General features: G+C 46.8%; 193 protein-coding genes and 2 pseudogenes (2 of these 195 running past the window's edge). 128 read left to right on the top strand and 67 right to left on the bottom strand.

The genetic code is table 11. From position 1 onward, the window contains the following. The 6 genes from nikA to HW560_RS06040 all read left to right on the top strand — a co-directional run. A protein-coding gene (nikA, locus tag HW560_RS06015; RefSeq protein WP_179262363.1) for a nickel ABC transporter substrate-binding protein crosses the window boundary here: on the top strand, nucleotides 1–1,269 show its 3' portion. Its footprint begins 282 nt before the window's first position; only the last 1,269 of its 1,551 coding nucleotides appear in the window; the start codon falls outside the window, past its left edge; the stop codon is at nucleotides 1,267–1,269. Then, complete coding sequence (gene nikB, locus HW560_RS06020; protein WP_090902805.1) at nucleotides 1,269–2,216, top strand: nickel ABC transporter permease; 948 nt, start codon at nucleotides 1,269–1,271, stop codon at nucleotides 2,214–2,216. Before nikA ends, nikB begins: the two co-directional genes overlap by 1 nt. Beyond that, a complete protein-coding gene (gene nikC / locus HW560_RS06025; protein ID WP_110000419.1) occupies nucleotides 2,213–3,067 on the top strand; it encodes a nickel transporter permease in 855 nt (284 codons plus the stop codon). The genes nikB and nikC overlap by 4 nt, the downstream gene beginning before the upstream one ends. After that, on the top strand, nucleotides 3,064–3,864 hold the full coding sequence (locus HW560_RS06030; protein WP_179262365.1) for an ABC transporter ATP-binding protein: 801 nt from the start codon (nucleotides 3,064–3,066) through the stop codon (nucleotides 3,862–3,864). The genes nikC and HW560_RS06030 overlap by 4 nt, the downstream gene beginning before the upstream one ends. Next, on the top strand, nucleotides 3,861–4,682 hold the full coding sequence (locus tag HW560_RS06035; RefSeq protein WP_257031758.1) for an ABC transporter ATP-binding protein: 822 nt from the start codon (nucleotides 3,861–3,863) through the stop codon (nucleotides 4,680–4,682). Before HW560_RS06030 ends, HW560_RS06035 begins: the two co-directional genes overlap by 4 nt. Before the next feature lie 381 nt (nucleotides 4,683–5,063). Next, nucleotides 5,064–6,569: a malate:quinone oxidoreductase gene (locus HW560_RS06040; protein ID WP_179262367.1), complete on the top strand. Its 1,506-nt coding sequence runs from the start codon at nucleotides 5,064–5,066 to the stop codon at nucleotides 6,567–6,569. Between the two features lie 86 nt (nucleotides 6,570–6,655). Here the strand turns inward: HW560_RS06040 and HW560_RS33680 are convergent, their stop codons facing one another. Together HW560_RS33680 and HW560_RS33685 are read right to left on the bottom strand one after the other, a co-directional pair. Further along, on the bottom strand, nucleotides 6,656–7,039 hold the full coding sequence (locus tag HW560_RS33680) for a hypothetical protein (RefSeq protein WP_257031759.1): 384 nt from the start codon (nucleotides 7,037–7,039) through the stop codon (nucleotides 6,656–6,658). A 41-nt stretch (nucleotides 7,040–7,080) separates the two neighbouring features. Then, on the bottom strand, nucleotides 7,081–7,734 hold the full coding sequence (locus HW560_RS33685) for a hypothetical protein (protein ID WP_257031760.1): 654 nt from the start codon (nucleotides 7,732–7,734) through the stop codon (nucleotides 7,081–7,083). Between the two features lie 418 nt (nucleotides 7,735–8,152). Here HW560_RS33685 and HW560_RS06050 point away from each other — a divergent pair, with 418 nt between their 5' ends. Further along, on the top strand, nucleotides 8,153–10,252 hold the full coding sequence (locus tag HW560_RS06050) for a TerD family protein (protein WP_179262369.1): 2,100 nt from the start codon (nucleotides 8,153–8,155) through the stop codon (nucleotides 10,250–10,252). A gap of 70 nt (nucleotides 10,253–10,322) precedes the next feature. Here the strand turns inward: HW560_RS06050 and HW560_RS06055 are convergent, their stop codons facing one another. Together HW560_RS06055 and HW560_RS06060 are read right to left on the bottom strand one after the other, a co-directional pair. Then, on the bottom strand, nucleotides 10,323–11,963 hold the full coding sequence (locus tag HW560_RS06055; protein WP_257031761.1) for an extracellular solute-binding protein: 1,641 nt from the start codon (nucleotides 11,961–11,963) through the stop codon (nucleotides 10,323–10,325). Nucleotides 11,964–11,983: 20 nt separating this feature from the next. After that, nucleotides 11,984–14,332: an AraC family transcriptional regulator gene (locus tag HW560_RS06060; protein WP_179262371.1), complete on the bottom strand. Its 2,349-nt coding sequence runs from the start codon at nucleotides 14,330–14,332 to the stop codon at nucleotides 11,984–11,986. Between the two features lie 240 nt (nucleotides 14,333–14,572). Between HW560_RS06060 and HW560_RS06065 the strand changes: the two genes are divergently transcribed. Together HW560_RS06065 and HW560_RS06070 are read left to right on the top strand one after the other, a co-directional pair. Next, nucleotides 14,573–17,155, top strand: coding sequence for an S-layer homology domain-containing protein (locus tag HW560_RS06065; RefSeq protein ID WP_179265747.1), 2,583 nt, complete (start codon nucleotides 14,573–14,575; stop codon nucleotides 17,153–17,155). A 286-nt stretch (nucleotides 17,156–17,441) separates the two neighbouring features. Then, nucleotides 17,442–18,206: an SDR family oxidoreductase gene (locus HW560_RS06070; protein ID WP_090902820.1), complete on the top strand. Its 765-nt coding sequence runs from the start codon at nucleotides 17,442–17,444 to the stop codon at nucleotides 18,204–18,206. Between the two features lie 190 nt (nucleotides 18,207–18,396). Here the strand turns inward: HW560_RS06070 and HW560_RS06075 are convergent, their stop codons facing one another. After that, the gene (locus tag HW560_RS06075; RefSeq protein ID WP_179262373.1) at nucleotides 18,397–19,344 is read right to left on the bottom strand and encodes an SDR family NAD(P)-dependent oxidoreductase; all 948 of its coding nucleotides are present in this window, start codon (nucleotides 19,342–19,344) and stop codon (nucleotides 18,397–18,399) included. Nucleotides 19,345–19,545: 201 nt separating this feature from the next. Between HW560_RS06075 and HW560_RS06080 the strand changes: the two genes are divergently transcribed. Together HW560_RS06080 and HW560_RS06085 are read left to right on the top strand one after the other, a co-directional pair. Continuing rightward, nucleotides 19,546–20,205 carry a TetR/AcrR family transcriptional regulator gene (locus HW560_RS06080; RefSeq protein WP_177185813.1) on the top strand — a complete coding sequence of 220 codons (660 nt, stop codon included), beginning with the start codon at nucleotides 19,546–19,548 and terminating at the stop codon, nucleotides 20,203–20,205. 441 nt (nucleotides 20,206–20,646) lie between these two features. After that, complete coding sequence (locus tag HW560_RS06085) at nucleotides 20,647–21,234, top strand: Crp/Fnr family transcriptional regulator (protein ID WP_090902828.1); 588 nt, start codon at nucleotides 20,647–20,649, stop codon at nucleotides 21,232–21,234. Between the two features lie 27 nt (nucleotides 21,235–21,261). Here HW560_RS06085 and HW560_RS06090 read toward each other — a convergent pair whose 3' ends face one another. Beyond that, a complete protein-coding gene (locus HW560_RS06090) occupies nucleotides 21,262–21,978 on the bottom strand; it encodes a DUF4386 domain-containing protein (RefSeq protein ID WP_090902830.1) in 717 nt (238 codons plus the stop codon). Nucleotides 21,979–22,109: 131 nt separating this feature from the next. On the opposite strand from HW560_RS06090, the gene HW560_RS06095 reads away from it, so the two are divergent. Next, entirely contained in the window at nucleotides 22,110–23,075 is a 966-nt protein-coding gene (locus tag HW560_RS06095; RefSeq protein ID WP_090902832.1) for an SMI1/KNR4 family protein, read from the top strand. A 128-nt stretch (nucleotides 23,076–23,203) separates the two neighbouring features. Here HW560_RS06095 and HW560_RS33690 read toward each other — a convergent pair whose 3' ends face one another. Beyond that, nucleotides 23,204–23,326: a hypothetical protein gene (locus tag HW560_RS33690; protein WP_256222227.1), complete on the bottom strand. Its 123-nt coding sequence runs from the start codon at nucleotides 23,324–23,326 to the stop codon at nucleotides 23,204–23,206. A gap of 360 nt (nucleotides 23,327–23,686) precedes the next feature. Here HW560_RS33690 and HW560_RS06100 point away from each other — a divergent pair, with 360 nt between their 5' ends. The 6 genes from HW560_RS06100 (at nucleotide 23,687) to HW560_RS06125 (ending at nucleotide 28,643) form a co-directional block, all read left to right on the top strand. Continuing rightward, nucleotides 23,687–25,312, top strand: a complete 1,626-nt coding sequence (locus HW560_RS06100; protein ID WP_179262375.1) for a rhamnogalacturonan lyase B N-terminal domain-containing protein — start codon at nucleotides 23,687–23,689, stop codon at nucleotides 25,310–25,312. Between the two features lie 108 nt (nucleotides 25,313–25,420). Further along, nucleotides 25,421–25,900 carry a hypothetical protein gene (locus tag HW560_RS06105; RefSeq protein ID WP_090902836.1) on the top strand — a complete coding sequence of 160 codons (480 nt, stop codon included), beginning with the start codon at nucleotides 25,421–25,423 and terminating at the stop codon, nucleotides 25,898–25,900. A gap of 257 nt (nucleotides 25,901–26,157) precedes the next feature. Further along, nucleotides 26,158–26,973 carry an SDR family NAD(P)-dependent oxidoreductase gene (locus HW560_RS06110; RefSeq protein WP_179262377.1) on the top strand — a complete coding sequence of 272 codons (816 nt, stop codon included), beginning with the start codon at nucleotides 26,158–26,160 and terminating at the stop codon, nucleotides 26,971–26,973. Between the two features lie 42 nt (nucleotides 26,974–27,015). Next, on the top strand, nucleotides 27,016–27,750 hold the full coding sequence (locus HW560_RS06115) for an SDR family NAD(P)-dependent oxidoreductase (RefSeq protein WP_179262379.1): 735 nt from the start codon (nucleotides 27,016–27,018) through the stop codon (nucleotides 27,748–27,750). Between the two features lie 67 nt (nucleotides 27,751–27,817). Then, a complete protein-coding gene (locus HW560_RS06120) occupies nucleotides 27,818–28,237 on the top strand; it encodes a MarR family winged helix-turn-helix transcriptional regulator (RefSeq protein WP_090902841.1) in 420 nt (139 codons plus the stop codon). A gap of 31 nt (nucleotides 28,238–28,268) precedes the next feature. Beyond that, on the top strand, nucleotides 28,269–28,643 hold the full coding sequence (locus HW560_RS06125; RefSeq protein ID WP_063565814.1) for a winged helix-turn-helix transcriptional regulator: 375 nt from the start codon (nucleotides 28,269–28,271) through the stop codon (nucleotides 28,641–28,643). A 60-nt stretch (nucleotides 28,644–28,703) separates the two neighbouring features. On the opposite strand, the gene HW560_RS06130 is transcribed toward HW560_RS06125, so the two are convergent. Both HW560_RS06130 and HW560_RS06135 read right to left on the bottom strand, forming a co-directional pair. Further along, the gene (locus tag HW560_RS06130; RefSeq protein ID WP_179262381.1) at nucleotides 28,704–29,774 is read right to left on the bottom strand and encodes an SDR family oxidoreductase; all 1,071 of its coding nucleotides are present in this window, start codon (nucleotides 29,772–29,774) and stop codon (nucleotides 28,704–28,706) included. A gap of 248 nt (nucleotides 29,775–30,022) precedes the next feature. Continuing rightward, entirely contained in the window at nucleotides 30,023–30,520 is a 498-nt protein-coding gene (locus HW560_RS06135) for a DinB family protein (protein WP_090902845.1), read from the bottom strand. A 172-nt stretch (nucleotides 30,521–30,692) separates the two neighbouring features. Between HW560_RS06135 and HW560_RS06140 the strand changes: the two genes are divergently transcribed. From HW560_RS06140 to HW560_RS06165, 6 genes are all read left to right on the top strand, one after another. Then, entirely contained in the window at nucleotides 30,693–31,850 is a 1,158-nt protein-coding gene (locus HW560_RS06140) for a response regulator (protein ID WP_090902847.1), read from the top strand. Nucleotides 31,851–31,853: 3 nt separating this feature from the next. After that, on the top strand, nucleotides 31,854–34,988 hold the full coding sequence (locus HW560_RS06145) for a hybrid sensor histidine kinase/response regulator (RefSeq protein ID WP_179262383.1): 3,135 nt from the start codon (nucleotides 31,854–31,856) through the stop codon (nucleotides 34,986–34,988). 168 nt (nucleotides 34,989–35,156) lie between these two features. Next, nucleotides 35,157–36,473, top strand: coding sequence for an ATP-binding protein (locus HW560_RS06150; RefSeq protein ID WP_179262385.1), 1,317 nt, complete (start codon nucleotides 35,157–35,159; stop codon nucleotides 36,471–36,473). A gap of 84 nt (nucleotides 36,474–36,557) precedes the next feature. Continuing rightward, nucleotides 36,558–36,926 carry a DUF4180 domain-containing protein gene (locus HW560_RS06155; RefSeq protein WP_090902853.1) on the top strand — a complete coding sequence of 123 codons (369 nt, stop codon included), beginning with the start codon at nucleotides 36,558–36,560 and terminating at the stop codon, nucleotides 36,924–36,926. 54 nt (nucleotides 36,927–36,980) lie between these two features. Beyond that, the gene (locus HW560_RS06160; protein WP_090902855.1) at nucleotides 36,981–37,463 is read left to right on the top strand and encodes an SRPBCC family protein; all 483 of its coding nucleotides are present in this window, start codon (nucleotides 36,981–36,983) and stop codon (nucleotides 37,461–37,463) included. A gap of 32 nt (nucleotides 37,464–37,495) precedes the next feature. Next, nucleotides 37,496–38,641, top strand: coding sequence for an SGNH/GDSL hydrolase family protein (locus HW560_RS06165; protein ID WP_371129174.1), 1,146 nt, complete (start codon nucleotides 37,496–37,498; stop codon nucleotides 38,639–38,641). A gap of 101 nt (nucleotides 38,642–38,742) precedes the next feature. On the opposite strand, the gene HW560_RS06170 is transcribed toward HW560_RS06165, so the two are convergent. Then, nucleotides 38,743–39,276 carry a dihydrofolate reductase family protein gene (locus tag HW560_RS06170; RefSeq protein WP_371129175.1) on the bottom strand — a complete coding sequence of 178 codons (534 nt, stop codon included), beginning with the start codon at nucleotides 39,274–39,276 and terminating at the stop codon, nucleotides 38,743–38,745. Between the two features lie 74 nt (nucleotides 39,277–39,350). Between HW560_RS06170 and HW560_RS06175 the strand changes: the two genes are divergently transcribed. The 4 genes from HW560_RS06175 (at nucleotide 39,351) to HW560_RS06190 (ending at nucleotide 42,306) form a co-directional block, all read left to right on the top strand. Beyond that, nucleotides 39,351–40,259: a helix-turn-helix transcriptional regulator gene (locus HW560_RS06175; RefSeq protein WP_179262387.1), complete on the top strand. Its 909-nt coding sequence runs from the start codon at nucleotides 39,351–39,353 to the stop codon at nucleotides 40,257–40,259. A gap of 268 nt (nucleotides 40,260–40,527) precedes the next feature. After that, the gene (locus tag HW560_RS06180; RefSeq protein WP_090902861.1) at nucleotides 40,528–40,794 is read left to right on the top strand and encodes a CD3324 family protein; all 267 of its coding nucleotides are present in this window, start codon (nucleotides 40,528–40,530) and stop codon (nucleotides 40,792–40,794) included. A gap of 160 nt (nucleotides 40,795–40,954) precedes the next feature. After that, the gene (locus HW560_RS06185; RefSeq protein WP_090902863.1) at nucleotides 40,955–41,500 is read left to right on the top strand and encodes a GNAT family N-acetyltransferase; all 546 of its coding nucleotides are present in this window, start codon (nucleotides 40,955–40,957) and stop codon (nucleotides 41,498–41,500) included. A 248-nt stretch (nucleotides 41,501–41,748) separates the two neighbouring features. Further along, on the top strand, nucleotides 41,749–42,306 hold the full coding sequence (locus HW560_RS06190) for a class I SAM-dependent methyltransferase (protein WP_090902865.1): 558 nt from the start codon (nucleotides 41,749–41,751) through the stop codon (nucleotides 42,304–42,306). Nucleotides 42,307–42,412: 106 nt separating this feature from the next. Here the strand turns inward: HW560_RS06190 and HW560_RS06195 are convergent, their stop codons facing one another. The 3 genes from HW560_RS06195 to HW560_RS06205 form a co-directional block, all read right to left on the bottom strand. Beyond that, nucleotides 42,413–44,230, bottom strand: coding sequence for an AbfB domain-containing protein (locus HW560_RS06195; protein ID WP_257031983.1), 1,818 nt, complete (start codon nucleotides 44,228–44,230; stop codon nucleotides 42,413–42,415). 290 nt (nucleotides 44,231–44,520) lie between these two features. After that, nucleotides 44,521–45,966 (bottom strand): DEAD/DEAH box helicase, encoded by a 1,446-nt coding sequence (locus HW560_RS06200; protein ID WP_179262391.1) that lies wholly within the window; start codon nucleotides 45,964–45,966, stop codon nucleotides 44,521–44,523. A gap of 291 nt (nucleotides 45,967–46,257) precedes the next feature. Further along, on the bottom strand, nucleotides 46,258–46,614 hold the full coding sequence (locus HW560_RS06205; protein ID WP_090902870.1) for a hypothetical protein: 357 nt from the start codon (nucleotides 46,612–46,614) through the stop codon (nucleotides 46,258–46,260). A 469-nt stretch (nucleotides 46,615–47,083) separates the two neighbouring features. Here HW560_RS06205 and HW560_RS06210 point away from each other — a divergent pair, with 469 nt between their 5' ends. Next, nucleotides 47,084–47,779 carry a hypothetical protein gene (locus HW560_RS06210; protein WP_090902873.1) on the top strand — a complete coding sequence of 232 codons (696 nt, stop codon included), beginning with the start codon at nucleotides 47,084–47,086 and terminating at the stop codon, nucleotides 47,777–47,779. A 116-nt stretch (nucleotides 47,780–47,895) separates the two neighbouring features. Here HW560_RS06210 and HW560_RS06215 read toward each other — a convergent pair whose 3' ends face one another. Together HW560_RS06215 and HW560_RS06220 are read right to left on the bottom strand one after the other, a co-directional pair. Beyond that, nucleotides 47,896–50,178, bottom strand: a complete 2,283-nt coding sequence (locus tag HW560_RS06215) for a 5'-nucleotidase C-terminal domain-containing protein (protein ID WP_179262394.1) — start codon at nucleotides 50,176–50,178, stop codon at nucleotides 47,896–47,898. A 324-nt stretch (nucleotides 50,179–50,502) separates the two neighbouring features. Beyond that, nucleotides 50,503–51,693 carry an MFS transporter gene (locus HW560_RS06220; RefSeq protein WP_090902877.1) on the bottom strand — a complete coding sequence of 397 codons (1,191 nt, stop codon included), beginning with the start codon at nucleotides 51,691–51,693 and terminating at the stop codon, nucleotides 50,503–50,505. A gap of 313 nt (nucleotides 51,694–52,006) precedes the next feature. Here HW560_RS06220 and HW560_RS06225 point away from each other — a divergent pair, with 313 nt between their 5' ends. Continuing rightward, nucleotides 52,007–52,975 carry an endo-1,4-beta-xylanase gene (locus tag HW560_RS06225; protein WP_110000456.1) on the top strand — a complete coding sequence of 323 codons (969 nt, stop codon included), beginning with the start codon at nucleotides 52,007–52,009 and terminating at the stop codon, nucleotides 52,973–52,975. Nucleotides 52,976–53,083: 108 nt separating this feature from the next. Here the strand turns inward: HW560_RS06225 and HW560_RS06230 are convergent, their stop codons facing one another. Then, the gene (locus HW560_RS06230) at nucleotides 53,084–54,421 is read right to left on the bottom strand and encodes a glycoside hydrolase family 30 protein (protein ID WP_179262396.1); all 1,338 of its coding nucleotides are present in this window, start codon (nucleotides 54,419–54,421) and stop codon (nucleotides 53,084–53,086) included. Between the two features lie 120 nt (nucleotides 54,422–54,541). Between HW560_RS06230 and HW560_RS06235 the strand changes: the two genes are divergently transcribed. Next, on the top strand, nucleotides 54,542–55,456 hold the full coding sequence (locus HW560_RS06235; protein WP_090902883.1) for an AraC family transcriptional regulator: 915 nt from the start codon (nucleotides 54,542–54,544) through the stop codon (nucleotides 55,454–55,456). A 193-nt stretch (nucleotides 55,457–55,649) separates the two neighbouring features. Here HW560_RS06235 and HW560_RS06240 read toward each other — a convergent pair whose 3' ends face one another. Further along, on the bottom strand, nucleotides 55,650–57,170 hold the full coding sequence (locus HW560_RS06240; RefSeq protein ID WP_179262398.1) for a leucine-rich repeat domain-containing protein: 1,521 nt from the start codon (nucleotides 57,168–57,170) through the stop codon (nucleotides 55,650–55,652). 343 nt (nucleotides 57,171–57,513) lie between these two features. Here HW560_RS06240 and HW560_RS06245 point away from each other — a divergent pair, with 343 nt between their 5' ends. The 7 genes from HW560_RS06245 (at nucleotide 57,514) to HW560_RS06275 (ending at nucleotide 63,615) form a co-directional block, all read left to right on the top strand. Next, nucleotides 57,514–58,404 (top strand): diacylglycerol/lipid kinase family protein, encoded by an 891-nt coding sequence (locus tag HW560_RS06245; RefSeq protein WP_179262400.1) that lies wholly within the window; start codon nucleotides 57,514–57,516, stop codon nucleotides 58,402–58,404. A gap of 176 nt (nucleotides 58,405–58,580) precedes the next feature. Beyond that, nucleotides 58,581–59,498: an aldo/keto reductase gene (locus HW560_RS06250; RefSeq protein WP_179262402.1), complete on the top strand. Its 918-nt coding sequence runs from the start codon at nucleotides 58,581–58,583 to the stop codon at nucleotides 59,496–59,498. A 275-nt stretch (nucleotides 59,499–59,773) separates the two neighbouring features. Beyond that, nucleotides 59,774–61,156, top strand: a complete 1,383-nt coding sequence (locus HW560_RS06255; RefSeq protein WP_090902891.1) for a transcriptional regulator — start codon at nucleotides 59,774–59,776, stop codon at nucleotides 61,154–61,156. A gap of 242 nt (nucleotides 61,157–61,398) precedes the next feature. After that, nucleotides 61,399–61,569 (top strand): aspartyl-phosphate phosphatase Spo0E family protein, encoded by a 171-nt coding sequence (locus tag HW560_RS06260; protein ID WP_090902893.1) that lies wholly within the window; start codon nucleotides 61,399–61,401, stop codon nucleotides 61,567–61,569. 98 nt (nucleotides 61,570–61,667) lie between these two features. Continuing rightward, nucleotides 61,668–62,048 carry a GntR family transcriptional regulator gene (locus HW560_RS06265; RefSeq protein WP_064642001.1) on the top strand — a complete coding sequence of 127 codons (381 nt, stop codon included), beginning with the start codon at nucleotides 61,668–61,670 and terminating at the stop codon, nucleotides 62,046–62,048. Beyond that, a complete protein-coding gene (locus tag HW560_RS06270) occupies nucleotides 62,045–62,920 on the top strand; it encodes an ATP-binding cassette domain-containing protein (RefSeq protein WP_179262404.1) in 876 nt (291 codons plus the stop codon). Before HW560_RS06265 ends, HW560_RS06270 begins: the two co-directional genes overlap by 4 nt. Next, nucleotides 62,917–63,615 carry a hypothetical protein gene (locus HW560_RS06275; protein WP_090902897.1) on the top strand — a complete coding sequence of 233 codons (699 nt, stop codon included), beginning with the start codon at nucleotides 62,917–62,919 and terminating at the stop codon, nucleotides 63,613–63,615. Before HW560_RS06270 ends, HW560_RS06275 begins: the two co-directional genes overlap by 4 nt. Nucleotides 63,616–63,670: 55 nt before the next feature. Here the strand turns inward: HW560_RS06275 and HW560_RS06280 are convergent, their stop codons facing one another. From HW560_RS06280 to HW560_RS06290, 3 genes are all read right to left on the bottom strand, one after another. Continuing rightward, nucleotides 63,671–64,186: a hypothetical protein gene (locus HW560_RS06280; protein WP_090902899.1), complete on the bottom strand. Its 516-nt coding sequence runs from the start codon at nucleotides 64,184–64,186 to the stop codon at nucleotides 63,671–63,673. Between the two features lie 205 nt (nucleotides 64,187–64,391). Then, nucleotides 64,392–65,165, bottom strand: coding sequence for an isocitrate lyase/PEP mutase family protein (locus tag HW560_RS06285; protein WP_090902901.1), 774 nt, complete (start codon nucleotides 65,163–65,165; stop codon nucleotides 64,392–64,394). A 76-nt stretch (nucleotides 65,166–65,241) separates the two neighbouring features. After that, nucleotides 65,242–66,288 (bottom strand): bifunctional transcriptional activator/DNA repair enzyme AdaA, encoded by a 1,047-nt coding sequence (locus HW560_RS06290; RefSeq protein WP_090902902.1) that lies wholly within the window; start codon nucleotides 66,286–66,288, stop codon nucleotides 65,242–65,244. A 331-nt stretch (nucleotides 66,289–66,619) separates the two neighbouring features. Between HW560_RS06290 and HW560_RS34375 the strand changes: the two genes are divergently transcribed. Beyond that, nucleotides 66,620–66,814, top strand: a complete 195-nt coding sequence (locus HW560_RS34375) for a helix-turn-helix domain-containing protein (protein WP_179262406.1) — start codon at nucleotides 66,620–66,622, stop codon at nucleotides 66,812–66,814. Nucleotides 66,815–66,970: 156 nt separating this feature from the next. Continuing rightward, nucleotides 66,971–67,546: a lysozyme gene (locus HW560_RS06300; protein WP_090902904.1), complete on the top strand. Its 576-nt coding sequence runs from the start codon at nucleotides 66,971–66,973 to the stop codon at nucleotides 67,544–67,546. 83 nt (nucleotides 67,547–67,629) lie between these two features. On the opposite strand, the gene HW560_RS06305 is transcribed toward HW560_RS06300, so the two are convergent. Then, on the bottom strand, nucleotides 67,630–68,229 hold the full coding sequence (locus HW560_RS06305) for a hypothetical protein (RefSeq protein WP_090902907.1): 600 nt from the start codon (nucleotides 68,227–68,229) through the stop codon (nucleotides 67,630–67,632). A gap of 330 nt (nucleotides 68,230–68,559) precedes the next feature. Further along, nucleotides 68,560–68,703 (bottom strand): annotated as a pseudogene (locus HW560_RS06310) (IS5/IS1182 family transposase); the annotation flags it as partial. A gap of 146 nt (nucleotides 68,704–68,849) precedes the next feature. Between HW560_RS06310 and HW560_RS06315 the strand changes: the two are divergent. Beyond that, the gene (locus HW560_RS06315; RefSeq protein ID WP_090902909.1) at nucleotides 68,850–69,431 is read left to right on the top strand and encodes a hypothetical protein; all 582 of its coding nucleotides are present in this window, start codon (nucleotides 68,850–68,852) and stop codon (nucleotides 69,429–69,431) included. A gap of 200 nt (nucleotides 69,432–69,631) precedes the next feature. Here HW560_RS06315 and HW560_RS06320 read toward each other — a convergent pair whose 3' ends face one another. Then, nucleotides 69,632–70,549, bottom strand: coding sequence for a phosphatidate cytidylyltransferase (locus HW560_RS06320; protein WP_090902911.1), 918 nt, complete (start codon nucleotides 70,547–70,549; stop codon nucleotides 69,632–69,634). Between the two features lie 96 nt (nucleotides 70,550–70,645). Here HW560_RS06320 and HW560_RS06325 point away from each other — a divergent pair, with 96 nt between their 5' ends. Continuing rightward, the gene (locus tag HW560_RS06325) at nucleotides 70,646–71,200 is read left to right on the top strand and encodes a hypothetical protein (RefSeq protein ID WP_179262408.1); all 555 of its coding nucleotides are present in this window, start codon (nucleotides 70,646–70,648) and stop codon (nucleotides 71,198–71,200) included. Between the two features lie 116 nt (nucleotides 71,201–71,316). Here HW560_RS06325 and HW560_RS06330 read toward each other — a convergent pair whose 3' ends face one another. Then, nucleotides 71,317–71,778, bottom strand: coding sequence for a VOC family protein (locus HW560_RS06330; protein ID WP_179262410.1), 462 nt, complete (start codon nucleotides 71,776–71,778; stop codon nucleotides 71,317–71,319). 161 nt (nucleotides 71,779–71,939) lie between these two features. Between HW560_RS06330 and HW560_RS06335 the strand changes: the two genes are divergently transcribed. Together HW560_RS06335 and HW560_RS06340 are read left to right on the top strand one after the other, a co-directional pair. Beyond that, a complete protein-coding gene (locus tag HW560_RS06335) occupies nucleotides 71,940–72,374 on the top strand; it encodes an Lrp/AsnC family transcriptional regulator (protein WP_179262412.1) in 435 nt (144 codons plus the stop codon). Nucleotides 72,375–72,556: 182 nt separating this feature from the next. Next, nucleotides 72,557–73,705, top strand: coding sequence for a glycerate kinase (locus HW560_RS06340; protein WP_179262414.1), 1,149 nt, complete (start codon nucleotides 72,557–72,559; stop codon nucleotides 73,703–73,705). A 91-nt stretch (nucleotides 73,706–73,796) separates the two neighbouring features. On the opposite strand, the gene HW560_RS06345 is transcribed toward HW560_RS06340, so the two are convergent. Continuing rightward, nucleotides 73,797–74,189: a winged helix-turn-helix transcriptional regulator gene (locus tag HW560_RS06345; protein WP_090902921.1), complete on the bottom strand. Its 393-nt coding sequence runs from the start codon at nucleotides 74,187–74,189 to the stop codon at nucleotides 73,797–73,799. A gap of 235 nt (nucleotides 74,190–74,424) precedes the next feature. Here HW560_RS06345 and HW560_RS06350 point away from each other — a divergent pair, with 235 nt between their 5' ends. After that, on the top strand, nucleotides 74,425–75,168 hold the full coding sequence (locus tag HW560_RS06350; RefSeq protein ID WP_090902923.1) for an SDR family oxidoreductase: 744 nt from the start codon (nucleotides 74,425–74,427) through the stop codon (nucleotides 75,166–75,168). 268 nt (nucleotides 75,169–75,436) lie between these two features. Next, nucleotides 75,437–79,054: a DUF4073 domain-containing protein gene (locus HW560_RS06355; RefSeq protein WP_179262416.1), complete on the top strand. Its 3,618-nt coding sequence runs from the start codon at nucleotides 75,437–75,439 to the stop codon at nucleotides 79,052–79,054. A gap of 328 nt (nucleotides 79,055–79,382) precedes the next feature. On the opposite strand, the gene HW560_RS06365 is transcribed toward HW560_RS06355, so the two are convergent. The 4 genes from HW560_RS06365 to HW560_RS06380 all read right to left on the bottom strand — a co-directional run bounded on the left by HW560_RS06365 (nucleotide 79,383) and on the right by HW560_RS06380 (nucleotide 89,131). Then, nucleotides 79,383–80,492, bottom strand: coding sequence for a response regulator (locus tag HW560_RS06365; RefSeq protein WP_090902927.1), 1,110 nt, complete (start codon nucleotides 80,490–80,492; stop codon nucleotides 79,383–79,385). Next, entirely contained in the window at nucleotides 80,489–83,530 is a 3,042-nt protein-coding gene (locus HW560_RS06370) for a sensor histidine kinase (protein ID WP_090902929.1), read from the bottom strand. The genes HW560_RS06365 and HW560_RS06370 overlap by 4 nt, the downstream gene beginning before the upstream one ends. Before the next feature lie 241 nt (nucleotides 83,531–83,771). Beyond that, on the bottom strand, nucleotides 83,772–88,166 hold the full coding sequence (locus tag HW560_RS06375) for an S-layer homology domain-containing protein (protein ID WP_179262420.1): 4,395 nt from the start codon (nucleotides 88,164–88,166) through the stop codon (nucleotides 83,772–83,774). 398 nt (nucleotides 88,167–88,564) lie between these two features. Beyond that, nucleotides 88,565–89,131 carry a GbsR/MarR family transcriptional regulator gene (locus HW560_RS06380; protein ID WP_090902932.1) on the bottom strand — a complete coding sequence of 189 codons (567 nt, stop codon included), beginning with the start codon at nucleotides 89,129–89,131 and terminating at the stop codon, nucleotides 88,565–88,567. 200 nt (nucleotides 89,132–89,331) lie between these two features. Here HW560_RS06380 and HW560_RS06385 point away from each other — a divergent pair, with 200 nt between their 5' ends. The 7 genes from HW560_RS06385 to HW560_RS06415 all read left to right on the top strand — a co-directional run bounded on the left by HW560_RS06385 (nucleotide 89,332) and on the right by HW560_RS06415 (nucleotide 96,543). Then, nucleotides 89,332–90,207, top strand: a complete 876-nt coding sequence (locus HW560_RS06385; protein ID WP_063565861.1) for a carbohydrate ABC transporter permease — start codon at nucleotides 89,332–89,334, stop codon at nucleotides 90,205–90,207. Beyond that, a complete protein-coding gene (locus HW560_RS06390; protein WP_256222228.1) occupies nucleotides 90,207–91,121 on the top strand; it encodes a carbohydrate ABC transporter permease in 915 nt (304 codons plus the stop codon). Before HW560_RS06385 ends, HW560_RS06390 begins: the two co-directional genes overlap by 1 nt. A 34-nt stretch (nucleotides 91,122–91,155) precedes the next feature. Next, nucleotides 91,156–92,535 carry an ABC transporter substrate-binding protein gene (locus tag HW560_RS06395; protein ID WP_090902934.1) on the top strand — a complete coding sequence of 460 codons (1,380 nt, stop codon included), beginning with the start codon at nucleotides 91,156–91,158 and terminating at the stop codon, nucleotides 92,533–92,535. A gap of 87 nt (nucleotides 92,536–92,622) precedes the next feature. Next, on the top strand, nucleotides 92,623–93,390 hold the full coding sequence (locus HW560_RS06400) for an HAD family hydrolase (protein WP_179262422.1): 768 nt from the start codon (nucleotides 92,623–92,625) through the stop codon (nucleotides 93,388–93,390). Then, nucleotides 93,387–93,722: a DMT family transporter gene (locus HW560_RS06405; RefSeq protein ID WP_090902938.1), complete on the top strand. Its 336-nt coding sequence runs from the start codon at nucleotides 93,387–93,389 to the stop codon at nucleotides 93,720–93,722. Before HW560_RS06400 ends, HW560_RS06405 begins: the two co-directional genes overlap by 4 nt. After that, nucleotides 93,722–94,732, top strand: a complete 1,011-nt coding sequence (locus HW560_RS06410; RefSeq protein WP_090902940.1) for a metallophosphoesterase family protein — start codon at nucleotides 93,722–93,724, stop codon at nucleotides 94,730–94,732. Before HW560_RS06405 ends, HW560_RS06410 begins: the two co-directional genes overlap by 1 nt. A 350-nt stretch (nucleotides 94,733–95,082) precedes the next feature. Beyond that, complete coding sequence (locus tag HW560_RS06415; RefSeq protein WP_090902942.1) at nucleotides 95,083–96,543, top strand: carboxylesterase/lipase family protein; 1,461 nt, start codon at nucleotides 95,083–95,085, stop codon at nucleotides 96,541–96,543. Nucleotides 96,544–96,714: 171 nt separating this feature from the next. Here the strand turns inward: HW560_RS06415 and HW560_RS06420 are convergent, their stop codons facing one another. Continuing rightward, complete coding sequence (locus HW560_RS06420; protein WP_179262424.1) at nucleotides 96,715–97,869, bottom strand: VanZ family protein; 1,155 nt, start codon at nucleotides 97,867–97,869, stop codon at nucleotides 96,715–96,717. 244 nt (nucleotides 97,870–98,113) lie between these two features. Here HW560_RS06420 and HW560_RS06425 point away from each other — a divergent pair, with 244 nt between their 5' ends. From HW560_RS06425 to HW560_RS06445, 5 genes are all read left to right on the top strand, one after another. Then, nucleotides 98,114–98,455, top strand: a complete 342-nt coding sequence (locus tag HW560_RS06425) for a zinc ribbon domain-containing protein YjdM (protein ID WP_090903613.1) — start codon at nucleotides 98,114–98,116, stop codon at nucleotides 98,453–98,455. A gap of 193 nt (nucleotides 98,456–98,648) precedes the next feature. Beyond that, nucleotides 98,649–99,206: an RNA polymerase sigma factor gene (locus tag HW560_RS06430; RefSeq protein WP_090902946.1), complete on the top strand. Its 558-nt coding sequence runs from the start codon at nucleotides 98,649–98,651 to the stop codon at nucleotides 99,204–99,206. Beyond that, entirely contained in the window at nucleotides 99,163–100,821 is a 1,659-nt protein-coding gene (locus tag HW560_RS06435; RefSeq protein WP_179262426.1) for a DUF4179 domain-containing protein, read from the top strand. Before HW560_RS06430 ends, HW560_RS06435 begins: the two co-directional genes overlap by 44 nt. Before the next feature lie 433 nt (nucleotides 100,822–101,254). Continuing rightward, the gene (locus HW560_RS06440) at nucleotides 101,255–102,067 is read left to right on the top strand and encodes a class I SAM-dependent methyltransferase (RefSeq protein WP_090902950.1); all 813 of its coding nucleotides are present in this window, start codon (nucleotides 101,255–101,257) and stop codon (nucleotides 102,065–102,067) included. Nucleotides 102,068–102,240: 173 nt separating this feature from the next. After that, entirely contained in the window at nucleotides 102,241–103,302 is a 1,062-nt protein-coding gene (locus HW560_RS06445) for an LLM class flavin-dependent oxidoreductase (RefSeq protein ID WP_090902952.1), read from the top strand. A gap of 104 nt (nucleotides 103,303–103,406) precedes the next feature. Here the strand turns inward: HW560_RS06445 and HW560_RS06450 are convergent, their stop codons facing one another. Beyond that, nucleotides 103,407–104,066 carry a TetR/AcrR family transcriptional regulator gene (locus HW560_RS06450; protein ID WP_090902954.1) on the bottom strand — a complete coding sequence of 220 codons (660 nt, stop codon included), beginning with the start codon at nucleotides 104,064–104,066 and terminating at the stop codon, nucleotides 103,407–103,409. A 192-nt stretch (nucleotides 104,067–104,258) separates the two neighbouring features. On the opposite strand from HW560_RS06450, the gene HW560_RS06455 reads away from it, so the two are divergent. Continuing rightward, the gene (locus HW560_RS06455; protein WP_090902956.1) at nucleotides 104,259–105,074 is read left to right on the top strand and encodes an SDR family NAD(P)-dependent oxidoreductase; all 816 of its coding nucleotides are present in this window, start codon (nucleotides 104,259–104,261) and stop codon (nucleotides 105,072–105,074) included. A 180-nt stretch (nucleotides 105,075–105,254) separates the two neighbouring features. Here the strand turns inward: HW560_RS06455 and HW560_RS06460 are convergent, their stop codons facing one another. After that, nucleotides 105,255–107,018 carry a cellulase family glycosylhydrolase gene (locus HW560_RS06460; RefSeq protein WP_179262428.1) on the bottom strand — a complete coding sequence of 588 codons (1,764 nt, stop codon included), beginning with the start codon at nucleotides 107,016–107,018 and terminating at the stop codon, nucleotides 105,255–105,257. Between the two features lie 96 nt (nucleotides 107,019–107,114). Continuing rightward, nucleotides 107,115–107,591 (bottom strand): DUF4385 domain-containing protein, encoded by a 477-nt coding sequence (locus tag HW560_RS06465; protein WP_179262430.1) that lies wholly within the window; start codon nucleotides 107,589–107,591, stop codon nucleotides 107,115–107,117. A gap of 118 nt (nucleotides 107,592–107,709) precedes the next feature. On the opposite strand from HW560_RS06465, the gene HW560_RS06470 reads away from it, so the two are divergent. From HW560_RS06470 to HW560_RS06480, 4 genes are all read left to right on the top strand, one after another. Further along, nucleotides 107,710–108,177, top strand: coding sequence for a YfbM family protein (locus tag HW560_RS06470; protein WP_090902961.1), 468 nt, complete (start codon nucleotides 107,710–107,712; stop codon nucleotides 108,175–108,177). A 99-nt stretch (nucleotides 108,178–108,276) separates the two neighbouring features. Continuing rightward, nucleotides 108,277–108,408: a hypothetical protein gene (locus HW560_RS33700; RefSeq protein ID WP_257031775.1), complete on the top strand. Its 132-nt coding sequence runs from the start codon at nucleotides 108,277–108,279 to the stop codon at nucleotides 108,406–108,408. A 210-nt stretch (nucleotides 108,409–108,618) separates the two neighbouring features. After that, nucleotides 108,619–110,124, top strand: a complete 1,506-nt coding sequence (locus HW560_RS06475; protein WP_257031776.1) for a copper amine oxidase N-terminal domain-containing protein — start codon at nucleotides 108,619–108,621, stop codon at nucleotides 110,122–110,124. Nucleotides 110,125–110,369: 245 nt separating this feature from the next. Beyond that, nucleotides 110,370–111,839: a GNAT family N-acetyltransferase gene (locus HW560_RS06480; protein ID WP_090902963.1), complete on the top strand. Its 1,470-nt coding sequence runs from the start codon at nucleotides 110,370–110,372 to the stop codon at nucleotides 111,837–111,839. 85 nt (nucleotides 111,840–111,924) lie between these two features. Here HW560_RS06480 and HW560_RS06485 read toward each other — a convergent pair whose 3' ends face one another. Genes HW560_RS06485 through HW560_RS06495 form a run of 3 tightly spaced genes read right to left on the bottom strand, consistent with a single transcriptional unit; the run spans nucleotide 111,925 to nucleotide 114,763 of the window. Then, the gene (locus tag HW560_RS06485) at nucleotides 111,925–112,383 is read right to left on the bottom strand and encodes a GNAT family N-acetyltransferase (protein WP_254790096.1); all 459 of its coding nucleotides are present in this window, start codon (nucleotides 112,381–112,383) and stop codon (nucleotides 111,925–111,927) included. Continuing rightward, a complete protein-coding gene (locus HW560_RS06490; RefSeq protein WP_179262432.1) occupies nucleotides 112,380–113,300 on the bottom strand; it encodes a D-alanine--D-alanine ligase in 921 nt (306 codons plus the stop codon). The genes HW560_RS06485 and HW560_RS06490 overlap by 4 nt, the downstream gene beginning before the upstream one ends. Nucleotides 113,301–113,311: 11 nt before the next feature. Next, on the bottom strand, nucleotides 113,312–114,763 hold the full coding sequence (locus HW560_RS06495; protein ID WP_090902966.1) for a MocR-like pyridoxine biosynthesis transcription factor PdxR: 1,452 nt from the start codon (nucleotides 114,761–114,763) through the stop codon (nucleotides 113,312–113,314). A 673-nt stretch (nucleotides 114,764–115,436) separates the two neighbouring features. Here HW560_RS06495 and HW560_RS06500 point away from each other — a divergent pair. Together HW560_RS06500 and HW560_RS06505 are read left to right on the top strand one after the other, a co-directional pair. Further along, nucleotides 115,437–115,793: a nucleotide excision repair endonuclease gene (locus tag HW560_RS06500; RefSeq protein WP_179262433.1), complete on the top strand. Its 357-nt coding sequence runs from the start codon at nucleotides 115,437–115,439 to the stop codon at nucleotides 115,791–115,793. A gap of 281 nt (nucleotides 115,794–116,074) precedes the next feature. Then, nucleotides 116,075–116,824, top strand: a complete 750-nt coding sequence (locus tag HW560_RS06505) for a Bax inhibitor-1/YccA family protein (RefSeq protein WP_064641623.1) — start codon at nucleotides 116,075–116,077, stop codon at nucleotides 116,822–116,824. Between the two features lie 301 nt (nucleotides 116,825–117,125). Here the strand turns inward: HW560_RS06505 and HW560_RS06510 are convergent, their stop codons facing one another. After that, entirely contained in the window at nucleotides 117,126–117,809 is a 684-nt protein-coding gene (locus HW560_RS06510; RefSeq protein ID WP_179262435.1) for a 4'-phosphopantetheinyl transferase family protein, read from the bottom strand. An 83-nt stretch (nucleotides 117,810–117,892) separates the two neighbouring features. Further along, nucleotides 117,893–118,765, bottom strand: a complete 873-nt coding sequence (locus tag HW560_RS06515) for an arylamine N-acetyltransferase family protein (protein ID WP_179262438.1) — start codon at nucleotides 118,763–118,765, stop codon at nucleotides 117,893–117,895. 241 nt (nucleotides 118,766–119,006) lie between these two features. Between HW560_RS06515 and greA the strand changes: the two genes are divergently transcribed. Next, nucleotides 119,007–119,483, top strand: a complete 477-nt coding sequence (greA, locus tag HW560_RS06520; RefSeq protein ID WP_090902976.1) for a transcription elongation factor GreA — start codon at nucleotides 119,007–119,009, stop codon at nucleotides 119,481–119,483. A gap of 74 nt (nucleotides 119,484–119,557) precedes the next feature. Here the strand turns inward: greA and HW560_RS06525 are convergent, their stop codons facing one another. Then, nucleotides 119,558–120,904: a hypothetical protein gene (locus HW560_RS06525; RefSeq protein ID WP_179262440.1), complete on the bottom strand. Its 1,347-nt coding sequence runs from the start codon at nucleotides 120,902–120,904 to the stop codon at nucleotides 119,558–119,560. Between the two features lie 469 nt (nucleotides 120,905–121,373). Between HW560_RS06525 and HW560_RS06530 the strand changes: the two genes are divergently transcribed. Beyond that, nucleotides 121,374–122,738 (top strand): sodium-dependent transporter, encoded by a 1,365-nt coding sequence (locus HW560_RS06530; RefSeq protein ID WP_179262442.1) that lies wholly within the window; start codon nucleotides 121,374–121,376, stop codon nucleotides 122,736–122,738. 176 nt (nucleotides 122,739–122,914) lie between these two features. Further along, nucleotides 122,915–124,009, top strand: coding sequence for a dual-specificity RNA methyltransferase RlmN (gene rlmN, locus HW560_RS06535; protein WP_090902983.1), 1,095 nt, complete (start codon nucleotides 122,915–122,917; stop codon nucleotides 124,007–124,009). A gap of 451 nt (nucleotides 124,010–124,460) precedes the next feature. Here rlmN and HW560_RS06540 read toward each other — a convergent pair whose 3' ends face one another. Beyond that, nucleotides 124,461–124,901, bottom strand: a complete 441-nt coding sequence (locus tag HW560_RS06540; protein WP_090902985.1) for a GNAT family N-acetyltransferase — start codon at nucleotides 124,899–124,901, stop codon at nucleotides 124,461–124,463. Nucleotides 124,902–125,074: 173 nt separating this feature from the next. Here HW560_RS06540 and HW560_RS06545 point away from each other — a divergent pair, with 173 nt between their 5' ends. From HW560_RS06545 to HW560_RS06570, 6 genes are all read left to right on the top strand, one after another. Beyond that, nucleotides 125,075–125,551, top strand: a complete 477-nt coding sequence (locus tag HW560_RS06545; RefSeq protein ID WP_090902987.1) for a MarR family winged helix-turn-helix transcriptional regulator — start codon at nucleotides 125,075–125,077, stop codon at nucleotides 125,549–125,551. Between the two features lie 55 nt (nucleotides 125,552–125,606). Next, on the top strand, nucleotides 125,607–126,707 hold the full coding sequence (locus HW560_RS06550) for a glycosyl hydrolase family 8 (RefSeq protein ID WP_306459229.1): 1,101 nt from the start codon (nucleotides 125,607–125,609) through the stop codon (nucleotides 126,705–126,707). 114 nt (nucleotides 126,708–126,821) lie between these two features. Next, nucleotides 126,822–127,697 (top strand): diguanylate cyclase domain-containing protein, encoded by an 876-nt coding sequence (locus tag HW560_RS06555; protein ID WP_179262446.1) that lies wholly within the window; start codon nucleotides 126,822–126,824, stop codon nucleotides 127,695–127,697. Nucleotides 127,698–127,859: 162 nt separating this feature from the next. Continuing rightward, nucleotides 127,860–129,155, top strand: coding sequence for a glycosyltransferase family 2 protein (locus HW560_RS06560; protein WP_090902993.1), 1,296 nt, complete (start codon nucleotides 127,860–127,862; stop codon nucleotides 129,153–129,155). Between the two features lie 240 nt (nucleotides 129,156–129,395). Continuing rightward, a complete protein-coding gene (locus tag HW560_RS06565) occupies nucleotides 129,396–129,944 on the top strand; it encodes a hypothetical protein (protein WP_179262448.1) in 549 nt (182 codons plus the stop codon). 167 nt (nucleotides 129,945–130,111) lie between these two features. Then, complete coding sequence (locus HW560_RS06570) at nucleotides 130,112–130,840, top strand: class I SAM-dependent DNA methyltransferase (protein WP_179262450.1); 729 nt, start codon at nucleotides 130,112–130,114, stop codon at nucleotides 130,838–130,840. A 120-nt stretch (nucleotides 130,841–130,960) separates the two neighbouring features. On the opposite strand, the gene HW560_RS06575 is transcribed toward HW560_RS06570, so the two are convergent. Next, nucleotides 130,961–131,740: an ABC transporter ATP-binding protein gene (locus tag HW560_RS06575; RefSeq protein WP_090902999.1), complete on the bottom strand. Its 780-nt coding sequence runs from the start codon at nucleotides 131,738–131,740 to the stop codon at nucleotides 130,961–130,963. An 85-nt stretch (nucleotides 131,741–131,825) separates the two neighbouring features. After that, complete coding sequence (locus tag HW560_RS06580; RefSeq protein WP_090903001.1) at nucleotides 131,826–133,052, bottom strand: MFS transporter; 1,227 nt, start codon at nucleotides 133,050–133,052, stop codon at nucleotides 131,826–131,828. A 118-nt stretch (nucleotides 133,053–133,170) separates the two neighbouring features. On the opposite strand from HW560_RS06580, the gene HW560_RS06585 reads away from it, so the two are divergent. The 9 genes from HW560_RS06585 (at nucleotide 133,171) to HW560_RS06625 (ending at nucleotide 145,315) form a co-directional block, all read left to right on the top strand. Then, nucleotides 133,171–134,070, top strand: coding sequence for a helix-turn-helix domain-containing protein (locus HW560_RS06585; protein WP_177185816.1), 900 nt, complete (start codon nucleotides 133,171–133,173; stop codon nucleotides 134,068–134,070). Between the two features lie 474 nt (nucleotides 134,071–134,544). Further along, nucleotides 134,545–135,462, top strand: coding sequence for an ABC transporter permease (locus HW560_RS06590; RefSeq protein WP_256222231.1), 918 nt, complete (start codon nucleotides 134,545–134,547; stop codon nucleotides 135,460–135,462). 29 nt (nucleotides 135,463–135,491) lie between these two features. Next, on the top strand, nucleotides 135,492–136,373 hold the full coding sequence (locus tag HW560_RS06595) for a carbohydrate ABC transporter permease (RefSeq protein ID WP_090903005.1): 882 nt from the start codon (nucleotides 135,492–135,494) through the stop codon (nucleotides 136,371–136,373). 55 nt (nucleotides 136,374–136,428) lie between these two features. Beyond that, nucleotides 136,429–138,024: an extracellular solute-binding protein gene (locus HW560_RS06600; protein WP_090903007.1), complete on the top strand. Its 1,596-nt coding sequence runs from the start codon at nucleotides 136,429–136,431 to the stop codon at nucleotides 138,022–138,024. Between the two features lie 32 nt (nucleotides 138,025–138,056). Then, entirely contained in the window at nucleotides 138,057–139,040 is a 984-nt protein-coding gene (locus HW560_RS06605; RefSeq protein WP_179262452.1) for a LacI family DNA-binding transcriptional regulator, read from the top strand. 44 nt (nucleotides 139,041–139,084) lie between these two features. Continuing rightward, nucleotides 139,085–140,197, top strand: a complete 1,113-nt coding sequence (locus HW560_RS06610) for a glycoside hydrolase family 88/105 protein (protein WP_179262455.1) — start codon at nucleotides 139,085–139,087, stop codon at nucleotides 140,195–140,197. Next, nucleotides 140,194–141,276, top strand: coding sequence for a pectinesterase family protein (locus HW560_RS06615; protein ID WP_179262457.1), 1,083 nt, complete (start codon nucleotides 140,194–140,196; stop codon nucleotides 141,274–141,276). Before HW560_RS06610 ends, HW560_RS06615 begins: the two co-directional genes overlap by 4 nt. A gap of 367 nt (nucleotides 141,277–141,643) precedes the next feature. Further along, the gene (locus HW560_RS34200) at nucleotides 141,644–143,215 is read left to right on the top strand and encodes a chitinase (protein ID WP_306459230.1); all 1,572 of its coding nucleotides are present in this window, start codon (nucleotides 141,644–141,646) and stop codon (nucleotides 143,213–143,215) included. Beyond that, nucleotides 143,216–145,315 carry a glycosyl hydrolase family 18 protein gene (locus tag HW560_RS06625; protein WP_090903017.1) on the top strand — a complete coding sequence of 700 codons (2,100 nt, stop codon included), beginning with the start codon at nucleotides 143,216–143,218 and terminating at the stop codon, nucleotides 145,313–145,315. It abuts the gene before it with no gap. A 109-nt stretch (nucleotides 145,316–145,424) separates the two neighbouring features. On the opposite strand, the pseudogene HW560_RS34380 reads toward HW560_RS06625, so the two are convergent. Both HW560_RS34380 and HW560_RS06635 read right to left on the bottom strand, forming a co-directional pair. Further along, a pseudogene (locus HW560_RS34380) lies at nucleotides 145,425–145,695 on the bottom strand (integrase core domain-containing protein); the annotation flags it as partial. 45 nt (nucleotides 145,696–145,740) lie between these two features. Then, nucleotides 145,741–145,938 (bottom strand): hypothetical protein, encoded by a 198-nt coding sequence (locus tag HW560_RS06635; RefSeq protein WP_090903021.1) that lies wholly within the window; start codon nucleotides 145,936–145,938, stop codon nucleotides 145,741–145,743. A 322-nt stretch (nucleotides 145,939–146,260) separates the two neighbouring features. On the opposite strand from HW560_RS06635, the gene HW560_RS06640 reads away from it, so the two are divergent. From HW560_RS06640 to HW560_RS06660, 5 genes are all read left to right on the top strand, one after another. After that, a complete protein-coding gene (locus tag HW560_RS06640) occupies nucleotides 146,261–146,452 on the top strand; it encodes a plantaricin C family lantibiotic (RefSeq protein ID WP_090903022.1) in 192 nt (63 codons plus the stop codon). Between the two features lie 228 nt (nucleotides 146,453–146,680). Next, nucleotides 146,681–149,761 carry a type 2 lanthipeptide synthetase LanM family protein gene (locus HW560_RS06645; protein WP_179262459.1) on the top strand — a complete coding sequence of 1,027 codons (3,081 nt, stop codon included), beginning with the start codon at nucleotides 146,681–146,683 and terminating at the stop codon, nucleotides 149,759–149,761. A gap of 38 nt (nucleotides 149,762–149,799) precedes the next feature. After that, nucleotides 149,800–151,941: a peptidase domain-containing ABC transporter gene (locus HW560_RS06650; RefSeq protein WP_090903026.1), complete on the top strand. Its 2,142-nt coding sequence runs from the start codon at nucleotides 149,800–149,802 to the stop codon at nucleotides 151,939–151,941. A 229-nt stretch (nucleotides 151,942–152,170) separates the two neighbouring features. Beyond that, nucleotides 152,171–153,127, top strand: coding sequence for an ABC transporter ATP-binding protein (locus HW560_RS06655; RefSeq protein WP_090903031.1), 957 nt, complete (start codon nucleotides 152,171–152,173; stop codon nucleotides 153,125–153,127). Next, nucleotides 153,124–153,864, top strand: coding sequence for an ABC transporter permease (locus HW560_RS06660; protein ID WP_090903033.1), 741 nt, complete (start codon nucleotides 153,124–153,126; stop codon nucleotides 153,862–153,864). The genes HW560_RS06655 and HW560_RS06660 overlap by 4 nt, the downstream gene beginning before the upstream one ends. A 458-nt stretch (nucleotides 153,865–154,322) precedes the next feature. On the opposite strand, the gene HW560_RS06665 is transcribed toward HW560_RS06660, so the two are convergent. The 7 genes from HW560_RS06665 to HW560_RS06695 form a co-directional block, all read right to left on the bottom strand. Beyond that, nucleotides 154,323–154,895 carry an undecaprenyl-diphosphatase gene (locus HW560_RS06665; RefSeq protein WP_371129182.1) on the bottom strand — a complete coding sequence of 191 codons (573 nt, stop codon included), beginning with the start codon at nucleotides 154,893–154,895 and terminating at the stop codon, nucleotides 154,323–154,325. Between the two features lie 542 nt (nucleotides 154,896–155,437). Beyond that, entirely contained in the window at nucleotides 155,438–157,333 is a 1,896-nt protein-coding gene (locus HW560_RS06670; RefSeq protein ID WP_090903037.1) for an FtsX-like permease family protein, read from the bottom strand. Continuing rightward, nucleotides 157,308–158,078: an ABC transporter ATP-binding protein gene (locus HW560_RS06675; RefSeq protein ID WP_090903039.1), complete on the bottom strand. Its 771-nt coding sequence runs from the start codon at nucleotides 158,076–158,078 to the stop codon at nucleotides 157,308–157,310. Before HW560_RS06675 ends, HW560_RS06670 begins: the two co-directional genes overlap by 26 nt. A 96-nt stretch (nucleotides 158,079–158,174) precedes the next feature. Continuing rightward, the gene (locus tag HW560_RS06680) at nucleotides 158,175–159,176 is read right to left on the bottom strand and encodes a sensor histidine kinase (RefSeq protein WP_090903041.1); all 1,002 of its coding nucleotides are present in this window, start codon (nucleotides 159,174–159,176) and stop codon (nucleotides 158,175–158,177) included. Then, nucleotides 159,173–159,886 (bottom strand): response regulator transcription factor, encoded by a 714-nt coding sequence (locus HW560_RS06685; RefSeq protein ID WP_090903045.1) that lies wholly within the window; start codon nucleotides 159,884–159,886, stop codon nucleotides 159,173–159,175. Before HW560_RS06685 ends, HW560_RS06680 begins: the two co-directional genes overlap by 4 nt. Before the next feature lie 572 nt (nucleotides 159,887–160,458). Further along, nucleotides 160,459–161,304, bottom strand: a complete 846-nt coding sequence (locus tag HW560_RS06690) for an aldo/keto reductase (RefSeq protein ID WP_179262461.1) — start codon at nucleotides 161,302–161,304, stop codon at nucleotides 160,459–160,461. 201 nt (nucleotides 161,305–161,505) lie between these two features. Then, nucleotides 161,506–162,705 (bottom strand): MFS transporter, encoded by a 1,200-nt coding sequence (locus HW560_RS06695; protein ID WP_179262463.1) that lies wholly within the window; start codon nucleotides 162,703–162,705, stop codon nucleotides 161,506–161,508. A 163-nt stretch (nucleotides 162,706–162,868) separates the two neighbouring features. On the opposite strand from HW560_RS06695, the gene HW560_RS06700 reads away from it, so the two are divergent. From HW560_RS06700 to HW560_RS06710, 3 genes are all read left to right on the top strand, one after another. Beyond that, nucleotides 162,869–163,264: a winged helix-turn-helix transcriptional regulator gene (locus HW560_RS06700; protein ID WP_024629739.1), complete on the top strand. Its 396-nt coding sequence runs from the start codon at nucleotides 162,869–162,871 to the stop codon at nucleotides 163,262–163,264. Beyond that, nucleotides 163,261–163,938, top strand: a complete 678-nt coding sequence (locus tag HW560_RS06705; RefSeq protein WP_179262465.1) for a TIGR00266 family protein — start codon at nucleotides 163,261–163,263, stop codon at nucleotides 163,936–163,938. Before HW560_RS06700 ends, HW560_RS06705 begins: the two co-directional genes overlap by 4 nt. 97 nt (nucleotides 163,939–164,035) lie before the next feature. Beyond that, on the top strand, nucleotides 164,036–164,497 hold the full coding sequence (locus HW560_RS06710; RefSeq protein ID WP_177185818.1) for a MarR family winged helix-turn-helix transcriptional regulator: 462 nt from the start codon (nucleotides 164,036–164,038) through the stop codon (nucleotides 164,495–164,497). Nucleotides 164,498–164,593: 96 nt separating this feature from the next. On the opposite strand, the gene HW560_RS06715 is transcribed toward HW560_RS06710, so the two are convergent. Next, nucleotides 164,594–165,568, bottom strand: a complete 975-nt coding sequence (locus tag HW560_RS06715) for an aldo/keto reductase (protein ID WP_179262467.1) — start codon at nucleotides 165,566–165,568, stop codon at nucleotides 164,594–164,596. 110 nt (nucleotides 165,569–165,678) lie between these two features. On the opposite strand from HW560_RS06715, the gene HW560_RS06720 reads away from it, so the two are divergent. Both HW560_RS06720 and HW560_RS06725 read left to right on the top strand, forming a co-directional pair. Beyond that, a complete protein-coding gene (locus tag HW560_RS06720; RefSeq protein ID WP_306459231.1) occupies nucleotides 165,679–166,713 on the top strand; it encodes an LCP family protein in 1,035 nt (344 codons plus the stop codon). A gap of 245 nt (nucleotides 166,714–166,958) precedes the next feature. Next, entirely contained in the window at nucleotides 166,959–169,547 is a 2,589-nt protein-coding gene (locus tag HW560_RS06725; protein WP_179262469.1) for a DUF2339 domain-containing protein, read from the top strand. 392 nt (nucleotides 169,548–169,939) lie between these two features. Here HW560_RS06725 and HW560_RS06730 read toward each other — a convergent pair whose 3' ends face one another. Next, nucleotides 169,940–170,095, bottom strand: coding sequence for a hypothetical protein (locus tag HW560_RS06730; protein ID WP_177185819.1), 156 nt, complete (start codon nucleotides 170,093–170,095; stop codon nucleotides 169,940–169,942). Between the two features lie 224 nt (nucleotides 170,096–170,319). On the opposite strand from HW560_RS06730, the gene HW560_RS06735 reads away from it, so the two are divergent. After that, the gene (locus HW560_RS06735; protein WP_090903061.1) at nucleotides 170,320–170,991 is read left to right on the top strand and encodes an FHA domain-containing protein; all 672 of its coding nucleotides are present in this window, start codon (nucleotides 170,320–170,322) and stop codon (nucleotides 170,989–170,991) included. A 155-nt stretch (nucleotides 170,992–171,146) separates the two neighbouring features. After that, on the top strand, nucleotides 171,147–171,725 hold the full coding sequence (locus HW560_RS06740) for a class I SAM-dependent methyltransferase (RefSeq protein ID WP_090903063.1): 579 nt from the start codon (nucleotides 171,147–171,149) through the stop codon (nucleotides 171,723–171,725). A 222-nt stretch (nucleotides 171,726–171,947) separates the two neighbouring features. Here the strand turns inward: HW560_RS06740 and HW560_RS06745 are convergent, their stop codons facing one another. The 3 genes from HW560_RS06745 to HW560_RS06755 are packed head-to-tail and all read right to left on the bottom strand — an operon-like array spanning nucleotide 171,948 to nucleotide 175,790. After that, complete coding sequence (locus HW560_RS06745; RefSeq protein ID WP_179262471.1) at nucleotides 171,948–174,272, bottom strand: carbohydrate-binding domain-containing protein; 2,325 nt, start codon at nucleotides 174,270–174,272, stop codon at nucleotides 171,948–171,950. Nucleotides 174,273–174,298: 26 nt separating this feature from the next. Next, nucleotides 174,299–174,979 carry a DUF4956 domain-containing protein gene (locus tag HW560_RS06750; RefSeq protein WP_076287340.1) on the bottom strand — a complete coding sequence of 227 codons (681 nt, stop codon included), beginning with the start codon at nucleotides 174,977–174,979 and terminating at the stop codon, nucleotides 174,299–174,301. Then, nucleotides 174,972–175,790 (bottom strand): polyphosphate polymerase domain-containing protein, encoded by an 819-nt coding sequence (locus HW560_RS06755; RefSeq protein WP_090903617.1) that lies wholly within the window; start codon nucleotides 175,788–175,790, stop codon nucleotides 174,972–174,974. Before HW560_RS06755 ends, HW560_RS06750 begins: the two co-directional genes overlap by 8 nt. 250 nt (nucleotides 175,791–176,040) lie before the next feature. Between HW560_RS06755 and HW560_RS06760 the strand changes: the two genes are divergently transcribed. The 3 genes from HW560_RS06760 to HW560_RS06770 are packed head-to-tail and all read left to right on the top strand — an operon-like array spanning nucleotide 176,041 to nucleotide 178,388. Continuing rightward, on the top strand, nucleotides 176,041–176,718 hold the full coding sequence (locus HW560_RS06760; protein WP_179262473.1) for a response regulator transcription factor: 678 nt from the start codon (nucleotides 176,041–176,043) through the stop codon (nucleotides 176,716–176,718). Continuing rightward, the gene (locus HW560_RS06765; protein ID WP_179262475.1) at nucleotides 176,718–178,019 is read left to right on the top strand and encodes a sensor histidine kinase; all 1,302 of its coding nucleotides are present in this window, start codon (nucleotides 176,718–176,720) and stop codon (nucleotides 178,017–178,019) included. Before HW560_RS06760 ends, HW560_RS06765 begins: the two co-directional genes overlap by 1 nt. A 45-nt stretch (nucleotides 178,020–178,064) precedes the next feature. Continuing rightward, nucleotides 178,065–178,388 (top strand): hypothetical protein, encoded by a 324-nt coding sequence (locus HW560_RS06770; RefSeq protein WP_090903618.1) that lies wholly within the window; start codon nucleotides 178,065–178,067, stop codon nucleotides 178,386–178,388. A 127-nt stretch (nucleotides 178,389–178,515) separates the two neighbouring features. Here the strand turns inward: HW560_RS06770 and HW560_RS06775 are convergent, their stop codons facing one another. After that, complete coding sequence (locus HW560_RS06775) at nucleotides 178,516–179,283, bottom strand: SDR family NAD(P)-dependent oxidoreductase (protein ID WP_090903070.1); 768 nt, start codon at nucleotides 179,281–179,283, stop codon at nucleotides 178,516–178,518. A gap of 195 nt (nucleotides 179,284–179,478) precedes the next feature. On the opposite strand from HW560_RS06775, the gene HW560_RS06780 reads away from it, so the two are divergent. Continuing rightward, nucleotides 179,479–180,117 (top strand): TetR/AcrR family transcriptional regulator, encoded by a 639-nt coding sequence (locus tag HW560_RS06780; protein ID WP_090903072.1) that lies wholly within the window; start codon nucleotides 179,479–179,481, stop codon nucleotides 180,115–180,117. A gap of 18 nt (nucleotides 180,118–180,135) precedes the next feature. Here HW560_RS06780 and HW560_RS06785 read toward each other — a convergent pair whose 3' ends face one another. After that, a complete protein-coding gene (locus HW560_RS06785; protein WP_090903619.1) occupies nucleotides 180,136–180,648 on the bottom strand; it encodes an acyl-CoA thioesterase in 513 nt (170 codons plus the stop codon). A gap of 205 nt (nucleotides 180,649–180,853) precedes the next feature. After that, nucleotides 180,854–181,477 (bottom strand): acetate uptake transporter, encoded by a 624-nt coding sequence (locus tag HW560_RS06790; protein WP_062322933.1) that lies wholly within the window; start codon nucleotides 181,475–181,477, stop codon nucleotides 180,854–180,856. A 361-nt stretch (nucleotides 181,478–181,838) separates the two neighbouring features. Between HW560_RS06790 and HW560_RS34205 the strand changes: the two genes are divergently transcribed. Both HW560_RS34205 and HW560_RS06800 read left to right on the top strand, forming a co-directional pair. Next, complete coding sequence (locus tag HW560_RS34205; RefSeq protein WP_179262477.1) at nucleotides 181,839–187,037, top strand: rhamnogalacturonan lyase family protein; 5,199 nt, start codon at nucleotides 181,839–181,841, stop codon at nucleotides 187,035–187,037. Nucleotides 187,038–187,379: 342 nt separating this feature from the next. Next, entirely contained in the window at nucleotides 187,380–187,556 is a 177-nt protein-coding gene (locus HW560_RS06800) for an aspartyl-phosphate phosphatase Spo0E family protein (protein WP_090903076.1), read from the top strand. 122 nt (nucleotides 187,557–187,678) lie between these two features. Here the strand turns inward: HW560_RS06800 and HW560_RS06805 are convergent, their stop codons facing one another. Next, entirely contained in the window at nucleotides 187,679–188,608 is a 930-nt protein-coding gene (locus tag HW560_RS06805) for a response regulator (protein WP_090903078.1), read from the bottom strand. A gap of 447 nt (nucleotides 188,609–189,055) precedes the next feature. Between HW560_RS06805 and HW560_RS06810 the strand changes: the two genes are divergently transcribed. Further along, a complete protein-coding gene (locus HW560_RS06810; protein ID WP_090903080.1) occupies nucleotides 189,056–190,492 on the top strand; it encodes an alanine/glycine:cation symporter family protein in 1,437 nt (478 codons plus the stop codon). 185 nt (nucleotides 190,493–190,677) lie between these two features. Here the strand turns inward: HW560_RS06810 and HW560_RS06815 are convergent, their stop codons facing one another. Next, nucleotides 190,678–191,517 carry a methyl-accepting chemotaxis protein gene (locus HW560_RS06815; RefSeq protein WP_090903082.1) on the bottom strand — a complete coding sequence of 280 codons (840 nt, stop codon included), beginning with the start codon at nucleotides 191,515–191,517 and terminating at the stop codon, nucleotides 190,678–190,680. A 286-nt stretch (nucleotides 191,518–191,803) separates the two neighbouring features. On the opposite strand from HW560_RS06815, the gene HW560_RS06820 reads away from it, so the two are divergent. After that, on the top strand, nucleotides 191,804–192,496 hold the full coding sequence (locus HW560_RS06820; RefSeq protein ID WP_090903084.1) for a Crp/Fnr family transcriptional regulator: 693 nt from the start codon (nucleotides 191,804–191,806) through the stop codon (nucleotides 192,494–192,496). A gap of 147 nt (nucleotides 192,497–192,643) precedes the next feature. On the opposite strand, the gene pepT is transcribed toward HW560_RS06820, so the two are convergent. Then, complete coding sequence (gene pepT / locus HW560_RS06825) at nucleotides 192,644–193,882, bottom strand: peptidase T (protein ID WP_090903086.1); 1,239 nt, start codon at nucleotides 193,880–193,882, stop codon at nucleotides 192,644–192,646. A 224-nt stretch (nucleotides 193,883–194,106) separates the two neighbouring features. On the opposite strand from pepT, the gene HW560_RS06830 reads away from it, so the two are divergent. Then, nucleotides 194,107–194,301 (top strand): tautomerase family protein, encoded by a 195-nt coding sequence (locus HW560_RS06830; protein WP_090903088.1) that lies wholly within the window; start codon nucleotides 194,107–194,109, stop codon nucleotides 194,299–194,301. A gap of 42 nt (nucleotides 194,302–194,343) precedes the next feature. Beyond that, nucleotides 194,344–195,378, top strand: a complete 1,035-nt coding sequence (locus tag HW560_RS06835; RefSeq protein ID WP_179262479.1) for an NADH:flavin oxidoreductase/NADH oxidase — start codon at nucleotides 194,344–194,346, stop codon at nucleotides 195,376–195,378. A gap of 247 nt (nucleotides 195,379–195,625) precedes the next feature. Here HW560_RS06835 and HW560_RS06840 read toward each other — a convergent pair whose 3' ends face one another. Beyond that, on the bottom strand, nucleotides 195,626–196,393 hold the full coding sequence (locus HW560_RS06840) for a class I SAM-dependent methyltransferase (RefSeq protein ID WP_090903092.1): 768 nt from the start codon (nucleotides 196,391–196,393) through the stop codon (nucleotides 195,626–195,628). A 325-nt stretch (nucleotides 196,394–196,718) separates the two neighbouring features. Between HW560_RS06840 and HW560_RS06845 the strand changes: the two genes are divergently transcribed. The 8 genes from HW560_RS06845 (at nucleotide 196,719) to HW560_RS06880 (ending at nucleotide 208,624) form a co-directional block, all read left to right on the top strand. After that, complete coding sequence (locus HW560_RS06845; protein WP_371129177.1) at nucleotides 196,719–197,144, top strand: SRPBCC family protein; 426 nt, start codon at nucleotides 196,719–196,721, stop codon at nucleotides 197,142–197,144. A 214-nt stretch (nucleotides 197,145–197,358) separates the two neighbouring features. Further along, complete coding sequence (locus HW560_RS06850) at nucleotides 197,359–200,457, top strand: ATP-binding protein (RefSeq protein ID WP_090903096.1); 3,099 nt, start codon at nucleotides 197,359–197,361, stop codon at nucleotides 200,455–200,457. Nucleotides 200,458–200,556: 99 nt separating this feature from the next. Then, complete coding sequence (locus HW560_RS06855; RefSeq protein WP_090903098.1) at nucleotides 200,557–201,717, top strand: response regulator; 1,161 nt, start codon at nucleotides 200,557–200,559, stop codon at nucleotides 201,715–201,717. 27 nt (nucleotides 201,718–201,744) lie between these two features. After that, nucleotides 201,745–203,091 carry a cryptochrome/photolyase family protein gene (locus HW560_RS06860; RefSeq protein ID WP_179262481.1) on the top strand — a complete coding sequence of 449 codons (1,347 nt, stop codon included), beginning with the start codon at nucleotides 201,745–201,747 and terminating at the stop codon, nucleotides 203,089–203,091. A gap of 250 nt (nucleotides 203,092–203,341) precedes the next feature. Beyond that, nucleotides 203,342–204,517 (top strand): acyltransferase, encoded by a 1,176-nt coding sequence (locus HW560_RS06865; RefSeq protein WP_179262483.1) that lies wholly within the window; start codon nucleotides 203,342–203,344, stop codon nucleotides 204,515–204,517. A gap of 396 nt (nucleotides 204,518–204,913) precedes the next feature. Further along, nucleotides 204,914–206,521: an HNH endonuclease gene (locus tag HW560_RS34385; protein WP_373564978.1), complete on the top strand. Its 1,608-nt coding sequence runs from the start codon at nucleotides 204,914–204,916 to the stop codon at nucleotides 206,519–206,521. Between the two features lie 276 nt (nucleotides 206,522–206,797). Continuing rightward, complete coding sequence (locus HW560_RS06875) at nucleotides 206,798–207,457, top strand: TVP38/TMEM64 family protein (RefSeq protein ID WP_090903103.1); 660 nt, start codon at nucleotides 206,798–206,800, stop codon at nucleotides 207,455–207,457. A gap of 93 nt (nucleotides 207,458–207,550) precedes the next feature. Then, complete coding sequence (locus tag HW560_RS06880) at nucleotides 207,551–208,624, top strand: DUF1835 domain-containing protein (RefSeq protein ID WP_090903105.1); 1,074 nt, start codon at nucleotides 207,551–207,553, stop codon at nucleotides 208,622–208,624. A 57-nt stretch (nucleotides 208,625–208,681) separates the two neighbouring features. On the opposite strand, the gene HW560_RS06885 is transcribed toward HW560_RS06880, so the two are convergent. Continuing rightward, nucleotides 208,682–209,200, bottom strand: a complete 519-nt coding sequence (locus HW560_RS06885; protein ID WP_256222234.1) for a cupin domain-containing protein — start codon at nucleotides 209,198–209,200, stop codon at nucleotides 208,682–208,684. 148 nt (nucleotides 209,201–209,348) lie between these two features. On the opposite strand from HW560_RS06885, the gene HW560_RS06890 reads away from it, so the two are divergent. Then, on the top strand, nucleotides 209,349–210,356 hold the full coding sequence (locus HW560_RS06890; protein WP_090903107.1) for an NAD-dependent epimerase/dehydratase family protein: 1,008 nt from the start codon (nucleotides 209,349–209,351) through the stop codon (nucleotides 210,354–210,356). 161 nt (nucleotides 210,357–210,517) lie between these two features. Here the strand turns inward: HW560_RS06890 and HW560_RS06895 are convergent, their stop codons facing one another. Continuing rightward, nucleotides 210,518–210,691 (bottom strand): CsbD family protein, encoded by a 174-nt coding sequence (locus tag HW560_RS06895; RefSeq protein WP_090903111.1) that lies wholly within the window; start codon nucleotides 210,689–210,691, stop codon nucleotides 210,518–210,520. Between the two features lie 191 nt (nucleotides 210,692–210,882). On the opposite strand from HW560_RS06895, the gene HW560_RS06900 reads away from it, so the two are divergent. The 12 genes from HW560_RS06900 to HW560_RS06955 all read left to right on the top strand — a co-directional run bounded on the left by HW560_RS06900 (nucleotide 210,883) and on the right by HW560_RS06955 (nucleotide 225,396). After that, nucleotides 210,883–211,815, top strand: coding sequence for a hypothetical protein (locus HW560_RS06900; protein WP_179262485.1), 933 nt, complete (start codon nucleotides 210,883–210,885; stop codon nucleotides 211,813–211,815). 48 nt (nucleotides 211,816–211,863) lie between these two features. Further along, complete coding sequence (locus HW560_RS06905) at nucleotides 211,864–213,657, top strand: RNA polymerase sigma factor (protein WP_090903114.1); 1,794 nt, start codon at nucleotides 211,864–211,866, stop codon at nucleotides 213,655–213,657. A 683-nt stretch (nucleotides 213,658–214,340) separates the two neighbouring features. Beyond that, entirely contained in the window at nucleotides 214,341–214,787 is a 447-nt protein-coding gene (locus HW560_RS06910) for a DUF1641 domain-containing protein (RefSeq protein WP_090903116.1), read from the top strand. A 23-nt stretch (nucleotides 214,788–214,810) separates the two neighbouring features. Beyond that, entirely contained in the window at nucleotides 214,811–215,992 is a 1,182-nt protein-coding gene (locus HW560_RS06915) for an NAD(P)/FAD-dependent oxidoreductase (RefSeq protein ID WP_076287362.1), read from the top strand. Between the two features lie 338 nt (nucleotides 215,993–216,330). Next, complete coding sequence (locus tag HW560_RS06920) at nucleotides 216,331–216,975, top strand: SDR family oxidoreductase (protein ID WP_179262487.1); 645 nt, start codon at nucleotides 216,331–216,333, stop codon at nucleotides 216,973–216,975. A 54-nt stretch (nucleotides 216,976–217,029) separates the two neighbouring features. Beyond that, complete coding sequence (locus HW560_RS06925) at nucleotides 217,030–217,779, top strand: response regulator transcription factor (protein WP_179262489.1); 750 nt, start codon at nucleotides 217,030–217,032, stop codon at nucleotides 217,777–217,779. Then, nucleotides 217,776–219,152: a sensor histidine kinase gene (locus tag HW560_RS06930; protein WP_179262491.1), complete on the top strand. Its 1,377-nt coding sequence runs from the start codon at nucleotides 217,776–217,778 to the stop codon at nucleotides 219,150–219,152. The genes HW560_RS06925 and HW560_RS06930 overlap by 4 nt, the downstream gene beginning before the upstream one ends. A 78-nt stretch (nucleotides 219,153–219,230) precedes the next feature. Further along, entirely contained in the window at nucleotides 219,231–220,028 is a 798-nt protein-coding gene (locus HW560_RS06935; protein ID WP_179262493.1) for a PepSY domain-containing protein, read from the top strand. A gap of 182 nt (nucleotides 220,029–220,210) precedes the next feature. Next, a complete protein-coding gene (locus HW560_RS06940; protein ID WP_179262495.1) occupies nucleotides 220,211–220,834 on the top strand; it encodes a PepSY domain-containing protein in 624 nt (207 codons plus the stop codon). A gap of 374 nt (nucleotides 220,835–221,208) precedes the next feature. Next, nucleotides 221,209–222,711 carry an RICIN domain-containing protein gene (locus tag HW560_RS06945; protein WP_179262497.1) on the top strand — a complete coding sequence of 501 codons (1,503 nt, stop codon included), beginning with the start codon at nucleotides 221,209–221,211 and terminating at the stop codon, nucleotides 222,709–222,711. A 236-nt stretch (nucleotides 222,712–222,947) separates the two neighbouring features. Further along, the gene (locus HW560_RS06950; protein WP_090903130.1) at nucleotides 222,948–223,733 is read left to right on the top strand and encodes an ABC transporter ATP-binding protein; all 786 of its coding nucleotides are present in this window, start codon (nucleotides 222,948–222,950) and stop codon (nucleotides 223,731–223,733) included. A 1-nt stretch (nucleotide 223,734) separates the two neighbouring features. After that, nucleotides 223,735–225,396: a hypothetical protein gene (locus HW560_RS06955; protein WP_179262499.1), complete on the top strand. Its 1,662-nt coding sequence runs from the start codon at nucleotides 223,735–223,737 to the stop codon at nucleotides 225,394–225,396. A 259-nt stretch (nucleotides 225,397–225,655) separates the two neighbouring features. On the opposite strand, the gene HW560_RS06960 is transcribed toward HW560_RS06955, so the two are convergent. Beyond that, the gene (locus tag HW560_RS06960) at nucleotides 225,656–226,831 is read right to left on the bottom strand and encodes a Leu/Phe/Val dehydrogenase (protein ID WP_179262501.1); all 1,176 of its coding nucleotides are present in this window, start codon (nucleotides 226,829–226,831) and stop codon (nucleotides 225,656–225,658) included. A 493-nt stretch (nucleotides 226,832–227,324) separates the two neighbouring features. Here HW560_RS06960 and HW560_RS06965 point away from each other — a divergent pair, with 493 nt between their 5' ends. Further along, nucleotides 227,325–227,840, top strand: coding sequence for a DUF2179 domain-containing protein (locus HW560_RS06965; RefSeq protein ID WP_090903135.1), 516 nt, complete (start codon nucleotides 227,325–227,327; stop codon nucleotides 227,838–227,840). A 270-nt stretch (nucleotides 227,841–228,110) separates the two neighbouring features. Here the strand turns inward: HW560_RS06965 and HW560_RS06970 are convergent, their stop codons facing one another. Continuing rightward, nucleotides 228,111–230,102 carry a stalk domain-containing protein gene (locus tag HW560_RS06970; protein WP_179262503.1) on the bottom strand — a complete coding sequence of 664 codons (1,992 nt, stop codon included), beginning with the start codon at nucleotides 230,100–230,102 and terminating at the stop codon, nucleotides 228,111–228,113. Between the two features lie 350 nt (nucleotides 230,103–230,452). Here HW560_RS06970 and HW560_RS06975 point away from each other — a divergent pair, with 350 nt between their 5' ends. Further along, nucleotides 230,453–230,686, top strand: partial view of a pectate lyase family protein gene (locus HW560_RS06975; RefSeq protein ID WP_179262505.1) — the start only. It continues 1,194 nt past the right edge of the window; the window shows 234 of its 1,428 coding nt (coding positions 1–234); its start codon is at nucleotides 230,453–230,455; its stop codon lies off the right edge, out of view.

Here is a 230,686-nt window from a genome sequence, read left to right on the forward strand (position 1 = left end):
CAGCACTGGACGATCGACCTGCGAGATGATGTGACCTTCCAGAACGGCAAGCCAATGACGGGTGAATCCGTTAAAGCATCCCTTGAGCGGGCACTGGAAGAGAATGTAGCGATCCAGAACGCGCTGAAGATCGATACAATTGATGCCGAGGGCGACAAGCTGGAGATTACCACAACTCAGCCGTTCCCGGAGTTCGCTTCCGAACTGGTGAACCCCAACACGGCGATTATTGACGTGAGTGAGCCGGACATTGTGAACAAGCCTATTGGTACGGGCCCGTTCAAGCTGATTTCTTTTACCCCAGGCAGCAAGCTGGAATTGGATCGATATGATGAATACTGGGACGGGGCATCGCCACTGGATTCCATCACGTTCTCATTCAATGAAGATGCCAATGCACGCACACTTGCACTCAAATCTGGACAGGTAGATATCGTATACCGTCCAGAAGTCGAGAGCCTCGAATCGCTCAAAGCGATGGACGGCATGACGGTTGAGTCTACATCGACGTTCCGTGTGCATCAGCTAACCATGAACATGCAGCGGGAGAGTATGAAGGACCTCAATGTCCGCCGTGCGCTGGACGCGCTGATTGATCGTCAGGGCATCGTCGACACGATCCTGCTCGGCTACGGTGAAGCAGCCATCGGCCCGTTCCTGCCATCGTTGCCATTCGCGCCAACCTATACGGATACAGCAACGGAATCCGGAGCTGATGTCGCTGTAAAATATCTTGGCGAAGCGGGATATACACTGCAAAACGGCGTGATGACCAAGGAAGGTAAACCGTTGCAGCTAACCCTACTGACGTATTCGTCTCGTGCCGATCTGCCACTGATCGCTCAAGTGTTCCAATCGGATGCGAAGAAAATTGGTATCGACGTCCAGATTCGCCAGATTGACACACCGGAAGATTATATGGCGTCTAATCGCGACTGGGATATTGCAACGTACAGTAACTTGACGGCCCCGCGTGGCGATGCTGGATATTACCTGAATGCGACGTACCATCCGAAGGGTGCCCTTAACTTCAGTGGATCGGAAGATCCGGAACTGACCAAGATCATCGAGGAACTGAATCTCACAGTTGCACCGGAGAAGCGCGCAGAGCTTGCCGAGAAGGCAGCCAACTACGTGCATGACAACGTACTGAATTCATTCGTGCTGCATCCAGGTACGATCGTGGCCTACAACGGCAAGAAGATCAAGAACTGGGTTACCACCCGCAGTGAGTATTACATGATTACCAATAAGCTGGATGTGATGTAATGTTTCGCATTTTGCTTCGGAAGTTCCTTGAGGTATTTATTTTTCTGCTGTTCATTATGTTTGTAAGTTTCCTATTCATTCGTCTGGCTCCCGGTGACCCGGTGTTGACGATTCTGAACGTAGACGAACTGTCCGTTAGTCAGGAGCAGGTCGAAGCTGTACGCGAGGAGATGGGCTTCAACGATTCGCTTCCTGTCCAGTTCGGCAGCTGGTTGCTCGATTTTGTTCGGCTCGACTTTGGCGTATCGTATTCGACAGGTCAGCCCGTCATGCAGACCCTGATGCGTGCGCTGCCAGCTACGGCTGAACTGACGATTGGCGCGCTGCTGGTCATGCTCGTGATAGCGATCCCGCTCGGCTCGCTATCAGCGCTCCATCGCGGAAGTTGGATTGACCGGGGCAGCCGGATGCTCTCCATTGTGGGTGCGGCGGTGCCGAGCTTCTGGCTGGGGTTGATCCTGATCGACATGTTCGGCGTACGCTTCGGTAATCTGCCGACCATGGGCCGCGATGGATTCATCTCGCTTATTCTGCCATCTCTGACGCTGGGACTTGCCATCTCCAGCGTCTATGTGCGTCTTTTGCGCTCCAGCCTGCTAGATTCTCTAAGTCAGGAGTTTGTTCGGTCCGCCCGCGCAAGAGGGTTATCCGAAGGTCGGATCTTCATGCTACACGCGTTTCGCCACAGTCTGCCGCCTGTCATTACGGTATTCGGTGTCAGTCTTGGCAGCCTGATTGGCGGAGTTGTCGTGATTGAAGTGTTGTTCGCTTATCCGGGCATCGGCAAGCTCGTCGTGGACGCCATCCGCCAGCGTGATTATCCACTGATTCAGGGTTACATTCTCATCATGGCTATCGTGGTATTCCTCGTGAATACGGCGGTAGATCTGTCGTACCGTTATTTGAATCCCGAAATGAAACTGAAGGAAAAGGAGGCCCACCGATGAAATCCATGCCCCTGCCCATTCCAACTACAAAATCTAAAAAACATAGCTGGCAGGCGATTATTGGTTTGCTATTTGCCCTGCTGGTCATCGGGGCCTCCGTATATGCCTTTGTAGTTCTGAAACATGATCACACCTTAACCGATCTGCGCGGACGATTACAGGGCGCTAGTGCTCTCCATCCGTTCGGTACGGACCACCTGGGTCGCGATGTACTGACACGTCTGCTGCTCGGCGGCGGCCAAACGCTGGGTTATAGCCTGCTGGCACTTGGCGCTGCACTGTTAATCGGCATTCCGTTTGGCTTGATCGCGGGTTACAAACGTGGCTGGGTCGATAAGCTGTTCATGCGGATTGCGGACGCCTTTCTTGCCTTTCCTGATACCATCGTCGCCATCGTGCTAAGTGGCCTGCTAGGGGCTGGAATCGGTAATCTGGTGTTGGCGATCGTGATCGTGAAGTGGGTTAGTTATGCGCGTCTCGTTCGAAGTACGGTTTTATCGGAGTCACAAAAGGATTACATTCGCATTGCCCGCACCAACGGACTATCCGACGGTCGTATCATGAGAAAACATCTGCTTCCACATATCGCAGGCCATGTGCTCGTGTTGGCCAGTCTTGATCTGGGCAAAATCATTCTGCTCATCTCGTCACTGTCTTACATCGGCCTTGGCGCACAACCGCCAACACCTGAATGGGGAGCGATGCTGAACGACTCACGGCCTTACTTCCAGTCTCGGCCGGAGCTGATGATCTACCCGGGTCTCGCTATTGTCTCGGTAGTCCTACTTGCCAACATGCTGGGCGACTATCTGCGAGACCGGTTCGATGTGAAGAAGGAGGTGCAGCCGTGATTCTCTCCATTGAGGAACTGAGCATCTCCAGCCGGGATCGCACTATTGTAGATCGAGTCTCTCTGGCTGTTCGCGAAGGTGAATTCATGGCACTCGTTGGACAGAGCGGTAGCGGCAAAAGCTTGCTCTCGCAAGCCATTGGTCGTCTGCTACCGCCCAACCTGCATGCGTCGGGGCGAGTCATGTTCGAGGGCAGCAATCTGCTCGAACGGAAGCCAAAGGAGATGCGAGCCCTGCGGGGAAGCCGCATCTCCTATATTTTTCAAGACTATCAGGGAGCATTTACGCCATTTCGCAGTATTGGTGGGCACTTTGATGAATATCAGAAGGTTCATGGGGAGAAGTCTTCTGCCATCCGTAAGAAACGGGCGGAGGAAGCATTGGAATCGGTTGGCCTTGGCGCTGAATTGCTGCGCCGCTATCCGTTCCAGTTGAGCGGTGGACAGCTTCAGCGGGCTTCTATTGCCACATCGCTGATGCTCTCCCCTCGTCTGCTAATCGCAGACGAGGCAACGACGGCGCTGGACAGTGTATCCGGGCATCGCGTGTTGGAGTTGCTGGCGAGTAAGCAAGCGGAGACGGGCTGTGCCATTCTGTTTATCACGCATGACTGGCGGCATGTACGTCGCTATGCCAACCGTTTGGCTGTCATGAAAGAAGGACAGATCGTCGAATCTGGCGGGAAGCATCGCATTCTCGACCATCCCCAGCATGAATATACGCGTCAGCTGATCGAGGCGGCTCCCGTCCTGAGCCGCTCGCTGAATTCGGGATTGAAGGAGGCAGGAACGGAATGAAGACAACCGCAAATGATGAACGCCGTGGACTCGTGCAGTCCGAAGAATCCGGCGTGCCCGTGCTTCACGTGGAACACCTCAGCCGAACGTATGCAGGTGCAGACCGACCGGCTGTGAATGATATTTCCTTCACCCTGAACCGCGGCGAATGTCTTGGCCTGGTTGGAGAGAGCGGCTGTGGCAAGAGTACGCTCGCCCGCTGCCTGCTGAGAATCGAAGATGCAGATACAGGCTCGATTACACTGGGCGGACAGGATATCGCGCGGCTGAGCGGCGGAAGGTTGCGACCTCATCGGCGGAAGGTTCAGATTGTATTCCAGAACCCGATGGCTGCCCTGAATCCGAAGCTCAAGATTGCCGATTCGCTAATCGATCCGTACGAACAACTTGGACGGAACGCCGAGCTGTCCCACTTTACCTACACGTCGAAGGATGCTTACGTCCAAAAGCTGCTTGAAGCTGTCGAGCTGCCAAGCGATTTGGCTGGAAGATATCCGCACGAGTTAAGTGGTGGACAGCGTCAGCGCGTCACGATCGCACGTGCCATTGGGATTGAACCAGACGTTGTCGTGCTGGATGAACCGACGGCCAGCCTGGACGTAATCTCGCAAGGTGCAGTTTTGCAGTTGCTCACCGATCTGCGGACATCGCTTGGTCTGTCATACGTGTTCATCTCGCATGATCTGGCTGCGGTACATCGTATGAGCCAGCGCATCATCGTCATGCGGGAAGGTCGGATCGTTGACCGCTTTGGCGCAGATGCGTTGTTCGCTGAAGAACGCCATCCGTATACGAAGGAACTGATTTCGATCTTCTGAGTACTCCCGGAAACGCCGCCGTGGGTGGTAAGGGTCACTCTTAAATATAAAGCCGCCTTGCGAAGCGATTCCAAAGCGGCTTTTGGTGCATCCATTTGATCACTCAAGTTCAACTAGAACCGGGCTCCTTTCTTTTTAATGAACAAATTAATCTTTCAGCCCTATAACCGGGTTATCTATCTGACATAAACTAGCGTATACTGATGGAATAGCAAATATCTTCAAATTGCATATTTAAATTAACCCATATTATTGATACACTAGATCAAGGTTATATCATTCAGAGAAGGGGCGGGCCTATTCAAGAATGGGGCTTGCTGCAATGCCAAATCGATAACGCTTACATCCTTTTGGCAAATATAGGATATAAGGACGGTAGACATGAGCCAGGGACAAACGAGTACAGATGTTATCTTGATTGGTGCCGGAATTATGAGTGCAACTTTGGGAACTTTGCTTAAACAATTGGCACCAGACTGGAATATTAAGGTTTTTGAGAAGCTCGCCAGTGCGGGGGAGGAAAGCTCCAACGAATGGAATAATGCCGGAACCGGGCATTCAGCATTGTGCGAACTTAACTATACCGTTGAACGACCAGACGGATCCGTAGATATTAGCAAAGCGATTAAGGTGAATGAGCATTTTCAAATCTCAAGGCAATTTTGGTCCTATCTCGTCAAAAGCAATCTGATTCGTAATCCGCGGGACTTCATTATGCCGCTCCCTCATTTAAGTTATGTGCATGGAGAGCAGAATGTCCAGTTTCTAAAAAGACGCTTTGAAGCGTTATCGAAACATCCGTTATTTGTTGGCATGGAATTCTCGGATGATAAGAAAAAACTGGCGGAATGGATTCCGCTGATGATGAAAAACCGCACGGGCAATGAACCGATTGCAGCCACCAAAATTGACTCCGGTACGGACGTTAACTTTGGTGCTTTAACGCGTATGCTAATGGAACACTTAAAGAGCCAAAACGTGGATATCCACTACCAACATAGCGTGAAAAATATGAAACGCACCAGCAATGGATCTTGGGAATTAACAGTGAAAGATCTAGGCAGTGGTGCAGTCAAACGCCATACGGCGAAATTTGTATTTATCGGTGCGGGTGGCGGCAGCTTGCATTTGCTGCAAAAATCCGGCATTCCTGAAGGCAAACATATCGGCGGCTTCCCGGTTAGCGGCATCTTTATGGTGTGCAAAAATCCGAAAGTCGTGGAACAGCATCATGCCAAAGTATATGGAAAAGCTTCGGTCGGTGCTCCGCCAATGTCTGTTCCGCATTTGGACACCCGATTTATTGAAAATCAGAAGTCGCTGCTATTCGGACCGTTTGCCGGATTCTCACCAAAATTCTTAAAAACGGGCTCCAATGCCGATCTAATTACGTCCGTGAAGCTGCACAACTTGCTCACGATGCTCGCGGCAGGTGTCAAAGAAATCTCACTAACCAAATACCTGATCCAACAACTCATGTTATCCAAAGAACAACGCATGGCCGAATTGCGTGACTTTGTTCCGGATGCGAAGAGCGAGGATTGGGATATGGTACTGGCGGGCCAGCGTGTGCAGGTGATTAAGGATACGGCTCAAGGCGGCAAAGGAACGCTTCAATTCGGCACAGAGGTAGTCACGGCGGCGGATGGCTCGATTGCGGCACTGCTCGGAGCTTCACCGGGGGCTTCAACTGCGGTTCACGTGATGCTGGAGATCCTCCAAAAGTGCTTCCCGCAGCACATGGATGCCTGGGAACCGAAGATCAAGGAAATGGTTCCTTCGTATGGCGAATCACTGGTTGACAATCTTAGTCTACTGAACCAGGTACATGCTTCAACCGCTCGGGTGCTTGGGCTGACGGCTGAGAAATCAGTCGTTCGGATGTAACGAGATATATGCAGCCTGCTCTATAGCAGGTGTGATAAAGAGCTAAGCCGGCTAAAACCCGCGCTTAGCTCTTTTTTTATTCCGAATTACAGATAAAACTTTCTCGATTCCTCGTTAAAGAACTCCATGACATCCGGATAATCTGTAATCTCAATAGCGCTCGTCCTCATAATCTTATGAGTAAAGATAGCATCCGTAAAGATTTTATTGATGACGATCCCGCACCATTCTGGCGTGTCTCTGAAATCATCCACCAATGCATGAATCTCATCAAAGTTAAAATACAGGATATATGAAACATAATTCTGAAGCAGCGTCGTGAAGCAATGATCCCGATAGGGGCTAGTGTGGGGTGTAGCGAGAAAGTTCCTCATGACATCAAACAGCAAAGTCTTATTTTTCGCGTACATATGCAGCATCTGATCCACGTTATTAATTAATTCGACTACAGCCTCTAATCCTTCTTCCATGGGCATGATTAGCTTGGGAGATTTACCCTCGATGGTTCGTATCAGCTCCAATGTAAGATGTTTGCAAGCCTGTATTTCATGTGGGGAGATGAGGATTTGCTCTCCATATTTATCTTGATTTTCAATGTAGTATTCGTGGAACGCCGAGAAGTAGTGCTCCAGCTTGATATTGGTTTTGGTATGTATAAGGTCCTGCCCGCTAAACGAACAGGCGTAAAGGGTTTCCTCGTTAACCGGATGCGTATAAAGATAAAAAAGAAGAAAAAGTCTCTCAGTTCACGCTTCTGTTCATCCTTTAAGCTGGACAGTCCATTCAGTTGGGCAAGCTGAAAGAAGCTATAGTTTTTCATAAAATCATTCATCGCGCTGTAGGAGTTATGCGTATGAATGGACATGGTGGTATTCAAGGTAAAGAGCAGATAATACAAAACGAGTTCGTCGTATACATCCAATTGGTTGAAAACTTCAGCGAGAACGGGCTTCCCCATTGGTTTGCTGCCATAGTATGGATCTTCTGGACGGAGCTCACTCATCCAGTTCGTAAAGGTTTCTTCAGAATGACCGGAAAGGAATAAGCCTGCGCTATCGTCTTCATATAAGCCATATTCAAAAGGCTCCGAATGGACAGGCGTTAGCCCTCTTTTCCACTTTATATTGAGATAATCGTTATATAGGGTTTGAAGTTTTGCCTTCATCTTCTTATCCATCCTTTAATCGTGTTTTAGATTCCTGAACGTCCGTTAGTTACAGATCTCTCTCTTCCATCTATTCGACGCATAGCTGAGCAATCCCCCTTAACGGTGGTGTTCAGCAACGAGCTAACAGGAACTTGTAAACACATAATTTATTTCGTGATTTAACCAGTCGTAATACTTTCGCCCTGTTGGGAGATCGTGGAATCTGAGATGATGGGTTCATCAAAGGTTCGGGTCACAAGCTTCGGACCTTTGGCCTTCAGGCTATGGCGATCCTTCCTTCTAACTCATTGGCGAAATTAGGGTCGCCGCTCTCCTGAAGATCTCAATTCAGAGAGGAGGCGTCCAGGCTATCATATTCCTTCCTTCTACATCAGACCAGGCTATTAGGGATATGGCTTTCCTGGACTCTTTTATCATGAACAATACCATCTATTTGCGAAGAGCGAACAAACTCATGATCGAGCAAGAACAAGGGGAGAATCAGCTGCCGAAGGTTTATTTGGCGACTGCCCTTAAAAATATAGAAACACTTGGATACACCTTCTCGGATGAGTTGATGCAAGCCGTGCGAATGTTATCCAAGGAATCATTTGAAGCATTGGTGGCCCAGGTTGTGGCTGATCTGAGAACCATGGTCGGCGCGCATGTGGACTACAAACCGATGTACCCTGGATTCCCGGCGCAGGTGATGGAGGAAGATGAGGTGGAGCTTTACCTGAATGCCATCCTTCATTATCTGACCTGGGTATATCCGAATCATGAATCCGTGGAAAGAGTACCTTTGCTGGATAAAATAAATCTAAAAGTCATTGGCCTTGGCAACAAAGCAGACTTTCAGACGCTCATGCGCCAACTGATCGAAGCCAAGGGCTCCATCTCGGAGACAGACAAAGCAGATATCGATACGGTGCTTGAACATGCGGAACCGGATGAAGTAGATGCGCTGCTGCCAGCCGAGATTCCTTTCAAGGAAAATGTGGGGTTCGTGGTAGCTTCGTTATTAACGTATGAAAAAGCCAATATCGACCGAATCGGCCCGTATTTCAGAACGGCAACGGATGTCCTTCGTCTTGCTGTGGCCTGGTCGGATGGCGATGTCAGCCTGGCTCTGGCTTCGCCTTTCCGTAAATTCAAGCGGCGGGAGAGACGCCTGCTGCTTGGTCTTCTGGAGCAGTGCGGTTCGATTACAGAAGATATGCTCCGTTACAAGGAGCGCTGGATTCGTCTGGGCGAAATTCTGCATCCATCTGAATATAAGCTGCGGTACCCGCGATGCGAGGAAGCTTTTGATATTTTGCGTAATAACAAGCCGTTTACGACCTTTAACGGGAGTGTGGAGCTTGCCTTCCAATACCAGAATGTATGGAGTTTGATTGAGCTGTTGAAGCAGCGCCCTGGTGAATTTGCGAGAAGATTGGATCATTTGTTGCGCTCTACCACGGATAAGGAGTATGTATTGCTGGCGTTCGGAGAAATTCTGGAGCACGTATCGACCCCGGTTTTGTTGCAGGTGAAGCAGCATTTTGCCCGGCGTAATGAGCCGCAGGATCTGCGTGTATTTTTCCCGAAAGGCAACGTAGCGAAGGCTTTCGCCATTCCGAATCAGCTTCCCGAGATGGACGATGACACTTGTCGTGCCGTCGTGCAGATGTGTGAACAGGCGCTGGTGCAGCGTTTCGCTGCCCTTCCTTCGCTTGGGAAGACGTATGTCGATCCACAGCTCCAGGATTATCTGGTTCCCTTTTCCCAAAGATCGGCGAGCAAGGCCCTTCATACGATTGTTCGGGGAAGCCGTGTGCCGATGGCGGAGGGAGATACGATTCGTTTCTTCAACTGGTGGAAGGAAGGGACTGTGAACGGTCAAGCAACGGGGCGTGTAGATATTGATCTGTCTGCGGTGATGTACGATGAGAACTGGAACTATGTGGAGCATATCTCCTATACGAATCTGCGTTCGTCCAAATACCGGGCCGCTCACAGCGGAGATATTGTGACAGCCCCTCATGGTGCGAGCGAGTTCATTGACCTGCATATTCCGTCGATTGTTGATTATGGCGGACGTTATGTGGTGGCGAGTCTGCTTTCCTTCACGAGTCATCCATATTGCGATTTGCCGGAATGCTTTGTAGGCTGGATGATGCGGAAGAAGCCGGGTTCTGGCGAGATCTTCGAGCCGTCCACGGTGGCGAACAAGATTGATATCACGGCAGATACACAGATCGCGATTCCCGTCATTATGGATCTAGTAGATCGTACAGTCATCTGGACCGATTTGGCGCTGACTAGGCACCCGGATTATTACAATAATGTCGAAGGAAATCAAAAAGGGATGGTCCTGATGGGCAAAGCCCTGACCACGCTACGCAAACCGGATCTATACGACTTGTTCATGCTGCACGCCAAGGCCCGGGGTGAACTGGTGGATACGAAGGAGCAGGCCGATACCATCTATGCGGTCGATGAAGGCGTGACCCCGTATGATATCGAGCAGATTATGGCGGAGTATTTGGCTTGAGTCCATCACATGTGAATATGGAGGCCGAGACAGGAAAGAGCAGCGGTGAGCTGCTCTTTTTTTGGTTCATTCACTCATTCGCTTCCTTCACCACTTCCGCACCTCCTGCGGACATGAACTCCTGTACAAACTCATCGAACTCACTGATCGGCCGCTCCCCTGAGATAAAAGCGATATAGGCTTTATTTTTCAATCGGATCAACAAATCACTGTATTTGGCCAAAGCGGGGGTAGCGACCTCCAGCGCATTATAAATACCGTCCTGATCGAGGTGCAGTGTGGCCGCCCATTGTTCCCGTTCTCCCGTCTGTTTCAGCGGCACAGTCATGCCGATATTGGCGCCAATCGTATTCTGATACCCGAACATGGTGTCATATGGCGGCATGATGACGATGTTTCGGGGTTCCGCTGGTGTCCAGACCCAGTGTTTATTTTCTACCCCGTAGGTCATACGTGCTGCTTTATCTGGATCTGGGCTTGCACTGACTTCGTCCAGAATGCGCAGTATCATCTCCAGCTTGCCGGGTTCTTTGACCGCATCGGCTCCAATCGCGGTGAAGCTCATTAACATGTCATTTCCTTTGGAGCCGCGTTGTCCGTGGGGTCCGGTGAACGGTTTACCGAAAACAACCCGTGCTTCAGGGAACTTGGCCGTTAATTCTTTCACATTAAACACAGCTTGTGCGGGACTTTGTACCACTTGACCGTCACGCTCAACACGCCAATCCTCATAATCGCCATCCTGAATCCAGTGGTAGTAGTTGCCCATCGAGGTCATCCCGATTTTACCGTTAATGAATGCATGAGACAGGTGTTTGTAGCCGCCTTTATTCTCGCCTGTGACAAACTCAGGATCGATCACGCCATCCTTGTACCATTTACGCAGGTAAGTCAGCGCCTCTTTCATCTCGGGCTCGAGAGCACCGATGACCTTCTTCCCATCCTTTGAGCCAAAGTACAGCTGATCTGCAAAAACAATCTGACCGAAGGCACCAAATACAACGTTCATGCCTTCACTGGACAAGCCGTACGTATCCTGGATGCCGTTGCCGTCGGGATCATCAAAGGTAAATGCATAGATGACTTTCTCGAATTCCGCCAGTGTCTGCGGAACAGACAACCCCAGCTTGTGCAGCCAATCCTGCCGATACACCACAGGTGTACGGTAGATGTTGGTCGGATTAATGACAGGAATTCCGTAATATCTGCCGTCAATTACACCCGTTTGCTCATAAGCAGGCGCCTGTTCATGGATGATGCGCATCAGATTCGGGGCATATGTGTTCAGCGTCTCTACAGGAATATCGGCAAGCACCCCTTGCTGCTGGTACTTTAGCAGGTCCTGTGGCTGACGAATGCGAAACAGGTCGGGAATGTTACCTTGAGCTAGCTTCATGTCGAGAAGTGACTCGTATTTATTGTTTTCCATATTCCAAATGTCCAGATCCACACCGAATTGATCCTCCACCACCTTCAACATCTCGGCATCTTGCGGTACAGGCAAATTCTGATGCATCGTCCACGAGATATGGTATTTGGCTTTCGGCGTGAGGGGGGATAACGCGCTGCCTTGCTTCGATTCTACAATGGCACTGGGCGCGGTCAGCAGATTGCAGCCGCCAAGAACAACGCCCATCATTGTCAGCAGTGCAGTAGTCAGGAACAGCTGATAGCCATAAGGCGTCTTCGCCTTCGGTTCCTTCATATTCATCCCGCCCATCCTCCTCATACTCATGATCCGGCCTCTGGCATCACTGCCGAAGAGAGGTTGCGTACATAATGACCCGGTGTGCAGCCGTACATTTCCTTGAAGCGTTTTATAAAGTAGGCTGTGGTGCCATACCCGACGGAGCTTGCGATCCGATCAATGGTCATATTGTTGTTCTCCATCAATACCTTTGCCTGTTCCATTCGGCGGGATGTCACATAGTCGGTATAGGTAACACCCATCTCTTCCTTAAAGAGCTTGCTCAGATATTTTGGACTAAGAAATACCTTCGTTCCAACAGCTTCCAACGAGAGGTCTTCGGACAGATTGGCTTCAATATACTGCTTCGCCAGTTCAATGGTCGATACGGCCCGCTCACTGTTGCGCTTCTCGGTTTCTTTAACAAATGTTGTGACCGACTCCACCAGCCAGCTGCGGTACGCGAGAACATCATGGAGATTCGTGTATTCATGATACAGATCAGGGTGGCCGAACTGAAGGGGGTGCTTGTATCGTACGTTTTTCACCACATCCGAATAGATAAATACCATGTTCGACAGGATAAAATGGCAATAGTCAGCGGGATATTGCCCTTCCTGCATATGTTCAACCACCTGTTCAATAGTCACTATCACTTCATCCATCTGCCTGCTCTGGAGTTTGTCCCTGAACTTGGCTAGCATCGCCTGAGGAATTTCATCCATATTGTGCTCCCGCTGGAGAATGCTGCGGTCCTTCAGAATATGGAGCTCGGGCATGAAATACGCATATTTCATCAACGCCTGGGCCTCGCTGAAGCTTCTGTGCACATCGGCCAGCTCCTGCACCCAGGAGCCTGACGACAGCTGGAGATCAAGCTGGAACTGCTGTCGTGCCTCTGACAATAGAAGCTGGGACAGCTTGTCCAGCAGCGGTTCAGACGCTATATCCGTACACAGAATAACCGCCAGCTTCTTGTCCGGCAGTTCCTCGGCAATCAGGCGGCTGTCCGGTAAGGACAGGGACTCCAGCCCATGGATAAATCTCGATATGACGGATGGCAGGTTCTCCGAGCTAAGTCCGATGTGGGATACTCCGGTATTTAGAAGCAAACAGCTGTATGCATGATATGGGTGTAAGATGCCCAGTGCAGTCAGTTCTTCTGCCCACTGTTCTCGGCTATAGCCGCCATGCAGCAGATTCAGTACAGCGTTGTGCTTGATTGCCGGACTGTTCGCCAGCAGCGTTTCCTCAAGGCTGCTCACCTTATCGTTTAATTGCATGAAGGCATTGTCGATCAGCCGGTATTCATTCGTAATCTGCGTTGCTGCCGGACCGGATAGGTCCTTAATCCGGCTGACGAGGCGTTTGATCGGGCTGTAGTTGGCTCTGAGCAAAACGGCTGACAGCGCCAGACCGATCACGATGGCGATCATGCAGATGCCGAGGATGAGCTTCTGTACCATGATCGACTGCTCATAATAGAAGCTGGACGGCATTGCGCTATAGATAGTCCATCCTGTCAAAGGCAGGGTCTGGTAGGACACAACAACCGATGTATTGCCAATCTTATCGTCAAAGCTGCCCTTGGCGTTTCCGGACTGCAGTGTTTTCCTGATACTGGCATCGTATTCCCGCGGCTGCCCAAGAGTATCTGCATTGGCATTGCTAATGGTGTTACCCATCGGGTTAACGATAAATGTGCTTTTGTATTGTGAGGGCATCATATTCTCGATGATGCTGCTAATCGCGCTTTCTTTAACATCTATTGCAATATAGACATCTCCGGTCTCGCCAGTGGACTGAAAAGGATAGCTGTGCGTGTACGTCAACAGGGCGTTGCTGCCGCCACTTGTGCCACCTGGCACACTGGAGAAAATGTCCTGCGGAACCTGGCGTGAAGCCGTCCACAGGCTATTTTGCTTGCTGGTGCGCATGTCCTGAAGCCAATCTGAATAATAAGCCGAGCCTTCCCCTTGATCGGCGTTGTAGCGCAGGCCGTAAAGCGAAGAAAGCATAATATTTTGTCCAGGATAATAAAGATGTATGGCCTGAATCATGTCCGCGTTGCCGGCAACCTTGGACTTAAGTAACTCCTGTAGGTCAATGACACTGTCCAGCCCACTCCGGGTAGATGGTTCCGCGAACAGTCGAATATCCACAGACTTGTCGAGTGACAAGTCCAGGTAGATCTGCTGCACCCTTTGCAGGATCGTTCCTTCAATGGTTCGTGTTGTATTTTCCAGAATCAGCTGATTCTTGTTCTGCAATTCCTCATTGTAACTGCGCGAGAAATAGATATAGAAGAAAGAGCAGATGAGCAGCACAATGACGACCACGATGGAACCGTACGAAATCGCCAAACCCGCCCATGCGGAGCTCCATTTTTTCATGAGGCATTCCTCCCGGCGACGATTATACACTACCTGATTCCATCAAAATTCACGATTTATATTAAGTGAATGTTAAATGTCGAAAATAGGCGATATTTCTCCGAAATTGATACAATGGCGAAATTGTTTTATTGCTGGTTAAGCGTGCCGGATGCTACATTGAGACCGATTCGAGACCAACTACAAAACGATGGGAGTCGAAAAGATTTGAAAACGAAAGCCAACAAAAACAAAAAGAAAATGTTGACCGCTGCTATGGGTGTCGTGCTCATATCCAATTCAATTGCATCAAGTGCTGCGCTTGCGGCGCCAAGTGATTCGCAAGTTCCATTACCGCAGGAGCCGGCTTGGGGTTATTTTGTAGATACGTATAAGAGCAACAGTAATTCAAATACAACCGTTGAAACGAATGCGGCTGTTGGTACATTGTCCAAGTTTTTGGATCTATGGACACCGGGTAATTCCTGGGATAACGGGACCAAGATTAGAGCGGATATCCTGGATTATAACATTCAGTATGTAGCCGATCGTGCTGCAACCCGAACCAAGGCAGACGAAGAGGCCGCTTATTATACAGATCGTACTAACCAATCGTATGGTGCTGTAGATGGTCTGGGTTCACTTGCCAACGTCTATCGTGAGATATCAGGTACATTTACTTCCATTAAAAGTATTCCGGAAGATGCCACAACAACCAAGTATACGGATGAAAACGGAACGAACAAGGCCGGAGATTCAGATTCCAGGCTTGGCAAAATGGTTGACTTGATCGGAGCTGTGCGTGGCAACTCAGCTTCCTCCAACCCTTCAAAAAATTTCTTCCAGTACATGCGTCCATTTCGCTGGTTGAAGACTGACGAGGTTGTTGTGCCTACGCTGAGACCATTAATTAAACCAGACACAGAGGCTGCATCAGATGGAGGCTTCCCTAGTGGACATACCAATGCCTCCTATCTTGCTGCACTTGCACTGGCGTATTCCGTTCCTGAGCGATTCCAAGAACTTGTGACCCGTGCTTCAGAAATGGGCGATGACCGGATCGTAGCTGGAATGCACTCCCCGCTTGATGTAATCGGCGGCCGCGTTCTGGCAACTGCACTTGCTGCGGCAGCCCTGAATGATCCGGAAAATCAGCAATTGAAACAAGAGGCTTACCAACAGGCGCATGACGTGTTATTGAAGGAGACCGGAACAGCAGAAGACCGATTTACCGACTATGAGAAAAATAAGGCTGAGTATACCGAGCGTCTGACCTATGGCTTCCCGCAGATCGGTTCCACAACGGAGCCTATGCCAGTCCCTAAAGGCGCAGAAGTGCTGCTTGAGACCAGACAGCCTTACCTGAGTGCGGATCAGCGTCGTGCGGTACTGGCGACAACCGGAATTGCCTCAGGCTATCCTGTACTGGATGATCCCGAGGGCTGGGGACGCCTCAATCTGTTCGCTGCGGCAGATGGATATGGTGCATTTAACAGCGATGTAACGGTAGTGATGGATGCGAGCAAGGGTGGTTTTAACGCGGTGGACGTTTGGCGGAATAACATCTCCGGTACCGGCAAGCTGACCAAGGAAGGCAGCGGTACATTGAAACTGCGGGGGGCGAATACGTACTCTGGTGGTACTCAGGTTAGCGCGGGTACATTGGAAGGCGATACAGCTACTGCGTTTGGTAGTGGCGATGTGGTCAACAACGGGGGTACGGTTACCGAGAGCGTAACTGGCAAATGGAACATCGAGGGCAACTTCGCGCAGGCTGCTGACGGTACGCTGGAGCTGAACGTAGCTTCCGCAAATGACGTGCTCGACATTAAAGGTACAGTGAACACCGCCGGAACACTGCATGTGAATTTTGCCAGCAGCTATGTACCTGGTGCGGGTGAGATTACGCTTGTAAGCCATGGCGCTAATCAGCAAAGCGGAAAATTCACCTCTGTTCAGGTGGATGGCCTGCCAAGCAAATATAATGCCCAGGTGAAGTATGAGAGCAACCGCATCGCCCTGGCGATTACGGATACAACAAGTCCGGGCACAACGCCGACAACCCCAACTACACCGGGTACAGGTGGTGGCTCGGTCACTACACCAACACCGTCCACACCATCAACGGGTCCTGGAACGGATTCGGGTACGGTGACCACGCCTCCTACAACAGAACCAACGGTACCGCCAGCAACACAGGTGAATCCGTTCAAATCAAGTGTTGTGAGCCAGGAAACAGTACTGAAGACGGTTAATGAAGCCATTGCCGCAACGAAAAATGAACAAAAGACATTCAGCGATATTTCTGGTCACTGGGCCAACCGAAGCATTGGGGCTGCCGTGAAATTACGTATGTTGGAGGGTTACGAGAATGGTTCGTTCCGGCCCAATGCGTCCGTTACCCGAGCTGAATTTACCGCAATGATTGCCCGGGCATTTGGTCTTGGCGAGAATTCGGCTTCGGCTAGCTTCAAAGATACGAAGTCAAGCTGGGCTGCCGGATATATCAGCGCACTGGCTGACAAGGGAGTCATTACTGGCTATGCGGACGGCAGCTTCAAACCAAATGCGACGATTTCCCGCGCCGAGATGGTGACGATTATTGCTCGTGTGCTTGATCTGAACGTACTTGCTACTAATGCTCCGACAAGCTTCAGTGATGTGGACAGCAGTAACTGGGCAGCGGAGGCAATTACGCAGGCTTCATCGGCCAATCTGGTGCAAGGGTTATCCTCTTCCGTGTTCTCACCGAGCGGCAAAGCTACACGGGCTGAAGCCGTGACGATTATTATCCGCGCACTGGAGAGCGACAGCTCAATCAAGGCACTTATCGAAGGATTGTAAACTTCGTGGTTGAAAGATTGTGTATGCTCTGAGCGAGAGTGGAAGACTTAACTGAAGAGAAAAGTGTTTCCTCAAAAATGGAAAGGGCAGGATGGTTCGTGTAATGCGAACCATCCTGCCCTTTTTGATATGTTTTGGAGATATATTCATCATGTCTGAGCGGTACAAACGATGAAAATATATGGTTTTAGATGCTGCTCTCTTCGGGGGGAAATTAAAGAGCAACATTTCAAAAATGGCTCCGTGATATAACTATTCTTGAAATTAGGATAGAGGAGATGAGCACATGAACAGCTTGAAAGGTAAAATGGCTTTAGTTACTGGGGCGAGCCGAGGGATCGGCAGAAGCATCGCGCTCCGATTGGCACAGGAGGGCGCATATGTGGCAGTCCATTATGGAAACAGACAGGATGATGCGGCAGCCGTTGTTCGCCAGATTGAGCAAGAGGGAGGCAACGCCTGCATGATTGGTGCTGACCTAAGAACGATGGACGGTATTGATCACTTATTTGCTGAGCTGGATGAGACCATCCGGAATCAGACAGGGGCCAGCGGATTCGATATTCTGGTTAACAATGCGGGGATTGGGCAGATCGTTGGGATCGAGGAGACGACAGAAGCATCCTACGAGGAGGTCATGAATCTGAATGTAAAAGCACCACTTTTTGTGACGCAGCAGGCTCTGTCCCGAATCAATGATGGGGGTCGTATCATTAACATTTCGTCTTTTGTGACCAGGGTTGCTTCCCCGGGAGTATTTACTTACAGCATGTCAAAAGGAGCAATTGATACGTTTACGCTGCTTCTTGCCAAGCAGTTAGGGAGCCGCAATATTACGGTGAACGCCATCCAGCCGGGAATTATTAATACCGAGATGAATGCTGGGACGTTACAGAATACCGAGGGACAAAAATATGCGGCTGGCCTTTCCGCCTTTGGCCGATGGGGTGAGCCAGAGGATATTGCAGATATTGCTGCATTTCTGGCCTCGCCGGACAGTCGCTGGGTCACGGGACAACTGCTTGATGCAAGCGGCGGGTCGCATCTATAACTGGTGGATAAGCCGCTTACGTAGTAATTGAGGATACCGTGCGCCGCTATGCGTTTCAGCATCTTCGACGTCGCGAGCCATATGCCGCTCGTGCCGCGAATGATCACCGCCCGCTTCGCTTTGTACCGTTCCATGCGTACTCTCCTTGCGACGCCAGCGGCGCCTAGCTGATTGTGAACTTTTTGGTGCGCTAAGACAAGTCGACGCCGGAGACACTGACGACGGCCTGCCACGCGGCTTCCTGGTTGGCGCGATCGTGGAGGTGGGGCTCGAGCTGCACCACGATTGGGCCTGAGAACTTCCCTTTGGCCGAGGCGAAGAATTGCCCTGAGACGTCGGTTCCGAACTCCGACGCCTGGATATAGCGATTGGCCGCGGTCTCCGGCGTCTGGTTCATTCCGGGAATGAGGTTCACGATTGGTATAAACACATACTTCAACAGCGGGTTAGCGCTTCGCTTCACGTTGGTGGCGGTCGCCCCACCGGGCGATACAGCGTACACAGCCATGCCGGACGGCAGCCGGCGCGCCAGCGCCGCGACCCACCAAGCGATGATCAGCTTCGCGTCGGCATACGCATTGTTGGGCACGTACTTCACGTTCGGCCCGTTGCGAATCAGGGCTTCAACAGCGGCGGTTCTGTCACCTTGATGGTATTTGGCCGCGAAGGCGGGCAGATCGGTGTATTTGAACATGGGCACGCCCCCTCGGGCAGGCTCCGCGCCGGCGATAACAATCCGCGCGTCGGGACTCAGTAGGTTGGCATTGAGCAACCCGGCAGTCAGTTCATGATGACCAATGAGCGGGGCCTGAGATGCCTCGACGCCCGTCGCAGTAATATCGCGCTGCTTGAAGGGAACCAGCCCCGCATTGAGCAGCAAGAAATCAACCGGCTGACCTCGTTTGACCAGCTCGGCGAGGGCGGATTGAACGCTGGTCGGAGCGTCCAGATCCAGCTCCAGCGGAATGAAAACCTGTGTCTTGGTCTCAGCCGCGAGTTGAGCGGCCGTTTCTTGAACCCGGGCCAGGCTGCGCCCGGTGATGATGACCTGGCGGTAGCCCTCGATGGCGAGCTTGCGGGCTGCCGCATAACCTAGCCCAGAGGTGGTGCCGGTGACGAGTGCGATCGAATGTTTCATGCGTATTCTCCTCCTGAGGTTAGGGTTGATTTGCAGATTATAAACTGTGTGTGATACAAACTGGACTAGTTAGTCCATAGTAACATTTGTGGAACGAATAGTCCAGTACATGGTATAATATTGGTGAAAATTCGCGGTCCTATACTTTCAGGATAGGAGATTACTGCAAAAAGAATGAAAAAGAAAGAGAGGAGAAAGCTTATGCCAAACAACGGGTCTTTAACTTCACGCGGGCAGAACAGTAGAGAGCGTATTCTGACTCAGGCAGCCCAACTTGTTTACGAAAAGGGCGTCCGGGGTACCAGTCTGGACGATATGCGGGTCGCAGCTTCCGCCAGTAAAAGCCAGATATATCACTATTTTGCTAATAAGGAAGATTTGATCCTTGCGGTTATTGAGCGGCAAACCGTCAATGTGCTGGGTGTGCAACGGCCTCTCCTGGAACATCTGGACAGATGGGAAAACTTGGAAAAATGGATTAATATGATTATAGAATCACAGGAAAGCCGCGAGTGCGGGGGAGGATGCCCGCTCGGTTCACTGGCTAGCGAACTAGCCGACCAGGACGAGGCAGCCAGGGTGGCCCTGGTGCATTCTTTTGACGAATGGGAGCAGTACTTTATTGATGGATTTAGCAAGATGAAAGAGCGGGGTGATCTTCGGGCCGAGACTGACCCAGCTGAACTGGCTTGTGCAATTATGACCAGTCTACAGGGAGGGCAGCTCTTAACCAAGACCCGCAAATCGACCCGTCCTATCAAAATTGCCCTTCAAATGGCCTACGCTTATGTATTGTCATTTGCGACCAACCCGCAGGACGTGGAAATGGCAAAAAAGGGACGGAGTCAAGCTAACCCATAAAAACGGTACGCTCTCAAGCGAGCTGCCAAAACCCTATAGTAATCGACAAAGGTTAGTTCTGTCCCGTTGTTTTAGGCCAATTTTAGGTGTCAGAACCTCTTAAAACTCCGATTGCGGCACCATAGTCAAACGCGAGCGTAAAGATAGCCCCCGCCTTGAAACAAAGAGAGGACTCTAATATGCTTATTTCTTGGGGGGTTACATATCTCAGGCAGGATTAAATAAGCATACTTACAAGATGAACATTGATGGAAGAATATTGGGGCGCTTACCTTTCCGGTGGCGCTCTTATTTCTTTTTTAGCTGAGTGGACCAATCTTGCCAAGGTGTGCAAAAAGAGATATTTTGAGAGTAAATGAAGTTCGTCGTTGCAAGGGTTAGCCTGGATAGAAAGAGACTGTGTCAAAACACGTTGAACCGTGCCAGATGAAAGGAGTATAAATGAAAAGCATATTGTTCAAATATATGAGTCAATTCACATCTCTTAACGAGCAGGAACAGCAGGCTATTGTTGAAGATATCCTCGTGAAGGATTATAAAAAGGGAACCGTGCTCCTTAGACAAGGGGAGGTTCCCGCCAAATGTTATTTTGTGCTTAAGGGATGTGTGCGGCAGTACGCGATAGATCAAGCGGGCAAAGAAGTGACCTCCAATTTCTATACTGAGGAACAAGCAGTCTCCATTTTCAATCGTCATCAGCACAATCAACCATCGGCCTATACCTTAACCTGCCTGGAGGACTGTGTATTGGTTGTTGGTGATTTTCAAGCTGAGAACGACATTATTCTGCAATATCCCCCACTGGAAACGATGATACGCAAGATGGTAGAGGAAAACCTGGGCCAGGTTCAGGATGAATGGACATCATTTATTGCGTCTTCACCAGAAGAGCGATATCAAGCGTTATTGCGAAAACGACCCCATCTTGTCGATCGTGTACCCCAACATCAATTAGCCAGTTATCTGGGAATCACCCCAGAGTCATTAAGCAGAATTAAGAAGCGAGTTCATAGCCGTGATGATAGATGAAAATGTGTTTCGTGGATAAACAGGTCATCATGCTCTTTGGGATTGCGTTCCGCCTTTAATCAGCATCCAGATGCCCAACCCCAGTTCTCCTGCAACCATGGGTATAGCAAATACCAATTGAAGCACTGTAATCAGGGCATCATATGGGGAAAGAAACGTTTTGCATAGGTGAATGACAATATAGCCTACAGCAGCGAGCAGTACCAAAATACTGATTGTTTTGGGAATACGGTTTGATTTTAAAGCAACATAGCCCACGATCAACAGATGTGCACCAAAAACGATAAGGCCCACCGACCAGATCCGTTCAAATGCTTCCAGACAGAGCAACATCAGTGCTTGTGTCTGCTCTATTGGAAGCAAGGCTTGATCAGAATTTCCCGTGAGCAGCATGACGTTGAGCAGGTTCAGAATGGCGATGCCCAATAGCGATGAATAGGTGAGACGAAGGCAAGCTCCGAGCAGGGACAGGTATTTATGAATAGGCTTCAGGAAAATATACAGCCCCCACGAAACGACAACATCGCTAATCAGGATAATGACCCATCCCAAAATCTCGGCCTTGAACAGGCCATATGATGCAGTAATTTGGTTGAATGTAGTGCTGGCATCGCCGGGTACAACCAGTTTTCCGTGGATATAACTATAGGAAAAAAATGCAGCCAGGGCCATAATAATGAGCGTAATTCCTGTAGATACAGCAGCTTTTCGCTCGTAACAATGTTCTTGTATGGATGTAGACATAAGTAGATTGCCTCCTGTGCAATAGGGTTGATGTTTATTTTAATCAGGAGCGGCCTGAGGGGCATTGACTTAAATCAAGACACACAAAATGATATAATTTCTACAACGAATAAGAGAGGGAGGCAAGATCAATGAATGATGAACTCTTGGAACGGCTAGAGGATTGGCATGAACAGGATGAATATGAAGAGATTGTGGATGCGATTACAGAGGTTCCGGAAGAGGAGCGGGATTATATTCTGGTCAACCATCTGGGTAGAGCGTTGAATAATTTGGAGCGTTACCAGGAGGCTGTGGAGCAATTCCTGTCGGTTGAAGCAGAGGGACAGAATGACCCGCTTTGGCATTACCGCATTGGTCTGGCATATTATTATTTGGAGCAATATGAGAACGCGCGTGAAGCTTTCGAAGCAGCGGACCGATTAGAGCCGGGAGATGAGGATACACAGGAGTTCCTGGAATGGATTCGGAATAAAACAGCAGGCGAGCTCACAGAGGAAGTGGTAGAGGAGCCCGTGGATACAGTCCACTCTGTTACTGGAATCACCATCGAAGCTGCACCTGGTATCCATCCAGAATCGACGAGCTTTTGGAATGACAGTCGAGCAAACGTCGATCAATATGTATTATCCCCGCCTACCGATGAGCAAATTGAAGCAGTGGAAGAGCAGCTGGTGTTCAAGCTGCCGGCATTCTATATAAACATGATGAAACTACATAATGGTGGTGTGCCCCACTATCGCTATTTTCCGGTTAGTCAGGCGGAGAGTGATGAGAAGATTCTTGTTGAAATTAGGAATATTCTGGGTGTTGGACGGGACAAGGCCCGTTCATTGTGTGGAGCAGCGGGCAGTCGAGTGATTATTGAGCAGGGGGGTTACCCCGAAATTGGTGTCATTCTGTGTGAGTGCCCTTCCGATTCAGAGGTCGTGATGCTGGATTATCGTGAATCCGGCAATGCCGGTGAGCCCGAGGTGGTTCATGTGAATAAAGCAGAAGGCCATAAAATCACTTGGCTCGCACCCAATGTGGAGACCTTTATTCAAGGCCTGGTGAATGAGGAAAATCAACCTGCAAACCTTGAGGGTTCAGTGTAAAAGAAGGTTATAGCTTCCTGTTATATAAAATATTGAAGAGCTGCATCCGTAACAAAGGGTGCAGCTTTTTCAGTTGGAAAACCTCTCATTCAGTGTGGTAAAAGAAGCAAGTCATGTTGAGGGCCAGATCATCGTCTGTTTTGTTTGGCTGCGTTCAGGAGCTCTGTCGTCGAATCTTCCCCATAAAGCTCGTCCAAATGATCGATGTGACCCTCGCCCCAGTCATTCATGGCCTTTAATAAAGGGGTCATTTATTGACCGTACTCCGTGATGGAGTACTCGAATTTGGGAGGAATCTGCTGATAGGTAGATAGCTATTTTTCATTGCAACATTATGTAATATAATGGTATTATTCTAATGATATTACCAGTAAGTTAGATGCAGATTATTCCTATATAGGAGGCGGTAGTATAAGCGAATGATATGGAAGAAAGTGACCCCGTGGATATGCGCATGCAGCAGAATTACCGAGATGAGACACAGGCTCGTTTGTCATACATTATAATGTAAGCGCTTTACTTATAGTTCAGCTATCACATATACGATATTTAAATCTGATTTTGGCTCATTACGAAAACGTTAAAAAACGATTCCAGGGAGGAATTCGCTCGTGAGCAAACGTCTAATGAAAAAGGGAATCAGTTCGTTTCTATTCCTGGTGATGATGACAGCAGCGGTATTATATCCAACATCCACCGGACACGCAGCCACCATCTATGTTACGGATAACGGGTCGAGGATTGAAGTGAACACGGGAGCAGGACTGGTATACACGGTGAATAAAACCAATGGCGATATCATATCTGCCAAAATGAACGGAACGGAGCTGAACGGCTCCAGCAAGGGGTCCCATATCGGCTCTGGTTTGGGCTCAGCCAATGTAACCTGGAACACATCTCCTTCGGGATCAACCGTATTGATCACCGTCTCAACCAGCACGCTTACCCACTATTATTCATCACGTGGCGGTGAGAACATTATCTATATGGCAACGTACGTCACAGCGGAACCATCTGTGGGTGAATTGCGCTATATTTTCCGGGGCAACGGCAGCGTATTGACAGGGGTTCCGGCCAACTCGAATAATCGGAATAACACCGGCGCGATTGAGAGCCAAGATGTTTTTGGTTACGCCAACGGACAGAGCACCTCGAAGTATTATGGCAATGATCAGGCTAAGGATCTGACCATTCGAGGCGTTACGGGCAGTGGCGTGGGCGTGTTTATGGCCTATGGCAATCGAGAGAAAAGTTCGGGAGGTCCGTTCTTCCGTGATATTCAGTTCCAGAGTGGTGGAGATACGGAGGTCTACAATTACATGAATTCAGGACATGCCCAGACCGAAAATTGGCGTATGGGCCTGCATGGGCCGTATGCCTTGATTTTCACCACCGGTGCAACGCCAAGCGTACCTGATTTTAGCTGGATGTCGGGTCTGAACCTGACAGGTTGGGTGTCCAGCCGAGGTAATGTCGTGCTTAATGGACTTTCTGGCATGGATACGGGTTATGCGTATACGGTTGGTTTTGCCAACAGCAACGCCCAATATTGGGTGAATGCCTCTTCAAGCGGGGCAGCTGCCAAATACAGCATGATTCCGGGTACATACACCATGACGGTGTATAAGGGGGAACTGGCGGTCTATACGGAAAGTGTGAACGTCACTGGAGGATCAACGACAACGCTGAATACGCGTACGATCAACAATGACCCAAGTAAAGCATCCAGCATCTGGCGCATTGGGAATTGGGATGGTACGCCATCGGAGTTCCTGAATGGCCAGACGATTCCGATCCGTCATCCTTCCGATAGCCGTAATCCAAGTTGGGGCCCCGTCAGTTATGCCACTGGCAGTGCAACCAACAAGTTTCCAGCGATTCAATTCCGTGGGCAAAACTCACCGACAACCGTTACCTTTAGCCTGAACTCTTCCCAAGCGGCATCTTCGCATGTTCTTAACATCGGTATAACGGCAGCATATAACAATGGAAGACCCAGCGTAACGATTAACGGTCAAACGTTAACGAGTCCGGCAGCCTCATCCCAACCGAATTCGCGGAGCTTTACGATTGGGACCTATCGGGGCAACAATTCAACCTTTTCCTGGAATATCCCGGCATCCTATTTCGTTAATGGGTCCAACTCGATAACCATTACTCCAATCAGCGGCTCCAGCGATTTAGGCAATTGGTTAAGTGCTGGGTGGGTGTATGACTGTGTTGAATTGTTGAATTAATTTAGTAGGAGTGCTGAGGGACGTTTATCTGCATACGATTTATATATTCTAAACAAAGCCGGTGATTGTATGTCTGGCATCAAACATTGTTCAGGAATATTGCACGTAGTGAATATTCTGGCTCTGATTCTTTTCTTGACGGCATGTACTTCTTACACCAACGTCTCTTCAGAAGAAGTCAAATCTTTTCGGCAGGATATCGAGCAAGATTTTCCTGTTATTCAAAAGACGGAGATTCGTTATTCCACACCTCGGGTCGAAGTCGTATATACGGTCAAAACAGAACCGGATGAAGAAGAGATTCATCGACTTTTCACTCAAACCGCAGCATTTATGACCAGCCCTTCTTTTCAAAGTGAAATTATTGATGCACAGTACCGTAGGAAATATCCAAGCTGGGGTGACCCGGAGCTTGCCGTAACTGTAACCTTACGCGGAAAGGATATATCTGCGTACCAGTTTACTTGTAAGCCAGAGAAATCCGAATCCGATTGTGGTAACGGAACATATGCTCAATGGTACGTTCAGACACCAGATGATACGGTGGGCAAGCCTTATCCTGAATCTGGGATGGAGAATGAAAAGTGACATTATCAAAATTTTAAGAAAACATGGATCAATACATTGATTAAAAAACATGATGCAATACAGCCCTCAAATCTATGAGGGCTGTATTTATATACACTTAACTTGTTTCGCTGAAGATATCCAAAATAAGGATACAGGGCCGTATGCATTGCAGAACGACCATTCCTCTGCTATTATTTAGACATCTAATATTTAGTCATCTAAATAATAGAGCTGTTATTTATTTTCGGTTTCTTTATGAAAGGAGCTTGAGAACCATGTTGAGAATGAAAGACAAAGTAGCCCTTGTAACTGGAGGCGCTTCTGGAATAGGATTGTCCGCAGCCCAATTGATGGCGAGAGAAGGAGCAAAAGTCGTTATTGCTGATTTCAATGTCAATGGTGCTAAAGAAGCGGCAGCGGATATTCAGGCTCAAGGCGGAGAGGCAGTGGCCGTTTTTGTTGATGCCGGAGACGAATTTTCGATTAAGGAAGCTGTGGAGTTTACGGTGCAGCAATATGGTAAGCTCACGAGTCTGTTCAACAACGTTGGCCTGACCAACCTGAAGAAGGATTTGGACGTGGTTAACGTAGATCTGGACGAGTGGGATCGGCTGATGAACGTGAATCTGAAAAGCGTGCTGCTCGGCTGTAGATTCGCCATCCCTCATATGATTGAAGCGGGTGAAGGTTCCATCATTAATACAGCCTCCATGGCTGGTTTTACAGGAGATTTGGTGCGGGTTGCTTACGGTGCCTCAAAAGCAGGAGTCGTGAATCTGACAAAGTATATTGCCACCCAATATGGCAAGCATAACATTCGTTGCAATGCTGTCGCACCCGGATTGATCTTGACCCCGGCAGCACAGAATAATATGCCTCCGGATGTATTGGATATGTTCGCAAAATATAACGCACTGCCTTATCACGGGGAACCCGATGATATTGGATACACCGTCGTATTTCTGGCCTCAGATGAGTCCAAATTCATTACGGGACAGACCATCCAGGTTGAGGGCGGCCATTATATTGCCAACCCAACCGTTCCCGATTTTGAACAGTTTATGAAATCACACCATACGCCTAGCCATTAAAGCAGCGTTGTACAAATAAAATACGTTAGGAGCGTTTTCATTATGGGAAGATTAGATAATAAAGTAGCTATTATTACTGGTGGAGCTTCAGGAATTGGTGAAGGCATGGTCGATCTCTTTGCAAAGGAAGGCGCCATCGTTATTGCTGCAGACATTAATGAGAAAGCACTGGAGAAAGCAAGCCAAAAAGAGAATGTGTACGGAATGAAGTTGAATGTTTCCTCGGATGAAGATTGGGAGATATTAGCGAAAGTAGTTAACGAACGTTTTGGTAAAATTGATATTCTGGTCAACAATGCAGGCATTTCTTCAGAGAAGCCATTTGAGGAGATTAATGCACAGGATTGGCAAAAAATGCTCTCCATTAATGGCTTTGGCCCATTTGCTGGCATGAAACATGTGGCTCCGTATATGGCAGCACAAAAGAAAGGTTCCATCGTCAATATCTCTTCATACACCGCATTGATTGGACAAGGCTTCAACCACTACTCAGCATCCAAAGGCGCTGTACGCGCGTTATCCAAAGCGGCGGCGACAACCTTTGGCCGTCAAGGTGTTCGGGTGAATGCTCTCTTCCCGGGGATTATTGAAACACCAATGACTCAAGCCTTGAACACGTCGAAGGAATTGCTAGACCGACTCGTTCAGGCAACGCCTTTACAACGTCTGGGGCAGGCTATCGATATTGCCAACGCTGCATTGTTCCTGGCTTCGGATGATTCTTCGTACATTACAGGATCTGAGCTGGTTATCGATGGTGGATACTCAGCCCAATAGCGTGTAAAATGATGACAGCCCTTAAGTTGAATGAGGGCTGTTGTTTTATTTTTGCAAGGAGGATCACATGGAAGAACAGAACATTTTTGAGCTTATACACAACATGGACAATTTCACCAATAAATTGATTATACAGTGGAACAAATCGTTTAATGAGGACCTCGGCGTCTCTCATGTGCTCGTACTCAGTCATCTCAATCAAAATGGAAAAAGCCGACCTTCGGATATTGCCAAACTATTGGGTCTGACTCCGCCTACACTCAGCTATTTAGCTGACAAGCTGGTAGCCAAGGAATTAGCTGTCAGGATTGTAGATGAAGCTGACCGCCGCATTATATACTTGAACATTACCGACAAAGGAACCGAAGTGCTTGAAAGAGCAATCTTGGAGGGGCAGAAGCTGCGCAAGAATTTATTCCAGAAACTGACCGAAGAGGATCGGGCCCAATTAGTAAACATTTTTGAGAAGATGAATCGGGAAGATTGAGCAATAGCCTGGAAGGGAGACAGAAGGTGATATGGAGGAACCGCTCAAAGTATATAACACCGCAGTTGAAGCTTTTCTTGAAGTGATCGGAGGAAAGTGGAAGCCCGTTATTCTATTCCATCTTACCTTTGGCAAGAAACGTAATGGTGAGCTGATGAAGCTGATCCCTGCAATCACCCAGAAAGTGTTGACTCAGCAACTTGGTGAACTAACGGAGGCGGGGGTCATTGTCCGTATTTCACATCACCAGGTCCCGCCTAAAGTGGAGTATGAATTAACAGAGTATGGGTGGAGTCTTAAAGAGATTCTTCATCTGATGTGTAGGTGGGGAGATATACACGTGGAAAATGTTTATGGTGATCGAGGAAAAATTCTGTTTAAGCCGCCAACTACTACGGACCGTTGAGGAACTTATATAAGCCGATTCTGGAATTCACGAATCGGCTTATTATGCATTTTATTTACTTTACGGAAGGATCTTGCGCTCACGTAGATTTCTGAAAATATCCATAAACATAGCCTCAGTGTCAATGAAATCATGAAATCCGAAGCGGCGAGCTTTGGAACCATCTGCGAAGAAGTCATAATCCCACGAGAAGACAAAGTCACCAAATACCCAGCAAGAGACATCATCATAAGGGGTGTTTACCAAATCATATTTATCAATCATGGATTTCCAAAGATCTTCTTTATCTGCCATAACGGTTGCAAGCGAGAGAGTCAGGGGTGGTGCCGTTTCCAATTCGAAAAATGCAGCGATTCTGGGCCATAGTTCATTCCAGCGAAACAGATCGCCGTTGGTGATATTAAACGCCTGATTGGCACAGCGAGGTTCGGTTGCTGCCCATACAGTTGCATGAGCCAGCAATGTGGCATCAGTCATTTCAAGAAGCGAATGATACGCTCCTGGTTTCCCAGGGAATCGAAGTGGCAAGCCAAGCTCCTTGGAGATAGACGCATAGACGCCAATAACCATGGCAAGGTTCATTGGATTACCCAGAGCAAATCCACATACAACGGACGGGCGCAGGGCTGACCAGGTCCAGCTACTTCCGGGTTGCCGTTCCTCGAGAAATTGCTGCTGGTCGACATTGAATTCAGGGGGCATATGATGTGCATCTGTTTCTTTGGCAGGTGTTTTGAATGGACCCAGATGTGCACCGTACACTTTATAACCTTGCATTAGGCTAATATGTTGGAGATTTGGAGCGATCGGTTCGATGGTATTCACTACATTGACGAGCAGAGCCAAGTTGGGCTGTACCAATTCGGCCCAGGTTGGTCGATCCTGATACGCGGCGTAGAAAATATGCGTAACGGTCGTTAAATGACTCAGTTTGTCTTGTGTGTCTGCTTCGTTCAGTAAATCAGCTGATATATAACGCAACCTGGGGACATCTTCTCCTCCGCGGCGAGATACACCAATGATATCCCATTGCGGAAGTGTCATCAGATAATCGATGAGGTTTCTTCCAATGACACCTCCAGCACCGATGACAAGCGCGGTGTAACGGTTAACCAATTGTTCGGTTTTCAATGGACATGCTCCTCTCTTCTTCTGTTCATATTGTGGGTCAGAAAAAGAAGGATGAGAAGTACGCACCTCAAAGTCATATACGTACTTTGAAGTAATATATGAGCCTGGTGCAGGATATGAGCGTTATAATCTGCATTTCAATGGATGTTACTTGCCTATAACCACAAGAAGCTGTAAAAGGAACAATCGTCCTTTCACAGCTTAGATGTGTCTGTATATTCGTTTAATAGATCTGTTGTAAATATGGTTTACGCCGGATATCCGCCACCTGGTGGTGGCCATGCGCCGTAGAAACGACGAAGCAGAACAATTTCGCCCAGATGGTACGAGTTATGGGAGGCGATATTGCGCAGCAGCCCTGCTTTGGTTTCCCCAGGGAAATAGAGCAGTGGATCATCTAATTGTGCTGTTTCTGCAATGGCTACGGCTTGATCAACCCCATCCAAGAATGCCTGAATATCTGCCTTCCACGTGGCTTCATCCTGAGGACCTTTCTCTTCAGGCCAGCTCTCACTCACGTTAGAAGGGGGCTGGGGCTTGCGCCCTTCCAAGTGTTCGAGCATGAATTGCTGCCAATAATGCATATGCTTCACCAACTGATAGATCGTATAAGGCATAGCCTCGTGCGTACGAGCAGCAAGTGTGACATCGATATCGGGTAGTGCAAGAGCGATGCGGATATGACCGCGTTCTCCCACCAATGATTTGACAAGGGCTTGTCCAAAGCTTTGATTAGCATCTGCCATGTGGAATCTTCCCTTCTTCTGGATCAGGTCGGTTGACCCGTCTCTATATAGGTATTATACAATTAAATTGTGGGAAATTAAAATAAGGTAATCTCAACCCAAAACACTTAAACTTACATGGTATAATAGTGGAAATAAATCTCAAGACTCTAGGGTCGAGGAGGAAGCTCCTGTGAAAGTGATATTGGTTGACGACGAACGTCTAGCGTTGATAGGCCTTCAAAAATTACTAGAAAAAGAAGTAAGTGGCATCGAAATTATCGCTACATATATGAACTCTACAGAGGCCATGGCAGGTATTGTGGAGAACCGCCCTGATGTTGTATTTCTGGATATTCATATGCCAGAGATGGATGGTATGGATCTGGGAAGACAGATTCAGGCAGCAACACCGGGCACCGAAATTATATTTGTGACCAGTTACGACCAATATGCGGTGCATGCCTTCGAGTTACAGGCTTTGGACTATGTGATGAAGCCCATCCAAAAAGATCGATTGATGCAGACGGTGAGCCGAGTCCGGGAGAAACTGAGCGTAAAACGCAAGCTGCGGTCAAAGGATACGGACGTACCTTTAATTTGCTGTTTTAATCAGATTCAGTTTAAGCTTCCAGGCAAGGATATCCAGGTTGCCAAATGGCGCACAAGCAAGGCGCAGGAGCTGTTTGCATATTTACTTCATCACCGGAATCACACAATTCATCGCAGTGTGTTGCTTGAGATGCTGTGGCCTGAATTAGAAGAGGACAAGACGGTGCATCAACTCTATACCGCAATGTATCATGTCCGTCAAACCCTGAAAGCATGCAATATGGATATGGTCACCATTCAGAGTGGACACTTGGAAGCGGGATATAGACTCGAATTGGGTGAAGCTCAGTTGGATAGTGAGCAGTGGGAACGGGAAATCAGGCAATGGAAAGTGGTAGACGCAAGTACCGTTCATGCGTATGAGCAAGCGCTTTATCTATATAAGGGTACCTATCTTGGCAATTATGAATACATGTGGGCTGAACCTGAGCGGGAAAGATTACGCTATCTGTGGTTGTACCATATGAGACAACTAAGTCTGTATTACCAGCAGCATGGGCTGGCGGAAAAAGTGATCGAGAGTACACAACGTATCCAGCATATGCTTCCGGATGAAGAAGAAAGTTATTTTATTCTAATGAAGTTATACGATGAAATGCACAACGATCTCGGTGTGGAGGAGCAGTATCGTCTCTTAACCACCAGAATGGAACAAGATTTGGAGATACCGATCAGTGAGAACATTACCGAATGGTATCAGGACTGGAAGCTCGGTTTAACCAAAGTCATGAAAATATAATTGATGAAATTACTTCAAACGAAACGTATGGACCGTTACAGATATATGATCATCATGCTAATCATTGTTGGCGTATTGATTGGCATGCGCTCGGCATGGTCGGCGTTTTTCCATACGATTGATGAGCATCGCGTCGTTAATGGAGTGCTTGACTTAAGGGGCGTGGATCTGGATCAGTCCCCGGTCATGTACTTGAATGGGGAATGGGAACTTTACGCGGATGAGTTGCTGACCCAACAAGATATTGCGAAGAGGAATGGCGGTGCGAAGAGTGTCCAGGTCCCAGGAGACTGGGGGACTGCACAGAATCAGGAACAAGAGAGTTCGTACGGTTACGGAACATATCGCTTGCGCATTTTGACAGATCCGCTTCAGACGCCTGTCACCTTCTGGTTTAAGGGAATCCGAAATTCATCCGAGATTGAGATGAATGGATACAACGACGGGGGTATGGGTGAGGTATCCGCGGATAGCAGTACGTATATACCCAGAAGTACTTCATATACAGCGACTTACGATCACGAAGGAACAACATCTATTGAATTATTGATCCGCGTAGCCAATTACGACAGCCCGTATATGGGCGGAATTAGTAAGCCTGTTCGCTTCGGCTCACAGGCAGCCATTGATTTTTCGCGGTGGTACTCCATTGGGTTTCAGATGGTTACCTTTCTGATTTTGCTCCTTCACGGTATATATGCCTGTATTCTCTATGCATTTAATCCGCAGGAACGCGGCTTGCTGGTTGCGGCCATATTAACTTTATCTGTGGGCGCCGCAGTTATGATGGGTCATGATAATATTTTGATGTTATGGCTTCCGATTAATTATACCTGGGGCATTAAAATTCGATTAATCTCATTGTTGTTGCAAAATATATGTATCCTTCTGTTATTCCAGAGATTAACGATGGTTCATGTACGAAAGGCATGGCTACAGTGGCATGTTGTCATGACCTTGATCTATACGGCCGTGATTGTGGTGGTGCCCATTCATATTACCTTTGCCATGATCCATTACAACGTCATTAACGTATTCTTTCTTCTATCATTAATCTGGTATCTATACATCGTCGGAACAATGATCTTCAGGAAACAGGGGGATCGGGACATTGTGTTTCTGCTGCTTACCGCAGGAGGCATTACATCCAACCTGTTATGGAGTGTGGCCGAGACTGTCAGAGATGTGACGACAGTGTACTATCCAATCGATATCATTTTTGCGATTACCGGCTTCTCAGCCTACTGGTTCAAGAAGTACTTCAGGAATGTCCGAGAGAATATGAGACTGAATACAGAATTGCAGAAGAGTGACAAAATTAAAGATCAATTCCTGGCTAATACATCCCATGAACTGCGGACTCCGCTGCACGGAATCATTAACATCGCTCACAACGTGGTCACCCGAGAGAAGAGCAGGTTGGATGAACGGAGCCAGGAGGATATGGAACTGCTCATCACGATCGGTCGACGAATGTCCCATCTGCTTGGGGACCTGCTGGATGTAGTCCGGCTGAAGGAGCATCGAATTGTGCTGCGTCAGGTCCCCCTTTCAATACAGTCAGTGGTACCTGGTATTATCGCTATGCTGCAATTCATGGCAGAACGGAAACCGGTCCGCCTTCATATGGAAATTCCAGAATCATTCCCTCTGGTCCTGGCTGATGAAGAAAGACTTGTGCAGATTTTGTATAATCTGCTGCATAACGCGCTCAAACATACGGAGGAAGGGACGATCTCCGTAAGCGCCGAAATTCGTGAAGGACATGCCCTGATCCATGTGACGGATACGGGCATTGGCATGGATGAGGATACTAGGATGAGGATATTCCTTCCATATGAACAAGGGTCGTATGGAATAAGTGATGGACAAGGCATCGGGCTTGGACTGAATATCTGCAAACAGCTCGTAGAACTGCACGGCGGGGCACTAACGGTTCACTCGGAAATCGGAAAGGGCTCGGTATTCAGCTTCGATCTGCCGCTGGCGCATGAAACCCGTCAGGCTCAGTCGCAGCTCCCCCTGATCTGGGAACAGGCGATGGAGATAATGGAAGATGCTCCTGGTGGATTTCTGCTACGTCGCCCCGGTATGGGCGACGTAGAATCTTCGGCGACAGCGGAGATGGCTCCGTTGTTAAAAGAGGGGAAAGCAAACATTCTGGCTGTAGATGATGATCCGGTGAATCTGGATGTGCTGGTCAGCATTCTTTCAAATGAACCCTACACCATAACTACGGCCCGTTCAGGCCAGGAAGCGATGGAACTGCTGGGCACACGCCAGTGGGATCTGCTCATTACGGATGTGATGATGCCCAATATGTCCGGCTATGAATTAACCCAGAAGGTGCGGGAACAATTCTCCATGTCAGAGCTTCCGGTGTTATTGTTGACTGCACGAAGCCAGCCACCGGATATATATACCGGTTTTGCATCGGGGGCAAATGATTATGTCACGAAGCCTGTAGATGCGTTGGAGCTGAAATATCGGATACGTGCATTGACCATGTTAAATCAGTCCATCCAAGAGCGCCTGCGCATGGAGGCCGCCTATTTGCAGGCTCAGATTCAGCCCCACTTCCTGTTCAATACGCTGAATTCGCTTATGGTCTTAAGTGATATTGATACAGAGCATATGCGGAAGCTCGGTGAAGCCTTTTCATCCTATTTACGGATCAGCTTCAACTATCTCAATACAGGGGAACTGGTGAAATTATCACACGAGCTGGAACTCGTGGAAGCCTATCTTTTTATTGAGAAAACGCGATTTGAAGATCGCTTGTCGGTGGTATTGAACGTAGAGCCGGATCTTTCGTTGCTTCTCCCGCCGCTATCGATTCAGCCTTTGATTGAAAATGCCGTAAGACATGGGCTATTAAGCCGAAATGTGGGCGGGACGGTATGCCTGTCGATCTCTCGCCATGAGGGTTATACCCGTATTGAGGTGAAAGATAATGGCAAAGGCATCGAACCGGAGAAGGTTGCAGAGCTGCTACATGCTACGCCAGGTGGAAAAGGCGGAATAGGCATTGTGAATACGAACCGCAGATTGCTGCAACGGTATGGTCAGGGGTTATCTATTGTAAGTGAGCCCGGTGAGGGAACAATGGTGTCATTTGATATTCCGGATGAGATATAAGGAAATGGCCGCAGAAGTGAAGACTTCCGGCCTTTTTGTTTTGCTTGCACGTCGATTCCCTAATTTTTATTATTTTCTAATGCTTCTTACATATGTTAGTATATTTAACATTAGAAGCGCAGGTTTCGGTATTGGCGCTAAACGTTGCTATAGTGGGTGAAGAGATCGATGCGCAATTGGGTCAAAAATGAGAATGTGCAGATGACGGCCATTGCCTTTGCCACAGCGGTAGGTGCGCAATTCAAGATTAATCCATTCCGGGAAGATTATTTCCGAATCGGGTTGGGGGTCAGCATCCTTTTATTTCTGCTGATGATTATGCCGCACCTGTCTTATGTGAAGACAGGAATCTTGACAGGCATCGCGAATTTGCTGTTTCAGTCGGCAGATCTCATTAATCATGTACAGACCGTGTCCATTCTGGAAAGTATGCGGGACAATCTGGGGGCAGGCGTGTATTACGTGGTCTTTGCCTATGGGCTGAGCAAGTTCAGGCATCGATTTCATGAGATGCAGCCTCTTCTGCTCGGCGGGCTGATCACATGTATCGATTTCTCATCTAATTTTGTTGAGCTGCTTCTTCGCGGAATGTTAAGTGGGACCAATATCTTTTATATGAAGGAATGGTTGTATCTGCTTGTGGTGGGCGGTCTGCGAAGTTACTTTGTGATTGGGCTCTACAACAGTTTTGCGGTGAGGCAGATGCGGCTCTTGCATGCAGAGCAGGAGAAGCGAATGGAGCAGATGCTGAGCGTGAATTCGGGTCTGTATGGCGAAGCCTTTTATCTGCAAAAAGCCATGAATACGATTGAAGGCATTGCTGTAGACAGCTACGATCTTTATCGGGATCTGAGAGAGCAGGAATTGAACCAATATAGCCAGCGGACGCTCGGCATTGCTCAACAGATTCATGAGGTCAAAAAGGACTCCCAACGTATCCTTGCAGGTCTGTTGAAATTGTATGATAGCGAAAAAGCAGTGAATATGAGTCTTTCCGAGGTATTAAACTTTGCGATCAAAGGAAACCGGAAGTATAGCGAAATGCTGAACAGAAAGATTGAGATTCGCATCGAGCAGCAGTATGACTGTGACTCGCCTTACTATATTCCTCTCTTGACTGTCATGAATAATCTGATCGCCAATGCCGTGGAAGCTATTGAAAACGACGGAACGATTCGGATTCGAGTATTGGAAGAGGGAGCCGATGTGCAATTTGCAGTCATTGATTCGGGAAAAGGTGTACCCGAGGCGAAGCGAGATGTAATCTTTGAACCCGGTTATACAACCAAATTCAATGAAGTGGGCATTGCAGCAACCGGAATTGGCCTGTCCCATGTACGTGATATCGTTCAGTCCCTGGAAGGACGAATCAGTGTGGAATCGGCTCCACAAGGGGATAAGGGCTCCGCATTTGTCGTATCCATTCCGAAAGCAAATCTGGTCAATGGGGACGGTGCGGACCAAATGGTTCAAATGGATAAGTAAATAAATACACTCAAAAAGTCGTTGCTATTCATTAGGAAACTGCGAGATATTATAAAGAGAAAGGCTCGAGAAAGGAGAAATAAATTGAATATAACTATTGATCAACAGGGCAACTCCAAGGTTGCCATCATCGAAAGTGATGACATCGTTATTAACAATACTCAAGACGCTCTGGATCTGATGGCCTCTGTGAAATACACGGATGACGCACATAAAATCTTGATTGATAAATCCAATCTCACCGAAGATTTCTTCGAACTGAAGACCAAACTTGCAGGTGATATCTTGCAGAAATACGTGAACTACCAGGTGAAAATTGCCATAGTCGGAGATTTTGACGGATACAACAGCAAAAGTCTCAGAGACTTCATCTATGAGTGCAACCATGGCAAGCATGTTTTCTTTTTGAAAAACAAAGAGGAAGCACTCCAGGCTTTACATAATATCGATTAATTCCACATTCAGAGCGGTAAGCCATCGATTAATCCTTATGGAGGAGGTACCATTATGATTGCAGATTTGAAGTCAGTACCGAATGGCACCATAGCTTGTTTTGAACGTCATTGGAAGCACGCTGCGGAGGATGTATGGTCCTTTTTGACGGATAACGAAAAGCTTGCAAAGTGGTTCTCCGAACTCGAAGTAACGGACCTGCGAGAAGGTGGAAGCATCAAGTTTAATATGCCGGATGGTACCTTTAAGGAACTCAACATTATCGAGCTTATCCCTGGCACTATTCTCGAATATACCTGGGCAGAAGACCGTGTTCGGTTTGAGTTATATCCAGAGCCGAATGGGTGTCGTCTGCTGCTGCTCGAAACCATCCATCACATCACAAGCCATACACCTAAAGATTTAGCGGGGTGGCATGTCTGCCTGAACGTCATTGAGGCATTACTGGATGGTCGTACATTGGAATCTCGTGAAGCAGAATGGAAAATCTGGTACGAGAAATACCAGCAGCATGTGGATCGTTTTCTCAAAATCTAGTTAGATGAGACTGCCCCTTTGGGGCAATAATCATGCGGGAGGAACACATCGTGGGAGTTAATGAGAGATTACAATCGTACGCGTTGTCTGATGTTAGCAATCTCAAAGTACATGGCAGAACGACAGGACAACGGCCGCCCTTAACTTTGTTTTGGACCGGAAGTGCGGTTGAACTTAATGCAAAAGCTTCTGAGTTGTGGGTGGAGATCGAGTCCGATTATGACCTGTATGAACCTTGGATCAGCATTCTGATTAACGGTGTCCCGGTGAGCAGACAGATGTTAACGGCGGGTAGGTATTGGATCTGTGTATTCCGAGGAATGAACGAGAATGTGGTGAAAAATGTACGCATCGTCAAAGATGTACAGGCCATGAATGGAGATCCGGGCTGTTCCTTGCAGATTCATGCGGTGAAGTCCGATGGTGTCTTCGTACCTGTAGAGGAAAAACCGTACAAGATTGAATTTATCGGCGACAGTATTACATCCGGAGAAGGTGCAATTGGAGCCAAGACAGAAGAGGATTGGATTCCGATGTGGTTCAGTGCCATACATAATTATACGGCTATGACAGCAGAAGCGCTGAATGCAGAATACCGCGTCATCTCGCAGAGCGGCTGGGGTGTGCTGACGAGTTGGGATAACAATCCGAATGCAAATATCCCTGATTATTACGAGCAAGTCTGTGGATTGGTGACCGGAGATAAGAACGCAGCACTTGGCGCAGGGGACAAGCATGATTTTAACTCCTGGCAGCCGGATGTAGTGGTCGTTAATCTGGGAAGCAATGATGGAGGGGCCTTTCAAACCTCGGCGTGGCAGGACCCCGTTACCGGAAAGGTGTACAAGCAACGCCTGAACGAAGACGGCACTTACCATGAAGAGGATCTGGCTGCTTTTGAGAATGCCGTGACCCGATTCTTGACCCAACTTCGAAAAAACAATCCAGAAGCGCATCTTGTATGGGCATACGGCATGCTTGGATTCCCGATGATGCCAGCGATTTATCGTGCTGTTGACGCTTATACGAGACAGTCCGGAGATACGAAAGTCTCGGTGATACAGCTTCCCAATACGACCGAGGAGACGGTAGGCGCCAGAAGTCATCCGGGTGAGTTATCTCATCGAAAGACTGCTGATGCGTTAGCGGAGTATCTAAAGGGAATTTTAAAATTTTAATTTACATTTGAAATCGGAAGAGCCAGACCTCTCTTGAATTAGAGGGGCCTGGCTCTTAATTTAGTGCGCCTTGTACATCGGAGGAGATGTTTATACTACGGTTACTCCCCTTGTACCTGATAGCGAATCGAAATGATCTGTCCCAGCGTCTGCGTATGAATCATTTTGAAATGAGTTGGTACAGTCCCTGTTGGAAACAGGGGGATTCCTTTGCCAAGAACCTTAGGAATAATGGCAATCTCAACCTCATCGAGCAGTTGCTGTTCCAGAACGGCTTGCACCAGCTGGCCTCCGCCAACAATCCAAATGTCACCGCTGGAGTCCTGCTTCAATCGGGGAATCAGGTTCTCCACAGCCTCGTCCGTAAATTGTACATGTGGTGCAGGGGCTTGTTTGGAACGGGAAAGTACATACGTCGGGCGATCCGCATAGGGGAAATCCTCTGACAGCTTGAGCACCTCTTCATACGTAAGACGTCCCATGACCACCGATCCAATCGTTGAATAGAACTCGCCATACCCGTTATCGCCACCATCGCCTTCCACATCGAACAGCCAATCCACCGAACCATCCGGTCTTGCAATGTACCCATCCAGACTCATCGCAATATATAACACGACTTTATTGTTAGACATATCAATCGCTCCCTTCTGAAATGTATGATACACTCCAACTATGACAAATGTTGACGTAGTTAGGTGGGGTGAATATGAATAATCGAAAACTCGCATTGATGCGACTCATGGATTCGAGAAAGAAATTTACGGCTCGTGAATTGGCGGAGCGTTTTCAGGTGTCGATCCGTACGATCCAGCGAGATCTGAATGATCTGCAGGAGCTGGGCTTTCCTTTGTATACGGAGGTTGGAGTGAACGGGGGTTACCGAGTACTTCCTAATCGAATTTTGCCACCTCTTCAACTCACACAGCATGAGGCTTTGGGGTTGTTTATGATGATTGAATATTTGGAGAACGTCCCGGATTTTCCGTATGGATCGATTCGTGAGCATCTCGCCGAGGAATATTATTCAACTTTGCCTCAGGATGTACAGGATCTGATTACACGGATGAGGCAGCACATTACGTTCCTTCAACATCATGCTGTACAGGCCGAGGCATTAACAACAGAGATATTAGGCGCAGCAGTAGATAAAAGAGAGATTGAATTTATATATCATTCCCGGCAGGGACATAAAACAGTACAGGTCTTCCCCATCGGCATCTATTACGATCACGGGTATTGGTATATGCCGGCCCGGAGGAAGGATCGGGTGCTGTTGTATCGGGTGGATCGCATGCAGGAGCTGGTTATGCTGGATTCCATCGACGAGTCGGTTCCTAGTTTGCAAGAATGGTTGAATTTCAAGGAAGAGAGAGAAAGCATAGAAGTCGTGCTGCAATTCACGGATTTTGGGGCGAGACTGGCAGGGTCAGATGTACTGTTCAAGTCGGTTGAAGGTAATGAATGGCGAGGACTGGTTCCGCATGAGGAGTTTCCTTTTACAGCGCGGAAGCTGCTCTCCTATGGGCCTGAAGTGAAGGTGATTGAGCCGCTGGAGCTGCAACAACAAGTGAGAGAGATGCTGGAACGGAGTTTGAATCAGTACAATACGTTGTAAAAGGATATCGCGTTCTCATATGGAACATATATATAAGAGTACCATGAAAACAGCTTATAATAGGATTTACTGAATGGGGGGCTACCATGATTCAATTCATAAGAAGTTTCACGATCCGCTCTATGCAGAGTCCATGCGATGAACAACGGCGGTTGTTTGTATAGAGCTTGAAATTCATTTCCGCCACACCCGTATAATGCGTATAACAAGTGTTCATCGGTTGACTCTGCTGCCTTAAAGATTTTAACTTTTAAGGAGCGGAGCAAATATGAAATATATTAACGCAGACACCATCTTTCCGGAATCATTGCTAAAGGAGATCCAGCGCCACATCCCTGGTGGATTGGTGTATATCCCCAAACCGAAGGAAGCCCATCAAAAGTGGGGCGAGAATTCAGGCAGCCGGATGGTTTTGAAGCAAAGGAACGATGAAATCCGCCAGCTATTCGCTGCGGGCATGTCCATTGACCAACTCATAGAGCAATTTTGTTTGTCCATCGACAGTATCAAGAAAATTGTATATTCCAAAAAGTGATTTAAGGCTTAGAGCTGCATTCGAGAAATCGAATGTGGCTTTTTGTGCAGGATTTGGATTAAATAATTTGTTGCCTATATTGTGCAGGAGAAGACCAATACAATGAGATTACAGAACGTTTACTAACAAAACAGTACACTAGCCATGGGGGGAGTTACATTTGAAAATTGACGTGCAGATAGCGCATAACAACGAGTCATATATCATCAAAAATATGTATCCTTTATACCTTCATGATTTATCCGGACATTATGGGCTGGATGCAGAACACACCCCGAATCAACACGGGATTTTTGAAATGGGTGATGATTACAAAACGTTGCAAGATCAATATGATGTCCAGAACATATGGTGGGAAAAACCGAACGTTCTCTATACATTTTTGATTAGAGTAGATGGCGTACCAGCAGGTTTTGTATTTGTGGCTACTGCGCCTCATTGTTCGGCAGACACCGATTTCTTTGTACATGAATTCTTTCTGATGCAGCCATTCAGAGGTATGGGGATTGCAGAGAACGCTGCAAAAGAGGTATTCCGGAGATTTCGGGGCCGATGGGAGTTGTTCACGAATCCTTCAGAGAAAAATAAAGTGGGTCAACACTTTTGGCGTAAAACCGTATCGAACTATACCCAGGGAAATTATAAGGAGCTGCTGGACCAAACCCATGATGGTAAAAAGGTGATCTTTAGATTTTCAAATCGTTAATCGTTATTTTAGATACTTTAGTTTTATTATGTTTAAGGGCCAAAGGAGTAATCCGGTGGGCTCTTTTTTTGTTTATGGATATTTCTACGCATTTAACCCGCAGCATTCGCAAGGTTTGTCCTATCGGAATATGATATAGCATGCCAAGGTCGCCAATCTTCATTATTCTTCATCATCGTTTCATCGACTGCTTCTTCAAATGTGGATTCTATACTGAGCTCAGAAATCAAAATTGGGGGTAGGACAGCATGGAATGGTTATCTTTTTTTAATCAGTACATCCAGGGTCCACGATGGATTGGGGCGATTGCCCCCAGCTCAAAATATTTAGCAGCGAAAATGGTGAAAGACATCGCATTTGACCGTGCATCCTGCATTGTGGAATATGGGCCGGGCACGGGGGTGTTTACGGAAATGATGCTTGCGAACATACAGTCAGGGACGCTCCTGATCCTGATTGAAAACAACGCCCGTTTCTGCCAGTTGCTGCGCAAAAAGTACGGTCATCTTCCGAATGTACACATCATTCATAATTCTGCCGTGCATGTCGATCAGCACATACGACAATACGGACTGAACAAGGTTGATTACATTGTATCCGGACTGCCTTTTGCGAGTCTGCCTACGGAGGTTTCACTGGACATTTTAGCTAAATCAAGGCAATATTTGAAACAAGATGGCAAGTTCATTACTTTTCAGTACACGTTACTTAAACGAGGATTACTCAAGCAATTTTTCGAAAACGTAAGCATGACAAGGGTCTACCGTAACCTGCCGCCTGCTTATGTATTCAGCTGCAGCCGATAACAATGACGAATAGTAGACAGAAGAGGCTACATCTTCAGTTGTGAGTTCTGAAGAAGCAGCCTCTTTTTCGAGAAGTAGATGCTCATTCTCATCTCCGAGTGCTAAACTAAAAATCGCTTCGCCCAAACGTGGCGTCACCCTTCACCGTTGCGCTGCTGGAGGCATTGATGGCATCCAGCTGCAATACATAGTCGTAATGCCGGATGTAATATCCGGGCTGGCTGTACGACTGGAGGGATACTTTGGAGCTGTCAGCCCAGCCGGGGCTGCTCAGGAAGGTGGCATCTCCTTTGTAGGTGGCGGTATCCGTGTACGCTTCAAGTACGATTTTGTTGCTGGCATTGCGCTTCAGGAAGTAGCCAGGAAAGTTGATGGACTCCAGGGAGGTGCCTGTAGAGCTGCCCAAGCCGGGCACAACGCGGAAATGGGAATCCAGTACAGGTGAGACGTTGGCGTCGATCCGTGCAGTGAAGTTGGAATGACGGATGTACCGATCCGGATAATTGAAGGAGCTGAAACGGCTGTAATTTGTCGCATCAGGTGTTGCTGGGCCTAACATTTTGACCTCATGCAGGGTTGGGATGTACCAGTTACCCGGATTGTTCCACAGGACAGCATTGACCATATTAATACGCACATAACGGGCGGTAAAATGAACAGCGTCGGTCGTAAACCCATAGGTGGTGTTGCTGGTTCGGTCCAGCGTGGAGTAGTTGACGCCATCGTTGCTGATCTCAATTTTGTACTTATAATAGCCCTCCGAGCCTTTATACATAAACCAGGAGATATCGATCTCCGTGATGGTCTTCGGTGCGCCGAAATCGACCTGCCACCAGGCTGGCCAAGTATTGGACGATGCTGCCCAAGAAGTCTGATAGTTGCTGTCATTAACATTGGATGCAGATGAGCCGGAGGCTATGGAGATGGCGGTAGCTGTTTTGCCTTGGGCGTGATTAACAAGAGAAGGTGGCGTTACCGTGCCTTTTACAGCATCGATATTCCACTCTTTGTACCATTCCAGTGAGGCGGTTCCGTTTGAATCATCTAAGGTTAAAGGAAGCCAGATATGTTTATGTTCACCAAGATTGAGTGGATTCCAGCGGTCGCCCATATAAATATAAGATGTGGTGCCGCTGCCTGTAATGGTGGCAATATCATGGATCTGGGAGCCGAAGGCCGATGGATTGCCATAAGGTGTAAGAGCGGACCATGGGCCTGTCATAGACGATGTGGTTGCATACGCGCCCTGGTTTGGATACCAGCCAGCAGCCTGGGAGGTGAAGAGGTAGTAACGATTGCCCTTTTTCACAACGGCAGGAGCTTCACGATAGGCGTTCTCGAATTGCCAACCCACAAAGGATTCCACACCGGTATAGCTGGCGTTCATTTTGAAAATAGCCATGGTATCATTAGCCCCGCCATTCTTGCGGGATGCTGTGATCAGATAACCTGTACCGTCTGTATCTATAAAAACAGTCATGTCTCGTGACTCGTAATCCAAAGGCCGAAAACTTCCCTCATACGTGTATTTACCGTTTGGTGTGCTACTCGTTGCTACCGCGACCCGTCCCAGATTGTAATCTGTACCGTTCTCGTAATGTGCCCATAGCACATACTGCTTTGTGGCGGCGTTGTAGATGACTTTGGGACGTTCGATTTTGCTGGAGGCCAGCTCGGTGGCTGAATCCTTGGTCAGGATGGCATTGCTGAACGTCCAGTTCTTCAGATCGGTTGAAGTATAGACATTAACGCTGTCAAACTTGCCGCTGACCGCATGCTCGCCATACCAGTAATACGTGCTGCCGACTTTCAGAATGTTTCCGCTATTGGCCTGAATGGGATTGCCTGCGGTATCCAGCCAATCGGAACCGTTGGTGATCGTCACGCTTGCCGCGCTGGTCCGCTCGGGATGAAGGCCAAACATGGTTAGCGTGAGCGCGAAGACCAGAAACCAGACTGCTTTCCTGTTGCCCATTACACACACCTCCTAATATCGGTCCTTTGTGAAGCGTTTACATATTTAGTGTAATTAAAATGGAATCTTGTACAAGTGAACAATGTGTACCCTGATGAACAAATGGAACTTTATCCCGAATATAGCGGGGATAGCGAGTAATTTTATCTCATTTCAATATATAAAAAAGAGGATAGTCGACTTATAAAATAAGCCACTATCCCTTATTGAATAACACTCTATTTTAACGGGTTCAAAATCTATTTATGACCTTTGCGAACCTTGAGCTGCATTTTCTTGATCGTTGTATTCTGCATTACCTCAAGCACAAGTGGTCCTTTGCCGTTCAGAATTTCCACATCGGTTACATTATCCAGAATGGTAATAATCCCGATGTCGTCTGCAGTGACGCCTTCAATCTTGGCGATGGTGCCCACGAAGTCTACCGCACGAAGTTTCTTTTTCTTGCCTCCGTTGAAGTTCAGCTTCATGATCTGTTGGTTCAACTGTTCACGCTTGTCCTTTTTGCGATCAGGCACGATTTTCAATCGCTTCTCGAACTCTTCCCGGCGACGGTCCACAGCTTCCTCGGAAGGAGCTTTAACGACAGGGATCTCAAATCCGATATACGATTCGATCTCGGCCAGGCGTCTGCCATCCTTCGGGGTAACCAAAGTAAAGGCTTTACCTGTTTTACCTGCGCGACCCGTACGGCCTGTACGGTGTACGTATCCCTCTTTTTCCAAAGGAATATCGTAGTTAATGACATGGGTAATATTCGTGATATCAATCCCGCGCGCGGCTACATCCGTTGCAATCAGATAACGGAATTGTCCTCTTCTGAATGCATTCATCACTTCGATGCGCTCATCTTGTTCCATGCCTCCGTGGATGCGATCCGCTGGATAATCGAGATCAGCCATGACCCGGAACAGTTTATCCACGTTCTCCTGCGTACGACAGAACACGATACAGCTATCTGGGTTTTCAACAATAAACAGGTCCTGAAGCAGCGCCGTTTTGTTCACCTCTGGCACGTGAATCACGGCATGTTCAATCGTGGCTGTGGTAAGACCACTTGCCTTGATCTCAATCTCGACCGGATTGTTCATGTATTTGCGTGACAGCTTGGCTACATCTTCAGGGAACGTCGCGGAAAATAACATCGTCACTCGCTCACTAGGCAGTGCTTGAATAATGGATTGCACCGTCTCGATGAAGCCCATGTTCAGCATCTCATCGGCCTCGTCAATGACAAGGTATGAGATCCGATCCAGCGGCAGGGTGCCACGTTCGATATGGTCCAGTACCCGTCCAGGTGTGCCTACAGCGACATGTGTTCTTTGTTTTAACTCGGCTTTTTGAACATGAAAAGGAGACTGACCGTATAGTGCGGTTGCTTTAATACGCTTAAAGCGTCCGATATTGGTAATGTCTTCGTTCACTTGCAAAGCCAGCTCGCGGGTTGGCGTGAGAATCAAAGCCTGGGGTTTATTTTCGTTCCAATCTACCAGCTCACAGACTGGAATGCCGTAAGCGGCTGTTTTCCCGCTGCCTGTTTGGGATTTGACCACAAGATCTTTATTTTCAAGGGCGACTGGAATAACTTTGGTTTGAACCTCCGTTGGAGTTTCATAGCCCAGGCTATCCAGCGCTTTTACGATTTCTTCGCCAAGTCCATAATCTTTAAATTGTTGCTTACTCATCGTTAACCTCTTTTACGTTAGTTTTGAATACAGGGGCGTTTGGAATCGCATTTTGCGATATGCTTACATATAAGCATTGCACCGTACATTTATCGTATACCTCTTCATTATACTCTATATATAGGTGCGCTAACGGAGTAATTGCTATGAGCATCTAGTTTAATGCTGCCAAACTTCATTTTCTGAGAAAAATTATGCGGCTGTACTTATGGGAATTGCATAAATTCCTAAGGGTGAAGGTGTATCAAGTCGTTTCACGTGAAACGAAATGTATCGGACTCAATACCTTTTTTAATGAATAACCATCTTCAAGGCTGTGGTCTGCGGGGGAGAAGATTTGGCGATAGACGGACCTGTCCACACTTCAGCCCTGCGTCCAACCAATGTTGCATCCAAAGGGGCAGTGACGGTTTCACCATTAATGATAAGTTCGGCATTTGTATGAAGAGAAATCAAGACGGATCCTGATTTATTACCGTTATCTTCTTCATTATCGATGAGGACCTGTCCCTTTTCTTCAACAAAATCCGTGATCACCCCGCTAACAGGAGCTGTCCCTTCCTCCTTTTCTGCTGATTCTGAAGCGCATCCTAGCGTTAACAGAAGCAAAACGAGCGGTAATAGGGATAAGCTTCGTACAATGGACATTCGTTGCTCACCTCATTCTTTTTGTGATGTATCTATACGTAAGACGGTTGCTGAGCCACTAAAGTTCCTGCACATCGCTGGAAAAAAGTATAAATCTACATTGAAGCTGGAACTGGAAAATGGAATATGTTAACATATGGGTAACTTACGGAACGGAGGGATACGTGTGGCAAATTTTATCCGATGGAGATAGTATGGCGAAACGTTTGTTTGCGCTTGCTGTATTTCTGCCTGTGTGCAGCTCATCGGGATAGGTTTGCCTATTTACACGTATGCCGCTAGTCATTAAAGAAACGCTCTTTTAGAGTGGTTCTTTAGTGTACTACTATTTTTTGGCGAGCATTCAGGTACACCCCATATCCGCAATGAACTGCACAGGCATGGATGTCTGTGTTTTTTAATTTATTGAGGAAAAGGGGAGATCCTGAAATGACAAAATTGAACGTGAATGAGCAAAGGAGAAGGGTGCATGACACAATTTCGTGTAGTGTGTTGGTTGTTTGCAATCACGTTTACAGTCGGTCTATTGGGCTGCTCGGCCCCTTTTTCTAACTCAGATGATGATCAATCAGATGTTTTAGATGTTCTCTCCCAAGATCGGTTACAGGAACTGAGGGAGGAGTACCCATTCTCGCCACAGTCTCTCGTTACTCCATGGATGAAAAAAGTGACCTATAGAGAGATTATGGACTTCGCAGATGCAGTTGTTGTGGCAGAGGTTGTGAGCGTGCTGCCGAATTTTAGTATGTTGATAACCACTGAACCGGATACACCTGAACGAACAATGACAGAAAAGCAGGAGACTACGGGAATGACTCCCTACGAAGCTGAGTTCGTCTCTTACAAAGTAAAGGTGCACGAAGTGATTACAGGAGCAGATGTAGCCAAGGAAACATTTCTGTTCTATAACGCAGCGTTTGCGGCGCTTGAGCCTAAACTTATGCCTGGTCAGAGACTAGTTACAGCGGTCAAAAAGGGGGTAGAGTCCGAGCAACGTGGAGGTTATTCCTTCTCTCGTTATGGCACGTACTATGTCGTAGATGGGGATTATGTCCTTTCTGCCTACGAGGGGTTCTCCAACGAGGCGCTTGAATTCACCAAACAAACAAATGGAATCAAGCTGGATCAGTTTGTGAAAAAGGTTCGAAGCTTGGCGCAGGAGTAGGTGAACACGTAACGTTTGGCTCTAAAATCCAAAATGGAAAAGACCTCTTCCACATGCATAGTGGAGGAGGTCTTTCTTATGAATAGATTAATTACTTAGAGTCGTCAACTGGCAATCTATTTCAGCATACTTACATATTTTCCGTAGACATAAGCTGCGCGTCCATCTAGTTTCACTTTGACCCAGCCATACTTATCTGTACTGATTACTTCAAGGACGGTGCCTTTCGGTACGGCAGTAACTACTTTGGCTTGGGATGAAGCGCTAGAGCGCACGTTCAGGTAGGCTGCAGTAACCTTGGCTTGTTTACCTTTAACGACTGTACCCGGCTTACCTGTACTTGGTGATGTAGATGGTTTACCGGGTTTCGATGTGTCTGGTTTCGGTACCGTTGGTGTCGTCGGCTTCTCAGGTGAAGTCTCTTCTTCACCACTGCCAGGGGACGCCTTGCGAGCTTTATTCAGCTCTTGATAGAACTCCCCTTTGGTTTTCACGCCAGAGAATTTCGCGACACTTACGTTCGCTTTGGCGGCAAGTGCAGTCATTTCTTCTTCAGTCACCGCATCCAAAATGTTAATGGACGCAATATTGGTATACTTGCCATCTTCCGTTGTCGGAACAGACATGATGCCATCATTAATCAGCTCTACAATATCTGCACGTGCAGGTGCTGTCAGATCGACACCGGTGATTTTCCAGTTGTGCTGGATTTTCGGTTCATAAACGCCTTTCATCACGTCTTTGAGATAAGCAATGGACAGATTACGGATCGTACCTTGAATCTCGCCAAATGCCGAAGCATCCTTGGAGGACCACAATTGCTTGAACTTACGTCCTTCCAGCGCTCCACCTTTGGCAATCAGGGCTTCCATCCGGTAGGCATTCATGCCGAGCTTGAGTGTATCGTCTTCTTTAACCACTTTGCCATTGCTGTATTTGAGGTTCGTAATCCGACTGCCGTAAGGCTTGGTCAGGTCAATCTCATACGTCACTCCGCCGAAGAAATCGTCGGTGCTGTATTTGGAAGCACGTCGTTTCGGATCAAAACTGATCGTCACATCGCCAGGGCGTGTGGAGTTAAAATAACCCGCAGACCATTCCATGTAATCCTTCAGATCACGTCCGGTCACTTCATATACCGTTACTTCACCAAAGGTATATTGGTAGTTGAACGCAATATCCTTTTTCTTGATCGGTCCGACATCCAGCTTGGCCTTATCGTTATCGATCTGGTGCGCGACTACGTCGGCATCGCTATAATGCAGCATGACTTCAGTGAAGAAGTCAGAGAGTGGTGTCTCCTGGATCTGCACAGCAGGAATGCCTTTGATCTCATCTGCTGGTACCAGGTTGGTTCCTTTTAGTTCGGCTACTTCAATGTTGGCATCTGCACGAGCGAACTCGTGAAATGGATGCAGTGTATCTTCCAGTCCGGGATCGGACACTTCATAAGAGCCATCAGCTGCTTTTACAGCGAGTGCTTGAGCTTCCTTGCTTTTCAGTACAACCTTGTCGCCTTCTTTGGCAAACGTGAGGTCAATCCGTGAAATGTGTGAACCATATTTGTTCGGCTCGGAGATCAATACGCCGTTAACCGTTTGAGATTCAATCAGCGTATGCATGTGTCCGGCAAAAATAGCAGCCAGCTCCGGGTTGGCATTGGCGATATCCGTAACCCCGGTGCCCGGGTTCCCGTTCTCGTTATCCAGTCCCATATGCATAAGTCCAACCATGACGTCCACTTTGCCTTTCAGCTCAGCGATGGCCTTCTTGGTCTCTTCCACCGGGTCTTTGACAATGATGCCGTCCAGGTGGTCTGTACCTTTCTCGAACTCGGTAATCATAGGTGTGTTCATTCCGATGACGCCAACCTTGATACCGTCTTTCTCAATAATTGTATAAGCAGGCATGTAGCGGTCGCCGTTTTCTTTGAATATGTTACCTACCAAGGGTTGTCCCTTGAACTGTGAGGAAATCTTCTCTAATACGTCCAAACCAAAGTTAAATTCATGATTTCCCATAACCCATGCGTCATATTTCATTTCGTTCATTGCGACCATCATAGGAGATTGAGGTTGATCGTTGAACAGTTCAGCCGAGTTGTCCTGAATCATGTCGCCTGCATCCAGCAGAATCGTATTCGGATTCTCTGCACGTACTTTTTTCACGATGGTGTAGAGCTGTGTCATGCTGCCTGTCGGATTCGGACCGTCCAGAGCGTAGTCCCACGGCATAAATCGGCCATGAATGTCCGATGTTCCCAGCAACGTAATCTTGGTTTCCTTGTCTGCTTCAGCAGCCTGAGCCGGAGTGGAGGCAAAAGGTGCGAAGAGGATGGAGGCACATAAGAGGAAGGATAAGGGCCATCCGGCATAACGTTTCGGCGAAAATTTGCGCATGTTGTAATCTCCCTTGTTATCTAGTGTTATGTAAAGATATGTGTCATTGGAGTTAATACTAGATAAACATTTGGTAAATGTAAACCACAAAATGACAAATAAAAGAGACCGCTTTGGATCATTCCATAGGAATTGACTGGAAAATGATCAGAGTGGTCTCTGTACGTATTTTTATATGTTAAGCTTCTTCCTCAACAACATCCAAATCATAATTAATTGTATATGAAGCTTGGCAATTCAGTATGAGAATGTTACTGGTGAAGAAGGGATTTTCTCGTTATGGAAGAGAGAGCACTTTGCTCCAGAATAACGGGGCCCTTACTCTTAAACCGTCTCTATTGAACTACGACTACGAGAGGTGAAGAATTTTATTTTGACAACGATGGTTACCCAAGCAAGCAGACCAAAGATTATTCCGCTCCAGATGACCTGATGAATTCCAAGTTGGGCAATGAACCACCCGCCAATGGAGGTGCCGAGAGTAATCCCCAGATTAGAGAAAGAGACAAAGAGACTATTTCCGAATTCAGGTGCTTCCTGAGACTCCGTCGTAAGCCAAGTTTGGCTGACAATCAGACCGCCAGAGTGAATTGCACCCCAGACGAACACCATGATAATCATCGGAATGAAATAGGAGCCTGCATAGAAAACGAGTATATAAGCCGCCATGTATAGTATCGGAAAGAGGAGAACGGTCCTCGGAATATTCCGATGCAGAAGCTGTCCGAATACCAAATTTCCGGCGATCATAATAACACCAAAGGCCAAGAGCATCACACTAATCCATGAACCGCCCATACGTGTGACTTGCCCAAGATATTCGGCGAAATAACTGTATACGGAGAACATTGCTGCAAAAATAAAAATGACAGTAGCAATATTTAGCCACAGCGCAGGTTTACGCAGAATGCCAATCTGTTTCCCATAAGACATCTTCTCTTGCACAGGCATCGAGGGCAGCCAAACCCATATCCCGACGAAAGCAATGATACTGACAACCGCTCCGAACCAAAACGCAGCCTCCAGCGAGAAGTTTTCCGCAAGGTAGGAAGTTAGGGGTACGCCAAATGCAAAGCCGGCAGTGACCCCGGTAAACACTTTAGCAACCGCCTGACTGCTCTTTTCCGGCGGGACCAGTTTGGCACCCGTGACGAGAGCAACAGAGAAGAAGACCGGATGGAAAATGGCCGGGATAATCCGAAAGATCAACATCATGTCGAATCGGGTTGTGTAGGCGTAGACTACATTCGAAATGGCGAACAATAGCACAGCAGTTAACAAAATGGTTTTACGATTGATACCAGATACAAGCAAAGTCAGGAAAGGGCCAGACACGGCAACGACTAAAGCGAAAATACTTACCAGCCATCCAGCTTGTGCAGCGGTGATATTGAATTTCTGGGTGATCAGAGGAAGCACGCCAATAATACCGATTTCTGTAGTGATGATGGCGAATACACCTAGTGCCAGAATGAGAGTGAGTAATGGATTAACCTGTTGTGATGTTGATTTCATATAAAGTGTTGACCTCCAAATTTATTTACATATATAGAAAAGTAGATATAACGAACTAAAGAAACCTCCTTACCTGTATAAAAATATATGGCCGATATAATAAGTTCTCAGGATTATATTATATCTATATTTATAGATTTGTAAATATAATAGGTTTAACTTAGTGGTTAAGCCATCATGTTAGTGCCCAACATCTATACTTTTTGAGGGACAAGCTATACTTTCTACATGGATAATTACAAATTTATCCAGTAGAATGAAATTGCAAGCGCTTACTTTGCATTGCGTACTATACATTTAAAGGAGGAAGATCATGTTTAAGTCCAAGTCCAAATGGTTCAAAACGGTGAGTTCGCTCGCTTTAGTGGGTGTACTTGCTGCATCAGTAGCCGTTGGTAGTGTGAGTGCCGGTCTTGCAAAAGGCAGCAAATTTCTAGGGAATATCATCGCAAGCAGTGTACCTTCCAATTTCAATCCCTACTGGAATCAGGTGACTCCCGAGAATTCAACCAAATGGGATGCGGTTGAGGGTACACGCAACGTCATGAACTGGTCTCAGGCAGACATGGCATACAATCATGCCGTCAATAATGGATTTCCTTTCAAGTTCCATACTTTGGTGTGGGGAAATCAGCAGCCTGGATGGATAAATAGTCTTTCGGCTGCTGATCAGAAAGCTGAAGTCACACAGTGGATTCAGGCGGCAGGCCAACGTTACCCCAAAGCAGCATTCGTTGATGTGGTCAATGAACCGCTGCATGCCAAGCCTTCATACCGCAATGCGATCGGTGGAGATGGAGCAACCGGCTGGGACTGGGTCATCTGGTCTTTCCAACAAGCGAGACAAGCCTTTCCAAACGCCAAATTGCTGATCAACGAATACGGCATCATCGGTGATCCGGCTAAAGCGGATCAATATATACAGATTATCAATATCCTGAAAAGCAGAGGTCTTGTCGATGGCATTGGTATTCAGGCCCATTACTTTAACATGGATAACGTTTCCGTAAGCACAATGAACACGGTATTGAACAAGCTGGCTGCGACCGGTCTGCCGATTTATGTATCCGAACTGGACATGACGGGCGATGACAATACCCAATTACAACGTTATCAACAGAAATTTCCTGTACTATGGCAGCATTCCGCTGTTAAAGGTGTAACACTGTGGGGCTATAACCAGAATCAAACCTGGGTATCCGGTTCTCACTTGGTGAACAGCAACGGTACAGAGCGTCCAGCGCTCCAATGGTTGAGAAACTACCTTGCGAACAATCCGTAAGCTGTTATAATCACGCTCATCTGTTATCACTTGTATCCAAAAAATAGCGCTCTGTTCCGCAGATCAAGCAGCGGAGCAGAGCGCTATTTCTTACTCATCATGTCCTGTCTACGATTGAGAAATGACCATACTGTTGAAGGAATCAGCCTCCAGCTCGAACCGGAGTGTCTGCCCTTCATATGCCAAATGCAGGTCACGGCTGTCCTTGAACGGATTGTTGATGACAATGACGAGGCTATTGTCCGGGTTGCGGAAAGCCACGGCTTTGCCGCTCCAGGCTCCAGACAGTCCTACTCTTCGCGCACCAGGCACGACATCATGAGCAAAATGCTTCATCACATAATACTCGGGATTCCGAATGATTCCTTTGGCATCCGGGTCTACCGTAATCATGGAGTTTTGCTCCCACCCCCATGTGCTGCGGCCTTTCGGCTCCAGAACCATATTCCAGTAAATGTACGCATTCACTCCATTGCTGAAATAGTGCTGGTACAGGTTAAATACATACTTGGCGTAGTTCCACGAGTTGTTGCCGTCACCGCACTCATTCTCGGTCTGCATGTAACGAAGCTCCGGGTAGCTCGCGGCTGTACGTTGGATGGCATTTTTGCCTGCCCACTGATAACCAACTCCCTTGATATAGGCGTACGCTTTGGGATCACTAAGCACCAGTCCGGCATATTCGTCAAAATCATTTGTTTTCTTCTTGATCAATTCTTCCCATGGATCAGGTGCGTTGATCGTTCCCAGCCAGATTTCCGTATCTAGACCATGCTGGTCAAAAGCAGGGCCCAGGTAGTCGGCGATAAACTCGCGCAGCTGCTCCCCGGTCCACATGCAGGAAGGGAATTTCTGATCCGCGATGACTTCGTTCTGTACATGGACCTGATGGATGGTAATGCCAGCGTCCTGGTAAGCTTGTACGAATTTGACGAAATACAGCGCATAAGCTTCCAGGATCTCCTTCTCCCAGCGCAGCGTTCCATAGTTATAGGCTTTTGGTGACTTCATCCAGGTAGGCGGGCTCCACGGGGAGGCGAAGAATTGCAGATTCGGATTATAGGTCAGGGCCTCTTTGATGTATGGAATCAGATATTTAAAATCACGTTCGATCGAAAAATGTTCCATGGCCACATCGCCGTCCACCTCATTGTGACTGTACCATTGCTCTGCATAATCACTCGCGCCAATAGGCAGGCGACAGATGTTGAATTTATGTTCACCTTCCGGGTGGAAGAGGGAATGAAATACGTCATGACGCTGCTCCTCATTCAAGTGGGACAGGGCAATATAACCAAGCTCGTTAAAGCAACCGCCAAATCCTTCGACAAGCTGATGCTGTTCACCTGTGAGCTTTAAGTTAGCGTCTTCATTTGTAGTTGTATAAGAGATCTCTTTCCACGCATGATCTGGTGTAGTGGAATAACCGTGTATTGTCAGGGACATTGGAATTTCCTCCTCGCTTGAATCTCAGGTATGATGTACAGTCAGTATATCAAGTCTCATTGCAAAAGAAGATACGCTGAACCGCGTAAAATTTGCCCTAATCCAAGGTGGTGAGAATCCATGATTATTCCTGAACCATACCGTTCTTATCTATCTCCGGAGAGCCGATGGCTACCTGCGACGGACTGGAACGTTAAGCTGTTTGGTGCTCACATGCAGAAGGTGAAGCAGGGCTGGCAAGTACCGCTGGAATCGCATTTGGCCTTTGAATTGATACTGATTCTGGAAGGATCGCAGACGACGATATTGGAGAACATCCGTTATGAGCTCCAAGCAGGAGATATATTGCTTATCCCGCCTGGATGCAAACATACCAATGAATGCAATCAGGAGCAGGGGCTGACCTACTTTATTGCCCATTTCAATGTAGATGAGGTTCTGTTTCGCCAGGAGATGAGTAGACATGTGCAGATGTTGTTTCCATGTGGCGGCGAGGAGAATCAGCGATTAACGGAAGTCATGATGAAATGGGTGGATCTGCTTCAGCACAAAGAAGAGTATACAACATCAGATCTGTTCCGTATGCAGGCTGGTTTGCTGGAGATTTTGGCGATATTGGCAGAGCAAAGTTCCTCCCGTTCCCAAGAAGCCGTATCGCCTACTGTGGCGCACTATGCAACACTGATTGCCGAGAAAATCAAAAGCCGTTTCAATGCCGGGAATATCCAGCGGGAAGGGCTGGGGGATAAGGAGATTCGGATTGAAGAGATTGCGGCCTCGCTTCAAATCAGCCCTGGATATGCACTGGAGACATTTCAGAAAGTATACGGCATCTCTCCGCGCAGATATTTGTCTGAACTGAAGCTCCACGAGGCCAAGCAGCTGATACACCAGCCTGATCTTAACCTCACTCGGGTAGCCACCATGCTTGGATATTCCAGTCTTGCGCATTTCAGTCGGCAGTTCAGGCGATGGACTGGCATGAGTCCCAGTGAATACAGACAGACCCTGGGCAGCATCCGTTTTTTCGATTAAACAATCGCTATTACGCCAATCCCATTCCTGCCAGCTCGTATCCAGTTTATGCTCATCAAAAATCCCCGCTGATGTTCAGACGGGGACTTCGCTGTGCATGAAACAGTCTTCATAATGGCATATGAATTGAATTGGAATTGTGCATTAAGAAAAGTTGAGATAAGTGCCTGATGCTCGATTATGAATGGCTTAATTAAGATTGTACATTCTCGGCCTGCGCTTTGATTTCGAAGATCAGAATTGTTTTGCTGCTTCCGATATACGCAACCGTTGTATTGAATTGCTCCGAAATAAAACGTACCGGGACAAACGCCTTTCCATCCTTCATCAAAAGGGGGGCATCGTTTATCGCAAGCGTATCGTCTACAAGCACCTGTTTGTTGCCCACAGTCCACCGAACCACAGTACCATTCTGCTCAATCTGAACCTCCTGTGTATCCGGATTCCAGTTCACGCTGGCATTCAATTGCTCGGAGACAAACCGGAGCGGTACATAGGTCCGTCCTTCATCGATAAAAGGTGCAGCCTCCAGTGCGTAAGCACGATCCCCGACATAGGCCGTGGTAGAGCCTTCAACAAGCCGCTGAAAGTTGCCCTGTGGAGTACGTTTCTGCTCCCGTACATTCATCTGGTTTAGCAGGCGCATCGTGTCACTGCCGCTCGCAACATCCAGATAATTATTTTGCACTGTGAGTCCAGCAGGTTCCGGTTCAGAGACCGAGGTCAGCGTACCGGAGGATGAGGAAGTGGAAGCCGAGATATCCGTTATGGTATTCGTATTCGCAGAGCTGTTTCTTGTAAAAGTAAAACCGGCAATCGGTGTCAGATCCCATACCCGGTTATTGGACAGTTTCAGTACTTCCAGCTTGGACAGCTGATGTAACGGCTCCAGATCATAGATCTGATTGGACTCCGCATTCAGTTCTTTCAACCCAACCAGGTCTTCCAAGGGTGCCAGATGCTCAACCTGATTCCCCGAGAAGTCCAGTGTCCGCAGGCGTGTCATATGCTCCAAGGGCATCAGATCCGAGATCTCGTTACCTGCCACATTCAGCTTCTGAAGTGTATTCGGCAGATCAGCCAGTACATCCAGTGTATGAATGTGGTTGTTGGCCACATTGAGCTGTTTCAGATTTCTTTTATCCGCGAGTGGTGTCAGGTCGGTTATCGCATTGTTCGAGATTTCGAGCCATTGAAGATGATCTGCATCCGACAGTGCGGAGAGACTGGTAATCTGGTTACCGCTGGCGTGAAACGTATGTAGTCGGTTAAATCCACGTAAAACTTCTATGGAAGAAATGGAATTATTGCTGATATACAGCCGTCCCAGGTCTTTCAAATCAGCCAGTGCATCAATCGATGTAATGTAATTATTGCGAACGTCAACCTCGCGAAGCTGAGTCAGATGCGCCAGCGGTGTTAGGTCATCAATCTCATTGCCATATAACCGGAGGTGAGTCAGATTCGTGGCGTATTCCAGACCAGACAGGCTTTGAATGCCTGCATTGCTCAGATCCACCACCTTCAACTGCTCCAGATCGGAGGAGGTCAGAGGGGAATCTACCGGTTTGTTCAGGATCAGCTTCAGTCCATTCTCCAGTGCAGGATCTTTGATGATTCCTTCGCCCAAGTCTGCTGTGTTATAGGCCATCGCTTGCCCAGCCGCCCCGAGACTCAGGATGAAGACTAGAAATAGTAGAGTCATTCTTCTCATTGCATGAATTCCCTCCGATTCCGATTTTGAGGATAGGTAAGTGTACCGTTCTTATGTACTTTGTGAGTACCAATTTATGTCGATAAAATATTATAGTTACGATATGGATAGATAGAATAGAAAAACACATCTATAGTTATTAACCCATCATCAGGCAAAAGGAACAAGAAATTCATGACAGGCAGAACATCTACTTCTATTCTATATGATACAAACCCCATACTGCACTCTTCCAGCCATCTTTTTCAAAAAAATTTGTACAACTCCCCCAGATGCTATTCAACTCCATGGCAGAAAGGGTATAGATGAAGTAAGAATGCTATTTGGAGGAGAAGATGCAGGTATGCGCCAAGCCATGATCATTAGTAATCCATCGTCGGGTAAAGAAGAGGCTCAGCAATATGTGTCCCAGGTACAAGAAATTCTTGAATCACAGCAGTATGAAGTGGTGGTTAATGAGACGGCCGGTGAGGGAGATGCGACCAACTACTGTCTAAGTGCCTGCAAAGATGGCTGTGATCTCGTCATTTCCATCGGAGGGGATGGGACGCTGCATGAGACGATCAACGGCATGATGGATCAGGAACATCGTCCCAGACTGGGTGTGGTACCGCTGGGTACGGTGAATGATTTTGCGCGTGCGCTGAATATCTCGCTTGATCCGGAGGAAGCCATTCGGCAGTTGGGTTCGGAGCAGATCCATAAGGTGGATCTTGGTAAAATCAATGATCGTCTGTTTGCCAACGTGGTGGCAGCCGGTTCATTGGCTGAGGCGTTGTTCTCGGTATCCTCGGAAGAGAAGTCGAAGCTGGGTTCATTCGCTTATTTGAAAGAAGGATTGAAAGATCTAATGAATACACCGGCCAAGCCACTCACGATTGAGTATGACGGGCAGTTCTGGGAAGGGGAGTCTCCACTTTTTCTCGCGGCACTGACCAATTCGGTTGGAGGTTTTGAGAAATTGTCCCCGGAAGCAGCGGTGGATGATGGGTTAATTCATTGTTTTGTGATCCGCAGCATGAATGTCTTTAATACGGTAACACTCGGAACGTCCCTGTTGTTTGGCAATCTGATGAACCATAAGGATGTTGATTATTTTACGGCAAAAGAAGTTCACGTCCGTTCTACAGAAGCCATTCACACAAATGTGGATGGAGAAGAAGGGCCTTCTCTGCCCATTCAAATCAGTGTATTGCCTCGGCATATTGATGTGATAGTTCCGGAAGAAGTATAGGTGGAAGTGAACGATGCAGAAAAAAACCTCCATTATTCCATATAAGAATTCTAAAATTCCATTGAAACCGATTGCAGTTCTGTGTCACAATCATAGACGGAAGACAAGTATATACTAGTTGGCAGTGATCATAAGAATGAATGCACGATACTATTCGAATATGGAGGGAAATCATCTTGAGAACAATTAAACTTGGCAGCAGCGCACTCGAAATACCGGTTGTAGCCGTTGGCTGCATGCGAATTAATTCATTAAGCAGCAAAGAAGCTGAACATTTTGTTCATTCCGCCATGGAAGCAGGCGCGAACTTCTTCGATCATGCTGATATTTATGGAAACGGAGCGTGTGAGGAGATCTTTGCAGAGGCTGTGCAGATGAATCCCCAGGTTCGTGAAAATATGATTATTCAGTCCAAATGCGGTATCCGCAAAGGCATGTTTGATTTCTCGAAAGAGCACATCTTGAATTCGGTGGATGGCATTCTGCAACGCTTGAAAACCGATTACCTGGACGTTCTGTTGCTGCATCGCCCGGATACATTGGTTGAGCCAGAAGAAGTGGCTGAAGCCTTTGACCAACTGGAACGTGAAGGCAAAGTGCGTCACTTCGGGGTATCCAACCAGAATCCGAACCAGATCGAACTGTTGAAAAAATACGTTAAACAGCCACTGGTAGCCAACCAGCTGCAGTTGAGTATTACCAATACCACGATGATTGACAGTGGAATCAACGTAAATATGGAGAACGATGCCGCGGTCAACCGTGATGGCGGAATTCTTGATTATTGTCGCCTGCACGATATCACGATTCAACCATGGTCCCCGTTCCAATACGGGTTCTTCGAAGGCGTATTCCTGGGTAGCGACAAGTTCCCGGAACTGAATGCGAAGATCGATGAAATTGCTGCAAAATATGAAGTGAGCAACACGACCATCGCAATTGCTTGGTTGCTGCGTCACCCGGCGCAAATGCAGCCCGTGACAGGTACGATGAATATCCAGCGTTTGCAGGATTGCATCAAAGCTGGTGATGTTCACCTTACACGCCAAGAGTGGTACGAAATTTATCGTGCAGCTGGCAATGTGTTGCCTTAAACTAATATCATTACATAGCAGGATGATCTGCTGTATTGCATGTAAAACACGAGCGTATATGCCGCTCGTGTTTTTATTTTATCCTTTATTTGATGCTTATTCGTTCCCGGTATAAAATAAGGATAGGGCCTTTATTTTAACAAAAGGATTTTTTTGTAATTAATACAAATTAGTTGAATTTATCTTATTGACCCTTGCTTAATTATTACATATAATTACTTTTGCATACCGTTAATCCTGTTTATGGTTTTTTTATTTTGGAGGGTGGTGTTAGTTTGGAGCCGACAACCACGATACGCGATCATTTAGAGAGTTATCTGAAGCGTGAGCAGATGTCCATTAGTCTTTTTTCGGAAACGTCAGGAATTAACTCGGGTACACTGAGCAATATTTTGAACAAGAATCGTCCGATTGCGATGCAGCAGCTGGATCGAATCACTTCAGCTATGAGACTTGAAGAAGGTTACTTCTATGAATTGTACATAGATGAGTGTTTTGTCCATGCTGCTCCTGACTGGCGAAGACTGGGTCCATTCCTTCATCGTTGTGCTGAGTTGAATAAATTGAACTGTATTGAAGAGGTTATTCGGTTAATGATGGATAATCTGTCTTATATTCCTTTGTTATTTGATCTGGCTGAAGAATTCTACCATGCAGGTAAATTCGAACCAGCCGTTCTACTATATGAAACGATAGCCGAAAGTGAGAAAATGCAACACTCTGAACGGCTTGCACTATGTCAGTATCGACTGTTCCGGTTGGGGCTGAGCAATGATCAGCAACGAAATCTAATCATTGCGGCCCAATTCGAATACTATGTGGATCGGCTGGATGAACGCTATCAACTGGATGCGCTTAATGAACTGATCAATGCCTTTGGTGCCTTGCACAGATGGAATAAAGTTCAGGAGCTGTCCGAGAAGCTAAGGGTGAAAGCAACCATCCATTATGAGCTCAATGGGAGAAGGAAACAGGAAGAAACCAAAAGACCGATTGTGTTTTACATTCTGTATTCTTATTTGGCTTCAGGTAGTGCGTGCTATCAACTTAAAGACTATCCAGGCGCGCTTAAATATGTTTCTTTATACACGGACAACAGTTGGGTGAAGAACCCTAATCAAGACGAAATGGTAGTTATGAATCAGTTTCAGGAATGGGCTGAGGGCAACCGTTATATATATCAATTAATGAGCGGACAGTTTGATGTGTTGCCTGAATATTTGAATTACATCTCAACAAAAGAAAATGAAATTTTCCCGGCGCTTTGTGATATTGTGACTGCTGCCAATCGCTATGATAAAAATATTGATGATGTGCTCGAACAGTATGAATCATACTTTACGTACCAGGAACAGAGCAACCGAATTGGAAAGGTCAGCAGACAGGTTACAGATGATCGATATCTACGTCTTTTAGCAGATCTCGCTGCGTATTATCTAAAGAAAGACGAGTATTTCACAGGAATACAATTTGTTCTGGATAGTTTGCGATTCTCTATTGAAATTAGCAGTGGACGAGGTATGCTTAGAGGTGTCGGACTGTTTGAGCAATATAGGGAGTTTGCAACTGAGACGGCGAAACAGCAATACAAATTGATCATTAGTGAGGTGCAGAAACTCAATGAAGAGAAAGTTGGCTTTGCTGATAGCTACATGTAGTATTATTATTTACATTGTAGCTCCTGCTACGGAACCTGTCTCAGGCAAGGAAGTTCCAGACCCCGGAATTATGAGAACTGCTGACCACGGATTCGGAACTTAAAAAATTGGTAAGGGACGCTTCTGAATATTCATTCAGAGGCGTCTTTTTTTTTCGTCTGGTGGAAAAATAAGTATGTCGTACCCCTTGCGGCCTATCGATTGGCATAATAAACTAAAATATGACAAAAAGGAGGGGTACTATGGATTGCCTGGAGTTAATGTCACAGATCGAAGAAGCCAGACAACAGCTTCACCGCTTGCAGTCGGAATACGGCAGTCTGCTTCATCCTGAAGTCATCCAGCAATCTGTAGTTCTGGACGGTCTTATTAATCAATACAATCGAGTCAAAATGAAAAAGTTGATTAATTAGTGGCTCGCCTATTTACATATGGGTTTCCGTGTACTATAGTTAGTTACATAAGTAACTAACCGACTAACTAATTAACGATGGACGAAAGTTGGAATCGCATGAAATCGAATTTGGATGAATCTCAGCCCATTTTTCATCAGATATCCATGATGATCATGGATGACATTGTAGACGGCAGATTGAAGGTGGAGGAACAGGTCCCTTCAACCAATGAACTCTCTCGCTTTTACAATATTAATCCAGCCACGGCACGCAAAGGGCTTCAAACGCTCGTGGACAAAGGTATCATTTACAAACAGCGAGGTGTTGGAATGTTTGTTGCGAAGGGAGCCAGGGAAGCGTTGCTTGTTGAGCGAAAACAGCATTTCTACGAGGAATATATTAAGCCTTTACTTGAAGAGGCCAGACGGATTCACATGAATGAGGACATGATTATTGATTTGATCCGCGGTAAGAAGGATAAGGAGAGTGAGTTATGATTCAGATCGAGCAGGTGACCTACAGCTATCAACAGACACCGGTGCTAAAAAACGTGACGTTACATGAGAGTGAGCCGATTATTAGTGCATTGTGGGGCAGAAATGGTGCAGGCAAAACAACCCTGATGAGTCTGCTCGCAGGCCATAACCGGCCTGATGCTGGAACCATCCAAGTGATGGGGCAGGACCCGTACAACAATTTGGCTGCGCAGGAGAATCTGTGTTATATCCAGGAGAACCATCCCCTGGGCAGAAATTGGACGATCAATGACATGGTTCGATTCGGTCAATACTTCCATCCTCAGTGGAATCAGGATCTTGCTGAGCAACTAATCGACATGTTCGAATTACCAGTGAAGAAGAAGATCACCAAATTCTCAAAAGGCATGAAGACCGCAGCTCAGATGATATTGGGTCTTGCCAGTAACGCAAGAGTAACGATTCTGGATGAGCCCACCAATGGACTTGATGCTGAGAAACGTAAATATTTCTACAATACTTTACTGGAGACTTATGAAGAGAACCCGCGTCTAATTCTAATATCAAGCCATCATATTGAGGAGATTCAGCCTTTATGTGAGTCCCTCATCGTTCTGCAAGCCGGCGAAGTGTTGTTTAATCAGCCGATGGAAGAGATGCGCGAAAAAGGAGTTCTTCTAACAGGGAGAATTGAAGATGTCAATCGAGTCACCGCAGACGTGAAGGTCATAGAATCTTCCCAGATGGGATCTACCTTGAAAGTGATGATTGATGAGCCATACTCGAAAACGTGGAAGGACATCGCACATACGCAGGGGCTTTCCATTGAGAAGGCAACATTACAGGATTATTTGGTCAACAGGACGCGTAATCAGGAGGGGATTAAGCGATGAACTCGGTGAATGGTACGAATCGGCTGATTCTGGATGATATGCGCTGGTATTTAATGATTTTCTCGTCAATTACACTCATGCTTACAGTTGTCTATCTGGCCATTGGATTCATCTTTGATGTGACGTATACTACTCAACTATTTGGTCCAATGTACGGAGGAATCTGTGCTTTTGCGGTCGCGGGCATCATCACCTTGTTTCCAGTTGCCATAGGTATGGGTAGTACACGAATACAGTTTATGAAATCCTTTTATATCATTTCGATATGGATGGTCGTAGGAACCATTACGATACTGAATGTCATCTATTTCATTATGCATCTTCTCCATGAATATGGGACGCTTGGGGTAACCTTTTATCAACCAGGCATGCTGTACTCAAGTCAATATCAATTTTTCTCTTATCTGTGGATCGATCTGATGATTGGCTTTCTGGTGCTGGGGTTATCCATCTTCTCAACTGTTTGTTGGATTAGATTGGGGATGCGCAATTTTTTCGTCCTGTTCTTTGGGGTTAGCTTAATCGTCACGCTGGTAATTGTTCTATCAGATCTGAGCACGTGGGTCCAGTGGTTTACGAATGTCAATTTTATCGCATTGTTCACCGCACTGGGAGTCATTGGAGGTGCTTTGCTTCTGAGCACGTACCCGATGATGAAGAATGCGCCGCTTACAATGAAAGGCAGAAAAGACTGATCAGATCAGAAAAACACGAGTGCGTACATACACGCCTCGTGTTTTTTTGTATGAGTTAAGCTTGAGCTTGGGGTTTGAATCCTTCTTCTTTGAGATATTCGCCCGCTTCGCTACGAGATTCGAAAGCCATATCCAGATTAAGACCAGAATACACATACCACATGTCATCTTCATATTTCAAAGTAAGTGTATGTCCATCCTCATCGATCCATGTTCCGCCGCCAGTAGAGGTTGTAGCTAATGTAGGAGCAGTTTTTGCTGGTTCTGGTTCTTTTGATTCTACTGCGTTGGGATTGGTTGACATCGCTTTGATTGTCTCATCTAACAGCGTACGTAGATCTGCTTCGGAGTAATCACGAATATTGACGAATCCTCTATCATCGGTCTCATAGTTGGGCAGCAGCCCTGCATAGATATAACCGTTACCGTTAGGATGAATATGGAGAGCAACAATCTTTTTCTCGTACGCACTTTCTTCGTAGTGGAAATTAACACGGCCGAGAGAAACATCTTTGCGTTGCAGTTGGGGATACGATTGGAGCAATTCAAGCTTTTGTTCAACGTTAAGCATATTTTCCTCCTGTTAGTGTTGGGTAGTGGTGATTATAACATACATAGGTGAAAAGATAAGCATCAAAAAACAGGCGCAGTCTAGCACCTGTTTGAGGATTCACATCCACATCATAGATGATGCTTATAATAGTGCTTTTATTGAAATCGTGAGAAAGTACGCCTCCCTCTGGTGAAAAATGAGAAGCGCGCCTCGTGTTAATTTCTTAATTTCCACATAGAATACTTTGCCCCAGTGCTTTCAGGTGTTTTATTGCTTGCAGATAAGGATAAGGCCCATAACTTACGCGTGCTACACCCAGCACGGCAAGTTGTTTCGGTGAAGGCTCAGGGGATGTAACCATCACGTTGACCGGAAGCGACGAATGCTCACACAATTGCTGAATCAGTTGTCGATCCTGTAAGCCTGGAACGAACAGACCACTGGCGCCTGCTTCTGCATAAGCCTTGGAACGAATAAGTGCTTCTTCCAGGAGAACATGATTGTGTCGTTCAGGAGCATTTTGCAAAAAGATATCTGTGCGGGCGTTAATGAACAGCGGAATGCCTGCCTGCTCCGCAGCTTCCCTGGCAGCCGACAGTCTCAGACTTTGCTCATCCACAGCGTACAGTCCCGCGCCAGTGGGAAGCTGATCCTCGATATTGATTCCTACCGCACCGTGATGGATTACTTGGCTCACATTTCCCCTCACTTCTGACGCAAACCTGCCATACCCTCCCTCAATATCGATCGTTACGGGCAAATCCACACTCGCTGTAATCCTGGCCAGGTTGTCCAGTACCAGCTGGAATGGCATCGCTTCGCCATCTTGTTCACCGTGGGCAGCAGCTACAGACCAACTGCCAGTAGCGATTGCTGTTGCTCCAGCAGATTGGATGGCGAGTGCACTCCCGGCATCCCATACATTGACCAGCACCAATGGATTACCTTTCACATGGGATTGGTGGAATAACGCCGCCTTTTCTTGTAGGGTACTCATAAGATTTATCTCCTCCGTTACATAGCTGTAATCCTCTTCATACCACTTGCCGTTCTTCTCTTATCTCTTGAGTTATTCAGGTATCCTGCTTCTCGTGAGTCAAAAGCCAGTTTTTGCGTGTCAGGCCTCCTCCGTATCCACCCAGTTCACCGCTGGCATTGATCACACGGTGACATGGAATAACAATGGCCAGTTGATTGGCTCCGTTGGCCTGTGCTACCGCTCGACAAGCTGTGGGTTTACCCAATGCATTCGCGATATCCTGATATGATCTTGTCTCCCCCGGTGGGATCGCAATCAATTGCTCCCATACACTCTTCTGGAATGGTGTTCCTAACCAGAACAACGGGGTGTGGAATACAGTTAGCGTGCCTTCAAAATACTGCGCAAGTTCCCGTTCGATTGAACGAATCGGTTCGTTTACTCCAGGTACAATGGCTGACTTCGTCCGTTTGCGCAATCGTTCCACCTCACGCTCCAGTCCTCTGCGATCTACGAATTCGAGCAGATATAATGCTTTCTCATCGGCTACAGCCATCATGGGTCCAAGGCGTGTGTCGATCCAGGAGGCCTTCAAGACATGTTCTTCATCTACTTGTGTAGGTGCTGCGCCCATGATTCGCGAGAAGGCATCCCGGAACCCGCTGCCGGACTCGTAACCGGTGGACAGCTGGGCATCAATGACCGTGCGACCGGAGCGAATATTTTTCAGAGCCAGTCCCATACGGCGGGCACGGGCATACTCCACAAAGGTCATGCCAAATCGCTTCTTAAACTGACGTCTGGCCGTGGATTCGTCGATGGATAATGCCTTGAAATCCTGGCCTTTCCAGCGTTTCTCCGGATGGTTCTCCACGGCTTCCACCAATACGCGGACCACATCAGATACCTGATTGGGATGAGATAACGGGCGGCAGCGCTGGCAAGGGCGATACGAAGCAAGCAGTGCCTGCTGCGCCGTCTCATAGAATTCGCAATTTTCGAATTTTGGCTTTCGGGCGGGGCATGTAGGCCGGCAGAATACACCCGTGGTCTTGACCCCGACATAGAATAGACCTTCGTATTCCGAATCCTTGGCAACCAGAGCCTGATAGTATTGTTCTTTCAGTTCAGCAGAAATCATTGGGCGCACGTCCTTATATCAGTAGAGTTTATCCTTGTTAATATTATAAAAAAACGATGCACAGGGCATCGCCGAAAATCAGGCATGAATATTTTTATTTCTTCAATACTTCCTTATTATTCGCTCGTCCAGTCCAGTTTACCAGAAAGATCCCCAGGAATATGCGCATAGCCCACCCATATAGACGTAATTCCGAATAACTTCGCCAAAAAGCAGCCAGCCGGATAAGACACCGATTGCCCCACCTGCGGCACAACAACTTTTTAAAGGATAATGTTCACTATTTGACAGGGCGAAAAAAATATCTGATCTAAGCGATGCCATTAATGCCTTGTCCGAACTTTTAGTACAAGCACAGCAACACCACGATCAGGAGGCAACATTACATGTCCTAGAATCTTTTATACCAAAGATTAAAGCCTCCTTGCGACAAGTCCCCGCTGATTATCGAGATGATTTAAGACAGGAACTCTATGTCAAAATGATTGAGGTGATACAGACTTTCGATACTTGTGAATTGAAATAAAATTTGGAGCGTGGTTGTAAAAAAAGAGACTCATTTCTCTTTATATATATGTGAAGGCAATACGGCATTGCAGAAAACTTGGGAATGGTTGTTCTGGCTATGATTCCTCCTTATTGCTCTCATAACTAATAAAAATAACTTTAGGAGTGATTTATTATGGCAAATCTAAGCGCTAATGGAGCAACTTTTATGAAAGGGCATGAGGGACTTAACTTAAAATTCTATGCCGATCCAAAAGGTTTTCCAACAGTTGGATATGGACATCTGATAACAAAGTCTAAAACATACACAAAAAATACAACTTTAACCCAGGCACAAGCTGATGCTCTATCTAAATCTTTGGGACTCAGTTATACTTCTCCAATTACTCAATCTCAGGCAAATACATTCTTTACCAATGATACTGCAAGTGCTGTAGCAGCAGTAAATAATGTAACCCTTCCTGCAGGTATGTCTCTTTCACAAAATCAGTTTGATGCACTTGTTTCGCTCACTTTTAATGCAGGTGCTGGGGTGCTCAATACCAATGACGTAAAAAGTCTGCTTGCGTACAAGCTAATCTATTCATCTTTTCAAGGTCCACGTTCTCAAACAGAACTTGATAATTGTTCAAAATTAGTAAGCAAAGCATTTTCATATGATATAAATTTGCAAAGACGAAGAAATGAAGAAGCAGAACTATTTTGTAAAGGCTCGGGTTATACTCATAAATATCCAGTATATACACTATAGTTCAATCGGTTTACGGCATAAACAAGAAAGGTCAGCCTAAAGAGGCTGACCTTTCTTGTTTTGAAAATATAACCTTAATTCATTTAATCATTAATTTTTTTGAGCTCAAAAATAGTTGCCTCTGATAACAAGATAAGCCTATCGTTATTAACAGCTAAAAAGCTTAAACCTACAGGTATGCTCATTTTTGTAGAAGGGTCACTTATATCTATTGCCTTTACCTCATCATTTATATTTAAGTCTGGAATTTGAATTTTATACAATCTATAAAAAGAGGTAGAGTTATAGCATGTCGCTATATTCTGATATAATGGATTCTTCAGCTCATATTGATAATCACTATAGTTTTTTAGTCCTTTTGATGAAAAAAAGTCTTTTTCGATTACAATTTCATCCCCGATAAATTTTTGCCCTGTTGGATATTCAGAAGCATCATTATAAGAATTTGCAAACCCAAGGTGCTTCTTAACTTTCCAAGTTCCGTAAATAAATTTTTCAGTTTCACTATCCAATTTTACACGTCCTTGCGAACAATACTCGGAGGTGCTAGCTGGACTGGTAGACTCCTTTGCTTCAGGTTTTGGCTCACTAGATGCATTTGAACTTGAAGTCGTTTCAACCTTTCCACAAGCTGATGCTAACATCAGCATTATCATCATACAAGCCAATAATGTTTTTTTCATATCTCACACTCCTACTATAAAGTTATGTTTTCGCATGTTTACTCGCTTGATAACTGAGTTAATCCCCGTATGGATTAAAATCTCCTGTTCCATTGTTTTTTATATCACCATGTGCTAAAAGCTACTTCCATACAGCGAGTAATCCTTCACTGCTGTATAACAAATGGGGGATGCATTTTCTTTATTTTTCGATGTCGCTCATTTTTCAACAATTTATTCCCCTTTTATCTACCTAGCAGAAATTATATCAGAGCAATTTAAGTGATGAATGACATAAAATTAACATTATTTATGAATAAGGTTAACTTTATGTTATCTAGATCACAATATTAATTCGAAATGAAGTGGGTTTCCGAGCGCATCAACTACGGCATGAATTTTGGTGCTTAGTCCTCCCCGGGAACGTCCGATCGCTTGCTTTGCCCCTTTTGCGCCTGATCCATGCTGGTGAACACGCACAATCGATGAAATAATCGAGCTAACTTATAACTCATTTACATAATATGGAGCTTAATGTGAGACGATATGGTGTAGTAATTACTATAGAAGGTGCTGAATGGAAAGTTCTCTTTGGATGAATGCATCGTGCTTGTTACTTTAGATCAATGGAGGGAGTTCCAATGATGAAAAATAATAAAAATAAATCTATACTCTGGGTGTCTGCTCTATGTATTCTGCTGTTGACCAGTGCATGTGGGGCGAAAAACAACAACGAATCCGTACAGGAACACGCCTATCCACAATCAAAGCAGCCCATAGAGGAAGCGGGAAATAGTTCCATTCCCAATATTGAAGCCAAGAATAACAATAATCAGGCGAGCGAAAGTGGGAATGAAGGCAAGCCTACGGCCCAATCAAAATCCTCCGCTGATGCGGAAGGACAGGTCATGATCGTCATTGACCAGACGGATAAGCCGTCCGAGGGCAATAGCTTTGATTTTGCGATAAAACAAATTCCTGAGGGCTATGCTTTATCCGAGATGCGCTGGACGTCCAACACGGTAACGATTGTGAATTCCTACAAAGAAGCGATCGAGCATGGCGCAAATGGAAAAGAAGGGTTTTATATCAGTGGTGACGGGCAATTCTCCGGATTTATCTATTCGGATGAGATGAAGGGTGAACGCGGCAAGGCGACGTTTGTGTTTACCAATGAAGAGGGGAAAGAAGTGACCTCGGAGAAGGAAATTAAATTAAAATAATCAGGCAAGTCATAGTGTGTGCCGTGTCTCTGTTAATTCAATGGAAAATGAAACAGACAGATTATACGTCCTCTTCAACTCTCCCATAAATGAGTAAAAGCAGCCGTCATGGCTGCTTTTCTATTTATGGCGCGAGCTCACACTTTATTCAACTAGACTGGTGCGTCCAGCTCTCGTATCTGTAACAGATACTGCTGCTCCTACATGAAGTCGAAGAAATAACGCACCACGTGGAACATGACCGGAGAGGTGTACGTCAGGCTGTCGACCCGGCTCAGGTAGCTTTTTTTCAGCGCATCGAACTTATTGTCATCCCCGATTAACAAATCCCGCTTCAGAACAGAAACCGTCAGACTTCCGAAGAACCCAGCCAGAGCGATTAACACACCGATGAAAAGCGCGAAACGTGCATCAAACGGAGTCAGGTAAGGGTGAATGAAATAAGAGGCAGCGGTGGTTACAACGAATGCACAGGCGAACCCTTCCCATGTCAAAAAAGGATTGGCCGTGGGCACCACTTTGCGTTTGCCCAGATAGAGCGAGGCCAGATAATGCACCACATCATTCAGCTGGGTTAACACGACCAGGAACAGGACCAGCTTTGAGCCATATTCCGGTGTTGCGAACGGGAAGTAGGCCAGATGACTAAGTCCAAATACCATCAGCATCAATCCCCATTGCGTCGAGCTCACACTGCGCAGGAAACCAACCGTGCCCTTATTAATCAGACGTGGCAGGGGCAGCACCAGGAAGACATATAGTGGAATAAACACAATAAACATCCCATACCATCCAATATAGATCCAGTAGAACTGTACCGGAATCGCCAGATACGCCCATAGAAACAACCTGCGATCCGCTTTGCGGGTGCTGCGGATCATGGAGAAGTACTCTTTCAGCGCGAAAAAGGTGAGTACCATGAGGGAAATCAGAGAGACAATCGGATTGAAGAGGGTGGCGAGGCAGAAAATGACCAACATGCCCCACCAGGTTTTGATTTTGTTGCCAATGCCCGAATAATCCTTATCCGGCTGAAGCTTCGTAATGATTTTGTACACGATATGTATGACCAGTAAAGCAATAAAAATCAGTGTTAAGGTAAAGAGTGAACTGCTCAAGTACAATCACCTGCTTATCCAGAAGTAAGATTCCAATATAGGGTACCTATGTTATTATGAAGGAATAGTGCCAACTTGATAAGGGGAAATTTAGTTATGACAGAAACACGCTCCATTTATATCCTGCTTACGAATACGGGAACATTGTTTACCAAAGTCATTCAGAGTTACACCAGAGCACCATACAATCATGCCTCCATCTCATTTGACCGAGAATTATCCGAGCTGTACAGCTTTGGTCGCAAGCATCCCAGCAATCCGCTGAACGGCGGGTTCGTGAAGGAAGATATTCAGACAGGTACATACAGTAAGTATCCAAATACCACATGTGTGATTTATGAGCTTCAGGTGACGGAGCGTGAAGTGGAAAAAATGAAACGGGTGCTGAACATCTTCATCCGCAGCCGCCAGAAATATATGTACAATCTGCTTGGTGTGATTGGCATTACGTTGAAGGAGCCAGTGGAGTTCAGCAACTCCTACTTTTGCTCGCAATTTGTTGCCGAGATTCTACAACGTTCAGGCATCAAGCTGTGGAACAAGCTGCCTGCGCTGGTGACCCCGGATGATTTTCGCCAAAGTGAACAACTGCAGCTGGTATATGAAGGGAAGTTACGGGAGTATAAACCGGGAATTGAAGAGGGGGAATGAGGGCAAGGAGTATGTCATATGCTAATATGCTCGCTTTCCTATCGCTCAAAAAACATAGTATAAAACAGCCTGCCGCCACGGATTTGCGGGCAACAGGCTGTTCGGCTTGTGTAACGCTAGATCGATGGTGTGGATGAACGATCAAAATCAACCTCTTCGAGGAATTCAATGACTTCACCATTCGGACTGTGCACAACCGCATTTCGAACTTGAAGCGGGGGTTCACCAAGTGAGATCCAATCGGGTTGAACATAAGGTTTAGCACCATGAGCAAGCGCTTGCTCGTAGATCTTTTCCACATTATCTACGTAAAAGGCGAAATGCAGCAATGCCCCATGTTTAACTGCTTCGGGAGAGTCTGCTGGTTCGCCTTCGGCCGCGATTACGGCTCCGGGGTCAAACAGTTCAATGCAGGTCCGTTGATCCGGTGAGATCAGCATACATGCCTCGGTAATTTGGAAGACCGGCAGACTCCAAGAGTGACCAACTTTAAATCCTAATACATCGGTATAGAATGAGAGGGTATCCTCATAATTACGTGCTTGAATAGCTACGTGAGCAAGTCCATTTACACTCATGCTCGTCACTCCTTCTTCAGATTGTTTTCTAAAGTATAAAGGGAACGCTGCATTGGAACCATGCGATATCAAAGGATATAATGGAGTAAGAGTTGTAATTTATGAGCTCTTTTAACCCAAAAAACTTATTAAATTAGCCTGATTCTCGGGAGGGACTATAAATGGGTTATGTTATAGATGAGATCGACCAGCAGATTATGCGCTTGCTGCAGCACCATGCACGCATGCCGATTGTACAGATTAGCAAAGAGGTGAATATGTCCCAACCTTCGGTCAAGGAGAGAATTCTCAAACTGGAGGAAAATGGGGTCATATCGGGCTATTCAACCATCTATAATCTGGCCAAACTAAATCGTGGAACAACGACTTTTATTTTGCTTAAGACAGAGCATTGTGAGGAATTCGTTCACTTCTGTGAACAGGCTGTTGAGGTCACGGATTTATATCGGATTAGCGGTGAGTACAACTATCTGATCAAGGTACAGACGGCAACCATTGAAGAGCTTGCTGAGTTCCAGGACTCGCTTGTGAAGCTTGGTCCATCCAAATCCCATATTAGTATGAAAAATATAATGGAACACCGTGTGCTTCTCTAGGAAGCAGCAAAGCACGATAGTGTAACGGTGGCAGGATATTCGGTCCTGCCACTATTCATTGTGCATATGCACAATGAATTTCGTCAGTTCATCAATATTTATTTGGCTCACCAGCAACTATAATGAAAGCGTGTTCAACAAGTAGGGTCTATCCTTTAATAACACGGATGGGGTGGGAGAAGATGAGAGAGACGACATTTGTACTGGCACCGGATTCATTTAAAGAGAGCATGACAGCGAAAGAAGTATGTGTGGCGATGGAAAAAGGATTGCGTAAAATCTACCCAGCCGCCAACTATGTTCATGTACCGATGGCTGACGGAGGCGAAGGGACCGTGCAGTCGCTGGTGGATGCTTCTGGCGGTGTAATTCACCAGAGAGAGGTAAGCGGGCCACTGGGACAGCCTGTACTAGCGCAATATGGCATTCTGGGCGATGGGTTAACCGCGGCGATTGAGATGGCATCAGCGAGCGGCATTCATCTGGTGACCAAGGAAACCCGGAACCCACTTCGCACGTCAACCTATGGCACGGGAGAGCTGATTCGGGTGTGTCTGGATCGGGGTATTCGCAAAATCATTATCGGAATCGGTGGCAGTGCGACCAACGATGGCGGTACAGGCATGGCCGAAGCGCTTGGCGCGACGTTTCTGGATGCGCACGGACAGCCACTTGCACGCGGAGGCGGCGCGCTTGACCAATTGGCGCATATCGATGTGTCCGGCTTGGATGAGCGATTGAGAGATGTGGAGCTCATTGTCGCCTGTGACGTAACTAATCCGTTATGCGGAGATCATGGCGCTTCACGGGTGTTTGGGCCGCAGAAGGGGGCTACACTGGAGATGGTGCAGGTGCTGGATGCGAATCTTTCCCATTATGCGGATGTGGTGAAGCAGCAGCTGCACAAGGATATACGTGATGTGCCGGGTGCAGGTGCGGCAGGTGGTTTGGGCGCAGGGCTTTTGATTTTTACACAGGCTGTGTTGCGTAAAGGAATTGAAATTGTCATTGAATACACTGGATTGCGTGACAAGCTGGTACATGCGGATGTGGTGTTTACGGGCGAAGGCGGCATTGATTTTCAAACGAAATTTGGCAAGACCCCTTACGGTGTAGCGCGGGCTGCCAAGGAAGCAGGCAAGCCGGTTATCGCCATTGCAGGTTACGTTGGTGAGGGGATAGATACGTTGTACACTGAAGGCATTGACGCGGTGTTCGGTATTGTGCCGGGTGCGGCTGATCTGGAGCGACTTCTGCGTGAGGGCCCGGAGAATGTGGAGCGTACAACCGAGAATATTGCGAGAGTGCTGAAATTGGGTCTGATTTCTTAACATTCTGTGGTTCGGTTATGCGGGGTAGCCTGTTCATAACAGATGGCAATACTGGCGTCCTGTCTGATAACAGAGAGGAAGGCATGAGTTTTTATTCAGTTTTCGCTTCGTTATGTGATTCCCCGACTAATTTCTCCGCAGTAAATATTTGCTTGGTTCCGTTCAAGTATTCCAGATGTGCCTTGCCCCAGCCGCACATGCCATCCAACAGTGTACCAATCGTCTGCCCGTGTTCGGACAGGCTGTACTCGACCTTCGGTGGAACATCGCCATAGAGAGTGCGCACAATAATCTGATCGTGTTCCAGCTCGCGAAGTTGTTTCGTTAACGTGCCCTGCGCTACATCGGGAATCATGCGTCTTAGTTCACCAAATCGCTTCGTGCCTTCCTTCAATAAAATAAACAGAATAAGCGGTTTCCATTTTCCATTAATGGCTTCCAACGTAATGAGTACACCTTGTAACCGTGGTTCCTGTAAATCCATAGTATTCACCTCGATTTAAACAACGATATGTAACTCCATCATACCTGATTTTTTCGCGTTCCGCTTGTTTGTCTATGTGAATTGGGCAGGAATAACTGTGTCATCTGGTTCCCATAGTACGAATTTTCGTACCTGGTACGATCCAATTGCGTACTGTTCAGGGCTAATCTTTTCAATAATAATGAACAAATGCTAGAAAAACGAAAGATCCAGCTATACGAGGGGAAGATGCAGAATGAGTCCATTTACATTGGAAAATAAACGTGTCGTGATTATAGGAGGAAGCTCTGGGATTGGGTTGGCAACGGCAATTCAGGCTGCTGAAGCTGGTGCACATGTAGTTATCGCAGGTCGATCGGAGATCAGGCTGGAAGAAGCGAGGGAACAGATTGCTCAGATCGCAGGCAAAGCCAAGACTGGTGCGGTGTCCATCGAAGTTTATATGTTGGACAATCAGGATGAACAGCAAATCGAACAATTTTTCAATCAGGTTGGCGAGTTCGATCATTTGTTCACCCCTGGAGCTGCATACACCCGTGGCCCGTTAATTTCAGATCGGGAGACGGCCGAAAGCTGCTTCAAGGGCAAGTTCTGGCCTCAATATTTTGCTGCCAAATACGCAGCTCCATATCTATCAGCTTCGGGTTCGATCACATTAATGTCGGGCGGATTTAGCCAACGCCCACTGGAGGGCGGTGCCTCTTACGCTGCGTGTAACGGAGCAATTGAAAGTCTGGGCAAAGCGCTTGCAGTGGAGCTTGCGCCTGTTCGCGTGAATGTCGTATCCCCCGGAACCATCTGGCGTGAGGGACAGGAGGGTACACCTCGCGGCGAACATTTCAAAGACTATGAGAAACTGTCTGTACTCAAGCGTGTGGGCTACAATGAGGAGATTGCACATACGGTTACGTACCTAATGACGAATACATTTACGACAGGAAGCACATTGTTTGTGGATGGAGGATATACGATGATTTGATGCGTCTACCTGTTTGTTGTGGCAAGGAGCGGTGAAGGGTTGCGGAGAACGTGAAACTTATCTTAAATTTTGTGCAATGTAGGTCTCTATAATTACTTGCAGCAGTAAAAATGGTGAATAATGACGAAAAATATTTGAAATCCGGCCTGTTTTTCACCTACAGGCCGGATTTTTTTCCGTTTATTGGAGCGGATGTTCAGAATCCGTTCAGAACTGTGTACTACAATAGGCCTATATTTAGATAAGCGAGATGAAGGAGGAAAGCTATATGCAGTACAGGAAAATAATTAGCATGTTGCTCATATTGGTGTTGGTAGCTCCATGGTTGGCAGCACCAGCTGGAAAGGTAAATGCAGGGGCATCGTATCCGGTACCAGGGAATAATGGTCTATTAACGATAAAGTATGTGGACGAGAACTCAATAGAACTTCAGTGGGAGTATGCACGATCCGAATCTTCTACCCCACCTGATGTAAATTACCAGGTTTACATATCTAATGCTCCTGATCTTACAGACATGCAACAAATTAGCGGAACATCAGGACATTCCTACGGTGATCCTATTAATGGTTCAGAATCTACAACTGGTACATATTCAAAAATAATTACAAATCTAATCGAAGGCGATACGTACTATTTCAATGTCGTTGTTAAAGATCGATATTTGGAAGCTGCATATCAAATGCAATCCATTGAATTCACTGTGCAGTTGAGTGCACTGGATCAGTATAATGAGCTCAAAAAGAAAGCAGACCGGGGTAACAGCAATGATTTTATCCAAGAAGCTATCTTGCTGCTTAGTAACAAGCAATTCATTGAAACGCCTGATTTTGAATCTTTGCCTGCAGAAGATCAGGAGGCTATTGCAGAATACTTATTAGATATCGAGGCGCCAACAAGCAAAGGATATGAGAACAAGGAGCAAGTTGAGTTCTTTGTGCAATTAGCTCTGACAGCTCTTGAAGTGACTCGCCAAATCGATGGACCGAATGCAGTAGTTGCACTTAATGACCTGTATAGTAAGCAAGCAGAAAGAATAAATCATTTTGATTTTCCGAGTGCTGAAGCTAATTTCTATCAACTTATTGCTGCATATCGCTCTGCTTCCGAGGTAGATAAACGCACAACGGCTTATCTATACGAACTTATACTCAAAACAACATCTTCCATTTCAAGTGTTTTGAGGTATATAGACACAGTTGTGGAAGAAACACCTTTCATTAATCGTGCAAACACCACTGAGGAAATGGTAACGTCACTGGATAAATTGAATAAAATTCATGAGAATATTCTGACTTATAACGAAGCGAATCCAGGAAATTCGATAACGAGCTTCGCTTTGGATACAAGCAAAATGGATAACCTGACGCAAGAACAGAAGGAGCAGTTGGCTGATCAAATGCTTACTGAGAGACCGATTGGTGGATATACCAGCTTTGAAGCCATTCAGAACGCGTTTAATCAATTTTTCCCTGGAAATGAAGCTGATGCATTGGCTGCTGTAAATACTGCAAGGGTCGACAAAAATATAGACGCTATGCGTCTGGCTATGGAGAACCAGGAATTAGGTATTGATTTCCCCAATGAATATGGTTCTTTATCTAAGCAGGTCAAAGATTATGTGGCTGGGTTCCTGATTGATAATATCAAGAAGAACTATGAAAGTAAGGAACAGGTTCAATATATGATTGAGCTTGCTGTACAAGCTCAGTTGATCTGGGAGCAGAGAGGGTTGGGCGTACTTCAGGACAAGCTGGACCTATTTGCGCAGAAACTGTCTGAAGGACCCGATCATTTTAAAGACCCCGAGACAGATATGCTTCGTCTTGTTGGAAATCATCATCTACAATTAAGCGAAGTAAACAAACCAATTTTCGCTTTTAAGTACCTGCATTTATTGGGATTGGAACGCATTGCAAAACAGGCTCAAGTAGAGATTGCAGATCCGCGCTTTCTGCTGGCACTGCTATCAATGCCTTTCGAACCTATCGAGAATGCCACGACTATAGATCAGATGAATCAATGGCTTGAGACAACCATGAATGAACAGTTTAATGGACACAATTTCTTTGACCAATACAAATTCAATCTTACAGGTGAACTTGATTTGTCCAAAAGAGCTGAACTCAGCACGGAAGGCAAGAAAGAACTGGCCGAATGGGTGCTTAATGAACAAGACCGCTACGAGGATGTTGGGAATCTACAATATGTGATCAACCGATTCTTTACGGCCCCGAATGTAACGGGAAATGACATCAACAACACCATAATTGGCTTGGATGACACGATGGAGATTTCTCTTAACGGCAAACTGACCTGGATTGATGTTGCCTCTATGCAGAAATTTGATTTTAGCGGTGACAAAACGGTATGGGTTCGTCACAAAGCCATCAGTGACTTATTGCCAGGACGCGCGGTGAAGATTGTCTTCACGGCAAATGGCGATAGCAATAACGGAAATGGTAGTGGTAGTGGTAATGGTAATGGTTCAACACCTAACTCGGGTGGAAGCACAGGTGGTGGAACGTCCACAACTGCACCGGTAACCTCCATACCTACGCCAACAACCAAGCAGGAACAGATCGTCGTTGATGTGAACGGGGTTAATGGAACAAACCTGACCAAAACGCCAATTACACGTACAACCGAGGCCGACGGCACGATCAAGGACCTCGTGAAAATGTCTGAGGCGATTGCCAAGGAATCGGTGGAAAAAGCGAAGCAATTAAACATGAACACGGCACGCATTGTCATCCCTGACGCCAAAGATGCTGTGTCCGAGACACGCATTGAACTGCCAAAAGCAGCGGTGAAACAGCTGAATGATGGTGGGCTTAACCTTGAGATTTCCACAGAGAACGCTATTATCTCGGTTCCAACGAAGTCAATTGCCGGATTCGACCAGGATCTGTACTTCCGCGTTGTTCCGTTGAAGAAGGAATCCGAGCGCAAAGAAGTGGAAGAACGTGCGAAGAAAGAGCAGTTGATTCAACAGATTACTCCAAATTCAAACGTGAAAGTACTGGCTCGTCCCGTTGAAATCGAAACAAATATGCAAAGCCATGAAGTAACACTGACATTGCCGCTGCGCGACAGTCTGCCAACTGACCCTGCTGCCCGCCAGCAAGCTTTGGACAACCTGGCTGTGTACATTGAACACAGTGACGGTACGAAAGAGTTGATTCAAGGCAAACGGGTGAATCTCAGCGATTCCAGTGAAGGCATCAAGTTTACAGTTAACAAATTCAGCACGTTCACGCTCGTTGTGGTGGATGGACTGAAAGCTTCTCAAGGCTCGCACAGCCCGTATATCAACGGATTTGGTGCGGATTTCCGTCCGGATGCATTCGTAACCCGTGCGCAAATGGCAGCAATGCTGGCTCGTAATCTGTCTGATGAAGTGGGAACCGCATCTGCGAACGTTGTAAACTATGACGATGTATCTGCAACTCATTGGGCAGCAAGCGATATTGAAAAAGCGCAATCCGCAGGCATTATGAACGGTATGAAGGCCACTCAATTTGCGCCAGAGGGTTCAATTACCCGTGCACAAATGGCGACCATTGCATACCGCTGGATACAGAAACAAAGCGCAGACGCAACAAGCAGCACAACACAAGCAACAGGTGGTGCTGGATTTACAGATGTGTCCGCTGACCTTTGGGCTTCTGATGCAATTGCCTACGTACAATCGGCTGGCCTGATGACCGGATATAACGATGGTACATTTAAACCGGACAGCCAACTGACTCGTGCTGAAGCCGTGAAAGTGCTAAATGTACTGTTCAAACGGACGCCGGCAGCAGGCGTAACTACGCCAACTTTTACAGACGTACCTGCAACACACTGGGCTTATGCAGACATTGAGGCTGCGGCACAGAAATAAGATAACCATATCTATAACAAAAGGGGAGCCCCAACCATGAAGACATAGCGGGGCTCCCCTTTTACTCGTCTATAGCCAGAACAAGTTTTGTGGATGCAGCATTGCTCACTGAGCTGCTTTTTTTAGTTTAACGAACTTTCGAGTGGAGAAGATGTGAATCTGGACTCACTCATCATTTGGATCGTGGAGCTCAGTATGCTTCCAAAGAGTGCCGTAGCAAACTCAGAGTGTATGGTATGAAAGCGGGTATGAGCAGGCTGGGAATCTGTTATGACAATGCCTGTATTGAAGCTTTTCACATCATCGTTATCTTGGTCTTTACTTTAATTTATACATTGACCAAATATTCATTATATCTTCTATGAATCCTTTCGGGAACAGAGAGACCAATTTCAGCTAGTTTTGCTTGTATAGTTTCAAAGAATTTTAAACAATCTTGTTTTTTGTTTTGTTCAATTAAGAATTCCAACAATAAAAACATATATTGCTCATTGAATTCATCCAATTGTAGCATCATTTGTAAAGAATTGAATTTTAATAAGGAATTAACTGAGTTTGTGCTAGTGACATATTGTTCAAGTGCATGCAGTACACCTTGCTTTAACCGGAGTCTTATTTGAACAGCCCATAAATAATCTTCCTCCACTAAATAATCTCCCTCATAGCAATTCATTAACTGTTGAATAGATTTTTCATCATGTTTTTCCCGTTCGAGCAATTGAATGAGCTCCTCATAATCACTTTCAATTTCAGCATTTAGTTGGTAGTGATTATTCACTAATTGAATCGGGTCTTGTATTCCCTTTTCTTTTAAAAGCTTTCTCAATTGATAAATGGAGGTATGTAAATTACTTGAGGCCTTTTCAAAGTCCAAATTTATCCATAGCTCTTCTGAGATGATGGCATTTGACATTGGTCTTTTTTGATTAAATAATAAGAATAAAAAAAGTTCGCGTACTTTCCTTGTACGCCATTTTACTACCTCTTGCTGAGGATCAAGCAGATAAAAACTGCCTAAAGTATGAGCGTAGAACAGGCTTTTTTTATTCATAGGGGGCACCTTAACTTGTAATTGCGATTTTTTCTGTGCTTTTGTTAGCGCTTTAATCAAGCGCTTTTCATGTACGGGCTTTAATAAATAATCGGTAGCCTCTACTTCAAAAGCATCCACTGCAAATTGCGAATGTGCTGTCACAAAAATGATTTGTAAGGAGGGGTGTTTTTGTAACATTTGTCTAGCTATTTGCATACCGTGCACATCGATCATTTCGATATCCAGGAATACAAGTTCAATGGCCTCTTTCTCCAGAAAACCAAGGGCATCTACTGCATTTGTAAATGTCCCTTGGATTGAAACCTGGAATTGCGTTAGCCGTTTAATCATAATACTTAATACATCGATTGCCATTTTTTCATCATCAACAATAATTATGTTCATGCTCCACCACCCTCTGGTAATAAAACGACAATAGTTGTTCCCTTTCCTTCCTCGCTGTATAGACGTAAACTTGCATTTTTCATTAATTTGAATTTCTTTAATGGATTCATAAAACCAATACGTGTGCTTTCTTCATTAATCAGCTTCTGAAGTTTTTCCTCAGGAATACCTACACCATTATCATAGATTTTAATTCGGACAAATTGGCCTTCCCGTTGAATACTTACCTCAATTGTACCGCCTTCTTGTTTCTTAGAGATCCCATGGAAAACAGCATTTTCAACTAATGGCTGAATGGAGAGTGCTGGAATCATAAATTGAATGGACTCGTCAATATCATATTTAATATTTAAACGATCACCAAAACGCATCTTTTCAATATATAAGTATGCCTTGACAAGCTCTACCTCTTCTTCGACAGAGACAAAGCTATTTCGGTAATGGACATTGAGTTTGGCACGGAAGTAGGTTGCAAGACAGTAGAGTGCTTCTCGTGTGTTGTTCATATCCGTATAGCTTAAACCAATAATTGTATTCAGCGTGTTGTAGACAAAATGCGGTGTGACCTGTGAATACAAATAATTCAGTTCTACTTCAATTGCATCAATTGAAGATTGACGGATGGCTAACAGAGATTCAATACGAATAAATAGTTTATCCATTAAAATAGGTTTTTGTAAGTAATCATTTGCACCAACTTGTAAAGATAACACTAAATCAGAATGCTTCATGATTGCTGTTAAGATAATAATCGGTAGTTCCAACATATCATATTGTTTTCGTACTTGCTTACACAGCTCATAACCTGACATTCCATTCATCATTAAATCGATTAACATACAATCTACCTGATTCGTCTTAATATAGTCTACTGCATCGAAACCATTATCTACTGCAATTACAGTATATCCCTTAAGTCGTAACGCCTCGGCTAAAACTTGTATATTGACATGGTTATCGTCCACCACAAGTATCTTTTTATTATTTCCTTTATACATGAGTGGCAATTGAAGCTGTAATTCTTTGGTTCTATGCCCGGTAGATGATTGCTCAATGCTCATATGCTCTCCATTAGCAAGTGGCATTGTAAATGTAAATGTAGTACCTTCTCTTACCGTACTTGTAACATAAATCTCGCCTGTTAACTTTTCGACAATGTTTTTAGTGATACTTAATCCCAAACCGAGCCCTTCTTTTTTATGATTATTTCCTTGATAAAAGGCATCAAAGATACGGTCTATATCTGGTGCCGGAATACCACAGCCTGTATCTCTTACTTGGATGACCATCTGATGTTGATGGACATAGGCTTTCACAATGATTTCTCCAACTTCTGTATATTTAATGGCATTGTGCAGCAAGTTGTATAGAACCTGCTTAAAACGTAATTCGTCTGTGTACATATTCGGTAAATTCGAACCAACCTCTGCATCAATACTTACTAGGTGATTCATTGGCATCACACTACGAATTTCTAACACAACTTCCGTAATAACAGAGGGTGAAACACTAGAAGGGGCAACCCTTACTTCTCCTGTCATTTGATTCGAAGAGAACAACAAATCCTCTACTAAATGTCCTAAACGCTGAGTCACACTATGAATTAAAATGACTTGCTCCTGTTGAGTCCGTTTTAGAGGGCCTTGAGCTCCTTCCATTAAGGACTTTGATAAATTTAAAATACCGTTAAGGGGTGTCCGTAATTCATGAGAAGTTTTCAGTAAAAATATATCCTTCATTTGATTATGTGTGAGCAATTCCTCTGATAAGGCCTGGATTTTTAAAATAGTCTGGTTTGCACGGGAATTTAATAACGAAGCAAATCCGAATAATATTAGTAAAAATAATGCGAATTCTGTGTAATCTATGGGAACGCCCATTATAAAGTTAAAAGTCAGTAAAATGGTATAACAACTAATAGCCGAAATCACGATTAGAACATAACGAACGCCTTCAAGGTGATGTAACATTACTTTAATAAGAGTCCATAGATTATAGAATATGACTGGAGCCGTAACACAGATATATGCCATTTTTCTAAGGAACAACTCCAAATCTGAAGAAGCTCTGTGATTTTGGGTAATTGGGTTATAAATACCATAAAAAATAATTACAACCCCAAGTAAAATCATAAACATATATATTGTTTTTCTTCTTTGTACTTGCGGGTACATGGAATGAATAAACAGCGTTAAAGTTAGTAGCGCTATCGGAATAATACTGAGCTGTAGACGCAATTGATTGAAGGGGGAGATATCGGGAAATAACAGGAAAAACACTTTTTGATTAATAAATGACATATACAGTCCCAATGAAATGGTAAAAAGACCAAAAAATAATTCTTCTTTGCGTTTACGATTCTGTAAAAATGTAAAGATATAAATGATTCCGAACAACACATGCCCAATAGATACTAATGCGTCTAGAAATACTTTCCAACGATATTGGTGCTGGATGACTTCCATCGTACCAAATTCAATAGGATAGACAATACCAGCCTGTGGGGAATTATAGTTGGTTACATGGATAACAATATTCAGTTCTTTATTTTCGCTACGAGCAAAAACTGTATATTTATCATCATTCTCGGACCCATATTCACTTAAAACTGTGCTTGTCTTCCCCTTTGCTCCTACCTCTACATCATTTATAAACACACGATTCGCTTGACGAATAGTCCGTATAAACAAACCGTAGAACCCCTCCGTTGGTACATGTACCTTGACATAATAGGTCCCAACTGAAATTCCCTCTTTGTTGGGCTCTACATACTCTCTCCAGTTAAATGGCACATCAAGTGTGATTCGTTTATTCTGATCGTTATTGATCTGTTCCAAAGAAGGAATTAAAACATTTGGATAAAAATACCAATTACCTTCCAGCTTAACCGGTCTTTGTAATTGCTCAGTGGATATCTTTACCGTTCCATCTTGTACAATTTTGGAATGGTTACTGGTAATATAATGCCAATTGCCAAGTGAAAAGACACTAACAAACAGCATGATAATACTCAAAATGATTAGGATATTCCTTTTCACTATCATGCCTCCATATATGAGTGAATTCTTATGTATGTTTACATCATAGGGTTAATGTTTTTTTCAATCAACTCCTTTTGGAATGTTATCATACTGCGCTTGAACAAAATCTGAACAACGGATCAGGGTCCTAAAACATGTATTCATATCAAAAACACCCAGTCAAGGTTAAGATCCTAGACTGGGTGTTTCCTTTAGCTACATTTCTTAGCTACAGATATTACTTTTGCAGCACTTACACCTATCGGATGGTTAATTCCACCACGTCTTCATCCTTAGTATTATGGGCAGCATCTTCTAGGTTATTAACCTTTATAGTTACTGTACCAGCCGCTGTAATATCAGCTTGTAATGTTACTGTCAACGTTTTCTTATCTTCCGACCAAACTCCCGATCCCGGATCGATCTCTTGGTCACCGATAGATAGTAGACTGAAAGTTACGGGTTCACTAAATGTCAGCTCAACACTTTCACCCATACTAGCTTTTCCATCAACATTATGATCTACTAATGCTGCTGATGTAAGGGTTGGAACTTTACTTTCCTTAATAGTGACAGGGAAAACTTTCGTTTTCTTCATCCCATTGTGTGTAAATGTAGCTGTTAATGTCACCAGATCATCTGCATCGTCATTGCTGCTTCTAGTAACCGTTCCATCAGCATGGACTGTTGCACCATCAACTGTATCTGCAGTCCATTCGACTAGAACACCATCTACATCTGTTGGTAAATTTAAAGCCTCTGTTACTCCCTGTAAGGTTGGATTACTGGCTTTAATTAAGTTTTCATCAATTTTTGCCCGTGCCTCATCAAGTACTGCCAAGTCATCAGGATTATGCTCATACGCATCTTTAGTTTTTCCAGCACCAGCAGCATCTAAATCAAATATAGTAGTATCTGAAATATTTAAATTTGCATAGTTGACGTTATTTCCAATCCCAAATCCATTGGCGGCTGGAGCCGTGATAACAATTTCACTAGCACCACTCGTTGTTAAACTAGAGCCCTCTCCCAGGTAAATCCCATATACGGTACCAGGGAAAGTACTTGTTTTCACATTTATTGTACTATCAGTGATATTTACAGTAGCACCTTTGGAAGTCTGAATACCATTGGCACCTCCGTTTGCACCATTTGATGAGATTGTAGAATTAATAATGTCTATTGAAGCACCTTCTACATCAGCTCGTACTCCAATTGCATAATAAGAACTATTGTCAGAATTCGTAAAATGAACTGAAATAGTTGTATCTTTTATTTCTAGTTTTGCATTAGCATTTTTTAATAGAATCCCTGAAGCTCCATAACCACCACCTGCTGGAAAATCCACCGTTACATGATCAAGTATAACGTCCGCAGATCCACTTATATAAACTGGTCCACGTTCACCATCTTGTGCTGTTCCTAAATAGCTACCTTTAACTGTTAGATTTTTCAGTAAAACTTCACTTGGAGTAGCTGTGACCGCCACTCCAGCCGTAAATTCCAATTTATTCTGACCATCAATAATAACAGGGTTTGCTAAAGCTACTTTAGGAACTGAAATAGGATTTGTTACGGTATCATCCACTGTTATTGTTTTTACCAAACCATCTCTCACATAGTTATGATTAACACTATTTACGACTTCCGTACTGTCTTTTACACGTAAAACAGTCGAAGTGGTAACCTTAAGAGTTTCCCCGTCTGCAAAAGCGACTTTTTGCGAATTACCGCTTTTTGTAACAGTTACAGACTTGAGTGAAAATGAACCTGATGCGATGGAACCTTGAGCGATATCTTCATCTGTGTATGAGATTTCCAAGCCTTCAACTGGTTCCCCATTCTGTGAGAAAGTCATTGAATTTTGTATTTTCCCAGCTGCTTCACTGACAACTGCGCCATTCTCCCAAATAAAGTCGCCTGTTAAATCATTTTGAACAATTTCATGAGCAAATGGAACATGCTGTAATTTGACCGAATTGGTTATACTTTGACCACCATTTGCATCTTTTACTGAGCCTTCCACTAGGGAAATATCAGAGCCAACTTTAAAAACATTAGCGCTGGTAATGTCTCCACCGATGGTCATGGTGAGGCTTGTCCCATCCTGAGACCAAACCGCTTTGATTGGATATTGATCAGTACCCATCCCAAAAACGAAATCTTTCCCAAAAAGATGCTCATCAATACTGTGATCCTCTGTATTCCCGCTATATCGAACGGGTTCACTAAATTTGAATGTAATTGTATCTCCTGGTGAAGAATCTCCGTCTTTATCGATATCATTTAAAATGGCACTCACTAGGTAAGGCTTTTTCGATTCTAACACTGTAGTTTCGATGGAAGTCTCCTTGATTGCATTTCCATTCGTTGCTGTAACCTTTAACAAAAGTTGATCATTCTCATTATCCGCATCATCTTGCATTACGTTTCCTGTTGAAAGATCAATGCTTGCGTTATGGTCGCCCACTTTTGTAGCTGAATCCCATTTAAAGCTTGTACCATTCGGTCCCACTGTAACTAAATCAAGCGGAGTGGACACCTGCTCTAAGCTTGGGTTTTCTTTTTTAATAAGTGAAGGGAGCAATGCCGTATCGACTACTAACTTTAATTCATTCTCTGTTAAAGGCTTCCCTTTTTCAGCAATCGCTTTTTTCACTGCGGTTGTTACATCTGTGATATTTTCTGGAGTAACACCTTTAATATCAATACCTTCAAATAGTTTTACTAAATCATCTGCACCGGGTGCTGGTGTTGCATTGATTTTATCTTGCATTACCTCTACAGGGCGTTTAATCGTATGTGTCATTTTACCACTAGCATCCACTGTTACGATAATTTGTGCTTCCTTTAAGGAAGGTGCATCTTCTTTAATCGAAATAGTAGCTGTACCCGGACCTTTGGATGTGATGACGATCTCTCCATCCTTTAAGGTAGCGGTTGCGACCGTTCCATTACTTGATGTAACTGTTGTACCAATCATGCCTACAGCAAGTGGATCTTCGTTGTCTGTATCTTCAATATTATTGGCTTTTAAAGTTTGTGAAACAAATGGATTCGGTGTGCCCCCATTGTTTCCACCGTCTGTTGATCCGCCACCGTTAGATCCGCCTCCACTCGAAGGCGCAGTCGGTGTTGTTGGAGTTATCGGGGGGGTAGAGCGTTCTACCTGCGCGGTATTCGTCACATTTTTTATTGCTGAAGATATACCTCCCGGGTATTTTACAGCTTCCTCAGGCTTTATATTTACTGGCTTAATTAAAGTATCAATTGTAGTGTCTTTTGGGACAATCAGTTGACTTCCGTATTGTTTCGTTTCTACTGTCGACAGTTGGGCTTTGTTTTCAAGCGTTACTTTTATTGGCGTTTCAATTGTTAAATGGTTTGTTTCAAGCTGTCCTTTGACGACTACGTTCTGATTCCCATTAAAATGGATTGAATTAATTTTACCGGCAACTTCGATACCTGATACATTATTACCAACCTTAATAGATGGTGTAGCCTTGTTCGTGACAATTTCAGTGTTGTCACGATTCACAACAATTTCATCTACTGTTGTGTTCGTAAGCTTAATAACTGATTTCTGCTCACGCTTTGCTTCCCCTTCAATGATCAAGTTTCCGTTTAATGCAAGCCCATTTAATTCAATTTGCTTTTGGTCACCTTTTTTAACCGTAATATCACCAGTAATATTAGCATTTGCCAGCTTAATATAATCGCCTGCAATGGTTATATTGGCTTCGACAGTACCTCCAGCCAAATCCAATGTTAGCGGGTTATCAATAGTTCCTCCATTGGTCAATTCCAGGTTACGAATACCGATAATTTTTGTGCCAATTTTGATAAAATCTAAATTTGCCTCATTCAACGCTGCTAAATTTTTTGAATGAAGTAATGGCTGGAGCTCTTTTTTGATGTAAAATACCTGACCACCCATAGTCATTTTATTGCCGCTAATTTCAGAAATAATTTTCTCATCTGGTTGGCGGTTATCACGATAATCTGTTGTTTTCTCGGATCTTATTGTAAATGCTGCCATATCTCCGCGAGTTAGTGTCGAAATTCCACCATATTTTAGGGCGGATTGTCCGGTTGTAATACCTAGATCATATAAGGTTTGAATATATGGAGCGGCCCAATTATTTTTTAATTGTGTATCCGTAAATGGTAAATTAATTTCTTTGGCGGGTTCTAGACCATAGCCATTGACAATAATTTTTGCCATTTGATTTCGTGTAATAGGTGAGTTCGGTTTAAATGTCCCATCCTGAAAGCCATCGATAACACCTGCTTCTTTTAATGCTTCTATGTACGGGTATGCCCAGTCACTCGTTGAAACATCCTTAAACGTAGGATTAAAAGATTTGGTAACATTTAAGCCTAGATTGAGTGCCAGAATTTTTGAGGCTTCTGCTCGTGTTAACAATCCTCCTGGTTTGAATGAACCATCTTTATAACCACTAACAAAACCACGCTCAAATAATTCATTCACATATTCATAATAATCCGAAGCAGCTTTGATATCTGTAAACGTTTCCCCATTCTCACTCGCTTTTATATAGTCCGGTGCCACAACGGTAAGTGCGCTTGTTGCAATCGTTGTAGCAAGTGCTACTTTGAAAAATTTGTCATATAATACGGTGTTTTTATTCATCCTACTACTTCCTCCTCGTGATTTAATTTCAGTTTGATAGATATGTCCTTAATTTAACGAAGTGCATCTGAACAAAATCTGAACAAAATTAAGACGCGATGGCGGATGGAGGCAGAGGATCGGTGCATCGCTTGTGGATGCTTCCGGGGAGGGGGCGTTCATAAAGAAGTGAGAGGTACCCTTGGTTAGTCCGTTACCGGACTGTATGGCATTTTTGGCGACGGCACAACGGTGGCGATCGAGATGGCACGTATACATTTTTGATCTAACGAAACACCCGAGAATCCACGAGTGGTAACAAAGAAGAGGCCATCCCTGGGGTTGGCCTTTTGCTGGTTTTTTCGTAAGAAGCTCGTTTCATTAAGATCGTTATACTGGAGATTCTTCGCAACGCTGCATTAATCACTTTCATGCGGAGCGTCTTTGTAAAAAACACCTTCCCGCAGTTGATCTACAAATCCCTGCAACCATTCATAATACTGCTCGGCATGCTGAAGTTTATGCAAATCGCGCAAAGCGTCTTCCCGTTCCTCCGGTGGAGTTGTTCTGGCGAGAATAATTTCCGATAACTGCGGAATGACCTCCCGAAGGCTTTCCTGCATCACGTCGATTTCCCGTTGAAGCTTGGCCCCGAAGAAGTTCTGAAACGTACGGAAAAAGTTTGTTTCGGCCAGATACTGATCCTGCCGTTCCCGCTTTTCCTCCAATTTATAGATCATCTGAGATTCGGTAAGCGAACGTACAGCATAACTCATATTACTTTTGCTCATGTTCATGGACGTTTTCATCTCTTCCAGTGTCATGGGGCGATCCTCAAAATACATAATGCCATACAGTTGGCCAAATGAATGATTGACTCCGTACAGATCCATGGTATTGGCAATGGCGTCAATGACTTTTTCCCTCAGCTCGGGCCGATAGGACAACGACGAATGGTTCTGGTCCTCGGCAGCTTCTTTTCCCACAATCTCACCTCTAGTATATGGATGGGACTCCCTGTTTCCTTTTCATATTTTACATGACCTCGCGTTATTTTAACATAACCCGGAATTAGTTTTTTCAAATGTATTATACAATCATTTTTGTACAGAAGAGATTAAAGGGAGTTTGAAGGCATGAATTTTAGAAAAATTAAATAAAATTTGGACGATTAGGAGTGTGCAAATTGCGTGTGAAATTATGGAGGGAGACAGAAGCGGTTCTCTTCACCCTTCCTGCCCTTATCCCATTACTCATTTTCTGGCTGGGGCCTTTGGGATACATTGTATATCTGAGTTTTACGGATTGGGACTTCATGAGTCCTGACAAATTATTCGTCGGTTTGGATAACTACAGCTACCTGCTAACCAATTCTGAATTTTACCGTTCATTGAAGGTTACGCTGTTGTTCGGTCTTGGAAGTGTCGTGCCTACGATTGTGGGCGGATTGGCGCTGGCCATGCTCATGAACAGCAAGATTAAGTCCTCCGGCCTGTTCCGGACGCTGCTATTCTCCCCTTGGGTGACCCCGACTGTCGCAGTCTCCATTGCGTGGTCATGGATTTTCGAACCTGAAGTGGGGCTGGCCAACCTGTTGCTTGGCTGGGTCGGCATATCCCCGATCGGCTGGCTGAAAGATCAGAACTGGGCACTGGTAGCTGTGCTCATCGTCACGCTGTGGAAATCGATTGGCTGGTCCATGGTATTTTACCTGGTTGCTTTGCGTAATCTGCCATCCGATCTGCTTGAAGCCGCATCGATTGATGGGGCAGGCAGCTGGGACAAGTTCAGAAGCATTACACTGCCGTTGATTTCACCCACCACGTTCTTCCTGTCCATCATCCTGACGATCCAGTCGCTTCAGGCTTATGACCAGATCAACGTGATGACGCAAGGGGGACCGGCGGGATCAACAAGAACACTGCTTTACATGTATTATCAATCTGCATTTGAGTCCTTCAATGTGGGCGAGGCTTCTTCCATCGCCGTCGTTATTATTCTGATCTGCGTTCTGCTGTCAGGAGTATCTTTCCTGCTCGGCCGACGCCTGGTGCACTACTGATGAACATGACCACTCTAAGCAACCAAACAAGAAAAGATAATCGTCGTGAGGAAGTGCAGAAACAGAAGGTCCCTCGTGCAGGAAAAGGATTTGCTACCGCACTCCGCTATCTGCTGCTTGCGCTGGTGAGTCTGACAATGGCATTTCCGTTCTACTGGATGGTCATTAGCGGGTTCAAAACGAATGACGAGATCTGGCAGTTCCCGCCAACCTTCTGGCCCGAAACGTTCCGTTGGAATAATTATGTGGATGCCTGGCAAGCTGCTCCGTTTGCCCGTTACATTCTGAACAGTACAGGGGTAGCGGCGGCGATCTGTCTGATCCAGGTCATTAACTCCAGCATGATGGCCTATGCACTTACCCATATGCGTTTTCGTATAAAAGGGGTACTCACCGGATTGATCCTGGTGGGCTACATGATACCGAGTACCGCCGTGTATTTGCCCAGTTATTTGGTGCTCAGCGAACTCAAATTACTGGATTCCTATACCGGACTGATTGTGTCCAACTGTGTCAGTGTGTTCTCCATCTTCCTGATCCGTCAGGCGTTCATGCAGGTGTCGCACGAACTGGTAGAAGCCGGACAATTGGATGGAGCGTCGCACTTCCGCATTCTGTGGACCATTATGACACCGCTGGTTCGTTCATCGTTTGCCGTGATGGTGTTGATTACATTCATTGACCAGTACAACAACTATTTCTGGCCGATGCTCATTACCAAAGACCCGAATCTGCAGCTGGTATCCGCAGGTCTGCGCAGCTTTTTCGTGGAGGGTGGAGCCTACGGTCTGGCATGGCCCCAGATCATGGCTGCCAGTGCCTTTACCATCGCACCGCTGCTTATCCTTTTCCTGTTTACCCAGAAAACGATCATGCAAAGTGTGAATATTACTGCCGGCGTGAACAAGAACTGATTTTCACAACATACTTTATATAGGAGGAATCAAAATGAAATTGGGTCAAGCGAGTATGAAATGGCGGAACAAATTAAAGCTCAGGTGGAGAGGGGGCATGTCGCTGGTACTGGCTGCAAGTTTCGCCCTGATCACCGCATGTGGTTCCTCAGCCGATAGCGGCACAGGGAAGGGTTCAGATGCAGCTGCTGCGAATGGAGCGGATTCTGCATCAAGTAGTCCGGTCGAGATTGAGTTCTGGTATGGTCTGGGTGGTAACCTGGGAGATAACATGAAGAAGACGATTGACGCCTTCAATGCATCCCAGAGCGACGTTGTTGTCAAAGGGATTGTACAAGCCGATTACACGGAGACGGAACAAAAACTGCAGGCAGCTATTGCCTCGAAAAAAGTACCCGCCGCTGTACTAAGCTCCAATATCGACTGGGCGCGCAAAGGGTACTATGCACCACTGGACGAGCTGATCGCTGCCGATCAGAGCTTTAACAAGGAAGATTACGTTCAGACCTTCCTGGAGCAGGGAAAAGTAGACGGCAAGCAGTATTTCTTACCAATGTACGGAACAACTCAGATCATGTATTACCGTATGGATGCGCTCAAAAAGAATAATATCGATCCTGCCACTCTGACGACGTGGGAGGCACTTGCTGAAGCGGCAGCGAAGATGAGCAAGCAGGAGAATGGCAAGACAACCTTCTATGGCTGGGAGCCGATGTGGGGTAGCGATAACATGATTGACGCCGTGCTGGGTAAAGGCGGGAAGATTCTGAGTGATGACGGCAAGACCGTAACGATCGATTCACCGGAATGGGTAGAGACGTGGGAACTGTTCCGCAAGTGGATTAATGAGGACAAGACCATGGGGATTCACTTTGGCGGACAAGGCTGGGAGTACTGGTACAAAACCATTGATGACGTGATGAAAAATAAAGCAGCCGGATACACAGGTTCCAGCGGTGACCAAGGAGATCTGGATTTCAGCATCGTTGCAGCCATGGAACAACCGGGCTGGGAAGGTGTAGGCCAAGGCAAACCTGTAGCGAGTGCAATCATGGCAGGTATACCGGCAGAAGCAAGTCCGGAACAGCAGCAAGCAGCTTATAAATGGTTGACGTATTTCTCGGAAACAGCGAATACAGCCGCGTGGTCCATGAACACAGGTTATATTGCAGTTCGTCAATCTGCTCAAGAAGATCCTGCTTTCAAAACGTTCAGTGAAGAGAATCCGCAAATTAAGGTTCCATTGCAGCAGGCTTCCCATGCTTCGGCTCCGTTTCAGGACCCGACCGGAGGCAAAATCAATGCTGCGCTGAAGGATGCAGCAGATCAGGTTCAGATTAATAACATTCCAGCCGCACAAGCGCTGAAAGAAGCCAAAGAAAAGGCTCAAAAAGAATTGGATCGCGTGAAATAACAAGGGAAACAAGCTTAACTTGGAGGAGCGGTGCAGTCATGTACCGCTTTTCTGACTTCTTAATTTAGCAGACAAGGAGCGTAACCGATGCCCGAATTAACGCTGGGGAACCTTTCGACCCCAATTGAGGCTATTTTATTTGACAAGGATGGGACATTGCTTGATTTTACAGCCATGTGGGGCTTCTGGACCGATTGTGTGATGGAGAACTTCCGGGAAGAGCTTGCTGCTCGTGCCCTTCAGTTCAACGCAGCAGAGATTCCTCATATATGGGGGACATTCCATGATGAGCAGGGTCGAATGAACGGTTATGATGTGCGAGGCCCCCTTGCCATGGGAACGATGGAGGAGGTCTACGCCGTATTAACTTGGCATGGCTATCGTGCAGGATTGAGCTGGGCGGAAGCGAAAATTATCGTGAGGGAATGTTTGCTACAGGCAGAATATGCAATGAATAAGGAGCGCCCTGCTCAGCCTCTCCCAGGTGTCCTTGCCTTTCTTGAGCAGTGTCGCAGCAAAGGACTGAAAATGGGCGTCGTCACAGCGGATGAGACCGAAAATGCCCTAAGTCATTTGAAGTGGATGGGGATTGACTCTTTTTTCACTGTAGTTGTAGGAACGGATCAGGTTGGACGGGGAAAACCGTTTCCTGACATGTTGTTGCTGGCGTGTGAGCGGCTGGGTATACCTGCTGCAAGAGCTGTCGTGATCGGCGATACGGATGGTGATATGGAGATGGCTCGTGCTGCGGGGGCTGCCTGGAAGATTGCTGTCGGTGACCCTGCTCATATCAAGCTCGCGGATCTTACGGTTCGTTCGTTTGATGAATTGCTGGAAGTCGAGGTAAACCGATGACGAGTCATTCGTATACCGGCTGGATACTGCTTGCCCTGGCGATTGGATTGGAGCTGAGCGGTACGATTCTGATGAGGGTATCGGATGGGTTTACCCGCTTATGGCCTTCCATTCTTATGTTTGCCTGTTATGGAGCGAGCTTTACCCTGTTGAATTTTGCTGTGAAGTATATGCCGCTGGGTGTTGCTTATGCCATCTGGTCAGGCGTAGGCATTACATTGATTGGGATCGTGGGACATTACTTTCTGGGAGAACGTCTGAAGGCGATGTCGATCGTCTGGATGGGCTTTATTCTGATTGGCATTATTGGACTGAAATGGAGTGATTCCTGATGGGAAATGAAAATAAACACGAACAACCGATCGTCAGCTTCCAGGTCATCACCGATACTCATGTAAGAGAGCAGGCCGATCATATCCATAACCGTCATCTGGAGAAAGCACTGGAAGACATCGCAACATATAGTCATGGCAGCAGTGGAATTATGCATGTGGGTGATGTGACTGATCGTGGACTGCCGCAAGAATACCAGGAGTTGCAGCGTATATTGGAGACTCACAGCGAATCACTGCCTGAAATACGTTACACTGTAGGCAATCATGATATCGGAGCCATTCTATGGGGAGATCCGCCGCTGAATTTGACCACCATGACCCAGCATGAGGTGGGCGAGGTATTAGGGCATTCAGGGGATATGGGCCAAGTCGAGGCTCATGATATTGAAAAACCACAGAATTCCATCTCAATTGAAGAGTTATGGCAGAAGCGGTTGAGCGATTTTACAGCAATCACAGGTATGAACGGATCGTATCACGACCACTGGATCGACGGTTATCATTATATCTTCCTGGGTACGGAGCAGCCTCATCCGAAAGATTGTGATATGTCTGCCGATCAACTGCAATGGCTGGAAACGAAACTATCGGAGCAAGCATTGCCGGAGCAGCCGATTTTTGTCTTTCTCCATCAACCACTGATGGATACTGTTGCGGGTTCCATGAAGGAACAGGGTTGGTATGGCGTGAATCAGGACGCAGCATTAAAGGCTGTGCTAAGTCGTTATCCTCAGGTCATCCTCTTCTCTGGGCACACCCATTGGCAATTAGAGGCTCGGCGCACCATGTACGAAGGTGGCGGACAGCTGCCAACGATGTTTAATGCTTCCTCTGTAGCTTATCTCTGGACGGATGAGGATGAGCATCTGGAGGGAAGTGAGAGTCTACATGTGGATGTGTACCGCGATCGGGTTGTCGTTAAGGGTCGTAATCATGTAACCGGGAGCTGGATTGAAGGTGCAGAATATACGGTTCATTATCCGGTAAAAGTAAACGGCGGTAATTGATCCATACATCGTGTAAGTTGATGGAATATCCAGGGCAGCAATAGAAGACTTCGCTCGTTAATTGAAGCGGAGTCTTTATTATTACTGCAAAAGTTCCACGTGAAACGTAGCGATGGCGGTTGATTTTGGGCAAACTTGTAAATGGGACCAGCTGGGATTTATACTCAAATTATTGGAAACGCGCCAGCCAGTACATACGAAAGGGCGTTGAAGCAATAGAAGGTCATTCTTTGTGTACGTTATTAAACAAACCTTGAGACAGAATTTCATCAGCTCAAAGTTACACCCAGATCTGAACAATACCAGTCGTAAACTGGAACTATCGATCAGTAGAGAGGATGTATGTGCGCATGAGGGAACTTCAAGTGAATACAAGATATGGCACGGTTCAAGGAGAGCTTCTGCATGGAGTGAATGTATGGAAAGGCATTCCTTATGCTAAACCACCCGTGGGTGAATTACGCTTTCAGGCTCCGGTTCCACCCGAGTCGTGGGATGGAGTCAGAGAGGCGAAGCAATTCGGCCCTGAAAATATACAGCCAAGAAATCCTCAAACCGAGGCCATATCCGGACTGCCGCCGGTGGAATCGGAGGATAGTCTTTACCTGAATATCTGGGCACCTGAAAAAGAAAGCCATGATCCACTTTCCGTGATGGTATGGATTCATGGTGGATCGTTCGTTTCAGGCGCTGGCAGCCAGCCGATGTACGATGGAACACAACTCGTCCTCCGAGGAGACGTTATCGTCGTGACGATCAATTACCGCCTGGGGCCGCTTGGATTCCTGCATATGGCCCCGCTGGGAGAAGGTTTTGCATCCAACGTGGGTTTACTGGATCAGGTTGCTGCACTGCAATGGGTACAGGACAACATTGAGGCTTTTGGCGGCGACTCGGGTAACGTCACTGTATTCGGAGAATCTGCGGGCAGCATGAGTATTGCGGCTTTGATGGCGATGCCAGCAGCCAAAGGGTTGTTCCACCGTGCCATTATGCAAAGTGGAGCCTCGCAAGTCATGCCAGCAGAGCAGGCTTCAGCCATTCGTGAAGGCATGCTGAAGGTTCTGGGTGTGACACCAGATGACCTGCATAAACTCAAAACCATTCCAGTGGAGCAAATCATCGCTGCTGGCGAGACGGTCAAACAACAAAGCGGTGCAGGGATGGCCCTGTTGTTCCAGCCCGTACTGGATGGAGATACACTTCCGAACTCGCCTCTCCAGGCGGTAGAAAAGGGCGCAGCACAGGATATCCCTGTACTAATTGGAACCACTTTGCATGAAGGCTCGTTGTTCATTCAGCCTCAGGTGCCTTACTCCGAAGAGATCAATATGGTGAAGGCTGTTGATTTTATGACACCTGATCTGGAGAATCGGGCTGCCATTGCGGACAGTTATCCGAAGACTGCAGATGGCCAGGCCCAGGTAATGACGGATTTGTTCTTCTGGCGCTCGGCTGTGCAATATGCGGCAGCTCAGAAGAAGCATGCACCAGTATGGATGTATCGCTTTGATTGGGTGATGCCAGAGCATCCACTGCTGCAAAAATCAATTCATAGTATCGATATCTTCTTTGCTTTTAATACATTGCCTGTATTGAAGTTTATGAATGCCGAACCGGATGCCGCAGCAGCAGAACTTGCGGGTAAAGTGCAGGATGCATGGATTTCGTTTGCCAAGCAGGGCAAGCCTGAGACAGCGGGAGTAAATTGGCCTGCCTACGAAGATGATCGCGCTACGCTAATTTTCAATCATGAAGTGGAGTTGGTCCATGACCCGGAAGCTTCCAAACGTAAGCTGCTGGGGCTATAGTCCGACCACCTCTGGACTTCATCTTAACATAGTTAAAAGGTGTGTCTCGTCATTGGCTGACGAGGCACACCTTTTTTTACGATGGACCCAACTTGACGACTTTAATGGCAAACGATACGGTACTTTTCTTCACCCGAACCTATGTGCTGTGAGGTGGAATGAGTCCAGCATTTACTTTCGGGATGCTCTTGTCTTAGACACATCATCACAGTAAAACGCTCGCTTGCCCCGGGAGAACAGCACCAGTATGACATGAGCGAACAATACCAGGAGAATCAGCACATGCAAACCAACAATGCCGACAGAGAGCCATATTTTATAGGGCTCAAGCATCGCGTTTTTGTTTAGCAAAGCATACTCGTTTATGATTTGAGCAATGGTCACAAACAGCCAAGGGACGTAAAGCGCGAGCAATCTTTTGAACAGGGAACTGCTGGAAGGCTCGCCAGTCCGTTGATCAACATATCTGAATCGCATCAGGGCTGAACCTGGTGTTCTGCCTTCTTTCAGGGATGGGATAAAGAAAAATACAAACAGCATCGCGATCATGGTATTTAGCATAATGGTCATAGCATTTGTATGGGTTAGATTGAAAATAGACATTAAATTGGTTGCAAACACAACAACTACACTATCAATGATAAGCGCCAGTAATTGAGGTACAGGATAGACCTTGTTTTGTTCGAGGATTTGTTCGCTTTTCGCCTGAATACTTGCACGAGATGGGAATAAGGCAAGCAGGATGGGAGCTGCGAAGAATCCAAGCACCGTTCCTGAAGTATTCAGCAGGAGATCATCCACGTCAAACAACCGGTACGGGCAATCATAAAAACCGTAGAAGCCTGTGATCTGGGTAATCTCAAAGAACAGGGATAAGCCGAATCCGCTTATTAAAGCCTGTTTCCAGTACGATCTATTTTGCCAAAAATACCGGATATACACGCCAAGTGGCATGAGAAGCATTACGTTGAACAGAACTTGCAGAAAAGCTCTGCCCTGAATCATTACCATATAGCTGGCGGGTTGAGACCAGACGATCGGTGTTTCTTTCATAATATCTTTTACAAAGGTGAACGGAAAAAGGTTGTAATATACGGTATCCGCCGCTTGCTGTGCACATGTATTACGCGTGGTCGGGAAAGGAAGAATAACCAGACAATACGCAGCCAGCAGGTAGAAAATAAATGAAAAGCTGACGCCAAATCGTGACCAGCTAAAAAATCCATCTTTCCGATATCCGTAGATCAACCAAGGCACCAGCAAAAACATGGCGATAAGGACAAAAATAAAAAAAGCCGTTTGGACAGGAAAAACATAGGGTGACATAAGCAGAAACTCCTTCTAATCGGAAATGGATATCAGCAATTCGTGTGAGACACGACTTTAAGAATAGTATTTGTTATCAATTGTTCTTCTGGAATTTTAGTATAAGAAGCCTTCCTTAAATCAGGGGGCGGGGCAATCTTAAATTTAGTTTAAAATCAATTAACCTCGTGCCGATGTGGAACAATGGACTGCATTCCCGTATACTTGCGAGGAAGCCACAAAATGAATGGAGAGTTTAATACATATGTCTAATTTGCCTAATTGCCCCAAATGTAATTCCGAATACACGTACGAGGACGGTAATCTGTTGGTGTGTCCAGAGTGTGCGCACGAATGGAGGCTAGTGTCTGAACAAGAGAATGCAGAAGAAAGTAAAGTAGTACGCGATTCAAATGGTAATGTCCTGAATGATGGCGATACCGTTACGGTCATTAAGGATTTGAAGGTGAAAGGCAGCTCGTTGGTAGTTAAGCAGGGCACCAAAGTCAAAAACATTCGTCTGATTGACGGTGACCATGACATCGACTGCAAAATCGACAGCCTGGGCGCAATGAAGCTGAAGTCCGAGTTTGTGAAAAAAATCTAGCATCTCCTCTTAGGCATCGCTGGATTGCCATGTTACTGGTCTTGTCTTAAACCATAAAGAACGTTCATTTCTGCAATGCTGTGGAAGTGAAGGTTCTTTTTTGTTGTGTGGAGAAAGGGTAAGAATGAACCTTTGAAGGATCGGCTTTGTCTATAGATTTGAAAAGGCTGATGCAGAGAAAGGAGGGAACCTTTTGAACGAAAAGGAACTGTTTGAAAAGTACAACAAGGATGTGTACCGAACTTGTTATTACATGCTCCATCACGCTCAGGATGCAGAAGATGTATGCCACGATGTTTTTATTACGGTGTTTCGTCAGGATTGGCAGAAGGTTGAATACATGAAGACATGGCTGATGAGAATTACGGTGAATCATTGTCTTAACTTTCTGAAGAGGGAGCGCACAGCCAAGCAGCGGGAGAAAAAGCAGTTTATTCTCACGCCTCAACGAACGGCTGATCCGGTTGATACGTTGATCGAGCATGTGGAGGAGTCCGAGGTCTGGGCACAATGGGTTCATGAGCTGCCTGAGAAAATACGTTCAGCGATTCTGCTGCGTTATATGAATGAATTAAGTTTATCCGAAGCTGCAGAGATTCTGGAAGTACCACTGGGCACGGTGAAGTCAAGAGTTTATAAGGGAATTCGATTGCTTAGGAAAAAATGGGACCAAGCGAGAAAGCAACATCAGAAAGGGGAAATGTATAGTGAAGCATACGGAAAATCTGTTGTCTCGTCATCTGAAAAATGATGAGGATATTCGCTATCCCGATTTCGATGCCATGTGGGATCAGATAGTACAGGATCGGGTGCGTTGCCCTGAACTTCATGTATCAGAGAATAAAGCACATGTGCAACAACACTTCAAATGGAAAAAGACTGCATTGATCGGAACCGCTGCAGTTATTCTCATGGCGACGCCGGTATATGCAGCAGTCCACTACAATTGGGGTGATCTTTTAAATCACCGCAGTGGTATCCAGAATGCCATGCAAAAGGAGCTTGGACAGAAACTGAATCAGTCCGTAACAGTAAAAGGGGTAACATTAACTCTGGATACAGCCTTTTCCGATGATAATCGCACAGTTATTTTGTATACACTGGACCCTGGTAAGTATAAAGGTGATACCGTAAGATTCCCTTCTATTGGCCTGCGAGATGAGAGCGGCAAGCTAATTGAAGGGAGATACTACCATGTTCCTGATCAGACTGATGGCAAGTTTAAAGGGTACTTTGAGACGGAGTGGACACCATCAGGAAAAGAAGCGAATGTCGAATTCACTGTAGGTGGAATCCAAGTGTTAGTTCCGGAAGAAAAGGAAATTACCCTAGATCCGTTACAGCCACAATCACAGGTGTTCAATATCAACAAGGATGGTTTGGGTGAACTTGTAGTTAGCGCATTCAACGAGAAGGAAAATAAGATGATGTTGTCTACATCATTAACCTTTGATCAACCGGAGGTTCGTGACTACGCCTTTCCGCATTTAAAGATATATGATCAGAATGGACAGATGGTGGAGGAGAATGCACCGAGCATAAATGGCAAGCCTGGAGAACATGGTGAATATATATCAGAACAGTTCTATAACCTGGAGACGTTGAAGCAACAAGCAGCAAGTTATGTACTGGCTTATAGTAAAGAAGAAAGCAAAATGGACCAACCACTGGATATCGGTATACGTCTGGATAAAACAGAGATGCTTAGTGGTACGAGTACAAGAGTGCTAAATATACCTCTGGAGGATCAGTCGGATGGAGCAGTCATCAAGGAAGCCATAATTACACCCACCCAAATCAGGCTGATCGTTACTCATAGCGAATATTTCATGCAATTACCATATTTGAAATACACACTTGATGTAAATGGCAGCAAGTTAATTGGAGGGGTATGGCCGTCGGACGATCCGGCACATGAAGCGGAACTGCGCTTCGAAGTAACCTCTGGATTGGAAGTTAATCAGGATACCCCAATGACCTTGTATGCCCGCCATAAAGTCAATTATATTCAGGGTGAATTTGAGCCAATTACCTTATCCGAGATTGGGGAGAAACCACAATACATTAATTCGAATCTGGGCGATTCTATAATCCATTGGACATATTACCGTAAGGACGGTGATTTGTACGTGGAGAGATATAGTGATGATCTACATTTTGGTGGAATTAATCAGACCTATACGATCCAGAAGGGCAAACGAAGTTATGGTACTCCGGCCAAGACTCAATTTGCGGGTGACGGAAAAAACCTGGGTATTGATCGGTATAATAATTACACATCGGATTCAGCAATCGTATATCCGTGGATGTACAGCACAGAAGAACCGGAACGTGAAGTAGCTGTGCAACTGGAAAATAAGAATTGACAGGAAATATTTAGAAGTACTATACTGAGTAAAATTTAACAGTCAAATGCATTGATCAGGAGTATTAAGGCACAAGGTTTGGTCCAGAGAACTGTCGTTATGGTGCAAGGCAGTCCAACCTATCCCCAACTCACCTGTGAGCAGCAGGATCGAATCGTAGTTACGTAAGTATCGTCATTGTTCAGCACAGGGAAGGGCTGGATGTTGAAAATGATGCTATACGCTGACTTCATGTAGATCCTGACGGTTAACCTCCGTCATCAGGTCCTGAGATGTTATGGCAGGATAGGTTGGAGCACGATGTATCCAATCCTGTTCATGGATCAAAAAAGAGTGGTACCGCGAAGGTCAGACCTGTCGCCTCTTAGTTGAGGCGGCAGGTTTTTTGTTTTTTTATATGGCCTTAATGTTGAGAAAAGGCAGGTGCAGAATCATGGAAAGATCACGTGTGATTGAGTATTATTCCAGATTTGATGAGTGGGGGAGGCTGGACCGGGAGCCACTCGAGTTCATCATTAACATGCATTATATCCGAGAGTCCCTTCCGGCAACCGGACTTGTGCTGGACAATGGCGCCGGACCAGGCAAATATGCGATGGAGCTTGCCAGGCTCGGATACCATGTCACACTGTCAGACCTGACCCCTGCATCTGTGGATATGGCTCGGCAGAAGGCAATGGAGTTGGATTTAACACAGCAGTTTGATGGATTCCATGTATTGGATGCGACCCATCTGAACGGCATTGCAGATGAGACGTATGATGCCTCTCTGATGCTGGGGCCGTTGTATCATCTGCAGACGGAAGAAGAGCGAGTGGCCGCGGTACGGGAGCTGCATCGGGTCACCAAGCGTGGGGGAACTGTGTTTGTAGCGATGCAGAGCCGCATGCGAATGGGCATTACCTCTTTGCAATTCCCGCAGCAATGGAAACCACATGACCATATGGAAGCTATCCGGTCTTTTGTGGAAAAGGGGACATTCGATCATCTGGATCAAGGACGGTTTACGGGGGCGTACTATTTCAACATTCAGGATATTAACCCGTTTATGGAGCAGCACGGATTCGAAACTGTAAACCTGATTGGATCGTCCAGTCTGAGAGCTATGCTCACAGAAGAGCAGCAGCAATATTGGAAAGAACGCGGGGAATACGATGAGTTGATTCACTACATGATTGAGGCGGCCAAAGACCCATCGATATTGGGAATCTCGTCTCATCTGCTGTACATTGGGAAAAAGAAATAATCATGAAATCATTGGATTCTGAGAAGAATATTTCACGAAAGTGCCCTCTGGAAACAGGGGGCACTTGTATTTTTCATCAAAATAGTTCAATATTAAGATAAATAACAAAAGGTGATCTACTTACAATAGGTTAGATGAACGACGGATCGCTTCATACCAGGGAGGAATAGACAATGGAAATCGGAATCAGTACATTTGTGGAAACGAACCCAGATGTAAACACAGGAGAACTTATAAGCCATGCGCAGCGTATTCGCGACGTCGTTGAAGAGATTGTTTTGGCAGATCAGGTGGGGCTGGATGTATACGGCGTGGGAGAACATCATCGTGCCGACTATGCCGCTTCATCACCAGCTGTCATTCTGGCCGCCGCAGCTTCACAGACCAAACGCATTCGCCTAACCAGCGCTGTAACGGTGCTATCTTCGGCTGATCCGGTACGGGTTTTTCAGGATTTTGCAACGCTGGATGGCATTTCGAATGGGCGTGCGGAAATTATGGCAGGGCGGGGATCATTCATCGAATCATTCCCATTGTTCGGCTATGATCTGAATGATTATGATGAATTATTTGATGAAAAATTGGAGCTGCTCTTAAAGCTGCGTGACTCGGAAAAAGTAACTTGGGAAGGCAAACACCGCCCTTCCTTTAACAATCTGGGCATCTACCCACGTCCGGTACAAGAGAAGCTGCCTGTATGGATCGGTAGTGGCGGTAACCAGGAATCGGTTGTCCGCGCAGGTCTGCTTGGATTACCGCTTGTCCTCGCTATTATTGGTGGTCGTCCTGTTCAATTCGCGCCACTGGTGGAGTTGTACAAAAAAGCAGCCGCACATGCAGGTCACGACGCTTCCAAACTGACTGTGGCTTCCCACTCTCATGGGTTCATTGCGGATACAACAGATGAAGCCGTGGAGAAATTCTTCCCTCCAGCTCAGGCTGTAATGAACATACTGGGCCGTGAACGCGGCTGGGGACACTACAGCCGTGCAACCTTTGACGCGGCACGCAGTCTGGAAGGCGCATTGTATGTGGGTGATGTGGATACCGTGGCTCAGAAGATTATCTATCTGCGCAAAGAAGTGGGTATTACACGCTTCATGCTACACACTCCCCTCGGTACGATGCCGCATGAAGAAGTGATGAGAGCCATTGAATTGCTCGGCAAAGAAGTCGCTCCCAAAGTCCGTGCTGAAATCTCGCGTTGGGAAGCTGAGAACGAAGCCGCGCGTTAATTAGCGATAGTAATCCCTTATATATAATTATAAAAAGGAGCAGGTTCCTTCATCCGAGCGATGAAGTGCTTGCTCCTTCTTTCGTTTCCTTATCCATTCATGGCTTAGCCATTGGAGGATACTCCAACAAGTGAAAGAATAACCATGGACAACGTATGATCATATAGCCGTTTCGCGGCATCTTCACTCTCAATATGGCCTCCCAGGTACAGATGGATGACACCATGCAGAGGGGCCCAGATCATACGGACTGCAAGCAGGAGATCGTTCTCCTTAAGCATTCCCTGCTCAATTGAGGCCGCAACCAAGGAAGTAATTTGTTTGAGGGCAGTTGCTGTTCCTTGCAGACTCTCTGCATCTGGTTTGAATTCTGCAAAAGAACCACCAAACATCAGCTGATAGAAGCTGGATTGTGTAATCCCGAAATCCCAGTAGGCATAAGCGAGATCGCGAAAATAATTCTCGAATGATGCTTGCTGAGGCACGGATTCAAACGATTGGGATAGGAGGGCGCACCCCTCCATATACAGATATTTAGCTAACCCTTCTTTCTTGCCGAAGAGGTTATATATGATTTTGGTGGAGCACTCCATTCGTTCTGCCACACGCCGAACCGTGACGGCTTCGGGACCGTGCTCTTGCAGCAAAGATGCGGCGGCATGCACAATATTTTGGCGCAGGTTTTCGGAGTGCTGGAGTCTGGCTTCCTGAAAGGTAGTGACCGTGTGAGCGGATTCTTTGGAACCCGAATTGTGATCTTTCATCTATCTCATCCTCATACATCCATATTGTTGTTTAACGGAAACTGTGTTTCTTATCGTCATTCTACTGTTTTACGCTGGAAATCGTCAAATGATCAAAAGAAGTTGACAGTAAGAAGATAAGAGAGTACGATGGTTTCATTAGGAAACAGTGTTTCCAATAAAAAACGAGTGTTTAAAAAAGGTGGATGAGATATGAAGCAGGTTCAAAATCAATGGGTCCTCATTACGGGGGCTTCTTCAGGAATTGGGCAGACTTTTGCATTGGAGATGGCGTCAAAAGGCAAACATGTGGTCTTGGTGGCCCGATCGGAGTCCAAATTGCGTCAACTAGCAGAACGGATTGAGCGAACCTATCAAGTGAAGACGGAAGTAATTGTAGCGGATCTATCCCAGGCGGATGCACCACAACACGTTTATGAGGAATGTATGAATCGAGGAATACAGGTCAATGTATTAATCAACAATGCGGGATTTGCCACGCATGGAATGTTTGAGCAGGTGGATGGTGCACGGCAGCAGGAAGAGATTATGCTGAATGTACTCGCAGTCATGAACATGACCCATCTTTTCCTGCCAGGCATGCTGCAAAAACGGAACGGTACCGTCATCAATGTCTCTTCAACGGCTGCTTTTCAGCCTGATCCATACATGGCTGTATATGGGGCTACGAAATCTTTCGTTCTTTCTTTTACAGAGGCGTTGTATGAAGAGAACCGGAAGCGAGGCGTTCAGTTTTTGGCTTTATGTCCTGGCTCGACCGATACCTCATTCTTCGACGTAGTAGGAGCCGAAGAGGCCTCGGTAGGCAAACGGGATACGCCAGAGCATGTTGTGGAAGTGGCGATGAAGGCGTTGGCGTCAGGCAAGCCGTATGCTGTGCCAGGTGCCTCCAATTACTGGACGGCCCAGTTCGCTCGCCTTATGCCGCGCAGACAAATGCTGCGCATCGTAGGGGGCATGCTTCGGCCCCGTTCGAAGAGTGGCAAGCCGCAAAAGGCACAGGCTTAGGCGTACCATACCAAACCATACCAAACCTACCAAACCTACCAAACTCAAAGACGCTGCCAGCTGAAATACCCAACTGGCAGCGTCTCTATTTGAACAATCTTCAATACTGTGTAGGTCATGCTGCATCCAGCAGCGCCCATTGCAATCAACAGGTCGTACAATCTCAACCCGCGAACAATTTCAATTATTTTGTACCTTGCCAGTCACCTGATTTCCGTTCTTAATCAGGGTGTAGCGAATGACCTCACCACTCCAGAAATGAAATGTTAGCTCGATCTGTGCGTCGTGCAGTTCTTTGAGCCAATCGGGCTGTAGTTTAATTTCATTCGTTTCATAAGAAGGAGCAAATGTGGTCAAAAACTCTTTGAACGGTGTCCAGTCCTGTGGCGCTGTATTCTCACCGGAAGCATACACAGCCTCCATCGTGGCAAGCTGATCACCTTGAAACTGGGTCGGAATGGAGAAGGTGTCTACCGTACCTGTTGCCCCGCCCAACTTGGGCTCCGTAGACACAATTACATTCCATTTCCATTCTGCGCCCCGATTGAACTTTGCTGTAAGTATCCCATGGTTCCCAATTTTCTGAGTTGAGCGGATCATCCGTGATAACGCAGCGGATTTGACGGTTAACGTGTTGCCGTTGAACGAATAATCCGTGCCAGCTTTTAGCATCTCCTCACCCGCATACAGGGCAACCAGCTTGTTTCCGTTTAACTTGATCGTCAATGGTCTGTCTCCCACAGGCGCACCTTGTTTGAAATAGAGCAGATCGCATTCTCCCACGGCAGAACGTCCTGTCCAAGACGCTTGGATCATCTGAAATAAATCGGTGTCAGCCCACTGAAATGTTTGTCGATTCAGATGCTGACCGTTGTCCCATAACATGGACGCGATCTTTTTTTCTTTTAGCTGATGACCGATGAATTCAAAATATTTCAGCTTCTCTCCCTGTTCGATGACATCCGTATGTTTGTCGAAACCGAGCAGGCCGTATTCGCCCAGAATAACCGGAATACCTTGAATAACCAGCGTGTTGTACACGTTATTAAACGTACTGGCCGCATCATTTTTCGTATCCGTATCGAAGGTGGTATGCCCCGCAATGTTGACGCTGAACGGCCAGTATCCGTAATAATGCACCGTAGCAATCAGGTTGTGGTCCTTTAGCCCAGCTATCGTCTGCTGCAAACTGTCGAGTCTCACCTGTGTTGGTGAACCTTCCAGCGTAGGCAGGACCAACGGGCGCTCAGCGTTATTTCCACCTGTTTCTCGTACCAACTTAACAAATGCAGTGTTCAATTCATGCAAAAGCTCCAACTGTCGCGCCTCATCAATATTGCTGCCTGAGCCCATGTCGCCTGCATTTGTTGCTCCGCGGTGAAAGCGCGGTTCGTTAACACTTTCAAACATCAGCTTACGTGGTTCATCTTTGAACTGCTTGGCAATCTGAGTCCATACTGCTTTATAACGGGAAAGCACCTGATCATGGTCCGCCTCCAGTTGACTGATCCAGAGATAGGAATCATGGTGAACGTTCACGACGACATAGAGGTTGGCGTCAAGCGCCCATTGGACAACCTCCTGAACACGCGCCATGTAGGCCGGATCAACAGTGTAGTCTGGTGCGTCACCCATATGCCCATCCCATGTGACGGGAATGCGAATACTTCGGTATCCCTGAGCAGCGATCTGCTGTATCAGTTCGCGGGTAACTCGCGGGTTGCCCCAATACGTTTCGTCAGGACCGACCGTATCCAGGGAATTTCCCAGGTTCCATCCCGGCTGCATCCCGTCAACATAGGTTTGAAGTGGACCCAAAGCCGTCGTTTCATGTTGTCTGGCAAGTTCAGACTTGGCTGCAGATGCAGGCAAAGGAAGCAGAATAAACAGACACAGGGTGATGCAAACAAGCGTAAAAAAGAAATGGTGGCTAGGTGGGTTCATGAGGGCTCCTTTGGATGGGTATACTCGTTAATCTCGTGTGTGAAGCTTGATGTATTGCATTATATCAAAATGAACATCTGCATGAATCATGTATTTTCACCCCTGCTCCTGCGCGTTCTTCGACTCATACTTCTCCCGGTGCTCCTGCTTCATTTTCACATAATCCGGGTCCGTTTTGGCGATCTCCCATTGTGCTTTGAAAATGGCTGCGGATTCAGCCTTCACCTTATCATTCTGATAAGGCAGGATGGAGCCGTCCTCCTTCGAATATTTGCGTCCGCCTTTATGATTCGTATACCGCCGGGCCCGCGTATAGCCCATTTGCAGAAACTTGCGTGCCATATCCATACCGACAAAGTCATCCTTTTTCTTATACTCCAAAAATAGTTCGTAGATCTTCTGCGAGGATTCTGTCGCAATTTCGGGTGTTTTGAACCGCCAGTATGGTAAAATCTCGCTTTTGTAGGGCTCCACCATTAATACCCCTTGCTCTCCCCGGCCAACGGTATACAGTTCAGGCTGCTTGCGCAGATCAAGCTCCTCGTAATTGAGGCTGTAATCAAACTTTTTCATGGACTCCGCTCCTTCTTGAAGATTATTGTTGTTCCTTTCCACCTCTTTACCCCGATTCTTGTACAACAAGCACGGTTAATGGAAAGAAGAGCAGTACATACATAGGAGGGATAAGGGTATGGGCATGTCCGGCAGATATCTTGTTGTCACCAAGGAATTGGTTGAATCCATTAAATCAGGTGAAGTCAGTGTTCATGATTGTTCGGTCGAGCTGGATATTGATAAAACGTGGCAGATGCTTCAGTTTACGTTGACTGGTGAAGTGGTGGAGGGGCAGCCCCCTCTGGGTTATGTGGTCCCTTTGTCAGGCGAACAATATTTGGGCAACTATTCAGACATGGATCTGTTCCTGCTGAACAATGAACAGGTGCTTGAGGCGTATATTGCGTTAGAACAACTGACACCTGAAGAATTGAAGAAACGGTTTAGCCTGGAACAAATGGTAGCTGAGGGCGTGTATCCTGTCATGGAAGATTGGGATGCAGAGGAGACATTCGATGAGATCGTTCAGACACTGAATGATGTTCAGGCTTTATATCAGGCGACGGCTGCAAGCGGGAACGGGATTGTCTTTTATATTTTCTAAGTTCCCACCTCCGTCTGTTTAATTTGTCATTATTCCGGTTATTGATAGAAACAAGGCACAGACTGTGCCTGAAATCCGGTAGAAGAGAGGGAATACGATATGACACAGAACCAGAATGAAGAGAACAAAGCCATTCAAGATGACGAGCCGGATCAATTTGAAACCCCTGCACGTACCGATGGTAAAGAATCGGATGAGGACACTGAGTCCGAGTCTACAGAAAAAGAATAAACTGAACTGTTTATGATTCGACTAGGCATATTGTTGTTGAAGCGAATTACACCAAATTTTAAATATGCGTCATACCCGAGGTCGGACCATTGTTCGGCCTTTTTTGGTATTTATTTATGGACCCGGTTTACAACAATTACCTATAACCCTCATAATAGGAGTGAACCACATTTTTCCTAAGGAGGAGATCGTATCAAAAATCACAAGCTAGTGAAGTGGATTGCCGTACCACTCGTTTTGATGATGGTTGCGCTTACGGGATGTCAGGCCGTAGGTGGCGTAGATATTGGCAAAGCCGTTGTCAACAGTACAACCGTCAAGTCCGGTGAATCCAAACAGTCGATGCATATAAAAATTGAACCTACAGCAAACCTCGTCGATGAGGATGCGCTTCAAATGATTGAACTCATTAATTCCGTTTCATTGGATATTGAAGATGCCAAAGTGAAGGACTCCAGCACGGCGTCTGTCAAAGGTACACTGAGTATGCAAGGAAAGAAATTGCCTTTCCATCTGTCGATGGATCAATCGGAAATGATCATTGATGTAGACGGAGCGCAAAAGCCTCTATACATATCTTTGGAGGATGACACGCTTCCTATGCTAGATACGAAGGCGTTGGAGAAGCAGATCGAGGAGCTTTCCCCGAAATTGCTGACCTTTGCGCTGAAACATCTGTCCAACCCGAAAAATATTTCCGTAACTCCGGTACAGGAATCGGTTAACGGTGAATCGCTGAGTCTCTCCAAGCTGCATGTGGAGATCAGTGGAGAAGAGCTTCTTGCCATGGTTAAACCGTTTCTGACAAGTGTTGCTCAGGATGAGCAAGGACTCAAAGATCTGATTGGAGATCTGTATGATGTGTTCTACCCTATCCTCGTTACATTCAACACGGTTGATACTGGCGACGGCAGTGCCCTTCCTTCTACGATTAGCGAATCACGGGATGCCGAAGTTGCTTCATTGTATGAAATGATTAAGGGTGGTCTTGACGAGATTCTTGCCAATTACGACAAGGAACTAGCCAACTTGTTGACCGAAACACCTGAATTGAAGACGGTGTTCGGAACGGAGACCAATCTCAAATTGGACTTTTATCTGGACAGCGCACTGAATATCCGTAAACAGAACTATGATTTCAAAGTAGCGTTGCCTGCTTCTGAAGATCTGCCGATCAAATCGGTATCCGTATACGGTGACAGCGAACTGTGGAATATTGGTGGACCAGTGACTGTGGATGCCGTGGACAAAACGGCGGGTGCAATAGATCTGATGCAGGGAGATATCACGCCAGGTCAGATGTTGCGCAATTTCGATTCCAATTCACTTGTGTATCAGCTGTTGAAAGATGAAGCGGGAATCACCCGTAAATATGTCATGTTGTATCCGGACGACGAATCCTATGGCGCAATCACTGTTAAAAATACAACATTTGTTCCTCTACGCTATCTGTCCGAAGAATTGGATGCTGAAGTGAAATGGACCAAAGGGTCGGATAAAATCGTCGTGATTGACGATATCACCGGTGATGAGATTGTCTTGACTGTAGGTTCCAAGAAGGCAACCGTTGCAGGCAAGGAAGTAACGATGGTCGAACCCGCCTTTGTGGGCAAAAACGGCAAAACTTACGTCCCGCTGCGCTTTATGGCAGAATCTCTTGGGGCATCTGTAGATAAGGAAAAAGAAACAGGCTGGATTTTCATCGACCGGCCATAATTAAGATTTGTATGTAAGCCTTAGTTGAGAGGGGATTTCAGAGTATGCCAGATTTCTCGTAATGATCATGAAAGAACACAATGAAAAAATTCCGTTAGACCATTAACGGGATACGTGTGTCCTTTTTGACCCATTACGAGGAGCTTCGGCGTTTCTGAAATGATGAAACGAATCGGGGAGTGCCTCTATTGGAGGTGCTCCTCTTTGTCGTGTCATCCCAAATAAATCCCCCAGGGGTGTTATATATGAAAAGTCAATTGACCATCCAATCCAGTTCGATTACATTACGTCCACTAACGCTGGAAGACCAGGACGCGCTGTATGCATTAACCCGACAACCTGAAATCACGGATATTCTTCCCGAATGGAGGATGACAGAGGAACAGCTGCATGGTTTTCTGCAATTTGTTGTTGGCAGTTACGAGCAGTTCGATCCAAAAGATGTACGGGTCATGCTGGCAGTTGTACACAACAAAGACCAGCAAATCATTGGTTGGTGTGGTGTGTTTCCCAATGACATGCTGGATAGTGATGATCGTGAAGTGGCTTACGCCATTTCACGCGATTATCGGAATAAAGGGTATATTACAGAAGCAGTGAATGCCTTAACGACATACTTGTTCGAAAATACTCTGTTGGACCGAATCGTGGGTATTGTGAAGCCGTTTAACCAGCCTTCACGCAAGGTGCTTGAGCATGCCGAATTTCGTTATGTCTCTCGCAGAAAACTTTCGGATCAGGCAGATTACGATTACTTTGAGCGACATAAAGTACAGCCGGCACCAGCATCTTCACTGGGGCTGCAATCTCAAGTTCAGCTTCGTCGTGCATGCCAAGAGGATGCTGAAGTGCTTACGGAGATATGCACCAGAGCCTTTGACCATGCGATTAGAGTCTGGGCTAAAGGAGACACAGTTCCGGACAGCAACCTTTGTCCACCAGGCTATTCGTCTGTTCGTATGCACAGTTACGTGATCCGTGAATGGGACTATTACGTTATAGAATGGGATGGGTGTACCATTGGTGGAGTCAGTGTCAATGTATTGGGAAGCAGGCATGCGAGACTGGATAAAATCTTTATTGATCCCGTTTGTCATGGTCGGGGTATAGGATCTCAGGTCATCAGGCTTGTTGAGGCCGAATTTCCCGAGATTGGGGTATGGAAGCTGGAGACCTCGGGAAGACATCGGGATAATCATCATTTTTATGAGAAAATGGGTTATGTCTGTCTCCATGCGTCTGAAGATGAATATGGATATGAGAAAATCATAACAATAGAGCCTGTAATCCAGCTCCCATCTGAGGAATTATCCAACGTTAAGGGTGAGACAGTTACTGAATTTTACCAAGCTGATCTGGATTCAGTTCGCTTCAGCACCAGCAATCTTCGGGATATCCGGATGACCGATTGCAACCTGAGTGGGGGCAAATTCACCAATCTGAATATGACCAGCATATTACTGGCCGATTTGCGTTTAACAGATAGCAAGGTTGAATTCTGCGCTTTGGATGGTGTTCATTTCCAGGATACACATCTCGGCCCAGATAGAGTACCCATGCGTTGGGAACATTGTGACCTCAAGGGCAGTCATTTCAATGACTGTGATCTGTCCGACGTACAGTTGGAACAGTGTCAGGTGGCAGGAATGAAGATTAATGGAGTGGCTATAGAGGAGTTATTTGCTGCGTATGAGTCCATGAAGGCAAATAGATAAATGTACTTATATAGCAAAAAGAGAACGCCCGTTTCCGACCTTTGTGTTGGAAATGGGCGTTTTTTTGATGTTACTTTGTAAACAGTCAGCTGTGCTGCAAAGCCTGCGGCTTTTTGCTAAAGCCGGTGCTTCCCGCGGTAAAGCCCATCTGTTGGTAGAATTTATGCGCAGCTTCACGATCCGGGCGATTGCCGCTGTTTAGAGACAAGGAATCCACGCCATGAGTGGCTGCCCATTGCTCTGCTTCCAGAATAAGCTGACGACCGATGCCGGAGCTTCTGAACTGGTCATGCACGATAAGAGCCATAATACGGCAGTGTTTTCCGTTTTTTTCATATAGGTAAGATGTTTGGAGTCCAATCAGTCCAACGACACGGCCACGGACTTCGGCAACCAACGTTGCAAAGTTTGAATCCGCAGCGATGTGCGAATAACGCTCCTTCATTTCGGCATACGTAGTTGGATAACCGAGTTGATCCATAAGAATGACCATATCCTGCAGATCTGCAGGGGAACTGTTACGAATCGTTACACTCAGACTCATGATCGTGTTGCCTCCTTTTGGCGTTCTTTTAACGAGAGATCAATGATGGAATCCAGCAAACTGGCAAAGGAAATACCAGCAGCAGCAGCACTTTTGGGCAGCAGGCTGTTTCGGGTAAGACCCGGCAGCGTGTTCACCTCAAGCACATAGGGCATGCCATCCCGAATCATCATGTCCACGCGAGCATAGACACTGCATTTTAACACCCGGTAACAGGTTAGTGCCGCGGCTTCTACACGTTTGTGCAAATCCGCAGGCAAATGAACGACCTGCTCATCAGCGCCGCCGTCATTATATTTGGAGGTGTAATCGAAAAAATCGGCATTTGAACGAATCGAGATAACAGGAAGCATCTGACCATCCAGAATGGCGCAGGTAATCTCCTCGCCCCCAATATATTGCTCGATCATGACGACTTCGTCCCAGACGAGTGCTGCTTCTACAGCCGCATGAAGAGCCGAGGATTCCTGCACCACTTGCGTACCAATGCTGGAACCGCCTGAATTGGGCTTTACCACGACGGGATACGTTAACTGCTGCACAGCGGTTGATGTCAATTCATCCAAACTGCTTACCTGAAGCCACTCGCCAGTAGGTACACCTGCATGCTGGATGAGGCGTTTGGACATATCTTTGTCCATGCATACGCTGCTCGCGAGGACACCACAGCCTGTATAAGGAACACCCAGCGACTCTAACGTGCCCTGAATTGTGCCATCCTCGCCGTATTTGCCGTGCAGAGCGAGCAGTGCCACATCCAATCCTGCGGCTTTCTCAATGAGATCACGTTTGCTATTGATCTCCACCGGAATAACCTCATACTTCTGTCCATCCAGATGGTTGATCATCTCCTGTCCAGTGAGCAGGGAAACTTCCCGCTCCGAAGATGTGCCACCCATAATCACGCCAACTTTCATGTGAATCCTCCTCATCTCATTTGAGCAACCGTCTCACCAATGATGCGAATGCCTTTGCGAATATTCTCATCGCTGACCCGGGAGAAGCCCAAACGCATTGTGTTTTGTCCCTGGCCAGGTTCAAGATAAAAAGTATCCCCGGGCATGAAGGTAACGCCTTTTGCCTTGCAAGCCGCCAGCAGCTCCCTCGTGCGGTATTCTGGTGGGAATTGTACGAACAGGTGAAGTCCGCCTTCGCCGGAAACCCGGCACATCGGCAGATACTGCCGCAAGCAGCGGACGACCAGCTCATATTTTCGCTTGTACTCTGTGCGAGCCCGCTTCAAATATTTCTCGAAATTGCCGTTGCTCAGATACTGATAGAGCAGGGACTGATCCAGCGTCGAGGTATGAATGCTGCGCGCCCGTTTCATGCTTTCCAGATAATCAATCAGTGCCGCATCCGCAATGACCCAGCCTACGCGCAATCCCGGAAACAATACCTTGGAGAAACTGCCCAGATACACGAGTCCGTTCCCTTTGCCCACACTGGCAATCAGAGGGGAGACATGGGAACCGGAATAGCGCAGTTCCTCGTTAAAGCCGTCTTCAATTATCGGCACATGGTAATGGTTCATCAGCCGAATGATCTCTGTCCGTTTGGCAGGTGATGTGACGATCCCGGTTGGATTGTGGTAGGAGGGCACAAGGTAGGCCAGATCATACGGGTTTGCTGCAAGTTCCCGTTCCAACTGCTTCAGGTCCAGACCATCTGATTCCATATCCACACCAGTGAGATGGAATTGATGAAGTCTCAGATTTTTAACAGCGGTATGATGTGTCGGGTTTTCACACAGAGCCCTGCCGCTTTGTTTGCGAAGTGCGCCCAGTACCATATCAAAACCTTCCGTAAATCCGTTGGTAATCAGAATATCCTTGCCGGATAGGTCGACACCTTTATTTTCCATATATTGCAGCAGATACTTCATAAGAGGCCTGTAGCCTTGCGCATATCCGTAATTCAGCAGCACTTCCCCTTCAAGCGACATTCGGTCGAGGAAGGCTCTTTTGACATTATGCATGTCGAACAGCTTCTCATCGGGCGCGATGCTGGTAAATGAAATCTCACCGCGCTCCGAGCCAGAGCCATGCTTCATCAGATCATACTGCTCTGCCTGGATTGCGTAGTCGCTGACACGTTCGTTCCAGTCCAGCTGCCACCCGGAAGTTGCCTCAGGTGCATCGATGGTGGAACTTACGTAATTGCCTTTGCCTTTGACCGCGTAGATCAGGCCTTCCTCCTCAAGTTCAGCATAGGCCAGCAGAATCGTGCTGCGGCTTACTTTCATGAGTGTGCTGAGTTCGCGGGTGGAAGGGAGCTTTTGTTTGGCTTGCAGGCCGCCTTTGAGCATCAATCGCTTCATATAATCTTTGACTTGTATATATACAGGGCGGTCCTCCGTCAGTTGCAGATCGGAATACATCCCATCACTCCCTCTTTTGCTATCTTGCCATATTATAACCCCCGCAGAAAGAACCACGATACCTCTGTTTGCCTGCGGAGGTGGTTGGTTGTTTGCGCAAACGTAAAAAAGCCCTAGCATCATGCCGGGCTGGGGTGAAACGTGATCCATTTCTTTTATAGTGCTGCTGCTATAACTTTCTAGGTTGGCGTTGCATGACTAGTCTCTCTAGGATCGATAGCTATCTGTCCTTCTACGTGTGTCTATTTACTCTCGTACGGCTATAATTGCAGGCTTTCTAGGTCAATCCAATTCTATACTATCTTCGAAAATCTAGGATCTTTCTACGTTTGCTTGCTGCAAGGGTCGAATAGATGATGAATCGTAAAGCTATAAAGCTAGGTTCTTGCTAACTGTACTCTTGTCGTGCGCACGTAACAGAATTCAGTATGAAAAAGATGATCAATCATAGGGTACAATAGACGGAAGTAGATATAAAGACATATGTCTTAGTGCCCAAATTCTTCCTCATACCCCTATAGTACCACTTTGAATCAGGAAAGTTAACCTTTTTTTGAAATATTTGTCGTAAGTGTTGGAAAAAGCGTGAATAGTGCTGCTTATAGAATGAAATGGTGTCCTTTTGGGATATATGATAGGATGTAGACCTATAGATAATGAGGAAGTGAGCCTATTGATTAATATTACTGTGCCAACACCAGATGTCATCATCACGAAGCAGGCTGATCCACAGCTTAGCCACATTTATGGATTCACCGATTTCCACCTGATTACACGAGAAAAAGGTGGTATCTTCATGTTTTACAATGCCGATGATGAGTTGTTATTTGTCGGGAAAGCACGAAAATTAAGACCGCGCATCAAGAAACATTTTGAAGATACGGTATCACCAATGAAGTCACACCGCGAGGAAGTAACCACCATCGAAGTATGCGTTATTGAAGATCCGGTGGATCGCGAAATTTACGAGACCTATATCATCAACACGATGCGTGCGAAATACAATGCAGATAAAGTGTTGTACAAATAAAGTATCTCGAATATACCCCAAGAGCGTTAACAATTGGAATCAAATGATTGAAATGTGCTGAATATAGTAAAAATCACTCTTTGCAACGTTTGGGACATATAGCCTATACCTTGCGTAAACAGACAAGGATGCGATCTGCGGATTGCATCCCACGTCTGCTTAGAAGCCATAGAATTTTTGTTTTTCAATATGCAATTTATTATGTAGTTCGTAGAAATGGCAATGTAGAACGTAGAGATGGTAGTGCAGGATTAACCAAATACATAGAAGAGGTGATTGTTTTGATCGGACGTAGCGGTAACCCCACACTCAAAGATAGTACGTTTGAAGACTCCAGAGGATATGGAGATGATCGGTATCAAACCAGAATGACGATCAACGGTACAGTAAACAAGGCGTTTATTACGCTGGTAATCCTGCTGGGCAGTGCATTTGCATCCTGGATGATGTTTTTCAATGGGCAGGAAGTGCTTCCTCTTGCATATGGAGGGGCGATCGTCGGATTTATCCTCGCATTGATTATTTCGTTTAAACCTGTTGCAGCGCCGTACCTTGTGCCGATCTACGCCGTGGCAGAAGGGATGTTCCTCGGTGCACTCTCGGCTACGTATGAATACTTGTATAACGGCATTACGCTGCAAGCCGCTTTGCTGACCATGGCTGTGTTTATTGCTCTGCTGATGGCATACAAGACCAGATTGATCAAAGCTACGGAGAATTTCAAGCTGGGGGTTGTGGCAGCAACCGGAGGTATTATGATTATGTATCTCCTCAGTTTTGTGCTTGGTTTGTTCGGGATTACCGTTCCCTATCTTCATGACAACAGCCTGATCGGAATCGGCATTTCTGTCGTCATCGTTATTGTGGCTGCGCTGAATCTGGTACTTGATTTTGATTTTATTGAAAGTGGTGCCGACAACGGTGCTCCGAAATATATGGAGTGGTACGGTGCATTTGGATTGATGGTTACGCTGGTATGGCTGTATATTGAAATTATTCGTCTGCTCGGGAAGCTGCGGAGCCGGGATTAATTACTTCAAATTTGTGCAAACTTAATTATGCAACTCGTCATCAAAAGCTAACTCGTGCCCAAAACACGCAGTTAGCTTTTTTTTCCTTTTACGGGATAGTCCTAACATCGAAATGTGTACATCAGCGATACTGACGCGGCTGCAACGATATGAAAAAACAGCGGTCAGGTTCTCTTTCGGAGGCAAAAGAAATCTCCATCATTGACGCAGGAATCCCAAGTTTCGAAAAAATCCCTGGCGGGTTCGCCAGGGATTTTTAAGCATGATTGTTATTGGAGGAGAGGGGTTTGTAACCCCTCCTTCATAATAATGCCTGATACAACTCTTCGATTGTGATGATATCCGGCTGGGTAGGTAAAGCTTCTCCTGCGGAACAAGCTGCTAACATATGCCCATGATCCAGTCGCAGGCTGAGGAATGGATAAGCGGCTGCTTCTGGCGAGTGCCAGTTCCCGTCAGCATTACGGATCATGGAGAATGAATCAAGTGGCATGGACAGGCCCATGCCTACGGCCTTGATGTAGCTTTCCTTTAACGTCCATAGACGGTAAAAGGTTTCCAGCTGCATCTCAGTGGGCTCCGCATCCAGAAATTGACTCTCCGTGAGAGAGAAGAATCGCTCCGCAATCTTCATATCGATGGGCGCCATTTTTTCCACATCTACACCTAGATCAGCGTCACCGCCAGAGATTAAAGCAATCCAATCGCCGGAGTGCGAGACATTAAATTGAACATCTGCATGCTGACTGAGTGCAGGTTTGCCGTATTTGTTACGGGTAAAGGAAAGTTCTTCTGGCCTTAGGCCAGTCAACTTGCTCAGCGTCACACGGGTCAACACTTCACCCAGAACAGAGCGATAGGCATCCGCCTGATGTACAAAACGTGAAGCTTGTCCTCGTCTTTCCTCAGATACCCGGGACAGAAAAAGGTTCCAGTATGCCTCCGGCAATTCTGCCGGAACTTGAAGAACTTGAATCGTTATCATCATTTATCACCTGACGATGTATTCGGCATCGATTGCAGACTTTCCTTTATAATCATCGGTTTATCGGGTCTGCGCGTGTTGCTTCATACCTGCTTTGTTCTTTTCCATTCTTCATGTGCAGCCTGTACCCGTCCCCACATTTCATTGCGTTCCACTTCTGTGTAATTCACCAACGGTTCGTGGAATTTCTCAGCCAATACGTCTTTCCACTCGGTGTAGGTTTGAATTTCCTTTTTGCGGATACCTTCACGGTCATGCGTCCGGAGCATACATCCACGTAGTTCGTTGCTTTGGAGAGCATGCCTTTGACGGAGCAAAAATGCGTTATGCCAGGGCGAATCGGCTGATTGGCTGTAGAATTCATGCTTGGGAATGAACTCTTCCAGGCTGGTAAGCTCTTCGGGAGCGAAGTCGACACCCTCACTTGGCCCGTTGGGCTCATATTCAAGTCTCCATCCGCCAGGAGCAACAGATGAAGGCATTAATGTATAAGTAAACGGGGCCGATCCATAGGTTCCATAACGAAGAGGGAGCGGTTCGAAGGGCATGCCACCCAGACCGACATCCACAATCCAACGTTCCACATTCGGATCTGCATCTGGCAAAGAGACCGACAGACCGAGATGGAACGAGTTCACACGTGGCTGCTCTCCATATGGCTGAACTCCGGCACGATGCCAATGCACCGTATATGCCAGAGAGCGAAGCAGAACGCTGAATGCGCCATTCAGATGAAAACAGTAACCACTGCGGCCTTGCAATATAAGCTGGACCGATTCTTGAAGATCAATACCCGCAGGCCGACCTGCAAAAATATCGACCGTTTGCCAGGATAGATACTGCACATGTGCCTGCTGGATTTCGGATAGGAATTCCAGGGTGGGTTCCTTGATATTATGAATGCCTATCCGTTTCAGGTAGGCCTGTATTTCAGACGGAGTCAATGTAACATTCATCCAGATCACCTCGAGTCATGTAGTGGGCGTATTATTAATTGCTGCTGCCCTGAATTCATTGTAAAAGTGAACGGATGAAATGAATACACTGGTTTGCTTCAATTGTACCGGTACAGTCTAAGGAGACACATACACATCTTTCCATCAATGGGAGCGTTATTTCTTTTTCTTGGTATGTTAACCGTTTGGAGTGGATATAGGTTAGAATATAGATAGAAAGCAGGATTAGGAGATGGAAAAAATGGCTAATGATGAAGTGATTTTGACACAGGAAGGCTTGGAAAAGCTGGAGGACGAACTGAGGGATTTAAAGACGGTGAAGCGTAAGGAACTGGCGGCGCGTCTGAAACTCGCGATCAGTTACGGTGACCTGAAGGAAAATAGTGAGTATCATTCAGCCAAAGATGATCAGGCTTTTATGGAAACCCGCATTTTGATTCTGGAGAAAATGCTGACCAAAGCAAGAGTCATCACTTCGGACAATATCGACTCGAACAAAGTAAGCATTGGCTCAACCATTCTGCTGAATGATATCGAATTCGCCGAGAAGATTGAATACATGCTGGTGGGTCCGGCCGAGGCGGATGTTGCCGATAACAAAATATCGTACGAAAGCCCGCTTGGCAAAGAACTGATGGGCAAAGAAGTAGGCAGTGTCATTCATGTCAATGCGCCGATGGGCATTATCAAATATGAGTTGCTTGAAATTAAAATTTAATCGAAATAGAGGTGTTTCCGCAACCATGGAGATGGGTGCTGGAACACCTCTTTTTTATTCTTGTAGGATCATATTCAGCTACGTTTTCGTCCATCCAGAACTTCACGGGTCATGGCATATACAACCCAGAGAAGGATCACGGTATGGATCATCGCAATGGAAGTGCCTATGCTTATGATCAAATCATTGCTCAGTCCTGAACCGTGCATGCTGAAGCTCGCTCCATGTCCTCCGCCAAAGTTACCAGGCCCATCACCGATGCGCGATTGTCCTTCCTCGGCTCCAAAGTCGCCACCAGAGCCCGTACTCATGATCATGGCAATATTTACGTAGGTCGTCAGGGAGAAGGCGATTGCTGCGTACATCCATTTACGTTCAAAGAACGGAATCAGAATCAAGAATAACAAAGCAGGTATGCTGTAGCGCTCATGAATTTCCGTTGGCAGCATAAAGAAGGCGAGATTCACCGCTACACCTGCAATGAGCAGAGATGAAATACGAATTTCCTTAATCAGCAGTAGATAGGCCGCTACTCCAACCACGGCAATGGCAAGCAGCAGCAGACCAAGCATTTTATACGTCACTATGCCAAACAACACCGTAGCATCGCTGGTTCCCGGATCACCAAGCAGGTGATACCAGATATTCATGGCGTTCAGGGAAAGCTGCGGATACATATTAACGGCGCTTCCGTAAGCGTTGGTCAGCATGGTGCCGAGGGTTCCATTTGCTGCAAAATAGAGAAGCACAGGCAGGGAAGCGATCGTTAATCCTGCTACAAATAGAAGCGTGGCCCGAAATTGTCTGTCATAAAGCTGGCGTAGTAATACAATACCGATGACCGGAGCAATGACAATCGCCTGAAACTTTGCCAGCAGGGCAACGGTGAACAATACACCCGCCAATAGAGGAGTACTTAGCAGCAGAACGGTTGACAGCACCATTAATGTACTATGCAGGATGTCGATCTGTCCCCACATGGCACTGTCGACCAGCAGACCGGGGTTGAAGGAAAGAACTGCAAGCAGCACCAACCGTGCACCAGAGCTTAGCTTTTTGAATGTGAGGGTCAAGACCGCCATGGACAGCATATCGAAGGCGATAGGCAGTATTTTCATGGACAGATGGCCAGCTGAGGCGGTTATGCCGAACCCATCCAGTATCCAGCGGTACAACCCCAGAATGAAGATAAACAAAGGGGGATAGTTCTGATCTTTTCCATACAGGTATGATTCACGAACCCCGTATTGGTGGACGGCATTGATCCAATCGACGAACAGGGACTGATCTCCGATATAACCCCTGAATTGTGTTCCGAGGTACAAACGCAGCAATAGACCGCCAGTAAAAATTAGAGCGGCATACAGCCAGAAATGCCTGTTCCAACGGGTGTTTGAATCTCTGTAGCTCAGTGTGTTCATCCTTCTCCTCCTAAGCATGGCGATTGAGATTGGTGCAAGTATAGGTGACCAAGCTGAAAAAGGGATGAATTTTTGGGAATACGTCGCCCCTGCAGAAGCTTAAAGTTTGCTGAAAACCAGTGAATAACATGGCGATTTAACATCTAAGAAGCAGAGCCTGTGAAGAGGTCCCTGCTTCTTGAAGGTTTGTTAATCGAAGGGGAAGTTGAGTTTGCGGCCATCTACGGAATTTCAAAATACAGGACAGGGTTGGCGTAGACTTTTTTATCACATACTGCATATGAGGAGGTTCAGTGGACTACATATCACATGCTGCTTGCTTTGTTAAGCGAAGAAGGCAAGGGCAGCATATTTAATGTAGACATTCCTGTAAATAAATAACATTTCGATTAATTTCGATTTTCGAATGACCTGAGGGGATGACTGTTATATAATAACGGAAAATCTTAGAACAGATGGAGTAGATATAATGAATTTCAGTAAGTCCAATAATTCCAATTTGAATCAAGAAGGACCGGGCAAAGGTGAACGCTTCTCACAGGCTGGATTCATTCTGGCTGCCATTGGTAGTTCAGTGGGTCTCGGCAACATGTGGAAGTTTCCTTATATTACGGGAGAGAACGGGGGAGCTGCATTTTTCCTGCTCTTTATCGTCTGTCTCCTGTTGATTGGTCTACCCGTATTGCTGGCTGAGCTTGCGATTGGCCGCAGCGGCAGAGGAAGCGCGGCAACAGCCTTTATCAAGGCAGGTGGGCAAAAAGGGTGGCTTGCGGCTGGTTTGCTGCAAGTATTGACGCCGTTTATCATTCTTTCCTTTTATGTCATCATTGCAGGATGGACGCTGCAATATGCAGTGACGTCATTCAGCGGTACGCTGTATAACAATCCGGATTATGCTGGGCAATTTGGTGACTTTGTAGGCGGTTATATGCCGATTGTGTGGCAGCTGATTTCAGTTCTGATTACAGGCTGGATCGTAGCCAAAGGGGTATCGAATGGAATTGAGAAGTTTAACAAAGTGCTGATTCCGGCGATGCTGGTTCTGCTCATTATCCTGATGGTTCGTGCAGTGACTTTGCCAGGAGCTGGTGCGGGGGTTTCCTTCTTCCTGAATCCGGACTTCTCACAGCTCACGACTGAATCTGCGCTGGTTGCGCTTGGACATGCCTTTTTCTCCCTATCGCTGGGTATGGGTATTCTCGTGACATACGGTTCATATGTTGATAAAAATCAATCGCTCGGTGCAGCAACCGTTGCTGTCGGTGCGGGTGACCTGATCTATGCGTTCATTGCGGGTCTTATTATATTCCCAACGACCTTCTCCTTCGGAATTGCACCCGATCAGGGTCCGTCGCTGATCTTTATAGCTCTTCCGGCAGCCTTCTCGGCTATGCCGCTGGGCTTCGTGTTTGGCGGGTTGTTCTTCGTGCTTCTGGCGATTGCGGCATTAACGTCGGCGGTATCCTTGCTGGAAGTTCCGGTGAAATATTTCATGGAGAGATTGTCCTGGGGCCGAAGCCGCGCGGTATGGACCATTTCACTTGCCGTTTTCATCGTTGGGCTTCCTTCGGTATTGTCGCTCGGCTTGCTCCCTGAATGGACCATTGGCTCGAAGAGTGTGTTCGACTGGATGGACTTTGTAGCATCCAACATTTTACTTCCGATTGGTGGATTGCTGGTTACTATTTTTGCCGGATACTTCTGGAAAAAGGCTGCCGAAGCATCCGGCCTGCGTGCAGGCTGGTTCCGGGTATGGCTGTTCATGCTGCGTTATGTAGCGCCAATTCTGGTGCTTCTGGTTCTGCTGCACACCTCCGGTATTATTCACTTCTAAACGTCTGGGAATTGAAGTGAAGAAATAAGTTACTGTGCAGATTTGCCATTGATAAAACCTCTTGGAAGAAATGCAAAAGCCCTTGTGTTCGCTCGTCAATTTTGGGACAATACAGAGTAGAGGTTTTTTCGATAGACCGATGAGCCATATGCTTTTTGCGAAAAGAGGACAATAACATGATTAAATCATCTATATATGGATTAACATTAGAGCAATTACGTGACTGGCTGCCGGAGCACGGACAGAAGAAATCCCGTGCTTCCCGCATCTGGGAATGGTTATATCAGGAGCGTGTGCACGATTTTACAGAGATGACAGACGTGCGTCAGGAATGTCTGGATGTCATTTCGGAGCACTTCACGATGAACTCACTGAGTGAACATGTGAAGCAGGAATCTGCTGACGGCACGGTGAAATTTCTGCTGCGTATGCAGGACGGCAATTTGATCGAAACGGTCTTAATGCGCCAAAAATACGGTCTCACTGTATGTGTAACCACTCAAGTGGGATGTAACATTGGTTGCAGCTTCTGCGCGAGCGGGCTGATCAAGAAGAGCCGCGATCTGTCCGGTGGTGAGATTGTGGAACAGATTATGCATGTACAACAGTATCTTGATGCAGCTGGTCAAGGCGAGCGGGTAACTAACGTAGTCGTGATGGGAATTGGCGAGCCGTTTGACAATTTCCAGAACATGACTGACTTCATCGAAGTGATCAAGCATCGTAAAGGACTGGCGCTTGCAGCGAAACGGATCACCGTATCCACGAGTGGGCTGCCTGACAAAATCAAGGAATTTGCAGACAGCAATCTGCAGGTTAATCTGGCGATCTCCCTGCACGCACCGAATAACGAACTGCGGACACAGATCATGAAGATCAACCGGGCCTTCCCGATTGAACAATTGATGGACGCGGTGGATTATTACCTGGCTACGACGAACAAGCGTATTATGTTTGAGTATATTTTGCTTCGGGACGTTAACGATCAGCGTGAACATGCGGCCGAACTGGCTGAACTGTTGTCCAGCCGCAAGAGTATGGTCAGTATCAACCTGATTCCGTACAATCCGGTGGATGAGCACAGTCAGTATCAACGGAGTACAGAAGAGTCCATTCTGGGCTTCTATGATACATTGAAAAAGAATAACATTAACGCAACTGTACGCATGGAACATGGTACCGATATCGATGCAGCCTGTGGACAATTGCGCAGTAAACAGATGAAAAATAACGCCACTGAATCTCAGTCAGGTCGTCTGGCTTTGGGATAAGAATGCAAGAGCCAACGCTCGGTTAGCGCATGGCTTCTGCGAGTCTGCGAGTGGTGGAACTCCTGCAACTCGCGTCGCCCATCCGCGTATGGGGTGGCGCGAGTTTTTTTTGATTTCGCACAGGTCGAAGTCCCCGAAGTACCTGCCCGTTATCAGTACACGTTTACTAGACCCCTCCCAATGTGGCGCTACATCTAACGAACACACCGCACCTTATTGTGGCAAATGATACGAATTAGAAATTCTAAGGAACTTCAGCCACGTTAATCCGGTAAAAGTAGCAGAAAAAGGTGCAGGTTAGGCTGTTAAACAGAAAATAAGGTGTATAGGATTCGTTACATTTTCAAAATGGGTGAATCCCCATTCATAGCGCTGACTAGGTTCATTAGAAACCAAAAAGAGCATCCCCAAGTCTTGTTCTTGAACTTTGAGGGTGCTCTTCTTTTTGTATTTATTTTAAGTTCTTGGTCATCAGCAGATGAGGAATGCCATCTTCCATGAATACGTCCGAGGCTGCCGTGTATCCAAGACGTTCATAGAACCCTGAGGCTTGTACCTGTGCGTGCAGCTTGGCCTTCTCAAGCCCTTGAGCGAGAGCCATCTGCTCCAGCTTATCGATCAGCACACGACCAAGTCCATGTTTCCGATAATCGATCATGACACAGATCCGTTCCAATTTGGCAACATTTTCGACTATACGCAGTCTGGATGAAGCAGCAGGAACGTCGTCTACGAAGAGCAGAATATGTTTTGCTTCCGTCTCCAGTGCATCATAAGCATCGAATTCGTCTTCAGCCGGCACCCCTTGCTCTTCAACAAAAATAGCGGTACGAATGGCGAAGCAGGCGTCGAGCAATTCCTGGTTATTAGCTTCAACAATAGTTATATTCATGAATGTTTCTCCTTTAGTCAATAGTATTCTTATCCTGACATGGTAAACTGGTAGAGAGCTTGAAAATGTATACCTGTTCCACGTGTTATCATGGTTAAAATTTAAACGGATTTAATTTAGTTATATCATCATATATGTTGCGAATGCAACAATTTTGTAGAGGAGTGAATGCAATGACTAAGAAAAAAGAAGTGCTCCGTGAAATCGGCATGATTGCCCGCTGTCTGGATTCGATCAGCAACGTTGAATTCCAACATTTAAACTTGTCTCGTGGACAGTATTTGTATCTTTATCGCATTTGTGAGAATCCCGGTATCATTCCCAACCAGCTCGCTGAACTAATCAAAGTGGATCGGACCACGGCGGCCAGAGCCATCAGCAAACTGGAAGCGGACGGGTTTGTCGTCAAACAGTCGGCAATGGGTAATAAGAAAAATAAGCTGTTATATCCGACTGATGCTGGTCTTGAAGCTTGGGAGTTTATTCGCAGGGAGGGTGTTCATTCCGATCAGGTAACGCTGGAGGGCTTAACGGAGGAAGAGATCGAGACAGCCGTTAATCTGCTGCGCCGTATGCGCCACAACATTGAGGTGGATTGGAAATTCGTCAAAAAGGGCGGCCGCCGGCCTTATATGGATCAATCTGAATGAGCTAAGAGTGATTTTTCCAGAGTTTTAAACAACATAGGAGGAAAGTATGCAGGTCATGAACCGGAAAAGACTAATGTGGTTGGTCATACTGGCAGTCAGTATAGCAGCAGCATGGATTATTTTCATAAAGGAGAGGTTTGTGATCAATGACCCATCTCCAACAGTCTCTTTTGTCCAGAATCATATGACCAACTCGAATGGCACTCTGGCCACCTATCTTCAGGATGCTTCGTCAGAAGATCCAAATATCGTGGCTGGTCGGGAGGCATTGTCTGAATCCATCGGACTGTGGATGCAATATGCCGTAACCAAGAACGATCAGGTGTTATTCGAGCAGAGTTATGATTTGTTAACGACCTATTTCCTGATGCCTCAAAACTATATTGCCTGGAAACTGGACGCGGATGGAACATCACATGTGACCACCAATGCGCTTGGCGATGATGTTCGAATCGTCGGGGCATTATTGAAGGCAGCAGATCAGTGGGAGCAGGGCCGGGAGGAGAAGCTGGCAACAGCCTCTGATATTGTCCGTACACTGACGCAATCCGTTCAGAACAAGGGATATTATGTTGATTTTCATGATTTCTCTAACGGCTCTTCCCCGGATACATTAAGTCTGGTTTATGTTGATCTGCAGGCGCTGCACGCGATGGAGCAGCATGAAATGCTGGAGCCCGGAACCTACATCAAATATGAATCCCTGCTGAAAAATATGCCGGATGACGGCGTATTTTACCCTAAAACCTTTAATGTTGTAACGAAAGAATATACATATGATGACACGGTCAACCTGATCGATCAGCTAATTGTCGCAAACCATCTAACGGCAACCGATCGGAGACCGGACAAGCTAATTGCCTTTTTGAAAAAAGAGTTCGATACCCGCCATCAGCTGCCGGGCCAATATAAACGTATGGGTCGTACACCCGCCGTATCCTATGAATCTCCATCTGTTTATGGACTTGCCCTGCTACTCGCTGTTCAATCCAGTGATCCAAAATGGGCCAAGCAGCTGTATAACCATATGATCACCTTTCGCAGTCTGGATAACGCTTATCCAGGAGGGTACGTATTTGATGGCGATACACATATGTTTGATAACCTGTTCCCTTTACTTGGCGAGACTGAATTACAAAAGTTTCTTGAAAAGTGATAATTCCGTCATTTTATGTGTTTAATATTGTGTTAGCATAATATTTGTCTATTCATGTCGTAATTTGTTGAATTCTAATGATCACTATCAAATTCTACTGGAGAGAAGGCACTTATGAGGAATAAAGCGCCCATTCGTCGTATTGCATGGGGATATGCCAGTTTGATCGGACTAGCCGTGATCCAGCAACTCGTTGTCTATCTTAAAATTTATATGAATCAGAGTTATACCACACTGGATGTGGTGTTCAGTATTGCATCGCTTGGTGCGCTGGTTCTTGGTTTTGTGATACCTGTCGGAGTGTCTGTCGTCGCCGGATTTGTATATCTGGTCTCTTACTTTGTCTGGCTTGTTACCTATGCGGATGTGAATGTGCTGACGTTCTCATGGTGGTTATTGATCCCGGCTAATGTGGCTGTGGCAGCTTTTATTAAGGCAAGTCTTGTGCGCAGTGCCCGTGTCATGGAACGTCTACAGGAGCTGCAGGAACGTAATCCGCAGATTGATCCGGATACATCCTTGGGTAACAAGGAAGCTCTTGCTGATACGGTCATTAAGCAAAGCAATCTTGCCAGACGTTATTCGGAGCAATATGGGTTCAGCATGGCTATGTTCAAGATTGAATTTTTGCCATTGGTACTGGAGTCACTTGGTTCCGTAAGATATGCACAGTTTCTGCTGGAGCTGTCCAATACGATCCAGAAGCAAATCCGGTATGAGGATTACAAGTTTTATGTGGATCGGGGACGGTTTGTGATCATTTGCCCGATGACCGATGCGGGGTACTTGCCAGTGCTTACAGGACGGATCAAAAAAGCGATGATGGACTTGCAGATAATTGATAAAAAAGGCAATGAACTACAGACGGTTATTCGATCCGGTGCACTGGTATTCCAGAAGGAACAGTTCGGCAAGTATGAGGATATTGATGCTGTTATTGCCGCGCTGGAACGGAACACGGAGACAGATCTCATTGGAGAGTATATATAAAACTAGCGTGAAAGGAGAGATGCTCTGTGGACTACATGTCATGGTTCATCCCGATTTGTATCGCCGTCAGCTGTATGTTCGCGGTTTTTACAATTGTATTAACGATTGCTACTCTTCGCTTTCGATCCAAGGTCAATCGCAAGTATGATCGGAGGAAGGTAAGTGGCTGATTTTATATTACTACTCTCCATATTTAGTATATGGATTGCCGTATTTGAATCCATAGTCATTATGGCTGGAGCCGTTCGTTTTATTCAAAAACAGGATAAAAAGGGGATTCAGATTCCTGAGAACATGGATCATTATCCCACTGTAACCGTCATGGTACCTGCACATAATGAAGGATTGGTAATTGTAGCTACCGTGGAGCATATTCTGCGTCTGAATTATCCTGAAGATAAGGTTCAGGTCATCGTTATTGCGGATAACTGCACGGACGATACAGCGGAGAAGCTGCGGACATTTCTCAGCCAAACCAGTTATGTACATCGGAATGTGACCATTATGGAGCGTAAGGGTACGGGAGGCAAGTCTGGTGCGTTAAATGACGGTCTGGAGATATCCACGGGTGAGTGGATTTGCATCTTTGATGCAGATGCTGCCCCTGAGCGAAATTCCTTGATGTTTCTGACACAGAAGTCGTTGGAAAACCCGGAGCAATACGGTGTCGTATTTGGCAGAAATAAAGCAAGGAACCGGGGGCAGAACTTCCTTTCCAAATGCATTAATCTGGAGATTATTACATCTCAACGAGTCTACCACACAGGGCTGTGGGAATTATTCCAGCTCGGTTCTATTCCGGGGACTAATTATATTATTAAAACGGAGCTGATTCGTGAGATTGGCGGCTGGGATGTCACGGCGATCACGGAAGATACGGCATTATCCTTTGAGATTTTGAATCGAGGGCAGTTCGTTGCCCTTGCACCTCAGGCAGAAGCCTATCAACAGGAGCCGGAAAAGGTCAGCGTGTACATGAAGCAGCGGGAACGATGGGCAAAAGGGAACTACCAGGTTGTTTTGGATAATATCCATAACCTGTTCAACCGGTCCAGCTGGCGTAACAAGTTGTTGGTTTTGTATTATGCGGTCAGTTACTTTTGGTTTATGCTCGCCATCATTGTATCGGATATCATTTTTCTCGTTAATCTGGTCTACCAGATCATTGCGATGTTCAAACCGGGAGTGAGTTCACCGTTCCAATTTGCCGGAGATGCGTATGTATTTCTCGTCATTGGCTGGGCGTTTATGTACTTTATATATGTATTGCAGATCAATCTTGCACTTGCGGCAGACATTGGGCAGAGTAATACTCGTAATTTCATATACGCCTGTGTATCCTATTTTACGTATGCGCAGCTGTTTATTCTCATCTCGATCAAAGCCTTTTACTCTTTGGTCATGGACAAGATCAAGAAACGTGAGAGTAAATGGTACAAAACGCAGCGCTTTGGTTGAGCTAGTCATCTGACAAACCACAAACCAGGCGATTTTGCATAGCAGGGCTGCTTATTCTTATAATTTAAGCAAGTATAACCTTCGAGGCATTCGCTTCCTGATATTGCAAGAAAACATCCGCCAAAAGAGTTATGGTTTCTTTGTCGATAGATGCTTTTCTTAGAAAATTCACAGAAAGCGGTGCTATACTTCTCCTCATCAGGAATAACCATTCATTGTGAAGGGGAAGGAACAACGATCATGAACAAAGCAGCCGTAAGGAAGAAAACGTATATACCGAAGAAAGACCGTAAATGGGTATTGCTCAGTCTGGTGGTGACAGCAGTTATTTTGGTTTACGGCCTGTGGAGTATGCTGCATCTATATATCAGTACCCCGAACTGGAACGACCACCACATCCGCGAGGCTTATAAGGGTTATGGCTCTCAGGCCCGGATATTGCTCTTTATCGTACTGGGTTATTACGTGATCCTGTTTGTAATGAAACGTAAATGGCTTGACGCCTGGACGCAAATCAGGAAACTAGCTGTAAAGCTTCTGGGCATAGCCCGGCGGTTACACGTCCCGATAGCCATTGTTGCAATGGGATTGATAGCCCTTCATGTGATTGGCGCTTTTTTGTTTAACTTCAAGCTGGATTTTAATCATATTACGGGATTGCTCGCTGGGATTGCTCTGCTTCCTGTTCCGATTGCCGGGATTTTCCGTTACAAGAAACTAGATCGGCAGTGGCATCTGAGGTCGGGTCTCGCTTTTGCTGTATTGTTCCTGATCCATGCTTTTCTATAAAAAAAGAAGTACAGTGCGGCGCCAAGATAGCGCTGGCTGTACTTTTTTTGGTTTCAGGTCTACCGAGGTTGAATCAGGCAAGGGTTTCAACTATAGCTTCCAAAGGTGTATAATCTTCCAGGCTGATATGAAAGCTGAACTTCATCACTTAATGGAGGGGTTGTGCAATGAGCGAACGGGGATCGGATTTTTACGAAAATGGGGCCAATTTCGAGAAGTATATGGAGCGCCGACAGTGGCAGGAGAATGCCAATGATACGTTGGAGAAGCCTGTAATGCTGGAGCTGATTGGAGACGTTGGGGGCAAGAGCATATTGGATCTCGGCTGTGGGGATGCGAGGTTCGGAGCAGAACTGTTGGGTCCCGACCACCGTGGTCGCAGTTATACGGGAATTGAAGGTTCAGTGAATATGATTCAGGCTGCCCATGAATCGATAAAGGGCCAGAACGCACAGATTGAGCAAGCGTATATGGAAGATTGGAGCTATCCCGCGAATACATATGATTTGGTCATATCCAGACTGGCGATTCATTATATTGAGGATGTGGACAGCCTGTTTCGCAAAATATACCACACGTTAAAAGAAAATGGCACATTCGTATTTTCGGTAGAACATCCTGTGATTACGTCAACGCTGCAGCCTTCGGGGGTCCGAACCAACTGGGTCGTCGATCAGTATTTTGTGGAGGGATTTCGGGAGCAGCAATGGCTTGGAGGTACGGTGAAAAAAATGCATCGTTCCATCGAATCCTACTACATGGCATTACAGCAGGCAGGATTTCAAGTACAGCATCTGCGGGAATCGGCGCCTCAGCGTCAGCATTTTGTGAACGAGGAGACGTACCTGCGCAGACAGCGGATTCCGTTGTTTTTATTCCTCTCTGCCCGGAAATAATACACAGAAAACTGTGGATAATTCATAATATAGCCAAACAGCCCAAAAACCTGTCCACATGTGGATAAGATTTTGGGCTGCTTCGACTGTTCTGACTGTGAATAGATATAAACATAAAAATTATTTATCCGATGCTCTGACATAGACACGCTCTCCATGCCGATCTACATCCACAGGTGATTCAAAAAAGTTACTCAGTACGTCTCTGTTCATCAACTCGCTGGTTAATCCGCTATTCACGATCTCACCCCGCCGGAGCAGCAGGCTGTGACTGAACACAGGCAATATTTCCTCGGTATGATGAGTGACGTAGATGAGCGAAGGGGTATCCGGCTTCTGCGTCAGCTCACTGATACTTTCGAGCAGCCGCTCTCTGGAGAACAGATCAAGCCCATTGCAGGGTTCGTCCAGAATGAGTACACGCGGGTTAGCCATCAGGGCTCGGGCAATGAGCAGCTTCTGCTTCTCCCCCTGGGAGCAGGTACGATATTCGCGATCCCACAGATGCTGACAGCCGAGTGTATGCATTAATTCTCGTGCCTGATCCAAATCCTCGTCGGACAGTTTATCGTACAGTCCGATCGTGGCGTGTTTGCCGCTGATCACGACATACTGGGTGCGGTCGGTGCCATACAATTTCTCCTGAAGGGAGGAGCTGACCCAGCCAATCGACTTCCGCAGCTCACGCAAATCCACATCCCCGTAACGGTGTCCGAGCACGGATATCGTACCTTCTGTGGGCCAGAGATATCCGGTGATCATGTTCAGGAGTGTGGTTTTACCGGAACCATTCAGGCCAAGCAATGCCCAATGCTCGCCTTCGTTTACACGCCAGCTGACATCGTTCAGGAGGGTGATCGGTCCCCTTTTCCAAGTAACATGCTGTACATCAATGATCATGGGTTATTCCTTCCTTCTGTTTAGCCTCTGTTTTCATTATTCTGACCTTATTGTAGTCACAAAACGAACGACGTTTCAATGTATATTAGGCGTTTCTTGGCCGATCCCGGCGCAGGAATACAGCACACACCCCGAGCAGCGGCAAAAAAGAACATAGTTTGATGACGAATGAAATGCTGGTCACATCAATCAGGGAACCAAGCACAACCGAGCCGAGTCCCGCCATGCCGAACGACAGGCCGAAGAACAATCCCGATACCGTCCCAATATGACGCGGCAGCAGTTCCTGTGCGTAGACAATGATGACACTGAAACCGGACATCAGAATCAAACCGATGATGCCGCACAATACCATGGAGAGAGCAGGTCCCGCATAAGGCAGCAGCAGTGAAAATGGTGCAGTACCCGCGATGGAGAACCAGATCATCGGTTTGCGTCCATAACGGTCAGCCAGTGGGCCTCCGAGCAGGGTTCCAACCATGCCCGCGAATTGCAGAACGAACAGGCAGATCTGGGCCTGCGAAAGAGGCAGGTTATACGCATCGGCGTAATAAAAGGCATAGTATCCGGTCATACCGGCAATATACACGAATTTGGAAAACAGCAGCAGGATGAGGATACCCATTGTAAAAGCGACAAATCCCCGACTTACAAGCTGGGCAGCAGGCTGCACAATGCCATTTGCCTGTACAGGCTGTTGCTGACGGCTGCGATTATCCGCCAATTTGTCTCTATACCAACGGCTAACGGAAGACTGGATAACGATCCCGATTAGAGCAAAAGCCATGAGCCACAGAAAACTAAGCTGTCCATGCGGAAGCAGGATAAAGGCAACCAGCAGCGGGGCGAGAGCCTGACCTGTATTGCCACCGACCTGGAAGATGGACTGTGCCATTCCGCGTCCGCGACCTGCTGCCAGATGGGCGACGCGTGAGGATTCAGGATGGAGAATGGATGATCCTATGCCAATCAACGCTGCGGAGACAAGCAGCATCCATAACTCGGAAGACAAGGCAAAGCCGAGAACACCGATCAGGGAGAACAACATGCCTCCGGGCAGCAGGATCGGCATCGGCTTGCGATCAGACATATAACCGACCAGCGGCTGTAGGACCGATGCGGTAATATTCAATGTGAAGGCAATCCAGCCCATCTGGGCGAAACTGAGCTGCATCGTTTGCTGGAACAGCGGAAAAGCAGACGGGACAACAGTCTGCATCGCATCATTCAGCAGATGGGCGAAGCTGACTCCGGCAAGCGCCCAATTGGCGGAGTGATTGATTTGCATTTTGCTTACAGCGGCTTGTGCCACGGGAGATCACCTCGAATTATTTTTTTACCATGATAAAAGATACAGACAGATATTGTCTTTGTGAAAAGTGCTTGGAAAGTGAGCACGATTTGCTATAATGTCAGCAGGTGAGGAAACGATGGAATTATACATGATGCTGAATGGATTGGAATTGTGGAAGGCTTCTGGCGGATTCGCCAATGAACCTCATGTGCATGATGACTGGTATCAGGTTACGTTGCCTGTAAGAGGACAATGCCATCTGGTGCAGGAACAGCATGCTTATCCACTAGAAGCAGGACTGGGGATTATTGCGCATCCCCGGATGGAGCACTTTTTCGAGATTGATTCGGATTCCGCGGTGATCGTGATCAAGTTTCGTAATCCGCCAGTTGGCGGCTTGGAGGATTCAGGGAGGCAAGGGGCGCAGACCGAATTTCGGACCACACAAAGCTTCGATCCTGCTGAAATTAGCAGACTGTTTCGAGGCTGGAACGCCATTTTGCTGGACGATGCGCCTGAACCATTGCAGATACAGGAAACGGAGCTTGCCGTAGAGACCTATCTTGGACGGATGCTGACAGGTGAACCAAATGGGAGTAACCGTAACCTGACGCTGGCAACTTCAGGAACAGGTATGGCGGGGAGCGTGGGGGCTGGTCTGGTTTACGGACAGTTTCAGAATCTGCTTCAGCGAACAAGCAGCAACGGCGGAGCGTTCATTGACCCCCATCTGCGGCGCGTGCTGGAGTATATACACAGTGACTATACAAGTCCAATGGATATTGAATCGATGGCGGCGATTGCGCACCAGAGCCGATATCACTTTATGCGTTCCTTCAAGGCACTGACGGGTTCAACGCCGTATCAGTATGTGCTGAATTTGCGTGTGGAGGAAGCCACCCGACGACTGCGCCATACAACAGATTCTGTGACCACTATCAGCTTTGGGTTGGGGTTCTCCAACGTCAGTCAGTTCTACAGAGCGTTTCAGCGCGTGACGGGTGTAACACCGATGGAGTATCGGAACCAGATGTAGAATCCGAAGAGGTTGAAGCCACAGGCACACGTTTCAAAAATAGAACAATCCTGCGCTGCACCAGAACGCTGGTGGAGGCATGACAAAAGCGGGGCAGAACGGGAGATATTCGTTCGTTGCCCTTTTTTCTCGCCTTTTTACCCGCTAATATGTCTCCCAGATCGGCAACAGCATGTAGATCTCTTCGCAAGCAAACACTGATTTTTGTTGTTGCCAAACCAGTTGGTCTTTGCTAAGATGGGAAAAATAGTTTTTTGTAAGCGTATACATTTAGGGTTAAATTACAACGTTGTAATTTTGGTTTTGTGTTTATATCTACGTATTCAATTGTTTGTTATTTGTTGTAATATTCTATTTTGAAAGGGGTTTTATGGATTATTTGTTTAAGGGAATGATCTGAATTGTGCATGAAGTGGTATGTTTATTCCCAAAAATTCAAACGTTGTAATTTTAATGCGAAGGGGAGTCTAAAAGGTGAAGAATCGCATGTCCACGCTGTTCAGCCTGATCAAACGGGATAAATATTTGCTGCTGATGTTCTCACCCATTTTTCTGTATTACGTCATCTTCATGTATGTTCCCATGCCTGGCATGCTGCTGGCCTTCCGTAATTTTATGCCTGGGCAGGGAATGTTCAGCGGGGAATGGGTGGGCCTGAGGTGGTTTGATCAGTTCGTGAATTCCATCTACTTCTGGAGGCTGCTGCGCAACACGTTTTTACTTGCCTTTCTGCCACTCCTGTTCGGCTTCTCTATTCCCATTCTGTTCGCCGTCTGTATTGTAGAGATCAAGAATCAGACGTTCAAGCGTTTCGCCCAGACCGTCACCTACCTTCCGCATTTCATCTCGACCGTCGTTGTCGCGGGCATGATTATTAACTTCCTGTCACCCACGGACGGAATCGTGAACACCCTGATTGCCAAGCTCGGTATGGAGAAAGTGAACTTCATGATGGACGCCGGATGGTTCCGAACGATATTCACCAGCTCCGATATCTGGCAGAGCTTTGGCTTCAGCTCCATTATCTACATTGCAGCCATTATGGGCATTGACCCCGAAATGTACGATTCCGGCAAAATTGACGGCGTCAACAAATTCCAGGAGCTATGGCACCTGACACTTCCCAGCATCAAACCAACGATTGTCATCCTGCTGCTCCTGTCGCTTGGCGGCATTATGAGCGTAGGCTTCGAGAAAGTATATCTGCTCTATAACGGTGCTACTTATGAGACCGCAGACGTGTTATCCACCTACGTGTACCGGATGGGGATTGAAGGACAGAACTACGGATTTGCGACAGCCGTCGGCCTGTTCAACTCTATCATCACCTTTATGCTTGTGTTCGCGGCTAATACGATGACCCGGCGCCTGACCAAGATGTCACTCTGGTAAGACCATATCCCGACCCAAAGGAGACCTGTATGCAAAAATCGAGAAGTGACCGGTTATTCTACGGATTTGTCTACCTGCTGACCATATTGGCGGTTGTCGTTACGCTGTACCCTTTCTTGTATGTGATCAGCGTTTCATTCAGCTCGGTTGATGCGATCGACAAACAAAAGGTTGCGTTGTGGCCGGTAGGCTTCACCTTGTCCGGGTACAAAATGGTGCTGCAATACCGGGAGTTGTGGGTGTCCTTCTATAACACCCTGTGGTACACCGTTATAGGTACACTGCTGAATATTGTAGCTACGTGCCTCGCTGCATTTCCGTTATCCAGACAGCAATTTTTCCTGCGCAGAAAGCTGAACTTTTTCATCGCCTTCACCATGTATTTCTCGGGTGGGCTCATCCCGGTCTACATGCTGATTACGTCGCTGGGGCTATATAACACCCGCTGGGTGATGGTGCTTCCTGTGCTGGTTATTACGTTTAATGTCATGATCTGCCGCTCAGCCTTTGAGGGGATTCCGAATGAAATCTTCGAGAGTGCAAGTATAGACGGGGCTAATGAACTGACGATGCTGTATCGCCTGGCGATACCCATTATCAAGCCAACGCTTGCTGTGCTGACGTTATATTACGCCGTATTCCATTGGAACAACTTCTTCTCAGCCCTGCTATATCTGGGCAAACAGGATATGCAGCCCTTGCAAATGTTCCTGCGCAGGGTGCTGATCATGGCATCACCGGAGGTCATGCAAAAAATGGGTGGCACAATGACCACAGGCGCACTCGCGGTGTCCACCCTTCAGGTCCGGTATGTGTCGATTGTGGTCAGCATTCTGCCAATCGTTACGATCTACCCTTTTATCCAGCGGTACTTCGTCAAGGGGATCACCCTCGGAGCCGTGAAAGGATAGCCTTATTGATCACCATGCACCACCCAAGGTTGTTCATAACAAGGAGGAATAACGGATGATAATCAGAGGGGCCGGAAGAAAAAGTGTTCTCGCGGTGATACTTGCCATCAGTCTTGCAGGATGCAGCAGCAGTACAGGAGCAGGGGGAGATAAGGGCAGTGCTTCACCAAGCTCGGAGCCAGCGTTCAACTACACCGGAGCAGGTCCGGTAACGGACCAGAAAGATGCCAAGCTGTCGATTCTCGGGACCAACGCCTGGACGACCAACGTGGATCTCTCTACTGCCGAGATTGTGAAAAAAATTGAGAGCAATGCCGGGGTAACGGTCGATTGGGATCTCATTCCCCCACAGAACTACGCGGATGCGGTGAATCCAAGGCTTGCGGCCGGAACAGGATTGCCTGATATCGTCTATCTGCCGGATCAGGATCAGCTCATGAAATACATTAACAGTGGTCTGTTTATTCCGCTGAATGACCTGGTGGAGAAGTATGGTGTGAATCTCAAAAAAATATACGACAAATCCCCATCCGTCAAAGCCAGTTTAACGACGCCAGATGGTAAAATGTATTATGTTCCGCAGCAAACGCTTACGAAAAACTACATGCCGGTGTTCATGGTGAATGAACGCTGGTTGAAGAAGCTGGGACTGAATGAACCTACAACACTGGATGAGTTCACAGCGATGCTGCGCAAATTCAAGACAGACGACCCGAACGGTAATGGCAAAGCGGATGAAATACCGTTGTCCATGGAATCCAAGTTTGTGCCGATGGCATTTGGTCCTGCTTTTGGCCTTGATCTGTCCAATCAGTTCTATGCGGATGACCAGGGTAAGGTGCATTTCAGCTATTATGAGCCTGCCTACAAGGAATATCTGACATATCTGAATGGGCTGTACAAAGAAGGACTGCTCGGGGTGGACTATGCCAGTACCACAAGTGATCAGGTGACCTCCCGCATCTCGCAGGATGTAACCGGAGCTACGTTTAATTTTAGCTGGTACATGTCGATGGTCTACAGTCCGCTGTTCAAGGATTATGACCCGGCGGAGCCTATCTTCAAGGGCATTCTGCCACTGAAAGGCCCGCATGGAGATCAGTTTTATATCGGACGTACGCCTGTGAGCGGCATTTTTGGAATCTCCAAGGACAGCAAAAATCCGGAGCTCGCCTTCCGTTTTCTGGATTATGCAGTAAGTGAAGAAGCGCAGACGTATTATACGTGGGGCATCAAGGGTGATACGTATACCGAAGAAAATGGCGTGAAGACATTCACGGACAAAGGCAAGGACAATGACTATATCCAGAAACTCGGCATTGGTCCCGTGAATCTGCCGAACATTCAGTCTACGGATTCGGCCGATTCCGTTGTGGCCGAATGGCATGCCAAGCTCGACAAGGAATTGGAGCCATACATCCACGAGCCGTTTCCATTCGTATATGCTCTGCCGGATGAAGCGAGTGTAGAGAGTATGTCCATGCCGGATATTACGACGTATGTGGAAGAGATGAACTTCAAATTTATAAGCGGTGATACCAGTCTGGATCAGTTTGACAGTTATATCGAGACTTTGAAAAAAATGAACATTGAGCAGGTTATTGCCGGCAGACAGGCGCAATATGACCGGTATAAGGCTGCACAGCAATAAGCTTCCCAAGGGTTGAGAGGTGTTGATTGATTTTGATAACCATTAAGGACATTGCCAAACTGGCGGGAGTGAGCTACAGCACGGTATCCAAGGCACTCAACGGTGATCCCCGCATCAAACCGGCGACGCGGCAGAAGGTGCTCGCGGTTGCGGAGAAGCATCAATATCGAAAAAACATTATGGCACAGCAGCTTTCCACCGGCAGAAGCAACATTATTGGCTTTGTTCTTGATGAACTGAGCAATCCGTTGTTCTCGAATATATCGGGCAATCTGCATGCGGAGCTGAAGAAGCGGGGATACCAGATGATTTTGGTCGTCGCGGATGATGGGCTGGATGTTTTTAGCCAGCTTCGCGTGGATGGATGTATCCTATGGGATTATGCGCTGGATAATCGGGATGCCTTCTGGAAAAAGTTTGCAACACTAAACATGCCATGTTTCGTGCTTGGTACAGATGAAGCCCCGAATTCCCCTTACATCAAGATTGACCGGAAAGAGGGCATATACAAAGCGGTTGAACATCTGAAATCACTGGGACATCACCAAATTGGTTTCATTGGAAACTCTCAAAATATCAAGCTTGAAGGGTATCGGGAAGCGTTGCAGCGCACAGGACTTGAATTTGATCACCGCCATGTGCTGCCTGCACATTCCTCCTGGGAGGACGGATATTTTGCCATTCGGCAGTACACGTTTGAATCGGATTCGCCAACGGCGTTTATTGGCTTGAATAACCTGGTGACCCGAGGTGCGCTGCGGGCTTTGCTGGAAGCGGGCTACAGTGTGCCCAATGATATTTCGTTAATCGGTTATGATGATCTGCCGGATATGCAGTATGCCGAGGTGGCGCTAACCACCATTGGCCCGCCCCTGGATGAACTGGCCGCACAGGCAGCAGAGCTGATCGTATCTTTGATCCGTGATGAGCAGGTGGATTATCCGGTCATTATCCAACCGAAGCTGAATCACCGCAATTCGACGGCGATTTGTCGGCAGCAAGTGTCTGAACATTAAGGATAGGCTAAGTACAACATTCAAGGTCCAGGGAGGGTTCTTTTATGCAAGTACAGACGCAGTTATCTTGGTCGGAGCGAATAGCGGAGATGATTTGCCAGCAATGCGATGGTGATGGCTATCATGTGTTTCCTTCGGAACGGTGGGCATATGTTCAGGGAATGACGTTAATGGCAATGGCACGCACTGGTAAGCAATACGGCAAGGACGAGTATGTTTCTTTTATGAAAAGACATATGGATCTGTATGTCCAGGAGGATGGTTCCATCGGAACGTATTCCCTGGAAGAGTACAACCTGGATCAGATCAATCAGGGCAAGAACCTGTTCGAACTGCTGGAAACTACCGGGGATCAGCGATATGCTGAAGCTGCACATCTGCTCGCAGCCCAGCTCGCAGGACAGCCTCGAACGTCGGAGGGCGGATTCTGGCACAAAAAAATCTATCCGTTCCAGATGTGGCTGGATGGATTGTATATGTCGTCGCCTTTTCTGGCGCAATATGCCAAGATGTTTGATCGGCCAGATCTGTGGGATGAAGTGGCTCATCAGATTTTGCTAATCGAACGCAAGACGCGTGACCCGCGCACGGGTCTGCTCTATCATGGCTGGGATGAATCGAAGGAGCAGATATGGGCCGACTCCGTAACCGGATGCTCCGCACACTTCTGGAGCCGCGCGATGGGCTGGTATGCGATGGCGATCGTGGATAGTCTGGAGCACTTCCCGATCCATCATCCGAAACGGGGCACAATCATTGGCATCTTCGAGCGTATGTGTCATGCCTTGGTACGTGTACAGGAGCAGGAGAGCGGACTCTGGTTCCAGGTGCTGGATCAGGGATTCCGCAAGGGCAATTATCTGGAAGCTTCCGGTTCAAGCATGTTTGTGTACGCCATGGCGAAGGGAGTCCGCCTGCGTTACCTAGAGCCTCATTTCAGGCAGGCTGCAGATAAGGGATGGCAGGGACTGACCTCCCGATTGATGGAGGAAACGGAGAAAGGCGTGAAGCTGAACGCGATCTGTCACGGAGCAGGACTCAGTCTGGATCGGGATGGTTCGTACAGTTATTATGTCGGCGAGCAGATTGTGAGTGACTCGTTCATGGGTGTGGCACCGCTCCTGCTGGCTGCGCTGGAAATGGAGCGATTGCCATGAACAAACCTCTGTCATGCGGGTCAGATATGGATCTGTACAGGAATGGTTACCTGGTTGCTGCGGACGGAAGCGGCGATTTTCCCACCATTCAGGCTGCCATTGATGCGATTCCGGCCGACTGTACTGAAAAGTATACGATTCGCATAAAGCCAGGCACCTATGTTGAAAAACTACACATCGAGAAGCCGAGGGTTCACCTCGTCGGTGCAGGAGCTGATCAGACCATCATCACATATGATGATTATGCGCTCAAAAAGTTCCCGAACGGGGAGTTGTATCATACCTTTCATTCGTACACAGCCTTTATCGGGGCAGATGACTTCACCGCTGAAGGACTTTCCTTCATCAACTCCGCTGGGCCTGGCCGTGAGGTCGGTCAGGCGTTGGCTGTCTACGTGGATGGGGATCGGGCGGCCCTTCGGCATTGCCGATTTATAGGTCACCAGGACACGATCTTTACCGGACCGCTGCCCGAGCAGCCCATTGACCGGAGTTTCTTCGGGGGGCCGCGTGACGGGGCAGAGCGGCGGAAGCTGCGCCAATATTATGAGGACTGTTTCATTGAGGGCGATGTGGATTTTATTTTTGGCTCGGCTACGGCTGTGTTTCAGGGCTGTGAGATTTTTGCGAAGAATCGCTTGAGCGATGCTGCTGCTGCAGAGGGAGAAGTGAATGGCTGGATCACGGCTGCTTCCACACCAGAGGATGCACGTTATGGCTATGTGTTTATCGATTGTGACCTGACCAGCAATGCCCCCCCTCAATCCGTATATCTGGGCAGACCGTGGCGTAATCATGCCAAAGTCTGCTTCCTGAACTGCTGGATGGGGGCGCATGTGAAGCAGGAGGGCTGGCATAATTGGAACAAGACCGATGCGGAAGCAACAGTTGCGTACGTTGAATATCATAGTGCCGGACCTGGGGCGGGAAGTGTGATGGGGAGAGTTCCGTGGGCGAAAATACTCAGTGAGCAGGAAGCGGCTGAATACGCTGTACCTGTTATTTTATCCGGTGAGGATGGGTGGCAACCCTTTGAAGGCCTGCTGTCATTTGAACTTGCTTCCTCGAAGTTAAAATAAACGTGGTAATACATCCGTTACATTAAAAATAAAGGCTGTCTATCAAGTCTCTTAACGACTTGGTAGACGGCCTTTTTGTGCGGTATATTACATTTTTCGCCCCCCATAGAAATAATTTATCCCTTATCTCAATTGCATTTTACTGATTAAATACAGGGTGAGGATCTGTAAATTCCCTGTAAAATTTGGATGGTGTCTGCAAAAAGAGAAAGCGAGAGGGAAGGTCCATTCTTGATAAGGGAAGGGAGTGAAGCGACGCTCATTGTCAGACGGCTTTATAAGCTCTAAGATTGCGGATCACATGTAAGCGCACCAGTGAAGCATTGTTTGCAAGGTGAAAATAACCTGAATACAGGAGGGATTTTGCTTGAATCAAGCTGTTCGATTCCGCCCGGTCATTACATTCGCTTTGGCATTTCTTCTGATTATTACGTGGTTTGCACCAAGAGCAGACGCCGCTGCCCAGTGGCAGGCAGGCACCGCATACAAACAAGGAGATCTAGTAACTTATTTAAATAAAGATTATGAATGTATTCAGCCCCATACGGCTTTGACCGGATGGGAGCCCTCAAATGTACCTGCATTGTGGAAATACGTCGGGGAAGGTACTGGAGGGGGTACCCCAACTCCGGATACGACACCACCCTCCGTTCCTGCAGGTTTAACCTCATCCCTCGTCACAGAGACATCAGTCAATCTTACCTGGAACGCATCCACGGACAATGTGGGCGTAACCGGATATGAAGTGTACCGGAACGGTACTCTCGCGGCGAACACTTCAACGACTACGGCTGTAGTCACAGGACTGACAGCTGGCACCACATATGTTTTTACAGTGAAAGCAAAAGATGCGGCAGGCAATCTGTCCGCTGCAAGCACCTCTCTCAGCGTTACCACTTCCACCGGATCTTCGAATCCTGGGCCTAGCGGCAGCAAATGGCTGATCGGCTACTGGCACAACTTCGACAATGGCTCTACCAATATTAAACTGCGCAACGTGTCAACAGCCTATGACGTTATTAATGTCTCCTTTGCCGAGCCGATTTCACCCGGCAGCGGAACGCTCGCTTTTACTCCGTATAACGCTACGGTAGAAGAGTTCAAGTCGGACATTGCATACCTTCAAAGCCAAGGGAAGAAGGTACTGATTTCCATGGGGGGAGCCAATGGCACGATTGAGCTCACCGATGCGACCAAGAGACAACAGTTCGAGAATTCCCTCAAATCCATTATTTCGACTTACGGATTCAATGGTCTCGACATCGATCTTGAAGGAAGCTCCCTGTCTTTAAATGCGGGTGATACCGACTTTCGCAGTCCAACGACTCCGAAGATCGTTAACCTGATTAACGGCGTGAAAGCGCTTAAATCACACTTTGGTGCCAATTTTGTTCTGACCGCTGCACCGGAAACGGCCTACGTACAGGGCGGATATCTGAACTATGGTGGTCCTTGGGGGGCGTATCTTCCAGTGATTCATGCCTTGCGCAATGACCTGACCCTACTTCATGTGCAGCACTATAACACCGGTTCGATGGTGGGGCTGGATGGACGTTCTTACGCTCAAGGGACAGCCGATTTCCATGTCGCCATGGCCGATATGCTGCTTCAAGGGTTTAACGTAGGTGGAAGCTCGGGTCCATTCTTTAGCCCTCTGCGTCCGGACCAAATTGCGATTGGCGTACCAGCTTCCCAGCAAGCGGCTGGAGGTGGCTATACGGCGCCAGCTGAGCTGCAAAAGGCATTGAATTATCTGATCAAAGGAGTATCATACGGCGGTTCCTATACCTTGCGCCAGCCTGCGGGCTATGCCGGACTCAAAGGCATTATGACCTGGTCAATCAACTGGGACGCGTATACGAATAACCAGTTCTCGAACGCACATCGTCCATTCCTGAATGGGCTTAGCACGCAAAAGACAGAGGAGGTTGTGTATTAAATGATACATTTAAATAAACACACTGCTTTTAAGAAGACTGCAAAGTTTTTCCTTGGTCTGTCCCTGCTCTTATCCGTCATCGTTCCTTCCTTCGCGCTCCAACCTGCTACGGCCGAAGCAGCAGATTCTTATAAAATTGTTGGTTACTATCCGTCCTGGGCTGCGTACGGCAGAAACTATAATGTAGCTGATATCGATCCGACCAAAGTGACGCATATCAACTATGCTTTTGCTGATATTTGCTGGAACGGCATTCATGGAAATCCGGACCCTTCGGGCCCCAATCCTGTAACCTGGACCTGTCAGAATGAAAAAAGCCAAACGATCAATGTACCGAACGGAACGATTGTGCTCGGCGATCCATGGATCGATACGGGCAAGACATTTGCAGGGGATACGTGGGATCAGCCCATTGCAGGTAATATCAATCAGCTTAACAAGCTGAAACAAACCAATCCAAACCTGAAGACCATCATCTCCGTCGGAGGATGGACGTGGTCCAACCGTTTCTCTGATGTAGCCGCCACTGCTGCAACCCGAGAGGTCTTTGCGAATTCCGCCGTCGATTTCCTGCGGAAGTACAATTTTGACGGGGTAGATCTGGATTGGGAGTACCCGGTCTCAGGCGGACTTGACGGTAACAGCAAACGTCCTGAAGATAAGCAAAACTACACCCTTCTCTTGAGCAAAATCCGTGAAAAGCTGGATGCAGCAGGAGCTGTGGACGGCAAGAAGTATTTGCTTACGATTGCAAGCGGTGCGTCTGCGACCTATGCTGCCAATACGGAGCTTGCAAAAATTGCTGCCATCGTCGACTGGATTAACATTATGACATACGATTTTAACGGGGCTTGGCAAAAGATCAGCGCACATAATGCGCCATTGAACTATGATCCTGCGGCTTCCGCCGCTGGCGTGCCAGATGCCAATACATTTAATGTGGCAGCCGGGGCACAAGGGCATCTGGATGCAGGTGTACCGGCCGCTAAACTCGTGCTTGGTGTTCCATTCTACGGTCGTGGCTGGGATGGATGCGCACAAGCAGGCAACGGACAGTATCAGACGTGCACGGGTGGTTCTTCCGTTGGAACATGGGAAGCAGGCTCTTTTGATTTCTACGATCTGGAAGCCAATTACATCAACAAAAACGGGTATACGCGTTACTGGAATGACACAGCCAAAGTGCCATATCTCTATAATGCGTCCAACAAGCGCTTTATCAGCTATGACGATGCAGAGTCCGTTGGATATAAAACGGCTTATATCAAGAGCAAAGGACTCGGCGGAGCGATGTTCTGGGAGATCAGCGGTGACCGTAACAAAACACTCCAAAACAAACTGAAAGCAGATCTGCCTACCGGAGGTACAGTGCCACCAGTAGATACGACGGCACCAAGCGTACCCGGAAATGCCCGTTCGACAGGCGTGACGGCGAATTCGGTGACGCTGGCCTGGAATGCTTCAACGGATAATGTAGGCGTTACCGGGTATAACGTCTATAATGGCGCTAATCTTGCGACATCGGTCACCGGAACAACAGCAACGATCAGTGGACTTACAGCGGGGACTTCATATACTTTCACGGTAAAAGCAAAAGATGCAGCAGGCAATCTGTCTGCGGCCAGTAATGCTGTAACTGTAAGCACAACGGCTCAGCCGGGAGGTGATACGCAAGCGCCAACTGCTCCGACGAACCTTGCGTCGACGGCGCAAACCACATCCAGCATAACGCTGAGCTGGACAGCATCCACTGACAATGTGGGTGTAACGGGTTATGACGTGTACAACGGAACGACACTGGCAACAACGGTAACCGGAACGACGGCAACGATCAGCGGGCTTGCGGCGGATACCTCGTATACATTTACGGTAAAAGCAAAGGATGCGGCAGGCAATGTGTCTGCAGCGAGCAACGCGTTAAGCGTGAAGACGGCCGCTGAAACGACGAATCCTGGCGTATCGGCTTGGCAGGCCAACACAGCTTATACTGCGGGACAACTGGTCACATATAACGGCAAGACGTATAAATGCTTGCAGCCACACACCTCCTTGCCAGGGTGGGAACCATCCAACGTGCCCGCATTGTGGCAGCTGCAATAGTTAAAAATTTAATTGCAATATTTTTAATTGAAGCGCGCAGTAGACAAGAAAAACCACCGATCTTTGATCCGGTGGTTTTTTGTTCATATGAACGAAACTCTCGCCGTGGTTAGCATTCTGCAAAAGGTAGGCTGAGGCCAACAGGCCAACACTGGGGATTTTTAGTCCATTGGTTGTAGTAGATCATATAGGCTTTACCTTCTTGTTTGGCTTCATCCAGTTTTGGCTCAGTTCTTTAACGAGATTTCATCCTTAAAATGACCAAAGAACGACTCCTGCGGTGCGTTATCCCAGCAGTTCCCTAGTCTGGACATCGATTGACCAAGCCCCATACGTTTCACTGTCTTCTGAAAATCTGGATGAGTGTAGTGAGTTCCTTGTCTCCTTGCTCCTGGTAACCTGCTCTCCATCGGTCGGCTGCGACTTTAATCCGGGTCATGTCGATGATCTGAACATCGAATCCACAGACTCAAAATTTCTCTGGGCAGCTTTCCTTGTTGATTTGATGCAATAAATAGTTGTTTGAATTCGTCCGTATATGCGATTCCCTTGGTCGATACAGATTTCACATAGAGGTTTACAGAAAGTTGCTCTACTTCGCTTAATCCTAATCCTTTGCTCATTCTGAGCAATCTCCTATTCAAAGAATTTTACGTGATTGTTTTAGTTTCTTTAGGCTCAGTCTTTTAATTAGCTTGATGAGGTTAAAAAATTCGAAGTGTATATCTCCTAAATTTCGATATAAATGTATATGAATTTCCGAATAAACTCATTATATCGCATTATTCTTAAATATATCTATTAAACCTATTTACTTCCATATACCCATGTGGTAATATTACCCATATAAGGATTTAGACCTTAAACGTCAATAGGAACACTATTATCATATTGAACAATGAATACCCTGCTAAGCAGGTTGAGTTATGAAAGGAGGTGAAAACTATGAAATTGAAAAATCAAATGGAAAATACTAATGCAGCTACATATAATCCAGTGGGAAGTGTGCTATCTGAATTGACAGACACTGAGATGGATACAGTGGCTGGTGGTGCTCAAGCACAAGGCTTTACAGATGGTAATTGTGTTTCTACCATTACGGCTGATTGTACTCCAGGATGGACATGGGTATGTTAATAAACAGCTGAATTCAGAGGTTAGTGCAATCTTTGGGAATAATAGGCTAGTTGATACACGGTAGTAACAGAATGATAATGCAGTTAGGTTTGACATGGATTCTATAAGGAGGGCATTCTGCTGATATTATCGGAGCATTATAAATGATGCTGCCGAGTATACAGCTAGAAATGCCCTCTTATCCTTGTAGGTATGGTTTCTAAATTATCGAAAGGTTGTTATTATACGGTGATAAATACTAGTGAAAAGATAAAATATTGGGCAAAATTTTTCTATGATAAGGAAGAATATTTGGAAAAGAGTCTCAAAGAAGTGTCGAATCTCGAAGTTGAGACTATTGTAAATTCAAAAAGAATAGACTCATCATGGGAACTGCAGTGGGAAAAGTTGTTGTTGAGTGACTCATTGGAAGACTATCTTCCTGCTACTCCGCCTGCATTTTGGGGATTTGCTGAACGTTTTTTCTTACTTGCTATCAATAAATTGGGAGAAAATATAAAAATAAGTGATTCAGATTCTCTTATTTTACATACAAGTAGTTCTTTTTTTAAAAGGCTGCTTCCTTCATTATTCGAAAGAATCATGGATTGCAGTTACAAAACTTTAATATTGGAATTGAATGTATTAAGTAATCAGGGACTTCTACAAGGAGAAACTCCAGAAAAGAGGTACCAGTACTTTGAAAATTTGCTACATGATCGAGAGTATTTAAGACAACTAGCCAATGAATACCCAGTACTAATACGTTCATTGCTTCGTATAACTGAAAGATGGGCAGCCCATGTTAGTGAAGTATTAGATAGGTTTAAGGCGGATTATTCGAAAATTGTTTCACATATGCCTGAGGTGAACCAGTTCGGAAAGCTTGTCCAGCTGCATATTGGGGTAGGCGATACTCATGATGGACGAAGTGTGACGATTTTAGAGTTTACAACGGGACGCAAATTAGTATATAAACCTCGTTCACTAAGGGTTGATATAGGATATTATCGAATTTTGTCGTGGATGCGACAGTTTGGTGTTCCACACATGAAAATGATAGAAAATATAGATTGTGGAAGTTACGGCTGGACAGAGTTTGTAGAGCATTCTGAGTGCAAATCCATTGAGGAAATTAGTGAATTTTACAAAAACATGGGCGTGAACCTGGCTATTATGTACATGTTTAACGCCACAGACTTCCATTATGAGAATATTATTGCGCATAGATCTAGCCCTGTTGTAATTGATCTAGAATCCTTATTTCATAGACATATAAGTACGAAGAAATTTGAACATGATGCCAATGGTCATGCCTATGAAATTATATCTAATTCTGTGATGTCTTCTGGTATGTTACCACAGTACATTTTTAAGTCAGATACGTACTCAGGTGTAGATATTAGTGGTATTTTCGGATACGGTGGAAAAAAAGTACCGAATGTACTGAACCTCACTCACAGAGGGACGGATCGAATGAGGCTAGAAAGAGGAATGGGGGAATCCGGAAAGACCCGCAATCTTCCAGTTTATAATAATGAAGTTGTAGATAGTTATCGTTATACTAGCGACATTGAACAAGGTTTTGCTCAGGCTTACAGGATTATGATGGGAAATAAGCACAAACTGAAAGAAATGATCCGAGATTTTGATGGCGTTAGAGTTAGAGTAATCGTGCGAAATACTAGAGCGTATGGGGAACTAATGCGTACCCTATACCATCCTGACTTATTGCGAGACGAATTAGATCGTAAAGTTGTTTTGCATCGATTATGGTTACAATGCTTAGCTGATCCCAAACATTTAAAATTTGTTTCCCACGAGATGCGCGATATTGAAGACGGTGATATCCCTATCTTTTACACTTCTCCGTCTGAAAGAGATGCTTGGTCATCTAATAGTGAACGAATTCCCCAGTTATTTGAACAATCAGGTATAGAGGTTGTAATAAACAAAATCGATAAAATGGGCGAGAAGGACCTAAAAGAACAGTTACAGTTATTAAATATGTCTGTTTTGGCATCTAAGCCTGATCTTTATACTTATTGTTTTCCTGAAATTCAATTAAAAAATTCAAACGATGTGCTAAGGTCTAATTGGAAAGACGAGTATGTCCAATTAGCTACTTCAATTGGAGAAAGTTTGGTTCAATCGGCAGTTATATCTTCAAATCCAGCAGCTGATGATATAACATGGATTGGTTTAGTAGCCCATGGTGAGGATGAAAGAAAACTGAGACTAATTCCAGTAGGAAATGATCTTTATAATGGGAATGGTGGAATTGCCCTGTTTTTGGGTTATTTATCTGAACTAACTGCAAATAACAATTATAAATATATGGCCCGAAAAGCATTACAGCCGTTGATAGAAATTATGAGGAATACGTACCGATCAAATGCTGTATCGTTAAACATTGGGGTATTTGAAGTTGGTAGCATTGGCGGTGGCGTATTTGCTACCTATCAATTGTCACGCTTATGGAATGATGAAGAGCTACTCCAAACGGTTAAAGAATTCCTTCCTTATTACTGTAACCTTATTGATGAAGATAACTCATTCGATTATATCGGTGGAGCAGCTGGAGCTATTGATGTACTTTTACATGTATATCATGGAACCGGATGGATACAGGCACTGCAAGGAGCAGAGAAATGTGCAGAACATTTGCTTCAGAATGCTCAAACATTGCCAGATGGTAGTATGGTTTGGTTGACGACACCGAATAGTAAGCCTTACGTAGGCTATTCTCATGGCGTATCTGGAATTATTGCATCATTATCATCGTTGTACAGAGTAACTCAACATAAAAAGTACATTGAATATATCGAAAAAGGACTACAGTATGAGCGTACAAACTATTGTGCTGAATTGAAAAATTGGATTACTCCTAATGATACCGCAAGGGTAACATGGTGTCATGGTGCACCAGGTATATTGTTATCTCGACTACGATTGTTGGAAAATGGGTATTGGGATGCACATATTGATCAAGAGATTAGTATTGCGCTTGAAACAACTCTTAAATTAGGCTTTGGGACAGAACCTGTTTATTGTCACGGAGATTTTGGACAATTGGAAATATTACTTTATGCTAATTCAGTTCTGGATCGTAATGAGGATACTATCGATGTAGTCAGAGCGTATCTGCTCAGACTTCTAAATGACCAGCCATGGAATAACACAGGTGTTCACCGTGCATTTGATATTAAAGGATTAATGGGTGGTCTTTCGGGTATTGGATTTGGGCTATTAAAACAGGCATTTCCGGAAAGAGTTCCTAACATTTTAAATCTGGAAAATGATAAATTTTTCTCTTCCATTTCTGGGTAAATGGCGATCTTAAATCAAGTCCGAAGGGAGAGAGTGTAATGGCTCGTCGGCGTGTACCCTATGTCGAGCAGATGCATCAGTCAGAGTGTGGACTTTGTTGCCTTGCAATGATATCCGCATACCATAAAAAGGAAGTTTCATTATCTCGACTACGTGAACGGGCAGACGTTGGACGGGATGGTACAACGTTGTTGCAACTAAAGAAAATTGCTGTGAGCATAGGCTTTGATGTTAAAGCTTATCGCATTGAACATATGGATCAATTTCATTTAAAGCAAGTTTCTTTACCAGCAATTCTACATTGGAATCAAGGGCATTTTGTAGTTCTGGAAAAGATAGATAACAATTATGCTCGTATTGTTGACCCGCGTTTTGGGAGAATTAAGCTGTCATTAAAGAATTTCAGCGAGCAATTTTCTGGATTTTTAATGACAGTGGGATTAACCGAACGAATCGACATTGAGAAAAGCCCAAATATTTGGTTAGATGTTTTAGTCCATGTAAAAGCACATAAAAATCTGTTTGTATATGTTTTTCTTATTACACTAGCTTTGCAATTCATAGTTATAGGTATGCCGTTATTCATGAAGCATGTTATTGATGAAGTTATGATCCCTAAAAACTCCAGTTTATCTATAACGATTTTTATATCTGTAGTCGGTTTTCTACTTGCTTACATGATAATTACATTCGTGCGCAGTCGTGTTTTGGTTCGATTACACAATGCTTTGGACTATGAGATGCAGACACGCTTTTTTTCACATTTATTGAAGTTACCTTTTCCGTTCTTCTTACTGCGTTCTTATGGGGACATGCTTTTTCGAATGAATAGTTTGGTCACAATTCGAAATCAGCTGTCAGGCGCTCTGATTACAGGTATATTGGATAGCTTCATGTTATTTGTATTGTCTGGTTATATGTTGTTCATATCTCCATTGCTTGCGATGATTGTATTTTTGCTTGTGAGCATAAATATTTTGTTAGTAATTTTCACTAAACAATACGTAGCCGAGATTAATCAGCAACAAGTGGTGGCTACGACAGAAGTACAAGCAGTGCAGACAGAGATGCTGTACGGTATTATGGGTGTGAAAATATCGGGGACAGAACAACAAGTATATTCCCAATGGCTTAATAAATTCAAACATTTATTGCAAGTATACCGCCGTAAGGAAAATTTGAATAGCTACATTACAACAACTAGCAATGGATTGCAATTTATGTCACCACTCATTGTGCTAAGTATCGGCGTTATGTTAATTACAGGGGAATACAGTTCTATGACTGTTGGTATGGTAGTCTCATTTCAAGCGATTGCGACTCTTCTTTTTACTACATCATCAAGCCTCATGAATACGATAAATTCATATATTCTTACGACTACTATTTTGAAACGAATTCATGACGTGTTGGAAGCTCCACCTGAGCAGAATGAAGGTAAACTGCAATTAAAAGTACTAGGTGACATCAGACTATCACATGTTAGTTATTCCTATTCAAAGTATAGTCCGATCGTTATAAATGACATTTCATTACACATCAAATTAGGACAGAAGATAGCCATTATTGGACAATCCGGCTCTGGAAAATCAACTTTAGCTCATTTGATCATTGGGTTATTTGCCCCGTTATCCGGTGAGGTATACTATGATGGTTATGGAACATCGGATTTGGACATGCAATACGTACGTAAACAGATGGGTATAGTGCCGCAGGATATATCATTATTCAATCGTAGTGTGTTTGATAATATTGCCATGCATCAGGATGGTGTAACTATGGATGAGGTAGTTCGGGCAGCAAAAGCAGCAAATATCCACGATGAAATAATGTCGATGCCTATGCAATATCAGACCGTTCTAGCTGAAATGGGTAGAAATATTTCAGGAGGACAAAGACAAAGAATTGCTTTAGCCAAAGCAATTTTAAATAACCCATCTGTACTTGTATTAGATGAAGCAACGAGCGCATTGGATCATATAACTGAGGCTCGAGTAGATGCATATTTATCAAGTATTAAATGCACACGAATTGTGATTGCCCATCGGTTATCGACGGTTATGAACAGTGACATGATTATTGTCTTGGAGAATGGAAGGGTTTGTGATGTAGGAAATCACAATCAGTTGTTACATACTTCAGACTATTATCAATATTATTATAAAGAAATGAGTTCATAACTGGTTTTTATATGACGGCTTTTCAATCAAGTAGATTTGAGGATCTCATGGACTTATTCTCCTGTGTGAATGTAGTTGTTTGTGACTTTATTCTACACGGATTAGACCATGGGCTCTTTTATTTTTTTAGAAAAGATGCTGTAACGGATATTGCAATCTGTAATATACAGGATGTTCTTGTTGAATTAAACAAAATTAGGCTGCACAGATACATTGAGGAGGGAGACATTTGAAAACCATATTATCGGTAAAGCACCTAACGAAAGAAATTAAGGGCAAGTTGATTGTGCAAGACATATCGTTTGATGTGGCAGCAGGGGAGATTATCGGACTACTTGGTGCCAATGGAGCGGGCAAGACAACCACGATGAAGATGATGGTTGGTCTAAGCAAAGTAAGTGCCGGGGACGTTCATATTGCAGGTTATAGTATTAAGACTAATTTCTCTAAAGCCCTCCCTAATGTCGGAGCAGTGATTGAAGCCCCTGCATTCTATCCATATTTAAGCGGATATGAAAATCTACGCCAATATCAGCGGTTGCACAGAAATGCAAGTAAAGATTGGCTGTTAGAGGTGGCTGGCCTAGTCGGGATAGAATATGCGCTTAAGCAGCGAGTAGGCACGTACTCCATGGGAATGAAGCAAAGACTCGGTATAGCACAAGCACTACTCCGTAAACCAAAGTTGCTAGTTTTGGATGAGCCAATGAACGCACTCGATCCTGCTGGTGTGCGGGAAACACGAAACTACTTAAATCGAATTGCTGCCGACTTGGGCGTAGCAATTGTAATCTCCAGCCATCAACTATCAGAGATCGAGCAGATGGCGCGCAGAGTGATCATTATACAGCATGGTCGTTTAGTGACAGAACAGCAAATTGGTAATGGTATTAATGATGACACCTTCTGTATTACTCTTCATATTGATAACATTGAGCGATCAAGAGAAGTTATGGCCAACTTATATAGGCATGAAAAAAATACATTGGAATATAAGCATATGGATAAATTATCCAATGGTCTATATTCTATTACAATAGCTATTGATGAAGGTCAAGTTCCAAAGCTCATCCGAACATTATGTGATGCTGATGTGAACGTTCATCGGGTGTTTCCGGCACATACCAGTTTAGAGGATAAGTTTTTAGAATGGACAACTGTGCAAGGTGGGGGTGAGTTAAGTTGATATGGAATGAATGTTTGAAGATAGTGAATAAAAAAGTCTTTATTTTTTCACACCTTGGTTTTATTGTGATGACGTTACTGTTGTCTTCGTCGTACATCAGTGGTCTTGAGGCTGATGTTACAGTGGCTCAAATGGTAGGTTCTTTGCTTAGTTTATCGGGAATGCTTGTTATTTTACCTTGGGCGATAGTTATGTCCCCTCTTATTTGGACGGATGAGTATCTTTATGGTACTCTGAAACAGCTATTTCTGCATACTTCTTCGCGCATACGGTTGTATTTTGCCAAAATTGTTGCGATGATCTTGCTCATCAGTTCGGGTGTTTTTAGTATATTCTTGATTTCTTTGGTATTGAATCTCTTGGCAGTTCCACAGAACATTCAATGGGGGGACATGACAGTTGTTATATACACTATCGGAGCTCTCGTATTGCAATGCTGCCTATATGCAAGCTTAGCATCTTTTATAGGCGTATGGACGAGATCAGCTGCTTTCGGGGTAGGCGGAAGCTTAGTGTTATACTTTTTTCAGTTAATATTTGGAAATAGCCTCTTATCCATATCATGGACGCACATTCTATTCATTCATCACGATGATTTAAGTGTCTACTGGAGCACATCACAACATAGATCAGAATTAGTTGGCTTACCTATATCGTTAATGATAGACATCATCTATATTATATTTTTCTTTGCAATTGGATTATGGTTCTTCGTTAAGGAGAGAGGGGCAGAATAAATATCATTCGGAGCTTAAGGGCTGTAGGATGACTTGAAGCCTTGTGGCTATGATAGCCAACATGACTAGGCTTTTTTTTGTACTCTACGCTGAAAGGAACAATCATTCGGCAAAATATAGGGATCAAAATCATAAATCCACTTATTACAGACTCGTTAAAAAAGCAGTAGCCGTTCTAGGAACCAAGAAGTTCTAGACCTGCTACTGCTTTTTATTGTGCTCTCGTACCCGTCCCAGACCACTAAAGATAATATCTGCTTATTTCTCCTTAGTTGGTTCGGCCTGAATAACAAGAAGAAATACAACATAATTGACTTTGTGCTGCGCTCCTTAGTGTACGGAAATCGGTGAGTTTACTGGATTTAATTACACAGTGTACATTTTGCGCATTTTTGTTTAAGACCAGATACATAGCAATTGTTTCGACATATCGTAACAAACCTGGTACTGGCGGGAATTTACATACTACCAGACTTACGTTGGACAGGTAATACGCGCTGTTCCACTTTTTCATATAAAGCCAGAAACCGCCTGATAATCCCGAGCTTTGGTGCCAACCAATAGATGAATAAAGCTGAAATGATGCCAATCAACGCTCCCACTGCGATATCTATTGGATAATGAACTCCAACCCAAACGCGGGAGACAGCACCACAGCAAGCAAGCGCCAGCCAGAGCCACCCACCCTTTCTCCGGACAAGCCAGAAGGAGACAGAGATGGAAAAAAACAAAATCGTATGATCGCTTGGAAAAGAATTATCTATATCATGGTTTAGGAGTTTGTTGACATGTGGCAATACCGCGAACGGCTGATAATGTTCATAAAACTTGCCTGCCAATTTACCGATGATCTCTGCCAGAACAAAAGCAAGCCCTGCCTGGATAACCATCATCCGATTCCGGCTGCTGCGGGTGAACCAATAAACAAGCATTGCTAACGCTAGTACATACAGCATATATTCCGCCACAAAGACAGCAGCGGGATTCAGAAAAGTAAACTGTTTGCCCAGATCGTTAATCGTCCGAAACATATCAATATCCCATTGAAACAAAATCCCACCTCCACCTGAATTTCCAACTTACAATGGAGAACTCCAACCAGCCTACCTCAGTGATTATCCATTTTTTTCGAAGTAGGCTATTGTTGCCACTAGTCCTAACGGCAGCAGCATAAAGCGACACATAGGAATAGAACGAAGGGATTGCAGGAACTCCGCAATCAAATGCACGACTGACCATGGAAAAATCGCTTTATAGTCATAGTTTGCCAATGCTATATTCCCATCTTGATCACAACTGTAAAAATAATGGTTTGCACGCAGTTAGTTTTTTGCACATGTTTGTAATAAACATCGTCGGGGCCGACAATAGAAGCAGCTAACTTCACCCAACGTAATGCTGATTCATGGCTGTTAGATGACGCCTCATGACGCAATCCCGAAAAACAGAAACATTAGCATTACGATAATACGTTTACAGGACGTCCTCTATCAGCAGTTTGCTATACTCTTCTGTCTCTTTGCACGAACAGGTCGTACAAATCGTCCACTTGTAACCGTTCTTTAATACGAGATTATCCGGTTCCACCGGACCGAAGTTGCCGCAAATAGCCGCTGCGGATAACCAGGAAGTACACGATTTGAATGATCGCGAATGCACTCAACACGATTATCGACTCTTTGATGAGCGAAAAATTGAACATGCCCTGCAGTGCCGTCAGTGCCACTGCACCGTGAATGAGCGCGATGGCAATCGGCAGGAAGAACAGAATAGCCATCTGGCGAGTGACGATCTTCGACAGCTCACGGCTGGTCAGCCCGAGCTTCATGATTGAAGCGTACTTCGCCTTGTCATCATCCAGATCCGTGTACAGTCGGAAATAGAGGAAGCTGCCGGACGCCACAAAGAACACCACGCCAATGAAAAACCCAACGAACATCACTGCGCTATAGCTCTGAAGCAACTGCTTGATGTGGAACGCCAGTGAGAAGAAGCTACCATTCTTGGAATGGCCAATCTCACCGTCCAGCTGCTGGCCGACTGCTTCTGTCGCCTCCCAGTCACTGACCGCGAACACATAGTAGCCCTCGGACGATTGCGGCTCCGGCAGCTGCTCGTAGCGGTCATCATTCAAGACATAGTACTTGTTGTACTTCGACATGTACTCCGACATTAAGAAGGAGGCGCTCTGTGTGATCAACAGTGGTTTCCCGCCGCCTTCCACTGCCAGCTCCTGCTCGTCGAAGGATTCGCCTCTTCCGTCTATTGAGTTGTACTGGACGATAGCCGCTTCGTTCGCCCCTAGTTTCAACTTCTGATCCCCGGCGACAACGGCAAATGTGTTGTACATTGTCTCGCTGACGATCATTACCGTTTCGTTGCTCTCGGCTCGTTTGTAAGAGCGCAGCTCGGCCTGCAGCTTCTTGAAGGGAATTCCCTCCTCGAAAAGTTTATGTTCGATCACATCCACCGCCGAGGCGGCCTGTTCCGGAGAGTTCCCCGCATACGAGATATATTCAAAGGCGAACGGTTTTTCAATCGACTCAGTAAGGATCGTTTTGAACCCGACTAGGGCACCGATTGCTGAGAAAGCGACAGTCGACAGGATCGTCACAAGGAAAAAAGTGCGAGCATTGTCCTTCATCCGATAAGCAAGATCGTTGAAAAACAACAAGTTCGTTCTTCGCCAGAATAGCCTCCGGTTGTGCTTCAAGCCGCGGATCGTATATACGCTTAATTGAGTGAACAAAAAGTACGTCCCGACGACGACCGCCGCTGTCACTGGCAGCAATGCATACACGACCATCAAGCCTTCGACGACCAGTGACACACCATATCCACAACCGATCAGTGCGAGCGACGCGAGTGACAGCCAGATCGAAGCGCGGGGCTCAGGCCGGGGCTTGGTGGATCCTTTGAGCAGGTCGATCAGCTTGTTGCCGCGAAAGAACAGCACCGTGAACAGCGAGATGCCTAGAAAAAGCAGCATGAACGCGGCAAAGGTCAGACCAAGCGCTCGGTACGGCATGTAGAAGGGGAGTTCTTCCTCCATCCCAATCAGCGACTCCGCCGCAAGCAACAATATCTTGGATAGCACCAGCCCGGACGCGACGCCAGTCAGCGTGGCGCCGAAGCCAATCACAATATTTTCGATAAATACGAGCCGCCGGAGCTGCATATTGGTGATGCCGAACATGACCAGCAATCCGAACTCCCGGCTGCGCGACTTGATAAAAGCGCTCATCGAATAAAGGACAAAGAAGAATGAGAATAGGTAGATGAGCATCTGCGCCACAAGTAATCCGATCGTTACCGGACTGCCGATTTCTCTCGTTGCCAGCCCCGGATGAAAGGCGAAAACGCCAAAGACGAAAAATACCATCACCGCAAATGCGCTGCTGAGAAAATACGCTATGTAAAGGCGTTTGTTGCGCATGACGTTATTAAACGCGAATTGTTGAAAGGTCATGCGCATTCCCTCCAAGCAGTGACAGCACATCGATGATTTTTTGGAAGAACGCCTGCTGGCTGTCCCCGCGGTGAATCTCGTTGTACAGTTCACCGTCCTTGATGAACAGCACACGGTGACAGTAGCTGGCTGCCAGCGCGTCATGCGTGACAAGCAGCATCGTCGCCCCGTCCGCCCGGTTGATCGCCGTCAGCGTCTCCATAACGTCCCGAGATGATTTGGAGTCGAGGTTACCTGTCGGTTCATCAGCCAGCAGCAGCTTCGGCTCGTGAATGATCGCCCGGGCGATGGCCGTCCTCTGCGCCTGTCCACCGGATACTTCATAGGGCCACTTGTCCAGAATGGAGGCGATCCCAAGCCTGTCAGCTATTCTATGAGCCTTCTCTTCCATCGTGCGCACCTTCTCACCTTCCAGCGTCAGCGGCAGCACGATATTTTCTAAAATTGTCAGAGTGTTAAGCAGATTGTAGTCTTGAAAAATAAATCCAAGCTGTTGTCGGCGGAACCGGGCGAGCGCGTTGTGGCCCAATTGGTGTGGGTCCTGGCCGTCGATGAGCACTTCACCGGAAGTCGGATTGTCGATCGTCGCGATCAACTGTAGTAGCGTCGTCTTGCCGCTGCCCGATGGCCCCATAATGCCGACAAACTCGCCCTTCTCGACGCTGAACGATATATCGTCGAGTGCCCGGTGCACAACCTGGCCGCTGTAAATCTTGCCCAGATGAGTTGTTCGCAGAAGTTCCATATCCTCGCTCCTTCATGTAGCTGTTGATTTCTTGTTCTCCACCTCAAGTATATGGCGGGCTCGCCGAGCAACCAATCGACGAAGATTACATTTAGCTTACATCGATGTAAGCTTGACCGCAGTCAGGAAATAAACCCGCACCCGGGTGCCAACGTCAACGGTAGAATCGATCTCCAGCTCGTGGCCCAGCCGGTTGCAAACTTCTTGCGCCAGATGCAGCCCCATTCCCGTCGACTCCCTGAACTTGCGACCGCTCTCACCAGTGTAGAACGGCCGAGTCACCCGCTTTAAGTCGGCTAGAGGAATTCCGATGCCTTCGTCTGCCACCTCCAGCACTGTCTTCGCGCCTTGCCGCCAGGCGCGAATGGCGACGGTCCGGCCGCAGCCAGCAGAGTATTTGATCGCGTTCGACAGCAATTGGGTCAACACGAACCCGATCCACTTCTCGTCGGTCGGCACCGTCAGTTCGTCGTCCATTTGAACTTGAGGGTATAGATTATTGACAATGAACAGCCGCTTGTGTTCATTCACCGTTTTTCGCACAACACGCTTAAGTGGCACATGCGCCGCTTGGAAATCCTCCTCAAACGTCTCCAGCCGGGTCGCGTGCAGCACTGTCTCTAGCCCCCACTGGATTCGGTCTGCTTCGTCGCGGATGTCGACCTGCCGCCGGTCGCTCTCGTTTTCGGTTAGCAGGTGGATAACCGAAAGCGGCGTTTTCATCTGGTGGACCCATTGGGTAATGAATGTCGAATGCTCACGGCGTCGCCGCTCCATCTCTGTGATACGAGTCATGTACAGTGCATACTGCGCCTGCAGCAGTTGGTCGACTGCCTGTGCGAAGGGGGCACTGCTGCCGGAACCAGCCGCCGACTTATCCAGCTCGTTTAGCGGCTCCGCAAGACGAACGTACATCTTGCGATGGCTGATATAGCGCCACCCGGTATAAGCTAGCAAGGTAACCATGCCAAGAAATATCGAATAGAGGGCGGTGTACACGTTGCGATAACCGTCAAGCCAGTAGACCGCCACAACCAGCGTCAGCTGAACAAGATGCATGACAAACAGGGGCCAATGCTCGCGAATCAGCAGCTTCATTTGGGTTCACCCAATTCTTCGTCCGTTTCCAGCACTAGCTTGTATCCGGACCCGCGCACCGTCTCGATGCTGCCCGCAACCGCGATCTCCTGAAGTTTCTTGCGGACACGCGCGATATTCACGTTCAGTGTGTTCTCGTCCACGAACTGCTGGTCGTCCCACAGCCTATCCAGCAGCGCTTCGCGGGTAACGACCAGCGGGTAGCGCAGAAGCAGCAGGTCCAGCAGATCCGCCTCCTTGCGCGCTAATGCGACACTCGCGCCCCGCCACTTCAGCTCCAACCGCTCCGGATAGAGGGCGAGCCCGCCTCGCTCGACCATTTTTTCCCGCGCATCCCCTGCATATTCGCCGTACACCCGCCGCAACTGGCTGCGTACCTTGGCAATGACCAACTCATGGTGAAACGGCTTGGTCATATAGTCATCGGCTCCGTACTCCAGCGCCATTACCTGATCCATATCGCCTGAGCGGGCGCTGATGAAGATGATCGGACAGGTGGACACTTTGCGGATCTGCCGGCACCAGTAATACCCGTCGTAACTCGGCAGATTGACATCCAGCAGTACAAGATGGGGCTCATAATGTTGGAACTGCGCCATTATATCTTCAAAATCGTGCGCGTACTGCGCTGTTAAGTTGTACTTTTCCAGACAAGCCTGTAAAAGCGAAGCCAAATTCGGATCGTCCTCCACAATCCATATGCGATACATTGCAACTCTCCTCCTCTGCGTCATCGTGTTCATAAGAAGCGCAGCCTGTTTGCTCCACTTGCCCCTGGCGCGGCATACCCGCTCGCAGCCGAGGTAGTGAATGAGGCGACTGTCTCTATATTAACATAAACATAATTGTTGATAATCGTTACAAGCCCATCGAACGTAAGGGATACGAGAACTAACATCATTCGCTATAATGGATATAATCTACAGACGTTAACCTTAAGAATTTGGAAGGCGAGGCAGCTAAGATTCAGCAGATCGTAATAAATGGTGAAACGAGACCTTCAAATGGGGCAATGTAATAATTCCTTCCTTTTATCCTCAATTATCGGTCGTTGATTTGGATGCAGATGGGCAAGATGAAGCTGTCATTGTTCTGATCCAAGGCAAAGGGAGTGGAGTACATGATTCGAAAGTGCATGTGCTTAGAACAGACTTTATAGAAATATCGGCTTTGATGTGAATCCACGTCAAAAAACCTCCAATTCTCATACGTAATGAGAGTTGGAGGTTTTACCTACTTATTTTTGCTGTAAATCAACCCTGAATCATGTGGAAAACTTCAATTAGAAATCAAAGTTGTCCGGGTCAGGTCCTACGCGAACATCTTCGTTCAGGGCGCTAATACGCTCCATATCATCAGTGGACAATTCAAAGTCGAAGATGGAAGAGTTCTCAACGATACGTTTCTCCTTGGTAGACTTCGGAATCGTGATAACACCGTTCTGCAAGTCCCAGCGGAGGATGATTTGTGCTACCGATTTACCTTTCGCAGTGGCAATCTCGGTCAGGACTGGGTTGTCCAGAAGTTGACCCTGCATCAGCGGGGACCAAGCTTCCAATTGAATTCCGTTTTTCTCACAGAATGCTTTAAGCGGGGCCTGAGTCAGACGAGGGTGGTACTCCACCTGATTGATCACTGGTTTCACTTCGGCATCCTCCATCAGATCTTCAAGGTGATGAATCTGGAAGTTACTTACGCCAATGGCTTTAATGCGGCCTGCTTTGTACAGCTCCTCCATCGCTTTCCATGCCCCTTTGTACTTGCCTGCTTTTGGCCAGTGAATCAAATACAGGTCCAGGTATTCCAGTCCAAGTTTGTTCAGCGTTGTCTCATATGCCGCAAGCGTTTCTTCATATCCGAGATCTGCGTTCCACACTTTGGATGTAATGAACAGATCTTCACGTTTCAGATTATTTTCCTTCAAAGCCTCTGCGATCGCTTGGCCTACTCCGGATTCGTTGCCATATATAGCGGCTGTATCAATACTGCGGTACCCGTGAGCAATAGCCTGTTTAACGGCCTCAATTAATTCTGCTCCTTCTTCTACCTTAAATACGCCCAGTCCGAACCAAGGCATATGAACGCCATTATTTAAAGCTACTGTAGATTGTAAATGTTTTGCTGTCATGTGAAGTCCTCCTCATATTATGAATCAAAATAATAGGTAGTTGTACAACGATAAATCCTAGTATCCTTCATTAAGTCATAGTAGATTAAATTCGAATTAACGTATTATACTAGATTGAAATATTAGGCGAAACCGGTTCCGAGTTGTGGCTTCAATGCTGGAAAGACCCATGTTTAGCCTGATGCTCTGACTGAACCTGTTTTATGTCTCTGATGGAGAGTAGGGATCTTTACGATCCAGCGCTCTTGCCCAGCCAGTCAGAAGCACAGCAGCCAGAACCATAATTGCACCAACCCATGTGGTATGAATCAGACCGATGGAGTCCGTAATTACACCGCCTAAATATGCACCAATTGCGATACCTGCGTTAAAGGCTGCGATGTTAAAGGCGGAGGCGACGTCTTTGGCCTGTGGAGCATAACGTTCTGCGAGCGTCACGACGTACATCTGAAGGCCTGGCACATTCATGAAGGCAAGCAGGCCCATGCCGAGTATGGTGAGTAATGCTGCCAGCTTAAAGGGAACTGTGAAATACAGTATGCCCAGAATGACGGTCTGAATGATAAACATATAGAAGAGTGCTCGGAGCGGATTGCGGTTGGCCGCTTTCCCTCCAATAATATTACCGATAGCAATGGCGATCCCGTACAGCAGCAGAATTCCCGCGACCGTTTTCTCGGAATATCCGCTGATATCGTGCAATAGTGGGGACAGGTAAGTGAACACCACAAACGTTCCCCCATATCCCACAGCTGTAATGGCAAAAGCCAGCAACAACCGTACGCCTGTGACCAGCTTCAGTTGTTCACGGAATGCAGTTCGCGTTCCGCGCTGCAACGTGGATGGCACGAGAAGCATGTTGCCGATAAAGGCCACAACACCTACGACAACGATAAGAATGAAAGCTGCGCGCCAGCCCAAGTTTTGACCGATGAGGGTACCCAGGGGTACACCGGTGACTGTCGCAATGGTCAGGCCAGAGAACATGATGGCAATGGCGCTCGCCCGACGGTTTGCAGGAACCAGGTCTGCCGCAATGGTAGAACCAATGGACATGAATACGCCGTGTGCCAGAGCGGAGATGATTCGTGCTATGAGCAGCATGGTAATTCCACTTGAGAGCGCCGCCATGGTGTTACCAGCGATAAAAACAACCATAATGGCAAGCAGCAGCGTCTTGCGTGACACCGTTGACGTCAATGAGGTCAGTATCGGTGCCCCGAAGGTTACGCCTAATGCATATAAAGTAACGGTCAGTCCCGCTGTCGTTACGGAAATGCCCAGGTCATCTGCAATAAGGGGCAGCAGACCAACGCTGATAAATTCAGTGGTGCCGATGGCAAACGCACTGATTGCCAGCGCCAGCAATGCCCAGGTACTGCGTTTTGAATCATGTAACATGTCTTGTTCAACTCCCCAGAATGTAGATTTACGTACCGGCAAATGCTATTATGAGTTATTCGACATAAAATGAATAGTACGTACTTTTTAGTACCCTACGTACTTTTTAGTGCCTATATAGCCATTGCTTTTATGAATAACAATCCCAGGGAGGACATGCAGCATGATCAGAAAGAAATATAATATTTCAGTTGAAGCGACGCTTGAAGTCATCGGCGGCAAGTGGAAATGTGTCATTCTCTGCCATCTGACACACGGGAAGAAACGGACGAGTGATCTCAAGCGTATTATGCCCGCAATTACGCAGAAAATGTTAACCCAGCAGCTAAGGGAGCTTGAAGATGACGGGATCGTGAACCGCATTGTGTATAATCAGGTACCTCCCAAGGTGGAGTACGAACTGAGTGAATATGGCCGAAGTTTGGAACCGATCCTGAATGCCCTATGTAACTGGGGAGATCAGCACATTATTAAGGAATACGGAGACAAATCCTCAGTCTTGGAGGATAATGGGTTAAACGACTTTAACACGGACAACAAGGAGCTGATGAAGCCATGAACTATGAAATTCTATACGATGGTGCATTTGCGATGCTTAAGGTGCAGTTGCAACGGGGAGAACGGTTCAAGGCAGAAAGTGGGGCCATGGTATCCATGACACCAACCGTTGAATTGAAGGGCTCTTCTGAAGGCGGCATGTTTGCCGGATTCGGACGAATGATCAGCGGCGAGAAATTCTTTTTTCAGGAATTGACGGCTGCAGGGGGATCTGCGGAGATTCTGTTGTCACCCTCCAGCATGGGGGATGTGGAGGCGATTGAACTGGATGGTTCCTATTCGCTCTACGTACAGAAAGATGGATTCCTGGCCGGAACGGAAGGCATCCAGGTGAATACCAAAATGCAAAACCTGAAGAAAGGTCTCTTCTCGGGCGAGGGATTCTTTATTATAGAGATCAGTGGTCGAGGAACGGTGTTTCTATCATCCTATGGTGCAATCCATGCGATCCATCTGGCTGCGGGTGAAGAAGTGATCGTGGATAATGCCCACTTGGTTGCATGGCCCAATTATATGGATTATCGCATTGAGAAAGCTTCACAAGGCTGGTTATCCAGCGTGACCAGTGGAGAAGGATTAGTATGCCGATTCCGTGGTGAAGGGACAGTCCTGATTCAGAGCCGTAATCCGCATGGATTTGGTCAATGGGTCAAGCAATTTATTCCTTCACGCTAATTGTTTCCCTGAAAATGTACAACGTTGAAACGCATGCGTTCCGACAAGCGTTATAAGATAAGATGAAGCTCAAGGTGTAATGATGGAGGTATATGAGATGGAAAGCTCACGGTATAAAAATGCTCAGGAAAGTCCGGGATATCTGCTATGGCAGGTAACTACGATGTGGCAAAGGGAAATACGGAGGGTGCTCGAACCTCTGGAATTAACACAACCCCAATTTGTATTATTGCATGCTTGTGTGTGGCTCAATGAACGCGATACAGAGGGTAAGGGAGTAACCCAGGTCCAGCTTGCGCAATTTGCCAATGTGGATGTTAACGTTACTTCTCAAGTGCTCCGTGCTCTTGAAAAGAGAGAGCTAATAACTCGCAAGCGTCATCTTACCGATACCCGTGCGAATATTATTACAACAACGCCGGAAGGAACCCGCTTGGCCCTTGAAGGTATTCATCTAGTTGAAACTGCGGACAAGGTGTTCTTTGATGTGTTAAGTGATCGTAAGGACGAATACATGGAAATCATGCAGGAATTTATTCGATATAAAACAGATGTTTAATTCAATAAAAAGATTTTTTCTATGCTTTATTAGACTACAGTGTGTAGTGAAGTTATACCTCCCGGACTTTTTAGCCGGGAGGTTATTTCTGTTGCTTCAATCAATCCGATAAGTCGCAAATGGCTTACCATGGCGGAAAGAGTCGCTAAGTTGGTCGAGCTCGGCAATCATATCATTGGTTAGTTTCATGTCCAGGCTAGCCAGATTATGCTCCAGCTGTTCCGTACTTGTTGCCCCAACGATAACTGTCGAAACAGCAGGGCGTTCCAGCAGCCATGCAAGCGACAGGACGCTTGGGGAGCAGCCATACGCCGATGCCTTTTCACTGACCTGCTCACCCAGTTGAATGTTGTGTTCAAGGAGGAAACGATTGAAGGCCGGATCGGTATCCGCTCTGGAACCGGAAGGTACGCCAGCTTCGCCATTGTATTTGCCTGTCAGAATGCCACCAGCCAGCGGGAAATACGGGATGATGCCGACACCTTGATCAAGGCACATCGGCACGAGTTCAAGTTCAGGTGTGCGATCAGCCAGAGAGTAGCTGGTTTGGGTCGAGATATAACGTACATATTCTTTCAGCTCGCTGGTACCAAGAGCTTTCATCAGCTCCCAGGCTGCATAGTTGGAAGCTCCGATATAGCGGACTTTGCCGGAAGTGACCATATCGTCTAATGTGCGCAGCGTCTCATCCAGCGGTGTGTGCGGATCAAAGGTATGGATCTGATACAGATCCACATAGTCCGTTTGCAGACGCCGCAGGCTATGTTCAAGCTCTTGCTGCAAATGATAGCGGGATGAACCGCGCCCATTGGGACCCTCATGCCGGGGAAGTCCGGCTTTGGTAGCAAGCACAGCGTTTTCCCGTCTGCCTGCCAGGGCTTGTCCGATAATCCGTTCCGATTCTGTTCCGGCGTAGATGTTGGCGGTATCGATAAAATTAATTCCCTGATCCAGTGCCGCATGAATAATGCGGATAGAAGTCGGCTCGTCCGCCCGTTTACCAAAGGCATTGGTGCCGAGTCCAAGTGCGGAAACCCGCAGACCGCTATTCCCCAAACGTCGATATTCCATCGTTCATCGCTCCTTCTCTGTCATTTCTTGTATAGCAGATTATAACGTAATCTATTGAAAACGTGTTATTAATATAGTTAAATGATTCTAAGACCGTTATTAAAGGAGATATGATGGAGAACAATGCTGCACATTTAACCCGACGGAAGCCGAAGAAGCCGAAGAAGAGATGGAAGAAGCCTCTAATTATCATCCTGAGCACACTCATTGTGCTGGGAGGAGTCGGATTTATCTATCAAAAACAACTCGTCCTGCTGGCATTTAACCTGTTTGCCTCGGGTACTGTAAAGGAAGCCCTTGATGAATCCTTCAAGCCGGTTGGCGATAAGGATGCACCCGTTGTAGAACATACCGATCCATTCTCGCTGTTGCTGCTAGGGATTGACCAACGGGATAACGAACCTAGTCGTTCGGATACGATCATCTATTCTGTCGTTCGTCCGGAAGAAAATAAAGTGTTGCTGCTGTCGATTCCGCGTGACTCCTATACCGATATTATCGGCCGGGATGTGAAATCGAAGATTAATTCTGCGTATGCGCATGGTGAAGCCAAGATGGCGATGGATACCGTAGAACATCTGTTGGAAAACAAAGTCGATTTCTATGCCGCAATTAATTTTAACGGACTCAAGGATATTGTTGATGCGGTTGGCGGTGTTGAATTGCCAATTAAGAAAAATATTGAGAACAAATTGAAAACGCATGAGAAGCTGTTTGTTGAAGCCAACAAACCGATCTACAGCGGAGAGGAAGCGCTGGGCTATGTACGTTACCGGGAAGATTCCGATTTCAATCGGACGATGCGGCACCGTCTTTTTCTAAGTGCCTTCATGAATCGTGCGCTTGAGGTCAAAAATCTCACCAAGATCCCGGACGTTATCCAGATCGCTGGATCGAATTTTACAACCAACATGAACTCGGATTTCATTATGAAATTTGCCGAGTCTCTATATATGAAAGACAACGCACCAACAATCAGCAATTACATGCTGAAGGGTGAGGGCGCAACGCGTAGCGGCACATGGTACTATGATTTGTCAGAGAGTGATCTGCAATATGTGCGAACCCTGCTTGCCAACTGGCTGGACCCGGATACCACCGAAATTATGGAGCCGGAGACGGCGGATACGAAAGATCCGGCGTAAGTATCCGAGGCTCAGTAAGATGACCGGAAGTTGTATACGTGTGCAGAATGACTATATCAATGAATGAGAGTCCTGGGAGCTGATGCTTCCCGGGCTTTTTGTTATGTAAGCATTTTGTATAAATCCCATAACGACTTCCAATCCACAGAGAACGGTAAATGATTCTATTCCTTAAACCCCATTTTATGGCATACATATAGTAAAATATAGGGAATGAATTCAACATCAACCAACGGAGGAAGCTCATGAAAGAGTTCAAGGATCGGCTTCACCAGGTTCAGGAGCAGCAGAAGCAGCTGGTAAAGGAGTACAATGCCCTGCTTCAGGAGTATCAATCAGATGATCTGATCGTGCAGAATGAACAACTGCGTGCGCAATATGAAGCGCATCAACTCAAGCTGCAACAGCTTGAAGTACGCACACGCAAAATGGAAGAAGAGAATGCCCGTCTTCGCATGGCTCTGTCCGAACAGATGCTGGATGAGAAATTGAATCTCATTCGTGTATCCCAGGAGAAGATGGAGACGTATTTCCGAGGAAAGACGAGTGTACATAATGATCGGCTCGCAGCGCATGAACATCGCACCAAAGTGAATTTAAATGCGATATTCAACAGGGCTTCAGAGGAACTTCAGGGCGACGCCAATGAGATGAAGGAGAGAATTGCTTATCTGGCTGCTGAGGTGCAGGAACGAATTGAGGCGCATAGACAGACCTTGTGGGAGAGAGAAGAGGCGCTACGTGGCCAGTTGCAACAAGGATATGAGCATATGGCGGAGGAAGGTTTAAGCGAAGAGACCATTCAGCGGCGCATTCGCCAGAACCGGATGGAGATGAAAATTGGTCTAAGCTGGATCAATAAGGTCGCCATCCTGCTCATTATTCTTGGCGTTGGAGCGGCGTTTCGCTACTCATACGCGACCTGGTTCAACGATGAGATGAAAGGCGGCGCTTTTTTCCTGCTTGGTGTGCTCATGCTTGCCGGGGGTGAATGGCTGTTCCGGCGCAAACGTCAAACGTTCGCGATGGGGCTGCTGGGAGGCGGGATTTCCGTGCTGTTTGGCTCGATCTTCTACAGTTACTTTTTACTGCATATGATCGGGTTATATACGGGACTTGCCTTGTCGATATTGGTTTCGGCCTTATCCGTGCTGTTATCGTTGAGGTATCAGTCCAGGACCATCTGCTCACTTGGTTTGGTTGGAGGGTATCTACCGTTAATCTCCTATATGGCCTATTTCGGTCTTCAAGGTTCGGCTGTGTATGTTGCCATGATCTATCTGTTGCTCTTAAACGGAATTATTGTATTAATTTCATTTGGCAAACGGTGGCCGATTGTGCATTATATCAGTTTTTTGTTCAACACACCGTCCATGCTCATCCTGTTATGGCTCTCACCAAGTGAGAAGATCGGCATGTTGTATTCCATTGTGACATTTGCATTATATCTCGGCATCACCCTGGCGTACCCCTTCAAACATCGGGTGAAGTTGACCTGGTTGGACTTCGCACTGCTGGCCATGAATACGAGCATCAGCTGTCTGATGTTGTATGTATTGTTCGATGCAGCGGGCTGGAATGACGCACAGGGCTTGCTTGCTCTGATTTTTGCTCTGGTCTATTTCGGGCTCGCCCGTTTTATCCAGCAGAGGATGCCTCAGGAAAAGCAGACCCTTCTATTGTTCTACGTGACTTCCCTGACCTTTGCCATTCTGATTATACCGTTCCAGTTTGGTGCGAAGTGGCTGTCTATGGGCTGGCTGATCGAAGGAGTTCTGCTGGTTACGCTCGGACATCTCAAGCGGTTCAAGTTGGTGGAACTTGCCGGATGGGGAATCGTGCTTCTGTGCATGTTTACCTTTGTGTACTATGACGTGCTGGTGCTGTTCATCATGGGGGAGCAATCCTATTTCATGTTAAAATACTCCTGCATCACGCTTGGTGCGCTGCTTATTACGCTCTATTATGCCTTGGATCGGAAGGGCTCCCTATCCGGGGAGAAATATCATTATAGCCAGACAGAGCTTGGCTTTTTGAATGCGTTCAAGTACGTCACACTCGCCAATCTGTGGTTATATGTGCTGTATGAATCGAATGAATTGTATATGAAAGCCGTCGATGACTCATTTCTGTTATACCTGTTCTACAAATGGCTGATGTTCGCTGCGCTGACTATTGCCATGGCCTATGGATTGGGTAAAGTGAGGCTTTTGCGTGATCGGATCGTGCAGGGTTATATCGTCTTCCTGCATGCGGTGGGCTGTTGTATTGCACTGGCAGTAACGTTATCCATGCCGGCACTTCAGCCGGATGTTCAGCAGCACACAGCGGCTGAAGTCGTAGGTTTACTCGTATTAATCATCTTTAATGTGGGCGTGTTCTTTGCAGGAAGGGATCTGCTGATCACGGCAATCCGCGGGCAGTTCAAGAGCGTTGAATGGTATCCGGTGATCGCAGGGGTCTATCTGCTGGGTGTCATCACCGTGTTCATGACGGTCCAGTTCCAATGGGGAGATGTAGGGCTGATGTTCAGCCTAATCTATCTGCTGCTTGCTATCCTGTACATTGCCTATGGGTTCCGCAGAAAATATGTAATGATTCGGCGCCTAGGTCTGGGACTGACGTTGTTTTCCACCGGGAAAATGGTGTTCTATGATGTGGGATTGCTTACATCCGGTAGCAAGATCATTGCCTATTTCAGCTTTGGCGTACTGCTGCTTGGAATTTCTTATCTGTATCAGAAGGTGTCGAGCCGGATGGAGGAAATTCAGGCTAGAGAGGCCGAGCAGTCTAATGAATCTGATCTGCCGGAGGATGAAAAGAACCAATTTTAGGATAGTTGATACAGCATTCACAATCTTTGGGGAGGGATATAACATGGGATTTGATCTGAGTATCATGTTATGGCAATTATTATGGATTGCTGGCCCTGTAGCGCTCATTGTCTATGGGTGGAGGAAACTTGGTATCAGGAAAAAGCGGCGCTAAGGGCATAAAATGCCGTTGCAACATCGCTTTTGACAAAATTTCATTATCGGATGCACTGATCGGTATCCATATGTAAAAATACATTAAAATGAGGCTCTTGAGCGCTGGTTGTTAGCGTCCAGGGGCCTTATTCTTATGACCGGATTATGATCTGATCCTCAGTCAGGATGGGATTACCCAGCATAAGATGACATTCGTGAAACGTTTTTTCTGTTGATCACGTTATAATAGAGTATACTTACCGCTGGGTATTCAGTTGCAACCATGAAGTTTCGGTTGTGGTTGTACCTTTCAGTGATTCTCCGCGATCATCATTGATGCGGGAGAGCACCGTTAAGGTAATGGACAGAGTGAAGGCGAGCAGCACATATATGAAAATGTTTTTTTTGTTCATGATGAGGGACCTCTCTTGTTGATTGGGCTAAGGTATGCATACGACCGTTATGAGAAAAAAGGCACAACGTCTGGTATAGTAGAGAAAAGCATATGACGATGCCTGTATACACTATATAAATTGTTATGGATGCAAACAATGGAACAAATCTGATGAATTTATCATTATTTATGAACGAAAGCGCTCATAGAGATAGAGTGATATTTTGAAGGTGGGAGAATAACATGCGGGAGACGGCAAAAATCGTCATTCGTACGCCAGGGCAGGAAAGTGACGGTTCGTTTGCTTATGTCAGCCAGGGGCGTTCCATTACAGTGGGGCGTTATACGGGTGGAGATGAATTGGACTTGTCTGTCTACAATCAGTTGATATCGAAGCGGCATTGCCGCATTCATTATGATGCTCAGTATCAGCTGTGGATTGAGGACTTGGATAGTAAAAATGGAACGGAATTGAACGGGCAGCGCCTCGTTCCTTATGAGAAATACCCGTTTGCCGAAGGAGACAGCCTGACGCTGGTCAACGGTTTGATTCAGCTTCGCGTAGAAGGGGATCTCGAAGAAACGAGAGAATATCGGATATCTGACCTGCTGGGCGAGGGTGTGCGTTTGCAGGATCACCTGCAAACCGTGCAGATTGGAGAAGTGGAGATTCCACTGTCCAAGAAGGAGTACCAACTGTTCAAGCTGCTGTACAGCCAGTTGGATCACTTTGTGACACGGGAGCAGATTGTCGGCCAGGTGTGGCCGGAGCGAAGCATGCTGGAGAGTGAGCCGGTGGGCATTGACGAGATTAACTCGCTGATCTACCGGACGAATCGCAAGCTGGGCGTACATTTTACAATCAAGTCGGTGTACAAAAAGGGCGTTTACATGAAGTCCCATGTGCCGGATTGAATGAATTGAACGAGTTACGCTATGGATTGGGATGAAGCCTAAATAGAATAAGAAGAAGGAAGCTTCTGCCGGGTTTTTTGGACCTGGGGAAGCTTCTTTTGTTATGATGAAGGTGCAAATACCGCCTCTTAATTAAACTCCAAAGGGTTGAGGTTATGTTCATAGTTCAACTACTACCATGGCTGATTGCTGTGGTGACACTTATATCTGTAATATCCATCGTGCTGGTCAGTTGGAAAAATGGAATCTCACCGATGCCGACTTCCGGCATCGTCAGGCAGACAGTCATTCAGGAGGTCAACCGCATTCCCGGTTACGGTGACGTTATTGAAGCAGGCTCCGGGTGGGGAACGCTGGCACTGGACGTGGTGAGGCAATGCCCAGGCAAAAGATTAACGGGTATTGAGAATTCAATTGTTCCCTTATGGACCTCCCAACTGATTGCTTTTTTAAGTGTCCGTTTCCGGCGAACGAAGGGGAAACGCCACTCTCTGGAGGGGCGGCTGCGATTCATCCGTGGCAACATCTATACCAGTTCATATGAACACGCAGATTGCGTCATCTGTTATTTATTCCCTGGAGCGATGAATCGGCTAGTCGACAAATTCAATCGGGAGCTGCCTCCGGGAGCGAAGGTGATTAGCGTCTGTTTTGCATTGCCAGGCAAGATACCGCTACGGACGATTACATGCCGGGATACGCTGCGTACCAAGGTGTATGTATATACGTTTTGAGCGCTAACGAACCTACAAAATCGGCCCAATCGACGAAATAACGTCACTGTGATTCGTTAGATTTCAGACCTGGGCAAATCGAATCGAATAGCGTGTACCAGGTGGTTCTTTAGAATAAACTAACAAAAACAAGGGGTGTCCTCCGTCATATTCATGACGTATGGGACATCCCTTGTTATTAAATCACCTTTATTTGTTGGCTCTTATGGCCTGAGTCTTCACTTACTTCGTGGTATCCGTAGTGCCCGTTGTACCTGTGGTATCGGTTGTTGTACCCGATTCTGTTCTGTTTCTACCGCCTCCGAATCCACCTTGGCCACGGCCTCCGCCTGGACCACCCATACCCGAGTTGGCAGTTGTAACACCAGATTCGTTCACCCAAGTTACATTGCTTGTGGATTGGAAGGCAACCACTTTGGTTCCGCCACTATACGTTCCGTCTGTATAGAGTCCATCCACTGCTTTACCAGTCGATGATCCGCCGGAGTAAATCACATAAGAACCGTCTTTTTTCAGATCCGGGGAGCTGACAACCACCGTTTGATAATCTTTTGCTGGAGCAAAGGTCAGAATGTTGTTTCCTTCGCTATCTTCCACATGTACCAGTGTTCCTGCTTTTTGCGTTTCAGGGAACGTCATGGCAATGGTATTTTGAGTCGATGCTTCAGATGTTGCCTGAGCCATGCCGGAGCTTCCCGCAGCGACCAGATATCCGCCGCTCAATTCGAAGTTGCCGTCATAGTCCAGTGCTCCGTTGCCATTATCTGTTGGACCGTTCACAATGACGGTTCCGTCTGTCATATAGATGGAGCCGTTCGAATCCAGTCCGTCGCCGCCTGCATTGACGGTGAGAGAGCCGCCGTTGATATGAAGCTCACTGTTGCTGGCAGATTCACCCGGCATACCACCTGGCCCACCGCCTTGTGGGCGAGTATTGCTATTCGTGTCTGTACTTTGATTGGACTGATCCGTAGTAGATGTTATGCCAGTCGTCTCTGTAACAGAAGTGTTGGAGACTGCAGTTGTATCGGTATTGGCTGCTTTAGTACCGTCCTCTGCAGTGGCTGCCGCATTCGCATCAGCGTCAGTTGCAGTTATTTCTCCGGAAGCATTCACGCCATCATCTGATGCAGTCACATCCACATTCCCATCGTTCAAGGTGATGATTGCACCTTCAAGACCTTCATAGCTCTTGGCAATGGTGATCGTTCCACCGTTAATGGTGAGCGCCTGATCTGCATGAATCCCGTCATCCCCGGATTCAATGCTGAACTTGCCGTCATTGACGATTACATTGTTGTTGCTGTGCAGGGAATCATCCATGGAATTGATCGTATACGTACCGCCATTGACGGTAAGATCTGCTCCTGCTTTAAGTGCTTTGGCACTCGTTGTTTCTTCTTCTGCAGCCGTTGTGCTTGTGTCTGCATCTGCTATGGAATCAGTAGGTGCTGTTGCATTGGTAGAGCTGGATGGTGCTGCGCCTGCTGCGTTCGTTCCATTATTGCTCGGCATATCAGCAGGTGGTTCCCCATCCGGTGGTGTGCCCATATCGGTTGGAGGTGTACCGCCACCCCATCCGCCGCCACCGCCGCCAAATGGTCCTTCTTCTACTTTTTCTGGTGCATTGGCACTGCCGCCTCCGGTTACGATGTTAAATGTGCCGCCATCCGTAACCAATGCGGTTTCCGCTTGAATGCCGTCGCTGCCGCTCTGGATGTTGAATGTACCTCCAGCAATGGCCACGAAGCCTTTGGTCGTATCCGTATCGTTTGTAGATTTGATGCCGTCACCTTCTGAATCAATGGTAATGGTCCCGGCTTGAATCGCCACCATATCTTTACCTTTGATGCCGTCATCGGCGGATTTGACGTTAATTGTGCCACTGACGATTTTCAGATCATCCTTGCTCGTAATACCTTCATTGTAGTTACCCGTAACTGTCAGCTTGCCTGTACCATTGAACGTCAGGTCTGCCTTGCTGAAGATGGCTGCATCCGGCTCATCCGTTGTATCGTCGGCGTATACGTAAGTTTTGCCATCCGAGACAGCATTCTCGGTTCCTTCCTCCAGCGTAATAATGGCTTTGCCTGCTTTCTGGATATAGATAGCTGCACTGTCGTTATCATTGATGGTTGCCCCGTTTAATACGAGATGTACGGTGCCCTTATCTGCCACATTAACTACAATCTGTCCGTCGGTCAGCTTGCCGCTAAGTACATAGGTACCCGCTGCGGAGACGGTTACCGATCCGTTTGCTGCTTTTGCGCCCGAACCTGTGATGGAAGCGGTCGTCCCGTTCAGCTTAATCGTTGTGGAGTCTGCTGCACTCCAGCTCACGTTGGTATCGTCTTCATCCATCGTGACCAGATCGGCATACTTTACAGAGGTTTGTTCACTGACGGATACGGTTTTGGTAGTCCCTGTCGTTGAAACTGCGGCGTTTGCAGTAGTGCTAGTGGCTGCCGGAGCGCTGCAAGCCGTAACCATGGCCGTAATCATCGCGACGGACCATAGTTTGCTCCCAGTTATGATTTTCTTTTTCATAGTATATCGTTCCCTTCGGATTCAATTTAGTATTCTGGTGTTGGACTCATCGTTAACGAGATATCTAGATTTCCGTTTCGTGTACGAATCGCATCCAAGAATTCCTTCTGGCTTACACTTTCGTGAATGGTAACACTGTAGACAAGCTCGTACAGACTGCCGAGTTCGGTGGTTCTGATTTTTTTGAGATCAAAAGGTACGTTAAATTTATGGAACACTTCGTTCAGTGCTTCTTCGTAGCTCAAGTTTTCCGGAATGGTTACTTTCAGCGTTTTTTGCTGGGCTTTCTTCCCTCCGAAGTTGAAGCGGCTCAGGACAAACATCAGTACACACAGGATAATGGTGAACATTACAGCATAACCGAATGCGCCTACACCGCAGGCAAGACCGGAAGCCATGGTGAACAGAACATAAGCAATGTCTTTCGGGTCACCAGGCGCACTTCTGAATCGGATGATGGAGAAGGCACCCGCGAGGCTGAATGCACGGGCAATGTTGCTGCCGATCAGAAGAATGATGATGGCTACGATGACAGGCAAGACGACCATAGTTAGTGTAAAGCTTTGGGAATATGTGCTCTGATTTGTCTTCATGTATGTCAGGCTGATGATGACCCCCATGATGATGGCAAGTCCAATCGTTAGAATCGCATTACTAAAAGTTAGGGTGGTGTCTGTTAAAGCTGAGCTGAAAATGGAATCAAGCATATACTACACGCTCTCTTTCTGTGATTGTTTTTTCTTGTTCTATGGATGGGTTGAAATCGGTACCCGGCAGCAATTCTCGTTCAGTCTGGTAGTTCAGGTTGGTGGTTCTGGCCAGATGTCTGTACTCATTGCCGTATTTCGAGAATCCGGTGCGATATAGGCCGTGTTCGGATAACAGTTGGGAGAGCCACATCGGAACGGTTTTCTCGGCTTTGACTTCCATCAGCCAGCGTCCATCTTTCACCAGTGGTTCACCGTAATCCCCTTGCTCCAGCTTCAGATCGTATCTGCGACTGCGGATGTTGGTATCAAAAGTGATGCGGAGATCGCGGCTGTTCTTGTCGAACAGCGCCTTGCGTTCATAAGCCAGATACACTTTTGGTTCCAGATCGTACAGCCGGAGGAAGTACTTGATCTCTTCCACAACCTGTTTGTTCATGTAATCTGCGAGATTAGGCGCCTTGCCTGTCTGAACGAATTCGTAGGCTTCATCCAGCTTCAGGGCAGTTCGGCGTTTGTTTACCAGGCCAAATACTTTCTTTTTGATCTCCAGATATACCTTCGCATTCTCTTCAGGAACTCCGTATGCCCGCAGCCTAAGCTTCTCCTTGTATTTGGGTTTGGAGAGACTGGCGCGGATCAGGGAATCCTGCGGAGTGTCGAAGTACAGATTGCTGATGGAGTAGAACTCGTGTTTCTTGTTGTAAGCGTCCAGCTCCATATACTTCAGCAGATCGGTGTAGAAGTTCTCGTATTGCTCATCTGTCAGTAGATACTTGCTCTCATATCGGTTGAATACTTCAATTGCCATTGGGTTCAGTCCTTTCATCCATGTTTTGTATGTTTTGTTGCATCGTGTATTGCTTCCATGTCTGTATCTTAGAGCGTCAACCTTGAATGAATCTTAAATGATTTTACATTCCGTTGATCTTTTTTTACCTTCCTTTAATAGTTCTCCAAAAATAATGAATTAAGATTGGTTCAAGGTTCCGTTGATACAATCGCTGGTATAATAGATTGACTTATATCGAAACCAATTCATGCAGAGGAATGAAGAACCGATGAGAATACTGATTGCGGAAGATGAGGTTCATTTGGCGGAAGCCGTGTCACAAATATTAAAGAAAAACAATTACTCTGTAGACATGGTGCATGACGGGAGATCGGGTCTGGATTATGCGCTGAGCGGAATCTATGATCTGTTGCTGCTGGACATCATGATGCCGGAAATGGACGGGATTACCATGCTGAAGAAACTGCGCAGCGAAGGCAATCATACGCCTGTCATTCTGCTCACAGCCAAAGGAGAAATTTCAGACAAAGTGACCGGGCTGGATTATGGAGCCGATGATTATATAGCAAAGCCCTTTGCCACGGAGGAATTGCTCGCACGGATTCGGGCAGCCCTGAGAAGGAAGGGAGAAGTCGTTCCGGAGGATGGACTGAAGTTCGGTGACATTGAACTGAACACCACGCAGCTGAAGCTGAGTGTTCAGGGCAAGGAGATCAAGCTGAATCTGAAGGAAAATGAACTGCTGGAGCTGCTAATCACGCGTAAACAGGCCATTACTTCCAAAGAGCAGATTATTGAGAAGCTGTGGGGTTTCGATTCGGAAGTGGAGTATAACAATGTGGAGGTGTACATCTCGTTTTTACGCAAAAAGTTAACCTTCCTGAACTCCGCGGTTCGCATCAATACGATTCGGGGTGTGGGGTACGTACTTGAGGTGACGTCCTGATGTTCAAGAAACTTAGAAACCGATTTCTGATCGTGAACCTGGTGTCCATCTCGTTTATGATGTTGGTTGCCTTTGCCACGATCTACATCATTACGTATCAGAATGTACAGCGGGAAACCAACATGGAGCTGTTCAAAGTGTCGGATTTCTATCATGGTCCGTACAACTCCAGCAAGATGCCGCGCGGTGATGACAGGGATTCAGTGCCAGGATCTCAGCCATCCGATTCCAGTGCCAATGGAGCGTCGGGGAGTGATCCGAATTCACCGCCAGGACGCTCGGTATCGTTCATGGTCAAGACGGATAGTGAGTGGGAAATCACCGATGCGCACTCCAGGTTTGATATGGATGACACGTTCTATACTGAAGCTTTGCAAAAGGTGAATAAAGTCGACGATGTGGATCGGAAGACCGGACAGTTTACACTGAATGGAACGGACTGGGCTTATGTGATCGACCCGAGCAGCACAGGGCACATGATTGTGTTTATCGATGTGACGGCCCAACAGGGCATTCTTACGAATCTGATTTATACTTTTGCCGTCGTGGGTTTGATCATGCTGATCGTCATCTACTTCCTGAGCCGCTATTTCGCCAATCGTTCCATTACCCCGGTCAAGGAAGCCTTTGAGAAGCAAAAGCAGTTCATAGCCGATGCTTCACATGAGTTGAAAACGCCGCTGGCGATCATCAATACCAACACGGATGTGCTTCTCGCGAACCGGGAGGATACGATTGAGAATCAGGCCAAGTGGCTGCATTACATCAAGTCGGAGACGGAACGCATGTCGGGACTGACGAATGATCTGTTATATCTGACTCAAATTGACGATTCAAGATCCTCGATGATTCATACCAAGTTCAATATGAGCGATGCGGTGGAGACGATCATTTTGACGATGGAAGCTGTGATTTTCGAGAAAAATATATCCTTGGACTACAGCATTGAACCGCAGCTCATGGTCCATGGCAACAGCGAACAGATCAAGCAGGTCATTCTGATTCTGCTCGACAATGCCGTGAAATACTCCAGAGCCAAAGGCTCGGTCAACGTATCGTTGAAGAAACAGAACAATGACGTTTTGCTGGCCGTTTCCAACACGGGAGAGGGCATTGCGCCTGAGAATCTGGACCGGATCTTCGATCGCTTCTATCGCACGGATGCCTCCAGAGCACGGAAAAATGGTGGACATGGATTGGGTCTTGCGATTGCAAGGTCGATTGTGGAACAGCACAAAGGTGAGATTTACGCCCGCAGTGTGGTAGGGGAAGGTGCAACATTTTACGTTCGTTTATCTTAGGGATAAGGAATAATGCATGTCTGTTCTGGGTTAACCTATGCTACAATGGCAACAGAACGTAAGAATCAAGGAGCTGACTTTAACGTGACTGAAACAAATTCAATCAATGAACAGGAAATGAAGGCATATATTGCAGAGAAGACGAAGGCAAGCGAAGCGAATATCGCTCTTGTCCTGAAGCATGAGCAGGCGTACATCAACAAGGCGCATGAAAATGCCAAAGGCGACGTGGATATCGACGGTGACGATCTGGCCGACTATATTCTGAGCCGTAAAGATGTGAAGCTGGATGAGCTGACCGTTGAAAGCATTCTGGATGCTGAAATGGACTATTTGATGGAAAAAGGGCTCGCAGGCTACGTGGATTAATTTAAATCAATAAATTGAAAAAATGACCTCAGCCTCCACGTTATTGTGGAATTTGAGGTCATTTTGGATTGTGCCTTGGAAATTACCTTTTAAACCGCCAGCCTCCGTTGGGCTGGTCTCATTCTTCTTATTGACCCATCATACCGCCATCAACAGTATAGAGCGAAGCGGTGACATACGAAGCTTCTTCGGACAACAGGAAGTTCATGATGGCTGCGACTTCTTCCGGTTCACCATAGCGGCCCATCGGAATTGCGGATACGGTAGCGGATTGATAATCTTCCACATTACCGGAGTTTGCTTCGATTTGACGCATCATGCGGGTATTGATGGTGCCTGGCAATACCGCGTTAACCCGAATACCATAAGGCGCAAGTTCATTTGCTGCTGTGCGGGTAAGACCAACAACGGCATGTTTGGACATAATATATGGAGATACGGCTGGAGCACCCATCAGACCTGCAAGGGAAGAGGTATTCAGAATCGCACCAGATTTTTGTTTTTTCATGACAGGGATGACGTTCTGCAAACCAAGGAATACACCGCGCACATTGACGTTATATACGAGGTCGAGCGCTTCAACGCTCAGATCTTCGATCAGTCCGGTTGGACCTTCAATGCCGGCATTGTTGGCAAAATAATCGATACGACCAAATGTATCAAGTGCTTGCTGCACATAGTTTTTCACATCAGCTTCCTGAGATACGTTTGCTTTCACCGCAATGACGTGCTCTTTGTCGAGTTTCAGATCCGTGATGGTTTGCTGGATGGCTTCTTCGTTCAGGTCGACCAGGACCAGATTAATTTTGCGTTCAGCAAGGCGGCGTGCCAATTCTTTACCGATGCCTCCGGCTGCTCCTGTAATAACGGCTGTTTGGGTATATGATGTACTCATCATGTATTCGCTCCTTATAAAATGTAATCAGGTGAACGGTGTGTGAACGTTCAACCTGTGGTCTATCGTTCCTATCTCAATGTTAAGATATACATAGTAATGTGACAATAATCATTGACAGCGCAAATGTCAGCTATCGGACAGAGATGTAAGCGGTGTTCATTTAGGTTACAATAATGAACAGAGGAGGTGGAAATGTTGATTATCGAACACCCTCAGGATCGGAGAGCACGAAGAACGCAGGATGCCATCATTGCTGCGGCGGTTTCTTTGATATTGGAAAAGGGAGCTGAAGCCGTCACGATTCGTGACATTACGGAACGGGCGGATTATAACCGGGGAACGTTCTATTTACATTTTCCCGGCAAACCCGAGTTATTGCAATTCATTCTGGATGATTTCATGCAGGGCGTGGGACAAGCTTATGCATCACCTTACGCGGAGTTAAAAGAAGTGGATATGACGGCATTACTGCCATCAACGATGCCTGTATTTGAATATATCGAAGCGCACCAAGACATCTTTCGAGCCTTGATGACGATGCACGGGGATATGGGAACCAGACTCTGCAACATGTTCAGAACATATTTAACCGAAGACTTTGTATTGGTGACCGAAAACAGCGACTACACCATTAATTACGACATTATGCTAAGTTACCTGGTATCTGCGACCGTTGGTGTGATTATGCACTGGGCAGAGATTGGGTTCAAGTATTCTGCCCACTACATGGGGGAGCAGCTGACTGCGCTAATTAACATCAAACCGACCCGTCTCCTGATTGAACCAGGGCAGAAGGGTCGGACCATTCATGAACGCATGCTTCAGGACTAAATAGCGTGCCCGGTTCTCTTATTCCCAGGGATAACTAACGGTGAGGAAGTCGGCGAATTTTTTGCTTTCTTCCCGCCGTTGTTTCCGCATGGCAGCCCGAGCTGGAGCAGTCTCGTATAATTTCTTCTCTTCCTCCGTCTCTGGAATGATGCGAGGAACAATGAGTTTACGGTTATTTTCATCCAAAGCGACAAAGGTAAGGAATGCGGTCGCCGCAATCTTCTTCTCCCCCGTCTTCAGATCCTCACGGATGACCTTCACAAAAACTTCCATGGAACTGCGTCCTGTCCAGGAAACAAACGATTCCAGTGTCACCGAATCTGTCGGATTAATCGGATACAAGAAATCGACCGAGTCGGTTGAAGCCGTAACGGTGTTCACCCGGCACAGCTTGGAAGCAGTGATGGATGCAATATCATCAATATAGGACATCAGCTTCCCACCAAATAATGTGTTGTGATTATTCACGTCCGTCGGGAACACCCGAGACGTCTTGAAACAACGTGTTTCACGCATGTACTTTTTCTCCATCTGATCCAGTTCCGTAGGCTTCGGTATCTCTCTCATATGTCTTCCTCCTGACAGTATGGCTGATGGACTCTGCAAGAAATGTCGCGCCCATCATCTCTATATGTTAGTTCTAGTATAGGTTTCGGTCCCATCCCTATTCAAGTGAAGCGTGATTCAAAAAAACCGCCAGGCGCGGACCGGCGCGCGGGCGGTTTGATGCTGTATATTAAGCCTTGGGTCTGAAAATGCCAGACGGCTTGCCGATAGGCAAGAACGTATAGCCGAAGTGAGCGTTCAGTACAGAAGCACCTGTGCCGTACAACGACACGATTCCGATTCCCATTTCAGCATAAGCTGCGATGGTATGGAAGATATGAGGAGCTACGCCGAACGCGTCAAAGGTCAGACCAAGGAACAGGAAGTCAATGAGAATGAAAATGATGAGCAATACTTTATTGGCTTCCACGGCACCCAGCGTCATGAACAGGGTGAACACGAGATATCCGGCAAAAGCAAATCCGAGCTGCTTGCCATCTGCCTGTTCCGCAAGAGTGGAGCCAAACACGCCCATTTTGATCAGCCAGTTGGCACCCATCGCGAACCAGAAGAATGCGTATGCGCCGAAGGCAGTTGTGCCAAAAGTATTGTTGCGTTTGGAATCTTGAATACAAGCGAACAGCTGGGCAAAGGCACCGAGGAAAATCGCCCAAGGAATAGCGTAGCTTAGGCCGTCTGTAATGCCAAGCTTTTGGGAGGAAGCGACCAGAGTGACGATGGCCAACCCAAATAATCCCATCGCGCTGGGATCGGCGTTTATGATTTTGACTTTAGTCTGTGAATCGGTTTGCATGGTGTTGATGAGCCTCCAAATATTCAAATCAGGATGATCCGTTCGAACCGAACCGTCCTCTATACTTCGTAATTCGTATCCGCCTGGTCCGGACACACACATCGCCCTATTGTACCTGAATGAATTACGTATGAAAAGGGATTTTATTACCTTTTGGAGCATGATCCGTTCCCTTGTAAGGCTTGTGTTAGAGATCAGGAACGAAGAGATCGGTTTTTTGGTGGAAAAAGACGGAAAATTACATGTTCATTCCCTGAAAGAAGGGATAGTATCGAATAGAAATGCAAGCGCTTACTTTTGAGTTGTACCATCGTTCTGGCTTTAATCATTCAATGATGAGGAAACGAAAGGATGGGTGTTCATGATCGCTAAGACGCGGCGGGTTGGCCTGGTTATGCTCCTGTGGGTATTTACAATTTCCAGTCTGGGGTGGGGGACCATGTTTGGCACACCAGCAGCAAGTGCAGCCGTATCGGCTGATGAAACTGCGGGTGGAGGCACTTATAGATTCGACTTTGGTTCAGGAGCTGTTGCGAATGGATATACAGGTGTGGACGCAACGTCTGCGTATTCGGCGGAACGTGGCTATGGCTTCACCGATGTGTCCAAAGTAACGGTACAGGATCGGGGTACAAGTGATCCGATTAAATCCGATTTTGCCAAAATTGCCGATGGGGCCGGATTCAAGGTGGATCTGCCGAGCGGTGATTATACCGTCTCCCTTGTCGCTGGCGACAGTGCAGGCAGCACAGATATTGCAATCAAAGTGGAGAGCATGAACAAGGTTCAGCAGAATACCAAGCCCGCGGGTGAATATCTGGAGATGAGCTTCGATATTGCCTTGGTGGATGGGCAGATGAACTTTGAATTCTCCGGAACGGCCGCTAATATCAATGCGCTCGTGATCACCAAACAACAGGAACGCGAGGCAGGTAACAAACCTGCGGTGTACCTTGCGGGTGACTCCACAATGCAGACGTATAATCCATACTGGGAGCCCCAAGCGGGTTGGGGGCAAATGTTCCCGTCCTTTTTCAGTGATGCCGTGGAGATTAAGAACCATTCCATCGGTGGACGCAGCTCTAAATCCTTTATTTTCGAAGGGCGATTGGATGAGATTCTGCGCCTCATTCGTCCGGGAGATTATCTGTTCGTGCAGTTCGGACACAACGATGCAACAATCAGTGTTCCTGACCGCTATGCTTCACCTGCCGATTACAAAAACTATTTGAAAACCTACATAGACGGCGTGCAGCAGCGGGGAGCTACCCCAATTCTGGTCACCCCAATGGGGCGCAGGGACTTCAACGCAGACACAGGCAAGTTCAATGTGTCCTTCCCTGAATATGTGCAGGCGATGAAAGAGGTGGCTTCGGAGAAAAATGTGAAGCTGATCGATCTGAGCGCACTCAGTATTGCGTACTATGATTCCATTGGACCGGAAGCGACGTTGTCTGTCTTCCTTCATGTATCACCAGGCATCTATCAGGCATTCCCGAACGGGGCAGCGGATAATACCCACTTCCAGGAATATGGAGCGATTCAGATTGCTCGTCTGGTTGCTGGTGCGGTTCGTGAACTGGATCTGCCATTATCAGAAGCGGTTCAGGATGCTGAAGTTCCGGCTGAATTGCCTGCCAAACCTGCTGGATTGAAGGCAGGCAGCATCAGCAACGCGGGAGCGGTATTGAAATGGACAGCGGATGACACCGCAGACATCTACAAAGTGTACCGTAAGCTTTCAACAGAGCCGGAAACTGCCTACAAGCTGGCAGGAACAGCAACTGTACCTACTTTGACGCTAAGCGGTTTGGTCGAAGGCAAGTCGTACACGGTTCGAGTAACCGCTGTGAATGGCCGCGGCGAATCCGATCCTTCGGATGAAGTCAGCTTCACCACCAAATCGGCAGCGTATCGATATGACTTTGGTCCGGTAGGTTCTCCGGTTGCTGAAGGGTATACGGAAGTCAACCGGAATACGCTGTATACCCCAGCACGCGGTTATGGATTAACGTCTTCGGCTAATATGGCGGATCGGGATCGTGGCAGTGCGACAGATAACCTGCGTCGTGACTTCGTGATCTATTTTAACGGCTCATATGAATTCAAAGTGGATCTGCCGAATGGTACCTATTCGGTCAAGACGTACACTGGGGACTGGATTGGTTCAGCAAAAACCAACATTAACATCGAAGGCAAAGATTATGGGACCGTATCCTCCGGTGCTCAGAATATTGCCGAAAAAGTGATCAACCAGATTACCGTGCAGGACGGGCAGATGAATCTGGTCTTCAGTGGGGCTACGGCGCATCTCAACGGACTTGAGATTACACCTGTATTGGTGGCCCCTTCCAATCTGAAACTGGATGGCCTGGATCTGGAGAGTGATCCGATCACCGCTGCATTATCGTGGGATGCTATTGCTGATGACGTACAGTATAAGGTATACCGTCAGTCAACTGGAGCGGCCAAGGCCGAACTGCTGGCAACCACGGATGCAACAACCTACACCGATAACAAGATTGACCTGGGCATGAATTACGTATATACGGTATCGGCTGCAGATCGTACAGGTACGGAATCAGTAGCATCCAATGCATTACCTGTATCGACGATTGATTCATCTGTAGAGAAGGCAGAGGTCCCTTCAGGTCTGTCTTTACAAAGCATCAACAAAAATGACGTCTCCTTCACTTGGACGGAATCAGCAGGAGCGCGTGCATACCAAATCTATCGTGCTGTGAAGCAGGATGGACCGTATGATCTAATCGCTCGTACCAAGGAGACGGCATACACAGACTCCACCATTCTCAGCACCATTCCTTATTTCTATAAAGTGGCGTCTGTGAATGCGGGTGGAGTATCCGAACTTTCGGCTGTAATCGAAACCCCAGTAGCAACGACGCTGAATCGTGAAATGGAGTATCTGGACCGTGCTCCGGTCGCTGTACAAACAGAAAACGGCAACTATATCGGCTGGCGCATGCTGGGCCTGGATGCCGAGACTATTGCTTTCAATCTGTATCGGGATGGTGTGAAGCTTAACGATGAACCGATAACGGGAAGCACCAACTTTACGGATGCCAAAGGGACCGATGCGTCCAAATACCGTGTCATGACAGTAGAAAATGGTATTGAAAAAGCAGCAACGAAGGAATTTGGCGTTTGGCAGGAGCAGTATCTGTCTGTACCATTGCAAAAGCCTGCTGATGCTTATACGAAAGACGGACAGCCGTATTCGTATTATGCGGGTGATGTCAGCGTGGGTGATGTCGATGGTGATGGCGAATATGAGATTATTCTGATGTGGTCACCAAACAACGGCAAGGATAACTCCCAGTCCGGATATACCGGTATTGTCTATATGGATGCCTATAAACTGGACGGAACAAGACTCTGGCGCATCAATATGGGACCGAATATTCGTGCGGGTGCGCATTACTCTCCATTCCTGGTTTATGACTTTGATGGCGATGGCAGAGCGGAACTGATGATGCGTACCGCAGATGGTACCGTCGATGGACAAGGGAAAGTCATTGGAGACGCCAATGCAGACCACCGGAACAGTTCCGGTTACGTCCTGCTTGGTGATGAATTCCTGACGGTGTTCGATGGTGAAACCGGAGCAGCACTGGATACGGTAGAATATGATCCGCCACGTGGAGATGTAGCCTCATGGGGTGATGGCTATGGAAACCGGGTGGACCGTTTCCTGGCAGCGGTGGCGTATCTGGACGGTGAGCATCCAAGTGCGATGTTCAGCCGTGGATATTATACACGTACCGTGCTCGCGTCCTACAATTTCCGTGATGGCAAGCTGAGCAAAGTATGGCGTTTTGACTCCAATGATGATGGCTACGGCGAGTACGCAGGCCAAGGAAACCATAACCTCTCGGTTGCAGATGTGGATGGCGACGGCAAGGATGAGATTACATTTGGTGCAATGGCCATCGATGATGATGGCAAACCGCTATACAATACGAAACTCGGTCATGGCGATGCCATGCATCTGAGTGATCTGGACCCAACTCGTCCAGGATTGGAAGTGTTCGACGTACACGAACATAAAGATTCGCAGTACGGTATGGAAATGCGTGATGCAGCTACAGGTGAAATCCTCTGGGGTGTGTTCACAGGCATCGATACCGGACGTGGCATGGCTGCCGATATTGATCCAAATTATCCGGGTTCTGAGGTGTGGGCCGCGACCATTACCAATGCCGAGCATATTCCAATCACCGGGCTCTACAGTGCGCAGGGGGAACTGATCACGACGAAGATTCCATCGTCCACCAACTTCGGTATCTGGTGGGACAGTGACCTGCTGCGTGAGCTTCAGGATGATATTCGTATCGACAAATGGGATTATGAGAACCAAACGACAGTTAATCTGCTGACGGCAACAGGTGCTGCTTCAAACAATGGCACCAAAGCCAACCCGAGTTTGCAGGCAGATCTGTTTGGAGACTGGCGTGAAGAAGTGATGTGGCGCAGTCAGGACAGCTCGGAATTACGCATTTATACGACGACAGATGAGACGGATGTGCGTATTCGCACGTTGATGCATGATCCGGTCTACCGCCTTGGGGTAGCTTGGCAAAATGTAGCCTATAACCAGCCGCCACATACCGGCTTCCATCTGGGAGTAGGCATGGAGCAGCCAGCGGCACCGAATATTCGTTATGTCGGTGCTCCGCAAGAAACAGGAGATACGACACCTCCGGTCATTACCGGCATGCCTGCGGAACAGATGAGTGAAGAGGATGTACTCCAAGTTGATGTGAAGGCAGAAGATCCGGAGTCTGGAATCACTCTTCTGGAATTGACTTGGGATGGCGAGGCCGTAGAACAAGGTGATGAGATTGCACTGACGGGTCTGGTGGGAAAACACACCTTTACAGCCAAAGCTGTTAACGGCGCGGGACTCATCACTGAGCTTTCCGTGGAAGTGACAGTTATCGCCGCAGACCAAGCCACAGGTGCACCGGGTGTGCCTTCCTTGTCCGACGATAATCAACATGGCGACGGTTTGGCCGATGGAACATACACTATCACGATGAATATGTGGTGGGGGAATAACGGTACACAGTACAAATTGTATGAGAACGGTGAACTGATCGATACGCAGAAGCTCACGGCCTCAAGCCCTGCTGCCCAAAAGGCATCCACCGATATTTCGGGACGGGTAAACGGTACGTATGTATATACTTGCGAACTGATCAATTCAAAGGGAACGACCGAATGCGCTCCGCATACCGTAATCGTTCGTGATGCAGCACCAGGGAAGCCGGTGCTCTCTCATGACAACTGGGATGGGGATGGAAACTACACCATTACGATGAACATGTGGTGGGGCACAAATGCCACCTCCTATCGTCTGTATGAGAACGGTCAAGAGATCGACAGCCAACCGTTGACTGCAGCATCTCCGAATGCACAGACAGCAAGCGCAGTGATCAAAGATCGTGCACCTGGCGAATATGAATACGTTGTGGAATGGATCAACGAAAGTGGATCAGTTTCAAGTGAAGTCATCACAGTGAAGGTCACACATGATTAAAGTGATTTAACGTTTAAGCACCTCTCTATTGATATAGGGTATCCCCTTGGGTAAGCCTGTAGATGGAGAGGTGCTTTTTTGTTTTTTTAACATACACAATAATGACACATTTGTTTGAAAATGAAGTTAGTGGGGGAAATTTGCTCGTGGAATTGGAATCTCTTCTTTATATTAGGCATAGCAGAGCCATTTTCGGATCGTCTTCTAGGAATAGCTATAGAGACTTTCAAAAATTGGAGAAGGATACAAAACATCCATGTGAACTATGCCATATGTTAATCCAACTATAGATTGACAGGAAAACCTAAAATGTAACACAGAAATAAGGAGGGATCAGGTGCGATGGTTATGAGTTTGGAATTAAAAAATCAAATAGAGAAAGCCAGACGTAACCTTCATATGTTGGTAGAGCATAACGAGGGTAGATTTGGACATCCCGATGTGCTTCAGCAGTCCATGGTACTGGATGAATTGATCAATGAGTATAATCGAATGAATCTCAGCAAGCCGAGGGCTTGATGGATATAGATGAGCTTTTTTTGCAATCATGCGCACATGATAATAGCTGGAATAGGCAGCAGGAAGAACGAATGCTGTATCATTCCAGTTCAATCATGAGCGCATGTTTTTTTGTTTAATCCTCAATGCAACAGCCGCTTGGCTTCCAGATACAGTACCTGAACGAACTTTTTGGTATTAATGCGTGTTTGGGACAAGGAGGGCTCCACATTGTTTTGCAGTTCCAGCATTTTCTTGCGAATCTCCGTAAAGTCAAAGAACTTCGACGCGTAATTCTCGAACTTCGGATGTGTGTAATCCGTGAGTCCAAGCGATACGACATGGCTTAATGTTTGGAAAATGGCACGGCGAACGCGCTGCTCAGAAGCTTTGATCTCCTTCGTTATTTCAGCCGATGAAGCATCGGAACCCAGTTTGCGTAGGGCTACATTCTGGAAGATATCTTTAAGTGACGGGAACGTGTATGGAGAGAGCTTGTGTTCCTCCGTTTCAATCTGCTCCAGGTATTCCAGCATGTCCAGCAGATCTCTGCTGCCGGCTTCTCCGATCATGCCCATCTCGGATAACAGGAAATGTCCTGCTGTCGTGATCGTTTTGTCGGGGGCTGGTGTTGAAGCACGTTCAGAAGATTGTAATCTGGACAGTCCTTGCAGCGTACGCTGAATATCTGCGATGGATTGCTGCATGCGCAGACGTTCATCCACCAGACGCAGAACAGACAGGATCTCCAGCCGATTAATCGGCTTCGTAATATAATATTCGATGCCAAGCGAATAGGCTTCCCCGATCATATTTTTCGACTCAATCTGGGAGATCATCACGATCTTGCCATCGAACCTTCCTTCCAGCGCACGTATCGTCTGAATCCCGTCTCGCTGCGGCATGAGCAGATCAATCAGCAGTACATCCACCTTATGCAGCTCCAGCAGTTCAGCATGAATATGAGCTCCATCATCGGCTTCCCCCACGATCTCCCCGAGCCCCTCATCTTCAATAATATCCATCAGCATGGATCGAACCCCAGGATCATCATCCACAATAAAATAACGCATTTCCGTGTCCTCCTCTCTGATTAAGTCTACGCCTATATATTTCGTTCTCTGCATCTATAAATGATCTTTCCCTGCTAGTAATGTCCCCTATTATCATACTTGGTTGTATATCCCGATGTGAAGACCCGTGTATGTTGATCAATATGTCAGATAAAGTGACAGTGAATGGATAAACGTTGCTTATTTATAAAAAATTTAAATGATTCTGTGTAGGTATTTGTCGATTTCCGTAGATGTCCCTGTAGTATAGGTAACATCCGAAAGTGTGGATTCCGAGATATGCAGAATGGTACAAACGATGCTCTTAACCTATCGAACTTCAGCTGGAAGTTGTCTGTCTGAGGTGATAGAACTGCATGCCTTTATGAAGTAGTATTAGAATTTTTCGCTCAGTCATACAGCTGGGAACGCTTTTTAACGAACCATTAACGAAAAGGGGCATTGCCAATGGAGCAAACAATACAAGATATTATTGCAGTTTTCAATGATTTTCTGTGGTCCAAGCTGTTAATCATCTTGTTGGTCGTATGTGGTTTGTATTTTACGACCAAGACCCGGTTCATGCAATTCCGCATGATTGGGGATATGGTGAAAGTGCTCAAGGAGCCGAAAAGTAAGGAGCCCGGTAAAATTTCGCCGTTTCAGGCATTCTGTATCAGTATGGCAGCCCGCGTGGGAACCGGAAATATTACCGGCATTGCACTGGCAATCGCACTGGGGGGACCCGGGGCTGTATTCTGGATGTGGGTTATCGCGATTTTTGGTTCGGCTTCGAGTTTTGTGGAGAGTACACTTGCTCAAATTTATAAAATCAAGGATAAGGGTGGATTCCGCGGGGGCCCTGCTTATTATATGGAGCGTGGTCTTGGGAAACGCTGGATGGGGATATTGTTCGCAATTCTCATCACGTTGTCGTTCGGTTTGGTCTTTAATGCGGTGCAGTCCAACACAATCACAGTGGCATTCAAAAATTCATTTGGGATTGATCGGTTGACTGTAGGTATTATTATGGCCGTTGTGTTTGCGGGAATCATTATGGGTGGTGTTAAACGGATTGCCAAGGCATCCGAATATATCGTCGTTGTTCTTGCTGTGCTGTACATTGGCGTGGCTGCATTTGTTGTTCTGTCGAACATCACACAGCTTCCGGCCATGATTGCGCTGATTGTGAAAAATGCCTTCGGCATAGAACAGGTCGCTGGGGGTACACTTGGAGCCGCGCTGATGAATGGTGTCAAACGTGGTTTGTTCTCCAACGAGGCTGGTATGGGTAGTGCGCCGAATGCTGCGGCTACGGCGGATACAACACATCCGGTTAAACAAGGGCTTATTCAGGCGTTTGGCGTGTTGACGGATACCTTGGTCATTTGTACAAGCACGGCCATGATTATTTTGCTATCTGGGGTGTACAAAGGTTCCAATCTGGGTGGAATTGAATTAACTCAAGCGGCATTAAGTGTGCATATGGGTTCATGGGCGTCCGGATTTTTGGCAGTCATGGTGTTCCTGTTTGCCTTTAGTACGCTTATCGGGAATTATTACTACGGGGAGACCAATATTGAGTTTATCAAATCCAATAAAGGTTGGCTGTGGGTATACCGTGTGTGTGTCATCGCGATGGTGCTGTTCGGTGCCGTTGCCAAGGTACAGCTGGTATGGGATTTGGCGGATCTGTTCATGGGGCTGATGGTTGTGGTGAATCTGATTGCCATCCTGATGCTGTCCAAGGTGACATTCGATGCACTGAAGGATTATAAGAAACAAAAGGCCGAAGGACGTGACCCGATCTTTACTCGGGACCGTATTCACATTCCGGGTGAAGTGGAATGCTGGGAGTCGGAGGCTGAGGTAATTGGGACAAAATTAAATGAATCTGCCAAATAACGAAGGGATTATGGAATCAGATACAATACGAGATCCACATACATCACGATAAAAAGACAAATGAAAACAGGACTTGGAATCTCCACGAGGGGACGCCCAAGTCCTGTTTGTTACATATATAGCAGTATGGTTCAGGTATCTCTGGTGGAGTGGTAACCATCCCATCAGGTTATACTTGTTATCCCTTATTCGTTCACAGAGTAACTGATGAGTTGCTCAGACAGAGCTTTCATGCGTTCTCCCGCTTCATTCAGCTTCTCGATGACATCCGTAAAGGAAGATACAAGCGTAGCTTGCTCCTGAGAAGAAGCTGCAATTTGAGAAACTTCGACTTCCATCTGTTTAATAACCTGTTGTACATCTCTCAAGCTAATATCAATATCGCTGGTAGCCTGTTTGGCATCGACAGAAAGTTTGCGTACTTCCGTTGCGACCACACCAAATCCTGCTCCCGCTTCACCTACACGAGCAGCTTCGATAGCGGCATTCAGCCCAAGCAAGTTGGTCTGTTCCGAGATTTCACGAATGAATCCGGCAACCTTGTTGATCTGGGAAGAGTTCTGTACCGCAAGACGTGTATTCTCCAGAATCTGTTCGCTGGTGGCCTGCAATTCCTCCGCATGAGCGGCAACGTGCTGGACCATTTCAACCAGGTTTCCATTAATCGTTTGGTTTTCTTGTATAATAGCTTCAAGCTGATTCTGGTTCGATTGATCATACGATACGCAGAAAATAGCAACGACCTGATGATTGTCATCAAAGATCGGTATATTAAGGACATCCAGCTCGATACCGTAGTATTCTGCCGGCAGGTGGGTGAGAGAGGCTTCGTTTCCGTTCTTGAGAGCTGTGAAGTTCTTATATCCATCCAAAAGAGGATCGCCTTCGCTGAATCCAAGATTAAACTTATCGGTGGAGACAGAATACAATACCTTCTCGTGATCATACACCGTTAGACTTGCTGGTTCTCTAAGAATCAGACGGATATAAGGCATTACTTTCAAAAGAGCATCTACAATGTTCATGGTACGTCTAACCATCCTTTCACGATTTGAATTCGAAATTAGCAGTTGTAACTATGCTTATTACTTTATCTTTCATCGGATAAGAGTGCGCTATCATGTACTCCTTTTTTCATAAAATATTGTCAGTTCTAGGGCTGAATATTAAAATTTTTTCCATTTAGCTTAATGTTTTGGATATAACTTCTAGTTGTGACTATTTTTATATCAAGATATTCGTACGGACGTATATCGTTTATGGGACATGTGTCCAGTGTATATGTAGAACCACAAAGGGGGTTTATCCGAGATGAGAGAAATCATGGACTTTGAATTGCTGCGCCAGCTTGCGCGGGAGCATGGTCTGGATCAGGTGCTCGACGAACCTGCGCTTGCTGAATTAAGGCTGCTTGAAGCCTCCAAAGGCGAGATTATATGTGCCAAAGGTGAACGTCCCGAGCGATTATATTTTCTCGTCCAGGGTAAGCTCAAGATTTATACAACACTGCCGAACGGCAAGTCTTTGCTGCTTCGTTTCAGTATGCCGCCTGCGCTGGTAGGTGATCTGGAGCTGGTCAATGGCAAGGAAGCCAAAAACACGGTGGAATCCGTCAACAAGAGTTTGCTGCTCGGTGTAAGCTATCGCTATCTCAAGAATACATATGCTGAAAACCCGAAGTTTCTCCATTTTATGCTCAGCCATGTGACCCACAAATTATATACCTTCTCGAATCTGTCGAGTCTCAACCTGCTATATCCCGTCGAGAGCCGTTTTGCAAGTTATTTGCTGTCCACGATGGAGCAGGGGGAGCAGATCACGGAAGAAATCCAGACCTCCAAGCTGACAGAGCTGGCGGATATGCTGGGCACGAGCTACAGACACTTGAACCGGGTCATCCATGACCTCCGCGACCGTGAAATCATCCGCAAAGAAAATCGCAACATTGTCATCTGCAATCTGGAGCAGCTGCGTGAAATTGCGGGAGGTAATATGTACGAATAAATAAGGATAGATGTGCTATTGCTTTCTTAAACCATTAATACAACAAAAACACCCTCTGCATGTGATATGCCAGAGGGTATCTTGCTTTCACCTGTTGGTGGATGGTCTATTTGTATTGCCGTGCTGTAGCTTTATGTTTATGTCGAACTAAACATCTCCACGCTGTTCAAATAATTGAGCAATTTCCACGATGACCTGTGTGGCCTTCACCATATTATCCACTGATACATATTCGAATTTGCCGTGGTAGTTCTCTCCGCCCGTGAAGATGTTGGGTGTAGGCATACCCATGTATGAGAGTTGGGAACCGTCTGTACCCCCGCGAATCGGATGGATGACAGGCTCGATATCCAGTCGAGTCATCGCTTCATGTGCAATATCGACGATCTGGCGCACAGGTTCGATTTTCTCACGCATGTTATAGTATTGATCATTCAGTTCAATGGAAATGCTTTTCTCGCCATATTTGCTTTTCAATTCGTCCACGACTTTTAACAAATATGCTTTGCGTTCCTCGAACTTCTCCCGGTCGAAGTCCCGAATGATGTAGCTCATCTTGGTTAGTTCGACGTCTCCCTCGATGGATAACAAATGATAGAATCCTTCATACCCTTCTGTGAATTCGGGAGCTTCCTCCGCAGGCAATCGGCGGTTCAACTCCATCGCAATTTTAGCGGAATTGACCATCTTGTTTTTGGCTGTACCCGGGTGCACGTTGGTGCCCCGAACTGTGATTTTGGCAGCCGCCGCATTGAAACTTTCGTATTCCAGCTCGCCGAGTGGTCCGCCGTCTACCGTGTAGGCATATTTGGCTCCAAAAGCAGGCACATCGAACTTATGCGGCCCGCGGCCAATCTCTTCATCCGGGGTAAAAGCAACACGAATCTTTCCGTGTTTTACTTCCGGGTGTTCAATCAGGTAAGCCATCGCCGTCATGATCTCGGTAATGCCTGCTTTATTATCCGCACCAAGCAGTGTTGTACCATCTGTTGTAATCAGGGTGTGGCCCTTATATTCACGCAGTTCCGGGAAATCCGTGGTGGATAACACCACATCCAGCTCCTGATTCAGTACAATATCTTGTCCATCATAGTTGTCGATGACCTGTGGTTTGACATCTTTGCCTGTGAAGTCGGTGGCTGTATCCAGATGAGCAAGGAAACCGATCACGGGAACATCCTTGTCTGTGTTGGATGGCAATGTCGCCATCACATAGCCGTTATCATCCATGGTCACTTCCTGCAAACCAATGGCTTTGCATTCGTCAACCAAGTATTTACCCAAAACTAGCTGGCCTGGTGTGGAAGGGCAGGTTTCACTATTTTCATCGGATTGCGTATCCATTTGAGCATAGGTTGTCAGTCTTTGAATTAAAATATCTTTCACCAGTAATCGCTCCTTTGGCTTCGGTTTATTATAGTTGGGTATATTATTTCCTGAGTGTCCGTATGACTATCATATCATGTTTTGGAACGGTTTCGAGTAATGGATCAATCAGAGATGGATGCAGACTAGGTATCAAAAAGGGTACTATCGCACAATAAAGTACGTACTTGTTTTCCTGTAGGTTAAGTTCATAATATGATTAATAAAAGGATGTGAATTTTCCCATGCCATTTATAACCGTTAAAGTGCTGGAAGGCAAGACAACGGAGCAGAAACGCCAGTTGATTGAACGGATGACCCAAGTGGCTTGTGAGACACTGGACGTCGATCCGAGCAACGTATTCATATTCATTGAGGATCTGGAAAAGAGTAACTACGGCAAGAATGGAAAGCTATTTTCCGATCAGCAAAACAATTAAATGCCTTAACATATACCATATTGAATAGGAGATGTACCTGGAATGACAGAGAAATTATTTTCCCCGTATCAATTGAAGGGGCTTCAACTAAATAACCGTGTCGTCATGGCACCGATGTGCCAATATTCCGTTACTGCCAAAGACGGTATTCCGAACGATTGGCATCAGGTACACTATGTAAGCCGTGCGGTTGGCGGTACAGGGTTGATCGTGATCGAGATGACGGATGTGGATCCGGACGGACGTATTACCGACAATGATCTGGGCATCTGGTCAGATGAACACATTCCTGCCTTTACCAAGCTGGTGGATGGCATTCACGCTTATGGCTCCAAGGTGGCGATTCAGATCGCGCATGCCGGACGTAAAGCAGAGGATGCGGCTCGACCTGTAGCTCCATCGGTGGTTACCTTCCCTGGAGAGAGCTTCAATACACCACACGCTTTAACTACAGAGGAAACACAAGCCATGGTACAGAAGTTTGCGGACGGTGTACGCCGTGCAGTAGCTGCTGGGGTTGATGCCATTGAGCTGCATGGTGCGCATGGTTACCTCATTCACCAGTTCCATTCTCCACTGATGAACCATCGCGAGGATGAGTATGGACAGGATCTTTCCCGTTTTGGTGTCGAGATTATTCGTGCAGCGAAAAAAGAAATGCCGGAAGATATGCCGCTGATTATGCGGATTTCGGCAGTGGAATACGCTGATGGCGGGTATGATATTGATCATACCATTGAAATTTCTCGTGCCTATCAGGCAGCAGGCGTGGATATGTTCCACATTAGCTCTGGCGGTGAAGGACCTTCCGGACAACGTAAACCGGGTAACTACCCTGGTTACCAAGTGCCGTTTGCTCGTCGTTTCCGTGAAGAACTGAACGTTCCTGTCATTGCGGTAGGCATGCTTGAGGATTCAGCTCTGGCTCAAGCAGTTATCGGCAACGGTGATGCAGATCTGGTCGCGGTTGGCAGAGGTATGCTACGTGATCCTTACTGGGCGACTCATGCAGCGCTGGAACTGGGTGTTAGCAAAGATCAAGCGGCTATCGCACAGCCATATTCCCGAGGATACTGATCTTAATTAGAACATTTATATAGATGCAATGATAAAGGGATGTCCCATAAGTCATGAACATGACGGAGGACATCCCTTTTTTAGCATCATTACAATCTAACGAACCGAGCAACTGTTATTAGCTGCAATTTTTACAGGTTTACGTATTAACGAATCGTAGGCACGTTACTTCCTCGATCTTGGATCTTTCCCGGTGCGGTCGATTGTTAGCGCTTTGATCTGAAAGTGAAACCACTTCCGAGGGTATTCATCGTGTAGCTTCAAACACAAATTTCTGATCAGAACGCGAAGGTGCCTGCTCGGGATCGAAGTCTGCATATACAACAACGTTAATGAAACCGATCTGTTCCAGAATCATGCGCAGCTCCTCCACACCGTACCAACGTAATGCAAGCTGTTGCAGTTCCGTGGCTATGAGGGTGCCGTGGCGCCACTTTTCATAGCGAATCAGACTTACTTTGTACTGCTGAAGCATATTGACTTCGATGTCTTTGCTCTCCATTGTGATCGTATCGCCATCCGGTAATTGAACAGTCGAGGTACCTGAGTAGTGTGAAGTCGTATTCATTACATCGGGTAGAAAGAGGTCCAGCACAAGCCGGCCTCCCGGTTCCAGATGGTGATACAGATTACGCAGGGCCTTTATGGAAGCCAGTCTGTCTTGAATAAGCAGCAGGGAGCCTGCGGCGATGATAATGAATTCATACCGATAAGGAAGATCAAGTGTCTCCAGATCAGCAGCGAACAATTCAGGCAGGGGCAATCCTCGCTCGGTGCAAAGAGTACGGCAAGAATTGAGCATATCTGATGAATAATCAAGACCGTCTACGTTCAAACCAGCCTCAAGTAATGGAATCAGCATTCGTCCTGAGCCAGACATCGCTTCCAGGATGCGTCCATTGCAGTTCTTCAGATAATCACGGTAAAATTCAATATCGCCTCCAAGGGATTGGCCAACGGGTTTGGTGGCATTATAAACCTCGGTACATAACGGACCATAATAACTAAAAGACATGTAACGTTTCCTCCACAACATATTTAAAATGAGAATGTGGAAGGGAGTGGTTGTCAGATGTTTATCCCTCCCGACGACGGTTGGAATTGAATTTTTCAGAGCAGACTATCATAAGAAATCACACACCTTTTATGTAATATGTTCCAATTATAGGGTGGGTCTGAGAGCCGGTCAACAAAGCGCCTGCCATAATACCTGTTGTTAGCGGAATATATTTGACACTCATCACTTAAATTCGAACAATAAGATAAAAGGGGATTTTGCATCAATTCCATGAGATATAAATGGAATGATGCAAAATGCTGATATATATCTAGGAGGAGATATGATGGAATCTTCAAGTGCATTGCCAGATATTCGGGAACAACTGTTGCTTCACGCACCTGTGGAGAACGTGTGGGCGATTGTATCGACATCGAAAGGTTTGGAATCGTGGTTTATGCCAAGCAATCTGGAGCCAGTGGAAGGGCATGAATTTATATTGGAAGCAGGCCCCTTCGGTAAATCACCGTGCAAAGTCACGGAAGTTCAGCCACTACACAAGCTGTCATTCCAATGGGGTAAGGACTGGACGCTTACGTTTGAACTGACGGAGCAAGGACAAGACACGAACTTTACCTTGATTCACAGTGGCTGGGACGCGGACAAACTGACTGAATTCGGACAAGCTCATGCCATGGTTCGTGAACGTATGGAGCAGGGTTGGGCTGGAATTGTGCAGAAACTGGCTCAGGTCGTTGGACAAGCGTAAGGAAACAAGAAAGTAAAATAGATATTCAACAAATTCAAAAAGTCACGGGTCTTACTCCGGTCTTCATTCCGGCAGCAGAGCCTGTGGCTTTTTTGGCGTTAAAATATCATGTGAGAACTATTTCCGTCAGCAACAGAAACGTGTAACATGGAGTTATAGGAATAAAACGACAAAATTAGACGTCTCTCGCTATAGAGGCGGAAGGATTACATAGATGAGAAAACACTGGATTATGCTCACCATTAGCTTTATATGTATTGTTGTTTTTCCTCTGGGTTTCATTGTACAAACGTATTTTACCGAACGCGGCAACCCTCATGCGAGGGATGGGGTCATGGACCTGACCGGCTGGAATTTCGACAGGCAGGGGGCTGCTTCTCTGGATGGTACATGGGATTTCTATCCGGGCCAATTGTTGACACCTGTTGACTTTGAGGCGGATTTATCCGGACGCAAGCCGCTTTCCAGGCCTGTCCCTATCCATGTCCCATCCCGATGGAATGGCACTCTTGGAGAGGCGCACGGGTATGGAACTTATCATTTGCGTGTTCGCATTCCCCAGAGATTAGAGAAGAACGATTATGGGATACGTACGCAAAATATCCGCATGGCCCATCGTTTATTCATCGATGGCAAAGAGATTGGCGGCAAAGGGCTGCCAGGTGCAACGGAAAATACCGATATTCAGCTCAATTTGCCTTTTACGGGATTTACCTCTATAGAAGGCGACATCGCAGATATTATCATTCAGGTATCCAATTACAGCTACTCGTCAGGCGGCATTATCGCATCCATTTTGTTCGGAGACGAGCACAGCATTCTGAAAGGTCAACAGCAGGACTGGCTCAAGGATCTGATGACACTGTTCGGATTTATTCTGCCAGCGGCCTTCTTTCTGATGCTCTTCCGGCTGCGGCGCAGTGAAAAAGAGCTTCACTATTTGGGGTTATTCAGCCTGTCCGGTGCGATGTACGCATTGACTCATGGCGAGAAGTTGCTGGGAACCCTGTTACCGTTTTTACCGAATAATGAAATTCTGCGGATTCAATTAATCAGCGCGGCTCTTGCGTATTATTTCTTGCTCCGTTATATGGATGCGCTTGTACCTGGAGCAGTTCATCAATGGTTTGTCCGCTTGGGTGTAGTTCTGGTACTCGTCCAATGCACGGTGGGTGTTACATTGTCTCCTGTTCTGTTCTCCATGCTGGAGCTGCCCATGCTGCTGATTTCACTCGTGGTGATTGGTTACACGCTGAGAGCTATGCTCCTTTGGCTGAAAAATCGACCGAATGACGGTCATTTTGTCCTGATGAGCATGATGAGTATATTTATGGTGGTTGTGCTGCACACCGTGGGTGCTTTCACTACCGTGGATACGACATTTCTAGCGCTGTATGAGCTGTTGTTATTTGTCTTTGCACAGATGATTCTAACTGCGATCCGATTCGCACAATCATTCCGTGAAGTTGAAGCGTTGTCTGAACGTTTGCTTGCCATCGACAGCCTCAAGGACGAGTTTATGGCGAATACGTCACATGAACTGAGGACACCCTTGCATGGCATTATTAATATTGCTCAATCGATGCTGGAAGGGGCGGCTGGGGCGGTTACACCCAAGCAGGCCAAAAATTTGTCCATGATCACCTCAACTGGAAAGCGGCTTTCACTGCTGGTAAACGATATTTTGGATTTTTCGAAGCTTAAAAATGGTGAAATTGAATTAAAACGGAGTGCTGTGGACCTCGAGTCCGTTGCCCGAACGGTCGTTGAAGTCTCTGGTTTTACCTTTGAAGATAAACCGGTTGTACTGATTCAGCAATGGCCTCCAGCGTTACCGCTGGTTGAGGCGGACGAGGATCGGCTGAGACAGATTCTGTACAATCTGCTGGGCAATGCGTATAAGTACACGAAGCAGGGGGAGATTCGGCTCTATGCTCGTGTGGATGGAGCTCTGGTAACGGTATCTGTCGCCGATACAGGTGTCGGTATCACCCCAGATAAATTGGAAGACATATTTCAGTCTTACGAACAGGGCAACGGAACAAGTGAGAGGGTTAACGGGGGAACTGGTCTTGGACTGAGTATCACTCGCAAACTGGTCGAACTTGGGGGAGGAACCATCTGGGTAGAATCGGAGCCAGGTGAGGGTTCGACCTTTCATTTTACCCTGCCTATTGTGCAGTTTCCTTTGCTGCAAGCGAGTTCGAGGCCTGTTGCAGCCCATTATGTGTCTACCCAAGAAAGAAGAGCGCAGGATACGGCAGCAGCAATGGATTGGGATGAGACGAATGATATCCTGGAAGCAGAGCATACCATTCTAATTGTGGATGATGATCCCGTTAATCGACAGGTATTGTTCAATTTGTTATCGACGGAACGTTATCGTGTCATTGCAGCGGATAGTGGGGCAGCAGCATTGAAGCTTCGTGAAGAACACCCCTCCATTGATCTTGTTATTACAGACTGGATGATGCCGCGAATGTCCGGGCTTGAGCTGTGTCGCAAGCTGCGTGAGAACAGTTCCTTGTCCGAACTGCCTATTCTGATGCTGACAGCTCGCGGGCTGCCTGAGGATATTAGAATGGGCTTCCAGGCAGGAGCAAATGATTTTCTGAGCAAACCTGTGGATGCAGGTGAACTGCGTGCCCGGGTGAGGACGTTAATTGAGATGCGTGCCTCCGTACAGGAAGTTATTCGTACGGAAATGGCTTTCTTGCAAGCCCAGATCAAACCGCACTTTCTATATAACGCGCTCAACGTCATTATTGCAACGTGCGCGGTCAATCCAGACAAAGCGACCGATTTGCTTATTGAACTGAGTCAATACCTGCGGGGGAGCTTCGACTTCCAGAACCGTGACCAACTGGTTCCGCTCGCGAAGGAGTTGGAGTTGGTGGAGTCCTATGTACATCTGGAGCAAGCACGGTTCGAGGAGCGTTTGGTGGTCCGTTATGATATTGACCCAGATGTGCGTCTTTACCTGCCACCGCTCAGCATTCAACCGCTTGTGGAGAATGCGATTCGTCACGGGGTAATGGTGCGTGCTGCAGGCGGCACGGTTAACCTTGGCATTACCAGGGAAGGCGAGCACATCGTCATTGTGGTACAGGATGATGGAGTAGGCATACCTCCTGAGCGTTTGGCTCAGGTGAATTCAGGGCGAACGGAAGGTCCTGGGGGTGTAGGGCTACAGAATATAAATCGACGCCTGCTGTCCTTGTATGGTCAAGGGCTTGAGATTCAGAGTCATTCGGGGAAAGGAACGCTAATACGGTTTCGTATACCTGTGGAGAAGGAAATTAACTCCAAATAATGGGCCGATTTAGGCAATTCTGGTTAACAGATTAATAAGCGGGTGCCAATATAAGCGGTATTCCTATTGAATAATTCACGGCAGGAGGCTGGAAGAGCGATGAAAGCCATTGTAATCGATGACGAGAAGCCGGCGCAGCTTCATCTGGAGCGTCTGTTACGATCAGATGGACGGATTACCCCCGTGCAGTGTTTTTCGACAGCCCGTGCCGGTCTGGATTTTCTGGCAAAAGAGCGTGTGGACGTTGTGTTTCTGGACATTGGCATGCCGGAAATGAATGGACTGGAAGCGGCTGAATATATACAACAATTGGACAGCAGTATTCGTATTATATTTATAACGGCTTACGCTGATCATGCGGTTGAAGCCTTTGAGCTCCAGGCGCTGGATTATGTGCTCAAGCCGGTAAGTTCAGCGAGGCTTGGCAAAACAATCGATCGTATTGCCGCAGGAATGATGTCCATATCCTCACTGGTTGCAGCAACTGCCGAGGTTCAGGAATCTGAGGCTGTGGGGGTGGATACCCGCATGCCTGGACTGCTTACTTTTAAACATCTGGACATCTACCGAAGCCTGGATCAGGAAGCACAGAAGCACAAGTGGCGCACAGCCAAATCGCAGGAATTGTTTGCTTTTTTGTTTCACCATAGAGGAGATTGGGTAAGCAAAGAGATTCTACTTGATAAATTGTGGGCGGATGTCTCGCAAGAGAAAGGGCTAACGCATCTGCATACATCCGTTTATCAAATCCGCAAACTGCTGAGGGAATGGAACATGACGGGCAAGCTGGAATACAACATGAACCGTTATCGTTTGTTATCGGGTAATCTGGTAAGTGATGTAGAGCAGTTCGAGCAAGGAACGGCATACGCGGACGTTACGTCAGATAATGTGGATCAACTGAGAGATATCGTCTCGCTCTATCGCGGTGATTATCTGGAGGAGCATGATTATCACTGGGCTCAATCCAGAGCGAGAGATCTGAGACGTAAATATGTAGCACTGGTTATGGATATCGCTGAATGGGACATGGAGCATGGACGGGGCAAGGAAGCGATGGAGAAATTGAGCGAACTACAGGAACGGGAGCCGTACGCCGAAGAAATCTGCCGATTAATGATGAGAGTAAGTGCATCCATGGATGATCAACAAGCCATACTCAGAATATATCAGTCATTTAAGCTGACCCTGCTTGAGGAACTGGGGCATCAACCGGAGCCGGAGACAAGCAGGCTGTATGAAGATTTAACGGCAAAGTAGGCAGAAGCTCAGGCAGGAGGATGAAGCATGAAGTTATTCATACATCGCAAAGATTTGCGTACAGATGATCTGGTGGCATTCGATTATTTGCGGCACCAGGATGCAGAGAGTCTGCATGTGCTCATCTATGATCCATTTCTGCTGCGGCAGGGTCGTGAACAGGAACATAGCGGAGTGAATTTTCTACAGCATGCTGTTGATCTTGGTAAGCGGTATCGCGATTCTGGTCGCAAGCTGCACGTAGCTTATGGCAAACCGGCTGAGGTGATTGATTATATCCTCGAACAGATGCAAGGTCGTATAGATGAAGTTATTGTTCATCGGGATATGACCCCATATGCAATGGAACGGGATCGTGGAATACGCAAGGTAACCGAGGAACGAGAAGTCACATTTACCCAGCTGACGGATCATCTGTTGATGGATTTGAAGGGGTTTGCTGATTTTACGGGCAAGTCGGAGCCATATAAAGTATTTGCTGCCTTCCACCGACGCTGGGTGGAATTCATGAATGAGCATCCCAATCCAGCTTCAACCACTACGGTTGCAGAGGTGAAGGTCAGTGATCAGCAGATAGAATGGTCAGAGACATTCCAGGTACCACAACAATTGCTGGCATATGATGGTTCGGATTTGAATGAACCTCATCAATTGTTGGATGGCTTTTTATCTGACAGAATTGCCGATTACGGAGATCATCGGGATGAATATGAAGCATATGAACCGAGTGGTCTCAGTTCATATGTAGCTGTGGGGGCTGTATCCATTCGCAAGATGTACGATGCTGCAAAACGTACGGAGCATTCGGATGAATGGATCAGACAATTATGTTTCCGCGACTTCTATCTGTATCGGGCTGTATATGAGAGTCATTATTTTACATATGAAAAAGTTTATGATCTGTCGGCACTCAGCGAGGTCCACTTTGAACGATGGTGCAAGGCCGATACGGGCATTCCGATTATCGACGCAGCGATGACGGAACTGAATGAGACTGGACATATGCTGAATCGGCTTCGTATTCTGACCGCGATGTTCCTTACCAAAAATCTGCGATGCCCGTTCACACTGGGTGAAGCTTATTTCAGACGCAAGCTTCGTGACTATGATAATATTCAAAATCGGGGCAACTGGCTGTGGTGTGCATCACTTGGCGAGAATGCAGCTCCATACTTTCGGGTGAACAATCCGGTGACACAGTCAGAGAAGTATGATCCCCAAGGGGATTATATCCGCAAATGGCTGCCTGACCTGAAGGATTTGCATAGTAAAGAGATTCATCAGCCTCGTCAGAATGCCATTGTTGATCTGAAAGCTTCAAGACAATCAGCTATTGAGATCTATAAACAAATTCTGGCCAGTCGTCAGCAGTGAATTTACCATTTTCATCCCAGTGAACCAACAATATTTTGGACAGATACGAGACATGCTCGCAGGCCGCGTGATAGCGGTCTTTTTTTACATATATAGACATGAAAAGACTATGAAACATATTGAATATTTAGGAACTTTTAAGAATTTGGACTATCCATCTTAAGCTTTATGCTTTTTAATAGATAGAGAGCTTATCATATTAAGTCATCTTAGACATATCAACGAAACATATTAAGGAGAAACGCTAATTATGAGTGAAACAATCAAAAGAGAGCGAATCCCAGAGCTGAATCTCGTGCGGGCAATGGCGATCATCGGTGTGCTGTGTGTACATTCCACTTCATACGCGACGGTGGACATGACAGGTTCAGGGTATTACTGGCTGTACAATTTTATTAATATTTTTATGAAATATGGTACACCAACGTTTATTTTTATGAGCAGTTTTGTACTGTTCTATAACTATTATTCTCGCCCGCTCGACAAGAAGCTGGTCAGCAACTTTTACAAAAAAAGATTTGTTTACATTTTACTGCCGTATTTCCTATTTTCATTAATGTATTTTGTAATCCTGCACTTCACGCATTATCAGGGCCGTCCGTTCGGAGAATCAACAGTAAGCTTCATAACAAAACTGTTCACGGGCAAGGCGTATACGCATCTGTACTTTGTATTTATTAATATGCAATTCTATCTGTTATTCCCGTTGGTATTGTGGCTGCTCAAGAAATATCCCTCAGTCGTCAAATGGTCGGTACCAATTGGGCTGCTCATTCAGTGGGCATTTATCGTAAGTAATAAATATGGTTTCCAGGTGCCGAACAAGGGAAGTTGGGCGTTCTCGTATTTCTCCTATTTCATGCTGGGTGCTTTTATCGGGGTATATTTTCCGAAGATTAAACAATGGTTTGTCATCAGTCGGGAGAATGCAACCAAAGCTCGTGTAGTTTCATGGATTGTGCTGTGGGCGGTATGGATTTTGGCCGGACTCGGTCATGTGTACATTTATTATCTGCTTCGCATGAAGATCGCAACGTATAACACGCTGTGGTACGAGTTTTTCTGGAATCTGCATACGTTCGCATGTGCGTTGGTGCTTATTCAAATCGCGTACCTGCTTTATCGCAAAGGACCATCGCTGATTGTTAAGCCGCTCAATCGGCTTGGGGCATTGTCCTTTGGTATTTATCTGATTCATCCATTCTTCCTGTTGGTCTATCGGAATTTTCCACCACAAACCGGGGTTTCCTGGCTGATTCACCTGTGGTACGCCGGAGGTTTTGGTGTGGCGTTAATCGCTTCCTGGATTGTGGTTGGACTCACGGCAAAATTCATTCCGTTTGCATGGGTGATTTTCGGCAATTTGCCAAAACCGAAGCCACGTCTGGTACCGCAACAAAACTCGGGACAATTCGACGTTCGTTAAAAGATTTACACCAATACAGGAATAATAAACCGTTTCTTGGTCGACCATTAGGGTTGAGCAGGAAACGGTTTTTTGATTCCCAATTTGATTTATATATGGGGAACGGATGTTTCTTTTTTACACGCGAAGGGTAATGAGAAGGCGGAACACAATTATTTTTTTATAAGCAGAGAACTTTAAGAACAGGATTAAGGTGAGAACAATGACAACATGTGAACAATGCGGGAAACCGATGCAAGATATATTGGAATATGTGGAACACATCCTTCACGAATGCGTGGGACAGACGCAGGAGTACAAGACAAAAGACTATGGGACATCTGGCTATGAGTGTGTTAACGAGCAGATGTGATACAATAGAAAGAAACCGGATTCATACGGAACCGAGGTGACAACATGGAGACGGGCTCGGCCCCTTTCCGGCAGGAAATGACGGAACATGAAGCGCAACTGACCAAGACATGTATGTATTGCGGGCAAAAGCGACCTTTGTCCGAATTTCGACGAAGAACCGGAAAGCGGGCTGGCCCGGGAGCCAGACGTGGCGCTTGTCGCCACTGTCGTCAGCTCGGTGGACGAGCGGATAACGATAACACCTCACTCCGGACTTCGGATGAGGCGATAAAGAGCCATCAAGGTGCTGCGGCTGCCAGACCTTCTGCATCTGCGAATCATAGAGCTGAACGGATCGTCGATGCCGTTAATGGAACACCTTCTATTGCTGCTACTTCACAAAGACGCGAGGAGTCACAGGCATCCACAGGTTCATCTTCTTCGTCGGAAGGTGAAACGGCTGACTTCGTTGCTTCTTCAACTGTCTCTTCCCCTTCGGGCAACCGCAAGAAGAGGAGAAGGAGGAGAAAGGCGAAGCGACCAGAGCTGCATACCGGTAAGGAATCGCTCTCCCGAACTGAGGTGGAGAGCGAGGCTGTAGATCAGCCGCAGACGGGGGCTGATCTGCAAGACAGGGATTCGCAGGTGCATACAGCGATTGCTGATCCATCTGCGAAGCGTGCCCGCGCGCGTATAGCCGCTGGCACGGATCAGGCCGCCGAGCAGGAGATTGCGGCGGCCAAGGCTCTGCTGCACGCCAAGCCGCAAGGCCTGGCAGCAGAGCCAGGGGCTGCGGATCAGCCGACCGCAGCCAAGCGCAAACGCAAGCGGCGCCGCAAACGTGCTGCCGCGCTGCCGTCCGGCGCAGGACAGGCCCGCAGCATAGCTGAGGCCAGTGCGCCGAGCCTGAGCGACCGTGGCGATGCCTCGGTCGCCGGACCCCCAGCAGCGGCCGCACAGCCTGCCGCTGCTGCACAGCCCGCGCCCGGCCAAGCGCCGGGCGCGGCCATGGAGGCTGCGCCTCCTGCACCCGGGCGCCAGCCAGGCTCGCCCGGGTCGAAGCCGCGCCCGGCACGCAAGGAGCGTGCGCCTAAGGCGGGCGGCGAAGACACAGCCCGCGCCGGATCATCCGGGCAGCGGGCGCCAGCACATTCCAGCCGCAGTCACGGGGCTGGAACGGAAAGCCGCCCCCGCCGTCATACGCCGGCGGTGCCTGTAGCGATTGATCCGGAAGATCCGGCATCACTTCGGACGAACCGGCAGGGTATGGTGCGCATGCGCGGCAAGACGGACAAAGGACGGCGCTGGCATCAGGAAGTGGATATGGAGCTGGCGGTCACGCTGGTCAAGGAAAAAGCTGCTGTTGTGGTTAATCGGTACACGATCCGCCGATTGTTTAGCAACAAGGATTTCAAGCGGTTTATTTTGACCCGTGATAACTATACCTGTTACTTCTGTGGCTCGTATGGAGATACGATTGACCATCTTCTGCCGCGAGCCAAAGGTGGGCATACTACCCCACTTAACTGTGTCTGCGCCTGCAATCTGTGCAATCAGTCCAAAGCAGCGATGGATGCCGAGGAATTCATGCGTTCCGGTATTCCCGAGTGGAATGCTGCGCATCAGGAAGAGCTGAATGAATTGGCAATGCAGGAAGCTCAGCTAGAATAAACGGTAAGCAAAATACTGCCCTAAGCTTGTTCACCATGGGTTTCAAGCGGGGTATCCGATATAGAGAGCACACCAAGACTGAACAGGTCCGGGTGTGCTTTTTTGTTATTCAGCGTCGCGGGTGAAATTTCTTCAAATTGACAACGGTACAGCGTTCATATGTACGTTATACTGGGGGAAGTGAGTCGTGAAACTTCACATCGGTTTACCAGATGTATTTTATTATGGGCACCACCTCTTTAGAAAATGTGAACTGTATAGATTGGAGGGAAGCAGATGAACCCGGCATCTTTGGACATCATGTCCTATATTACGGAAGAGAATATTCGTTTTTGGCTGGAGAAGTTTCGCTCCCTGGGCCCTTTACCGGGAATTTTGCTTACCTTTATGAAATCCTTCGTGCCCCCGCTGCCTACGCTGCTCATTGTTGGGGTTAACGGAGCCGTGTACGGGCTATGGGCAGGGTTTTTATATTCATGGATCGGGATGGTCCTTGGCTGTACCGTTACATTTCTGATTGTAAGAGAGATTGGAAAATCGGCTTTTGTGGAACGTTGGGCTAACAAACCCCGTGTGCAGCGCAGCATGGTATGGATTCGGCGGAATGCGTTCAGTTATGTGTTTTTGTTGAGTATTTTTCCGGTTGGCCCTTTCGTCATTATCAATGTAGCGGCAGGTATTGCACGAATGAGATTAATGTCCTTCCTGCTTGCGGTGAGTTTTGGCAAAGCCATTATGATCTTCTGTGTGACGTATATTGGTTCCAATGTAGCTCAGTTTATGGAACACCCTGTGCGGTGGGGCGGCGTGTTGCTGTTTATCGTAGTATCCCTGTGGGCAAGTCGGAAGCTGGAGCGGCACTTCACCCGTTCGTCATCCAATCGTGAGGAAATGAATGATCTGAGTCACTCCTCTGGAAAGTCTATTTCGTCGTAAACTTACGATGATACAGATACGTACGTTTGATTTTGTATGGTTTAGTCGGAGAAGACCGTCTGGTCTGTTAAGACTGTTTAGAGGGGGATAAACATGATTGACAATGTCTTTGATTTTGAAAAGGAGCTGCACCTTATGAATGAGGATGAGCTGCGTTCGCTATTGCGTATGCTTTATCTCATTGCAGAAAGGGAAGTCAGTGTTCAGTCAGCGAAAGAACATTCCGATCATTTTGCAACGAAAATTCAGTCGATATTTAATACATTGGACGAGAATCGGAACCGGGAGAAAGCTGAGAAACAGGCATTGATGGCACAGAAACCACGTGAAATTCATATAGCGATTGGAGAATCGCCGTTAGGTAGCATTAAGGTTGCGATGGGCAAGGTTCCAGGGCGCTCGGAGCGGCGGTTTTTCTCTATGAATGACTACTATGCCATCGGTCCATTGGGCGATTTGACGAACAAGGCGGATTTACACCGCAGGCACCTATGGCTACTTGAGAAACTTTATTTGAGTGAGAATGGAAGTTATGCCGTCCAAGGCATGAATGAGCTGATTCAATTAAACAGCGTAGTGAGTTCAATTAATGAAGATACCCGAATCATCATCTGGTATGCGAATAATGCTCATGAGAGAACAGGGCTTTTATATGCCATGCATTTGCTGCGTGATAGGCTGGGGCCTATCTATTTGATCGAGACCAGTGCATTATATCAGGAATTATTTCATAATTCTGAAGTTCAGCATGATGTTCTTAGAACAGGTGAAATTTTTTCTGAGAAGTTGTTAGCGATGTGGCAACACGGTGTGAATGCCGAACCGTTGTCTTTGGAGGAACGCAGACAAATGGAGCAAGAGTGGGTGGATTTGGCTGTACAGCCTGGACTTCTGCGATTAATGAAGGATGGCGAGATTCAGAGTGTGCCCGAAGACGCGATTGATGAGTACATTATGCAGAAAGCCAGAGAAGTTATGTTAACCAGACAGCCGGGCGAGTTTATAAAATCAGCCCGCCTCGTAGGTGAGGTGTTGGGCCATCTCGAACAAGCTGTCGGAGACGCATTCATTGAATACCGTGTTCGACAGTTGATCATACAAGGACGGCTTGAGATGGAAGGGAAGCCACATGCCATGCGATTCTACAGTGTGAGGCTTCCCCAGTAACCGAAATATGGACTGTTCCCGGTAGTTTTTTTATCCAGGAGCAGTCCATTTATTCTTTCATGTCTTGTTCTGATTCCATAACTCCAATAGTGGCCCCTCTTGCCCATAGACCGGATCGGTATCCGGGATGGGAACCTCCTGAATTTCACGCAGAACTTTGGGACGCTCTCCCGGTTCACCTGTTCGGGTATTATAACTCATGCCACCTGGGTAGGCCCCTGCAATGCGGAAATCAAGGCTCGCACTCAGCCGTTTATGTCCGGTTCCCGCAGGTAATACGACGACATCTCCTGCCTGAAGCCGCACAACCTTTCCATGTTCCCCACCAAGGATGAGCTCAACCCAACCACTCACCACCGCAAGTACTTCGTGAGCATTGCTGTGATAATGATGATAATTAAACACGCCGTTTATCCAACTGTTTCCCCATCCGTTTTGGTTCAGCAACGACTCCGCACGAGAGGAATCTGTTGCCCAAATTCCCTTATACAGAAGTACAGGCAGACTCGAATGATTGGGGATCACACCATCGTCCTGGAATAACATTGTCTGTACATTGTTCATGTCCTCTTTCATCGTAAGTATCACCTCCCTATGGCATTACCCATTTATTTATGGAGAAGAACAAAAAACAATTGTAAAATGATACAAAATGTATCACTATAAGGTTATAATCAGAACATAGACTCTCTTCAGTGAACTTGTTGTATTAATCCAAGGGGGAATGTGCTTGAATATTGTCATTACAGGGGCTTCTGGATTTGTAGGATTTAACCTTTCTCAGTATTTGGCGCAAAAAGGACATCGAATCACCCTGGTGGATCAGGATGATTATTGTCAGAGGCTTGTACATAGCTCTCCACTTCATGAAATGGCCTTTATCCGTTGTGATCTCGCGAAGGACAGATTCAGCTTGCCGCACGAAACAGACTATATTATTCATCTGGCAGCGATGCCACACGTAGATTATTCGTATCATCACCCCGGAGAAGTGTTTCGTAACAACACCCTCAGTACACAGACTATTCTGCAATACGCTTCCGATCACCATATTCCCGTGCTGCTGGCTTCATCCGTTGAGGTATACGGAGGGGAGATGGGCAGAGTGTATCACGAATCCGATGAATATGCTCCGGTATCCCCTTACTCCGCTTCCAAAGTAGCCTGTGAGATGCTCGCACGATCCTACGCTCAATGTTACCAGCTTCCTGTGAAATTATTTCGTTTAACCAATCTCTATGGTCCTTGGCAGTTGCCGGATCGGATTATCCCGCGTAATTTTGGGCGAATGATGGATGGCCTTCCTCTGGATATTCAGGGATCGGCTGTACGTGATTTTCTGTATGTGGATGATGCGCTGCGAGCGATTGAACAGATTATGCTGAATGGACAAGATCAGCAGATCTATAACATTTCGACAGGGCAAGGAACGACCATGCAAGAGATCGGAGGGCTTTTGCAACAACTGCAAAATTCTAATGGAACGGCGGAGATTCGGGAGCAGGAGCCCACCCAATCCAGAGGTTCGAGCCTGGTCGTTCACTCTGGAAGATTACGATCAGAGACGGGATGGTTCCCCCAGACGACGCTGGAGCAGGGACTGGAGCAGACCTTTAGATGGTATCAGGAACACCCCGAATGGGTAAGACAATTCAGCCGAGAATACCACACGACAAGAGAAGCACGCAGCTTTATTATCGATATGGCGAGATATGCAGTTCCGGCTATCTAAACAGGACAAAAAAAGCCAGGGAAGGGTGTAGTGAATAACACCTTCCTTGGCTTTTTTGCGCCCCCGTCGAATCCCGGCTTTCAACCGGTATGGACGGTCGGGCAATGACTCTATATTTACTACACGAATCATCGTGCGTGTTCACGTTGAAACGAATCGATCTAGTGATGTTTTTTAACATCTGCAATTTTGTCCTGCACAGCACCTTTGGCTTTGTCTTTTTTACCCTCAGCCTGAAGGGATCTGTTATTCGTTGCATTACCGATCTGATCCTTCACTTCGCCTTTAGCCTTATTGATACCTGCTTTGATTTTATCGCTAGTTGAATTACTCATATCGAACATCTCCTTCGTTTCTGGTGTAGTTCTTATTAACCGGGATGTCCGCATTCTAAACGTTCGCTATTTTATGCGGGCAGAAATTTGTTCTGAATATTCTGTCAGAAATGATCTGTACGAAGAGTCAGTATAAGTATAGGCATTGCATAATCGCGTGCTTCATTAAAGGAATGAGAGGATGTTATGATATGAGCAATTATATCGGAAATGGTGCATATTGCTACGCCAATTCAGCTTCAATGCTGCTGTCGTCCATTGGAGAAAAGGTAGACCCTGGTCTGCTTGAAACCATCGGTGGCTTTTCACTAGGGGCCTTTCGAACGCAGGAAGACCTTCTCTTTTTTGATAACTGTACTTCTAGTCCTGATCTGGCCATCAGCAAGGCGATGAGCATTCTGGGATTTCGTGTGCGCGAAAGTGTGCAATCACGGGGTACAGAGATGCCTGTAGATGAGCTAAGAGAGACTTTGAAGCAGGGTCCTGTGATGATGGGTCCGCTGGATATGGGCAAACTCGTCTACAATCCCAACTCTCCCAACCTGGGTGGTTGCGATCATTATGTAGTGGCGCTGAATATGGAGGGCGATGAAATATGCCTGCATGACCCGGCTGGATTTCCGAATGTTTTTCTGACACTGGATAAACTTGAGGAAGCATGGAAGTCTGAATTCCCATGGAGTAGCGGTGTGTATCGACGATGGTGGAGTCCTGAACGCATTGAACAGCCTGATCTGGAGGAGATTAACCGCCGGGCGTTTACTTGGTTCAAATCAACCCTTACAGAACAGCTCCATGATATCGCTGCACAGGAAGGACGAACCGGAGCTTCAGCCATTCTGCATAAGGCGGAACAGGTTCGTGCTGGAGCAATCGATGGTAATGAGTGGGCTCATTATGTGTATTTTGCTCTGCCAGTAGGCGCGCGTCGTGCCCATGATTATGGTTTGTTTTTTAAAACAATCCATCCTGACCTTTCTGTTTTGAAATACGCACAATCTCGCCAATTCGGGGAATGCCAATCCCGTCTTGTCTCCCGGAACTGGGAGGCTGCTGCGACAATCATGGTGGCACTCGCGGAGACGGAAGCCGTGATCGAAGCTGCTATTTTGAAGATGGAGTGAAGATGGAGTAATGAAAGTAAAGCGAGGCTATAAGAAAGGGAGATATACATGGATGGATTAACTGACAATCGCCATATCAGGCCAGGGGAAGATGAGACATTAGAGGATCGGCAAAAGGAGCCGGATATCGCGCTTATCCAACGAGCCCAAACTGGCGATACAGAGGCCTTTGGGGAGTTGATTCACCGTTACCGTGGGCAATTGTTTCGTTATGTGCGAGCACTTACGCATGATTCTTATCTCGCAGAAGACATTTTACAGGATGGGCTTATTCGTGCGTTCATTCATATGGGACAGCTTCAGAATGCTGAGCGTTTCATGGCCTGGATGCAGCGCATTGTGCGTAATCAGGCTTACTCACATATGCAGCGCCAAGAACAGCAGCGGGAACAACATTTTTCTTCGTTCCTTGCATTTGGAGCCGATGACGCTTCATGGAGCGATCAAGACTCGCTCGACATGACGCTGAATCATCTTTTGAATGACACCGATCGGAGATCCCAGGAGACAGGCTATGATCCGTATCAAGCTGTTGCTCAGCAGGAAATGAGGAACAATCTCCACATGCTGCTGGGTTGTCTGAATGAAAGAGAACAACAGGTCTTCACATCGTATTCTATGGAGCAGCTGTCACCGCAAGAAATGGCCTGCAAATTCAATCTGACAATTGCCAATGTGTATCAAATCCTGTCCCGTTCACGTAAAAAAGTGTCTCAGCTTCATATTCATTTATCTGTAGAAGAAATGCTGGCAGAGTGGAATTCACTCGGGCAAAATCGAGTGATTCTGGAGGAACCCCTTTCGTTTCGGGCTCCCCAAACCTGGAACTCGGCAGCAGCATCCATTCACGAGATGTTAGGTTATATCGGTCCATCTCCGTCTCTCCCCATGGTTATGGGGATGAGCGGACTCTCTTTTCGTCTAACCATCCTACCTCAGGATATACATATCGCTGGCCCCACCGCCTATAACTTCAAAGAGGTGCTTACCAGAGGATTGCAACATATGGGTTATCGTTCCCATGCGGTTGAGGCTTTGGCGAGCCAAGCGGGACTCAATGCCAATCTGGTCGATCCTTCGATGCTAGAGGAGAAAGCGAAGGGGAAAAGGTTGCTTAATCCAAGACTTGTTCGGGCCCTCTCCCTAATACGTTACTCCATTCATCGGGGAATTCCGGCCGTCGTATGGGACCTGCATATTCCCGAGTTCGGATTGATCTATGGCTATGATGATGCAGCCCGGACCCTATACGGTACAGATTTCATTAAATCAGGAACAATTGCCTATGATCATGTAGGCCGGGGTGTGAATCAGGAAGTATTTGTACTGGCAGCGGAATCAGATGGCATGATACGAGAACTGAACTTGCACGCGGCACTGACAGATGCTTTGGCTCATTATCGTGGGGAGGACCCGTATACCTTGCCGAACACAGTCAGTGGTCTGGCTGCCTATGCGGTCTGGAGAGAAGCCCTAGAATATAGACGGGTAGAACCGAACGGTCATGCCTATAACATTGCGGTTTTGTGGGATGCAAGACGTTATGCAAGTGAGTTTTTCAAAGAACTTTCTCTAAAGTGGGCTTCGACTGCCCGCTATTCCAGCTTGATTCCATTCTGTCTTCAGGCGGAAGAGTTATATCGAAACATGTCCCAAAAGTTAAATATACTCGCGGAATTATGTCCTTTTCCAGATGGAGGACTGCCTAATGAGAAGCTTCATGCCGATCAGGCTATCTCGATACTTCTGGAGGTGGAGGAATTGGAGCGTGCCGCTGTCGTTGTAATAAAAGCGTTGCTTGATGGAATGGCTCAGCATTCCCCAGAAATAGTTATGGTGTGACCTAAAGTAACGATCCAATCGGGCGAATAGTAAAGCAAATATTAGGAGGCAGGACGATTCGTCAGGCCTTCTTTGTGTCTTTTTTGCTTTCATGCCAGGATAGGTTCATACTTGAACAAGAAATGATGTCATTTCAGGAATAAGGCTGCACCCCTAGCTGCATAATAACGACAGTGACCAATTTCGTTGCATGAAATTCATGGTTTTGGAAAACAATTCCTGAAAAATTCAGTTGAAAAAATCCTTCCTTGTGTACATATCGCACATATGGTCATATGTGATCTTGTCATCCTACCACATGTGGTAGGATGACGGATCTGGGACAGGAGAATAGTCGATTTTAAACCGACCGCAATGCTTGACAAAAAAATCGATTTTGTTACAATGTTCACAATATCTTCACAAGTGTAAAAAATTTCTTTTTCATGTTCATGTGTAAGAGGTGTAATATAGGGGTATAGAGTTCGGTTTCGGCCTGCTTGTCGTTTTGCGTCAACACATGTTGTCCGCAATAGACCCAAGATACAATACACGATGTGGGAAAGGCCCTTGGGCTATGCTCATTCTATTGTGTGAAATTTGGTACATTTAGTTGTATTGGATGTATTTGTGGTTCGGCTCTGCTTGACAGGCATCATGAAAGTCGCGGACTTCTATCCCAAAGTAAAGGAGGACTTTCTCTTATGTCACAATCGCCTACTCAACAAGAGGTGCCGGTTACAGAAGGTGCCGACGTTTCCCAACGCCAGTCCTTGGACGTACTGGATCAACTGATGAAGCCTGAGGTACAGGAGTCTCTGACCGTTCTGGTGGAGAACCTGCCTAAACTGGCTGAAATGGTCACTGCAATGACCAAAGCTTATGACTTTGCACAAAGCGTAGCTACAGACAAAGTTCTGATCAGCGACACAATGAGCGCAATGGGCGAGTTTGCTAAACCTGTTGTAGACAAAGCTAAAGGTGTAGCTTCTGCTGCCATCGAAGCGAATGATCGTGCGCAAGCCGAGCAAACTTCGGTTGGTTTGTTCGCTATGCTCAAAATGCTTAAAGATCCAAACGTACAACAAACGCTGCGTTTTGCTCAATCATTCCTGAGCATCCTGAACGAGCGTCAACAACAGCAACGTTAAGATTAGAAGAACGGAGGATGGATATGTCGAAGCAAATTTTGATCTTGGGCGGAGGTTACGGTGGTCTGTTGACTGCGCTGACTGCGCGTCAATACCTGACACCGGAAGAAGCGACTATTACAGTCGTGAACCGTTACCCTACGCACCAAATTATTACGGAACTGCACCGTCTTGCAGCAGGAAGCATTGCTGAAAAAGCAGTTGCCCTTCCACTCGAAAAATTGCTGAGTGGTAAAAATGTGAACTTGAAAATCGATACGGTGGACACAATCAAGCCGGACGAGAAAAAAGTTCTCATGACCAGCGGTTCTACTTACTCTTACGATGCACTCGTTGTTGCCTTGGGCAGTGAAACGGCATTCTTCGGAATTCCGGGATTGCAGGAGTACAGCTTCACGCTGAAATCCGTTAGTGATGCTAACCGCATTCGTGCACACGTGGAAGCTCGCTTGGATGCTTACAAACAATCCGGCAACAAAGCAGACGCTACGTTTGTTATCGGTGGCGGTGGTTTGACAGGTATCGAGCTTGTTGGTGAATTCGCAGACCTTCTTCCGGCTGTATGCCAAGAAAAAGGTATCGACTTCAAAGAAGTTTCCCTGTACACGGTTGAAGCAGGTCCTTCCATCCTGGCAGGATTCCCGCCAGAACTGGTTGAGCGTGCAAAATCGAGTCTGGAAAAACGTGGCGTTAACTTCATCGTTGGCGTAGCGATTACCGAAATGAAAGAAAATGAAGTTCTGCTGAAAGACGGAAGCTCGATCCCTACGAACACACTCGTATGGACTGGTGGCGTTCAAGGTAATGCAGTTGTTGCCAACAGCGGAATTGAAGTGGATCGTGGCCGTGCGAAAGTTACGGAAGTACTGCAATCCACATCTCATAAAGACGTGTTTGTTGCTGGAGACAGTGCAGTGGTCTTCCCTAGCGAAGGCGCTCGCCCATACCCTCCAACAGCACAATTGGCTTGGCAAATGGGTGAAACCATTGGTCACAACTTGGGCGTAATGTTCAAAGGTGGCGCAATGGAATCCTTCACACCAGTATTCTCCGGTACACTGGGAAGTCTGGGTCGTAAGGATGCTGTCGGCATGATCGGTGGCAACCAGACTCGTCTGAAAGGTCTGCCAGCAACCATGATGAAAGAAGCAAGTAACATCCGTTACCTTGCTCATATTCACGGTTTGTTTGCACTGGCTTACTAATACCTGTACGCCATGCAGCAAAAGGTACCCCTCCTGGGGTGCCTTTTTTATTTTAACCAACATCGGCTGGCATAGGGACTAAGCTCCTTGAAGTGATATATGAAGTGTAATCGTTGTTATCTGAAATGTTTTACTAAAAAAAGTGCTCGGTATAAACCCTATAGGGTGTATGGTATATTAAAGGAAAGACGTGTTATTCGCATCTTGTCAGATGCGCTGAACGGTAGTAATACATAGCAGCCGGCGCTTAGAAGCGTCGGCTTTCGTTTAAATTAAAGACAAGTCTGGTTTAAAAATAGCTGGTTTATAAATTAGGAAAACCGGGAGGAGAATGATATATGAACGTATTCGTAATTGGAGCGAACGGACAAATTGGCAAATTTCTGGTGCAGCAACTGGCGGAGGAAGGGAAACATCAGGTCACCGCGATGATTCGCAAACCGGAGCAGGCAGACCTACTTAAGCAGCTCGGTGCCAATGTCGTAATTGGTGATTTGGAAGGCAGCGTGGATGATCTGGCCGAGGCAATGAAGGATCACAATGCCATTGTATTTACAGCAGGCTCCGGTGGATCTACGGGTGCAGACCAAACATTGCTCATAGATCTCGATGGTGCAGTCAAAACCATGGAGGCGGCGCAGCAGCAGGGAATTACCAGATATATTCTGGTCAGTGCGTTTGGGGCAGATCAACGGGAGAAATGGTCAGAGGCCATTAAGCCGTATTACGTGGCGAAGCATTATGCTGATCGGGCGTTATTCGCAAGTGATCTGAATTACACCATTATCCGTCCTGGAGGTTTGAAAAATGAGCCGGGTACCGGCAAAATCTCTGTAGGAACAGATTTGAAACCGGGTAGTATCCCACGTGAAGATGTGGCTCGTGTCATCGCTGCTTCCCTCCAGGAGGAGAAGACGTATCGAATGGCTTTTGATCTGATCGCCGGGGATGACTTGGTAGAGGATGCCTTAGGTAAATTGTAATTCGTATTGTAATATAACGGGAGAATAGAATGACGGAATGAGGGGGAGCTTTGCATGAATGAAGCGGTGCTGGTGATCGAGGATGAGCCCAAAATTGCACGCCTGCTTGAACTGGAATTACAGTATGAGGGATATCAGGTAGGCAAGGCAGGCAGCGGAACGGAAGGGCTGGAGATGTATGGGAACGGGCAATGGGATCTGGTTCTGCTGGATATTATGCTGCCGGGTCTGAGTGGCATTGAAGTGCTGCGGCGGATACGTGCCAAAGATGCGACCGTGCCCATTCTGATGCTCACAGCCAAAGACTCTGTGGAAGACAAAGTCTCCGGACTCGATCTGGGGGCCAATGACTATATTACAAAACCGTTCCGGATCGAAGAACTGCTCGCGAGAGTACGTGCTGCACTGCGCCTGAGTGCTGCCTCGGCTGCTGCCCATTCTTCCTCTTCGGTCACACGGGACACAGCGCAATCATCGGAGCACACGGCGGATAATGAGACAGGCTGGCTCACCGCAGGTGGATTGAAGCTGAATGAAGGAACCCGTGAGGTATCCCGGGATGGTCAACCGATTGAGCTTACCCCGCGTGAGTTCGATCTATTGGTGTATCTGCTGCAAAACCAGCGCCAGGTGCTGAGCCGGGACCAGATTGTCCAAGCCGTATGGGGATACGATTATTATGGAGATACCAATGTGGTGGATGTGTATATCCGTTATGTGCGCAAAAAAGTCGATAACGGATTCACACCACCCTTAATACATACCGTTCGGGGTGTTGGTTACGTCCTGAAGGAGCAAGTATGAGCCTGCGCAGCAAAATCTACGGATACTCGTCCGTATTGTTCGCCGTACTGCTGATTGCTGTCAATCTGTCGGTGTATATCGTGTTTGAACGAATGTCGATCGATAACGAGATCAAGCGGGTAGAGGCTGAGGCCGAGTCTATTGTAAAAGGAGTGCGTCAGTCTGCCGGCTCCATTCCGCCGGATGACTTGCTCCGGGCCTACGCGCCGCTGGACGGCATGCTGCGGATCGTCAATGAAGACGGCACCAGCTCCCCGCCGGTGACGACCTCGGCAGAGGAGCAGCTGAGCAAGCTGTCCTACAAGTACGAAAGCGAAAAAAAATCCGAATACACCCACGTTGGGCCAATCGGCTATGTCTGGGTCTCTGTTCCAGTGATCTGGCCGGACGGAGAAGTGGTGAATCTACAAGTCACCGAGAGCATAGAGGATACCGAGAATCGCCTGTCTGTGCTTCGTACAGTTCTTGTTGCCGTGACCATCATCGCGCTGATTCCGGCCATCATCTCCAGCCGTATTCTGGCGAACCGGATGACACGGCCGATCCAGCAGATGACACGCACGATGAGTGATATTCAGTCGAGCGGACAGTTCAAGCGCCTTCCGCTCGACGAAAAATCAAAGGATGAGCTGAAAACGATGGGGCAGACGTTCAACCGCATGATGGATCTGCTCGAATCCAACTTCGAGCGGCAGGAGCGCTTTGTTTCCGATGCTTCTCATGAACTGAAAACACCTTTAACCATCATTGAAAGTTATGCCAGTCTGCTGCAACGAAGGGGTAAGGAACGACCCGAAGTATTCGACGAGGCGGTGGAAGCCATTCTGTCCGAATCCGTGCGCATGCGGGAGATGACCGAGCAGCTGCTATTGCTGGCAAAGCAGCCAGAGCAGTGGAATGTACAGCTGGAACGGGTGGATATCACCCAACTTGCGCTGGATTCCACACGTGCATTTCGCGAAGCCTATCATCGGGAAGTCCACTGTGATGATCCGGGCAGGATATGGGTGATTAGCGATGTGAGCAAGCTGAAGCAGCTGCTTTTTATTTTGCTGGACAATGCTCGTAAGTATAGTGAGGATGCCATTGAAGTTCGGCTGGAGGCACAGGGGCAGGAAAGTCGGATATGTATTGTGGATAAGGGAATCGGTATGCGGGAAGAGGAATTGTCCAAGGTGTTTGACCGTTTCTATCGCGTAGATCAGGCCAGAACACGCAGCGGCGGAGCAAGTGGTTCGGGCTTGGGACTTTCCCTTGCCAAAGATATCGCAGAGGCCGTGGGCGCACGTATTGAATTGAACAGCACCGAGGGTAGAGGAACCGAGGCTTCGATTATTTTGCCCACATCCCTACAGAACGGATCACTCTCATGAAAATCTCATTCTTCTCTTATATACTAGTAACACAGTACGATTTCGGATCATAAGAGAGTGCGTAAGGGAGGAAACGTGATGGAAGAGCATGAGGGGCGTCCGGAAATGAAACGGGAAGAACAACGACGCAAAGGATGGGCGAAGCCGAGACGTTCATTTTGGTGGGGTGCGGGATTCCTGGCTCTCCTTGCCGTTATAGCGATTATGTGGTGGAATCCGTGGCAATCAGACCGCGTGATGTTAACAGCAGAAGCAGCGGCCCAATCGGTCTTGGATCAATATCCGGGAGAAATCGTGAATTCCACGTTGAAGGACGGAACCTATATTATGCAGCTCCGCTCCGAAACCGGACTGTATGACGTACAAGTTGATGCGGTTACGGCGACCGTGAATTCCATTAAACGGCTGGAGTCCAACCCGCAAGCCGAGGAGAAGACGTTATGGAGCCGGGAACAGATCAAGACGGAATTGCTGAAACAAACAGATGCCGAACTGGTATCCCTTGAACTTGTCGAGCAGCAGGGAAGCCCGGTGTATTTGGCGGTATTCAAGATAAAGGACAATGGTCGGGAGCAATGGACCATTGATCCGTATACCGGAGTGAAACAGTCTTCAAAGACGCTGGAATCCTCTTCACCCGACCCGACGACAGGGGAAGGCACCAAGACTTCATTTCTGAGCGAGAAAGAAGCAGAGCAGAAGGCACTGGCTAAGGTTCCCGGGGAAGTGGATGATATCGAACTCCGTGGAACGAATAGTGGCAATCCGTATTATCTGGTTGAAATTGACCTGGAGGACGGTCGTGAGGCCATTGTGCAGGTGAATGCCATTTCAGGCGCGATTCGTTCGGTTACTTGGGATGAGGACGAGGATTAGGGACTTCACGATGGTTTAAAACTCTGCATGAAGCCAGTCACATTGCTATTCTAAGGAATAATGTGAGGTGCTCACTCCTTTTCTCATCAAATTCTAATCTGACTCTCGCTGATCTCTCATTCGTACAGGTTAATCTATAACTGTAGACGAGAACGAGAACAACAACGAGGAGATGAATGATGATGAACAAACATAAACTATGGATTGGCAGCTTGTCGGCAGCGGTGCTGCTCGGAGGATCAGCCGCTCTGGCCAGTGGGAGTGTAAATGGACAATCGGTTCAGCCTACGCAAACGTCCACTACACAATCAGTAACACAGACCCAGAACACAGATACATTGCTGACAGTCGCACAGGCAAAAGAAGCAGCCTTGAAAGCAACGGATGGCAAAGTGGATGATGTGGATCTGGAGCGCAGAAACGGCCAAACGTTCTATGAAGTTGAAATCGACAAAAAAGGAAGCAACGACGTTGTCGTTCGTTTGGATGCTTACTCAGGTAAAATCCTTGCAGTAGTCGATGATGAAGATTACGATGACGACGATGATTATAAAGGCACTGTGGCAGGTACGTCTTCCAATCACTCTGCTTCAAAACAGGTTAAACTGACAGAGGCACAAGCTTCGAACATTGCCCTGAAACAGGTGACAGGCGGAAAAGTAACCGAAATCGAACTGGATCATGATAACGGCCGTTATGTTTATGAAGTGGAACTGAGAACTGCAAATGGCGAAGCCGATGTAGACATCGATGCCAATACAGGCAAAGTGCTGTCGGTTGACCAGGATTTTGACGACGAAAATTAAGAAAAGCGTTAGCACATAGGACAATGTTATTACACAAGCTAACGAATATGAACAACATGTTGTTGCAGCTAATCTAAGTTTAGCTGGAGATAACGTATATTATAGGGATTTGGCTTATGTATAACAGAGGACGCTTCGGATGAAGCGTCTTTTTGCTGTTCACTCCATAAGTTCAGTGTGTAATCGTACATGTTCCGCCGTATTGTTCACTATTCGAGCAGGAGGAGGGCGGATACAATCGTAATCAGGAGGTGAGTGCCGAGCCAATCTGAGATATAGGTAGTCTATGAAATGCATCATCGATCGGAGGAAGAAGAGACGTATCGATTTTATTGTAAGCGCTTTATAAGTAAATTACGGAGGTGTATCATTCCATGAATGAGAGTTGGTTGGAAAAGAAAACAAATTCACATCGTTTCACTCGTCGTCTATGTTATCTGCTTGCTCTAATCTTGGCGCTGCAATCGCTGGGCATGCTGGTCGCTCCGGGACAACAGGCTTCCGCTGCTCCACTCAGTGTGACCAACGGGGTACAGTTCAAGGATACAAACGGCAATGTCATTCATGCCCATGGGGGCGGGATGATTAAGGCTAACGGGTATTATTACTGGTTTGGGGAGAATCGCAATCCTAATGGGACGTTCAAGGCGGTTTCTGTATACCGCTCAGCAGATCTGAAAAACTGGGAGTATCGCAATGATGTGCTCACCAGCAGCTCGGCTGCCGAGTTGAACATTTCCAACATCGAACGTCCGAAAGTCATCTATAACAGTGCAACAGGTAAGTATGTTCTTTGGATGCATAAGGAAAACGGAGTCGACTATGGTGAAGCCAGAGTGGCTGTAGCCACCTCAAGTACAGTGGATGGCAATTATACGTATGTGGGCAGCTATCGTCCGCTTGGCTATGATTCGAGAGACATGACGGTGTACAACGACAACGGAACGGCTTATCTCATCTCCGCGACCAAAGTGAATGCCGACCTGAATATTTACAAGCTGACTCCTGATTTCCTCGGTGTGGAATCGCTCGTAACGACGCTGTGGCCGGGTCAATATCGTGAGGCGCCTGCCATGTTCAAAAAGGGTGGCGTCTACTTCCTGATCACATCCGGGGCTACGGGATGGAATCCGAATCAGGCCAAATATGCGACCGCTACCAGCATAACGGGCACCTGGAGCGGCCTGAGCAACTTTGGAGATAGTACAACCTACGGTTCCCAATCCGCATACGTGCTTCCGGTCGAAGGCTCACAGACAACATCCTATCTCTATATGGGTGATCGCTGGGCTGGCGCCTGGAGCGGGCCAGTGCAGGATTCCAAGTATGTATGGCTGCCAGTGTCTTTCCCAAGTGCAACCAGTCTGGCGATGAACTGGGCAAGCACGGTTATCATTGATGCAGCCACGGGTTCCGTAACCGGAGTGGATACGCCCGATGTCTGGGACCCGAACGCCTCGTATCAGTTGATTAGTCGCAAAAGCAATAAATTGCTTAGTGTCATCGGAGGTTCTGCGGATAATGGTGCGGATCTGGAGCAGCGGGCAGACGGCGGCACAACCAGCCAGCAGTGGCAGATCACGGATGCAGGTGGTGGTTATGTCAAAATCATTAATCGTTCCAGCGGCAAGCTGATCGGTGTAGAAAATGGTTCCACAGCGGATGGAGCTGTTATCGAGCAGTGGAACGATGGCGGCTGGGCCAGTCAGCAATGGCAGTTGGTTAGTGTGGGCGGTGGTTATTATAAATTGAAAAACCGCAGCACAGGCAAGGTGCTTGATATTTCAGGACAATCTCTGGCAGACGGCGCTGCTGCAATCCAGTGGACCGATAATGGCGGTACGAATCAACACTTCCAGATTGTTAAGGTTCAATAAGAGTTTATGTTAAGGTGAGAGATTATTCATCGAGATGATCTTGTGAAGCCCTTGTCCGGCACCTCTAGGTGAGACAAGGGTTTTTTCGTGTGTTCACCCCTGTTACGTGAATAATGATACTGAGAAGATATCCAGATGATTTCATGTGTTGCAATGTATTTCCGATCATGAACATCCCAATCTGTGGTAAACTAGTAGAATTGTAGAAATAATAGAGACAGGGGCTGGATAACGAAGTGAGTGAAAAACAAGTACTGTCAATTGAAGGCTTGCGTATGCGGTATAACGGGCGTTATGTGCTCAATGGGATTGATCTGGAAGTGAATCGGGGGGAGATGATCGGATACATCGGTCCGAACGGCGCGGGTAAAAGCACAACGGTCAAGATTTTGCTCGGACTGGTTGAGGGGTATGTGGGTACGGTCCGCATCTTTGGCAAGGATATCGCGGATGGTGACGCGGAATATAAGCGCAGAATCGGTTATGTACCGGAAGTCGCGGAGCTATACGAGCAATTAACCCCGGCAGAGTATCTGACCTTTATAGGAGAATTGTACGGGCTGTCCTATGAAGATGCCGATTATAAGGCAAAGCGGTTAATGGACTGTTTTGGACTGGAAAAATCATATCATTCCCGCATTGCTTCCTTCTCCAAAGGCATGCGTCAGAAGGTGCTGCTGATCTCCGCGCTGCTGCATGACCCGGATTTGTTGTTCCTGGATGAACCGCTCAGCGGTCTGGATGCCAACAGTGTAATGGTGGTAAAGGAGATTTTGACACAGCTGTCGGCCAAAGGCACAACCATATTCTATTCGTCACACATCATGGATGTGGTGGAGAAGATCAGCAGCCGAATCGTTCTGATTGCCGAAGGACGTGTGATGGCTGATGGTACGTTCAGGCAGCTTCAGCAGCAATCCATGGAAGGCTCACTAGAGGAAGTATTCAATCAACTGACGGGCTTCAATGAGCATCGAGCAATTGCAGAACGCTTCGTGTCCATCGTGCAGGAGGTGTACTGATATGGCGGAATCCTCCGACTTCCGCACGCTGAAGATTCTGGATCGTTTTCGGTCTGTCATCGTCAAAACAGGGGCGGATTATGATGTATTGCGTTTGATTCTACGGGTGAAGTTCCAGATGGATCAGCGGAGGGTGCCAACGGTATTGTCAGCGCGCAATGGCAATAAGGAGCAGAAAGAAGGCAACCTGTATCTGCGTTCCCTCTGGTTGTATGCACTGATGGGGCTGATTATGGTTCCGTTTGTTGTCTGGGATACGGGACATTATATGCTCCAGATGGGTCTAGTGACTGCCATGCTGATGTTTATGATCATGACCTCCATGATCTCCGACTTTTCTTCGGTGCTGCTCGATATTCGGGATCGTAATATTATCATGACCAAGCCGGTAAATGGACGCACTGTTGGCTTGGCCCGTGCCATCCACGCAGGAGTTTATCTGCTGCTGCTGACAGGCTCCCTGACGGCTGCACCGCTGATAGCGGGATTGATTACCCACGGAATCGGCTTTTTCCTGCTTTTTCTGGTGGAACTGATTCTGATTAATATGTTAATTCTGGTGACCACGTCCCTGATCTATCTATTCATGATGAAGTTTCTGGATGGGGAGAAACTGAAGGACATGATCAATATGGTGCAGATTCTGCTCTCCATCGGGATCGCTGCAGGTTATCAGCTGGTCATACGTTCATTTAGTATCATCGATTTTAATATGGTGTTCACACCTGCCTGGTGGCAGTTGCTGCTGCCTCCGGTATGGTATGCAGCAGCATTTGAGCTGCTGTTCGGCGGCGAGGGAAATGCCTGGCTGTATACTTTCTCGGCGCTTGCTGTGATCGTTCCGCTGGTCAGTTTGTTGGTGTACGTGAAGCTTATGCCTTCGTTCGAATTGTATTTGGAGAAAATGGCACACGCAGGTCAGGCCTCTGGACGAAGACGTGGGGGTTGGGATCGCATCATGGCGAAGGTATTCTCCCGTTCCAGAGAGGAGCAAGCGTGCTTTCGTTTATCTGCCAGTATGATGCGAAGTGAAAGGGAGTTTAAGCTGAAGGTATACCCTTCAGTTGGTTTAGCTTTTGTATTGCCCTATGTATTCTGGTTCACCCAATTGCAGAGTTCTTCGTGGGCAGAATTCAGGGAAAGCTCCTTCTTTTACACGCTATATATTGTGCTCTTGCTGATTGTCTCAGTTGTGACTATGCTGAAGTATTCCGGGCAATACAAGGCGTTCTGGACTTTCCGGGCAGCCCCTCTGGCCAACGAGAATCTGCTATATAGTGGAGCGCTGAAAGCTTTCTTATGCAATATGTTTCTGCCCGTATTTATATTGAACGCTATCGTATTTGTGTGGACCTTCGGGTTAAGAATTCTTCCTGATCTAATCATTATATTTTTGGTGGCAACTGCACTTATTCCGCTGTCTGGAAAGCTGTTGATGCGAAAACCGCCGTTCTCCCAATCCTTTAGTGTGGCCGGGCAGAGTGATGGCTGGCTCATCTTTGCCTTCTTTCCGCTCATGGGTTTGTTATGGGGATTACATGTATTTATCCGCACCCTACCAGCAGGCATCTGGATCTATGTAGCGCTCCTGGTCGTGATCAATATGCTGTTCTGGGCGATGCTGCATCGGGTGAAGCGGGCCTCTGTAACGGTTGAAGGGTAAGGCGGACGGTAGCAGATTGAGATTGAATGTGAAGTGTAGTAGATGTGTATGTGAAGAAAAGTGGCTTAAAGCCTAAAGCCAATCCGGTTTTGATGACCTGGATTGGCTTTTTGCGTTATTTCCCATTTTTTATGTGACTCGCTGAATTTTAAAAATGGAGAAAATAAATGATAGGGCGAACGGTAACAGAGATCTCGATTCTGGAGCCCTTATAAGATTAGAAGATTGAATTAGTGTGCTAAATCGGTAGCATTGGTTGTTAAGCATGGGGGTTTCCGCTTTGCAGGACAGCCACTGCCAGCTGATCGGCTGCATCCGCCGTGGAGAGGGCAGACTGCGCTGCTATCGCATAGACCTTGGACAGCGTGCCCGCAATCCCCGCCACCTTTTGGCGGATCAGGTCGGGCCCTGCGCCTTCCAGCTCGTAGGCGGTGCTGATGATTCCGCCTGCGTTGAGCACATAGTCAGGCGCGTACAGGATGCCGCGCGCCTGCATGCGGCGAACAACCAGCTCCCGATGGCTGAGCTGGTTGTTCGCCGCCCCGGCAACGATGGAGCAGCGCAGCTCCTCCACCGTTGCCGGGGTCAATACGCCCCCTAGGGCACAGGGGGCGAACACCTTGCAGTCAGCGGCGTGAATATGGGCCGGATCGGCCGAGGTGGCGCCGCTGAACTGCAGAAGGGCACGTTGTACACGCTCCGGTACAACGTCTGCCACGATGAGCCGTGCCCCAACTGCATGCAGGTGACGGCACAGGGCATACCCAACCTTGCCCAGTCCCTGGACAGCAATGGGAATGCCCTGTAATGTGGCGATGCCTTGATGACTTAGCGAGGTCACGATGCCGGTGTACACACCGTAAGCGGTCATCTCGGCGGTGAAGTCATCCTGTGCGCCCAGTGATCCGGTCATATCGGTCACATAGGAAGTCTCCAATCCGATCTGATCCATGTCAGTGGACGTGGTGCCTAGATCAAGACCGGTAATATAGCGACCGTTCAGTCGTTCAAGAAAACGTCCAAGGGCTCGAAAGATATGGGCTCGCCCTGTGTTGGTGTTGGGAATGGTGAGTTGATGGGAACTAGAATCGGAATCCACGACGTTCTTAATGGGGAATGAAGAACTAGCTTGGGATTTAGGCTGTGCAGGGGAAGTGTTTACCTTCCACTCCGTGGGGATATTCCAGACAACCGCTTTCCCGCCGCCATAAGGCAGACCGGAAACGGCTGATTTATAGGTCATACCTCTAGCAAGCTGCATAGCATCGCGGATTGCATCCTCTTCTGAGGCGTATGCCCAGCAGCGACATCCTCCGAGCGCTGGCCCGAGTGCCGTACTATGAATTGCGACCACTGCTTTCAGCCCGCTACTTGGGTCGTGACAAAATAGGAGTTCTTCCATCCCTTCCTGCTCCATCTCCTGCCATAGCTGCATGGATGCTCCCCCCTTTTTGATGTATCATTGATGGGTATCGATTGTTCGCATGGTGTATCCCATGGTGTTCGGCGATTACTAATGCTTCAGCATATTCAACGATAGAGCCTTTCGCCCCTAGGTCTGTTACCGGGTTGATAATCGCAGTAAACAATTCTATAATGGCAGTTCTGGCACCATATCGATTGCAAGTAGACCGTTTAAAATCACACCATAACGTCCAATGATGAAGATAAGAATTAATAATACTTGGTTAGTCTGAGAGCAAACGGAAGATCAGGAACTTAGGCTGGCAGTAACAGGTCTGATCATTAGGACGTGTCTCAAAACTTGCTGAAGTGTATCTTTCACCGCCTTTTCGCCCCTTGCTGCGTCAGTCTCCCTTGATGTGCCTCGGCACGCCTGCGGAAAACTTCCTGACTTGGAACGGAAATTCGGCAAAATCTGCGTCCTGCGGAGTTTTCAGACACGCCCTAGGAAAGAGGGATGCAAATTGTTTAAAATACTCGTGTTTATTTTTCTGATTCAAATTGTTTACGTATCGGCGTACACGCTGCGTATGATACTGACGCTTAAAGGTCAGAAATACATCGCCGCACTGATCAGTACGGGGGAGATTGTGATCTATGTACTCGGATTGAACTTGGTGCTGAGCTATCTGGATCAGACGGTTGCACTCATTGTTTATGCAGTAGGATATGGACTTGGTGTGTTACTAGGTGCTTGGATTGAGGAGAAGATTGCGCTTGGCTATGTTACGGTGAAGGTGATCTGTAATCAGATGGATGGCAATGTCGCCAATTCTCTGCGGGACAAAGGATATGGCGTTACCGCATGGGTAGGCAGTGGGCGCGATGGGGACAGACTGGTGATGGAGATTTTGGCGAAACGCAAAAACCAAAAGCTGCTCTACCAGACGATTCTCGGGTTAGACCCCAAAGCCTTCGTTATTACGGTGGAGCCAAAACAATTCCATGGTGGCTTCTGGACACGTTCTATTAAGCGATAACTTGTAATGATGCAACATGGTAGAATCAAAAAACTCGCCAATGACTTTTCTGGCATCGTTATATTGCATAGTCACTTCTTTAATTTTTTGAATAAGATACACTATTTATCACACCTGTAGGTTATATGTTATGGTTAATGTACCACTTCAGGGTGCATTTATAACCATAAATTTGTGTGCTACCATAACCGCGAACAAAAAGGAATCCCGGCACATCATGTCCGGGATTCCGTTTCATTTATGAATGGGAGAGATCGCACAGCTAACGTATCACTTGTTCAGCGAGAGTACCGAAGCATCTTTGATATCATAGAGAACTCCGTCAGGGGTACTTTTAACGAGTTGGATAATCTGTCTGTAGGCATCACCGTCTGATGGGGCGATGGCATCAAATACAATCTCGTCTGCTTTCAGTTTATCAGCTATTTCTTTAATGCTAAAGGAAGACAAGGGGAGTGACTCATGGACAGGGGCATCGGTAATGAATATAATCCGTTTGGCGTTGTCGCTGCTGAACTCCGAGAGCTTATTAGTAGCTAAGTTAATAGCCTCCAGTCCCGATTCTCTTATATCCCCTCCGCCAGAAGCCACCAATGTATTCAAATCCCCCTTTAACTTATCTTTATCCTGGGTAAAATCAAAGAACTTCAAATTGTAATCGCCATTTCTGTAAATGTTAATGTCCCGATAGGTGATAACCGCAAAATTCGAACCGGCAGGTACGGAATCAACGAAGCTCTTAACCGTTTCTTTGATATAGTCGATTACTTCACCCATACTGGCCGTCACGTCTATAACAAATATAATATCAGACGGAGTATTAATTCCCTTCGATATATTATTTAAAATAGGCGAGGTACTTGAAGACCCAGATTCTGTTGTTTTTGTTGCTCCCGAAGCCGGTTCTTCGCTTTCAGCAGATGTAGGAATGGATGGCTTATTTAGAAAAATGGTAACCGAACCAGCTTCTCCGTGCCACTCTACTTCTCCTCCGAATGCTTCACTGACGAACCGTAGTGGCACCATGGTTACGCCGTTAATGATCTGTGGTTTTGCACTTAAGGTTACAGCGACACCGTTAATGTAGGCAATTTTAGAGCCGATCGTCAGCACGATAGTCCGGCCTTCTCTAATTGCCGTAACCGTTTGAGTGGAACTGTTCCATTTAACATCGGCTCCCAACGATTCGAAGATTCCTCGAAGCGGCACGAGCACACTCCCCTTGAAATTAGTCGGGGGTTGCTTGTAAACCTGCTTCTCACCTTCAATAAACACCTGAATATTCGTAGGCTCATGGTTGATTATAACGAATTGAGGAATAGAAGCAGACAATTCACCTGACTGATTGGCCGATTTTAGGTAAAAATAATATCCGCCTGTTGGAAGCCCCATCTTTCTTAGTGAGAAACTGAAGGTCTTTCCTGGCTCAATCTTTATTTGCCTAACCACTTGCCCGCTTGCATTTTTCACCATTAAATAGGAGGTGTACCCGGAAACGGAGGCCGATTCAGACAGTTTGATGGTAATGGTATTGCCTGATCTGATCGTAATACTGCCGGGATAGCGCTCTCCTGTTGGAATTTGAACAAGAGGCTCCGATGGTTTGTTTGGAGTTGGACTCGGACTCGGACTCTCAATCACTTCTTCGGAAGGAGAGGGTTTACTGGAAATAGAAGCCTTAGGGATATAGAAATAGACTTTGGCACCGGAGTGCGGAACCTGCTGTTTTTCGGATAGGGTTACGGTATTCGTTGTTGCGTTGAAGGTAAATCGGGACGTGGCTACCTTCGTTAGGTCAATGGAAAGACTGATCTGTTTGGTTGAATTTAGCGTATAGTTTAACGACACTGGAAAATTCCGTGTGGAGCCATCTCCCTCAGGCAAGGCAAAACCCATATTGGCACCTTCTTCCCACTCAAATCCGGGAATAATGCCGTATTTAATATGAATCTCGGCACCTCTGTCGGGAGCTTTATTGAAGGTGATGCTATAGTTGGCATAATCCACAACATAGTCCTTGGAGTCCACTTCTATCGCATTGACATACAAGCGCAAAGTGGTATTGGATGCGGTCAACTTGTTCTTCGTTGTAAATCCGAAGACGCGGTTTTCTCCATCACCATCTTTTAGAATATTGATTAAATCATCGTGCTCCCTGAATTCAAGGGAATCAGCAGCGTGCACAATTACGCTGTGAAGGCCCAAATTGCCAAAAATAAAAATAGAAATAAACGATATCAAGAGCATCTTTCTAAACTTCATCTGTTTCACTCCATTTTATGTAACTTATAGATAAGTCAGCGGCTGTTTGTCCTATTAATACACTCTATCCACAATGTGGAATTGCCTGCTGCTCTCTTACTTTATCACAGGAAGTAGGACTTAACTATATATATCGGAAATGTAGTCATCCTGAAACCAAGTTAAACCTATACGATTCATAGTTGATTACAGTATAACCTCTTACCAGATTTGGTTTTTCCACATGGATGTGAGATTAAGATTATTGTTGTAATCGCTTTCAAAATATACAGTGAGGACATGTCCTTCATGACACGGTATGGCAGCGAGGGACGAGCCTTATCAATTATGAAATGGGAGGAATGAATGGGATGAAAACAAAATTAAGAAGCTGGTGCAGTGCAGCCGTGGCTGTAACGTTGGGGATCACACTAATGTCGGGTCCTGCAAGTGTGCAGGCAGCAGGGAATGCAGATTACAATCTCACGGGATTCTCCCAAGGTAACACGGGCGGTGGCATCATCAGTGAGTCGAACACGTCCACGTATAAGAAGGTATACAATGCGACTGACCTGGCACTGGCGTTGAAGAAGAACTCCGGCGTC

The sequence above is a fragment of the Paenibacillus sp. E222 genome (assembly GCF_013401555.1).
In the GTDB taxonomy this organism is placed as follows: Bacteria; Bacillota; Bacilli; order Paenibacillales; family Paenibacillaceae; genus Paenibacillus.

What these genes read in the sequence shown, in the direction of transcription:
- nikB (WP_090902805.1), top strand. Translation starts at nt 1,269, where the DNA reads ATGTTTCGCATTTTGCTTCGGAAGTTCCTTGAGGTATTTATTTTTCTG.
- nikC (WP_110000419.1), top strand. Translation starts at nt 2,213, where the DNA reads ATGAAATCCATGCCCCTGCCCATTCCAACTACAAAATCTAAAAAACAT.
- HW560_RS06035 (WP_257031758.1), top strand. Translation starts at nt 3,861, where the DNA reads ATGAAGACAACCGCAAATGATGAACGCCGTGGACTCGTGCAGTCCGAA.
- HW560_RS06040 (WP_179262367.1), top strand. Translation starts at nt 5,064, where the DNA reads ATGAGCCAGGGACAAACGAGTACAGATGTTATCTTGATTGGTGCCGGA.
- HW560_RS33680 (WP_257031759.1), bottom strand. Translation starts at nt 7,039, where the DNA reads ATGGAAGAAGGATTAGAGGCTGTAGTCGAATTAATTAATAACGTGGAT.
- HW560_RS33685 (WP_257031760.1), bottom strand. Translation starts at nt 7,734, where the DNA reads ATGAAGGCAAAACTTCAAACCCTATATAACGATTATCTCAATATAAAG.
- HW560_RS06050 (WP_179262369.1), top strand. Translation starts at nt 8,153, where the DNA reads ATGAACAATACCATCTATTTGCGAAGAGCGAACAAACTCATGATCGAG.
- HW560_RS06055 (WP_257031761.1), bottom strand. Translation starts at nt 11,963, where the DNA reads ATGAATATGAAGGAACCGAAGGCGAAGACGCCTTATGGCTATCAGCTG.
- HW560_RS06060 (WP_179262371.1), bottom strand. Translation starts at nt 14,332, where the DNA reads ATGAAAAAATGGAGCTCCGCATGGGCGGGTTTGGCGATTTCGTACGGT.
- HW560_RS06065 (WP_179265747.1), top strand. Translation starts at nt 14,573, where the DNA reads ATGTTGACCGCTGCTATGGGTGTCGTGCTCATATCCAATTCAATTGCA.
- HW560_RS06070 (WP_090902820.1), top strand. Translation starts at nt 17,442, where the DNA reads ATGAACAGCTTGAAAGGTAAAATGGCTTTAGTTACTGGGGCGAGCCGA.
- HW560_RS06075 (WP_179262373.1), bottom strand. Translation starts at nt 19,344, where the DNA reads ATGAAACATTCGATCGCACTCGTCACCGGCACCACCTCTGGGCTAGGT.
- HW560_RS06080 (WP_177185813.1), top strand. Translation starts at nt 19,546, where the DNA reads ATGCCAAACAACGGGTCTTTAACTTCACGCGGGCAGAACAGTAGAGAG.
- HW560_RS06085 (WP_090902828.1), top strand. Translation starts at nt 20,647, where the DNA reads ATGAAAAGCATATTGTTCAAATATATGAGTCAATTCACATCTCTTAAC.
- HW560_RS06090 (WP_090902830.1), bottom strand. Translation starts at nt 21,978, where the DNA reads ATGTCTACATCCATACAAGAACATTGTTACGAGCGAAAAGCTGCTGTA.
- HW560_RS06095 (WP_090902832.1), top strand. Translation starts at nt 22,110, where the DNA reads ATGAATGATGAACTCTTGGAACGGCTAGAGGATTGGCATGAACAGGAT.
- HW560_RS33690 (WP_256222227.1), bottom strand. Translation starts at nt 23,326, where the DNA reads ATGACCCCTTTATTAAAGGCCATGAATGACTGGGGCGAGGGTCACATC.
- HW560_RS06110 (WP_179262377.1), top strand. Translation starts at nt 26,158, where the DNA reads ATGTTGAGAATGAAAGACAAAGTAGCCCTTGTAACTGGAGGCGCTTCT.
- HW560_RS06115 (WP_179262379.1), top strand. Translation starts at nt 27,016, where the DNA reads ATGGGAAGATTAGATAATAAAGTAGCTATTATTACTGGTGGAGCTTCA.
- HW560_RS06120 (WP_090902841.1), top strand. Translation starts at nt 27,818, where the DNA reads ATGGAAGAACAGAACATTTTTGAGCTTATACACAACATGGACAATTTC.
- HW560_RS06125 (WP_063565814.1), top strand. Translation starts at nt 28,269, where the DNA reads ATGGAGGAACCGCTCAAAGTATATAACACCGCAGTTGAAGCTTTTCTT.
- HW560_RS06135 (WP_090902845.1), bottom strand. Translation starts at nt 30,520, where the DNA reads ATGGCAGATGCTAATCAAAGCTTTGGACAAGCCCTTGTCAAATCATTG.
- HW560_RS06145 (WP_179262383.1), top strand. Translation starts at nt 31,854, where the DNA reads ATGAAATTACTTCAAACGAAACGTATGGACCGTTACAGATATATGATC.
- HW560_RS06150 (WP_179262385.1), top strand. Translation starts at nt 35,157, where the DNA reads ATGCGCAATTGGGTCAAAAATGAGAATGTGCAGATGACGGCCATTGCC.
- HW560_RS06160 (WP_090902855.1), top strand. Translation starts at nt 36,981, where the DNA reads ATGATTGCAGATTTGAAGTCAGTACCGAATGGCACCATAGCTTGTTTT.
- HW560_RS06165 (WP_371129174.1), top strand. Translation starts at nt 37,496, where the DNA reads ATGCGGGAGGAACACATCGTGGGAGTTAATGAGAGATTACAATCGTAC.
- HW560_RS06170 (WP_371129175.1), bottom strand. Translation starts at nt 39,276, where the DNA reads ATGTCTAACAATAAAGTCGTGTTATATATTGCGATGAGTCTGGATGGG.
- HW560_RS06175 (WP_179262387.1), top strand. Translation starts at nt 39,351, where the DNA reads ATGAATAATCGAAAACTCGCATTGATGCGACTCATGGATTCGAGAAAG.
- HW560_RS06180 (WP_090902861.1), top strand. Translation starts at nt 40,528, where the DNA reads ATGAAATATATTAACGCAGACACCATCTTTCCGGAATCATTGCTAAAG.
- HW560_RS06190 (WP_090902865.1), top strand. Translation starts at nt 41,749, where the DNA reads ATGGAATGGTTATCTTTTTTTAATCAGTACATCCAGGGTCCACGATGG.
- HW560_RS06195 (WP_257031983.1), bottom strand. Translation starts at nt 44,230, where the DNA reads ATGTTTGGCCTTCATCCCGAGCGGACCAGCGCGGCAAGCGTGACGATC.
- HW560_RS06200 (WP_179262391.1), bottom strand. Translation starts at nt 45,966, where the DNA reads ATGAGTAAGCAACAATTTAAAGATTATGGACTTGGCGAAGAAATCGTA.
- HW560_RS06205 (WP_090902870.1), bottom strand. Translation starts at nt 46,614, where the DNA reads ATGTCCATTGTACGAAGCTTATCCCTATTACCGCTCGTTTTGCTTCTG.
- HW560_RS06210 (WP_090902873.1), top strand. Translation starts at nt 47,084, where the DNA reads ATGACACAATTTCGTGTAGTGTGTTGGTTGTTTGCAATCACGTTTACA.
- HW560_RS06215 (WP_179262394.1), bottom strand. Translation starts at nt 50,178, where the DNA reads ATGCGCAAATTTTCGCCGAAACGTTATGCCGGATGGCCCTTATCCTTC.
- HW560_RS06220 (WP_090902877.1), bottom strand. Translation starts at nt 51,693, where the DNA reads ATGAAATCAACATCACAACAGGTTAATCCATTACTCACTCTCATTCTG.
- HW560_RS06225 (WP_110000456.1), top strand. Translation starts at nt 52,007, where the DNA reads ATGTTTAAGTCCAAGTCCAAATGGTTCAAAACGGTGAGTTCGCTCGCT.
- HW560_RS06230 (WP_179262396.1), bottom strand. Translation starts at nt 54,421, where the DNA reads ATGTCCCTGACAATACACGGTTATTCCACTACACCAGATCATGCGTGG.
- HW560_RS06235 (WP_090902883.1), top strand. Translation starts at nt 54,542, where the DNA reads ATGATTATTCCTGAACCATACCGTTCTTATCTATCTCCGGAGAGCCGA.
- HW560_RS06240 (WP_179262398.1), bottom strand. Translation starts at nt 57,170, where the DNA reads ATGAGAAGAATGACTCTACTATTTCTAGTCTTCATCCTGAGTCTCGGG.
- HW560_RS06245 (WP_179262400.1), top strand. Translation starts at nt 57,514, where the DNA reads ATGCGCCAAGCCATGATCATTAGTAATCCATCGTCGGGTAAAGAAGAG.
- HW560_RS06260 (WP_090902893.1), top strand. Translation starts at nt 61,399, where the DNA reads ATGGATTGCCTGGAGTTAATGTCACAGATCGAAGAAGCCAGACAACAG.
- HW560_RS06265 (WP_064642001.1), top strand. Translation starts at nt 61,668, where the DNA reads ATGAAATCGAATTTGGATGAATCTCAGCCCATTTTTCATCAGATATCC.
- HW560_RS06270 (WP_179262404.1), top strand. Translation starts at nt 62,045, where the DNA reads ATGATTCAGATCGAGCAGGTGACCTACAGCTATCAACAGACACCGGTG.
- HW560_RS06275 (WP_090902897.1), top strand. Translation starts at nt 62,917, where the DNA reads ATGAACTCGGTGAATGGTACGAATCGGCTGATTCTGGATGATATGCGC.
- HW560_RS06280 (WP_090902899.1), bottom strand. Translation starts at nt 64,186, where the DNA reads ATGCTTAACGTTGAACAAAAGCTTGAATTGCTCCAATCGTATCCCCAA.
- HW560_RS06285 (WP_090902901.1), bottom strand. Translation starts at nt 65,165, where the DNA reads ATGAGTACCCTACAAGAAAAGGCGGCGTTATTCCACCAATCCCATGTG.
- HW560_RS06290 (WP_090902902.1), bottom strand. Translation starts at nt 66,288, where the DNA reads ATGATTTCTGCTGAACTGAAAGAACAATACTATCAGGCTCTGGTTGCC.
- HW560_RS06300 (WP_090902904.1), top strand. Translation starts at nt 66,971, where the DNA reads ATGGCAAATCTAAGCGCTAATGGAGCAACTTTTATGAAAGGGCATGAG.
- HW560_RS06305 (WP_090902907.1), bottom strand. Translation starts at nt 68,229, where the DNA reads ATGAAAAAAACATTATTGGCTTGTATGATGATAATGCTGATGTTAGCA.
- HW560_RS06315 (WP_090902909.1), top strand. Translation starts at nt 68,850, where the DNA reads ATGATGAAAAATAATAAAAATAAATCTATACTCTGGGTGTCTGCTCTA.
- HW560_RS06325 (WP_179262408.1), top strand. Translation starts at nt 70,646, where the DNA reads ATGACAGAAACACGCTCCATTTATATCCTGCTTACGAATACGGGAACA.
- HW560_RS06330 (WP_179262410.1), bottom strand. Translation starts at nt 71,778, where the DNA reads ATGAGTGTAAATGGACTTGCTCACGTAGCTATTCAAGCACGTAATTAT.
- HW560_RS06335 (WP_179262412.1), top strand. Translation starts at nt 71,940, where the DNA reads ATGGGTTATGTTATAGATGAGATCGACCAGCAGATTATGCGCTTGCTG.
- HW560_RS06340 (WP_179262414.1), top strand. Translation starts at nt 72,557, where the DNA reads ATGAGAGAGACGACATTTGTACTGGCACCGGATTCATTTAAAGAGAGC.
- HW560_RS06345 (WP_090902921.1), bottom strand. Translation starts at nt 74,189, where the DNA reads ATGGATTTACAGGAACCACGGTTACAAGGTGTACTCATTACGTTGGAA.
- HW560_RS06350 (WP_090902923.1), top strand. Translation starts at nt 74,425, where the DNA reads ATGAGTCCATTTACATTGGAAAATAAACGTGTCGTGATTATAGGAGGA.
- HW560_RS06355 (WP_179262416.1), top strand. Translation starts at nt 75,437, where the DNA reads ATGCAGTACAGGAAAATAATTAGCATGTTGCTCATATTGGTGTTGGTA.
- HW560_RS06365 (WP_090902927.1), bottom strand. Translation starts at nt 80,492, where the DNA reads ATGAACATAATTATTGTTGATGATGAAAAAATGGCAATCGATGTATTA.
- HW560_RS06375 (WP_179262420.1), bottom strand. Translation starts at nt 88,166, where the DNA reads ATGAATAAAAACACCGTATTATATGACAAATTTTTCAAAGTAGCACTT.
- HW560_RS06390 (WP_256222228.1), top strand. Translation starts at nt 90,207, where the DNA reads ATGAACATGACCACTCTAAGCAACCAAACAAGAAAAGATAATCGTCGT.
- HW560_RS06395 (WP_090902934.1), top strand. Translation starts at nt 91,156, where the DNA reads ATGAAATTGGGTCAAGCGAGTATGAAATGGCGGAACAAATTAAAGCTC.
- HW560_RS06400 (WP_179262422.1), top strand. Translation starts at nt 92,623, where the DNA reads ATGCCCGAATTAACGCTGGGGAACCTTTCGACCCCAATTGAGGCTATT.
- HW560_RS06405 (WP_090902938.1), top strand. Translation starts at nt 93,387, where the DNA reads ATGACGAGTCATTCGTATACCGGCTGGATACTGCTTGCCCTGGCGATT.
- HW560_RS06410 (WP_090902940.1), top strand. Translation starts at nt 93,722, where the DNA reads ATGGGAAATGAAAATAAACACGAACAACCGATCGTCAGCTTCCAGGTC.
- HW560_RS06415 (WP_090902942.1), top strand. Translation starts at nt 95,083, where the DNA reads ATGAGGGAACTTCAAGTGAATACAAGATATGGCACGGTTCAAGGAGAG.
- HW560_RS06420 (WP_179262424.1), bottom strand. Translation starts at nt 97,869, where the DNA reads ATGTCACCCTATGTTTTTCCTGTCCAAACGGCTTTTTTTATTTTTGTC.
- HW560_RS06425 (WP_090903613.1), top strand. Translation starts at nt 98,114, where the DNA reads ATGTCTAATTTGCCTAATTGCCCCAAATGTAATTCCGAATACACGTAC.
- HW560_RS06440 (WP_090902950.1), top strand. Translation starts at nt 101,255, where the DNA reads ATGGAAAGATCACGTGTGATTGAGTATTATTCCAGATTTGATGAGTGG.
- HW560_RS06445 (WP_090902952.1), top strand. Translation starts at nt 102,241, where the DNA reads ATGGAAATCGGAATCAGTACATTTGTGGAAACGAACCCAGATGTAAAC.
- HW560_RS06450 (WP_090902954.1), bottom strand. Translation starts at nt 104,066, where the DNA reads ATGAAAGATCACAATTCGGGTTCCAAAGAATCCGCTCACACGGTCACT.
- HW560_RS06455 (WP_090902956.1), top strand. Translation starts at nt 104,259, where the DNA reads ATGAAGCAGGTTCAAAATCAATGGGTCCTCATTACGGGGGCTTCTTCA.
- HW560_RS06460 (WP_179262428.1), bottom strand. Translation starts at nt 107,018, where the DNA reads ATGAACCCACCTAGCCACCATTTCTTTTTTACGCTTGTTTGCATCACC.
- HW560_RS06465 (WP_179262430.1), bottom strand. Translation starts at nt 107,591, where the DNA reads ATGAAAAAGTTTGATTACAGCCTCAATTACGAGGAGCTTGATCTGCGC.
- HW560_RS06470 (WP_090902961.1), top strand. Translation starts at nt 107,710, where the DNA reads ATGGGCATGTCCGGCAGATATCTTGTTGTCACCAAGGAATTGGTTGAA.
- HW560_RS33700 (WP_257031775.1), top strand. Translation starts at nt 108,277, where the DNA reads ATGACACAGAACCAGAATGAAGAGAACAAAGCCATTCAAGATGACGAG.
- HW560_RS06480 (WP_090902963.1), top strand. Translation starts at nt 110,370, where the DNA reads ATGAAAAGTCAATTGACCATCCAATCCAGTTCGATTACATTACGTCCA.
- HW560_RS06485 (WP_254790096.1), bottom strand. Translation starts at nt 112,383, where the DNA reads ATGAGTCTGAGTGTAACGATTCGTAACAGTTCCCCTGCAGATCTGCAG.
- HW560_RS06490 (WP_179262432.1), bottom strand. Translation starts at nt 113,300, where the DNA reads ATGAAAGTTGGCGTGATTATGGGTGGCACATCTTCGGAGCGGGAAGTT.
- HW560_RS06495 (WP_090902966.1), bottom strand. Translation starts at nt 114,763, where the DNA reads ATGTATTCCGATCTGCAACTGACGGAGGACCGCCCTGTATATATACAA.
- HW560_RS06510 (WP_179262435.1), bottom strand. Translation starts at nt 117,809, where the DNA reads ATGATAACGATTCAAGTTCTTCAAGTTCCGGCAGAATTGCCGGAGGCA.
- HW560_RS06515 (WP_179262438.1), bottom strand. Translation starts at nt 118,765, where the DNA reads ATGAATGTTACATTGACTCCGTCTGAAATACAGGCCTACCTGAAACGG.
- greA (WP_090902976.1), top strand. Translation starts at nt 119,007, where the DNA reads ATGGCTAATGATGAAGTGATTTTGACACAGGAAGGCTTGGAAAAGCTG.
- HW560_RS06525 (WP_179262440.1), bottom strand. Translation starts at nt 120,904, where the DNA reads ATGAACACACTGAGCTACAGAGATTCAAACACCCGTTGGAACAGGCAT.
- HW560_RS06530 (WP_179262442.1), top strand. Translation starts at nt 121,374, where the DNA reads ATGAATTTCAGTAAGTCCAATAATTCCAATTTGAATCAAGAAGGACCG.
- rlmN (WP_090902983.1), top strand. Translation starts at nt 122,915, where the DNA reads ATGATTAAATCATCTATATATGGATTAACATTAGAGCAATTACGTGAC.
- HW560_RS06540 (WP_090902985.1), bottom strand. Translation starts at nt 124,901, where the DNA reads ATGAATATAACTATTGTTGAAGCTAATAACCAGGAATTGCTCGACGCC.
- HW560_RS06545 (WP_090902987.1), top strand. Translation starts at nt 125,075, where the DNA reads ATGACTAAGAAAAAAGAAGTGCTCCGTGAAATCGGCATGATTGCCCGC.
- HW560_RS06550 (WP_306459229.1), top strand. Translation starts at nt 125,607, where the DNA reads ATGAACCGGAAAAGACTAATGTGGTTGGTCATACTGGCAGTCAGTATA.
- HW560_RS06555 (WP_179262446.1), top strand. Translation starts at nt 126,822, where the DNA reads ATGAGGAATAAAGCGCCCATTCGTCGTATTGCATGGGGATATGCCAGT.
- HW560_RS06565 (WP_179262448.1), top strand. Translation starts at nt 129,396, where the DNA reads ATGAACAAAGCAGCCGTAAGGAAGAAAACGTATATACCGAAGAAAGAC.
- HW560_RS06570 (WP_179262450.1), top strand. Translation starts at nt 130,112, where the DNA reads ATGAGCGAACGGGGATCGGATTTTTACGAAAATGGGGCCAATTTCGAG.
- HW560_RS06575 (WP_090902999.1), bottom strand. Translation starts at nt 131,740, where the DNA reads ATGATCATTGATGTACAGCATGTTACTTGGAAAAGGGGACCGATCACC.
- HW560_RS06585 (WP_177185816.1), top strand. Translation starts at nt 133,171, where the DNA reads ATGGAATTATACATGATGCTGAATGGATTGGAATTGTGGAAGGCTTCT.
- HW560_RS06595 (WP_090903005.1), top strand. Translation starts at nt 135,492, where the DNA reads ATGCAAAAATCGAGAAGTGACCGGTTATTCTACGGATTTGTCTACCTG.
- HW560_RS06600 (WP_090903007.1), top strand. Translation starts at nt 136,429, where the DNA reads ATGATAATCAGAGGGGCCGGAAGAAAAAGTGTTCTCGCGGTGATACTT.
- HW560_RS06610 (WP_179262455.1), top strand. Translation starts at nt 139,085, where the DNA reads ATGCAAGTACAGACGCAGTTATCTTGGTCGGAGCGAATAGCGGAGATG.
- HW560_RS06615 (WP_179262457.1), top strand. Translation starts at nt 140,194, where the DNA reads ATGAACAAACCTCTGTCATGCGGGTCAGATATGGATCTGTACAGGAAT.
- HW560_RS06625 (WP_090903017.1), top strand. Translation starts at nt 143,216, where the DNA reads ATGATACATTTAAATAAACACACTGCTTTTAAGAAGACTGCAAAGTTT.
- HW560_RS06635 (WP_090903021.1), bottom strand. Translation starts at nt 145,938, where the DNA reads ATGAGCAAAGGATTAGGATTAAGCGAAGTAGAGCAACTTTCTGTAAAC.
- HW560_RS06640 (WP_090903022.1), top strand. Translation starts at nt 146,261, where the DNA reads ATGAAATTGAAAAATCAAATGGAAAATACTAATGCAGCTACATATAAT.
- HW560_RS06650 (WP_090903026.1), top strand. Translation starts at nt 149,800, where the DNA reads ATGGCTCGTCGGCGTGTACCCTATGTCGAGCAGATGCATCAGTCAGAG.
- HW560_RS06665 (WP_371129182.1), bottom strand. Translation starts at nt 154,895, where the DNA reads ATGTTTCGGACGATTAACGATCTGGGCAAACAGTTTACTTTTCTGAAT.
- HW560_RS06670 (WP_090903037.1), bottom strand. Translation starts at nt 157,333, where the DNA reads ATGACCTTTCAACAATTCGCGTTTAATAACGTCATGCGCAACAAACGC.
- HW560_RS06675 (WP_090903039.1), bottom strand. Translation starts at nt 158,078, where the DNA reads ATGGAACTTCTGCGAACAACTCATCTGGGCAAGATTTACAGCGGCCAG.
- HW560_RS06680 (WP_090903041.1), bottom strand. Translation starts at nt 159,176, where the DNA reads ATGAAGCTGCTGATTCGCGAGCATTGGCCCCTGTTTGTCATGCATCTT.
- HW560_RS06685 (WP_090903045.1), bottom strand. Translation starts at nt 159,886, where the DNA reads ATGTATCGCATATGGATTGTGGAGGACGATCCGAATTTGGCTTCGCTT.
- HW560_RS06690 (WP_179262461.1), bottom strand. Translation starts at nt 161,304, where the DNA reads ATGACAGCAAAACATTTACAATCTACAGTAGCTTTAAATAATGGCGTT.
- HW560_RS06695 (WP_179262463.1), bottom strand. Translation starts at nt 162,705, where the DNA reads ATGTTACATGATTCAAAACGCAGTACCTGGGCATTGCTGGCGCTGGCA.
- HW560_RS06700 (WP_024629739.1), top strand. Translation starts at nt 162,869, where the DNA reads ATGATCAGAAAGAAATATAATATTTCAGTTGAAGCGACGCTTGAAGTC.
- HW560_RS06705 (WP_179262465.1), top strand. Translation starts at nt 163,261, where the DNA reads ATGAACTATGAAATTCTATACGATGGTGCATTTGCGATGCTTAAGGTG.
- HW560_RS06710 (WP_177185818.1), top strand. Translation starts at nt 164,036, where the DNA reads ATGGAAAGCTCACGGTATAAAAATGCTCAGGAAAGTCCGGGATATCTG.
- HW560_RS06715 (WP_179262467.1), bottom strand. Translation starts at nt 165,568, where the DNA reads ATGGAATATCGACGTTTGGGGAATAGCGGTCTGCGGGTTTCCGCACTT.
- HW560_RS06720 (WP_306459231.1), top strand. Translation starts at nt 165,679, where the DNA reads ATGATGGAGAACAATGCTGCACATTTAACCCGACGGAAGCCGAAGAAG.
- HW560_RS06725 (WP_179262469.1), top strand. Translation starts at nt 166,959, where the DNA reads ATGAAAGAGTTCAAGGATCGGCTTCACCAGGTTCAGGAGCAGCAGAAG.
- HW560_RS06730 (WP_177185819.1), bottom strand. Translation starts at nt 170,095, where the DNA reads ATGAACAAAAAAAACATTTTCATATATGTGCTGCTCGCCTTCACTCTG.
- HW560_RS06735 (WP_090903061.1), top strand. Translation starts at nt 170,320, where the DNA reads ATGCGGGAGACGGCAAAAATCGTCATTCGTACGCCAGGGCAGGAAAGT.
- HW560_RS06740 (WP_090903063.1), top strand. Translation starts at nt 171,147, where the DNA reads ATGTTCATAGTTCAACTACTACCATGGCTGATTGCTGTGGTGACACTT.
- HW560_RS06745 (WP_179262471.1), bottom strand. Translation starts at nt 174,272, where the DNA reads ATGAAAAAGAAAATCATAACTGGGAGCAAACTATGGTCCGTCGCGATG.
- HW560_RS06750 (WP_076287340.1), bottom strand. Translation starts at nt 174,979, where the DNA reads ATGCTTGATTCCATTTTCAGCTCAGCTTTAACAGACACCACCCTAACT.
- HW560_RS06755 (WP_090903617.1), bottom strand. Translation starts at nt 175,790, where the DNA reads ATGGCAATTGAAGTATTCAACCGATATGAGAGCAAGTATCTACTGACA.
- HW560_RS06760 (WP_179262473.1), top strand. Translation starts at nt 176,041, where the DNA reads ATGAGAATACTGATTGCGGAAGATGAGGTTCATTTGGCGGAAGCCGTG.
- HW560_RS06765 (WP_179262475.1), top strand. Translation starts at nt 176,718, where the DNA reads ATGTTCAAGAAACTTAGAAACCGATTTCTGATCGTGAACCTGGTGTCC.
- HW560_RS06770 (WP_090903618.1), top strand. Translation starts at nt 178,065, where the DNA reads ATGGCAACAGAACGTAAGAATCAAGGAGCTGACTTTAACGTGACTGAA.
- HW560_RS06775 (WP_090903070.1), bottom strand. Translation starts at nt 179,283, where the DNA reads ATGAGTACATCATATACCCAAACAGCCGTTATTACAGGAGCAGCCGGA.
- HW560_RS06780 (WP_090903072.1), top strand. Translation starts at nt 179,479, where the DNA reads ATGTTGATTATCGAACACCCTCAGGATCGGAGAGCACGAAGAACGCAG.
- HW560_RS06785 (WP_090903619.1), bottom strand. Translation starts at nt 180,648, where the DNA reads ATGGAGAAAAAGTACATGCGTGAAACACGTTGTTTCAAGACGTCTCGG.
- HW560_RS06790 (WP_062322933.1), bottom strand. Translation starts at nt 181,477, where the DNA reads ATGCAAACCGATTCACAGACTAAAGTCAAAATCATAAACGCCGATCCC.
- HW560_RS34205 (WP_179262477.1), top strand. Translation starts at nt 181,839, where the DNA reads ATGATCGCTAAGACGCGGCGGGTTGGCCTGGTTATGCTCCTGTGGGTA.
- HW560_RS06800 (WP_090903076.1), top strand. Translation starts at nt 187,380, where the DNA reads ATGGTTATGAGTTTGGAATTAAAAAATCAAATAGAGAAAGCCAGACGT.
- HW560_RS06805 (WP_090903078.1), bottom strand. Translation starts at nt 188,608, where the DNA reads ATGCGTTATTTTATTGTGGATGATGATCCTGGGGTTCGATCCATGCTG.
- HW560_RS06810 (WP_090903080.1), top strand. Translation starts at nt 189,056, where the DNA reads ATGGAGCAAACAATACAAGATATTATTGCAGTTTTCAATGATTTTCTG.
- HW560_RS06815 (WP_090903082.1), bottom strand. Translation starts at nt 191,517, where the DNA reads ATGAACATTGTAGATGCTCTTTTGAAAGTAATGCCTTATATCCGTCTG.
- HW560_RS06820 (WP_090903084.1), top strand. Translation starts at nt 191,804, where the DNA reads ATGAGAGAAATCATGGACTTTGAATTGCTGCGCCAGCTTGCGCGGGAG.
- HW560_RS06830 (WP_090903088.1), top strand. Translation starts at nt 194,107, where the DNA reads ATGCCATTTATAACCGTTAAAGTGCTGGAAGGCAAGACAACGGAGCAG.
- HW560_RS06835 (WP_179262479.1), top strand. Translation starts at nt 194,344, where the DNA reads ATGACAGAGAAATTATTTTCCCCGTATCAATTGAAGGGGCTTCAACTA.
- HW560_RS06840 (WP_090903092.1), bottom strand. Translation starts at nt 196,393, where the DNA reads ATGTCTTTTAGTTATTATGGTCCGTTATGTACCGAGGTTTATAATGCC.
- HW560_RS06845 (WP_371129177.1), top strand. Translation starts at nt 196,719, where the DNA reads ATGATGGAATCTTCAAGTGCATTGCCAGATATTCGGGAACAACTGTTG.
- HW560_RS06850 (WP_090903096.1), top strand. Translation starts at nt 197,359, where the DNA reads ATGAGAAAACACTGGATTATGCTCACCATTAGCTTTATATGTATTGTT.
- HW560_RS06855 (WP_090903098.1), top strand. Translation starts at nt 200,557, where the DNA reads ATGAAAGCCATTGTAATCGATGACGAGAAGCCGGCGCAGCTTCATCTG.
- HW560_RS06860 (WP_179262481.1), top strand. Translation starts at nt 201,745, where the DNA reads ATGAAGTTATTCATACATCGCAAAGATTTGCGTACAGATGATCTGGTG.
- HW560_RS06865 (WP_179262483.1), top strand. Translation starts at nt 203,342, where the DNA reads ATGAGTGAAACAATCAAAAGAGAGCGAATCCCAGAGCTGAATCTCGTG.
- HW560_RS34385 (WP_373564978.1), top strand. Translation starts at nt 204,914, where the DNA reads ATGGAGACGGGCTCGGCCCCTTTCCGGCAGGAAATGACGGAACATGAA.
- HW560_RS06875 (WP_090903103.1), top strand. Translation starts at nt 206,798, where the DNA reads ATGAACCCGGCATCTTTGGACATCATGTCCTATATTACGGAAGAGAAT.
- HW560_RS06880 (WP_090903105.1), top strand. Translation starts at nt 207,551, where the DNA reads ATGATTGACAATGTCTTTGATTTTGAAAAGGAGCTGCACCTTATGAAT.
- HW560_RS06885 (WP_256222234.1), bottom strand. Translation starts at nt 209,200, where the DNA reads ATGAAAGAGGACATGAACAATGTACAGACAATGTTATTCCAGGACGAT.
- HW560_RS06890 (WP_090903107.1), top strand. Translation starts at nt 209,349, where the DNA reads ATGTGCTTGAATATTGTCATTACAGGGGCTTCTGGATTTGTAGGATTT.
- HW560_RS06895 (WP_090903111.1), bottom strand. Translation starts at nt 210,691, where the DNA reads ATGAGTAATTCAACTAGCGATAAAATCAAAGCAGGTATCAATAAGGCT.
- HW560_RS06900 (WP_179262485.1), top strand. Translation starts at nt 210,883, where the DNA reads ATGAGCAATTATATCGGAAATGGTGCATATTGCTACGCCAATTCAGCT.
- HW560_RS06905 (WP_090903114.1), top strand. Translation starts at nt 211,864, where the DNA reads ATGGATGGATTAACTGACAATCGCCATATCAGGCCAGGGGAAGATGAG.
- HW560_RS06910 (WP_090903116.1), top strand. Translation starts at nt 214,341, where the DNA reads ATGTCACAATCGCCTACTCAACAAGAGGTGCCGGTTACAGAAGGTGCC.
- HW560_RS06915 (WP_076287362.1), top strand. Translation starts at nt 214,811, where the DNA reads ATGTCGAAGCAAATTTTGATCTTGGGCGGAGGTTACGGTGGTCTGTTG.
- HW560_RS06920 (WP_179262487.1), top strand. Translation starts at nt 216,331, where the DNA reads ATGAACGTATTCGTAATTGGAGCGAACGGACAAATTGGCAAATTTCTG.
- HW560_RS06925 (WP_179262489.1), top strand. Translation starts at nt 217,030, where the DNA reads ATGAATGAAGCGGTGCTGGTGATCGAGGATGAGCCCAAAATTGCACGC.
- HW560_RS06930 (WP_179262491.1), top strand. Translation starts at nt 217,776, where the DNA reads ATGAGCCTGCGCAGCAAAATCTACGGATACTCGTCCGTATTGTTCGCC.
- HW560_RS06935 (WP_179262493.1), top strand. Translation starts at nt 219,231, where the DNA reads ATGGAAGAGCATGAGGGGCGTCCGGAAATGAAACGGGAAGAACAACGA.
- HW560_RS06940 (WP_179262495.1), top strand. Translation starts at nt 220,211, where the DNA reads ATGAACAAACATAAACTATGGATTGGCAGCTTGTCGGCAGCGGTGCTG.
- HW560_RS06945 (WP_179262497.1), top strand. Translation starts at nt 221,209, where the DNA reads ATGAATGAGAGTTGGTTGGAAAAGAAAACAAATTCACATCGTTTCACT.
- HW560_RS06955 (WP_179262499.1), top strand. Translation starts at nt 223,735, where the DNA reads ATGGCGGAATCCTCCGACTTCCGCACGCTGAAGATTCTGGATCGTTTT.
- HW560_RS06960 (WP_179262501.1), bottom strand. Translation starts at nt 226,831, where the DNA reads ATGCAGCTATGGCAGGAGATGGAGCAGGAAGGGATGGAAGAACTCCTA.
- HW560_RS06970 (WP_179262503.1), bottom strand. Translation starts at nt 230,102, where the DNA reads ATGAAGTTTAGAAAGATGCTCTTGATATCGTTTATTTCTATTTTTATT.